Origin of the sequence: Pseudomonas sp. Q2-TVG4-2, from assembly GCF_013620795.1 — a bacterium.
GTDB lineage: Bacteria > Pseudomonadota > Gammaproteobacteria > Pseudomonadales > Pseudomonadaceae > Stutzerimonas.
In genome coordinates, this window is the sequence record NZ_LGLW01000007.1 from 57672 (window position 1) to 268410 (window position 210739).

Sequence of the window (210739 nt, forward strand, 5' to 3'; positions counted from 1 at the left end):
CGCGGACGTTTCCCGCGACCTGATGCTCGAACCGCTGAGAAAGGCCAAGGTAGCGATCCATCAATTGATAGGGACGCTGCAGCTCGCGCTCCGACCACCAGAGAGTGAGGCCCAGCGCGAGGCAGATCGCAATAAGCAGGAAAGTGTTGAGTGTGGTGAGCGACTTCAGGCGCATCCTGGCCTCCAAGCGATGGGGAGGTCAGCAATGTATGGCTATTTGATGTCACTCACATGACAGCGTGAAACGCTCCACTCGGTTGCGGCCGCCTTTTTTGGCGCGGTAAAGGGCTTCGTCCGCCTGTTGCGTCAGTGATTTGATATCGGCGTCAGTCGTAAGCTCGGCAATGCCGCAACTGAACGTGCAAGCCAGATCGGCCGGTTGTGCCGGATAGCGGATCTCGGCAAAGCGCTGGCGGATCTCATCAAGTACTTTCATGGCGTCTTGCGCGTTGGTGTCCGGCAGCACTACGGCGAACTCTTCGCCCCCATAGCGGCCGATATGATCGGTCTTGCGCAGGCGTTGTTTGAGAAACAGGGCAAGGCTCTTGATGACCCGATCGCCCATTGGGTGTCCGTAGGTGTCGTTGACCTTCTTGAAATGATCGATGTCGATCATGGCGAAGCACAGGGATTGGCCGTCGCGGCGGGCCCGCGACGCCGCATCCTCAAGCAGCTGCAGGCTGTGCGTATGGTTGTACAGCCCGGTGAGGCTGTCACGAACGATCCTGGCCTTGAGATGGCGAGCCCGCTCGGCCCGCGTCCGCACCGTGGCGATCAGGTGACTGGGCTTGATCGGCTTGGTCAGGAAGTCATCACCTCCTTCATTCATCGCATCGAGCTGTTTGTCGAGATCGTCTTCGGCTGACAGATAGATAATCGGCACGCTCACGTAGCGTTCGTGCTGGCGAATCACCTTGGCCAGTTCGGTGCCCATGCACTCGGGCATGTACATGTCGAGGATGATCAGGTCCGGCTGGAACTCGGCGAGATAGGCGATCGCCTGAATCGGCTCGTTGAGCGTCTGGGTAATGATGCCCGCGTTGTTCAGGACCCGCTCGGTGTGCGTCGCCTGCGCGCGCGAGTCATCGATGATGAGCACGCGAAAGGGCTCGTAGTGGGCGGTACGGGTAAATATTTCGATTTTCTCGAGAAGGCTCGATGCATCGATGGTGCCGGTGAAAAATTCAAGGCCGCCAGCCCGCACGGCGGCCAGGCGCATGGGCGTATCGGTTTCCTGGTGGCTGAAGAAGATCAATGGCAGCTTCTCCTCCAGCCCCAGCTGCACGCGCTCGGCGAGCTTCAGGCCTTCGCCGGGACCATGAAAATCGACATCCATGACCAGCGCCGCAGGATGGCGCTCATGCATGGCTGCACGAAACTCGCTGTCGCTGGCGAATGCCCTGGCGGTCATGCTGAAGAACTCAAGCTGGCGGACCACGTGGTTGGCGCGCTCATGATCTTCCAAGGCGATATAGACGGGCTTGCTTAATGGCGGGACGTACCCGGATTGCCCGCGCGGATCGCCATGGCGCAGGCCGGTACGGGCGAGGCGATAGATCAGTTGGCTGAGGGTCGTGATGGTGTCGCTCGACAACCGGCCACGGTTGTCTTTGATATCACCCAGGCAATCTTCGATGCCGAGCGCGAGTTGGCGGTGCTCGGCCTGTTCGAAGCGCTCGGCAAATCGCCGCAAGCGCTGGTTGGCATCGGCAAGCGCGGTCCGATAGCTGTCGTTCCACTCGCTACGCTGCAGCTGTTGCCAGACTTCAAGCACCTCACGTGCCTGGTGAATGACCCGTTGCGCGAAATGCTGTTTTAGTTCTTCCTGGTCCGACATGTCCGGTTCCCTGGCCTGCTGCGACGATGCTTTCAGAGGCCTCTGTAGTGGCGCCATGCTACCACTGATCTTGTCGTTGCAAAGCCATTGCGAAGGCGGTCTGGTTCTCATTATGAGGCTTGCTGCGGACCGGCTGCGTTATAGTGGTTCACATGCCGCAACGCTCTCAGTGACCGGCGGTCGAATCATCGAATTCTGAAAAACGAGAAGGACAGACGCCCATGTTGGATTGGAAGAACCGCTTCGGCCGCCTCGGCTCATCAGGAAACACAGCCAGAGCGGAAGCGGGGAGTCGCAATCCGCTGTTGCTCGCGCTGGCCGCAGTAATTGGGCTCTACTTGCTGGTCGCGCTGCTGGTGGGCTGGTATTGGAGTTCCGAGCCTGATCGTTTCCCGGTGCAGCAGCAGGTCCGCAAGGCGGCTGAGGCTTCGCAGCAGCAGATCGTCAATGGCTACACCACGGTCGAGACCCTCAAGCAGGTCGCCAGCACCCTACTGGAGAAGCCGGGCGGTTACCTGACCAATGACGTCGCGCCCCCCGGCCTGTGGCTGGATAACATGCCCAGCTGGGAATATGGGGTGCTGGTTCAAGTGCGCGATCTCAGCCGTGCGTTGCGCAAGGATTTTGCCCGTTCGCAATCCCAGTCGACCGAAGATGCCGATCTGTCCAAGGCCGAGCCGTTGTTCAATTTCGACAATCGCAGTTGGGCGCTGCCTGCCAGCGAATCGGAGTACCGAAACGCTATCCGCTTTCTGGATCGCTATCTGGCGCGCCTGAGCGACCCTGCACCCAAGGCGCAGTTCTATTCGCGGGCCGATAATCTCAATAACTGGCTAGGAGATGTGGGTACCCGGCTAGGCTCCCTGTCGCAGCGGCTATCCGCCAGCGTCGGACGGGTAAGGCTGGACGCCCAGGTTGCGCCGGACCTGGCGAGCGATGGCGTACAACAGGTGGTCGAGGAAGAACGCGTCGAGACGTCCTGGCTGCACATCGATAACGTGTTCTACGAGGCGCGGGGCCAAGCCTGGGCCTTGTCCCATCTGCTGCGTGCCATTGAGGTGGATTTTGCTGATGTTCTCGCCAAAAAGAACGCCGCAATCAGCGTCAGGCAGATCATCCGCGAGCTTGAGGCCGCACAGCAACCGCTGTGGAGCCCGATGGTGCTGAACGGCAGCGGCTATGGCGTGCTGGCTAACCATTCGCTGGTGATGGCAAATTACATCTCGCGTGCTAATGCCGCGATCATTGATCTGCGCAATCTGCTGTCGCAGGGGTAAAGCGGCCTGCGGCCCTCTGGGGTCGCAGTTTGCGGTTCAATCCAACCCGAGCTTTTTCAGGCGATAACGCATGGAGCGGAACGACAAGCCCAGTCTCTGCGCGGCGGCCGTACGATTCCAGCGGGTTTCCTCAAGCGCTTGCATGATCAGCTTGCGTTCGACGTCCTCAAGGTGGTCTTCGAGATTATCGATCTGAGCCAGGTTTGCTTCGCCATTCTCCGCCATGCTCGGCGCATCGGACAGCCTCATATCGCTGGGCTTGATTTCCTCACCTTCACAGAGGGTGTAGGCGCGCTCCAGCATGTTCTCCAGTTCACGGACGTTGCCCGGGAACCGATAGCTCTGCAGCTTGGCCAGCGCGTCTGGGTGCAGCCGCGCGGGCGTATCGCCGCATTCTTGCGAAAGCCGACGGAGCATGGCCTCAGCTAGCTGGGCGATGTCTTCACGGCGCTCGCGCAGAGGCGGCACGCGCAGCTCGATGACGTTCAGCCGATAGTAAAGATCCTGGCGGAAACGGCCCCCGGCGACCTCGCTGGCCAGATCTTTATGGGTGGCGCAGAGAATCCGCACATCGACCACGACCTCCTTGGCGCCGCCGACCGAGCGCACGGCCTTTTCCTGGATCGCTCGCAGCAGCTTCACCTGCATGGGCAACGGCAGGTCCGCCACTTCGTCGAGAAACAAGGTGCCGCCATCGGCGGCCTGGAACAGGCCCGGCTTGTCTTCCATGGCGCCGGTAAAACTGCCTTTCTTGTGGCCGAAGAACTCGCTTTCCATCAGCTCCGATGGGATTGCTCCACAGTTGACCGGCACGAAGGGGCGCTCGTGACGTGGGCCCTGCTCATGGATCAGCCGCGCCACCAGCTCCTTGCCGCTGCCGGATTCGCCGCTGATATAGACCGGCGCCTGACTGCGTGCCAGTTTGCCGATCTGCTTGCGCAGCACATTCATCGGTGGCGAAGTGCCGAGCAGACGGCCATCGACCTTCAGCTCATTGGGATTCGGGGTGCGCAGCCGCAATGCAGTGTTGACCAGCTCGCGTAGCCGGCCGAGATCCACCGGTTTGGTGAGAAAGTCGAAAGCACCCGCCTTGAGCGCGCCGATGGCTGTGTCGAGACTGCCGTAGGCGGTGATCATCGCCACCGGCAGTTGCGGATACTGCTGCTGGATGAACTGCACCAGCTCCAAGCCACAACCGTCGGGCAGGCGCATGTCTGTCAGACAAAGGTCGTAGTGCTCGCGGGCCAGGCACTCGCGGGCTTCCTTGAGATTGCGGGCGCTGCGGGTGTCGAGCTTCATGCGTCCAAGGGTGATCTCCAGGAGCTCCCGGATATCGGGTTCGTCATCGATGATCAGCGCTTTCTGGCGGGCGGTCATGGTCTCGGTCTTTCAGTTGGCGTGGGTGGTGCGGAGGCCCGCAATGTTAACGCTACCGTACGTGCTTTGTACCGCGACCGTGCCGATGTGTGACCCGTGCCGCCTCGATAGGCTCAGCTCAGCTTGCGCGGATGTGCAAAAACGATGCGAAAGCAACTGCCGCCTTCGTCTCGCTCACGATAGTCCAGGCGAGCCTGATTGCTTTCACACAGCTCGCGCGAGATATAGAGGCCCAATCCGGTGCCCTTGTTCTCCGTCGTGAAAAAGGGTTCGAAGATATTCTGCAGCTGCTCGGGCGGCACGCCCGGGCCGTCATCAAGTACTTCGAGTACAGGCAGATCGCTGGCCTGGTCACGGAATACCTGTAGCCATACCTGCGCCTGCCCATGTGTCTGGCCACTGTAGCGCAGGCCGTTCTGTACCAGGTTGGTCAGTACCTGGATCAGCTGATTCGGGTCCATGCGGGTTTGCAGTGAACTGCCCCGGGTTTCCACATGCACGCTATGGGTAGGTGGCAGCGAACTTCGAAATTCGCTGGCGAAGCGATGCACCCAATATTTCAGGTCCAGCAGCTGCGGTTCGGCCTGGCGTCGACGTGACAGCTGCAGCACGTTTTCGATGACCAGGTTCATGCGCCGCGAATGATCCTGAATGATCTGCGTCAGCCGCAGATCGGCCGCGTCCAGTACCTCGGATTCCTGCAGCAGTTGGGCGGCGTGGCTGATGGCGCCGAGCGGATTGCGAATCTCGTGGGCGATGCTGGCGGTCAGTCGACCGAGCGAGGCGAGCTTGAGCTGCTGGGCCTTCTGCGCGATCTGCGAGATGTCTTCAAGAAATACCAGGGTGTCCTGCTTTTCTCCATGCTGCAGTGTAGCGAAGCTCGGCTGCAACGTGGCGCCGTTGGGCGTTGCCTTGAAGTTGCGAGGGCGCAGGGTTGGATTGTCGCGCCACAGCTGCAAGCCCTTGATCAGCTCAGGGCAGCGGGGCGCCAGTGGCTCGCCGGTCATTGCTTGTTGGCCGAGCAATTCGAGAGCACCCTGATTGGCGAGCAACACGCGTTCCTGAGTGTCGAGCACGAGGATCCCGGTGCGCATTCGCTGCAGGATCTGCGCGTTCAGCGCCTCAAGATTAGCGACTTCTTCTGCGCGTTGGCGGGCCAGACTTTCGCTGGCCTGCAGCCGTCGCGTCAGGCCTTGCACCAGCAGCGCAGCGGCGAAGCATAGCGTGCCGAGCGCTGCTGCCTGGACATACTGACGGCTCGCATTGGTGTCGCTGTAGCTGAGGTAGAAGGTCACGTAGATGAGGCCGGTCGCGGCAACCGCAGCGATGAAGAAGCCGATGCGTCCATGCAACAGGATATTGGCGATGGCGACCGCGACAATCAACAGGTTGCCGATTCCACTGGGTGTGCCGCCCGCGAAGTAGAACAGCGTCGAGAGCAGCGTGACGTCCAGCAGCGCGAGGGCCAGAACCGGCAGTTCCCGCTTCGGGCTCTGCAGCAATACGGCGATAAGGGTGTTGAGGATCAGATAGAGCCAGGCGCCGTAGTGAAACGCCGCCGGGTTGATCATGCGCATCAGGTCGTTATGCAGATCGCTGCTGATGAGCAGAACCAGCACCAGGCCGATCGCGACGCGATACAAATGGTAAAGCCGGAGGATTCGACTACCTTGGGAGCCGAGGAACGTCAGACGTTCAGTTGCCACCCGACTTGCTGCCCTGTTCCAGGTGGGCCTGACTGCAGTACCACCGCTCATGGCTCTGCAGCGCCTGCTCGCGTGGCAGGTGGACGCCGCACTGAGCGCAGCGAACCGTCATTACGGTAGTCTCCTGCGGTTTGCTGGACGACGTGGGCTTGCTTGTCAGGCGACGCCAAAGCCAGAACGCTGCGGCAATCAGAATGATCCAGAACAACAGACGAAACAGACCCATATTTTACTTCCTGGCTAAGCCATGCGGGCTTGCCGGTCTGGCAGGCTCCGTGTGGTAATACACCCTGATCGATGGATCCTGACGCCGGGCGTTATTTCAATCGAACAGGCCGAAAGTCAGGTAGCTCCACCAGGAGCGGCCTTCGTCTTGCTGTTCGTTCTCCGCTTCGGCTTCTGCTTCCCTCAGCACGGGGCGCAATTCATCGGGTAGATCACGGGCGGCATTCTCATACTGACGGACCACGTCGCGGTTGGATTGTGAGCGGTCCGGGGTCTTGTTTTCCGTCTCGATCAGCCCGAGCGTGGCGCGGGACAGCCAGCCACGGTTGTCAGTTTCCTGCTGGCGTGGCACGAACTCGCCTTCTTCAAGGCTTGGATGTTCCGGGTAGTTGAGCTTGAGCGTTTCCAGACTGGTGCTGGCAAGGTCATCGAGCCCAAGGCGTTGGTAGGCTTCGGTCATCACCGCGAGACCATCGCCGACTGTCGGCGTGCCCTGGAAGTTCTCGACTACGTAGCGCCCGCGGTTGGCGGCGGCAACATAGGCCTGACGACGTAGATAATAGTCGGCGACATGAATCTCGTTGGCGGCCAGCAGATTGCGAAGGTAGACCATTCGCGCTTTGGCATCCGGCGCGTAGCGGCTGTTCGGAAAGCGTGTGGTCAGTTGCGCGAACTCGTTGAACGAATCGCGCGCGGCACCCGGATCACGCTTGGTCATGTCCAGCGGGAGAAACCGTGCAAGCAGCCCGCGGTCCTTGTCGAAGGAGGCCAGCCCCTTCAGGTAATAGGCGTAGTCGACGCTGGGGTGTTGCGGATGCAGGCGGATGAAGCGCTCGGCGGATGAGCGCGCGGCGTCGGCCTCGGTGTTGCGGTAGTACGCGTAGATCAGCTCCAGTTGCGCCTGTTCGGCAAAACGGCCGAAGGGATAGCGGGACTCCAAGGCTTTCAGTTTGTTGATGGCGCTGGTGTAGCTCTTATTGTCCAGGTCGGCCTGCGCCTGCCGGTACAGTTCCGCTTCGCCGAGGTTCTCGCTAATGGTTTCGTTGGACGAACAGGCAGCGGTAAGGGCGAAAATGGCGATCAGCAGCAGGTGTTTCACTTGCATGGCGGCTTGCGTCCCTGTGACGGCTGGCTGTCTCGCGCTGAGCCGTCCTGTTATGATGGGCGCCCCGGCTGGCCGGGACAAAGACGCCGTATTTAAACACAAGCGTGTTGCCGAAACCAAAGGCTCCACCTGTGCCGCCATCAATGGGATGTTCGCCTCCGGTAAGCGGCCCGGGCGGCAGCCCAGCCTGTGGCATGCCAGTCGGTCCTGAAGCATCGCGTCATTCGCGAATGCCACTGGCAAACGCCTGCCACCCCGGCCGTGGGCCGCATTGTTGTCTCTTCCTCCTAATTTATGAAGCGCTCTTAATTATGTCCACGATCACCACTCAGGCCATTCATCTCCGCGCCGAGGTGCCGTTCGACCTCGGCGGGCAGCGCCTCGATCAGGTCGCGGCTCAGTTGTTCTCGGAGCATTCCCGCTCGCGCCTGTCGGGCTGGATCAAGGAGGGGCTCCTCACCGTCGACGGCGCCGCGTTGCGCCCCCGTGACACGGTGCATGCTGGCGCGATTCTGGAGTTGTCCGCTGAGCAGCAGGCGCAGGGTGAGTGGGTGGCGCAGGATATTCCGCTGGATATCGTCTTCGAGGACGAGCACATCCTCGTCTTGAACAAGCCGTCCGGCTTGGTGGTGCACCCCGCAGCCGGGCATGCCGATGGCACGCTGCTCAACGCTCTGCTACATCACGTGCCGGACATCGTCAATGTGCCGCGCGCCGGCATCGTGCATCGCCTGGACAAGGATACGACCGGCCTGATGGTCGTTGCCAAGACGCTGCAGGCACAGACGCGGCTGGTCGAGCAGCTGCAGGCGCGCAGCGTCAGTCGCATCTACGAGGCCATCGTCATCGGCGTGATCATTACTGGCGGTACGGTCGACGCACCCATCGGGCGCCACGGTCAGCAGCGCCAGCGCATGGCTGTTGTTGAAGGTGGCAAGCCTGCCGTCAGCCACTATCGGGTGCTTGAGCGCTTCCGTTCGCACACCCATGTTCGGGTCAAGCTGGAGACCGGTCGCACGCATCAGATTCGCGTGCACATGACGCATATCGGCTATCCACTGGTGGGCGACCCGCTGTACAGCGGGCGGTTCCGAATCCCGCCTGCGGCGAATCCAACCATGGTGCAAACGCTGCGCGATTTCCCCCGTCAGGCTCTGCATGCGCGCTTCCTTGAGCTGGATCATCCGATCAGCGGTGAGCGGCTGAAATGGGAGTCGCCATTGCCGGATGATTTCATCTGGTTGCTGACGTTGCTGCAGCAGGATCGCGAGGCGTTCGTCGGGTGAGTGGCTGGCCTGACGATTGGGTCCTTCCCGACTGGCCTGCACCTATGGGGGTGAAGGCCTGCGTCACCACGCGCCAAGGCGGGACGAGTCAGGCCCCTTTCGATAGTTTCAACTTGGGCGATCACGTGAGCGATGCCCCGGAAGCGGTGGCTGTTAATCGGCAGCGGTTGCAGCAGGCGCTCGGTTGCCAGCCGGCCTGGATGAGCCAGGTCCATTCGAGCACCGTTGTGGAAGCCAGCCCGCAAGACTGCCCCACCGCGGATGCCTGCTGGACAGGCGCGAGAGGTGTTGGCTGTGCCGTGCTGACCGCTGATTGTCTGCCGGTGTTGTTCTGCAACCTCGCCGGGACCCGGGTGGCGGCTGCGCATGCCGGCTGGCGCGGGCTGGCGGCTGGCATACTGGAAACGACCGTGGCCGCAATGGAAACACCTGGGTCCCAACTGATGGCCTGGCTCGGTCCTGCCATCGGGCCAGCGGCATTCGAGGTCGGCGCCGAGGTGCGCGAGGTATTCGTTTCACGCCATGCCGCGGCGGTCGGAGCCTTTGCCCCCAGCCGCAACGCCGGCCGTTACATGGCCGATATCTACCAGCTTGCCCGGATCCGTCTTGCTGCCTGCGGCGTCTCTGCCGTGTTCGGTGGCGGCTTCTGTACTCTGGGTGACCCTCGTTTCTATTCCTACCGTCGCGCCGCTCGTACCGGACGCTTCGCAAGCCTGATCTGGCTTGATTGAGCAGTAGATCCGCATCGATAGCTCGCGGACTCGTCAGCCCGCGCCAGCGAATCGCCTGAGATCTGGATCAATGCCATCCGGCTTGAATCTCCAACAATCAACCTCATCTAAGTTCCATCTCGCAGGCTTTTGTCGAGGTGCGATTGATTGCGCCGGCCTGCCTAACCAGAAAGGTGATTACATGCGTATCGATCGTCTGACCAGCAAGCTACAGCTTGCGCTCTCCGATGCCCAGTCCATCGCCGTGGGCCTTGATCATCCATCTATCGAACCGCTGCATCTGATGCAGGCGCTGCTCGATCAGCAGGGCGGCTCAATTAGGCCACTGCTGATGCAGGTGGGCTTCGATATCAACGGCTTGCGCCAAGCGCTGACCAAAGAGCTGGATCAGCTTCCCAAGCTGCAGAATCCCACGGGCGATATGAACATGTCGCAGGAGCTGGCGCGCCTGCTCAATCAGGCCGACCGCCTGGCGCAGCAGAAGGGTGATCAATACATCTCCAGTGAGCTGGTCTTGCTCGCGGCGCTGGACAGCAGTACCCGTCTGGGCAAGCTGCTGCTGGCGCAGGGCGTCAGCAAGAAGGCGCTGGAGAACGCCATCAGCAATCTGCGCGGTAGCGATGCGGTGAACGATCCCAATGCCGAGGAATCGCGTCAGGCATTGGACAAATATACCGTCGACATGACCAAACGGGCTGAGGACGGCAAGCTCGATCCGGTGATCGGCCGCGATGACGAGATCCGTCGGACTATCCAGGTACTGCAGCGGCGTACCAAGAACAATCCAGTGTTGATCGGTGAGCCCGGCGTCGGCAAGACCGCCATCGTCGAAGGGCTGGCCCAGCGCATCGTCAATGGCGAGGTGCCGGACGGGCTCAAAGACAAGCGCCTGCTGGCGCTGGACATGGGCTCGCTGATCGCTGGGGCCAAGTTTCGCGGCGAGTTCGAAGAACGCCTGAAGGCGGTGCTCAACGAACTGAGCAAGCAGGAAGGTCGGGTCATCCTGTTCATCGACGAATTGCACACCATGGTCGGCGCCGGCAAGGCCGAGGGCGCCATGGATGCGGGCAATATGCTCAAGCCAGCCCTGGCCCGTGGCGAGCTGCACTGCGTTGGCGCCACCACGCTCGATGAATATCGCCAGTACATCGAAAAGGATGCAGCGTTGGAGCGGCGTTTCCAGCGCGTGCAGGTCGACGAGCCGAGCGAGGAAGACACCATCGCCATCCTGCGCGGCCTAAAGGAACGCTACGAGGTGCACCACGGTGTCTCCATCACGGACGGCGCGATCATCGCGGCGGCGAAGCTCTCGCACCGCTACATCACGGACCGGCAGCTGCCGGACAAGGCAATCGACTTGATCGATGAGGCCGCCAGCCGTATCCGCATGGAAATCGACTCGAAGCCGGAGGCGCTGGATCGCCTTGATCGGCGCTTGATCCAGCTGAAGATCGAGCGTGAGGCGCTGAAGAACGAAGACGACGAGGCGACCAAGAAGCGCCTGGCCAAGCTCGACGAGGAAATCGTCAAGCTGGAGCGCGAATATGCCGATCTCGAGGAGATCTGGAAGTCAGAAAAGGCTGAGGTGCAGGGCTCCGCGCAGATGCAGCAGAAGATCGAGCAAGCCAAGGCCGATCTGGAGGCGGCGCGGCGCAAGGGCGACCTGGCGCGGATGGCTGAGCTGCAGTACGGCATCATCCCCGATCTCGAGCGCAGCCTGCAGATGGTCGATCAGCACGGCAAGACCGAGAACCAGCTGTTGCGCAACAAGGTGACCGATGAGGAAATCGCGGAAGTCGTCTCCAAGTGGACGGGTATCCCGGTCTCGAAGATGCTCGAAGGCGAGCGCGAAAAATTGCTGAAGATGGAAGACCTGTTGCACCAGCGGGTAATCGGCCAGCACGAGGCGGTGGTTTCGGTCGCCAATGCGGTGCGTCGATCACGCGCCGGGTTGGCCGACCCGAATCGGCCCAGTGGTTCCTTCCTGTTCCTTGGCCCGACCGGTGTGGGCAAGACCGAGCTGTGCAAGGCGCTGGCAGAGTTCCTCTTCGATACTGAGGAGGCGATGATCCGCATCGACATGTCCGAGTTCATGGAGAAGCACTCGGTGGCGCGTCTGATTGGCGCGCCTCCAGGTTACGTGGGGTACGAGGAGGGCGGTTACCTGACCGAGGCCGTGCGTCGCAAACCGTACTCGGTGGTGCTGCTGGATGAGGTCGAAAAGGCTCACCCAGACGTATTCAACATCCTCCTGCAGGTGCTCGAGGATGGGCGCCTGACCGACAGTCACGGGCGTACGGTGGATTTTCGCAACACCGTGATCGTGATGACGTCGAACTTGGGGTCGAGCCAGATTCAGGAACTGGTGGGCGATCCAGATGCGCAGCGTGCAGCAGTCATGGATGCCGTAAGCAGCCATTTCCGGCCGGAGTTCATCAACCGCATCGATGAGGTCGTGGTCTTCGATCCGCTGGCGCGCGAGCAGATCGCGGGCATCGCTCAGATCCAGTTGGGGCGCTTGCGGCAACGTCTGGCGGAGCGCGACCTAAGTCTGGAGCTCAGCGATGAGGCCATGGATAAGCTGGTTGCCGTTGGTTACGACCCGGTCTATGGCGCGCGGCCGTTGAAACGCGCTATTCAGCGCTGGATCGAGAACCCGCTGGCCCAGAACATACTGTCTGGTACGTTCGAGTCGGGTTCATCCATCGTCGGAAGGGTGGAGGGCGAAGAGATTCACTTCGCCAAAGCCTGACCAGGCTTGCGGGGCCGTCAGACGGGACGGCCCTGGGGGCCGTTCCGGTAGGGGCTTCGCTGTGGTTCGGTGCGAAGACCGGGTCCACTCGCAACGCATTGTAGTAAATCGTGTTTTTTCTGTTGACAGGCGCGCCGAGAACCGTAAAATGGCGCGCCTCTGAGGGGGGTTTGCAAAGCGACACAGCAAGCCACCCAAGGAGCTGGAAATGATAGTTCCGCGATAGCTCAGTCGGTAGAGCAAATGACTGTTAATCATTGGGTCCCAGGTTCGAGTCCTGGTCGCGGAGCCAATTTCCAATCGGGGTATAGCGCAGTCCGGTAGCGCGCCTGCTTTGGGAGCAGGATGTCGGGAGTTCGAATCCCCCTACCCCGACCAATTTTGGGTCGTTAGCTCAGTTGGTAGAGCAGTTGGCTTTTAACCAATTGGTCGTAGGTTCGAATCCTACACGACCCACCAAACAGCCTTGCAAAAGGCGCAAGAAACCGGAAGATCCGAGCGGATCTTCCGGTTTTTTATTGCCTGAATTTTGTCAGACACTGCTGCTCGTCTCGTCACATGTCTGCAGATTGTTCTGCCAGCGCCTTTCCTGTTCGGAGAGACGCTACTTAGATGTGCCCGGTCAGTGCAGCTTGAGGCGGGGCACCGTGCTGGTGCTGATCTTGTCGCCGATCATCATCAGTGCAGTGCGCGCAATTCCATACAGTGCGATCTGATGCATCCGGTACAGCGAGACATAAAACATCCGTGCGAGCCAGCCTTCGAGCATGACATTGCCGGTGAGGTTACCCATTAGGTTACCGACCGCGGAAAAGCTCGACAGGGAAATCAGGGAGCCGTAGTCGCGGTAACGGTAGCTGGGCAGGCTTTGGCCTTCTAGCCGTCGCGCAAGCGACTTGGCAAGCAGCGAGGCCTGCTGGTGCGCGGCCTGCGCCCGTGGTGGAACGTTGCGGTCGCTGTCCGCCTGCGGGCAGGCGGCGCAATCGCCGAAGGCGAATATGTTCTCGTCTCGGGTGGTCTGCAAAGTTGGCAAAACTTGCAGTTGGTTGATCCGGTTGGTCTCTAGTTCGTCTAGCTCATGCAGGAAGCTCGGCGCTCTGATGCCGGCTGCCCATACCTTAAGCGTGGCCGGAACGAAGTCGCCGCTCTTGGTGTGCAAGCCTTCTTCGGTGACCTCGCTCACAGCGGCGTCTGTGAGTACGGTTACGCCCAGGTCGCGGAGCGTCTGATGTACCGGCTGGCCGATGCGCTCTGGCAGCGCTGGAAGAACCCGGGGGCCTGCTTCGATGAGAGTGATACGGACATTTTCCGGCTTGATGCCATCCAGGCCATAGGCGGCGAGTTCGCGTGCGGCATGGTGCAGTTCCGCTGCCAGTTCGACGCCGGTCGCGCCGGCGCCAACGATGGCCATTTCAATGGTGCTGTGGTGGCCCTCGGTGGCGTGGGCGCGCATGTAATGGCTGAGCAAGCGGCGGTGGAAGCGTTCAGCCTGCTCACGCGTATCGAGAAAAATGCAGTGCTCAGCCGCGCCCTTGGTGCCGAAATCATTGGTCGTGCTGCCGACCGCTATCACTAGCGTGTCATAGTTGAGCGTGCGGGCTGGTACCAGCTCGACTCCATGCTCGTCGAACGACGCAGCTAGATGTACGCATTTGCGTTCACGTTCCAGGCCGCTCATGCGGCCCATCTGGAACTCGAAGTGATTCCATTTGGCTTGGGCAACATAGTTGAGCTCATCGGCGGACGAATTCAATGACCCGGCCGCCACCTCGTGCAGGAGCGGTTTCCAGATATGGGTCAGATTGGCGTCGATCAGTGTGATGCGGGCCTTGCCGCGTTTGCCCAGGGTTCTACCCAGTCGGGTGGCGAGCTCCAGGCCGCCGGCGCCGCCGCCGACGATTACGATGCGATGTGTCATGGAATGAACTCATAAGGCTTTACGGAATTCGATCAGGCGCCGAGAGGAGGGGCTATTCATAGCACTAGGCGACTCAGGAGGCGGCTCAGCAGGCCCAGGCCGACAACCACTGCCAGCACCAACACAAGAAGCAGCCAGGGCCGAAAGGGACGGCGCTCGACTTGGTGCTGAGGCGTGCTGAGGTATTGGTCAACGCGTTTTTGGTCTTCGGGATTCAGGCGGCTAGGCATACGCACCTCGAAAGGGGATGCAGGCATTCTAGCGGTGCGGTGGCAAAAGCCAAGCGTGGCAGCCGCTGATGGCGGCTACCGGCGGAGCAGAACGAGGCGAAATGGACATCTCTGTTGGGGGAAGCGTTGCGGCATGAAGAGCGCTGGCTCCTGCATGCCTAAGCGTTAGCGACCGCTGTGCTTCAGGCTGCGGAGGTTTCCGATTACCGACTCCAGCGCGCGGTCGAAAAGCAGCGCGTCGTTGAGCAGGCGTATGGCGCCGCGACGGAACTCGATAGCCAGTCCCATCCGGGTCTTTTCCAGGACTTTCATGCCGGTGCGGTTAACGAAGATGTATTTGCCCGTGGGCTTGATCACAGCGGCCAGTTTGCAGCGGAGCTTGTGATCCTCGTCCTCTTGGAATTCAACCCAGCTGCCGACTCGCAGGTTGTCTACCTGAGTCAGTGCTTCATCATTGTCGGCCAGGTTGATTTCGGGCTCCTGCTCGCGGCTTTCACCCGGAGCCAGCAAGACGATCTCTTCATTAACTTCGACCATCGCTGGGGAGATGGGGTCATCTGCCTCATCCTCACGCGGAGGTAGCTCCAGCTTCTGCTCGGTGACGATCTCCCCGCGAGCAAGGGGGGCGTTGGTCGGGGCAGGCTGGGTCGGCTGGGTGAGCTGCTGCAGCGTCTGGACATGCAGCGCTTCGAGTCGAGTGAAGAAGTCACTTGTGGAGAACGGGTCAAACGCCGCGCTGACCAGTCCCTCACGAAGATTTTTCAGCAGGCTCGGAACCAGTTCCAGCAACTGCGCGCGGGACTCGGGGTCGTCGTGTGGCGTGACGCTCCAAATAAGGTCATCCATCGTTCCGAGCGCGGCTTGCCATTGTTCGGACTGCGTGCCGTGTTTCAGGCAGGTCAGCAACAAAACCTTGCTCCATGCCTCTTGCAGAAGCCGGACGACCACTTCCGGAAGGGTCTTGCCGAGCAGGCGCTGATTGAGTGCATGCTCGACTTCTTGACGCGCCATTTCAGCCTTGGCCCGTCCTTCTTCGGCATCCCGCGTGCGTTGTTCAAGCAACTCGCTGCGGCGACGCTCATCGCCCGTGAAGGCGAGGAAATCGGCAAGCAGCTCAGAGAAGATCGCCGGGTCATCTACGAAGTCGTTCAGCAGGCGAGACACGACCTGCTCGATCTTCTGATACAGGCTGTCGCGTTGGGCTTCGTCCTGCTCACCCCATCCCATGGCAGCCGATGCGATCTCATTGAGCAGGCGCCGGGCCGGGTGGCTGCCGCGGCTGAAGAAGGTTTTGTCCAGAACGGCGACTTTCAATACCGGGATCTGCAGGCGACCGATCAGTGCCTTGAGCGAATCGGGCAGGGTGCGGTCGTCGAGGATGAACTCGAACAGCATCGACACCAAGTTTATGACGTCTTCGTCGACTTCGCCGACCACACGTGATTTACCGCTCTTGGCGCTGACCCGCTGCAGGAGCTGCTCGAGCTGGCCCGGCAGATCGTACTCATTAACCTGCTGGGGAGCGCGTGATTGAAGATGCGAGAGCAGCCGCATCAGGTCGTTGCTAGAGATCGGGACGGCATCGTTGGGCAGATTACGGGCGGGCAGTACGCTGCCACGCAGCTCGGAAAGCAGTGCCTGCAGTGCGGCAAACGCTTCATGAACGCCATCGTCGGCGTATGCCGACGATTCACTGACACCTGTTCCCGCTCCTGATCGCGGTGCGCTGCTTCCCGTCGCAGCTGAACGGCTCGGGGAGCGGCGCGGCATCGCCGACTGCAGTTCTGGCAGGATGCCCGCAGCGACCAATGTCTGGTTCGATTCGGCGTAGAGCTGTTCGAGATCCGTGAGCACGTAACGCTCGAACAGCTTGAGAATGATCAGCTTGACCTTGATTTCGACGCCCAGACTGCGACAGGCCTCGAGGAAGTATTCGCACAGCTGCTGGGGGCTCAGTGGATTGTTCTTGTCGTCCAGCTTTTTGCTTACCAGCACATTCATGCGAGTGGTGAGGTGGCTGAGCGGTTGGCTGGCGCGGCTCATCACCTTGGCGACCATGGTGTCGATCGCGACCGATTCTTCCAGTTCGTCGTTTTGTACCAGCGCCAGGCTGTCAAATGACGCTTCCGGTTGCGCGGGCTTGCCTATTTCGTACTGATTGAGCTTGGCGAAGGATTCGAAAACCTGTTGCAGGAAGCCCCGCTCGATACCGCGGCGCTTCATGCGCAGGTCGCGCATGGCTTCAAAGAAGGCGTTCTGCTCGGCATTGCTGGTGGCGCGATCAGCGATCTCGAAGAGCGAGTCATCGGCGTTGTCGAACAGTGTCTGCAAGGCCAGGCGCAGCTGTTGAGCCGCTTTGTCACGCACGCTGATGAGCGCGACAGGTAGTCTACCTGCCGGCGAGGTCGGCTTTTGCTCAGGGGTGGCCTTCAGGTGCACCACTTTCGCATCGGTTCGCATCGAGAACTCTCCGGTCGCCTGCAATATTCAAGCGCTCAACAACGCGTAGCATGCCGCTGATCAGGGGCGGGGGCAACGGCTTGGCAATCATGGCAAGGTGCCGCCATTTCAATGGCGCCAATTTCTGACGCCATTATATGCATCTTGTTCATTAGCCTAGCGCGGTTTTGTTTTGGACATGACGCAGCTCACAGATACTTCTCGGGATCCTACAGGCGGTCGTCGTTGACAGAGTTGTCAGCGTCGTCCCAGGCCCATGTGCTGCCAAGCTTGTCTACGTCTTATACTCTCGCCCCGAATTCAATGGGAGCTCGTCGTGGCCAATATCACCCTAGCGGATCTATCCGCCGAAATTGAAACCAATGTACGCAAAGCGCTGGCTGAGGATGTCGGCACGGGTGACATCACGGCGCAGCTGATCCCGGCCGAGCGGCTTGGCCATGCTACTGTCATCACTCGCGAGGCGGCGGTCATTAGCGGCACGGCCTGGGTCGACGCGGTGTTTCGACAGTTGGACCCGCGTGTTGCGGTGCATTGGCAAGTGGTCGATGGGGAGCAGGTTGCCGCCGATCGCGTTCTGTTTCATCTCGAAGGTCCGGCGCGTGCGTTACTTAGCGGCGAGCGCGCGGCGCTGAATTTCCTGCAGACGCTATCGGGTGTCGCGACCCGCTGCCGATACTATGCCGATCTTGTCGAAGGCACCGGTGTGCGACTGCTCGATACCCGCAAAACCATTCCCGGCTTACGCCTGGCGCAGAAGTACGCAGTCACCTGTGGCGGCTGCCATAACCATCGGATCGGTCTGTACGATGCCTTCCTGATCAAGGAAAACCATATCGCGGCTTGCGGCGGGATCGCCGAAGCCGTTGCGGCCGCTCATCGCATTGCACCGGGCAAGCCAGTGGAAGTCGAGGTAGAAAGCCTCGCGGAGCTGGAGCAGGCGCTGTGCGCCGGTGCTGATGTTGTAATGTTGGATGAGTTGAGTCTGGCTGACATGCGCACCGCAGTCGGTATTGCGACTGGTCGGGCGAAGCTGGAGGCGTCCGGCGGGATCGATGATGAGACGCTACGCGCGATCGCTGAAACCGGCGTGGACTACATTTCGATCGGTGCCCTGACCAAGCATATCCGGGCAATCGATCTATCGATGCGCCTGAAGCAGTAGCGCAACGGGGGGCGGCACTCAAGCGTGCCGCCGCGATGACTCAATGCCTGCTTTTCAGCCCGAAGTTCTCATCCAGCGTGCCGGGGACATCGGCATCCTTGGGCGCATAGTCTTTTGGCGGCTCGGTGAACGTCGGCGAATTCAAGCGCTCCCGGTGGCTATGGGATTCTTCGCTGTGCAAGGCGGCGAGCAAACGTTGCCGGGTCTGCTCATCGAGCGCGAGCTTATCGGCGCCTTCGGACAGATGATTCTGCATGTCCTGGTAGCTGTTGGTCAGTTTACGCAGCAGGCTGGCGGTGGTGTTGAAATGCGTAACCACCTCGCTCTGATAGGCATCGAGGCGCTCCTGCAAGTCATCCACCTGACGCTGCGTGCTGCTTGGTGCGCTGTTGCGCGCAATCAGATAACCAATGACGATGCCGGCGATCACGCCGACGATCGGGAGCAACCAGGTCGCGAGGGTCTGTTCCACGAGTACTTCCTCTAAATAACGGCTGTGCTGTGCAGCAGCGAAAAATCTTGCGGTGTTGGTCGGGCAGGGCGGCTGTCGAGCCAGAACACAGCTGACCCCCGGGTTCTGCACCGTCTTATACGGTGGTTTTCCCACGGCCTGATACGTTAACGTCTCGTACCTGCCCTGTATACCGCAACGCGATATGGCGATCACTAGCAGGTACGAGCAAGACGAGTCGACGAGCCCCAAGGTCACGGAGTTACTTTGTTGAAACGTGAAAACCCCATATCCATCGCAGGTCCCGCCGGTGTACTGGAGGGTCTGCATTTCGATCTGCCCGATGCGCGCGGTTTGGCGCTCATCTGTCATCCCAATCCGGTCAAGGGCGGGACCATGCTCAACAAGGTGGTCTCGACGCTTCAGCGCACGGCTCGCGATGCGGGCTACACCACGCTTCGCTTCAACTATCGCGGCGTCGGCGGCAGCGCCGGTAGCCATGATATGAACACTGGCGAGATCGACGATGCCGAGGCTGCGCTGCGCTGGTTCCAGACGCAGCACCCTGGGCTGCCGGTGACGCTGTTGGGCTTCTCCTTTGGCGGCTTCGTTGCGGCGGCGCTGGCAGGGCGGCTCGAGGCGCGTGGTGAGACGCTGGAGCGGTTGTTCATGGTAGCGCCGGCAGTTTCGCGGCTGGCTGACCAGCCATTGGCGGAGCGCTGCACGTTGACCATCATTCAACCCGACGAGGATGAAGTCATTGACCCCGCTTCAGTGCATGGCTTTTCGGCCGGGCTCCAGCGCCCCCATGAGCTGCTGAAAGTGGCAGAATGCAGCCACTTTTTCCACGGCAAACTGGTCGAGCTGAAAGAGCTGGTCGCCCCGCGCCTGGGCTAGTTCGCTGACTCCCACGCGTGCCACGCCGCCAGGTCTGGCACGCGGCTGGCTAACGACACGGTCCGACCACAGGCTCGCCGCTCGCTCTGATTGAATCGAGATGATTGTATGAAAACCCGAATCCTCACCGGTATTACCACCACGGGCACGCCCCATCTGGGCAATTACGCTGGTGCCATCCGGCCGGCTATCGTGGCCAGTCGGGAAGCCGACGCCGACTCCTTTTATTTCCTCGCCGATTACCACGCATTAATCAAATGCGACGATCCGCAGCGTATTCAACAATCGCGTCTTGAAATCGCCGCCACCTGGCTGGCCTGCGGCCTGGATGCTGAGCGAGTGACCTTCTATCGTCAGTCCGACATTCCCGAGATCCCTGAGCTGACCTGGCTGCTGACCTGCGTTGCCGGCAAGGGCTTATTGAACCGGGCACACGCCTACAAGGCGTCGGTGGACAAGAATGTCGAGCTAGGCGAGGACCCGGACGCCGGCATCACCATGGGGCTGTTCAGCTATCCGGTGTTAATGGCGGCGGACATCCTCATGTTCAACGCACACAAGGTACCGGTCGGGCGCGATCAGATTCAGCATGTGGAGATGGCCCGCGACATTGCCCAGCGTTTCAACCACCTGTTCGGCAGCGGCAAGGACCTGTTCACCCTACCGGCCGCGCTGATCGAGGAAAGCGTGGCGACCCTGCCTGGGCTCGACGGGCGCAAGATGTCCAAGAGCTACGACAACACCATCCCGCTGTTCGCCAGCGCTAAGGCGTTAAAGAGCACTATCGCGCGCATCGTCACCGACTCGAAGCTGCCTGGCGAGCCGAAAGATCCGGACAACTCCCATCTGTTCACCATCTACCAGGCCTTCGCCACGCCGACGCAGCTGGCCGAGTTCCGCGCCGAATTGATCGGCGGGCTGGCCTGGGGCGAGGCGAAGCAGCGTCTATTCCAGCTGCTCGACGACGAGCTCGGAGAGGCGCGCGAGCGCTACCACGCGTTGATGCAGCGCCCCGGTGATCTGGAGGACATTCTTCAGGCGGGTGCTGCCAAGGCGCGCAAGGTCGCTACGCCGTTTCTCGGCGAGCTGCGCGAGGCGGTCGGGCTGCGTAATTTTCGCAGCGAAGCGCTGAGCACCGCGCCGGTCAAGAAGAAAGGCGGCAAGGCCGCTCGTTTCGCCAGTTTCCGGGAAAACGATGGCAGCTTCCGTTTCCGCTTTTTCGCCGCCGACGGTGAGGAGCTGCTACTTTCACGCCCGTTCGACGACCCGAAGGCAATCGGTATGATCAGCCAGCGCTTGATTGCTCAGGGTGTGGATGCGCTGGAACTTCGTGCTGACGAAGATAATCAATTCACCTTGTGGCTGGACGGCGAATGCATTGCCGACAGCCCTGGCTATGCCGATGAAGAAGCTCTGGAAGCCGCCATGCTGCGCCTGCGTCAGGCACTGGCGACACTTTCCGTGTAATCCCAGCAGAGGTTCGCCGATCGCTGCGCACCAGCGGACCCCTGCCGATCCCCTGATACCACCCGAGGCTCAAGCGCTTGAACGACCTGCGTAAATTGCCAACCACTGAGGGCGCGGCTAAAGTGTCGGCCCCGTTTCACTACCCAGACCCCGCCATGACCCCTCTTGAGCGCTATCAGGAAGACCTGAAACGTCCCGACTTTTTTCACGATGCCGCCCAGGAAACTGCCGTGCGCCATCTGCAGCGTCTGTATGACGACCTGGTTGCTGACGACCGCAGTAAGTCCGGCCTGCTCGGTAAGCTGTTCGGCAAGAAACAGCAGGAACCGGTGAAAGGCCTGTATTTCTGGGGTGGTGTTGGCCGCGGCAAGACTTATCTGGTCGACACTTTTTTCGATGCGCTGCCGTTCGAGCGCAAGACGCGCACCCACTTTCACCGCTTCATGAAGCGTGTGCACGAGGAAATGCGCACCCTCAAGGGCGAGAAGAACCCGCTCACGATCATCGGCAAGCGCTTCGCCGACGAGTCGCGAGTGATCTGCTTCGACGAGTTCTTCGTCTCCGACATCACCGACGCGATGATTCTGGCGACCCTGCTTGAGGAGTTGTTCAAGAACGGCGTGTGTTTGGTAGCGACCTCCAACATCGTTCCGGATGGCCTGTACAAGGATGGCCTGCAACGCGCGCGCTTCCTGCCGGCGATCGAGCTGTTGAAGAAACATACCGAAATCGTCAACGTCGACAGCGGCATCGATTACCGCCTGCGCGCGCTTGAGCAGGCCGAGCTCTATCACTTCCCGCTCGATGCCGAGGCGGAGCAAAGCCTGGAGAAGAGCTTTCGTAGCCTGCTGCCGGAGCAGTGCCGGGTGCAGGAGAACGAAGCGTTGATGATCGAGAATCGCGAGATCGTCGCGCGCAAGGCGGCAGGCGGCGTCGCCTGGTTTGAGTTCCGCGAGCTCTGCGATGGTCCACGCAGCCAGAACGACTATATCGAACTGGGAAAGATCTTCGACGCGGTGCTGGTTGCCAACATCGAGCGGATGGATGTCTCCAAGGACGACATGGCGCGTCGGTTCATTAACATGGTCGACGAGTTCTACGATCGCAACGTCAAGCTGATCCTCTCGGCCGAAGTCGAACTCAAGGATCTGTATGCCGGCGGGCGCCTGGAATTCGAATTCCAGCGCACCCTGAGTCGTCTGCTGGAAATGCAGTCGCACGAATACCTGGCGCGCCCACACAAACCTTGAAGAGGCAGCCTGAAGCTGAAGCTAAGCGCCCCATCCAGGCTAGCTTCCAGCTTCTAGCTGCCCTTATGCCTGTACTGCTGCCGGTACTGATTCGGCGATAGCTCGGTGTGCTGGCGAAACAGTCGAGCGAAGAAGCTGGCATCGTCGTAGCCCACTTCGTAGCTGATGGTCTTGATGCTCTTGCGGGTGGTGGAGAGCAGTGTCTTGGCTGTCTCGATGCGCAACCGCTGCAAATAGTGCAGCGGTTTGTCGCCCGTGGCCGCCTGAAACCGCCGCATGAAGTTGCGAATGCTCATGCCGTGGTCCCGCGCCACGTCCTCGAAGCGAAATTTTTCCGCGAAATGTTCCTCAAGCCACTCCTGAATCTGCAGGACGCGGGTATCCAGGTGAAGTTTCTGGCCGCCGAAGCCGATGCGTCCGGGGTTGTAGTTGCGCCGCACCTCGAAGAGCACATCACGGGCCATGCCCTGTGCGATGTGCGCACCGCAGAAGCGCTCGACCAGATGCATGTAGAGGTCGCAGGCTGAGGTGGTGCCACCTGCGCAGTACAGGTTGTCGCTATCGGTGAGATGCTTTTCCTGAGTGAAGAGCACACGTGGGAACCTTTCGGCGAATTCGCGGGCGAAGCGCCAGTGCGTGGTCCCTTCGCGCTCATCGAGCAATCCTGCTGCGGCCATCCAGAACGCTCCCGAGGCTTCGCCGCAGATGATGCTGCCGGCCGCGTGTCGCGCCTGCAACCAGGGTGCGACCTGCGGGTATTGCCGACAGAGCACGTCGAAATCGGCCCAGAACGCCGGCAGAATCACCGCGTCGGCATCATCCAGCGGCCCGTCTACCTCAATGCGAGGACCGCTGAAGGTAGTGACAGGCCGACCATCGGGGCTTACCAGTACAGTCTCGAAGGCAGGGGTTAGATCCAGGCCCAGTTGTTTGCCGTAGCGCAGGCTGGCCATGTGAAAGAAATCCTTGGCGTGCAGCAGGGTGGATGCAAATACCCCGTCAGTGGCCAGAATGCTGATACGTTTCAATGGTTGAGCGGTGGGCATGCCTTGTCTTCCGGTGACTCTGATTATTTTTGTAGGGCAAAGCAGGGTAAAACTGCCGTAGCCCGGCGGGAGCGTCTTATTTTTTGCCTTGACTGTCCAGTCATCCATCCGTCTAACACGGCGGAACCGCTCAAGGCGCCGCCTATCTGAACAAGGACAGAGAGGACTTCCATGATTACAAACACACCGCAGCCTAGGTCCGAAGCCTTCAGCGGGTGGGATGGCAGTCCCGCCGCCGCCCGAGAGATGCAGAAACAGCTGGCCAGCAAGGTCGTACTGAAGGATGACTTTGGGCCGCTACGGCTGATCGCTGGGGTCGATGTCGGCTTCGAAGAGGGTGGCAAAATTACCCGCGCGGCGGTCGTACTGCTCGATGCCGACACCCTTGAACCGCTGGAGCAGACGCTGGCGCGGATTCCGACCAGCATGCCTTATATCCCCGGACTGCTGTCCTTTCGCGAGCTGCCTGCCGTGTTGCAGGCGCTCGACTCGCTCGGGCAGACGCCGGATCTGATCTTCTCCGACGGGCACGGTATCGCGCACCCGCGGGGCCTCGGTATCGCCGCGCATCTGGGCGTCATTACCGGCCTGCCAACCATCGGCGTTGCCAAGAAGATCCTCACCGGCCAGCATGATGCGCTCGGCGAGCGGCGTGGCGATCAGGTTGATCTGCTGGACAAGGGCGGCAAGCTTATCGGCACCGTACTGCGCAGCAAGGACAAGGTTCGGCCGCTGATCATCTCGCCGGGCAATCGGGTCAGTCTGGCGACTGCGCCGCTACTTGTGATGCGCTATGTCACGCGCTATCGCCTGCCGGAGCCGACGCGGCTGGCCGATCGCCTTGCCTCGTGCCGCGATGAAAAGCGCGCCGACAGCCAGCAGGCCATGGATCTCGAATAGGCAGGCAAGCTTGCAGCCGGCCGCCCGCAGGCGCTAGCCTGCAAACCCGCAGATTACCCAGGTGTCGCCCCGATGCAGCTGGATCATGCGACAGGCTGGTGCCGAGGCATTCATCACTGTCCCTCGCCCAACTTCAACCAGCGTCCGGATGGCGAGATTTCGCTGTTGGTCATCCACAACATCAGCCTGCCGCCTGGATGCTTCGGGACCGGCAAGGTTCAGCAATTCTTTCAGAACTGCCTTCCCACAGACGAGCACCCTTTTTTCGAGGAGATCGCGAGTCTGCAGGTGTCGGCGCATTTCCTCATCGAGCGTGATGGCGCGATTACCCAGTTCGTGTCTTGTCTGGATCGCGCCTGGCACGCCGGAATCTCGCGCTTCGGTGAGCGTGAAAGCTGCAATGACTTTTCCCTCGGTATCGAACTCGAAGGCACTGATGAGGCACCCTACAGTGAGGCTCAGTACGACAGTCTGATTCGCCTCTGTCAGGTGCTTCAGCAAGCCTATCCGGCGATTACGCCCGAGCGGGTCCGTGGCCACAGCGATATCGCGCCGGGGCGCAAGACCGACCCGGGCCCTGCGTTCGACTGGCAGCGTCTGCGCTCGACCTCGATCGTTGTCTGAAACCGCCCATACAGGATGTCGAAATGACCTTTCTCGTAGTGCTGCTGGCGCTCCTCATAGACAAGCTCACCGATTGGCGGCGTGACGTGCAGCAGGATGGGCCCTGGCTGCAACTGCTGCGGCGGATCGAAGGGCACGCGGGTATGTCCTCCAGGCCATGGCTGGGCTTATCGCTGTTAGTGCTCTTGCCGGTGTTGTTGCTCGGGCTGCTGCTGATTGCACTCAAGCCGTTGGCCTACGGTTGGCTCAGCCTGCCCCTACATCTGCTGGTGCTGCTCTACAGCCTGGGTCGCGGGCAAGGTAAGCGGGAATTCGGCGCGTTCCGCGATGCCTGGCGCCGGGGCGATAGCGAAGCGGCCACGCTGGTAGCCGAGCGCGATCTGGGGCTTAGCGCGTCGGATGCGCCGAGCCTGCTGCGTGCCGTCGAGGCGCAACTGCTCTGGCGTAGCCACCAGGGTTTCTTTGCAGTCATCTTCTGGTACGTGTTGCTTGGCCCCGTGGCCGCACTGGCCTACCGGCTGCTTGCGCTGACTATCGAACATTCTCGAAGTGAAAACACCCATGAACGGGCCGCACAGCTGCGGCACGCCTTCGATTGGCTGCCGGTGCGGGTCCTGCTCGCCAGCTTCGGACTGGTTGGCAATTTCGTCGCGGTTAATCGCGTCTTGCTGCAGGAGGTGCTGCACTGGGAAATTCCCGCTTCACGATTGCTGGCAGAGGTTGGTCCGGTTGCGGCTGACCTGAGCGAGTCGTATGAAGGCGAGGCGGGTATCGTCCGGCTCGATAGTCTCGCCGCTTTGCTGGTGCGCACTCGCATGCTCTGGTACGCGGCCATTGCCCTCTGGGTTCTTCTTCTCTAGCCCTTCTCGGTCATTCCAGAAGGCCGCCTCGCATCGCGCCTGATTGCAGCGCGCGCCGGCAGCCAGGCGTCGGATAAGCACGCTGGATATGCCGGGATCGGTGTGCCTTCTGTCGCTTGCCTGGCCATCATCATGCCATTACCTTAAGTTACATAAACAACGACCGATATCCCGTATAAGTTTCTCGCGCCACTCTCTGACGAGCCCTGCTGCTGCCCTCGATGCTGCCGGCAATAAAACAAGAAATTGGGAGACGTCTTTTGAACAGTCTGTTGTATCCCGCGATTGCATTGATGAACCGCTTGAGCTTCGGGATGAAGTTCAGCCTGATCAGCGTCCTCTTCTTTGTTCCCATGTTGCTGACCAACTTCTATCTGGTGCGTGACTCGTACCGGGAGTTCGTTGGTACCCGCACCGAGCTGCAGAGCCTGGAGCTGTTGGGCACGGCGTTGCAACTACGCCGCGAGATGGAAGACTGGAAAGATCTGGTCGAGATCGAGGGCATCATCGGCCAGACTGGCGAGGTGCAGGCACTGGTGAGTCGGCTGGATGATGCCGAGCGAGAGCTTTCCGCTCGAATGCAAGCGCTGGAGCCGGTCAGCGACAATCCCGAGCAGGTGGCTGAATTCAACACCCGTCGAGACGAGCTCGGCGCTGCCCTGCGCGAGGCCCAGGGACAGCAGTCATTGCAGGCCAAGGCGGCGATGGCGCGAGCGTTGCTGGGCAAGGCTCAGGTGATGATCAAGCTGATCGCCAGTCAGTCGGGGCTGAGCCAGGACAGCCAGCGGGATGTACGGATGCTCGCCGAACTGCTGACCTCGGTCACGCCATCGATTACTGCGGCGCTCGGCGAAGGCCGGGCGGTCGGTTCCTACACGTTTGGTCAGGGCTTTCTGAACTCCGATGCCAGCAATAAGCTGGACGAGCTGTTGCTTGAACTGGAGAAGCAGCAGGCTCAATACAGCGCCCAGTTGCAGGACGTTCTCGGCGGCAGTGCCGCCGCGTTGCGTCAGCTCGAAAGCTACACCGAAGCCAGCCGCGGCTCCCTTCAGATCAGCAGCGATATTTTTCAGGATCAGGTGATCATGGCCGAAGCGCTAGATCGCCCCTGGGATGAGTTCTACGACCTGATCAGCGCCGAGATGGCAAAGACCTATGCGCTCAACGATGCCATTCTCGGCTTTCTTGGTGATGAGCTCGAGCTGCGCCTGGAGCAGAAACGCCTATTGATGGTCTTGTTGCTGGCCGCGCTGGCGCTGGTTTTCCTGCTGGTGGTCTACCTCTACAGCGCCTTCTACATGTCTACTCGCGCGTCGCTGCGCAGCCTCGGCGCCACCATGGGCCGAGTGGCCGCGGGGGATATGACGGCACGTTTCGAGGTGCAGAGCCGTGACGAGCTGGGCGAGCTGGGACAGGTCTTCAACGAGACCGTGGCAAAGATTCGCGAGCTGATCGAACGCGTCGGTCAGACGGTGGGCGAGGTGGAGCGTCAGGCGTCGCGAGTCGAAACCATTTCCGGCGAGAGCAACCAGACGGTCTCCGAACAGCGCGGTCAGATCGAGCAGGTCGCCACCGCCATGAACGAGATGTCGGCAACCGCTCAGGGCGTCGCGACCAGCGCAGAAGCCGCGGTCGGCAGTGCTCAGGGTGTCAACGATGAAACAGCGAACGGACGTAGTCTGGTGGAGGCGCAGGTCGACGGCATCGGGCGGTTGGCAGCGGAGATCGAGCAGTCGGTCAACGTGATCAATCAGTTGGCCAGCGATAGCAAAGCCATCAGTCAGGTTCTGGATGTGATCAAGGGCGTTGCAGAACAGACCAACCTGCTGGCGCTCAACGCGGCGATTGAGGCGGCGCGTGCTGGCGAGCAGGGCCGCGGCTTCGCTGTGGTCGCCGATGAGGTGCGTAACCTGGCCAAACGCACCCAGCAGTCCACCGAGGAGATCGAACAAATGATCGGCCGGCTGCAGGGCGGTGTCGGAGCGGCGGTCAAGACTATGCATTCCAGCCACTCGATGGCCGAAGAAACCGTCAGCCAGTCGGCTCAGGTCCAACAGGCCCTAGAGAACATCCTCGGTGCGGTCGGCATCATCGTCGATCAGAACCAGCAGATCGCCGCGGCTGCCGAAGAGCAGACGGCCGTCGCGCATGATATCGATCGCAACATCGTCGCCATCAACGAGGCCGGCCAACGCACCGCCGAAGGCGCAGGGCACACCGAACAGGCCAGTCGCGAGCTCACCGAGCTGGTCGGGCGCCTGCAACAGCTGATCGGGGCATTCCGCGTCTAACGAGGATTGATGGCTCAGCTCCAGCCAAACAGTTCGCAGCTGTTACGGTAACTGGCGTCTGCCAGTTCCTCGGGGCTGATGCCGCGAAGCTCGGCCAGCTCGCGGCAGATATCAGGGAGAAACTCGGGGCTGTTGCGCTGGCCGGCGTGGCTGTGAGGCGCAATATCCGGCGCATCAGTCTCAAGCACGATACTTTCCAGCGGTAGTTGTCGCAGCACGCGATGCATGCGGTGCGCCTGGGGCCAGGTGCCGGCACCGCCGAGGCCGAGCTTGTAGCCCATCCGGATATATTCGCGTGCCTCTTCCCAACTGCCACTGAAAGCATGGGCGATGCCGGTGCGCTTGATTTTGCGTTGCTTCAGCGTTGCGATCATCGGCGCGTGGGCGCGGCGAACATGCAGCAGGACCGGCAGCTCGAATTCGTCAGCCATGTCCAGCTGGGCTTCGAGCAGGTGCTGCTGGCGCTCCTTGTCGGGATCAACGATGTAGTAATCCAGACCGATCTCGCCGATGGCGCAGAGCTTGTCTTCGCCGCGCAACTGCCGCAGCCACTCGCGCAGGCTGTCGATATGCTCGGGTCGATGGTCCTTCAGAAACACCGGATGCAGCCCCAGCGCGGCGTAAACTGCCGGCAGGTCCTGGGCCAGCTGCCAGACCCTTGCCCAATTCGCCTGATGCACACCCAACACCAGAATGCGCTCGACGCCGGCCGCTTTGCTGCGAGCCAGTACCTCACCGCGGTCGGCATCGAAGGGGTCGAAGTCGAGATGGGTGTGGGTATCAATCAGGCGCACGGCCGGTTTCTCCTGGTCAGAGCTGGATACGGATGAAGTGGCAGTTCAGCGGCTCGGCTCTTCTTCGATCTGGATATCGCTGACCCCCAACTCCGCTATGCGGCTGTCCTCGCTAGGGCGCTCCGGATTCTCCCAAGGCGCATCGGTCGCCGCGCGTGGCTCGCGAACATGATGCAGCAGAATCTCCAGTTCGGCCTGCTCGATGTCCGGCTCTTCGAAGGAGCTGAGCGTCAGCGAGGCTGGATTGCCGTTGATCAGATAGTGGATACGGTAGCGTTTCAGGTCGGTCATGGCGGCTCTCGAGTCCAGGTTGTGGAACATCGGACCGCCAAATCGCCGTCAGGCTCCCGAGTCTTCACGCTCCGATTCAAGCAACGCCGCTTTGCGCTCGATGCCCCAGCGATAGCCGGTCAGCGACTGATTGGCGCCCACCACGCGGTGGCAGGGCACCAGAAGCCCGACTGGATTGCTCGCACAGGCACGAGCGACGGCGCGGGCGTGGCTGCCGAGGCTTTCGGCCAGCTCGCCATAACGTCGGGTTTGGCCCGGGGGAATCTCTTGCAGCGCCTGCCAGACCCGTTGCTGAAACGCGCTGCCACGCAGGTCGAGCGGCAGCCGGGCGGCGCGTGAAGGTTCTTCCAGCTGCGCCAAGATCGAATGCAACCACTCGCCCAAGCCCTCCTGATCACGCTGCAATTGCGCTGCGGCGAAGCGCGATTGCAATTCGCTCAGCAGCGTTTGTTCATCGTCACCGAACAGCAGCGCGCAGATCCCGCGGTCACTGGCGGCGATCAACAGCAGGCCCAGCGGGCACGCGCCGATGGCATAGCGCAGCGACTCGCCGGCCCCCTTGCGACGTCGCTGAGCCGGGCTCAGCGCCGTGACATCCTGATAAGCGCCGCGGGTGCTTCCGTAGCCTGCATCCAAGGCTGCGCTCAACACCGAATCGGCTGCAGGTAAGCGCGTCTCCAGTCGCTCCCGGCGGCGCGCTGCAGCCCAGGCGCGTGGGGTAAGGCCGGTGCGGGCCTTGAACGCGCGGGCCAGGTGCGATGAGGACAGACCGATACGTGCTGCAAGCTGATCCAGCGTCATCGGCTCAGGGCTTTCATCCAGCAGGCGACAGGCGGCGATGACCAAGGCGTCGAGCTGTTCGGCTGGGCTTTGCCCCTGTGGCGAGCAGCGCCTGCATGCACGATAGCCGGCGGCTTCGGCATCTGCGGCATTGCTGAAGAAACTGACGCCGTCACGTCGTGGGCGGCGAGCCGGGCAACTTGGACGGCAGAAGATTCGGGTCGAGCGGACGGCGAATACGAAGCGACCATCAAAGCCTGCGTCGCGGTCGCAGAGGGCGTGCCAGCAGCGGTCGAAATCGAGCATTGGGGCGCTCCATGAGTGAGTGATTTCGATTGTCCGTCCTGCTCGCCTGCGATGCCAATCCACAACGCGCTTTTAAACTTGCGGACGAGCATGGAAGCCCGTTGACGATTACCGTAACCTGCAGGCCTGCATAGTCGAAAAGGGTCTGTAAGTCGCTGATGAAAACGCCAAAACGACTCGAGTCGCTGGTCGAGGATGGGCTGATCGACGAAGTGCTGCGGCCGCTGATGAGCGGCAAGGAAGCAGCGGTCTATGTGGTGCGCTGTGGTGACGAGCTGCGTTGCGCGAAGGTCTACAAGGAAGCCAACAACCGTAGTTTCCGCCAGGCGGTGAAGTACCAGGAAGGTCGCAAGGTGCGCAGTAGCCGCGACGCCCGCGCCATGGCCAAGGGCTCCAAGCACGGGCGCAAGGAAAAGGAAGAGAACTGGCAAAACGCCGAAGTCGCGGCATTGTTCCGTCTGGCGGATGCCGGCGTTCGTGTCCCGAAGCCGTACGACTTCCTCGACGGCGTGCTGCTGATGGAGATGGTTACCGGGGAAGATGGGGATGCCGCACCGCGCCTCAATGACGTCGACCTCCACCCTGACGATGCCCGTGAATTTCATGCGTTCATGATCGGCGAGGTGGTGAAGATGCTCTGCGCCGGCCTGGTTCATGGTGATCTTTCCGAATTCAACGTGCTGCTCGATGAACACGGGCCGGTCATCATCGACCTGCCCCAGGCGGTGGATGCGGCCGGCAACAACCATGCGTTCGAGATGCTCGAGCGTGACGTGGGCAACATGTCGGCCTATTTCGGCCAGTTCGCGCCGGAACTGAAGTTCACCCGCTACGCCAAGGAAATGTGGGCACTTTACGAAGATGGCAAGCTGACGCCGGACTCCGAGCTGACCGGTGAATTTGCCGAACCGGAAGATGCCGCCGATCTCGACGCGGTGATGCGCGAAATCAAGGCTACCCTGGCCGATCAGGCGCGCAAGGAAGCGTTGCGCAATGCAACGGACGAGCCCAGCGACGAACCGCCCACCCCGCCGTGGATGCGTAACTGAGGCTCAAGCGCAGAAGGGCTCGCCTCTACGAGCCCGCTGACTCGAGGGTTTACGCTGCGCCTCGTCTCTGACCGCGCCCATGCGCCGGCTCGGCGTTCAGCCTATGCTGGCCAGCCAATCGCGATCGGCGGCAACGGCCAGCGGTTCGTGAACTCGCGATTGGGCGTATCATTGCCTGGCGTTTCAATGTCAGTGCAGGAGAAGTTGCAATGCAAGGTCAGCCACAGGTCATCGAATATCTGAAAGAACTACTGCGCGGAGAGCTGGCGGCGCGCGATCAGTATTTCCTGCACTCGCGGATGTATGCCGATTGGGGTTTCACCAAGCTCTACGAGCGGATCAATCACGAGATGGAAGAAGAAACCCAGCACGCGGATGCGCTGCTCAAGCGCATCCTGTTCCTCGAAGGCACGCCGGACATGGTCCCTGATGCGATGACTCCCGGGGATACCGTGCCGGAAATGTTACGCAGCGATCTGGCGCTGGAATACAAGGTGCGTGAAGCGCTGGCCAGAGGCATCGAACTGGCCGAGTCGCACGGCGACTACCCGACTCGCGACATTCTGGCGGCGCAACTGATGGATACGGAGGAAGATCACGCCTACTGGCTGGAACAGCAGCTTGGCATGATCGACCGCATCGGTTTGCAAAATTATCTGCAGTCGCAGGCCTGACGACAGCCAGATCTTTTTTCGTATTTTGGGAACCGGGTCGCTCCAGCGAGATCAATACGCCAGTATGCAAATCCTAACGTCGCAGGGAGGTGGCGGATGATGAGGCGCTGGAGAGGAGTCGTTCAAGGTACTGCTGTATTCATGGGCGCGCTGGCCCTCTTGCTGTTGGTGGCCTACCTGCTGAATCAGGACCGGGGCGTCCTGCATCAGCTGCTTGCCGCGCCGTTGATGCTCGAGATGAGCATCATGACCGCGCTGATCTGCGTCCTGGTCTGGACTGCGCACCGCCGACGATAGCCGGGTTGGTTGTTCCCTGAGAACATTACCTGTGATGAGTGCACCGCGCTTTCAACAGCATCCGCCTGACTCTAAATCCTTGAGAATCGGACAGTCCGGCCGGTCATCGCCTTGGCAGGTGTCGACCAGTTCCTGAAGGGTGTCACGTAACCCCACCAACTCGGCAATCTTCTGGTTCAGGGCGTCGATATGCGCGCCGGCAAGTGCTTTCACGTCCGCGCTGGCTCGCTGGCGGTCCTGCCAGAGCGTGAGCAGCTTGCTCACTTCCTCCAGTGAGAAACCCATGTCGCGCGCTCTCTTGATGAAGGCGAGGCGGTGCAGGTCTTCGTCACCGTAATGACGGTAGCCATTGGCGCTACGCCCCGCGGGCGAGATCAGGTCAATGGACTCGTAGTAGCGGATCATCTTTGCCGACAACCCGCTTTTCTTTGCTGCTTGGCCAATGTTCATGCGGTATCCACACGTGTTGAATCGGATGAAGAAGCTGAATGACGATGGGTATCGCTGTGCTCAACCACATGCGAGGGGGTGAGCGCAGCGACAAGCGTCGGAACCGGCCATCATTCCTCCGGTTTCCAGCGCTTGAGCAGCAGCGCGTTGCTGACCACGCTGACGCTGGACAGCGCCATCGCCGCCCCGGCCACCACCGGGCTGAGGAAGCCGAAGGCCGCCAGCGGGATGCCCACCAAGTTATAGATGAACGCCCAGAACAGGTTCTGTTGAATCTTGCGGTAGGTGCGTCGGCTGATTTCCAGCGCGGCCGGCACCAGCCGCGGATCGCCACGCATCAGCGTGATTCCGGCTGCATGCATGGCCACATCGGTACCGCCGCCCATGGCGATGCCAACATCAGCGGCGGCCAACGCTGGCGCATCGTTGATGCCGTCACCGACCATGGCCACCACGGCGCCGCCTTGCTTCAATTCGGAAACCGTGGCGGCCTTGTCAGCCGGCAGGACTTCTGCATGTACGCTGTCGATATGCAGCGCCTCGGCAACCACACGGGCGCTGCCGCGGTTGTCGCCAGTGATCAGATGGCTGCGGATATGCCGCTTATTGAGGCTGGCGATGGCGTCGGTTGCGCCCTCCTTTAGCGTGTCGCCGAAGGCGAACAGGCCAAGCACTCGTCGTTGCGGCGCCGTCTCGATCAGCCAGGACAGGGTGCGACCTTCGGCTTCCCAGGTCTCGGCCATGGCGCCCAGCCCGCCCGGCTGCAGGCCGCTGTCGTCGAGCAGTCGGCGGTTGCCAAGGGCCAGCGAGCGACCGTCCAGGTCGCCAGCGATACCGCGTCCGGTCAGCGACTGGCTCCGGTTCACATCAGCAACGATCAGGTCCAGTTCGGCGCAGCGGTCGAGTACCGCCAGGGCCAGCGGATGTTCGCTGCCGCGTTGCAGTGCGCCTGCCTGTTGCAGCAGTGCCGTTTCGTCGTCGTCGATCGCGTGCAGGTGAACGATGCGCGGTTTGCCGGAGGTCAGCGTGCCGGTCTTGTCGAAGGCGACCGCCGTGACGGCATGGGCGACTTCCAGTGCCTCGGCATCCTTGATCAGAATACCGTGACGCGCGGCCACGCCGGTCCCCGCCATGATTGCCGCTGGGGTTGCCAACCCAAGGGCGCAGGGACAGGCGATCACCAGCACGGCGACGGCATTGATCAGCGCGACTTCCACTGGCGCGCCGACTAGCAGCCAACCAATGACGGTAAGTAGCGCAATGACCAGAACCGCTGGGACGAACACTTGGCTGACCTTGTCTACCAGCTTCTGGATCGGTGCCTTCGCCGCCTGAGCATCCTCGACCAGACGGATGATGCGAGCCAGCACCGTCTCACCACCCAGCGCCGTGGTACGTACCAGCAACCGACCTTCGCCATTGATTGCGCCGCCGGTAATGCGGTCGCCGGGCGCTTTGGCCACCGGCAGGCTCTCACCGCTGATCAGCGCTTCGTCCGCCTGACTTTCACCTTCCACCACTTCGCCATCCACCGGGAAGCGCTCACCCGGTTTGACCAGCACCAGATCATCCAGCCGTAGTGCGGCGATCGCGACGTCTTCTTCACGGCCATCGATAACCCGCACCGCCCGATCCGGGCGCAGCGCTTCGAGGGCGCGGATAGCAGCGCTGGTTTGGCGTTTGGCGCGGCTTTCCAGGTATTTACCCAGCAACACCAGAGCGATAACTACCGCTGAGGCTTCGAAATATAGATGCGGCGTCTGCCCGGCTGGCACCGCCCACCATTGATAAAGACTCAGGCCGTATCCGGCGCTGGTACCGATGGCAACCAGCAGGTCCATGTTGCCGGCCCCGGCGCGCACCGCCTTCCAGCCGGCGACGTAGAAACGCGCACCGAGAATGAACTGCACCGGCGTGGCGAGCAGGAGTTGCAACCACGGTGGCAGCATCCAGTGCTGGCCGAACAGCTCGCCGAACATCGGAATCACCAGCGGCGTAGCCAGCAGCATCGCGGCGGTCACGGCGATGCGCTCACGTTGCAGGCGACGCTCGGCGTTGTCGATACCCGGCCGTTCGTCGCCGCTGGCTCGCGCTTGGTAGCCAGCCGCTTCGATGGCCTCGATCAGTACCGCCGGATCGACCGCACCGAGAACTTCGAGGTGGGCGCGCTCGCTGGCTAGGTTGACCGAGGCGCTGCGCACGCCTGGCACCTTGAGCAGGGCGCGCTCGACGCGGCCGACGCAACTGGCGCAGGTCATGCCATCGACCGCTAGCTCCAAGGTTTGCACCGGCACGCCATAACCGGCCTTCTCCACGGCTTGGATCAGGTCGGCGACGTCGCCCTCGGTGGCTTCGATACGGACCTGTTCAGCGGCGAGGTTCACGGCTGCGCTTTCCACGCCGGGTACTTTCAGCAGGGCACGCTCAACCCGTCCGGCACAGCTGGCGCAGGTCATCCCGTTGATGGGCAGCGTGTAGGTTGAGTTGGACATGATTCGCTCCGAATAGCCTATCGTCGCAATGCTCAACCTTTACCTTATGGGAAGGTCAAGGGCCAGGTCGTTCGTAGCTAACGCCATTGACCTTATCCGCATGACAAGCTTGAACCTACCTATAGGACAAACACCGGGAGTCATCGATGCAAACATTCAAGGTAACAGGCATGACCTGCGCCCATTGCGAGCGCGCCGTGACCAGAGCAATCCAGGCGAGTGATGCGCAGGCCAGGGTTCGAGTCGATCTGCAGGCAGGGGTGGTGGAGGTCGAAGGGGATCTGAGCGATGCGGCGATTCGTGAGGCCATCGAGGAAGAAGGGTATCAACTGCAGTGAGCCAGCAGCGGCAACAGCGGTTTGCCGCATGCATGGACAAGGACCGGTCAGCTGCTCGCCTTGCCTGCGGTGTCCCAGTCACGGACCAGTCCTCTGAACAGCGGATCGACCAGCGCCGGGCCATCGATTTCCGGATCGAACAGGTTAGGGTCGCGGGTCCAGTCGCTGAACAGGCCGACAATCAGCGCATGGATCGTGCGCGCGGCAAGACGTGGTGTCACACCCGGGTACAGGCTACCGGCGGCGCGCTCCAGCAGCTTTTCGCAGAGGTCGATAAACATGTTGATGAACGCATGGTGGCGCTCTTCGGCTTCGCGCAGTTCCTCGGTGAACTCGCAGCGATGCAGCAAAATGGTCATCACGCGGCGTTTCTGCTCATCACGGGCCAGCGCACCGATTCCTTCGATGCAAAGGTCGCGCAGCGTCCGTAGGGGCTGCTGCTGGGTGCAGCCGCAGAGTCGCTCGGTCATCTGTTCTGGCGGCAGCCGCACCTGGTTGAGCATTTCATGAAACAAGTGAGCCTTGTTCTGAAAGTGCCAATACACCGCTCCACGCGTCACGCCAGCGTCGCGGGCGATCTGATCGAGGCTGGTGTGCGCCACACCCTTGTCCAGGAATAACCGCTCGGCGGACGCGAGCAGCGTAATACGGGTCTTTTCGGCGTCTTCTTTGGTTCTTCGCATATCTGGCTACGGCAGCTTCGGGCTGCGTTGGGACCCTTAAGGGCGGGCGATGCGGCGCTGATCCTTCAACCTGCTGCAACTTTGGTTGTTTACAATCGTCCGTGTATGTAACAGCATCTTACCTTCTCTGTAAATGTTCGATGTCAATCACGACGCTGTCGTGCGCTGGCGAATCGATTTTCTGCTCTCGAGTTTTTCCAATGCGCCTCCCGCTTCTTTTGATACTGGGTGCTCTCAGCGCCTTTGGCCCGCTGGCCATCGATTTCTATCTGCCCGCGTTTCCAGCAATGGCACGGGCGTTTTCCACCGACGTCGAGCATGTGCAACTGTCTCTGGCGGCCTATTTCATTGGGCTCGCCCTCGGTCAGCTGATTTATGGTCCCTTGGCGGATCGCTACGGGCGGCGCTGGCCGCTGCTGATTGGCGTGACGCTGTTTACCCTGGCGTCGCTGGCCTGCTCCTTCGCGCCAACGCTGGATTGGCTGATTGCCGCGCGATTCGTTCAGGCACTAGGCGGATGCGCCGGTATTGTGGTGACGCGCGCCGTGGTACGCGACAGCTGTGATCCGGTGCAGGCCGCAAAGGTTTTTTCGCAGCTGATGCTGGTGATGGGGCTGGCGCCAATTCTCGCGCCGCTGGCCGGCGGGCTGTTGATGAATGCGTTCGGCTGGCAATCGATATTCGTCTCGCTGACGGTCTTCAGCGCCCTGTGCGGCCTTGCGGTCGCGCTGTGGTTGCCGGAAACGCTGCCGGCCGATGCGCCGAAGCACCCGCTCGGTGGCACGCTAGGACGTTATGTTGGCTTGTTCCGCGACCGCGAGTTCATCGCGTTCGCGCTCTGCGGTGGTGTTTCGATGGCAGGCATGTTTGCCTACATCGCGGGCTCTCCGTTCGTGTTTATTGAGCTGTATGGCGTCCCGGCCGAACACTACGGCTGGCTGTTTGGTAGTAATGCGGCGGGCTTTATCCTGGTGTCGCAGATCAACGCGCGACTGCTAAGGCTGCGCGGGCCGGGTTTCTGGCTGCGGCGTTTCGTCTGGTTTTATTTCGCTTGCAGCGCTGCCTTACTGGTGATCGCCTGGAACCAGCCGGAATCGCTCTGGCCGCTGCTGATCCCATTGTTCATGGGGCTGGGAAGCCTTGGCAGCATTCTGCCGAACGCGACTGCCTGCGCGATGGCGCGCCAGGGCCAGCAGGCGGGACTGGCTTCGGCCCTGATGGGCAGCCTGCAATTCGGCGTTGCAGCCGCCGCGTCAGCGGCAGTCGGTGCGCTGCATAACGGCACGGCGGTACCGATGGCGCTGGTGATTACTGTCTGCGCGCTGGCGGCCGGCTGTCTGGCTTGGTACACCGGTCAGCAAACGATTGCGCAGCGGGCCCCATCCTCCTGACGACGCAACCCGCTGCGCAGCGGGGTTGGTTCAGAACCCTTCGAGGACGATCTTGCCCTTGGCCTTGCCGCTTTCGATAAAACCGTGGGCGCGGCGCAGGTTTTCCGCATTGATCGTGCCGTAATGCTCACCCAATGTGGTCTTCAGCACGCCCTTGTCGACCAACTCGGCAACGCGGTTGAGCAGTTGGTGCTGAGCGATCATGTCCGGCGTCTGGTACAGCGAGCGGGTGTACATGAACTCCCAGTGCAGCGACAGGCTCTTGCGCTTGAGCAGGCTGACGTCGAGGCTCGCCGGGTCATCGATCAGGGCCAGGCGACCTTGTGGCTGCAACGCCTCGACGATCTGCGGCAGATGCAGGTCGGTGTGGGTCAGGCTGGCAACATGGGTGACGTCGGCGATGCCCAGGCGCTGCAGTTCGGCGGCCAGCGGCTGGCTGTGGTCGATCACGTCATGAGCGCCCAGCTCACGCACCCAGGTGTGGGTATCGCTGCGAGAGGCCGTACCGATGACCTGCAGCCCGGTCAGCTGGCGCGCCAGTTGCGTGAGGATGGAGCCCACGCCGCCCGCTGCGCCGATGATGAGCAGACGTTGGTTTCGGTCTTCCTTTCCTTCGCCTATCTGCAAGCGCTCGAACAGCAGCTCCCAAGCAGTGATCGACGTCAGCGGTAGCGCCGCTGCTGCAGCGAAGTCGAGGCTGGCCGGCTTGCGGCCAACGATGCGCTCGTCCACCAGGTGCAGTTCGCTATTGGCGCCGGGGCGGTCCAGCGCGCCGGCGTAGAACACCTCGTCGCCGGGCTTGAACAGGCTGACCTCACTGCCCACTTCGCGCACCACGCCGGCCACATCCCAGCCAAGCACCTTGTACTGACCGTCTTCCGGCTGCGCGCGCATACGGATCTTGGTATCGACCGGGTTCACTGAGATGGCTCGCACCTCAACCAGTAGATCGCGTGGGCCGGGCGTGGGCTCGGGCAGCTCGATGTCGAGTAGCGATTGCGGATCGTCGATGGATCGGGATTGCTGGTAGCCAATAGCTTTCATGATGCGCTCCGTTATAGGGAAGAGAAGAATCTGAGCATTGTCGGCTTTCGCGTTATGGAGAAAAACAGCATATTCGGCAGAGGCTCTTTCAATGGATTCTTGAAAATGCTGCGCAGCGATGACCTGCAAATATTCGTTCTGACCGCTGAACTGGGCAGCCTGTCCGCCGCTGCCCGGCGCCTGGAGATATCGCCCGCGGTGGCCAGCGCGGCCCTCAAACGGCTGGAAGCAGAACTGGGCTGCCGCCTGCTGGTACGTTCGACCCGCAGCCTGAGGCTGACAGGTGAGGGCGAGCAGTATTTGCCCCATGCCCGCTCTGCCTTGCAGAGCCTTGTCGACGGTCAGCAGGTGCTGGTCGGTGGCAAGGCGACCATCAGTGGCGCCCTTCAGCTATCGGCTCCGTCGGATTTCGGCCGCAATGTGCTCTTGCCCTGGCTGGACGAGTTCCAGCTGCAGCATCCGCTCTTGAGCCTGCGATTGTTGTTGGCTGATCGTAATGCCGATCTGTTTCGGCAGCCGGTGGATATCGCGCTGCGCTACGGTCAGCCAGAGGACTCTAGCCTGGTGGCGCTGCCCGTGGCGGTGACTAATCGGCGGGTGCTCTGCGCCGCGCCAGGCTACCTCGCGACACATGGGGCGCCGCGTTCGCTTACCGACCTTTCCGACCACAACTGCCTGCGCTTCATGCTGGCGGGGCGGGTGCACGAACGCTGGTGCTTTCACGACGGCCGACGTGAGCTGGAGCAGGTCGTGAGCGGTGATCGCATCAGCGACGATGCCGACGTGGTGCGGCGCTGGGCGCTGGCGGGGCAAGGGCTGGTATACAAATCCTGGCTCGACATCGCTCAGGACGTGCAGGCAGGGCGACTGGTCGCGCTGCTGCCGGAGCTTTTGGGCGAACCGGCGCCGCTGAACCTGATCTGCGCCCATCGTGCACATATGGGTGAAAGGGTGCGGCTGTTGCGTGAACATCTGGTCGGGCGATGCCAGCGGCTGATTCAGCTGGCTCCGTTCGCGCATTGATGCGGGGCCGCACCTGGCGGCCCCATCGATCACTTGGCCAGGCGGGCGTCGAGGCTATTCTGGGCCAGACGACGCGCCTGATCTTCCGTCATGCCCAGGCTCTCATGCAGGGCCATGAAGTTCTCGGTGACGTAACCACCGAAATAGGCCGGGTCGTCGGAGTTCACCGTGACCTTCACGCCTTGTTCCAGCATTTGCAGGATGTTGTGCTGGCTCATGTCATCGAACACGCGGAGCTTGGTATTCGACAGTGGGCAGACTGTGAGCGGAATCTGCTCTTCGATCAGCCGCTGGACCAGCTTCGGGTCCTCGGAGGCGCGCACGCCATGGTCGATACGGCTGATCTTGAGCAAATCCAGCGCTTCCCAGATGTATTCCGGCGGGCCTTCTTCACCGGCATGGGCAACGGCGAGAAAACCTTCTGCGCGCGCCTTGGCGAAGACCCGTTGGAACTTGCTCGGCGGATGGCCCATTTCGGAGCTGTCCAGACCGACCGCAAAGAACGCATCCCGGAAAGGCATCGCCTGTTCCAGCGTCTTGAAGGCTTCCTCTTCTGAGAGATGGCGCAGGAAGCTCAGAATCAAGCCGCTGCTGATGCCCAGCTGTTCACGGCCGTCAGCCAGTGCGCCGCTGATGCCGCGCAAGGCGACTTCGAACGGGATGCCGCGGTCGGTGTGGGTCTGCGGATCGTAGAAGGGCTCAGTGTGAACAACGCTCTGCTCTTCACATTTTTTCAGGTACGCCCAGGTGAGGTCGTAGAAATCCTGCTCGGTGCGCAGCACATCGGCGCCGGCGTAATAGAGATCGAGAAATTCCTGCAGGTTGCCGAAGTTGTAGGCGCTGCGCAGCGCGTCCACGTTGTCCCACGGCAGGGCGATCTTGTTGCGTTCGGCCAGGCGGAACAGCAGCTCGGGTTCGAGGGAGCCTTCGAGATGCAGGTGGAGCTCGGCTTTGGGTAAGGCGTTGAGCCAGTCGTACATGAGAAACCCCGTCCGGAAAAAATAACATTCTAACCGGGTTGACGTAATTGACCACAGAGTCAAGTTGGAGCGTCCGATCCTTCTGAACCTAGCTAGGTTGCCGCCGAGAGCTGCTCAAAAAATAAACAGAGCGCTGCAAGCGAGAGCGGGCTAACCGACCGACCTCTTTCCAAAGAATATCCACAGAATTTTCCACCCAATTTGCGTATAAGCGAAACCAGCGGAGATGGCTTTTTGATGTCGTTTCGGAAACGGCCGGAAACCAAAAAAAGCTTTGGAAATCAATAAGGTTATCGACGTTAGATAAAATTCGGGAGGATTGGTTAAAAAATAGCCGCTTGTCTCGAAGGCGCGTCGTCATTGATTTAGAGCGCTTGTTCCCAAGGTTATCCACAACAACATGCACACCAATAGTGGAAACATCAGGCGTAAAAAAGCCATGCTCGACTAGGTCGGCATGGCTTTGAGGTGGACCGGATCCACGCGAGCATGTCAGTTCTGTTGGGCAGGCTCAGGCGCCGGTGCAGGAGCGCGAGGTTCTACGGGCTCGCCGACGTCTGGCTCATTATCGTCAGGCGCGGTGACGTCTACGTCGGGTACGGTGATGGTCTTCTCCTTGGAGCCCACATCCACTTCCGGCGCATCCACGTCATATTCGGGCATGTTGCCGCCTTCCACTTCCACGTCCGGCAGCGAACCTTCTTCGGTTTTCTCCACATCGCAGCCGGCAAGGCCTAGCGATGCGAGCAATACGGCTCCTGGAATAAGCCACTTGTAATTGCTTTTCATGGTTGACTCCTCTATCGCAACGGAATGCGCGTTTCGGCACTGCCACGATTCGCCGGGCCAAAGCGAGCAATAGACATTGCGGACCCAACGGCAAGTGCCGTTGTAATAGGGACTTCCCGCGTTGCACGCAGTTCAACACAGAGGGCTGGTCAGAGGCTCAGCAAGCGCAGTTCCATCCGCCCACGGCTGATATCAGCGAGCGTTTGCTGCAGTCGTCGTCGATGTTCCGGCGGCAGCGCCAACACCAGCTGCGCGCCTTCTGCGTCGAAAATCTCGCTTTCGATCAGGGCGTCGAATTCACCCAGGCGCGCCTTCAGCAGGGCCAGCTCGGCGAAGCGGCAATGGCAGCTATAACGGTCTCGCCTCACCAGCTCGATGCGCTCACCTGACTGCAGGCATTTCGCCGCAGAGCCGCCGTAGGCGCGGGCTAGGCCGCCGGTGCCGAGTTGGATGCCGCCGAACCAGCGAATCACCACGACCATGACCCGATCACAGTCCTGGCCCTCGATCGCGGTGAGCATCGGCCGGCCTGCGGTACCGCCCGGCTCACCGTCATCGCTGAAGCGATACTGATTGCCTATCTTCCAGGCCCAGCAGTTGTGAGTCGCGGTGGGGTCGTAGACGGCCTGAAGGAACGCCTGGGCTTCTTCCGGGCTGGATACGGGCGCCGCCTTGGCCAGAAAGCGGCTCTTGCAGACGGTTTCGTGATATTCACAAGGCGCGGCGAGGGTGAATGTCATCGAGGCGGGCATGCGTGGTCGGGTGGGCGGACATTGTAGCGGCGGTGCGCGATCGGCACATTGCTGGCACGCCGGATAGCGGTGCCATTCGGTGGATCAGGTTGAACTTTAAGACGCAGGGCCGCCTCAACGAATAACGACCTGCCCGTCGGGAAGTGCTCAATCTTTAGGCAGCAACCACTGAGGAGGAATGGCGATGCTCAACTCCAAATATCAGGCGTGTATTCAGGCTTGCTCGAACTGTGCACAGGTCTGCGAGACCTGCGCCGCGTCCTGTCTGCGCGAGGACGACGTGAAGATGATGGCTCGCTGCATCGAGCTGGACCGCGACTGCGCTGACATGTGCGCCATGGCTGCGATGTTGATGGCCCGTGACAGCGCTTATGCTCAGGCCTTTTGCAAGCTCTGCGCTCAAGTCTGCCGCGACTGCGGCGAAGAATGCGCCAAGCATCAGGCGGACCACTGCCAAGCCTGCGCCGAGGCCTGCCGCAAGTGTGCCGAAGAGTGCGAAAAGATGGCGGCCTGATGACCACGCCGCCAATCCAAAGGGTCGCGTAGCCATTGCTGCCGACCCTTTTAGGCCAGCCAGTCCAGCGTAAGGATCAGCCGACGTTCACCCGGCCTAGGCTGCGGCGAACGATGGATGATTCCAGCCCCTTCGTTGCCCTGCCAGTTTTCTCCCTTGAACAGTGCGACTTCGCCTACCTTGAGCTGCTCGATGAGTTTGGCTTCGGTGGGTTCAGCGGCCGGCTCGCCCAATCGGTGGCGGTCCATCGCGCCTTCCCTCAGCCACTGGCTGCCGGCACCGGCATACGTGGTGATCAGCCGCAGGGGCACGTGATCAATGTGAAAGCGGGGGCACATCGCCTTATCCAGCGCTCGGAGGCGAAGCCCAATACGGTGTGCTTCGACCAAACAGGCAAACGCGCCCACCAGCCAGGCGACATCAGCAACGAATCCCGCATGGCCTAGAAGGTCCCGGTAACGCGCCGCCAGATCCGGTATATGCACGTCGCCGTCAGTATCCAGCTCAATCGTCAGTGATTCGGCCAGCGGCTCGCCCAGCGCCAGCAGCGTCTGGGCAAAACCATCGAGGTGCAGCGGTAGCTGGCGCTGCCATACCGCGAGATTGATTAGGTCATTCAACGACTCGCCCAGCACAGCAGGCTTATCGCCGAAAACCTGCGTCGGCCTGGGTTGCGCGAGTTGCTGCGCCAGCATTACGCGACCTCCGGATGCCAGGAGCCGAAGGGGTCGGGCATTCGCAGCCAGCGCTCGGCACCGAGGTTCCACTCAATGTCGCTGAGTAAGCATTCATCGAGTTCAGCGCGTAGCCGACCGAAGTCGATGGTCTGTCCAATAAAAACCAGCTCTTGCCGGCAGTCGCCGCACGCGTCATCCCATTTGTCGCGTATGGCTGCACGCGCCTCATCGTCTTCCGGCCATTGGTCCTCAGGTGTGAAGCGCCACCAGCGTCCGGCATAGCTGTAGCGCATCAAGCCGCCGGCCTGCGACCAGCTGCCGGCTTCCTGTGGGCGGCTAGCCAGCCAGAAATACCCTTTCGAGCGTAGCAGGCGGCCGTTGGTCCACTCACGATTGAGCAAATCGTGAAAACGCTGCGGGTGAAAAGGCCGACGTGCCAGATAAGCCATCGAAGCGATACCGTATTCGGCACTCTCGGGCACGTGTTCGCCGCGCATCTCCTTCAGCCAGCCAGGTGCCTGGGCGGCGTGCTCGAAATCGAAGCGGCCTGTATCGAGAATCAGGCCCAGCGGCACGTTGCCCATGCTCATCGGCAGAACGTCGGCGTGGGGGTTCAAGCGGCTCAGGATGGCGGCGAGCTCTTCGCGCTCGGCCCTGGAGATCAGATCGATCTTGCTGATCAGGATGACATCGGCGAACTCGACCTGCTCGATCAGCAGATCGGTGATCGAGCGCTCGTCCTCTTCAAGCGCTTCGCCGCGGCTCGCCAGGTTCTCGGCCTCGTGAAAGTCGCGCAGGAAATTAACCCCGTCGACTACCGTGACCATGGTATCCAGCCGCGCCAAGTCGGACAGACTCTGCCCCTGTTCGTCGCGAAAGGTGAAGGTTTCGGCCACGGGTAACGGCTCGGATATCCCGGTGGATTCGATCAGCAGATAATCGAAGCGACCTTCGCGGGCCAGCTTGCCGACTTCATCGAGCAGGTCCTCGCGCAAGGTGCAGCAGATGCAGCCGTTGCTCATCTCCACCAACTTTTCTTCGGCGCGGTTCAGATGAACGCCCCGTTGGACCTCGCCGGCATCGATGTTGATTTCGCTCATGTCGTTGACGATGACCGCGACGCGACGGCCCTCTCGGTTCTTCAGGATGTGATTAAGCAAGGTGCTCTTGCCGGCGCCAAGAAAGCCGGACAGCACGGTGACGGGAAGGCGTTTCATGAGGGCCTCTCAGGCGGTTCGTTGATGTTTCTCGCGCTGTTCCTGGCGCTCTTTCGCCTCAATGCACAGTGTTGTGGTGGGGCGCAGCAGTAGCCGTTGCAGGCCGATGGGCTCGCCGGTCTCGGCGCACCAGCCGTATTCGCCGCGGGCGAGGCTGTCGAGCGAATCGTCAATTTTGTCGAGCAGCTTCTTTTCCCGTTCGAGCAGTCGCAGCTGCCAGTGGCGCTGTTCTTCGGCGGTGCCGATGTCGGACGGGTCGCTGCTGGGTTCCTGCTCACGCAGTGCCTGAAATTCCTCGGCGATCCGCGCCTGTAATTCCGCGCGTTGGCGCAGCAGCAGGTTTCGAAAAAAAGCCTGCTGCGCCTCGTTCATATAGTCATCGATTGGTTGGGCGAGGAGTTCGGCTTCGGTCATGACGGTGCGTGCGGGTAATGGGTGTGTTGTAGTTATAACATAACATTAACTTGATTGTGCAGATCGCTGCTAGCTATGGGAACGCAAGCATCCACAGAAACCCGCTCCCAGCGAGTCGCGAGCGAGCGCTTTGTAGGGCGGGCTTGAGCCCACCGCATTCGGAGCGGAGAAGCTAAAGCCCACCCTACGAGCCAGCGGGGTAGTGGCTTTGAGCCGATGGTTCAGAACTAGGCTCAGCGGGTTCACGGCCCGGGCCTCGCACGGTCTAAATATTAGAAGGACCAACAGCTGTGGCGCGTTGGAGTCTGGCGCACCAGCCAGAACGTCCATCTTCAAGCTGCTGACTTGTAGCTCGGTGGCGTTCTGGTAGCAGGTTTGACGACGCGCGCCCGGCAGCGGTTATGGCTGCTCGCCGTACTGCCTCTCGCAGCGCTACTGTTATGGGACGCCAGCGAAGCCTGTAGCCATTTAACTCCAGGCAACCGGGTACCACGAGAGACACGGCATGAACTTAACGACGCTATTGCTATTTCTACCGGCATGTTTTGCATTGAACATGGCGCCTGGGCCGAACAATCTGCTTTCAATGGCCAACGCGAAGCGCTACGGCGTCCGTGTTGCTTGCTATGCAGGTATCGGTCGGCTCGTTGCATTTGTCGGCATGCTTACCCTCGCGGCCACAGGGCTTGCGTCGATTCTTTACGCATCAGAGAAACTGTTTTTTGCGATCAAGTTAGTCGGCGGTCTTTATTTGCTCTGGCTGGCCATCCAGCTATGGAACGCTGACCCTTCGGATAGCAGTAGCGGCTCATCGACGCACAAGAGTCTTTTTGGTCTTGCCAAGCAGGAGTTCTTGCTGGCAGTCGGCAACCCCAAGGCCATATTGATCTTCACAGCGTTCCTCCCACAGTTCGTCGACCCTTCCGGCAACGTAGGCTTTCAGTTCTTTGTGCTTGGCGCTTGCTTTCTGATACTCGAGTGGGTGGCGATTGCTGGCTATGCCTATTTTGGCAGCGCGCTGCGTCACTGGTTTTCCCGTCCTTCAATGAGGCGGATCTTCAACAGGACCTGTGCGGCACTGCTTGCCAGCGCCGGCGTTGGGCTGCTGTTTGCGCGTAAGGGTTGATTGCGCCTTGGCAGGATTGTCTAGGGGCGGCGCCGGGTACCAAACAAGCAGCAGCGGTCCCGGTTTCATCATGTCTTCTAGCGACTCGTGACACGCGATGGCCGGCTGCACCGAGCGCGTCGCAGCTTCCAACCATTGCGCTTGTTAGCTGGGATTCCCATGCTTCTATTCGTTAAGGAACGTCATGTCATTTCAAGTAAAGGCAACCCAGCATGTTCTGGCGGTGAGGGATCTGGAAAAGACCGAGCAGTACTTTGTGGACATGCTCGGCTTTTCCGTTCGGTTTCGTGTGGAGGGTTGGTCGTTCATCAGCCTAGGCGACTTTCATGTGATGCTGGGGCGCTGTCCGGACGAGATGCCGGCGTCCGATACCCGTGAGCATTCCTACTTCGCTTATGTGAATTGCGAGGACATCGACGACCTTTACGCGGCGTACCAGCAGCGCGGAGCGGACATCTTTCAGCCGCTGTGTGACAAACCCCGGGGCATGCGCGAGTTTGGTGTGGCGACGCCAGATGGACATCGAATGATGTTCGGAGAAGACACCGAGCAAGCTGGCGGGCGGTGACGGAAGGGCGAGTATGCCGAGTTGCTTTGCACAAACCCACATTGCCCGCCGCACCTCTACGCCGTTGCCTCCTGGAACCAGCAGCGTGTCCAACGTTGCCGAATCCATGCTGGACCACTCGGCATCAGCGACCAGCTTCAATCCTGCAGACGTAGCAAAGGGACCGGCTGTTTCGCCAATCAACCGGAGTTCGTAGTGGGGCGGCAGGCCCTGGCGTTGACGCTCGACATTGGCTGAGGCGAACACCTGCATTGGTCCGGTGACGTCGAGGCTCATGACATCGGGGTAAACAAGACAGGCAATGATGCGGGTGACGTCCATGGTGCACCTCTACAGGGAAGTGCAGGCAGTCTGCGGCGGCTGCGCTCATGTCGCAATGACAAGGCTCCCACGAATCTTGCCATGGCAAGCAACCTTCAAGGGCCGGTCAATGAGGGTTCGGTCATCCCGCGTGCGGATCTGACTCCGTTGTCGCCGCGGGACGCGTTAATTTGCCTGCGGCTTTGGCTCGAAGCCGGTATTGCCCCGGTGTCATGCCGACCACTGTCTTGAAGTCGTGAATGAAGTGCGCCTGATCGCTGTATCCGCACGTCAACGCGGTATCCAGCAGGGGTTCGCCTTGTTGCAGCTGACGGCGGACCAGCGCCACACGTTGGATGCGGCTGAACTGCTTGGGTGTCAGCCCCACCTGGTAGCGGAAGAGGCGTTCCAATTGTCGCTGCCCAAGCGGTACCGCTTGCAGCAGGTCGGCCAGGCGTGCCCGGCCATGGCTGGCGGCGATCTGGGTCAGGAGCTGCTGTACGGGCGAGCGACGCGCTTGCGCCTCCCTGAGGCGTCCGAGCAATTCGCGTTCAACCAACGCTTGTTGCGCGTCCCGGCTCAGTTCGGCTAGCTGATCGACCAGAGCCGCCAGCCCCAGCCGGGGCCAGTCGGCGTCATGAAAGCCGGACAGCTCGTCCAGGCCCATGCCGAAGAAAGCGGCACCCATGCCCGGGCGAAAACGTACCCCCATCAGTTTCACCTGACCGGCCAGCTGCAGGCGGGTGCTGGCAAGCTGCGGGCCGGCGATCAAGGCGCGCGGCCTACGCGCGGTGCCATCGAAGTTCAGCGGATCAGCAAAGTTGAAGATGACACCGCTACCACCGTCCGGATGCAGCATCTGCTCGTCATAGACACGCGTGGTATCGCCCTCCAACCACCAGAATCGCTGCACGTAAGCTGCCAGCGCCGGGCTAGGCAAGCGGGCGGCGAATCCCTGAAGGCAGGGCAGGCGTTCAAGCAAGGAAGCGGGCATGGCGGCCCCAGCGTTCAAATGTCGAAAATCTACAATAGCGCAGGTCGGCCGCTGCGTAATCTGGGCTCCATTCAAACCGAGGAGACACCACCATGCGCATGAACTACCAAGCGGCCGCACCCGAGGCGGTCAAGGCAATGATCGGGCTGGAAACCTACCTGGCGCGTCAGAGCCGCAGCGAAGACGGCATCGACAAACCCCTGATGGATCTGGTGAATATCCGCGTCTCGCAGATCAACGGGTGCGCGTTCTGCATCGACATGCACACCAAGGACGCTCGCGCATTGGGCGATACCGAACAACGTCTCTACGCGCTGAGCGCCTGGCGAGAGACGCCGTTCTTCACTGGCCGCGAGCGCGCCGCACTGGCCTGGGCCGAAGCCAACACGCTACTGCCCCAAGGCGTATCGCAAGCGCTGTTCGACGAGGCGCGCCAGCATTTCTCCGAGGCCCAGCTCACCAACCTGACGCTGGCCATCGCGACCATCAATGCGTGGAATCGCTTCGGCGTATCCTTCGCGCCGGTGCCGGGCAGCTATCAGTCGGCTTGATAGCAAACTGAAGTAGCCGCCCCGATGCTTCACGCCTGCAGGCGCGAGGGGATGCCGGCCTTGCTCGCGAATAGCTTTGAAAGCTTCGCCAGCAAGCTGGCTCCTACAGGGAACGGTGTTGGTACTTGGTTACTGGATCGTTTCCGTCTTCGCCTTAGCGCTTGACCGTCCCGAGCCGCATAAAGCGCGTTTCGCCGCTGGCATCTTCCACGCCGTCGTTGTCGGTGACGACGAGGAGGCGGCCATGTTTGTCGACCGCAGCGCCTTCGACCTTGTCCAGCACCCAACCGCCGGTGTTCTTCAGGTCAGGCAGCAGATCGCGTTCCAGGCGCTTGGTCACCAGCGGGAAGGCCTGGCCTTCAGCGGCGGGCTGCATACCGCTCAGGTCGATGCGATAGAGGCGCTTGACCGCGGCTGCCGGCCCCTGCTGATTGTCGCGCTCGATTACCAGAAACTGGCCGTTGCCGATCGATGTCAATTCAGAAAGCCCGACCCATGCGTCATCAGGTGCTGCGTCGAGCGGATAGTGGTAGAAGCTCCACTCGCCGCTTGCAGGGTTGAACACCCCGAGGCGTACCTTGCCGGCGGGGTCGTTCTTCCATTCCCGTTGGAACGCCACATAAACGCGCGTGCTGGCGCCTTCGCCCACCACCGAAACGCCCTCGAAGCCATTGCTGGTCTGTTGCGCCGCGACAGCCGCCGGTAGCGGATACTCGGCTAGCACGTCACCTTGCGCGCTGGCATGGATCAGCAGGTTCGGCTTGGCTTTGCCATTGCCTTCCGACGCGAGCCAGAAGTCACCATTGGCACCCTGGGCGATGCCTTCGAGGTCGTAATCGACGGTGCTGCCTGACTTGCGCAATTCAATCTGCCCATCGATGACCGCCGGCGTCTTGCTCGCGTCGATGTTGAAGATGCGCGAGGCCTTGTAGTAACTGTCCGGCACCGCATAGAGGCGGTTGCTCTGCGCACGGTCTGCGACCATACCGCTCAATGCGCCCCAGGGGATCAGCGCGCTGCCGGTGGAATGGATTTCCGGATACGACGCGGTTTTCGCGCCGTACTGATAGATCGAAATCGTCGAGCGGTAGCCGTCTTCGGCTGAATCTTCTTCGCTGCTGACGACCAGCAGGTTACGGGATGGAATGGGCAGAATCCCTTCCGGTCCCATGCCAGCCGGCAGCAATTGGTGCATGACCGGCGCCCACGGGCGGGCGACGTCGTAGACGGCTACCGCGTTGCCGCGCTCGCTGCCGACAAACAGGAAATCCTGCTTGCGGAAGCTGGCCGAGGCGATGCCCTCGGGCTCGATGCCTTTGTTTTCAGAGCGGTTTTCCGGGTAATGGCCTGCGCGGATAAACGCGTGCTCCATCGAGGCGCCGGCTTCATGCCAGACGCTGCCGTTGTAGTCGAACAAGGTGAAGCTGCGACTGCCGCCTTCTTCGCCGTTGGCGTCTTCGTAATCCCCTTCGTTGGCGGTCGCCAGCAGCGGACCGACCCAGGCGATCGAATCCGGCTCGCGGCGTTTGCCAGCAAGCACGCCGACCGGTTCGATAAGGTCGTTCTCTCCCACATCGACGCCTTCAAGGTCGACCTGGCCGGCGCTGAAATGGCGCAGCACGCGGCCACGACGCAGGTCGACCAGCACGATGTGGTTGTTTTCCTGCAGCGTGACGGCAGCGACGTCCTGGTCATTGATGCTGACGTATTCAGGTTCAGGATCGCCCGGCGCCACCTCGGCGAGGCCGGTCAGGTCGACGTCCCGCGCGGCCCAGCGCGAGGGCTGACCCTTGAGGTCGACGATGCGCAGAAAACCGGCCGGCAGCTGCGGAATCAGTCCGTCGTTCAGATCCTCGTCACGCTCGTTCTCGATCGCCACGGCGGCATAACGGCCCTTAGGGCTGATGGCGATCGAATCAGGCTGACCACCCATGGGAAGGGTAGCAACGCGCTTGGGCTGCGCGGGGTTGCGAATGTCGAACACCGCCAGCACGCCATCGGGCTGGGCGAAGCTGAGCGAGGTGTTTACGGCGACGAGCGCATAGTGCTGGTGAACGGCCACTGACGTCGGCTCACCTTCGAGCTGGACGAATCCCGCCGGCTTTGGTGATTTCGGTTCACGAATGTCCACCAAACCAATTCGCTCGCCGGGGCTGTCGGTGTAGATCAACGTGCGGCCATCGCGGCTCACGGCAGTGATTTCGGCAACGGTCTGCCGCGTAACGTCCTCGTCCGCGCCCAGGTTGCGGTACACCGGAAAGGTCGCGACCCGCTCGAAATACTCCGCAGCACGCGATGACGCGGCCTGCGAGGCCAACGGCAGCAGAGCCAAAGTAAGCGCGGTCGATAGCGCAGTGCGGGTCAGGCGGGTCGGTGATCTCATGCGGGCCTCGGCGTTCGATGATTGGGGTTAGCCAAAACACGCTAGGCTGGGTTTCTTACAGGACGATGACGGGGGCTCGTTGCGCTCAGATGCAATGATCTGTTTCGGAAATGGCCGACAAAGCGGAGATCGTGGTTCCGGCGAAGCGTATAAACGCCGTCGTCTTCTCTGCACGAGTAGCCAGATTATCCGGCAGGCCACTGAGGTAGGCGTGCCGAGCCTCATGCAGTACCGGCTGATGCTAGGGGGTAGGCGATCCAGCAGCCAGGCAGCCGCAGCATCCTTAGGCGCGATCCGGCCGGTCGAGGCGCTGTACCAGATCCGAGCCAATGCGAGCACGACATTTCGTTCATCACCCGCCCAATCCGCAGGGGCGTTCCACTGCCTGAGGGTATCGGCGAGCGCGGAGTAGAAGTCTTCCTTGGGTACAGGTTCGAAAAGCCTGTCCGCCGCCGGGCCAGCCAACGCAAGGCTTTGCTGTCTCGCCTTCGTCAATAGGATCGCAAGATCAATATCCAGAGCGGGCGGCTCGAAGACACCCGCCAGAAGGTCCTGTCGCAGCCACTCCCCGAACTGAAGGGCGCACAGGGCCGGGTAGCGCCAGGGCATCGCTTCACTGAGCGAAACAACGGTCATCTCCAGCGGCCGTTGCGCTTCGCTGTGAGCTCAAGCGAGAGTGCCCGCCGGATAGCCTCGTCGGGCGGAGCATTGACGGTAACCAGCAGATCAATGTCGCTATGCGGCTTCAGTCCACCATCATGCGCAGAGCCGAACAGGTGTATGGCCCGGAGCGTTGATGCCAGGTGACGTTCTATGACAGCGCATGCCTGTGACACCTGTTCTTTAATCTTCACAGTGGACGTGACGTCGGTCATGGTACCCAACGTTGGAATTGGTGGGCTGAAGCCCACCAAGAAACCTACACCCTCGGGTGCGATGAAATTGCGCTATGCATCAGCATAACGGCTCAGCCTCGGTGTCGGGCTTCGCCGCTTCTGCATTAATCACGCGCTTGCGCGGGCCGCACCATAGCAGCACCAGCACCCACCGCAAGGCAGACGAGTGCCACCCAATCCGCCGACACCACCCGAGCAACCCCTGAGTTATAGCCGCCGATTGAATGAGCGAGGGCTAGAAAGGATGCAGCACTCACGAATCCCGCCATGAAGGCGACCCGTTGAAAGGACGGACGAAACGCCGCATAGATGAGAAAAAGCCCGAGCAAGCCGAACAAGATCGCACGGTGGCGCATGAGAATGCAGTTGGTAAGCTTGCTTAACTCAAAGCGAGCTTTGAAGAATTTGAATTTTCGGAAGCTCTCTCGATCCTTTGTCAGATTTCTCCAATCTACATTGCTGTTGTCTGGCCGACTTTTACTTTTATTGCGCATGAGTTTTCCTTTAAGGCCTAACGTTTGGTTAAGGGGCGGGCTTTAGCCCGTCCCAGCGAACGGAGTGAGCGGCTTGAACCGCTTGTTAGGCAGCGGAGCAAAGCGGGCCTCATTGCCTGATGCCGCACAGTGGCCGAATGCCTTCGATGGTTCAAGCAAGCACGTGACGACTGAATCACACCGCTGCATGCCTCTGGTCGCCAGACCCGGAGCCAGGGCGAGCACAGACGACGCGCTAGATAGAAACGCAACGAACGCATATTAAAAGAGGTACAGGCGGCGGCGGGACAAACTTCCATGTATGCACGAGCCTAAAAAGGAATGACGCCTAACGTTTGGTTAAGGGGCGGGCTTTAGCCCGTCCCAGTGAGCGAAGCGAGCGATTTGAGCCGATTGTTAGGCTTTTCAGGAGAACTCATGGAGTTCACCTTCTGTAACGTTCCACTCTAGAACCTCATGCCTCAGCTCAGCAAATGTTCGGAGTAATTTGCCAAGCCTATTTATCTGTGATGGTTCAGCACGAATACAAAAATCAAATATCTCTCGATCCGGCAGGCTCTGATTATTATTGAAGCGAAGCTGGATTGCACAGCCTCCGGCTGAGTTTGTGTTGAAAACGCGTAGTCGAAAGTAGTAAGCGGTGCGATCTTCTGGAATTTCTGAGCCGATTTCGTGAAGAAAAACATCGCTACTATGGCGCGGGAACTTCTCTAACACGCTTGCCCATTCATGAATGGCTCTCGCATTTTCATAGTATTCAAACCCGGCAGACAAGTTGCCGTTTGACGCGCTCACTACCAGATTTAAATGGTAAGGCTCTTCATACGGATGCCTTACGATGCGGAGGTGTGGTTTCATTGTTACGCCTAACGATTAAGCTAACGGGCAGACAAAAGCGTAGCTTTTGGCTGTCCAGCGAACGAAGTGAGCGGCAGTTGAGCGCATTGTTAGGGGAATATCCGCTCGTTGCCAGTAAGTGCTTTGTAGGCGTCTTTTAGCTCATTTTCAATTCTTTCTCTTTCGTGTGGTAGAAAGTCAATAAGTGAGCCGGCGCACATTCTTAAGAATGAATTGAGTTCGCCTGCCATAAGAGAGGCAAGCATATTTCTCTTTTCGGATAGAAAACTCAGTGAGTCGTATGCCTTCTCTATTTTCTCGGCAATCTCAGGCTCTTGCTCAGATAGCTCCATGAGAAATTTCGCATACCATTCCGATTTGAATATTGGAATTGGCATTTCAAGGCGTGATTTATCTGTTGCGATTACACATGATTCATAGCCGTGTTTTAAGCATATGAATTGAAGCTCTAGGTTGGGGTGGCCTCGGTGCTCTTCTAGAAATTCAATGATTTTAAAAAATGAATCTATTGATGCGTAATTTTCTTTTATTTCCTTCCCTATAACGCGGGCATAGGCTTCTTTCCTGGATTTTTTTGATTTCTTCTTTCTTTTCCATTCGAGAATCTCTTTTGTTGCAAACAGCAAAACTGTTGCAATTACAGAGGCGGGAAGTATTTGAGTAAGGCTGAGCACGATGATTCCTATATTTCCCTAACGTTTGGTTAAGGGGCCGGCTTTAGCCGGTCCCGAGAGAGCGAAGCGAACGACTTGAACCAGTAGTTAGGAGCCATTTTTCAGGAGCTCATTGTATTCTTTAAGGGCTTGCTGCATGCGCTCTTCGGTGAATCCGCTTTTGATCATTACGGGCATTACGAATTTATCAAGACTTTGGTCTGTTTCCTCGAAGAAGCTCCGGTAGTTCTCTAGGCTCTCAATGACTTCCTCATATTTTCCCGCCGCCAGCATGTCCATGGCCTCTCTGAAGAAATGATGAGCTAGATATGCTCGTTTGTTTCTTGATCCGGTGAGTTTTTCTTCAAGGTCTGCTGGTAAAGTGGAAACTGACTTAAGTGCTTTTATTAAATTCCCAAGAGTTTTATCAAAATTGGATGCGTAGTAATTCTCGTATTCTTCGCCAGTCCATTTTCCTTTAGTGCGAGGAATTAGGTCTAAGAAAATCATGGCGTTAGCAATACCGTGCTCTAAGCATTGAGCAAAGTACATTGCTGCTCCGTAATAGGCACATACTTCCTTGAAGTCCTCTCCGTCCACAGGCAATGCTCCTAACGTTTGGTTAAGGGGCCGGCTTTAGCCGGTCCCAGTGAGCAAAGCGAACGGTTTGAACCAGTTGTTAGGCGATTTCAAAGCTGTCTGCGTGATAAGCGCCAAACAAGACCTCTTCGGCTGTTTCTTCTTCATGGTTATCAAAAAAGGCGTAGTGCGTAGCGCCAGCTTCTTTGGCGATTTCTATTATGTAATTGCTGACTTGCTTTGGTAAATACTCGGAAATGGCAACCGCGAATTTTGGTGGTGGAAGATCAGGATTACCAAATGACGACACTCCTAGAATGTCTTTACCTCTTAAAACAGATTTGACTTCGTCACGGCCGGGTAAGAATTCGTTGACTCCGAAGAGTACTCCGTTCAAAAGTTCACCACTAGATCCCGGCGCTTGTCTTTCAGTGACTGCTACTTCTAGGCTAGCAATTTTCTGGGAAAGCTCAGTAAGCCGGGCGTCTTCTTTTCTGACGGAGATTGGTTCATTTGTTTTCTGGGATAGATACGTTGAATAATACGAGTCTTCCTGTAGCTCTGGGCGAAACCTGGTTTGCAAGAGGAACACTGCTATAAGAAATATAGGGACATTTACAATTGCAGCACCAACTAGTGCCAAGGACTCAAAAGATCCTGTGGGCATCTGTGATGCGGCGAAGAGAAAACAAGATTCGACTGAAAAAAGGCCTGCAAGCCAAGCGCCAAGTAGCTGTATTGGTTTGTTTATTTTTTCTGGAATTATAGTTTGCTTGCTCAATACTTTAATCTCATGATTTCGCCTAACGTTTGGTTAAGGGGCGGGCTTTAGCCCGTCCCAGTGAGCGAAGCGAACGGTTTGAACCAGTTGTTAGGTGGCAACTACGCCGCTCTTATATGAGCGGTTAGCGCTGAAGCCAACTCGACATAAGCTCTTGCATCATTCTCGCTAAGGTTCAAATCCTCTGCATGCGCAGCTTTATTGCGAAGTTGCTTTAACTTTTTGAATGTTTCTAGTTGCTTATGATTAATAACCTTGCATTGGAGCAAGTATTCGCCAAGCTTTGGGTAGTTCCTGACGGCTTCGTTTGGTGGTGCGCTCCAGAACGAACTTGCAACCGCCGTTGCTGCGGACTCAACCTCTAACCAAGCTTCCATTACCGCTGCGCGCGTTGAGAAGTTTACTAGTTGAAGTAGCCGATTCTCTGACGCGGCTTCTGTGGTTGTTTGGTGCTCTTTTGTAGGTGTTGTGATGGTTGCGTCGGCCTTTAGCTCTGCTACCTCTCTGGAAAACTCTAATTCTAGCTCTTTATATTTTAGCTTTCTAAGAAATGGGATTAGTTCTGCAATAGGCTTTTTAAGCATGAGTGCAAGAAGAACTACGGCCGCAGGCCATGCCGCTGACTCGATTGCTTTGGAAATGAAAGTGAGGGCGTCCATGTCTCCAATTTTTCCTTTTGCTACCTAACGTTTGGTTAAGGGGCGGGCGTTAGCCCGTCCCAGCGAACGGAGTGAGCGGCTTGAACCGCTTGTTAGGCAGCGGAGCAAGCTGGGCCTCGCTGGCTGATGCCGCACAGTGGCCGAATGGCTTCGAGGGTTCAAGCCGGTACGTGATGACTGATTCACACCGCTGCATGCTTCTGGTTGCCGGGCTCGGAGCCTAGGCAAGCACAGACGACGCGCTGGTTGGCATTGCGACGGTTGAGTACTTAAAGCGGAATGAGCGGCGGCAATACAAACTTCCATGTGTGCACGAGCCTTAAAAAGAATGACGCCTAACGTTTGGTTAAGGGGCGGGCTTAGCCCGTCCCAGTGAGCGAAGCGAACGGTTTGAATCATTTGTTAGCCGGGCTCAAAGATTCCATGTAATTGCAAATATTTTTCTTTTGCTAGGTTGCAGGTTTCTGACCATGTTTTGCCAGTGAAGGTATCGCTGACTGTATACATCGATAGAGATTCGTCCATATTCTGCTTCTTGGTTTGTTTCTAAAACTGCCGCTGATAGTGTGACGATGCTATCTGCAGCTCTGCGATGCTTAAGGAAGAATAGATCGCTGGAAATTAGTGTGAGTTTAGGGAGATCATTTTTCTCACTTACGACTATCTTTTTTTCTTCCTGTGTATAGTTGATTGTGCGGATTATACGAAGTGCTTCGTTTCGAAGTTCAGAAAACCTCGAATATCTTGTAACTATAAGGCCAGAATAAAGGCCAGCAATCACGCCTATTGGGAGGCTGAGTGTGAGACCGATTATGAGGCTGAGTTGGGCTTCTTCTGTCATAGGCTAACTATAATTAGACACCAAGTGGTGTAAGACGCCGAACAGGCTTGGTGTATAACGTCCCTTGTCATCGAGACTCTCCTTGTCTAGGCTGGGCGCTTCCGAGGGACGATGAATGTATAAGGGAGTTATACACCATGGATGGAAAACCGAGATTACTGGATCAGGTGCGCGAGCAGATCAGGCTCAAACACTACTCGATCAGAACTGAGCGTGTCTATTGCGAGTGGGTTAAGCGCTACATCCGCTTTCACCAGTATCAACATCCGGTAGAGATGGGTGCGCCAGAGGTAGAAGCTTTTCTATCCGATCTTGCTGTTCGCCGTGATGTCTCGGCCTCGACGCAGAACCAGGCGCTGGCTGCGTTGCTTTTTCTGTACAAGCAAGTTCTCAAGCATGACCTGCCATGGTTGGGGGAAATTGTGCGCGCCAAGAAGCCGGCCCGCTTACCGGTGGTGCTTTCGATAGACGAGGTGCAGCAGATACTTGGGCTGCTGGATGGCCAGGTCGGGCTTGTGGCGCGGCTTCTATACGGTGGAGGAATGCGCCTGATGGAGGGGGTTCGCCTTCGCGTTAAGGATGTTGATTTTGCTCGTAACGAATCATCATTCGCGACGGTAAGGGCCAGAAGGACCGCGTCACAGTGATGCCTGCGAGTCTGGTCGGGTCGCTCAAGCAGCACATCGCCCGTACCCGAGCTATCCATGATCTGGAATTGTCCGAGGGCAGAGGAGACGTCTACCTGCCCGATGCCTTGGCGCGCAAATATCCCAAGGCGCCTTGGGAGTGGGCGTGGCAATACGTATTTCCCGCATCTAGTCTTTCGGTGACCCGCGCAGCGGCGCGGTGCGCCGGCATCATCTTGACGAGAAGCGAGTGCAACGCGCGTTCAAGCGCGCGGTAAAAACATCTGGAATAGCCAAGCTCGCAACTCCGCATACTTTGAGGCACAGCTTCGCTACTCATTTGTTGGAAAGCGGGCAAGACATCCGCACCGTGCAGGAATTGCTGGGGCACGCTGACGTGAAGACGACGATGATTTATACGCATGTACTCAATCGTGGCGGCTTGGCGGTATTGAGCCCTCTGGATCGAATGTAATCGCGCAAACAAAGAAATATGCCGCTCAGAAGACGAGCGTCCCGCAGCAAGCGCTCTCAAGTCCGAGGGCACGCATCCGTCGCGAGCTGAAAGCCTAGGCGAGTGCAACGAAAACCGTTACGCGGATTAAAGCTGTCCTCGCAACGGGTATTACTGCGCAATTAAAGCCAACGACCATATCGGTCGTTGGCTTTACTCGGGCGGCTGGCTAACCGGTCACTGAGTGCGGATCACCCTCCACACGGTATTTGCCAGGTCGTCCGCGACGATCAGTGCACCACTTGGGTCGACGGTTACCCCGACGGGGCGGCCGCGGGTCTTACCGTCGGATGAGCGAAAGCCCGTGACGAAATCCACCGGCTCGCCTGAAGGGCGCCCATCGCTGAATGGCACGAAAACGACCTTGTAGCCAACCGGGTTTTCGCGGTTCCAGCTGCCATGTTCGCCAATGAACACGCCTTCGGCATACTCGCTGCCCATGACGTCCGAGGAAAAGTCCAGGCCGAGCGCGGCGACGTGTGAGCCCAGGGCGTAGTCAGGCTTGATCGCGGCCGCGACCTTGTCCGGGTTCTGAGGGCGCACGCGGTCGTCAACGTTCTGGCCCCAATAGCTGTAAGGCCAGCCGTAGAAGCCGTCTTCCTGGACCGACGTCAGGTAGTCCGGCACCAGATCCGGGCCTAGCTCGTCCCGTTCATTTACCACCGCCCACAACTGACCGGACCCGGGCTGAATCGCCAGTGCCGTAGGATTTCTCAGGCCGGTTGCGTAGGGCTTGTGGGCGCCTGTCTCGGCGTCGATTTGCCAGACCATCGCCCGGTCGGCTTCGGCCTCCATTCCGCGCTCGGTGATATTGCTGTTCGAACCGATGCCGACATACAGAAAGCGCCCGTCGGGGCTGATGGTCATCGCCTTGGTCCAGTGGTGGTTTATTTCCGACGGCAGATCGGTGACCTTGGTCGGTGGGCCGCTGGCCTCGGTCTGGCCCTCCTGATAATCGAAGCGCACCAGCGCATCCTGGTTGGCCACGTATAGATTGCCCTCGAACAGCGCCAGCCCGTACGGCGCGTTGAGGTTGTCGGCGAACACGGTTTGTAGCTCGTAGCTGCCGTCGCCGTCGGCATCTCGCAGCAGTGTCAGGCGATTCCCACTTTTGACCGAGGTGTTGCCCTGGGCTTTGATGTAACCGGCGATCACATCCTTCGGCTTGAGCTTCCCGGCGCTGCCTCCTCGGCCTTCCGCTACGAGGATGTCGCCATTAGGCAGGACGAGCGTCTGTCGCGGGATCTTCAGATCAGTCGCGATCGCCGTGACGGTGAAATTCTCCGGCACGGTAGGCGTCTGATCGCCCCACTGCGCCGGATCAGCAATCGTCATGCTGGGCAACAGGCCGCGCTGGGGGTCGGGAAGCTTGGGCTCGGCACCGAGCGACTGGGTGTTGTCGTCGGCGCCACCGCACGCGCTGAGCAGCAGCGAAATCGTCAGAACGGAAAGTGCGCTCGTCGGTTTCATGATTCACCTCCTGCGCGAAGGTTGGTTAAGCCGATCCAGGTGGCCGCGCAGGCCAGCAGCGTCACGATTACCGACAGAATCAGGCCCAAGGGCATGGTCGCCCATGCGTCCTTGGCGTGCTCGAGAGCATTGATGAAGCCCAGTACCCAGGTCGCCAGCAGCAGAAGAAGGTAAACCAGCGGCCTCCCTTTCTTCTGGTTGGCTCGGATCAGGTTGGCTAGCGCAAACAGTAGCGCCAGGCCGCAGAAAACCAGGCCGCCGGCGATCAACCATGAGGAGAAGTTGCTCCACTGAATCTGGTAAGTGCGAAAGTAGGCGATATCACTCAGCAGGCCGCCAAGAAACAAGGGGATGGTCCCGGCCAGCAGCGCGGCATGCAGCGGGTTTGGCACGTGGCGGGAGATGCTGTGTGTCGTGTGGTGAGTGCTTTGGGTGATAACGGTCACGGCGGATCCTCATCGCTGGGCGACCCTGGCCGGATGCTCGGCGCGGATGCTTTGCCGCCAGGCTCGCTCTGAGTGTGCTTAAAAGGGGATCGTACAGCTGGCCTATAGTTCACTCCGATTGGCTGCCAAGGCCGCCGCCCAGAGCGTTGAAGCAGGCTTGGAATCCTCAGATGCGCCAGAGAAGGGCGCATGATTAAAGAGGGTGCCGTGTTGTTATCAGGCGGGATCGGTCGAGCGCGCGGACGAATCCTTTCATTTCGCCAAGGGCGGTGCTGGTCCGCTTTGCGGATGCTGCTGTCCGACCGGAGGCCTGCGCTCAACGTTCGCGGCTGGATTCTCCGCGAGATCGAATCGCGCCGTCATCTTCGGCGCCAGGCGTACCCGGCGCTACCGGTTCGGCAGTTGGAGCAGCTTCGGCACCGGGCTCGCTGGACGGCACCGTAGACGACGTACCGATGCTCTGGCTGGCGGCACGGCAGGTCAGCTCTGCAAAAGGCTTATCGGGCGAATAGTCGCCTGGCACCCGTTCGACTCGCTGGCTGTTTGAGGTGACGGTGAAGACCGGCGGCGCGGAGGTATCCGCTCGCGCTTCGTCCGGTACATGAAATTCACAGGTCACGGTCTCTTCGCTCTTGTTCATCACCCGAATTGCCCGGATTCCCACTAGCTCGACACCGGCCTCGGCGCTCGAAGTCGGCACGCCCATGGCACTGACTTCGACATCGAGCCCGTTCAAGTGCGTGACGACCTCGGGTTTTGGCGTCTGGGCGAAGGCCATCGGCACGCAGAGGGCGATGCCGCAGGCGATGAGAAGTGGCTTGGTCATGGGTGCCTCCTTGAGTCGTGTCTGCTTAGAAGGGCTCGGAGGGCGAGGGTTCGGTTCCATGTTCCCGATTTGGTTGCAAGATGCTTGGAGCCCGTTACGGCCTACCTTGAAAGCTTTAGGTTGCGGGCATAAAACGACTTGCCGCCGGTGGATGTCGTGCCGCGAGCTTCGAGTTCGAAGCGCTTTGGCTGGGATTTGATCAGGTCGCTGAGTTTCTTGAACCCGTAGAGCCGGGGGTCGAAGGCGGGGCGGAGTTTGCTGATATTGGAACCAAGCTCGCCGAGCTGGACCCAGTCATCCTCGTCATCGGCTATGTCGGCGAGCACCTTGGCGATGAAGTCCACCGGGACCTTCTGTGATTTGACCTGAACGCTCTTGTCGGTGGCCTTGGTGTCTTCCTTGGTATCGTCAGTCGTGATCTGTACCGACGGCTTTTCTCCATTGATCGGCGGCTCCTGTGACGTTTTGGGTGCATCGGCACGGAGGATTTCGGTGTAGATGAACTTGTCGCAGGCGGAGACGAAGGGCGAGGGCGTCTTCTGTTCGCCGAAACCGTAGACGGTCAGGCCTTCCTCGCGCAGACGCGCGGCCAGGCGGGTGAAGTCGCTGTCGCTGGAAACCAGGCAGAAGCCATCGAAACGCCGGGTATAGAGCAGATCCATTGCATCAATGATCAGCGAACTGTCGGTGGCATTCTTGCCCGAGGTATAGGCGAACTGCTGGATCGGCTGGATGGAGTAATCGAGCAGTACCTTTTTCCAGCTGCCCAGGTTGGGTTTGGTCCAGTCGCCGTAGATGCGCTTGACGCTGGCGACGCCGTACTTGGCGATTTCCTCGAACAACCCTTCAACGATGGCGGCGGGCGCGTTGTCGGCGTCGATGAGTACGGCGAGATGAATCTGTTGACGGGTATTGCTGGGTTTGCTGGCCATGACTCTTCCCTGGGTGGATGTGTGACGACCTTAACGCCAGTCGCGCCCGTGCGGCCATAGTCAGCTGCCGCCGATGAGGGCGGGTTGCGATATAGCGGCCGGATCGAGCCACCGCGACCGGCGGTTCACCACCGACCTGTCGTGGTCGATGGAACCCTCACAGCGAAGACGTTTCTGACCTTGCGTCTGATCCCGCTGTGCGCAAGCGGTCTCATCCGCATGACGGTTCCGATCGATGCGGCGCTCTGCGGGTACTTTCCAGGCCTGGTTGCTTGAGGTAGCCCTACACACCCATCCCTAATCACAAGGCGTTTCCCATGACCGCGATCATCGACTTCCTCAACACGATCTTCTGGGGCTATGTCCTTATTTACGGTCTGCTCGCGGTCGGGGTGTTCTTCACGGTCCGCCTGGGATTCCTGCAGTTCGTGCATTTTGGCGAAATGGTGCGCGCCATTAGGGGAGCGCGGCAGAGCGATGCATCCGGGATTTCCCCGTTTCAGGCGTTGTGTACCAGCCTTGCTTCGCGAGTGGGCACCGGGAACCTGGCGGGTGTCGCGGTTGCCCTGTATCTCGGTGGCGCTGGGGCGATCTTCTGGATGTGGATGGTGGCGTTGGTGGGGATGGCGACGGCCTACGCCGAGAGCTCGCTCGCTCAGCTCTACAAAGTCCGTGACGGTGAGGGCCAGTATCGTGGCGGCCCGGCGTTCTACATCGCCACGGGTCTGAAAGCGCCGTGGGCCGGAGGGGTGTTTTCCGTTGCGCTGATCATCTCCTTCGGGTTGGTGTTCAACGCCGTGCAGGCCAACTCGATTGCCGATGCGATGGAAGGGGCGTTCGGCATTCCCAAGCTGTGGGTGGGTATCGCTGTCGCGATTCTCGCGGGGATGGTGATCTTTGGCGGGCTGCGCTCGATCGCACGATTCGCTGAACTGGTGGTGCCGTTGATGGCAGGTATTTACGTGCTCATGGCGCTGATCGTGCTAGCGATCAACATTACCGAGGTGCCTGGTGTGCTGATGACCATTATCCGCAGCGCCTTTGGTCTTGAAGAGGCTGCCGGCGGTGTGGCCGGCTCGGTGACCGCGGCGATGCTAAACGGAATCAAGCGCGGGCTGTTCTCCAACGAGGCGGGCATGGGATCGGCGCCCAACGTGGCGGCGACCGCAACCCCCGCGCCGCATCATCCGTCGTCGCAGGGCCTGGTGCAGGCGATGGGTGTATTCATCGATACCATCGTGATCTGCACCGCTACGGCGGTGATGATTCTGCTGGCGGGTGTGCTCGAGCCGGGCTCGGGCGTGACCGGCACGCAACTCACCCAGCAGGCGATGGAGAGCCATATCGGCGTGGCCGGAACCTACTTCATCGCCATTGCGATCCTGTTCTTCGCCTTCACCTCGATCGTTGCCAACTATTCCTATGCGGAGAACGCGCTGATCTTCCTCGGTGCCGGCAACAAGCTCGGGTTGACCCTGCTGCGTCTGGCCGCGTTGGGGATGGTTATCTGGGGCGCTTATGAGGCGGTGACCACCGTGTTCAACGCCGCCGATGCCTCCATGGGCCTGATGGCGACAATCAACCTGATCGCCATCGTGCTGCTCTCGGGCACGGTGGTGAAGCTCACCAAGGACTACATGGCGCAGATCAAGGCGGGCGACGTGCCGACCTTCAAGGCGGCGGATTACCCGGAGCTGAAGGCGAAGATCAACAACGACATCTGGCGATAATGGATGCGGATGGGCGCCCCGGCACCATGCTGGGGCGAAGCCACTCAGCCAGATGGCTGGTTCGGGCCATGCATCGGACAGCCGATGGGTGTTTTTCAGGTCGCCGCTTTTGTTGCAGCTGCGGCAGCATTCTGTCGGACGGGCCGTTTGCGACGCCGTGCTCTACAGCGGAATCACCCCGAACCCCCGCGCCATCAGCGTGGCAAACAGAGGAATCAGCAGCAGGGCTAGCAGTTCGACGCGGATGATCAGCCGAACCCAGCGCGCACTGGCCGGGCTGATGGTCGGGACCTGGCCTGCTTTCAGGGCCGGACGCCATTTGAGAAAGGTCACAGTCGGGTAGATGGACAATAAGGCGACGACCACGAACAGCGTGATCTTGGCGTGAAAGAAACTGTTATTGAGGTAGTAGTCCATGCCCTTGCCATAGCGCATGGCGCGGGCGAGGCCGGTGACGAGCACCAGGCCGGCGACGATGCCGAATGCGATATCGGTGCGGAACAGACTGCGCGCTCGCTTGAAATCCAGCGGCTGGCTGAACAGCTGGTGCTCCAGTGCCAACAAGGCGAAGAGCAGGAAGATCGCCACAAAATGTAGGTAGGCGGCGACGGCGTAGGCCATTTCAGTGTCCTTTAGGTGGGGTTGCTACGGCTGCGGCATGGGTCGAACGGAACCATTGCTGCTGGTGCTGCAGCCTGCGGGCGATGCTGCCGAGACAGATGCCCCGCAGCAGCATGAAGGCGAGAAAGGCCAACCACAATCCATGATTGCCCATTGCGCGCAGCAGCCAGCCCAATGGTAGCGAAATCAGCACGGCCAGCAGCATCGCATTTCGCATTTCCCGCGCGCGGGTGGCGCCGATGAACAGGCCATCGAGCAAATAGCTCCAGACGGCCACCAGCGGCAGCGCCGCCAGATAAGGCAGGTAGGCGATAGCGGTTTCGCGTACTGCGGGGATGTCGGTTTGAAGGCTGATGAACAGCTCGCCGCCGAGCAGGAAGAACAGGCCGAAGGCTAGGCTGGCGAGCAGTGACCAGCCTCCGGCGACTGTCAGGATCCGGCGCAGCTCGGTGCGGTTCTGCGCACCGATGGCATGACCGCTCAAGGCTTCCACCGCGTGAGCCAGCCCATCCAGTGCGTGGGCGGTGAGCATCAGGCCATTGAGCAGCAGCGCGTTAGCGGCGACTGTGGCATCGCCCAGTCGCGTGCCCTGCACCGTGACCAGGAAAAACACCAACTGCAGCGCCAGCGAGCGCAGGAAAATATCCCGATTGACCGATATCAACGGTTTCCAGCTGGCCCAACGGCGCATCGCATGGCGATCCAGCCGGCCCGGATAGCGCAACAGGGCACCGCGGGTCAGCGTCAGGCCGACGAGCACGCCGCTCCATTCGGCAATCACCGAGGCGCGTGCGGCACCGGCCACGCCCCAATCCAGGCCGATGACGAACCAGAGGTCCAGCCCAACGTTGATCAGGTTGGTGGTCAGCAGGATTGCCAAAGGCGCGCGAGCGTTCTGGGTGCCGAGAAACCAGCCGATGAGGGCTAGATTCGCCAGGGCGGCGGGTAGGCCGAACAGGCGCGTATGGAAATAGCTTTGGGTGAGCGCGTCGAGTTCCGCCGAGGGTTGCATCAGCTGCAATGCGTAGTCCTTGAGCGGTAACGCGACGATGCTCAGCAACAGGGCGAAGCCGAGTGCCAGCAGCAATCCTTGTAGCAGTACCTGGCGCAGCGCACCGCCATCTTCGCGTCCGGCCGCTTGCGCTGCGAAACCGGTGGTGCCCATGCGTAGAAAGCCCATGACCCAGACCAACAGGGTGTAGAGGCTGCCGCCCACTGCGACCGAGGCCAGTTGATGGGCGTGCGGCAGATGACCGATCACCGCGCTGTCGACCAGGGCCACCAGCGGCACGGACAGATTCGACAGGATCATTGGCGCAGCGAGCGCCCAGACCCGTTTATGGGTGGGCGCGTGCTGCCAGGCGGTCATCAAGCGAGACATGAGGGCTCCAGAGCAGCCCGGCATGATACGCCGTAACGCAAGCGACCAGCGAGAGGTCCGGGGGTGAGGTGGCGCCGCGACGGTGCAGAGCAGGACTGTGGATACTTCGCGTCGGTGCCGGAAAGAGTTCGAACGCCTACTGCTTGCCCAGCGTTAGGCTTTTATTTCCAGCTTCCAGCGCCTAGTGAATCAGCCAGCTCAACAACCAGAGCCCCAGAAACAGATAGATCACCCCGGCGATGAACGAGCGTCGGAAGAACGCGCGGAACGCGCCAACCAGCAGCATCAGGCCGATCGCCAAGGCGATCAGGCTAATCAGCGAGCGGTCCATGCCTAGGGTCCGCGACAGGCCCTCGAGAAAGTTGGCACCGGCGTCGGCAAATAATCCGAAGAAGCCGCTCAACGCATCGACGATGTACCGAATCACCGTGCCGAGCGCCTGGCCCAACCATTCGAAAAAGCTTTCCACCCGCATGTTGCTCTCCTGCTATACGATCCGAGGCTGAAAGCGCAGCCGTTTCCTGGGGCATTGGGCTACCAATCCGCTTGGCAGTTCCCATGGCCGATTGAACCCGCCTGCGGCGGGTGGGTCTGTACACGGCTGTCGGCGTCGGGATTTGCGCCGTCATGCAATTGCAATCCGTCCCGATCAGGCTGTGTGCCATTGTTCTGAGAGAAAAGACGATGTCGATTGTTACCGAACTGCAATCTCAGTGGTTGTCAGGTACGCGCCCCCGACTCTGGGCGCTGGGTATGTTGGTCGCCGGTGCGTTCTATGCAGCCGCCGCCCTTCATCTTGATGAAAGAGTTTTCTACTCGCTGAAATCGGCCTGGCACGAGAACAGTTGGGAATCGCGCAGCCTGTGGTTGCCCGAGTACCAGGTGCGTGTCGAGGCTTTGCCGGTGGCATCGGTTGCGAACAACCTTTCGGGATTGACCTTTGATGAGCAGCGCAACCATCTCTGGGCGGTGGTGAACAACCCCGAGGAACTGATTGCGCTGGACCAGGATGGCCAATTCCTCGCGCGCTACCCGTTGAAGGGATTCGAAGATGTCGAAGGTATTACCTACCTGGGCGACAACCTGCTTGCGGTCGTCGAGGAGCGAAGCCAATCGATCGTGATCATGCCTGTGCCGGCGGAGCCCGGTGAGCTGCAGCGTGACGACTATGCGTCGGTCTCGCTGGGGCTGGGGGAAGGAGATAATGCCGGCTTCGAGGGGCTTGGCTACGATCGCGCCGGTGACCGGCTATTTGTGGTCAAAGAGCATACGCCGCGCAAGCTCTACGAAATCCAGGGCATCAAGGCCAGCCTGCACGGCCAGCTGAACCTGAACGTTATCGACCGTGAGGCCTGGATAGAAGACAAGGACATGGCCAGCGATCTGGCTTCGGTGCATTTCGACGAGCGCACCGGCCATCTGGTGCTGCTCAGCGACGAAGCGAAGATGATGCTGGAGCTCGACAGCCAGGGTGAGATGGTCAGCTTTCGTTCGCTATGGAGCGGTTTCGCAGGACTGAAAAGCAGCGTGCCGCAGGCCGAGGGCATGACCTTCGATGCGCAGGGCAGTCTCTATCTGGTCAGCGAACCCAACCTGTTCTACGCCTTCGAGCGCAAGTAGCCGCTCTCGGTCCGTCGCCTCAGCCGCGACGGATCATCCACACGCCGCCGACGATCAGCAGCAGCCCGGCAATCTTGCCGAGGCTCACCGAGGACTGTCGGAACCCCGCCCAGCCGAAGTGATCGAGCAGCAGCGCCATGCCCAGCTGCCCGGCCAAGACCAGCGCCATGAACAGCAGTGCGCCGATACGCGGACCGGCAAAGGCCGCCGTGGCGATGAAGAACATACCCAGCAGACCGGCGCACCAGTGCCACCAGTTCAGGCCACGCAGCGCCTGCAGTCCCGGTACTTCCCGCTGGAACAGCACGATACAGAGCAGTGCCATGGTGCCCACCGCGAAGGACAGCATCGCCGCGCTCATGACACTGCCGAAGTGCTTGGCCACTTGCCCATTGATGCCGGCCTGTAGCGGCAAGAATGCCCCGGCAATCAAGGGCAGAACGAGAAGCCACCACGCTACGACGGGCATGCGAATTACTCCGATACGGGACAAAAGAAAGCCCGCCAGGACGGCGGGCGGGATCAACTGGCGGCCAGTTTAGTGCGGCGGGTATTGCGAAAGTACCTCGGTGACCGTTTCGCGGAACATCCCGGCTCGGTCCTGAGGGCCGCCGGGATTGTTGCGCAGCACCTGTTCGGCACTGCCACGCCAAACCAGCTTGCCATCATCGGCGTCATAGAAGTCGATCTGCAGGGTTCCGACCTGGTAATGGATGGTCCGTGTATCGGCGAAGGTTGGCCCGCCCCAGAAACCATGCCAAGGACTGCCCCAAGCGCTCATTGAGGTGGTGGTGTACTGCTGGCTGCGCTCATCGATGATGAACCAGGCCTGAATCAGCACGTCCGGCTGAGCGCCGGGCTGGGCTTGGCGCAGGCCACGCTGATCCAGTTGCTCGCTGATCGCGCTGCGAATGCGCTGCTCGGTGAGGTCGCTCTTGATGCGCGGGTCATCCGGGCGGTACTGCAGCGCCGGCTCTTTCCAGTTCCAGCTGCGATAGGCAGAAAAGTCCCGCTGCGGATCGAAATCCCGCTGCACCTGCGTGGTCTGGCAGGCGGTCAGCAACACCAGCAAGGGAAGCATCAGTAGTGAGCGGAACATGGCGGTTCTCCTCGCAGGGCCGCGCGATCAGCGCGGCGGATAGTCGGCGAGCGCGCGGTTCACTGCATCGCGTGCTGCGTCTTTGCGTTCGGCCTGGCTGCTGCCGCTAAGGGCTTCGGCGCGGTTGCTCCACACGGTCTGGCCGGACGCGCTATCGATCATCTCGATGCGCACCGTGATGACCTCCTCTTCGTAGTTGCGCACCAGCGGCGCGCTGGCCCCGATACCGACGCCCGAGCCGTAACCGGGACCGTATCCGCCATAGCGACCGGCGCCGACGCGGGTGCCATAGTCATCGTAGACCTGCCGCACCCGCGTCTCCATGCTGGCGCTGGCACTGATCTGCACATCACCCCTGGCGCCTTCGGGCGCCGGGCGCAGGCCGCGTTGATCGAGGGCGCCGGACACCATGTCCTGCAGCTCCTCGGCGGCGAGCGAAGCCGTTCCAGCCGGCGGGTTGCGCCAGCTCCAGTTCTGATAGCTGGAAAAGTCCCGCGGTGCGGCCGGGTAGGTTGGCGACTGCACCTGCTCGACCGGTGGCGCCGGCGGGATTGGGTTGGATTCGCTGGTATAGGGATTGCTGCTCTGGCAGGCCGCAAGGCTCAGACAGAGCAGGGACAGCCCTGCGCGTGTCAGCATCAATACCTCCGGCCGGCGCTCAGCTCGGCCGGCATAACCAGTGCAGGTAGCGCCCGAGGCCGGCAAACGCGGGATGGCGGCGGTAGGCCAATTCCATCTCGATCAAGTCGGCAGGCTCGGTGCGGGCCTGGAAATCGGCGGGCATGTAGTCATGAAACACACGCACGCCACTGGTACGTTCGACCTGCCAATGCGGCGCGAGTTGCGCGGCCAGCTCTCTGGGGTCCAGTGGTTGCTGCGGCGTCAGGCTCTGCCGTTCACCGGCGTATGCCTGGTTGCGCAGCTTCTTGAAATGGCCCTTTAGCAGGTTGCGGTAGATCAGCGCGTCGCGGTTGTAGAAGGCCAGTGACAGCCAGCCATCGGCGACCACCAGACGATGCAGCACCGGCAGGATCGCCTGGGGCTCGGCTAGCCATTCCAGTACCGCGTGGCAGATGACCAGATCGAAACGGCCCGCGACGTGGTTTTCGATGTCCTGCCAGGGCGCCTGAATAAAGGTGGCGACCTGGCCCGCCGCTGCGAACCGCTCGCGAGCGCCTTCGAGCATCGGTTCGGCGGGTTCGGCTAACGTCACAGCATGGCCTTGCTGCGCCAACCAGAGGCTCATGTGGCCAAGGCCTGCGCCGACGTCCAATACCCGAAGCGGGCGCTGCGGCAGTATCTCCGCGAGGTCGGCCTGCAGCACGGCGAGACGGATCGCACCCTTGGCGCCGCCGTAGATCTTCTCGGCGAACCGCGTCGCCAGCTCGTCGAAATGCCGATCGCTCATCGGGCGAACCGCCGCTCGTTGTCGGCCAGCTTGTCCAGCAGCGCCTGTTCCATGTCGATGCCCAGTTCGCTGCACATCAGCAATAGATACATGAGGATGTCGCCGACCTCCTGGCCGGCATGCGCGAGCGTATCGGCCGATAATTGGCGCGATTCGTCTTCGCCGAGCCATTGAAAGATTTCCACCAGTTCGGCCATCTCCACGCTGGCGGCCATGGCAAGGTTCTTTGGACTATGAAAGCGCTGCCAGTCGTTACGATCGCGGATCGCGTGCAGGCGTTGGGTAATCTGGTCGATGTTCATCAGGGAAAGGCGGGCTCGCTAAGGCAATGGTCTGTGCGGCGGGTGAATGCACTCAGTTCGGATGCTCATGGTTCGAGGCAAGGAGCGGCAACACCGAATCGGCGCCATGGATGCCGAAACCGATCAAGCCAAACAGGCCAAACAGGCCATAAGCTTCCGTCAGTGCGCCAGTGCCCGCAAGGGGCAGGGCGTTCAGAGCCGTCGTACCTTGAGTTCGCGTTCGATGGCCAGCACACCGGGACGGTAATCGCGCTGCTCGATGGCCCGGATCGCCTGCTCCAGCACCCGTTCGGCGATTTGCTCGTGCTGCTGGGAAATCGCGTTGACCCGGATCGGCAGGAAATCCAACAGCTGCGCATCACCAAAGGTGGCCAGGCGCAGTGCTTCGGGCCACAGCAGGTCGCGCTCGCGCAGCGCATCGAAGACGCCCTCGAGCAACACGTAAGCGGTGGTAATCAGTGCATCGGGCATCGGCCCGTGGTCGAGCAGGGCGAGCATTTGCTCGCGACCGCCGGTGCGGCTGAACTGATCGGCCTGTAACAGGCTGATCCTTCCCTGATGCTGAGCAAGCGCTTGGCGAAAGCCTTCCTCACGCTGCTGGCTGATATGCAGGCCCGGCCGTGCGCTGATCAGAGCAATGTGCGCATCGGCTGGGATGTTCAGCGAGCGGGTCAGCTGCGCCGCCGCCTCACGGTCATCGCTGATTACCGAGCAGAAGTGCTCGGCATTCAGCGCGCGGTCGAGGGCGATCACCGGCGTCCCGCCCGCCTGGATCTTGAGGTAGCTCCCGTCGTCCGGCGGCAGGCAACTGGCGACGATCAGTGCATCGCAGCGGCGCGAGCGCAGCACCTGAATGACTTGGCGCTCGGTGTCCGGCTCGTCATCGGAGCCTGCGATCAGCAGCTGGTAACCGCGCTGGCGGGCACGTTGCTCGAGCAGTTTGGCCAGGCGTGCGTAGCTGGGGTTTTCCAGGTCCGGGACGATGAAACCGAGCGTGCGCGACTGTCCGCGGCGCAGACCAGCGGCTTGTTGATCGAGCTGAAAGCCTTGCTGTTCGGCCACAGACATGACTCGCTCGACCGTCGCCTGGCTGATCCGTCGCTGCGCGGCCTTGCCGTTGAGGACGTAGCTGGCGGTGGTCACTGAAACGTTGGCGAGGCGGGCGATGTCGGTCAGTTTCAACAGAGGGTCCTGAGACGGGTGGTATGAACTCGGGCTTCTAGAATTACCCAATATTGCGTAATGTGCCAGCCTTTGGTGAAACGTTTCAGCAGCTATTCGGTCATAAGCGCCAGCCCAGGATTCGGGCCGTGTCGGCGCCTCAGCCGACATAAACAATCGCGAGCCCGCAAGGAGTTCTCCATGCTTGAGTTGAATGCCCAGCACATCCACATGCATCAGGCCGCGGCGGACAAGCCCGCGGCCCTGGCCCTGCTGGGCGAGGTGCTGGTTGCCGACGGGCTGGTGGCGCCCGGTTACCTCGACGGGTTGCGCGCGCGGGAAGCGCAGGGTTCGACCTTTCTGGGACAAGGTATTGCCATTCCCCACGGGACGCCGGAGACCCGCGATCAGGTGTTCACCACTGGCGTCCGGCTGCTGCACTTCCCTAATGGAGTGGATTGGGGCAACGGCCAGCAGGTCTATCTTGCGATCGGCATTGCCGCGCGTTCGGATGAGCATCTGCGCCTGCTGCAGTTGCTGACCCGAGCGCTGGGCGAGGGCGATCTGAGCGAGGCGCTGCAGAAGGCGGAGTCCGCCGAAGCGATCATTGACCTGCTGCAAGGCGCGCCGCAGGCGCTGGCGCTGGACGGCGAGCTGGTGGGGCTGGGCGTCGCCGCCGACGACTTCGACGAGCTGGCCTGGCAGGGCGTCAAGCTGCTCAAACGCGCGCAATGCGTGGAGCCTGGCTTCAATGCCGGCCTGCCGCTGAGCCAGGCGTTGCCACTGGGCGATGGCCTGTGGTGGCTGAGCAGCGAGCAGTCGGTGCAGAGTCCGGGGCTGGCGTTCGTCACGCCGGCCTCGAACCTTGAACATCTGGGCCAGCCGCTAAACGGGCTGTTCGTGCTGGCCAGCCTGGGCGAGGCGCATCAAGCCATGCTCGAGCGCTTGTGCAATCTGTTGATCGAAGGGCGCGGGCAGGAGCTGAGCCAGGCGACATGCAGTCGAGTGGTACTCGAAGCCTTGGGCGGTGAGGTGCCGGCAGACTGGCCGAGCGCCCAGGTGCCGCTGGCCAACGCCCATGGTTTGCATGCGCGCCCGGCGAAGGCGTTGACCGAGGTCGCGCAAGCCTTCGATGGCGAGATTCGCGTGCGCCTGGCCGGTAGTGAAAGCGCGGGGGTGTCGGCCAAGAGCCTGAGCAAATTGCTGGCGATGGGCGCGCATCGCGGTCAGGTGCTCGAATTTATCGCCGAGCCTTCAATTGCCGGCGATGCGCTGCCAGCGCTGGTGCGTGCCGTGGCAGAGGGGCTCGGCGAAAAAGTCGAGCCCTTGCCGGCCCAGGGTGAGCGCGCGGAGCAACCGATCATCGCAGCGCAGCCAGATGAGTCGGCCATCGAGCAGGCCGCATTGCGCGCTGGTGATCAGGTGAACGGGATTGCGGCGTCGCCCGGCATCGCCATCGGCCCGGTACTGGTGCGCAAGCCGCAGGTGATCGATTACCCCAAGCGGGGCAAGTCGCCGGCGATTGAATTGCAACGTCTGGATGCGGCGCTGGATCGTGTGCATAGCGAAATCGGCGTGCTGATCAGGGAAAGCCAGGTCGAAAGCATTCGCGACATCTTCACCACCCATCAGGCCATGCTCCGTGATCCGGCGCTGCGCGAGGAAGTGCAGGTTCGCCTGCAAAAAGGCTTGAGCGCCGAAGCGGCCTGGATGGAGGAAATCGAGAGCGCGGCGCAGCAGCAGGAATCCCTGCACGACAAGCTACTGGCCGAGCGTGCCGCCGACCTGCGTGACGTGGGTCGCCGCGTGTTGGCCTGTTTGACCGGCATCGAAGCCGAGCAGGCACCGGACGAGCCCTACATCCTGGTGATGGACGAGGTGGCTCCTTCGGACGTCGCCACGCTCAATGCCCAGCGCGTGGCGGGCATCCTGACCGCGGGCGGTGGCGCCACCTCACACAGCGCCATCATCGCCCGCGCATTGGGTATTCCGGCCATCGTTGGTGCCGGGCCGGGTGTGCTCGGGTTGGCGCCAAACACCCTGTTGCTGCTCGATGGCGAGCGCGGCGAACTACTGGTTTCGCCGACTGCGGCGCAGTTGGAACAGGCAAGAAGCGAACGCGACACGCGCGAGCAACGCAAGCGCTTGGCCAATGAGCGGCGGATGGAGCCGGCAATGACTCGCGACGGCCATCCAGTGGAAGTCGCCGCCAACATCGGCGCGGCCGGCGAAACCCCCGAAGCGGTGGCGATGGGCGCCGAAGGCATCGGCTTGCTGCGTACCGAGCTGGTGTTCATGAACCACTCCCAGGCGCCGGATCAGGCGACCCAGGAAGCCGAATACCGCCGCGTGCTGGAAGCCCTCGAAGGGCGGCCGCTGGTGGTGCGCACGCTGGACGTCGGCGGCGACAAGCCGCTGCCGTACTGGCCGATGCCCGCCGAGGAAAACCCTTTCCTCGGCGTGCGTGGGATTCGCCTGAGCCTGCAGCGCCCGGACATTCTCGAAACCCAGCTGCGTGCCTTGCTCGCGTCGGCCGATGGCCGCCCGCTGCGAATCATGTTCCCCATGGTCGGTAACATCGATGAGTGGCGCACCGCCAAGGCCATGGTCGATCGTCTGCGTGTTGACCTGCCCGTGGCCGATTTACAGGTCGGGATCATGATCGAGATCCCGTCCGCCGCGTTGATCGCGCCGGTGCTGGCGCAGGAAGTCGATTTCTTCAGCATCGGCACCAATGACCTCACCCAGTACACCCTGGCCATCGACCGCGGCCACCCGAGCCTGTCTGGTCAAGCCGATGGGCTGCACCCGGCGGTATTGCGGCTGATTGGCATGACGGTCGAGGCGGCGCATGCGCACGGCAAGTGGGTCGGTGTTTGCGGTGAGCTGGCCGCCGATGCGCTGGCGGTGCCGATGCTGGTGGGCCTGGGCGTCGACGAATTGAGCGTATCGGCACGCAGCATCGCGCTGGTCAAGGCGCGGGTGCGCGAGCTGGATTTCGCGGCCTGTCAGCGGTTGGCCAAGCAAGCGCTGATGTTGCCGGGCGCGCATGAAGTACGCGCCTTCGTCGGGGAGCATTGCTGATGGCCCGCGTCCTGACCGTCACGCTCAATCCCGCGCTTGATTTGACCGTGCAGCTGCCATCGCTGCGCCTGGGTGAGGTCAACCGCGGCGAAAGCCTGCAGGTTCATGCTGCGGGCAAAGGTCTCAACGTGGCCCAGGTGTTGGCCGACCTCGGCCACCAGCTGACCGTCACCGGGTTCCTCGGAGAGGCCAATCCGCATGCCTTTGAGCAGTTGTTCGCCACACGTGGTTTCGCCGATGAGTTCGTCCGCGTCGCCGGCGAAACCCGCAGCAACATCAAACTGGCCGAAGCGGACGGGCAGGTCACCGATATCAACGGCCCTGGACTGGTGGTCGATGATGCGCACCGTAGCGAACTGCTGGAGCGCATCAAGCGGCTGGCCCCGGCGCACGAGCTGGTGGTGGTGGCCGGCAGCCTGCCGCGCGGCGTCGACAGCGAGTGGTTCGTCGAGCTGCTACAAGCGCTCAAGGGACTTGGCGTGCGCGTGGCGCTGGACACCAGTGGCCCGGCGCTGCGTGAGGGGCTTGCAACCGCGCCCTGGCTGATCAAGCCCAACGAAGAAGAGCTGGCCGAGGCGCGCGGCATCGAGCTTGTCGAGCCAGAGGCGCTGGCCCGTGAGGCCTGGCGGTTGCAGGTTGAAGGCATTGAGCATGTCGTCGTCTCCCAGGGTGCCGAGGGCGTGAGCTGGTTCGTCCCTGGTGCAGGGCTGCACGCCCATCCGCCCAGGGTCCGGGTAGTCAGCACCGTTGGTGCAGGGGACTCGTTGCTGGCCGGCATGCTTCACGGCCTGCTGGGAGGCTGGCCGGCTGGACGCACGCTCGCTCACGCCACCGCCATCGCCGCTCAGGCGGTTGGGCAGGTCGGCTTCGGCATCACCGACACGGACGCACTTGCAGAGCTGGAGGCCGCAGTCCGGCTCCAGCCGCTGAGCCAATAATTACAAGAGGTGAAAGAATGAATCTTCTCATCGTCACGGCCTGCCCCAACGGAATGGTCACCAGCGTGCTGACGTCACGCCTGCTTGAAGCGGCCGCTCATCGTCTGGGTTGGTCGACTGCTGTGGAAGTCCACGATCCCAAGGCCATCGGCTCGCCGCTGACACCCTCGCAGATTGTCAATGCGGACCTGGTGGTCGTGGTTAAGACGGGGCCGCTATCGTTGCAACGCTTCGTCGGCAAGCGCGTTGTGCAATCGACGCCGTCCGAAGCTCTGCTCGATCCTGAAGGCTTCCTGCGCAGTGCCGCCGATACGGCGACCGAGCTGCACGAGGCTGATGACGCCGATGCCGCTCACACCAGCGGCAAGCCCAAGCTGGTAGCTATCACGGCCTGTCCGACCGGTGTTGCACATACCTTCATGGCGGCCGAAGCCTTGCAGCAGGCCGCCATTCGCAAAGGTTACGATCTGCAGGTGGAAACCCGCGGCTCGGTGGGCGCACGCAACGTACTCGAACCCCAGGCCATCGAAGACGCTGACGTGGTGCTGCTGGCCGCGGATATCGAGGTGGACGTTGCCCGCTTCGCCGGTAAGCGGGTGTTCCGTTGCGGCACTGGCGTGGCCTTGAAACAGCCTGAGGCGACCCTTGATCGCGCGCTGGAAGAAGCCTCGATGCTCAGCAGCGCCGCCGCAGTCAGTGCCGCCGGCACCGAGCAGAAGGGTGAGAAAACGGGCGTCTACAAGCACCTGCTCACTGGCGTGTCCTACATGCTGCCAATGGTGGTCGCCGGCGGGTTGCTGATCGCGCTGTCGTTCGTGTTCGGCATCGAGGCGTTCAAGGAAGAGGGCACCCTGGCTGCCGCCTTGATGAAAATCGGCGGGGAAACAGCCTTCCAACTGATGGTGCCGTTGCTGGCGGGCTACATCGCTTACTCGATTGCCGACCGGCCAGGCCTGGCGCCGGGCATGATCGGCGGTTTGCTGGCCGGCACCCTCGGCGCGGGCTTCATTGGCGGGATCATCGCCGGCTTCGTCGCGGGCTACGCGGCCAAGGCCATCAATCGCTGGATTCCCTTGCCGGCCAGCGTCGAATCGCTCAAGCCGATTCTGATCATCCCGCTGCTGGCCAGCCTGTTCACCGGCCTGGTGATGATCTACGTGGTTGGCACGCCGGTGGCGAAAATGCTCGCCGGACTCACCGGATTCCTCGACACCATGGGCACCTCCAACGCCATCCTGCTCGGGCTGCTGCTCGGCACCATGATGTGCGTCGACCTCGGCGGGCCGGTGAACAAGGCGGCCTATGCATTCTCGGTGGGCCTGCTGGCGTCGCAGAGCTACGCGCCGATGGCCGCGACCATGGCGGCGGGCATGGTGCCGCCGATCGGCATGGGCATTGCGACGCTTATCGCCCGACGCAAGTTCGCCCAGACCGAACGGGAAGCCGGCAAGGCGGCGCTGGTGCTGGGTTGCTGCTTCATTTCCGAAGGTGCAATTCCGTTCGCTGCTAAGGACCCGCTGCGGGTGATCCCGGCGAGCATCGCCGGCGGTGCCCTGACCGGCGCGTTGTCCATGGCCTTCGGCGCGAAGCTGTTGGCGCCCCACGGCGGGCTGTTCGTGCTGCTGATTCCCAACGCCATCAACCATGCGCTGTTGTATTTGCTGGCGATCCTGGCCGGCAGCCTGCTCACCGGGGTGATCTACGCCGTGATCAAGAAGTCCGAGGCGCAACCGCTTGCCGTCGGGGCTGTCGCCTGAGCATCTGCCTGAAAAGGCTGAACTAAGGCCTCGCGGCCGTATCCACTGATAGCGGGTGGGCGTTTGTTTCAGAAGGTTTCGCCGCAGGTTGCCTTGAAACGAGTCGGTTGGAGATTGCAGATGAGCATCGAGTACGGGCCGCGTCCCTTGCGTATCACCCTGACCGCCATTGTCGTGCTGGTGTTGGGTGTACTCATGACGGTCGGCGGTGGCTATCTCGCGATATTAGGCGGGTCCTGGTACTACCTGGCCGCGGGTATCGGACTGCTTGTTGTCGCCGGTCTGCTGTTTGCCCGGCGTCGCGCGGCTATCTGGCTGTACGCCGTGCTGCTGCTGGCGACCCTGGCCTGGTCGCTCTATGAGGTCCGTTTCGACTGGTGGCAGCTGGCGCCACGGATCGATCTCTGGTGCATCCTCGGCCTCTGGTTGATCCTGCCCTTCGTCAATCGCTACGTGAGCGACCGGCTTGTCTGGCGTGACGGTGCCAGCGGCCTGCTCGGGCTCGGTCTGCTGGCCGGGGCCTTGATGGCGGGGTTCTCGCTGACCCAGGATTACCACTCGATCAAGGGGGCGTTCAGCGACGCGCAGATGCAGGGTCTCGATCCGCAGGGGCAGGCTGGTCGCTCGAACAGCGAGTGGCCTTCCTACGGCGGATCAGAGCAGGGCGATCGGTATTCGACGGCTGCTCTGATCACCCCTGAAAACGTGGGCAAGCTGAAGAAAGCCTGGGAGTACCACACGGGTGATTTGCCGGGCCCGAACGATCCAGGCGAATTCACTTACGAGGTAACGCCGCTCAAGGTTGGCAATAGCCTGTTCATCTGCACACCACACAGCATCGCTATCGCCCTGGATGCCGACACTGGTGAGGAACGCTGGCGCTTCGACCCGAGCATCAATCGCGATGCCGCGTACTACCAACACATGACCTGCCGCGGCCTGGCCTTCCACGACGGCACCCGTTATTCCTCGCCGGGTTCGGCAGACGGCCAGCCGAACCAACCAGCCGCACGTTGCGTGCGTCGGCTGTTTCTGCCCACCAACGACGCCACGTTGATCGCGCTCGATGTAGAAGATGGCAAACCCTGCGAGGATTTCGGCGAGGCCGGTGTTGTCGATCTGAAGTTGCGCCTGGGTGAGGGCGCATTGGGCATTTACCTGCCGACCTCGCCACCCGTCGTAACCGAGAAGCTGGTGATCGTGGGCGGCTCGGTCACCGACAATGGTGCCGTGGATTCTCCCGGCGGCGTCATTCGCGCCTACGACGTGAAGACTGGCCGCCTGGTGTGGAATTTCGATCCGGGCAATCCGGACGCTACCGAGCCGTTGCCATTGGGCGAAACCTACGTGCGCAGTACGCCGAATTCCTGGACCGTGGCGACGGCTGACGAGGCGCTGGGCCTGGTCTACATCCCTTCCGGCAATCAAACGCCGGACCAATGGGCGATTGATCGCACGGCGCAGACCGAGCGCTTCACCGATGCGCTTATAGCGCTGGACCTGGCGACCGGCAAGGTGCGCTGGGAATTCCAGACCGTGCACCACGACCTCTGGGACCGCGACCTGCCCTCCCAGCCAACGCTGGTGGATATCGACCGGCCGGAAGGCAAGGTGCCCGCGATCATCCAGGCGACCAAGCGGGGCGACCTCTATGTGCTGGACCGCCGCACCGGCGAGCCCATCGTGCCAGTCGAGGAAATACCTGTTCCGCAGGGCACCGATTACGGTGACTTCACCGCGCCCACTCAGCCGGTTTCCGCGCTCAGCTATGCACCTGAAGAGCCGTTGTACGAACGCGACATGTGGGGCGGCACGCCGCTGGATCAGATGATGTGTCGGATCCAGTTCCGCAAGTTGCGTTACCAGGGAGACTTCACCCCACCGTCGGAAAAGGGTTCGCTGATCTACCCAGGCAACGTGGGCACGTTCAACTGGCCATCCGTGGCGGTCGACCCCAGCCGCCAGCTGCTGTTCGGCGCGCCGAACTACCTGGCATTCGTCTCGCAGATGTTCAAGCGCCTCGGGGTCGACCCCGAGGCGCGCACCGGTGGCGGCGAAACCGGCCTGCAGCCCAACCTTGGCGCGCCGTACATGGTGAGCCTGAAACCGTTCTTGTCGGTGCTGGGCCTGCCTTGCCAGAGCCCGCCGTGGGGCTATGTCACCGCCGTCGACCTGCGCACCATGAAGAAGGTCTGGATGCACAAGAACGGCACCAGCCGCGACAGTGCGCCGCTGGGCATGCCTTTGCCGGTGGGTACGCCAGCCTTGGGCGGTCCGATCGTCACGGCCGGCGGGGTGGCCTTCATGAGCGGAACCTTGGACTACTACCTGCGCGCCTATGACCTGCAGACCGGTGAGGAGCTATGGAAAGGGCGGTTGCCCGCGGGCGGTCAGGCCACGCCGATGACTTACGTCTCGGAGCAAACCGGCAAACAGTACGTGGTGCAGGTGGCGGGCGGTCATGGGTCGTTCGGCACCAAGATCGGCGACTCGGTGATTGCCTGGACGCTTGAAGACGGGCAATAGCGGCAAGACCGCTCTGCTGACTAAAAGGCGTCGCTCCCAGGACGCCTTCTTTGTTGGCGACAGGCGGTGAAAATCTCGAGGCTCGCCTTGCGAAAAGACGTGCTGTTGGCGACCGTTCGTCCGGGCGTCACGGTTCTGTCAAGCGTGTCGCTTAAACCCTTCTTCAGCCACTGATGAAGGGGACCGAACATGACCAGATCAACCAAAGCCGAACTGGACCAGACACGCCGCCGCCTCGTTCAAGGCATCGGCGCGGGCCTGGCGCTGCCAGCCATTGGCGTATCGCCGGCGATCATCGCGGCGCCTACTGCGCGTCCCTGGATCACTGACGGGGTCCAATCCGGCGACGTGCTGGCAGACCGCGCCGTGATCTGGAGCCGCTGTGATCGGCCGGCACGGCTGGTCGTGGAATGGGATACCACCAGCGGGTTCGGCAATGCCCGACGGATGATCTCACCCGTTACGGATGAACGGCTCGACTACACGGCGCGCCTCGATCTGCGAGGGCTGCCATCGGATCAATCGATCTTCTACCGGGCCTATTTCGAGGATGCTGGCGATCATGTCCGCAGCGAACCCTGGATGGGCCATTTGCGCACTGCACCCAGGCGTGCGCGGGATATCCGTTTCGTCTGGGGCGGCGATACCTGCGGCCAGGGTTGGGGCATCAACGCGGATTTCGGCGGCATGCGCATCTATGAAGCGATGCGCCAGCGCCGTCCGGACTTCTTCATCCAGAGTGGCGATGCCATCTACGCAGACGGCGTCATCCAGGCTGAAGTGACGGCCGAGGACGGGCGCCTCTGGCGCAACATCGTCACCGAAGCCAAGACCAAGGTCGCTGAGACGCTGGACGAGTTTCGCGGCAACTATCGCTACAACCTGCTCGACCACAACCTGCGCCAATTCAACGCCGAGGTGCCGCAGATCTGGCAATGGGACGATCATGAGGTGACTAACAACTGGTCGCCGGACAAGCAGCTGGACGATCGCTATCAGGTCAAGGACATTGAATTGCTGGCCCGTCGTGGTCGCCAGGCGTTTCTCGAGTACGCACCCATGCGCCTGGTTGGCCGGGATGCGTCCGGTCGGGTCTACCGCAAGATTGCCTACGGCCCGCAGCTGGATGTGTTCGTGCTGGACATGCGCAGCTACCGCGGCCCCAACACCCATAACCTGCAATCGGAACAGGGGCCCGAGACCGCTTTTCTCGGTGCCGAGCAGCTGGCCTGGCTCAAACGCGAACTGCGCCGCTCACGCGCCACCTGGAAAGTCATCGCTGCCGACATGCCCATCGGCCTACACGTTCCGGATGGCACCGATGCGGCCGGCCGGGCGCGCTGGGAGGCGATCGCCAATGGGCAGGACGGTCCGGCAGCAGGGCGCGAGCTGGAGATCGCCGATCTGCTCGGCTTCCTTCGCCGCCACCGGGTGCGCAACACCCTGTGGCTGACCGCCGATGTGCACTATTGCGCGGCGCACCACTACCATCCCAACCGCGCGGTCTTCCAGGATTTCGATCCGTTCTGGGAATTCGTCGCCGGGCCGCTGAATGCGGGTAGCTTTGGTCCCAACCCGCTGGACGCCACCTTCGGTCCGCAAGTGGTCTTTCAGAAGGCGCCCCCGACCGCCAACGCATCGCCCTATGCCGGTTTTCAGTTTTTTGGTGAAGTCGAAATCGACTCCCGCAGCGGCTCCTTGAGCGTCACCCTTCGCGACATCGATGGCACCTCGGTCTTTTCCAGAACCCTTGAACCCCAGCACGCCTGAGAGAACGGAGCGATAGCCATGCGCCGCAACGCCCGATTCAAACCGCACCCCCTGTCTTCCGCCTTGCTGGCAATCGCCTCGTTGAGCGCGAGCTCAATGGCTGCGGCCGACCTGCTGATTTCCGAATATGTGGAGGGCAGCGGCAATAACAAGGCGCTGGAATTCTATAACGCCGGCGAGACGGCGATTTCCCTCGACGGGTACCGGGTCGACTTCTACTTCAATGGGTCGACCGTCAGCGGCCGAAGCATCAGTCTGGCGGGCGAAGTGGCACCGGGTGGCGTGCATGTCCTGGCGCACGAAAGCGGCGACCCCGCGTTGCAAGCCACGGCGAACCAGCGCGGCAGCGGCAGTTGGTACAACGGCGACGATGCCGTCGTGTTGCGCGGGCCGTCCGGTGAGGTTCTGGACAGCATCGGCCAGCTCGGCGCCGATCCAGGCAGCGCCTGGGGCGCGGGGCAAACGCAGACGGCCGATCGCACACTGACCCGCAGAACATCGATCCGAACCGGCGATCGCAACCCACAAGATGCGTTCGATCCATCGACAGAGTGGCAGGGTTACGCCCTCAACACCTTTGCCTATCTCGGTCAATATGGTGGTGAAGGTGAGCCGGGCGGTGGCGATGCGGGGCGCCGCTCGATTGCCGAGGTGCAAGGCCACGGCGATGCCAGTCCGCTGGTCAACCAGATGGTGACGGTGGAAGGCGTCGTGGTGGCCGGCTTCCAGGGCGCGGGCGAGCTGGGCGGTTTCTTTATCCAGGCACCGGACAGCGAGACGGACAACGACGCGCTCACCTCGGAAGGGCTGTACGTCTATGACGCCGGCAAGGGTACGGACGTGCAGGTGGGCGATCGTGTCCAGGTGCGCGGGATGGTCGCCGAGCACAACGGCCTTACCGAGCTGACCTTGCCGCAGGTCAACGTGCTGGCCCGTGCCCAGCCGCTGCCGGCCGTAACGCAGATCAGCTTGCCGGTTTCCGCTCCTGATGCGCTGGAACGCTACGAGGGCATGCAGGTGCGTTTCGCCCAGACCCTGACCGTCAGCGAGGTTTACAACCTGGGCCGTTACGGTGAGGTCGTGTTGTCGTCTGGCGGACGGCTGTGGATTCCCACGAACAAGGTTTCGCCCGGCGAGCCGGCTCGGCAGCTGCAGGCGCAGAACAATCTCAACCGAATCGTTCTCGATGACGGTCGCAGCGGGCAAAACCCTGATCCGGTTCGCTATCCCTCACCGGAGCTCGACGCCTACCGCACGTTGCGGATTGGTTACGAGGTCAACGAGGTGCAGGGGGTGTTGCATTACCTGGCTGGCAGCTATCGGGTGCAGCCCACGCAGACGCCGCAGTTCGTACCGAAAAACCCCCGGCCGAGATCGCCAGCGTCCATTGATGGGCGACTGCGTGTGGCGAGTTTCAACGTACTCAACTACTTCAACGGGGACGGTCGTGGGGCCGGCTTCCCGACCTCGCGAGGCGCGGATACGGTCGAGGAATTCAACCGCCAGCGCGACAAGATCATCGCGGCGATACTCGGCGCCGATGCCCACATCATCGGGCTTATGGAAATCGAGAACGATGGCTACGGTGAGAACAGCGCCATCGCCGACCTGGTGGCCGGGCTCAACGCGGCGTCACCGAATCGGGACCGCTACGCCTTCATCGACCCGCGCCGCAGCCGGTTAGGCACAGACGCAATCGCCGTCGGCCTGATCTACCGCCAGGACATGGTCAGCCCGCACAAGGCTGCGGCGGTGCTGGACGCATCGGTCGATTCGCGTTTCGACGACACCCGTAACCGCCCGGCGCTGGCGCAGACCTTTCGTGAGCGGCGTAGCGGCGAGCGCCTGACCGTGGCGGTCAACCACCTGAAATCCAAGGGCTCGAGTTGCGATGACCGGGGCGACAAGGATATGGGCGACGGCCAGGGCAACTGCAACCTGACGCGCGTACGCGCGGCCCAGGCACTGATTGACTGGCTGGGTCGCGATCCGACCCGGTCCTACGATCCGGACCGGCTGATCATCGGCGACCTCAACGCCTACGCCAAGGAAGACCCCATCAACGTGATCCGCTCGGCGGGATATACCGATCTGCTGGCGCGCTTCGGTGATGGCAAGGCCTACTCATACGTGTTCTCTGGCGAATCGGGCTACCTCGACCACGGCCTGGCCAGCGTCAGCCTGGCGTCACAAGTGCGTGGCGCAACCGAATGGCACCTCAACGCCGACGAGCCGCGGGTGCTGGATTACAATCTGGAGTTCAAGACGCCACGTCAGCAAAGCTTGCTGTATAGCGCCGAGCCTTACCGGGCGTCGGATCATGATCCGTTGGTGATTGGGGTGGATTTGGGACGGTAGGTTCGGCAGGGCCTCTGCTGAGCGTCGTCACATGAAGCAATTCGCGAGCAAGCTCGCTCCTACAGAGGGCGCAGGCTGTTTTTTTGTAGGAGCGAGCTCGCTGGCGATCGGCTGTCTTCCTAGCATTCTGCGGTTGTCGGGAATGCCCAGGATCGCCAGCAAGCTGGCTCCTACGGTTCGAGGTTGCTTCGGCCGTGTTGTTTTTCCCAAAGGCATTGCTTCGGGGGATCGAACCCTGCCCGCGCGTGCTTTTTTGTAGGAGCCAGCTTGCTGGCGAAGCTTTCAGGGCGATTCGCGAGCAAGCTCGCTCCTACGGGCGAGGTGGTTGTTGCTCATGTAGGACCAGCTTGCTGGCGAAGCTCTTGAGGATGAGCATCATCACAACCAAGTCGCATCCCAGAACGGATAGTCGCCGATGCGCTTGACCAGCCCGGCCCGCAACGGGTTCGCTACGATGTAGCGCGCTACGTCGCGCAGGTCTTCCTCATTGCGAATGGCACGGTCGTGATACCCCTTTTGCCAGATTGCCCCGTGTGTGCCGTGGAGTCTGTTCAAGGAGATTGCGCTCCGCGATTTTAAGCGCTGCATCAGCTGATTCAACGAGCCGGTTTTCAACTGCACAAGCCAGTGCAGATGGTCGGGCATTACTACCCAGGCCAGGGACTGAATCGCGTCCGATTGTCCAGTCTGATGAATCTCTTGCGCCAGCAACGACGCTGCCGGCCACTCTCCAAATGCTGCGGCTCGGCCCAGCGTCACACAGGTTAGTACATAGGTTTGGTCGGGTAGGTTGACTCGCCCTTTGCGTAAATCGCGTCCGTGAAAGCGCATTCCGTTGCGTCCTTCTGATTCATACCGAACTTGTGTCCCAGTGCCGCGCTTGCGGCTGCTGGCGAGATTCGCGAGCAGGCCTCCCACGGGGTGTCGTTGCTTTGTAGGAGCCAGCTTGCTGGCGAAGCTTTTTGGGACGGTTCGCGAGCAAGCTCGCTCCTACAAAAAGCTGCTCGCGATTGCCGCTCCGTCCGTCGCTTAGTGATGTTCCCGCGTAGCCCTGAACTTCACCTCGGGCCAGCGCTCTTCCATCAGGCTCAGGTTGACCCGCGTCGGGGCCAGGTAGGTCAGGTGGCCACCGCCATCGACCGCCAGGTTCTCGTAGGCCTTGTCGGTGAATTCCTTGAGCTTCTTCTCGTTGCCGCACTCGACCCAGCGAGCCGACCAGACGTTGATCGCCTCGTAGGCGCACTCGACCTTGTATTCCTCTTTCAGCCGGCTGGCGACGACGTCGAACTGAAGCACGCCGACCGCGCCGAGGATGATGTCGTTGTTGCGTTCGGGGAAGAACACCTGGGTGGCGCCTTCCTCGGCCAGTTCCTGCAGGCCTTGGCGCAGCTGCTTGGATTTCAGCGGATCCTTCAGACGTACGCGGCGAAACAGTTCCGGGGCGAAGTGCGGAATGCCGGTGAAACCGAGGTTTTCGCCTTCGGTGAAGGTGTCGCCGATCTGGATGGTGCCGTGGTTGTGCAAGCCGATAATGTCGCCGGCCCAGGCTTCCTCCAGCTGTTCACGCTCGCTGGAGAAGAAGGTCAGGGCATCGGCGATGCGGATGTCCTTGCCGATGCGTGCGTGGCGCAGCTTCATGCCTTTTTCGTACTTGCCCGAGCAGATGCGCATGAAGGCGATGCGGTCGCGGTGCTTGGGGTCCATGTTCGCCTGGATCTTGAAGACGAAACCGGTGAACTTGTCTTCGACCGGCTCGACCACCCGCTCGTTTGCGGCGCGTGGCAGCGGGCGCGGCGCCCAGTTAACGACGGCATCGAGTACGTGATCCACACCGAAGTTGCCCAGCGCGGTGCCAAAGAACACCGGGGTCAGCTGGCCGTTGATGAACTCGTCCTGGTCGAACTCGTGGCAGGCGCCCTGAACCAGCTCAAGCTGTTCGACGAATCGATCGTACTCGTCACCGATATGTTTGCGCGCTTCGTCGGAATCCAGGTTCTGGATGATCTTGACGTCGGTGCGCTCATGCCCGTGGCCTGGCGTGTAGACGATGATGTAGTCGTCCTTGAGGTGGTAGACACCCTTGAAGTCGCGGTAGCAGCCGATCGGCCAGGTGATCGGCGCGGCCTTGATCTTCAGCACCGCCTCGATCTCGTCGAGCAGCTCGATGGGGTCGCGGATGTCACGGTCGAGCTTGTTGATGAAGCTGACGATAGGTGTGTCGCGCAGGCGGCAGACGTCCATCAGGGCGATGGTGCGTGGCTCGACGCCCTTACCGCCGTCGAGGACCATCAGCGCCGAGTCCACCGCGGTCAGGGTGCGGTAGGTGTCTTCCGAGAAGTCTTCGTGGCCCGGGGTGTCGAGCAGGTTGATCATGTGCTCGCGGTAGGGGAACTGCATCACCGAGGTGGTGATGGAAATGCCGCGCTGCTTTTCCATTTCCATCCAGTCGGAGGTCGCGTGGCGGTCGGATTTACGCGACTTCACGGTACCGGCCACGGCAATGGCCTTGCCCATCAGCAGCAGCTTTTCGGTGATGGTGGTCTTGCCCGCGTCGGGGTGGGAAATGATGGCGAAGGTGCGGCGCTTCGCGACTTCGGCGGCCTGAGAGGTCATGGCGGTCCCGGTATAGAAAGCGTGTCGGAAAAAGCCGGCGATTATAGCGCAAAGGGCGCTCCAGGCGTGGGCCGTCAAGGGGGCTCGCCAAGGCCCCGTCAATCGCAGCGGGGCGAGATGGATGGAACATCGCGGCAGCACATCTGTCGGTTTGAATAGGGTAGGTTCGCCCACGCGGCAAAAGATGGAGCGAGAGCGGATTTTTCATTGATCTCAACCGGCTGTGGTTCTAAAGTTCGCGCCCGAACGTCCATGCTGGCAACGATCCATCCGGCTCAAGTACTGACGACGAGAGATCACGATTTTCACCAGACCGCTGCAGCAGTTGCCGTGGGCCTGGCCGTGATACTCGGCGACATGCCTTGGGAAGTAGGCGAACCAAAGTGGGGAAACTGATCAGGCGTTCTAATTAGGGTCTGTTTTCGTCGCGGCCGCGACGGAGCCGGTTTTAGCGCGAGGCAAGGCACGAGTCGCACAGTTTGGTCGTCCAATAAGCGACGAGAAACGCAGTATCGCGCTAAAACCGGCCCGTCCCTGCGGGTTGCGCGGCAAATGACGCCATGCGGCGTTGCGGGACTTGGCAAGGAGCGATCATTACCGGCATCCCGTGCCCGGCCTGCCGTCATTTGGCGCAGCAACGCGGCTCGCAGCGAAACGGGAACAGACCCTAGTCCCCAATCCGACTTTACGTTTCCCGATTTGGAGCCATGCATGTCGATCAAGATCGAAGATTACTACTCCCGTTCCACCTTCCAGAAGATGAAGGATTTCTCTGACCAGCACGAAACGCCATTCGTGGTCATTGATACCCAGACCATCGACAAGGCGTACGACGATCTGCGCGCCGGTTTCGATTTCGCCAAGGTCTACTACGCCGTGAAGGCCAACCCTGCAGTCGAAATCATCGATCTGCTGCGCGACAAGGGTTCGAGCTTCGACATCGCTTCGATCTACGAGCTGGACAAGGTGATGTCTCGCGGCGTTGGCCCGGAGCGCATCAGCTACGGCAACACCATCAAGAAAGCCAAGGACATCCGCTACTTCTATGACAAGGGCGTGCGCATGTTCGCCACCGACTCGGAAGCCGACCTGCGCAACATCGCCAAGGCCGCGCCGGGCTCGAAAGTCTACGTGCGCATCCTGACCGAAGGCTCGACCACCGCCGACTGGCCGTTGTCGCGCAAGTTTGGCTGCCAGACCGATATGGCGATGGATCTGCTGATCCTGGCTCGTCAGCTGAAACTGGAGCCCTACGGCATTTCCTTCCACGTCGGTTCGCAGCAGCGCGATATTTCCGTATGGGACGCCGCGATTGCCAAGGTCAAGGTGATCTTCGAACGTCTGAAGGAAGAAGACGGTATCGAGCTGAAAATGATCAACATGGGTGGCGGCTTCCCGGCCAACTACATCACTCGTACCAACAGCCTGGAAACCTACGCCGAGGAAATCATCCGGTTCCTCAAGGAAGACTTCGGTGATGAGCTGCCGGAAATCATCCTCGAGCCGGGTCGCTCGCTGATCGCCAACTCGGGCATCCTGGTCAGCGAAGTAGTGCTGGTCGCGCGCAAGTCGCGCACTGCCGTCGAGCGCTGGGTCTATACCGACGTCGGCATGTTCTCCGGTCTGATCGAAACCATGGGCGAAGCCATCAAGTTTCCGATCTGGACCGAGAAGAAGGGCGAGATGGAAGAGGTGGTCATCGCCGGCCCGACCTGCGACAGCGCCGACATCATGTATGAGAACTACAAGTACGGCCTGCCGCTGAACCTGGCAATCGGCGATCGCATGTACTGGCTCTCCACCGGTGCCTACACCACCAGCTACAGCGCGGTGGAATTCAACGGCTTCCCGCCGCTGAAGGCCTACTACATCTAAGTAGCGCTATTGGAACGCCGCGATATTCGCGGCGGCAGCCCAATGAAACCCCGCTTCCTGGCGGGGTTTTGCTTTCCGGTAGGCCGTATCTGAAGGGCTCGCCTTTAGGGTGGGTCATCGGTCCGCTTCGCCACGGTGCGGGGCGAAACTCTGGCTGGCACGGCGGACTTCGCAGCGCTCTACTGCTTCGCGCCGGGGAGGGCGTTAAGATGGCCGTTTGGGCGCGCCAGCCAGCTTAGCGATCGCGGTTCGCGATGCCGGATCAGTACAGGTTCCGCCCATAGCGGCCCGCTCGTTGAGCGTGTGCGGCTGGCCGCAGAACCAATCAGGGCATTTGCACTTCAATGACCCCGTCGGCGCTGATGCTGACCTGGCGGGTCCCAGCCTCTACCTCCGGTGTCGGCATCGAGTCCATGCTCTTCATGGCGAAGTTGCGCATCACAGGCTGATAGCCGCCACCGCTGCCCAAGTTGAGATTGACGATGCGATAGTCGGTTCCGCCAAGCGCTTCGGTGGCCAACTGTGCGCGGGCGCGGAAGGCGTCGACGGCGTCCTTCAGCAGGGCATCTTCGTTCTGCTTGCGGATAGCATCGGAGACGCTGAAGTGCATGCTGCCCATCTTCAGGTCCTGCATAAGCTCACCGGTCAGTTTGGACAGAGCGGCAAAGTCGCCACTTTCCAGGCGCAGCTCGGCACGCTCGCGCCAGGCGGTGATCTGCTGGCCTTTTTCCTCATAGACCGGATAGCTGCTGCGGCTGCCCTGGCTGACCACGATGCCTTTCGCCTGCCGTGCCCGTTGCAAGGCCTTGTTCATGGCTTCGGTGGTTTGTGCGGCCAGTTGCGCCGGGTCTTGATGCTGAGCTTCGCTGTATAGCGTGACGTGCATGCGGTCGTGGGCCACCTCGCTGCTGGCCTCGGCGCGCAGCGAAATCTGATTGTATTGTTGCTCGTCGGCAACAGCGGGAAGGCAGGCGATGCAGGCCAGCAGCGCAATGCTGCGGGGGGCAGATACGAACATGAAGGCTCCTGAGTTCGATGCACCAGCGGTGCGGCGCAGAGACTTTAGCCCTTTGGCGCGAGCGACGCAGGTTTTCCGTGCGTCGCGTTGCCGCAGATCCGCTGTCCTTCCGATGGCTTGGTTATACTCGCGACTCCTTTGGAGACCCCATGTACGCATCCGTTCATCTGCTGTCTGCCAGCCGTCAGAACCTCCGTCTGCTCACCCTGATCCGCATCCTCGTGCTCGCTGCTCAGGCGGGTGCGGTGGGGCTCGCCTATGCGACTCAATTGTTTGCCCTGCCATGGTTGCATCTGGGCATCACATTGGCCATCTCTGCGTTGATCTGCCTGGGCACGGCATTACGGCTGCGTGGACCCTGGCCGGTGACCGAGCTCGAATACGCGGTGCACCTGGCCGCCGACCTGCTGATTCACAGCGCGCTGCTGTATTACTCCGGCGGCTCGACCAATCCATTCGTTTCCTACTATCTGGTGCCGCTCACCATCGCCGCGGCAACGCTGCCGTGGTTGTATTCGATCGTTTTGTCCGGCCTGGCACTGGTGGGCTATACACTGATGCTGGTGTGGTACGACCCGGTCATCGCACCGCCCGTCGACCGCACGACGTTGCTGGTTTACGGGATGTGGCTGAGCTTTGCGCTGGCCGCGGCGCTGATCACGTTCTTCGTTGCGCGCATGGCCGAACAGTTGCGACGCCAGGAACAGTTCCAGGCCCAGCGCCGCGAAGAGAGCATGCGCGACCAGCAGTTATTGGCCGTGGCAACCCAGGCTGCCGGTGCCGCGCATGAACTGGGCACGCCGCTGGCGACCATGAGCGTGCTGCTCAAAGAGTTGCGCCAGGAATACCAGCAACCTCAGCTGAACGAAGACCTGGCTCTGCTCCAGTCACAGGTTCAGCTATGCAAGGAGAGTCTGCGCCAGTTGGTGCGCGCAGCCGAGGCGGATCGCCGTCAGGCCGTCGTTGAACAGACCGTGCGGGAATGGGTTGCGTCGGTCCTGCAGCGTTGGCATCTGATGCACCCCGAAGCAACCTATCGCTTCCAGTGTCTGGGCAAGGGTACCCCACCCCGTCTGATGCCCCCGGCGGATCTGGGCCAGTCGTTGCTTAACTTGCTGAACAATGCGACCGATGCCAGTCCGGACAACCTCGATATCCGTCTGGATTGGGATGCGCAGTGGATCAAACTGACCATCCGAGACCACGGTGCCGGTGTACCGTTGGCTATCGCCGAGCAGATCGGCAGACCCTTCATCACGACCAAGGGCAAGGGATTCGGCCTCGGCCTGTTCCTGAGCCAGGCCAGCGTCACGCGCGCGGGCGGTACGGTGAAGCTCTACAATCATGAAGACGGTGGCACCCTGACCGAGTTGCGCCTGCCGCATGGCTCGGTGCGGGTCTGAACCTGACCCTAACGCGAGGAATCTAAGCATGACCGAAGAGCTGCAGCACGAAGGCGAAGACCAGCCCCATCTGCTGCTGGTGGATGATGACCCGACGTTTACCCGAGTCATGGCCAGGGCCATGAGCCGTCGTGGTTTACAGGTCAGCATCGCCGGGTCGGCTGAGGAAGGCCTGGAAATGGCTAAGCAGGACCTGCCTGACTATGCAGTGCTGGACCTGAAGATGGAGGGCGACTCGGGTCTGGTCCTGTTACCCAAGCTGCTCGAGTTGGACCCGGAAATGAAGGTGCTGATTCTTACCGGTTATTCGAGCATCGCCACCGCCGTTGAAGCCATCAAGCGTGGCGCTTGCAATTACCTGTGCAAACCCGCCGATGCTGACGATGTGCTGGCCGCGCTGCTCTCCAAGCATGCCGACCTGGATACGCTGGTGCCGGAGAACCCGATGTCGGTGGATCGCCTGCAATGGGAGCACATCCAGCGCGTGCTCGCCGAGCACGACGGTAATATTTCCGCCACGGCACGGGCACTGGGCATGCACCGTCGGACGTTGCAGCGCAAACTGCAGAAACGCCCGGTAAGGCGGTAGAAAGCAGCCTTGAACTTGAAGCCGGAAGCGCGAGCGAGTCGTTTGGCGGTTCTCATCCTGCCATTTTCAGAGAAGAGCAGCCTCAAGCTGTAAGCGGTTTGGGGCAGCCCATACTTCCAGCTTCCAGCTTCCAGCTTCCAGCTCGTAAGCGATTACCATAGGCGGTCTCTTCGCACCCGAGCTTGCTCATGCTTTCCGTTGCCATTCAGACCTTGGGCATCACCGCTCCGGTCTTCATCATGTTGTTCATCGGTGTTGCGCTCAAGCGGCTGGGCTGGATCGATGCGGCGTTCGTCCAGACCGCATCGGCTCTGGTGTTCAGGGCCACAATGCCGACCCTGCTGTTCCTCTCGATTATCAAGGCCGACCTGGACGCTGCGCTGCAGCCGGGCCTGTTGATCTACTACGTCATGGCCACCGTGGCGACCTTCGTTCTAGCATGGGTTTGGGCGCTTTGGCGCTGCCCGCAAGCGGATCGCGGCGTCTATATCCAGGGCGCGTTTCGCGGCAATAACGGAATCGTCGGCCTGGCGCTGGCGACCAGCCTGTATGGTGATTATGGCCTGTCGCTGGGCGGCGTTCTGGCCGGTGTGGTGATACTCGTCTACAACAGCCTGTCGGCGCTGATTCTGGCCATCTACAGCCCGGGCGGGCGTGTCGGCGCCGGAGCCATTCTGCTGAGCATCCTGCGCAACCCTTTGGTCATCGGCGTGACAGCTGCCGTTCCCGTTGCCTATTGGCAGATTCCGTTACCGGACTGGGTAATGACCTCCGGCCAGTACTTCGCTCAGATGACGCTACCGTTGGCGCTTATTTGCATCGGCGGCACGCTGTCGCTCTCGGTCCTGCGCGAGAGCAGCCGTATGGCGATGAGCTCAAGCCTGATGAAGATGGTCTGGCTCCCCGCGCTGGCAACACTAGGCGCCTGGCTCTTCGGCTTCCGTGGCGCGGAACTGGGCATCCTGTTTCTGTATTTCGCCAGTCCGACGGCCTCGGCCAGCTTCGTCATGGCGCGGGCGGTCAACGCCAATCATCAGTTGGCCGCGGTCATTATCGTGATCACCACACTCATGGCCGCGGTGAGCATCAACGTCGGTCTTTTCATCCTCGGCTGGTTGGGGTGGCTCTAGGCTCGGTGCTGCTTCACGCCAGCCAGATACCCCAAACCCTTGGATACCGCTTATCGGTGTTGTGATCGATATCGGCTTTCTCGCTTAAGAAAGGCACTGGGGTAGTCGTAATCGTTCAATAGGCCTCAGAAAAAAATACCCGTTTCCGTCACATTGCCTCGGACAATTGATGGCTTGCCTACAGGGGTTGGCCGCCTTGTTTCTGAGAACTCATGATGCCGCTATTTACACCTACGAGTCGTTCGCTGACTCGCGATGCCAATCGCGTCGTCAACCTGCATCGCAAGCTCGGTCCCGGTCTGGCGTTGGTGCTGCTGCTGAATCTCGGCACTTTCGCAGGTGGCGTCTGGATTGGGCGGGACCTGGACGTCGCGCATGAGCCTATAAGCTTGGATGAGCCGAGTCTTGGCGATGAAGGGCGTTTCGCCATTGCGCGTGTCGGCAAGGTGGTCGGACGGCTGAAGTCGCTGGAGTCCGATGTGTTCGCGTTGCAGCAGATGGTGGGCGAGCAACGCATTCTGAGCGCGCAGCTCTCGGCGCTGGACCCGAGCCTGCTGCCATTGTTGATTCCAAAGGATTCGGCTCGTGGCAGCGCCGGGCAGGGCGGCGTTTTACTGCCGCCGCAGGGCTGCTCGGGCGAGCTGCTGCTGGCGCCCGATAGCGTATCGCTGGCTGACCTGGAGCGCACCGAGACGTCCGCGAGTTGCATGCGTGCGGTATTGGATGAACTGATGCAGCGTGTGGCCGAACGCAACGCGGCGCTCATGGCGATTCCTTCTCGTCGGCCGGTTGGTGCGGCGCGTCTGGGGTCAGCCTACGGCAACCGCATCGATCCGTTTAAAAAGCAGGCCGCTTTCCATTCGGGAGTGGATTTTTCGTTGCGCTCCGGCTCGGATGTGCTCGCCGCCGCAGGTGGTCGGGTTCGCTTCGCCGGCACTCGTGGCGGGTACGGCAAGCTGGTGGTAATCGACCACGGCAACCAGCTCGTGACTCGCTATGCGCATCTGTCACGGATGCATGTGAAAAGAGGCGATGTGGTCACGCCAGAACAGCTGATCGGAGCCGTCGGATCTACCGGACGCTCCACCGGCCCACACCTTCATTTCGAAGTGCTGCACAAGGGACGATTTGTCGACCCTCAGCGTTTCCTTGCCCTGGGTGATCTGGAGCGGGTCAGCGATGCTCTGGCTGAAGACTAGAGCGCCCGATACGCGCCAGCTGGTCCGAGCCGAGCACCGTCTGCTGATCGCGCGCCGGTCGCGCTCGTGGCTCTGGGTAGTCTTGGTAATGCTCTGCATGATCGCTGCGTTGGTGAATCTGCGTATCAGCGAGGGTGCAGCGCACGAGCAGCAGTTCGCCGCACTGGCGGCGGAGAACCAGTCGCTTCAGGACGCGCTCGCACAAAGCCTGCTTCAGCATGAAGAAGCCGAGGCGACACAGGAGCAACTGCTCGGGCGTATCGCCAAGTTATCCGCGCAGATCGAGCGTTTGCAGACAGACCTGGCGTTTTTCCGCCAGCAGAAAGACGCCCGCTAATTCATTGGAGTAGACGATGTTCAACAAGAAGAAACCGGTGCCTCGGGTCATCATCGACCAGTTCTCGAGTTTGATCTCTGACAACGTCTCGCTGGCCGGCGATATGGCATTTGAAGAGGGGTTGAAGGTCAGTGGCACGGTGCGCGGCAACGTCTGCCACAAGCCCGGGACACACAGCCTTCTCGCACTGAGCGCCGAAGGACGAATCGAGGGCAACGTCAGCAGCTACGATGCGCTGATCGATGGCACTATCGTTGGCGACCTGGTTGTCGAACACCTACTCGAACTGCATTCCAACGCGCGAGTGCGCGGCAATATCCGCTATCGTCAGTTGAGCATGGAGAACGGTGCCGTCGTCGACGGCACGCTCAATCGAATGGATGCCGACGAGGACACCGCGCAAGTCGTCGAGCTGCCGCGGCTGCAGGTTCGCGAAGGCTGAAACGAGGGGCTGCCGGACGCAATCCAACAGTCTCTTAGCTGGTTCAAGTCGCTTCGCAGGAGCGCTATCGGATCAGCGCTGCTGCTTCCAGGCGCGGCTGGCGATCACCAGCAAAGTCACCGCAGTCAGCGGCACCGCATAGCCTATCATCGCGTCGCCAAAGGTTTCGGCAAAGGGACGCCCGGTGCTGGCCATTACCAGGTAAACCGTATAGGCGACGTAGTAGGCCACAAACAGCAGACCCTCCCAGCGGTTGATGCTGTAGCCGGTGAAAAAGATTGGCAGGCACGCCAGCGCTACCGCGATCATGACCGGGAAGTCGAAGGCCAGCGCGCTAGCGGCCACGCTGATCGCCTGCGGCGAAACCAGCGAGGCCAGGCCCAGTACGCATAGCAGGTTGAAAATATTGCTGCCGACAATGTTGCCCACGGCGATGTCGCGCTCACCGCGGATGGCGGCGAGAATCGAGGTCGCCAGTTCCGGGAGCGAGGTACCCACGGCAATGACGGTCAAGCCGATCACCAACTCCGACAGGCCCAGCGCCCGGGCCAGCGACACGGCGCCCTCCACCAGAAAGTTCGAGCCGGTTACCAGCAGCACCAGGCCGGCAAGTACCAGGCCCGCGTTGATCAGGCTGGCGTAGGGTTTGGGTTTGGCATGGAGGCCGAATTCCTTGGTGAACTCATCGTCAGCGGTTGCGGCTGCATTGGAGCGACGGCTGCTGACGATCAGGAACAGCGTATAACCGATCACAGCGGAAAACAGCAGCGCACCATCGAGGCGACTGAGCGCGCCATCCCATGCCAGGGCATAGGTAATCAGACTGGCGCCGATCATGATCGGTACGTCGAGGCGAATCAGCTGACGAGAGACGATCAGCGGCGCAATCAGCGACGTCATACCGAGAATCAGCAGCACGTTGGCGATGTTGCTCCCAAGCACGTTGCCGATGGCGATATCACCGCTGCCATTCAGTGATGCTTGCACGCTCACCGCCGTCTCCGGCGCACTGGTGCCGAAGGCGACCACGGTAAGCCCGATGATCAGTGGTGGGATGCCGAACTGCGCGGCCAGCTTGGCCGCGCCGCGCACCAATACTTCGGCGCCGGCGACAAGCAGCACCAGGCCGGCTATCAAGTACACAAACGTCATCAAGGTCACGAAAAGGTTGCTCCAGGAAGGGAAGGCAGAGGCTCAGCGCTGGTGTTTCCAGGCGCGCAGAAAGATCACCAAAAGCGTGACAACGGTCAAGGGCAAAACGTACCAGGTCATTGCATGGCGTAACAGGTTGATAGCCGGCAGGCCCGTGGAGAACATCACCAGATAAAGCGTATAGGCGAAGTAATAGCCTAGGAACATCGTGCCTTCCCAGCGGTTGATGCGGTATCCGGAGAAAAAAATCGGCAGGCAGGCCGCAAACACCGCGAGCATGACCGGCAGGTCGAAGGCCAGCGCATTAGGCGAGATGGACAGGCCGTCGGATGAAACTAGCGCCCCGGCGCCCAGTACCAACAGCAGATTGAAAATGCAGCTGCCAACGACATTGCCCACGGCGATATCCCGTTCGCCGCGGTAAACCGCCAGCAGCGAGGTCGCCAACTCTGGCATTGAGGTCCCGACGGCGATTACGGTGAGGCCGATCACCAGTTCTGACAGGCCAAGCGCACGCGCCAGGGCCACCGCTCCCTCGATCAGCAGGTTGGAGCCGAGCACCAGCAGACCCAACCCAAGCAGGACCAGCAGTAGTTGGATCGCCCAGCCGAATGGCTTGGCCCGGTCCTCCGGGCCGTACTCAATGTTGAATTCGTCCTTTTGCGCGCGCTGCTTGTCGCGCTGGCTGGCGATGACCAGGAACAGCGTGTAGAGCAGCAGAAGCGTCAGCAGAATGCAGCCGTCCAGCCGGCTGACGTTGCCATTCCACGCGAGCGCAACGGTCAGTAGCCCAGCGCCGATCATCACCGGCACGTCGAGGCGCACAAGCTGGCGTGATACCAGCAGCGGCGCCACCAGTGCCGATAGCCCGAGGATCAGGAGAATGTTGGCAATATTGCTACCGATCACGTTGCCGACGGCAATGTCGCCATTGCCGTTCATGGAGGCCTGGATGCTCACTGCCGTTTCCGGGGCGCTGGTGCCAAACGCGACGACGGTCAGGCCGATGATCAATGGCGAGATGCCGAAGCGTGCCGCCAGTTTCGCCGCGCCGCGTACCAGTGCCTCCGCACCTACTACCAGCAAGACCAGCCCGCCGATCAGGTAGGCGAATATCATCAAACTCATCAAAGCTCCGTGTGATTGAATCTGCGGGTTCTGTCAGTTCACTTCTTCGATCTTCACGTCGACAATGCCGTCTTCGAGCAGGTCGAGCCTGGCGGCGGCGACCCGCGAGAGGTCGATGATGCGTCCCGGCTCGAAGGGGCCGCGATCAACGATACGCACCGTGACCTGCTTGCCATTGTCCAGGTTGGTTACCTTCACCCGCGTGCCGAATGGCAAGGTCTTGTGCGCGGCGACCAATTCGTTCTGATTAAAGGTCTCGCCGCTGGCGGTCTCCTCGCCATGAAAGCCGCGCGCGTAATAAGAGGCCTTGCCCTGCTGGGTAAAGGTGGTCCCGGCTTTAGAGTGAGCATCCTGATTGTCGCCGCAGCCACCAAACAGGCCGAGGAACAGCGGAACAAGCAGCAGTCTTCGCATGAGCCAATCCTTCCGGGCGGGACCAATCTGATGCCGGCCAGCGGATGGGTTCTATGGCCTTCGAAAAACTTTGAGCGCTAATGGACGCAGCCGTTCAACGGTTTGGTGGGTGGTTGCAAATGCTGCGGTCCAATGGAAACGAGGCGGCCCTGGGCGGGCCGCCTCGCCCGATCAGCCCTCGAGCTTGGTCTTGAGCAGTTGGTTGACCTGTGCAGGATTGGCCTTGCCCTTGGACGCCTTCATCGCCTGGCCGACGAAGAAGCCGAACATCTTTCCGCGCTTGGCTTCGTCGCTGGCGCGGTATTGCTCGACCTGCTCGGCGTTGGCAGCGAGCACCTCATCCAGCATCTTTTCGATGGCGCCGGAATCAGTCACCTGCTTGAGGCCCTTCTTCTCGATGATATCGTCTGCCGAGCCTTCGCCGGCGGCCATGGCCTCGAACACCATCTTGGCGATCTTGCCGCTGATGGTGTTGTCCTTGATGCGCTGGATCATGCCGCCTAGGTGCTCGGCTGATACTGGCGACTGGTCAATCTCAAGATTGTCCTTGTTGAGCAGGCTGGAGAGTTCGCCCATGACCCAGTTGGCGGCCAGCTTGGCGTCACCGCAAACCTTCTGCACCGCTTCGAAGTAATCGGCCATTTCCCGGCTCGCGGCCAGCACGTCGGCGTCGTAGGCGGACAGGCTGAATTCGCGCTGGAAGCGCTCGCGCTTCTCCACCGGCAGTTCCGGCAGGCTGGCGCGTACTTCGTCGAGGAAGCGCTGCTCGATGACCACCGGCAACAGGTCGGGGCAAGGGAAGTAGCGGTAGTCGTTGGCTTCTTCCTTGCTGCGCATGGAGCGCGTTTCGTCCTTGTTCGGGTCGTACAGGCGGGTTTCCTGAACGACCTTGCCACCATCCTCGATCAGCTCGATCTGCCGCTGCACTTCGTGGTTGATTGCCTTTTCGATGAAGCGGAACGAGTTGACGTTCTTGATCTCGGCACGAGTACCGAACTCGGCTTGTCCTTTCGGACGCACCGACACGTTGCAGTCGCAGCGCAGCGAGCCTTCGGCCATGTTGCCGTCACAAATGCCGAGGTAACGCACCAGGGCATGGACGGCTTTGACGTAGGCTACTGCTTCCTTGGCGCTGCGGATGTCCGGTTCGGAGACGATCTCCAGCAGTGGCGTGCCGGCACGGTTGAGGTCAATGCCGCTCATGCCGTGGAAATCTTCATGCAGGCTCTTGCCGGCGTCTTCTTCCAGATGCGCACGGGTGATGCCGATGCGCTTCTGCGTGCCGTCTTCCAGGGTGATGTCGAGGAAGCCTTTGCCGACGATGGGGTGGTCCATCTGGCTGGTCTGGTAACCCTTGGGCAGGTCCGGGTAGAAGTAATTCTTGCGCGCGAAGATGTTCTTCCCGGCGATCTCGGCATCGATCGCCAAGCCGAATTTGCAGGCCATGCGCACGGCTTCTGCGTTGAGCACCGGCAGGGTGCCCGGCATGCCCAAATCAACCAGGCTGGCCTGGGTGTTGGGTTCGGCGCCGAATGTGGTGGCACTGCCGGAGAAAATCTTCGATTGAGTAGCGAGCTGTGCGTGAATCTCCAGCCCGATTACGGTTTCCCATTGCATCATCAATCTCCTCAGAACCCGGCCGGTGCTTGTTTGTGCCACTCGGTGACCTGTTGGTACTGGTGCGCAACATTGAGCAGGCGACCTTCCTCGAAGTACGGCGCGAGCAGCTGAACGCCTACCGGCAGGCCGTCGATAAATCCCGCCGGCATCGAGATCCCTGGGATCCCCGCGAGATTGGCGGTGATGGTGTAGATGTCTTCGAGGTAGGCGGAGACCGGGTCGGCGTTCTTCTCGCCGAGCTTCCAGGCCAGGTTCGGTGTGGTCGGGCCGAGAATCACGTCGACCTCATCGAAGGCGCTGACGAAGTCGTTCTTGATCAGGCGGCGGATCTTCTGCGCCTTCAGGTAGTAGGCGTCGTAGTAACCGGCCGAGAGCGCATAGGTGCCGACCATGATGCGCCGTTTGACCTCGTCGCCGAACCCCTCGGCGCGGGAGCGTTTGTAGAGATCGGTCAGGTCGACCGGGTTCTCGCAGCGGTAGCCGAAGCGCACGCCATCGAAACGCGACAGGTTCGAGGAGGCCTCGGCAGGGGCGATCACATAATAGGACGGTATCGCGTGCTGCATGTTCGGCAGGCTGATGTCCTTCACTGTGGCGCCGAGCTTCTTCAGCTCCTCGACGCAGGCCATGACTGCCGTGGCAATCTTGGCATCCAGGCCATCGCCAAAGTATTCCTTCGGCAGACCAATGCGCAGGCCAGTCAGTGGCTTGGTCAGAGCGGCCAGGTAATCGTCCAACGGCTGGTCGACACTGGTCGAATCCTTCGGATCAAAGCCGGCCATGGCGCCTAGCATCAACGCACAGTCCTCGGCGGTGCGGGCCAGTGGGCCGCCCTGGTCGAGGCTTGAGGCATAGGCGATCATGCCCCAGCGCGAGACGCGTCCGTAGGTGGGCTTGAGGCCGGTGAGGTTGGTCAGTGCGGCGGGCTGACGGATCGAACCGCCGGTGTCGCTGCCGGTTGCCGCCGGTAGCAGGCGCGCGGCAACTGCCGCCGCCGAGCCGCCGGAGGAGCCGCCAGGGACGCGGGTCGGATCCCAGGGGTTCTTCACTGCGCCGTAGAAACTCGACTCGTTGGCCGAGCCCATGGCGAATTCGTCCATGTTCAGCTTGCCCAGCGACACCGCGCCCGCGGCGGCGAGCCGCTCGACGACCGTAGCGTCATAGGGCGATTTGAAACCATCGAGGATCTTCGAGCCGCAGCTGGTACGCACACCATTAGTGCAGAACAGGTCCTTGTGACCGATCGGCGCGCCCAGCAGCGCGCCGTTCTCGCCATCGGCGCGGCGGGCATCGGCGGCTTTCGCCTGGGCAAGCGCCTGTTCCTCGGTGACGGTGATAAAACTGTTCAGTTGCGGGTCGAGCGTCTGGATGCGCTCGAGTAGCGAGCGGGTCAGCTCTTCTGCCGAAAAGCGCTTGTCGGCCAGCGCACGGGCGATCTCGGCGAGGGTCAGTTGATGCATGTCGGCGTCCTTCATTACTCGATCACCCGTGGAACCAGGTACAGGCCGTCTTCCACGGCCGGTGCGATCGCCTGATAGGCGTCGCGCTGGTTATGCTCGGTGACTTCATCTGCACGCAGACGCTGGTGGGTTTCCAGCGGATGGGCGAGCGGCTCGATGCCGGTGGTGTCGACCGCTTGCATGCGGTCGATCAGACCGAGGATGTTGTTCAGGGTCTCGGTGGTGCGGGGCAGGTCGTTTTCATTCAGGCCCAGGCGGGCCAGATGAGCGATCTTTTCCACCTCGGAGCGTTCAAGCGCCATCGGGATTCTCCAGCGGGAAGCGAGTCGAGTACACCTTCCGTCGGCTAAGGCCGACGCAAGCGCAGCAGCGGTCGAGCCGCGGCGGTGGGCATTCGAGCCCGGAAAAGCCATCAATCTTACATGCCTACGGCACTTGTCGGTAGCATGGCCGCGGCTTGCGGTCCGTCCGGCTATTTATCGCATCTGTTCATTTTTCGAGCAGTGGCTCACGTCTGGCCCGATGAGCGCCGACGTGCGCCTTGCCCTAAGTTCCCACCATTGTTAGAGTTTGCGGCACTTTTTTCCCCACGCGTTTGCCCCAGGGCCCTTTCTCCATGTTCAAGAAACTGCGTGGCATGTTTTCCAGCGATTTGTCGATCGACCTGGGCACTGCCAATACCCTTATTTATGTGCGCGATCGTGGCATCGTCTTGAACGAGCCGTCTGTGGTTGCCATCCGCTCCCACGGCAACCAGAAAAGTGTCGTCGCGGTCGGCACCGACGCCAAACGCATGCTCGGCCGTACCCCTGGCAACATCAACGCCATCCGCCCGATGAAAGACGGCGTGATCGCAGACTTCAGCGTCTGCGAAAAGATGCTGCAGTACTTCATCAACAAGGTTCACGAAAACAGCTTTCTGCAGCCCAGCCCTCGCGTTCTGATCTGTGTTCCGTGCAAATCCACGCAGGTCGAGCGCCGTGCAATTCGTGAGTCGGCCCTCGGTGCCGGCGCGCGCGAAGTCTTCTTGATCGAGGAGCCGATGGCGGCCGCCATCGGTGCCGGCCTGCCCGTCGACGAAGCCCGCGGTTCGATGGTTGTAGATATCGGTGGCGGCACCACCGAGATCGCGCTGATTTCGCTCAACGGCGTGGTCTACGCTGAATCCGTACGTGTTGGCGGCGATCGCTTCGACGAGTCCATCGTGACCTATGTGCGTCGCAACTACGGCAGCCTGATCGGCGAATCCACCGCCGAGCGCATCAAGCAGGAAATCGGCACTGCATTCCCGAGCAGCGATATTCGCGAAGTCGACGTTCGCGGGCGTAACCTGGCCGAAGGTGTACCGCGCAGCTTCACCCTCAACTCCAATGAAGTCCTTGAGGCGCTTCAGGAATCCCTGGCGACCATCGTCCAGGCGGTTAAGAGTGCCCTGGAGCAATCGCCACCCGAGCTGGCGTCGGATATCGCCGAGCGCGGTCTGGTGCTGACCGGCGGCGGTGCGTTGTTGCGTGACCTTGACAAGCTGTTGGCACAAGAGACCGGTCTGCCGGTCATCGTCGCCGAAGAGCCGTTGACCTGCGTCGCTCGCGGTGGCGGTCGGGCGCTCGAAATGATGGACCGTCATGCCATGGACCTGCTGTCCACGGAGTGAGCTACAAGCGATAAGCTCCAAGCGCAAGCCGAAAGCAGGGTCAGCTCTGCTCTCGGCTTGTCGCGTTTAGTTTGAAGCCTGCAGCTGTGAGGACTCGTCAATCAAACCACTATTCGCCAAAGGACCCATGCTCGGAGTGCGCCTGCTGGTGCTTTCCGTGCTCTGTGTCGCGCTGATGGTGGTCGACGCCCGCTTCGAGACGCTGAAGCCCTTGCGCAGCCAGATGGGGCTGGTGCTGACGCCTTTCTACTGGCTGGCCGACCTGCCGGTGCGTACCTGGCAGCGTGCAACCGAGCAGATCAGCAGCAGTACCAGCCTGGTGGCCGAAAACGAAAAGCTCAAGGCCGAGGCGCTGCTGATGCAGCGGCGCCTGCAAAAGCTGGCGATGCTGACCGAACAGAATGTGCGCCTGCGTGAGCTGCTCAACTCTGCAGCGCTGGTCGATGACAAGGTGATCGTCGGCGAGCTTATCGGCCTGGATCCCAATCCTTTTACACACCGCATTCTTGTCGACAAAGGCGAGCGCGACGGCGTGTTTCTCGGCCAGCCAGTGCTCGACGCCAGTGGATTGATGGGGCAGGTCGTCGAAGTCATGCCCTACGCCGCCAGGGTGCTGTTGCTGACGGACGTGACCCATAGCATTCCGGTGCAGGTCAATCGCAACGGTCTGCGGGCGATCGCTGTCGGCACAGGCAGTCCCGACTATCTCGAGTTACGTCATGTCGCCGAGACAGCCGATATCAAAAAAGGTGATCTGCTGGTCAGTTCCGGGCTGGGGCAGCGCTTTCCCAGCGGCTACCCGGTTGCTCAGGTCACCGAGGTGGTGCGCGGCTCCGGTCAGCCATTCCTCATCGTCCGCGCCATTCCCACCGCCATGCTTAACCGCAGCCGCTATCTTTTGCTGGTCTTCAGCGATTCGCGGAGTCCCGAAGAGCGTGCCACGGCCGCTGCGCAAGCGCAGGAGTCGGCCGATCGCGAGGCCGCCGAGCAGGCGGCACCTGCCCCCAATGAAGCGGCAGCGGAATCGCAAGAGCCCGAGATCGCCCCGGCTGCAGCGGGCGCGGCGGCACCGGCAAGCGAGGTGCAACCATGATCAACGGGCGGCCGAATAACGGCTGGGTCATCTGGCTATCGCTAATGCTGGCGTTGCTGCTCAGCGTGGCACCCATGCCAGCGAGCTTCGGGCTAGCGCGTCCCCTCTGGCTCGGCATGTTCATCGCTTACTGGGCGATCGCGTTGCCCCACCGCGGCGGTATGGGCGCGGCGTTTTTCTTCGGGCTGATGCTCGATGTCCTGTCCGGCACGTTGCTCGGGCAGAACGGTCTTCCGCTGATCCTGATCACCTTCCTGGTGCTGAGTCTGCAGCAGCGCCTGCGCATGTTCCCATTGCTGCAGCAGAGCTTGGTGCTATTGGTGATTCTGGGGATCGCTCAACTGGTGCAGCTGTGGCTCAACACGCTGACTGGCAATCGCCCGCCGACGCTGCTGTTCCTCATCCCTGTGCCGGTCAGCGCGCTGCTCTGGCCCTGGGTATTCGTCGCCCTGCAATGGGCTCGGCGTCGCTTCAACGTCTACTGAGCCGCCGTGCTTTCGGGCATCGCCTGGATATGCGAACCTGCTTCGCTCTTTTCCCCAAGGAGCCGGCATGCCTGCATTGTTTCTCGCCTCCGCGTCACCACGACGCCGTGAACTGCTGACGCAGATCGGCGTTCCGTTTTCCCTGCTTTCGGTTTCCATCGACGAGACGCCCGCTTTAGCGGAATCGCCAGATATCTACGTGCAGCGCCTGGCGCGCGAGAAAGCGTTGGCGGGCCTGGCGCTGGCCGGGGATGCCTCGGCCTGCGTGCTGGGCGCCGATACCACGGTGGTGCTGGATCAGCAGATTCTCGGCAAGCCGGCCGACAAAGCGGACGCGCTAGTGATGCTGCAGGCGTTGTCCGGCCGCGAGCATCAGGTGATGACTGCGGTCGCGCTGGCCAGCCAGTCGGGCTGCGTGGTTCGGCTGGTCACCAGTCGGGTACGCTTCCGCTCGATTCGGCCCGACGAGATGGAGGCCTATTGGGCCAGCGGCGAGCCGCAGGACAAAGCGGGCAGCTACGCCATTCAGGGTTGGGGCGCAATTTTCGTCAGCGCGTTGGAGGGCAGCTACTCGGGCGTCGTCGGCCTGCCGTTATGCGAAACGGCACAGATGCTCGCCGCACATGGGATCGAGTACTGGACTAAAAGCTCCGTTTAGAGCCTGTGGCTTGGCGGCGTATGCCGTTAGAATCGAACCAATCCGTCAGCTTCGGCTGGTTCATCCGCCCATCGGCCGAGAATAACAATGAGCGAAGAGATCCTGATGAACATCACCCCCATGGAATCGCGGGTGGCGGTGGTGGAGAACGGTGTCCTGCAGGAGGTGCATGTCGAGCGCACCCAGCGTCGCGGCATCGTTGGCAACATCTACAAGGGCAAGGTGGTGCGGGTGCTCCCCGGCATGCAGGCGGCGTTTGTCGACATCGGCCTGGAACGCGCCGCCTTTATTCATGCTTCGGAAATATCCAGTCGTGAAGGCAACGCGGTCGAACCCATCAGCGCGCTGGTCCATGAGGGGCAGGCGCTGGTGGTGCAAGTCACCAAGGACCCGATCGGTACCAAGGGCGCGCGGCTGACCACGCAGTTGTCGATACCCTCACGCTATCTGGTCTACATGCCCAAGACCAGCCATGTCGGGATCTCCCTGCGCATCGAAGAAGAAGCCGAGCGTGACCGACTCAAACAGGTGGTCGCCGAGTGCGTCGCGGCCGAAGGCATCAAGGAAACTGGCGGGTTCATCCTGCGCACCGCCGCCGAGGGGGCCGGCAGCGATGAAATCCTCATGGACATTCGCTATCTGCGCCGCCTGTGGGAACAGATCGACGGCCAGATGAAAACCGCCGGCGCGCCCTCGGTCATCTATGAAGATCTGTCGCTCGCCATGCGCACCCTCCGCGACCTGGTCAATCCGCGTATCGAGAAGATTCGCATCGACTCGCGCGAGAACTTCCAGAAGGTCAGCCAGTTCGTCGGCGAGCTGATGCCTGAGCTGAGTGAACATCTTGAGCATTACCCAGGCGAACGGCCGATCTTCGATCTCTATAGCGTCGAGGACGAGATCCAGAAGGCGCTCGAACGCAAGGTCATGCTCAAGTCCGGCGGTTACCTGATCATCGACCCGGCCGAGGCGATGACCACCATCGATGTAAATACTGGCGCCTTTGTTGGTCATCGGACGCTTGAGGAAACCATCTTCAAGACTAACCTGGAGTCGGCCACCGCCATTGCTCGCCAGTTGCGGCTGCGCAATCTCGGCGGGATCATCATCATTGACTTCATCGACATGGAGGACGAGGAACATCGGCGGCAGGTCTTGCGTACGCTGGAAAAGCAGCTGGAGCGTGACCACGCCAAGACCAACATCATCGGCATTACCGAGTTGGGCCTGGTTCAGATGACCCGCAAGCGCACGCGCGAGAGCCTTGAGCAGGTGCTGTGCGAGCCCTGCCTGTGCTGCCAAGGGCGCGGCAAGTTGAAAACGCCGGAAACCGTTTGCTACGAGATCTTCCGTGAAATCCTGCGCGAGGCGCGCGCCTACCAACCCGAAGGCTACCGTGTGCTGGCGAACCAGAAGGTTATCGATCGGCTGCTCGATGAGGAGTCGGGCAATGTGGCGGACCTCGAAAGCTTTATCGGTCGTTCGATCAAGTTCCAAGTCGAAACCATGTACTCCCAGGAACAGTACGACGTGGTGCTGCTCTGAATAGATGCAAACCTAGCCATCCGGCCCTGGAAGGGTGGAGCGCATCCGTATGAGTCGGCTTCTGGCCCTTGTGCTCGTTTTCCTGCGCCGCAGCCTCTGGCTGGGCGCAATCGGGCTGATGCTGCTTGCGCTCTATGTGAGTCTTGGCCGGCAATTGGTCCCGCTGGTAGCCGAGTATCGCCTCGAAATCCAGGACAAGGCGCATGAGCTGCTGGATATGCCGGTCGCGCTCGGCAGGCTGGAAGGTCGCTGGGAGGGCTTTTCGCCGCGGTTACTGGGGCACGATGTGATTCTAGGCGAAGGCGATGCAGCGGTGCGGCTGGATCGCCTGGCGTTGGTGCCGGACGTTGCGGCCACTCTCCTGTCCCGTCAGCTGCAACTGAAGGCCATCGAGTTCACCGGTGTCCATCTGAGTCTGGTGCAAAACGCCGAAGGCAAATGGCGTATCGATGGGCTGCCTGAACGCGACGAACAACCGCCGGCCGACCCGGCAAAGCTTTTTGCCGAGCTGCAGCGAATTCGAAGTCTGCGGCTTCTGGATAGCCAGATTACTTTCGAGGCGCATGCCGAAGCGCCGCTGACCCTGACGTATGCCAACCTGGAGCTGCGCATCGCCGGCGAGCGCTTGCGCCTGGATGGTCGTGTATTGCTGCCGAATGGCCAGCCACTGAGCCTGGGGGCCCAGGCGCAGGTGCAAACAAACGACTGGCAGGCCAGTGAGGCCAAGCTCTATCTGAGCCTGCCGCAGAGCGATTGGGCCGCCTGGGTGCCGGCGGGCCTGGCCGGCAGCTGGAGCCTTGAGCAGCTCCAGGCTGGCGGCGAGATATGGATTGACTGGCGCGCACAGGGATTGGCGCGGGCGGTGGCTCGATTGAATGCGCCGACACTGCAATTGAGGCGACAGCAACGTGATCCCGTGCTGATTGAGGATCTAGCTGTGAACGCTTATCTCGATCGGGCGGCTGATGGCTATCGCTTGCAGCTCGATGGCCTGGCCTTCACGCTCGAAGGGGAGCGCTGGCGGGATACCGCAGTAGTGATCCAACAACACGCCGCCGAAGATCGCTGGCGTCTGCAGGCCGATCACCTTGCTGTCGGGCCGGTGGCGGCTCTGGTTCACGCCGTGGCGCCATTGCCTGAGCTGGCAAACGAGTATCTGCTCGGGCTGGCACCGAGCGGGACGCTGCGCAATCTGCAGCTCGACTATCGCCCGGCGGCGCCCAGCGCCGAGCAATTGGTGTTCTCTGCCAATCTCGATTCGGTCAGCATCAGTGCACACAACTGGGTGCCTGCCGTGCGCAACGTCAGCGGCGCCGTACAGGGCACTCTTTCCGGGGGCGAGCTGCGTTTCGATAATCGTGATTTCGCGCTGCATCTGGCCCAGCTATTCCCGCGTCCCTGGGAGTACCATCGTGCCCGTGGCAGCCTACGCTGGACGCTGGATGACCAGGCCGTCACGCTCGCCGCGCCCTATCTGCAGGTCGACGGTGAAGAGGGGCGCATCGCCGGCGATTTCCTGATCCGCCTGATGCGCGATCCGGCGGTAGAAGATTACATGGACCTGCGGGTCGGCATCTCTGACGGGGATGCTCGCTACACGCAAAAGTATCTGCCGACACGTTCGCCCGCGCTGAGCCCGGCGTTGAGCGAGTGGCTGAATACGGCGATTCGCGGTGGCACGGTCGAGCAGGGCTACTTTCAGTATCAGGGCGCGCTGGCTGCGGGCGCTGACGACACCGCGCGGAGCCTGAGCCTCTATTTCAAGGTGAAAGATGCCGAGCTTGCGTTTCAACCCGGCTGGCCGGTGTTGCGCGAAGGTCGCGGCGAGGTGCTGATCGAAAATAGGGGCGTGCGGGTACGCCTGGCTGAGGCACGCATGCTCGACAGCCTTGTACATGACGCCACGGCCGAAGTTCCTCGCAACCGTGGCGCTCAGCCACTGCGGTTAGATGTCGAGGGTCAGGTGGATGGCTACCTGCGAGATGCGTTGGCGCTGATGCAGGTGGCGCCGATCGGCACCGGTGAACTGTTCGCCGGCTGGCGTGGTGATGGCCCGTTGAGCGGGACGCTCGAACTGGGTATTCCACTGGCCCAGGGCGGTCGGCCTCAGGTTGTGGCCGAGTTTGCCAGCAGCGATGCGTCACTGTTCATCGCGCAGGCGGATCTGCAGCTCGAAGCGCTGGGCGGTGAGTTTCGCTATGACAGTGAGCAAGGTTTCAGTGCAAAGACATTTCGTGGCCGTACGCTGGGCGCCTCGGTACAAGGCAAGGCAATCGCCACTGGAAAGCCAGGCAAGCCATCCACACGGATCGAGGCGTCCGGCACGGTAACGTTGGATCGCCTTCTGGCGTGGCGAAAAATCGAACAACCGCTGCCGGCTTCGGGGGATCTGCCGCTGCGGCTGACGCTTTTACTGGGCGGTACCGAGAACCGTCTTCAGGTGGATTCGTCGTTGTTGGGTACCGAGCTGGCGCTTCCGGCGCCGTTCGGCAAGGCATCCAAGGAGCGGCGCGATACCACGCTGCGAATGACCCTGGGTGGCGAGCGCCAGCGTTACACGCTCAGACACGACGCACTGGCGGCGCTGACCTTCGTCGCGCCGACCGGCAATTGGAGCGAGGGCGGCGGTGAACTGGTGTTGGGCGGCGCGGCGGCGAACCTGCGCACAGACCAGGGCCTTTATGTTCGCGGCGATATTTCGCGCTTCGATCTGAGCGAATGGCAAGCGCTGCTGGCGACCTACGGCGAGGCCTCGACGAATGAGACGGGGGCCTCGATGTTGCGCCAGGTCCAGCTCGATATCGGCACCTTCGAGGGCTTCGGCACTCAGATCGACAATCTCGGAGTCGCCGTGCAGCGACTTCCCACAGGCTGGTTGCTCGGACTGGATAGTGAGACCGTCATCGGCGCCGTTCGCCTGCCGGATAACGGCAGTGAGCCCATCGCGCTGGATCTGTCGCGATTGCGTCTGCCAGCGGCCGCCACGGATGAAACGCAGGCGCAGCCCAGCGATGCGCTGGCCGATGTCGATCCGAAGCGCCTGCCGGCCATGGATATTGCCGTAGCCGAGTTGCTGCGGGGCGAGGAGTCGCTGGGTGCATGGTCGTTGAAGGTGCGGCCGAGCGCGGAGGGGGTGGCGTTCTCAGATCTCGATCTGGATCTCAAGGGTTTGAAACTTGGTGGCAACGGTGGCTGGAGTGGATCGCGAACCTGGTACAAAGGGCGGCTGGAGGGGGCGAATCTCGCCGATGTACTGCTGGCCTGGGGTTTCGCGCCTTCAACTACCAGCGAGGATTTTCGCTTGGACGTGGACGCCAGCTGGCCGGGCTCGCCGGCATTCTTCGCGCTGAATCGGTTGTCCGGCCAACTCGACGCTCGGCTGCGTAATGGCCAACTTCGCGAGGTGGATGGCGGCGCGCAGGCGCTGCGGGTGTTTGGTCTGCTCAATTTCGATTCAATTGGTCGGCGGCTGCGACTGGACTTCTCGGATCTGTTCAGCAAGGGCTTGAGCTACGACCGGATCAAGGCCGAGCTGGTCGCGACCGACGGTATCTACGTGACCTCTCAGCCGCTGACGGTCACCGGGCCGTCCAGTAATCTGGAGCTGGATGGCAAGCTGGATCTGGTCAATGATCGTATCGATGCAAAGCTGCTGGTGACGCTTCCGGTCAGCAACAACTTGCCGCTGGCGGCATTGATTGTTGGCGCGCCGGCCATTGGCGGCGCCCTGTTCGTCGTCGACAAGTTGCTGGGGGACAAAGTCGCGCGCTTCGCGACGGTCCAATACAAGGTCGAGGGCCCTTGGCAGGCGCCCAAAATTACCTTCGACAAGCCTTTCGAGAAGCCCAACTGAGGATTGTTTTGTGCAGTTGGCCGAGCGTACGGAGAGTATCCATCCATGACCCTAGCCGTTATTCAGATGGTCAGCCAGGCCGACATCCAGGCGAATCTAGCGGTCGCCAGACGCTTGTTGGAGCAGGCCGCCGAGGCCGGTGCACGGCTCGCGGTGTTGCCGGAGAACTTCGCCGCTATGGGACGGACCGATCTGCCGGCGGTCGGCCGCGCCGAAGCCGAGGGGATCGGGCCGATACTGCCATGGTTGAAACGGACTGCACGTGACCTCAGGTTATGGATAGTCGCCGGCACGCTGCCGCTGCCACCTGATGACCAGCCGCAATCGAAGGTCCAGGCCTGCTCGCTGCTGGTCGATGATCAGGGCCAGCGCGTTGCGCGGTACGACAAGCTGCACCTGTTCGACGCTGAAGTCAGTGATGCGCGCGGGCGCTATCGGGAATCGGACGACTACGCGGCGGGAGAGCGCTTGGTGGTGGTCGATACACCGGTGGGCCGACTGGGCATGACGGTGTGTTACGACCTGCGTTTCGCCGAGCTGTATTCGGCGCTGCGACTGGCCGGTGCTGAGTTGATTAGCGCTCCTTCGGCTTTTACCAGCGTGACAGGCCAGGCGCATTGGGAGATGTTGATACGCACGCGGGCCATCGAGACTCAATGCTATATGCTGGCTGCAGCGCAGGGTGGCGAACACCCTGGCGGGCGGCTTACCCACGGTCATTCGTCTATCGTGGATCATTGGGGGAGTGTGCTGAGCAAACATACAACTGGCGAAGCGGCATTGGTTGCCGACCGAGACACTGCCGAACAGGCGGCTACGCGCCTGCGCATGCCAGTGCTGAGCCATCGCCGATTCACCGCGCCCCGCATTGTCTCGGGCACTTTGGAGTAGATATGAGTGAACTGTTGTTACCTGTCACCGAGCGCCTGCTGACGCCGGGCGGGCTGGGCCTCGACGATCTGCCAGGCTTGCTCGGCGAGCTGGCTGGTCCCGGTATCGATGCCGCAGATCTGTATTTTCAGGATCAGGTGACCGAGTCCTGGGTGCTGGAAGACGGCATCGTCAAAGAAGGCGGTTTTCACCTCGAGCAAGGCGTGGGCGTTCGCGCGCTGTCGGGCGAAAAGACCGGCTTCGCCTACAGCAATGCGATCACTGCCGATGCGCTGCGCCAGGCCGCCGAAGCGGCCCGCTCGATCGCCCGCGGCGGTCAGCAGGGCCGTGTTCAGGTGCTGTCGAAGGCCACCTTCACGTCGCTGTATGACCGGGACAACCCGCTGGATGGGCTCGGCCGGGCGGAAAAGGTCGAGCTGCTCAAGCGGATTGACGTCGCCACGCGGGCGCTGGATCCACGCATCAAACAGGTCACTGTGAGCCTGGCAGGCGTCTGGGAGCACATTCTGGTGGCCGGTCTGGACGGCGGCATGGCGGCCGATATACGCCCGCTGGTGCGCTTCAACGTCAGCGTCATCGTCGAACAGAGCGGGCGCCGCGAGCGCGGCGGGCATGGTGGCGGCGGACGTACCGGATATGATTACTTCCTCAGCGAAGACCGGGCGATGGGTTATGCCCGGGAGGCGCTGCGACAGGCACTGGTGAATCTCGAAGCCGTTGCGGCGCCAGCGGGTACTTTGCCGGTGGTGCTGGGGCCGGGCTGGTCGGGCGTGTTGCTGCACGAGGCCGTCGGTCACGGGCTGGAAGGCGATTTCAATCGCAAGGGCAGTTCGGCCTATAGCGGCCGAATCGGCCAGCAGGTCGCCTCCAAGCTGTGCACCATCGTCGATGATGGCACCCTGGCCAACCGCCGTGGCTCGCTGAGCGTCGATGACGAAGGCACACCGACTCAGTGCACCACGCTGATCGAGAACGGAATACTCAAAGGCTACATTCAAGACAAGCTTAACGCGCGCTTGATGGGCGTTGCTCCCACCGGCAACGGCCGGCGCGAATCATACGCGCACCTGCCGATGCCACGGATGACCAACACCTATATGCGGGCGGGCGAAAGCGACCCCGAGGAAATTATCCGCTCGGTGAAGAGGGGCATCTACTGCGCGAGCCTTGGCGGCGGGCAGGTGGACATCACCAGCGGCAAGTTTGTGTTTTCGACCAGTGAGGCCTATCTGATCGAAGACGGCAAGATTACCGCGCCAGTGAAAGGCGCTACCCTGATCGGCAACGGGCCGGAGGTGATGAACAAGGTTTCGATGGTCGGTACCGACCTGGCTCTGGACAGTGGTGTCGGCACCTGCGGCAAGGATGGCCAGTCGGTGCCGGTCGGCGTTGGTCAGCCGACCTTGAAGATAGACGGCATAACGGTGGGAGGAACAGGGGCCTGACGGATGCTTCAGCTTCAAGCCAGCGCGAGGTGCGCTTTGTTACTGTGTCGCTTGAAGCGTAAAGCTTGCAGCTGCTTGGTTAGCGCAGCCCGCGCTGGGTCTCGTCCAGCTCGCGGATGTACTTGAAGATCTTGCGGGTGGCGGCTGGCGGCTTGTTTCGCGCCGCTTCGTGCTGGGCATGGCGGATCAGCCCACGCAGGTGCTGACGGTCGGCCTCTGGGTAGTCAGTAACGAAGGCTTCGAGGGTCTCGTCGTTACCGGCGATCAGGCGGTCGCGCCAGCGTTCCAGTGCATGGAAGCGCTCGTTGTATTGGCGGGTTGAGGCATCGAGTTGGTCGACCAGAGCCAGAATGGCGTCGACGTCCTGATCGCGCATCAGCTTGCCAATGTATTGCAGGTGGCGTTTGCGCGCGATATGAGCCGTGTGCTTCGGCGCATCGGCCAGCGCCTTGCGCAGTGCATCGGTGAGTGGCAGACGGTCTAGGACATCGGGCTTGAGGGTCGTGAGGCGTTCACCCAGCTCCTGGAGGGCGTGCAGCTCACGCTTGACCTGGGTTTTGCTTTTCTCCTCGAAGCCGTCGAGATCGGAAATATCAGGCATGGGGCTGGTCCAGTAGGAAATGCCGCCATGATAACAGCAGCCTTGCTGCGGAGCTCAATCGAGCACCCTTGGCTGCGACTTGATCGAATCAGTTGTTGGAGTGTTTATGAGTGAAATTGAGGGGATCGGTCCGCACGCGTTACCTGGATTGCGCGAAAAGGTCGCGCGGATCATAGAGGAGGCCAGCCGACAGGGCGCGAGTGCCTGCGAAGTGTCCGTCTCGATGGAGCAGGGCCTATCAACGACGGTCCGCCAGCGTGAAGTAGAGACGGTCGAGTTCAATCGCGACCAGGGCTTCGGCATCACGCTCTACGTCGGCCAGCGCAAAGGTTCGGCCAGTACCACCGGCAGCGGTGACGAGGCGATTCGAGAAACGGTGGCAGCCGCGCTAGCGATCGCCAAACATGCCTCCGAAGACGAGTTTGCCGGCCTCGCCGATCCGGCATTAATGGCGACGGACGTGCCGGAGCTGGATCTTTACCACCCTTGGAGCATTTCGCCCGACGAGGCGGTAGAGCTGGCGCTCAGCTGCGAGGCGGCGGCCTTCGCCACCGACAAACGCATCCTCAATGCCGACGGTACCAGCCTGAGCACTCACCAGGGCTGCCGGGGTTACGGCAATAGTAATGGCTTCATCGGAGCCTACTGCAGCACCCGCCACAGTCTTAGCAGCGTGATGATCGCCGAGGCCGAAGGGCAGATGCAGCGGGATTACCACTACGATGTCTCCCGTGTCGCTGGTGACCTGGCGTCCGCCGAGTCTATTGGTCGACGTGCCGCCGAGCGCGCGGTTCGCCGCCTGGGTGCCCGTCCCGTACCGACCTGCGATGTCCCGGTGCTGTTCTCGTCGGAACTGGCGACGGGGCTGTTCGGCCATTTCCTCGCTGCGATTTCGGGCGGCAATCTTTATCGAAAGTCTTCTTATCTGGAAGACGCGTTGGGACAAACGCTATTTCCCGAGTGGTTAAGCCTCGACGAGCGTCCGCATCTGCCGCGCGGATTGGCCAGTTCGGCCTATGACGGCGATGGGCTGGCGACCTATGCCAAGCCGTTCGTCGAGAACGGCAAACTGCTCTCCTATGTGTTGGGCACCTATTCTGGGCGCAAGTTGGGCATGCCCAGCACTGCCAATGCCGGCGGCGTGCACAACCTTTTCGTCACTCACGGTGATGAAGATCAGGCGGCTTTGATTCGTCGTATGGGACGCGGATTGCTGGTCACCGAGCTGATGGGGCAGGGCTTGAACCTGGTTACGGGAGACTATTCGCGTGGTGCCGGCGGCTTCTGGGTCGAAAACGGTGAAATTCAGTTCCCGGTGCAAGAAGTCACTATCGCGGGCAACCTGCGTGAAATGTTCCGTCAGATCGTCGCGGTGGGTTGCGATGTTGAGACGCGTAGCAGCATTCACACCGGGTCTGTGCTGATCGAGCGGATGAAGGTGGCGGGGAGTTAAAGCCGCAACCTGGAAGCCGATGGAAAGCTAGACGGAATAGCAGCTGTAAGCTTGAAACTAAAAGTTGAAAAGGCTTGGTCGGGCTCGACACTGTTTCGCTTCCAGCTTCCAGCTTCCAGCTCTGCTACTCGCCCTCCTCGAAATAGTCTTCGATCAGCGCGGTCAACGCCTCGAGTGCCTCTTGGTCCTGTTCGCCCTGGGTGTGTAGGTGCAGGGTGGTGCCTTTGCTGGCGGCAAGCATCATGACGGCCATGATGCTTTTGCCATCGATGAGGCTAGCAGGACAGCGCCCGACGCGGATGTCACAGGGATACCGGCTAGCGACACCAACAAACTTGGCGGCCGCGCGGGCATGCAGGCCCAGCTTGTTGATGATGATGATTTCGCACGAAGGCATGTAAGTTCCTAAGCCAGGTCGCGGTGGCGGACCTGGACGTTCTTCAGGGGTTCGCGCAGTGCCTGCCCGAGTCGCTCAGCAAGATAAACCGAGCGGTGGTGCCCACCCGTGCAACCGATAGCGACAGTGACATAGGCGCGATTACTGGCTGCGAAGCGCGGAAGCCATTTGCTCAGATAGCCAAGGATGTCCTGAAACATCTCTTCAACATCCGCTTGCGTGGCGAGGTAATCGATGACGGGCTGATCCAATCCCGAAAAATCGCGCAGGTCAGCCTTCCAGTACGGGTTGGGTAGGCAGCGCACATCAAACACCAAGTCGGCATCAACCGGCATGCCGCGCTTGAAGCCAAATGATTCGAAGAGAAACGCCGTGCCCGGTTCAGGCTTGTTGAGTAGGCGCAGCTTTAGCGTGTCGCGTAACTGGTACAGGTTGAGGTGCGTCGTGTCGATCTTCAGGTCGGCGTGATCGATGATGGGAGCCAGCAGCAGCTCTTCGTCACGGATGGCTTCGGCCAGGGAGCGGTTCTGATTGGTCAACGGGTGACGCCTGCGCGTTTCCGAGAAGCGCTTGAGTAGCGTCTCGTCGGCGGCGTCGAGGTACAGCACATCGCATTGAATATAGCGGGCGCGAACGTCCTTGAGCAGTTCGGGAAAGCGCTTCAGCTGGCTGGGCAGATTGCGCGCATCGATAGAGACCGCGACCTGCGGTTGTAGCAGTTCCGTGTGCAGCAGCGCCCGTTCTGCCAACTCAGGCAGAAGGCCGGCGGGCAGGTTGTCGATGCAGTAGAAGCCGTTGTCCTCGAGCACATCGAGCGCCGTGCTCTTGCCGGAACCGGAGCGGCCGCTGACGATGATCAGGCGCATTGCGGCGTCATGTTCGACAGGGCGCGGGCTTGATCGCCATGCTGTACGCAGCGCGGGTAGGGTAGGAGTTGGCAGGTTATGGGCACGTCTCTTCCTCACTCAGCGTAGGGCGATGGAATGCCGTTCCGCCAGCAGGGCCTCGGTCGCGGCCACGGCGAAACGTCAACAGGCCCTAGCGACCGCTCTGAATATCGACGACGGCCTGATACAGGTCCGGTCCCGTATTGGCCTGACGCAGGCGTTCGCGGACCTCTTCGCGGTCCAGCATGCTGGCGATCTGCCGAAGCAGCTCAAGGTGTTCGTCGGTCGCCGCTTCCGGCACCAGCAGGACGAACAGCAGGTCGACCGGCGCACCATCAATGGCATCGAAATCCACCGGCGTATCGAGCCGCAGCACCGCGCTGAGCGGTGACGTACAGCCGGGCATACGGCAATGAGGAATGGCAATTCCATTGCCGAAGCCGGTGGAGCCGAGCTTCTCACGGGCAATGAAGCTTTCGAAGATGGCTTGGGAGTCGAGGTCTGGAAGGTCTCGGCCAAGCACTTTGGCGATCTGTTCCAGGACGCGTTTCTTGCTGCCGCCCGGTACGTTCACCAAGGAACGTCCGGGGGTCAGTATGTTTTCGATTCGGATCATGATGGGTCAGCGAGCTAGGGCGCCCTGGTTATGGTCGAGCTGTTTTTCTTTGTGCTTGATGAGCTGCCGGTCCAGCTTGTCGGCAAGCAGGTCTATAGCGGCGTACATGTCGCCATGTTCGGCATTGGCGACGACTTCGCGTCCAGCTACATGCAGCGTGGCTTCGGCTTTCTGCTTGAGTTTCTCGACCTGAAGGATCACCTGGATGGCAATGATGCGATCAAAATGCCGCTCCAGTCGGTCGAACTTCTCCTCGACGTAGTCACGCAGGGCGTCTGTGATTTCCAGGTGAAGGCCAGTGATGTTTATTTGCATACTGCATCTCCTTTTTGCCACATGCGGATTGGCGGGATAGGTACCCGCCACCGGAAGACATCAATCAGGTCGCCTGGCATTTACATCAACCGCTTACGCTCGCTGGATGGCGCAATACCGAGTGACTCGCGGTACTTGGCGACAGTGCGGCGCGCGACTTGAATACCCTGTGCCTCCAGTAGATCAGCGATCTTGCTGTCGCTCAATGGCTTTTTGGCGTTTTCCGCAGCGACCAGCTTCTTGATCATTGCCCGTATCGCTGTGGACGAGCATTCGCCGCCTTCGGCTGTGCTGACGTGGCTGGAGAAGAAGTATTTTAGTTCGTAGATGCCGCGGGGCGTATGCATGAATTTCTGCGTCGTGACCCGCGAAATCGTCGACTCATGCATCCCTACCGCCTCTGCGATGTCATGTAGCACCAGAGGCTTCATGGCTTCATCGCCGTGTTCGAAGAAGCCGCGCTGGTGCTCGACAATCTGCGTGGCGACCTTCATCAGTGTTTCGTTGCGGCTGAGCAGGCTCTTGATGAACCAGCGCGCCTCCTGCAACTGGTTACGCATGAAGGTGTTGTCGGCGCTGGCGTCAGCACGCTTGACGAAGCCGGCATACTGCGCGTTCACCCGCAGGCGCGGCATCGCTTCCTGATTCAGCTCGACCAGCCAGCGGCCATTGTGCTTGCGCACGATCACGTCGGGCACGACGTACTCCGGCTCGCCTGCTTCGATCTGTGAGCCGGGGCGGGGATTGAGCGTCTGTATCAGATCGATGACCTGGCGCAGCTCGTCCTCCTTGAGCTTCATGCGGCGCATCAGCAGGCTGTAGTCGCGACTGCCGAGGACATCCAGGTAATCACTCACCAGCTGCGTCGCCTCACCCAGCCACGGTGTCCGCTCGGGAAGCTGGCGAAGTTGCAACAGCAAGCATTCGCGCAGGTCTCGTGCACCGATGCCGGCCGGTTCGAATTGCTGAATGCGCCGCAGCACCACCTCAATCTCATCGAGTTCGATTTCAAATTCCGGATCAAACGACTCGAATACCTCTTCGAGGGTTTCGTCGAGATAGCCCTGCGGGTTGATGCAGTCGATCAGGGTGGTGGCGATGAGGCGGTCGGTATCGCTCATGGGTGCGAGGTTGAGCTGCCAGAGCAGATGACTCTGCAGGCTTTCGCCGGTGGAGGTGCGGCTGGTGAAATCCCATTCATCATCATCACTGCTGGGCAAGCTGCTGGCGCTAGTCTGGTAGATGTCTTCCCAGGCGGTGTCTACCGGCAGTTCGTTAGGGATGCGCTCGCCCCAGTCGCCTTCCTCAAGGTTCTCCACCGTGTTGATGGGTTCCTCGTAGTGATTGTCTGGCTCGCTCTGCTCGGTGGAAGTGCTTTCCGGCTTCTTCTCGATCGACTCGGCCATCGGGTCGGAGTTATCGAAGTCGTCCCCGTCCTCTTCGCGTTCGAGCATGGGGTTGGAGTCCAGCGCTTCCTGGATCTCCTGCTGCAGATCGAGCGTGGATAACTGGAGCAATCGTATGGCTTGTTGCAGCTGCGGTGTCATCGTCAGCTGCTGGCCCATCTTCAGGACTAGCGATGGTTTCATGGCAGAGGACTTCGAACCTTGTTTGCCGGCGCAACCGCGCCTGTTCCGATTTCGCTGGCGCTGCTGGCGCCGATGTAAGCAAATTATATGCCTGCTTCAGAAGCCTTTGCCTAGCCCTAGACGATCGTCTCGGTCGAAAAAACCGGTGTCAGAGTCGGAATTCGTGCCCGAGGTAAACTTCCTTGACCAGCTGGTTGGCTAGGATCGTTTCCGCATCGCCCTCGGCGATCAGTTGGCCGTCGTTGACGATGTAAGCGGTTTCGCAGATGTCCAGCGTCTCGCGTACGTTGTGATCGGTGATGAGCACGCCGATGCCCTTGGCCTTCAGATGATGGATGATCTGTTTGATGTCACCAACCGAGATCGGGTCGACACCGGCGAAGGGTTCGTCAAGAAGGATGAACTTGGGCGCAGTGGCCAGCGCGCGAGCAATCTCGACGCGACGTCGCTCGCCGCCGGAAAGGCTCATGCCGAGGCTATCGCGGATGTGGTGGATGTGGAATTCCTGTAGCAGCCCTTCCAGCGCCTGCTGGCGACCGCTGCGATCGAGATCTTTGCGGGTTTCCAGGATCGCCATGATGTTATCGGTCACCGACAGCTTGCGGAAGATCGAGGCTTCCTGCGGCAGGTAGCCGATGCCGGCCCGGGCGCGGCCATGCATGGGCAGATGGGTGACATCCTGCTCATCGATCAGTACGCGCCCCTGATCGGCTTTTACCAGGCCTACGATCATGTAGAAACAGGTCGTCTTGCCAGCGCCGTTGGGTCCTAGAAGGCCGACGATCTGTCCGCTTTCGATGGACAGACTGACATCGCGTACGACCTGACGGCTCTTGTAGCTTTTCGCCAAGTGCTGGGCCTTCAGAATTGCCATTACTCGGTCTGCTCCGCTGCCGGTTGTTCTTTCTTGCGCGGCTGGATGACCATATCCACGCGAGGGCGCGGCGTGGTGACATCGGTATTGGTGGCCCGGCCGGCGTTGACGATCTGCCGCTGAGTGTCGTAGACGATCTTTTCGCCTTCGAAGGTGTTGCCTTCCTGTACGACTTTTGCCTGATCGATCAGCACGATGCGCTCGTTTGCGGCGAAATACTGGATAGTCAGGCCGTACGCCTTGACGATTTCCTTATCCACCGCTGGCTTCTGCTCGTAGTAGGCGGGTTTGCCAATGGAGGTGAAGACCTCGACATCACCGTTGCTGTTCTGAGTGATGGTCACGGTGTCACCGGTGATCTTCATCGTGCCCTGGGTGATGACTACGTCGCCGCGATACACGGCAACGCCCTGTCGATCGTCCAGCTCCGCCGTGTCGGCCTGGACGCGGATGGGCTGGTTGCGGTCCTCCGGAAGCGCATGGGCATTCGAGCCGAGCAGAAAGATGCTCAAGCCGATCAGAAGGGGGAAAGTCTTAACGCAGCTCATGCTGGCCTCTTACATTGGATAGCAGGAGCATCCTGCCTTCATTCAGATACGCTTTCATACCCGTAGCGGTCGTTACGCCGTTCGCGGCGACGATTCTAACGGGTTGGCGGGTCTCGGCATAATCCTTCTCGGGAAGCACTGTCATTCGGCTGCTGGTGACAATGGTCGGGCGTCCCTTAGCATCGGTGCGTTCGATCCTGACGTTATCGATCAGCTCGACTTCCTCGCCTTGCGGGCCGACTTCACCGCGCTCGCTGGTCACGTGCCACGGCAGCTCCGAGCCCCGGTAGGACCGCAGATCGGGGCGGGTCAGCAAACTGATGTCCGTGGCCTTGATGTGCTCCACTTTCTCGGCGGACAGCTCATAGTTGCGCTTGCCATCCGGCTGGTATTGGACGGTTCGAGAGTTGATCACGTAGAAGTCGATCGGTGACTCCTCGCCTTGTGCCACCGGGGCTTCCTGCATAAAGCTCTCGGGGCGAATGTTCCAGTAGCCGACCGCGACCAGAAGCAGGGCGATTAGCAGAAGGATGGCGGGAAAGCGGATTCTGCTCAGCATTGAAACCTCTAAAGATAGGCGGCCTGAGCGGCTTCGAGGCTGCCTTGGGCGCGCATGATCAGTTCGCAGAACTCTCGTGCCGCGCCCTCGCCACCGCGGGCGGCGGTCACGCCGTGTGCATGCTGGCGGACAAAAGCATCGGCACTGGCGACAGCCATGCCCAGGCCGACGCGGCGGATGACCGGCAGGTCTGGCAGATCGTCACCCAGGTAGGCGACTTCAGCGTAGTCGAGTCCGAGTTCGGCGAGCAATTCATCGAGCACTACGAGCTTGTCCTCGCGCCCCTGGTACAGGTGCTGAATACCCAGGTTCTGCGCGCGACGCTCGACCACCGGTGTTTTACGCCCGCTGATGATCGCGGTGCGTACGCCGGAGTTGATCAGCATCTTGATGCCGTGACCATCGAGCGTGTTGAAGGTCTTGAACTCGCTACCATCGACGAGAAAGTACAGTTTGCCGTCCGTGAGTACGCCATCGACATCGAAAATCGCTAAGCGAACATCGCGGGCACGGCGTAGTAGATCGTTCACTTACATCACTCCTGCGCGCAGCAGATCATGCATGTTCAGCGCGCCGACCGGACGGTCGTTTTCATCGACCACGACCAGCGCGTTGATCTTGTTGTCTTCCATAATTTTCAGTGCTTCGGCGGCGAGCATGTCGGCAATGGCAGTCTTGCCGTGAAGGGTCATGACCTGATCAATGCTGGCCTGACGCACGTCGATTCCCTTGTCCAGCGTGCGGCGCAGATCGCCATCGGTAAATATGCCGGCCAGGCTGCCGTCGGCCTCGATCACCGCCGTCATGCCGAGCCCTTTCTGGGTCATTTCCAGCAAAGCTTCGCGTAGCGGAGTGCCACGGCTGACCTGAGGCAGGCGGTCGCCGGCGTGCATCACGTGTTCGACCTTGAGCAGCAAGCGTCGGCCCAATGCGCCGCCCGGATGCGAAAAAGCGAAGTCTTCAGCGGTGAAACCTCGCGCTTCCAGCAAGGCAATCGCCAGCGCGTCGCCGAGCACCAGGCTGACGGTGGTCGAGGAGGTGGGTGCAAGGTTCAGCGGGCAGGCCTCGATGGCAACGCTTGCGTCGATATTAACGGCCGCCGCCTTGGCGAGCACCGATTCGGGGTTGCCGGTCATGCTGATCAAGGTGATGCCGAGGCGTTTGATTAACGGCAGCAGCGTCACGATCTCGTTGGTGGTACCCGAGTTGGACAGGGCCAGTACAACGTCGTCACGGGTAATCATGCCCATGTCGCCATGACTGGCTTCGGCTGGGTGGACGAAAAATGCGGTGGTGCCGGTGCTGGCGAGCGTGGCGGCGATTTTGTTCCCGATATGCCCCGACTTGCCCATGCCGACCACGACGACGCGTCCCTTGCATTGAAGGATAAGCTGGCAGGCCTTGACGAACTGCGCATCGATGCGGGTTTTAAGTTGCTCGACTGCCTCTATCTCCATGCGGATAGTGCGCTGGGCAGTCTCGATCAGCTGGCTGCTCTGGCTCATGTTCGCGTCGTCGCCTGAATGAAAGCGCGGGATTATAGCGGCAAACCCTGCGTCGCTCACCGAAAAGCTGTAGCGTCCGTTAACATCGGGGAGCTGTCCCGTGTCGCGCGGAGAGAGGTCCGTCACGCGCCGATACAGGGCCCTTGTTTGGGTGCGCAGTGGCGCGGTGCTATAGTCCGCCGCCGAAAACGGCATGCGAAGTAACTCCGCAAAGCCGGATGACGTCTGATTCGCAGGCTGTATCCAAGGAGATCCGATGAGCGCCGCCAACGCTAACGCCGTCGAGCTGAAGAGCGTCACCTTCATGCGCGGTGAGCGGAGCATTTTCAACGATGTCGACATCGTCATACCGCAAGGCAAGGTGACCGCCATCATGGGGCCGTCCGGCTGCGGTAAGACCACGCTGTTGCGCCTGATCGCCGCCCAGCTCAAGCCGACCAGTGGACAGGTCTGGGTCGCCGGGACCAACCTGCCGACTCTGTCGCGTCGCGAGCTGTTCGACATGCGCAAGCAGATGGGTGTGCTATTCCAGAGTGGCGCCCTGTTTACGGACCTCGACGTCTTCGAGAATGTTGCCTTTCCATTGCGCGTGCACACCAAGCTGCAGGAGGAAATGATCCGCGACATCGTTCTGATGAAGCTGCAAGCGGTGGGCTTGCGCGGTGCGGTGGAACTGATGCCAGACGAGCTGTCCGGTGGCATGAAGCGCCGCGTGGCGCTGGCTCGTGCGATCGTTCTGGACCCCCAGATTCTCATGTACGACGAACCCTTCGCCGGCCAGGATCCGATTGCGATGGGTGTTCTGGTGCAACTGATCCGACTGCTCAACGATGCCCTGGGCATCACCAGTATCGTCGTCTCCCACGACCTGGCGGAAACCGCGAGCATCGCGGATTACATTTATGTGGTGGGTGACGGCCAGGTGCTCGGGCAGGGGACGCCTGCTGAGTTGCGTGAGTCGACCAATCCACGGATTCAGCAATTCATGAAGGGCGCGGCGGACGGTCCAGTACCTTTCCATTTTCCGGCACCGGCCTATGCCGAGGATCTGTTGCGAGGCTCCGATGCGTAAGCGTTCATTGATCGAGCGAATCCGGATGTTTGGCGAGGCTGGGATGAATGTGGTCGCGGCGCAGGGGCGCGCGACGCTGTTTCTGTTTCATGCGTTGTTCGGCCCTAGTGGGCTGAGCAATCGCTTCTCCCTGTTGGTCCGGCAGCTCTACTCGGTCGGCGTACTGTCGCTGGCCATCGTGGTGGTTTCAGGGATGTTCATCGGTATGGTGCTGGCGCTGCAGGGTTATAGCATTCTCAGCAGCTACGGCTCCGAGCAGGCGGTCGGGCAGATGGTCGCCCTGACATTGCTTCGCGAATTGGGGCCGGTAGTCACCGCGTTGCTGTTCGCCGGGCGCGCCGGGTCTGCACTGGCTGCCGAGATCGGAAACATGAAGTCCACCGAGCAGCTGTCCAGCCTGGAAATGATCGGCGTCGACCCGTTGAAGTACATCATCGCGCCGCGGCTGTGGGCCGGCTTCATCTCCTTGCCCTTGCTGACCGTCATTTTCAATGTGGTCGGTATCTGGGGTGGGGCAATGGTTGCGGTGGACTGGCTCGGCGTTTATGAGGGCTCGTTCTGGTCGAACATGCAGAACAGCGTCACCTTCACCTCGGATGTGCTCAATGGCGTCATCAAGAGCATGGTGTTTGCCGTCGTGGTCACCTGGATTGCGGTATTCCAAGGCTACGATTGCGAGCCGACCTCGGAAGGTATCAGTCGCGCCACCACCCGGACCGTGGTTTACGCCTCGCTGGCGGTACTCGGCCTCGACTTTATTTTGACCGCCTTGATGTTTGGAGACTTCTGATGCGTATCCGCACCCTGGAAATCGGTGTTGGCCTGTTCCTGCTGGCAGGTGTGCTGGCCTTGCTGTTGCTGTCGCTGCGTGTCAGTGGGCTGAACGTCGGCAGCACCGACACTTACAAGCTTTACGCCTATTTTGACAATATCGCCGGACTCAGTGTCCGATCCAAGGTCACCATGGCTGGCGTAACCATCGGCAAGGTGACGGCGATCGACCTGGACCGTGAGAGCTATACCGGACGTGTCACGTTGGAAGTCCAGAAAGATGTCGACATCCTGCCGATGGACTCCACCGCGTCGATTCTGACCGCCGGCTTGCTGGGTGAAAAATACGTCGGCATCAGCGTCGGCGGCGAAGAGGAGACCCTGGGCGACGGCGATACCATTCGCGATACTCAGTCGTCCCTTGTGTTGGAAGAGCTGATCGGCAAATTTTTGCTCAATTCGGTCAATAAAGAATGAGGAGTATCCACATGATGACTGCCCTGCGTCGCGGCTTGCTGGTATTGCTGGCAGCCCTGCCTATGCAGGCTTTTGCGGCTCCCAGCGCTCATGAAGTGATCCAGAAGACCACCGATGAGCTGCTTGCGGATCTCAAAGCCAATAAAGACCAATACCGCCAAGACCCGAGCGCTTTTTACGACTCGCTCAACGATATTCTCGGCCCGGTGGTGGACGCGGAAGGGATATCCCGAAGCATCATGACGGTTAAATACTCGCGTAACGCCAGTCCTGAACAGATGACTCGCTTCCAGGAAAACTTCAAGCGCAGCCTCATGCAGTTTTATGGCAACGCATTGCTGGAATACAACAACCAGCAGATCCGGGTGTCGCCGGCGAGCGGCAAGCAGGATGCTGAACGTACCAGCGTCGGCATGGAAGTGACCGGCCGCCAGGGCGAGATCTACCCGGTGTCCTACACAATGGTCAATCAAGGTGATGAGTGGCGGGTGCGCAACGTGATCATCAACGGCATCAATATCGGCAAACTGTTCCGTGATCAGTTCGCCGACGCCATGCAGAAGAACGGTGGTGATCTGGACAAGACCATTGATGGGTGGGCTGAGGTGGTCGCGCGCGCGAAGGACACCGAGGCTGGCCAGCAGGCAGCGGGCGATGATGACTGACGCACGTGTCGAAAGTGGCGTCAACGGCGAGCTGCGGCTCTTCGGTGTGCTCGACTACCAATCCGGGCCGGCCATGCGCCGGGCCGGCCAGGCCTTGATCCGTGAGCACAAAGGGAAGCGGTTGTTGATCGATTGTTCGACAGTGGAAAAATCCAGCAGCGTCGGGCTTTCACTGCTGCTGGCCTTCACCCGAGACGCGATCGCCTCCGGTCAGGAAGTGGTTATCGCCGGTATGCCTGACGACATGCGCGAAATTGCCAGAGTGTCCGGTCTGCTTGATGTTCTTTCGCTGTCAGACGAAACACGAGGAGCCGTTTGATGCTCCGTTGGGCGGAAGCGATGCGCGGGAAGGTCCATGCGACCGCGGAGTCGCTGGGCAACCTGCTCGTCGAAACCTTTCATTACCTGGCGCTGTTCGCCATCGGTGCGGTCACCGCCTGGGCAGGGCTGGTGGCCTTCCTCGGGATGATCGACAAGGGCAGCATCAGCGTCGATGACATCCTGTTGTTGTTCATCTACCTTGAGCTCGGCGCGATGGTTGGTATCTATTTCAAGACCAACCACATGCCTGTGCGTTTCCTCATTTACGTGGCTATTACTGCGCTGACTCGCTTACTGATCTCCGATGTTTCGCATCATCATCGTCCAGACATGGGCGTGGTCTATATTTCCGGAGCGATTCTGCTGCTGGCTGTTGCCATTTTGGTGGTGCGCTTTGCCTCCTCGAAATTTCCTGCGGTAGCGGCGGGTAACCGTCATCCGCGTCCGTCCGATAGCGAGGCGGAGGCGCTTGAGTAGGTGAGCTTCGTCACCCCGCGCGGCTTCGGGGTTCGCAGCCTTCGGGCTTTTTTGTATGATGGCCGGCCGCGCGCGTCCGGCGCTGATCGAGGTTGAACATGCAGGCCGTAGAAGTTAAGAATTTTCTGGAAGAAAAGCTTCCAGGTGCACAGGTTGAAGTCGAAGGCGAAGGCTGCAATTTCCAGCTGAACGTGATCAGCGACGAGTTGGCTGGTCTGGGTCCGGTCAAGCGCCAGCAGCACATCTACGCGCACCTGAACCCTTGGATCGCCGACGGCAGTATTCACGCCGTCACGATGAAATTCTTCAGCCGCGCCGACTGGCTTGCACGTAGCTGATCGCCGGTCGCAACATCTTTCAGCCCGTGCGCGAGTTTTTGACGTCGCGCACGGCTCCTCTTCGCAAGTGCTTCGAGCCTGCGGGTTACGGGAACATCCATGGATAAATTGATCATTACCGGCGGTGCCCGCCTCAACGGCGAGATTCGCATCTCCGGTGCCAAGAACTCGGCTCTGCCTATCTTGGCGGCTACCCTGCTTGCCGATACCCCGGTAACTGTCTGCAACCTGCCGCATCTGCACGACATCACCACCATGATCGAGCTGTTCGGCCGCATGGGTGTGCAGCCGATCATCGATGAAAAGCTCAGCGTCGAAGTCGACGCCAGCAGCATCCAGACGCTGGTGGCGCCTTATGAGCTGGTCAAGACCATGCGCGCCTCGATTCTGGTGCTCGGGCCTATGGTGGCGCGCTTCGGCGAGGCGGAAGTTGCCCTGCCGGGCGGCTGTGCCATTGGTTCGCGCCCGGTCGACCTGCACATTCGCGGCCTCGAAGCGATGGGGGCACAGATCGACGTAGAAGGCGGCTATATCAAGGCGCGGGCGCCGGCTGGGGGTTTGCGCGGTGCGCATTTCTTCTTCGATATTGTCAGCGTGACCGGCACCGAGAACATCATGATGGCCGCGGCGCTGGCCAACGGTCGCAGCGTACTGGAAAACGCCGCGCGCGAGCCGGAAGTGGTCGACCTGGCCAATTTCCTCAACGCCATGGGCGCGCAGATTTCCGGTGCGGGTACCGACACCATCACCATCGACGGTGTGAAACGCCTGGGTGGCGGCCGCTACAGCGTCATGCCTGACCGTATCGAGACGGGCACCTATCTCGTCGCCGCTGCGGCGACCGGCGGTCGTGTGAAGCTCAAGGACACCGATGCCACCCTGCTGGAGGCGGTGTTGCACAAGCTCGAAGAGGCCGGTGCTCATATCGATACCGGCAGCAACTGGATCGAGCTGGACATGAAGGGCAATCGGCCGAAAGCGGTGAATGTGCGCACGGCACCGTATCCGGCTTTCCCGACCGATATGCAGGCCCAATTCATTGCCATGAACGCGGTCGCCGAAGGCACCGGTACGGTGATCGAAACGGTGTTCGAGAACCGCTTCATGCATGTCTACGAAATGAACCGCATGGGCTCGCAAATCCTCGTCGAGGGCAACACCGCCATCGTGACCGGGGTTTCCAAGCTGAAGGGCGCGCCCGTCATGGCGACCGACCTGCGCGCTTCGGCGAGTCTGGTAATTGCTGGCCTGGTGGCGGAGGGCGATACCCTCATCGACCGCATCTACCACATCGACCGCGGATACGAGTGCATCGAGGAAAAGCTGCAGTTGCTGGGCGCCAAGATCCGCCGCGTACCGGGCTAGCTATCGGCAATGGGCCGCAGTCGTCCGCTGGTTGAGCGGGCGGCCCCGGCTGGAACCTGCGCTTGGCTCGGTTGCCCATGCCTGCGTCAGGGTCGCCATCAACAGGTTTCCAAGGAATAACCGTCCATGCTCACCATCGCCCTGTCCAAAGGCCGCATCCTCGATGACACCCTGCCGTTGCTGGCGGCAGCCGGTATCGTCCCCACCGAGAACCCCGAAAAAAGCCGCAAGCTGATCATTCCGACCACGCAGGATGACGTGCGTCTGCTGATCGTGCGCGCCACTGACGTGCCGACCTACGTCGAGCACGGCGCGGCGGATCTCGGCGTGGCGGGAAAGGACGTTCTGATGGAATACGGCGGACAAGGGTTGTATGAACCGCTGGACCTGAAAATCGCCAACTGCAAACTGATGACCGCCGGCAAGGTCGGTGCGCCAGAACCCAAGGGGCGACTGCGGGTCGCGACCAAGTTTGTCAATGTCGCCAAACGCTACTACGCCGAGCAGGGCCGTCAGGTCGATATCATCAAGCTCTACGGATCGATGGAGCTGGCCCCGCTGGTGGGTCTGGCAGACAAGATCATCGATGTGGTCGATACCGGCAACACGTTGCGTGCCAACGGGCTGGAGCCGCAGGAGCTGATCGCCATGATCAGTTCGCGTCTGGTAGTCAACAAGGCGTCGATGAAGATGCAGCATGCGCGGATTCAGGCGCTGATCGATGCTTTGCAAAACGCAATAGCGCACCAGGGTTAACGTTTGCCTGGCTGCTGGGCAGCTGGCTCGCCTATCCGTGTCATAGCCTAGATTTTCAGGTGCCCACACGGCGGGCTTGTTAATCTAGGGGCGCCTGAAATCAGCTTGCACGTATCTCTCATGAGGCCTGTTATGACCGCTCCGATCGATATCCGCCGACTCAATGCCGCTGATCCTGAGTTCTCGCGACACCTGGATCATCTGTTGAGCTGGGAGAGCGTGTCCGATGATGGCGTCAATCAGCGCGTGCTGGAAATCATCAAGGCCGTGCGCGAGCGAGGCGATACCGCACTGGTCGAGTTCACCCAGCGTTTCGATGGCCTTGAAGTGGCCTCTATGGCCGACCTGATTCTGCCGCGTGCGCGCCTTGAGCTAGCGCTCGATCGCATCAGTCCGGCCCAGCGCCAGGCGCTGGAGGCCGCCGCGGAGCGGGTCCGCAGCTATCACGAAAAACAAAAGCAGGACTCTTGGACCTACACGGAAGCCGATGGCACCGTGCTCGGTCAGAAGGTCACGCCACTCGATCGCGCAGGGCTCTACGTGCCCGGCGGCAAGGCCTCATACCCGTCTTCGGTATTAATGAATGCCATTCCGGCGAAGGTGGCCGGTGTGCCGGAAGTGGTCATGGTTGTGCCGACGCCTCGCGGTGAAATCAACGAGCTGGTGCTGGCGGCGGCATGCATCGCCGGGGTTGATCGGGTCTTTACCATTGGTGGTGCTCAAGCCGTAGCGGCACTGGCCTACGGCACCGAAAGCGTGCCGCCGGTGGACAAGATTGTCGGCCCGGGCAACATATACGTCGCGACTGCCAAGCGCCACGTGTTCGGCAAGGTTGGCATCGACATGATCGCCGGACCTTCCGAGATTCTGGTGGTTTGCGATGGCCAGACCGATCCTGACTGGATCGCGATGGACCTGTTCTCCCAGGCCGAGCACGACGAGGATGCGCAATCGATCCTGGTCAGCCCGGACGCGGCGTTCCTCGATCGGGTCGCTGAAAGCATTGCCCGCCTACTGCCAACCCTCGAGCGCGCCGAAATCGCTCACGCCTCTCTGCAGAGCCGCGGGGCGCTGATTCAAGTGGCTGATATGCAACAGGCCATCGACGTGGCTAACCGCATCGCGCCTGAGCACCTGGAGCTCTCCGTTGCCGATCCGGATCAATGGCTACCGCAGATTCGCCACGCGGGCGCGATCTTCATGGGGCGCTATACCGCTGAAGCGCTGGGTGACTACTGCGCCGGCCCGAATCACGTGCTGCCTACCTCGGGAACCGCACGATTCTCGTCGCCGCTCGGGGTGTACGACTTCCAGAAGCGTTCATCCATCATCAACTGCTCGGCCGAAGGCGCATCGGAGCTGGGTAAGATCGCCTCGGTACTGGCTCGCGGCGAGTCGTTGACTGCACACGCGCGCAGTGCCGAGTACCGTATAAAGCGGTAAAGCCGATAAGTGCGCTGAAGGTCGGGCGAAGAGCCAAGCGCGGTGCTCTTTCGTCCAGCCACTGGCTGCCGATCCTATCAACGCCCAAGCGACTTGCCTCGAAACTGCACCATGCCAGTCAGACACAAATAACGTGAATTGCGAGAACCCCATGAGCAAATTCTGGAGCCCCTTCGTCAAGAATCTGGTGCCCTATGTGCCGGGTGAGCAGCCGAAGCTGACCAATCTTGTCAAACTCAACACCAACGAGAATCCTTATGGCCCATCGCCGAAAGCAATCGCGGCGATGCAGGCCGAGCTGAACGATAGCCTGCGGCTGTACCCAGACCCGAACGGCGAGCGCCTCAAGCGTGCAGTTGCCGACTATTACGGTGTGCAGCCGGCCCAAGTATTCGTCGGGAATGGCTCGGACGAGGTGCTTGCCCATGCCTTTTATGGCCTTTTCCAACACAGCAAGCCATTGCTGTTCCCCGACGTGACTTACAGCTTTTACCCGGTCTATTGCGGTCTGTATGGGATCGCGTACGAAACCATTGCGCTGGATGATGAGTTCCAGATTGACGTGGCCGGTTATTCCCGGCCTAACGGTGGAATCATCTTTCCCAATCCCAATGCGCCGACGGGTTGCCTGCTGGCGCTGGATGCGATCGAGCGATTATTACAGGCGAATCCCGATTCCGTCGTGCTGGTGGATGAGGCCTATATCGATTTCGGTGGCACCTCGGCCATTGCGCTGGTAGATCGCTACCCGAACCTGCTGGTCACCCAGACGTTGTCGAAATCGCGCTCGCTGGCGGGGCTACGGGTTGGCCTGGCCGTCGGACATCCGGATCTGATCGAGGCGCTGGAGCGCATCAAGAACAGCTTCAACTCCTATCCGCTGGACCGCATCGCCATCGCTGGCGCCGCGGTTGCGTTCGAAGATCGCGTTTATTTTGAACAGACCTGTCAGCAGGTGGTCGCCAGCCGCGAAGCGGTTGTTTCGGCAATGCAGGGATTGGGCTTCCAGGTCCTGCCATCTGCGGCGAACTTCATTTTTGCCCGGCATCCGCAGCGCGATGCTGCAGCGCTTGCCGCTGGGCTTCGAGAGCAGGGCGTGATCGTGCGACATTTCAAGCACCCCCGGATCGAGCAATTCCTGCGAATTACCATCGGCACGCCGGAGCAGAACCAGGCGTTGCTCGACGCACTGAAGGGCATCGGCTGATTAGCCTAGCCGCTAACATCCTGGGCTGCTTGCGGCTCAGGCTTATTGAGGACTTTTCTCTACCAGCGGTCGCATGCCGACTTCGGCGGTCAGCGTCAGCGGCTTGCCGTTGCGCAGGATGTCGATATCGATTTCGTCGCCAGGCCGAGCGCGGGCGACCTGGTTCATCGAGTTTCGACCATCACTGGCCTGCTCCCCATCAATGCTGAGAATCAGATCGCCCGGGCGTAAGCCGGCGCGTTCCGCAGGACCTTCTCGATAGACCCCAGCGACGACAATTCCCGGTCGGCCCGCCTGGCCAAACGACTCGGCCAGTTCCGGCGTCAGGGACTGCACCTCCACGCCGAGCCAGCCGCGGATTACCCGACCATGCTCGACGATGGATTTCATCACGTCCATGGCGAGCTTCACCGGGATCGCAAAGCCGATGCCCTGCGAACCGCCAGATTCGGAGATGATCGCCGTGTTTATGCCGATCAGATGGCCTGCGGTATCGACCAGCGCGCCACCGGAATTGCCGCGGTTGATGGCTGCGTCGGTCTGGATGAAGTCCTCATAGGTATTGAGCCCCAGCTGGTTGCGTCCTGTGGCGCTGATGATGCCCATGGTCACGGTCTGCCCAACCCCGAACGGATTGCCGATCGCCAGAGTCACGTCGCCGATGCGGATGCCATCAGAGCGGCCGATAGTGATTGCAGGCAGGTCCGCCAGATCAATCTTCAGCACCGCGAGATCGGTCTCGGGGTCGTTGCCAATTACCCGAGCGAGTGTCTCGCGGCCATCGCGAAGGGCCACCACGATCTGCTCGGCATTGGCCGTGACGTGGTTGTTGGTCAGCAGATACCCTTCTGGGCTCATAATCACCGCCGAGCCCAGGCTCGACTCCATACGGCGCTGGCGTGGCAGGTTGTCACCGAAGAACCGCTGATATAACGGATCGTCCTTGAGCATTGGCTGCTGGCTGGAACTATCGATCAGCTTGGTCGTATAGAGATTGGCTACCGCTGGCGCTGCGCTGCTGACCGCATTGGCGTACGAATACGGGCCTTGCTGCGGTATGCCCACGAGCGGTGCTTGTCGCAGGGTATATTCCGGTTCGGCGTTCATACCTACCAGCTGCGGGTAGCGCTGAATGATCAGCAGGGCCACCAGTAGGCCCACCAGCAACGGCCAGCCAAAAAAACGCAGGGCATTGATCATCGCGATTCGAAATCCGGACAGGTTGCGGAGGGCGATAGCGCCCCTTAAGGTGGCGGCATTATACGAAGCTGGCTGCGAATTGCAGCTTTGCCACGGTGATTCTGTGCTGGTTTGCCAAAGCCGCTTGGTTCATTTCCGTTCCAGACCGGGCGGTGGCTGTTATCAGCGCGGCCAGCGTCGGCATATTCAATGAGAGGAAGCCTGCATGGCCGTTGCGCTAACCACACTGGTAGACGAAGCGGATCGCTACCTGAACACCGCGAAGATCTCCGACTATTGCCCGAACGGCCTGCAGGTAGAAGGACGGCCGCAGGTTCGCCGCATCGTCAGCGGGGTTACGGCCAGCCAGGCGTTGCTCGATGCCGCGGTCGAGGCGCAGGCCGACGTGGTGCTGGTGCATCACGGCTATTTCTGGAAAAACGAAGATCCGCGCGTCGTTGGCATCAAGCAGCGCCGATTGAAGACGCTGCTCAATAACGACATCAGCCTGCTCGCCTATCACCTGCCGCTCGACGTGCACCCCGAAGTGGGCAACAACGTCCAGTTGGCGCGGTTGCTCGGGCTAATCGTGGAAGGATCGCTGGAGCCTGACAACCCGCGTTCGGTCGGTCTCGTTGGCTCGCTCGATACACCGCTTGCGCCCGCTGATTTCATGCGTCGGATACAGACCGTACTCGGACGCGAGCCGCTGATGATCGAAGGAGCCGGGCTTATCAGGCGGATCGCCTGGTGCACGGGCGGCGCTCAGGGCTATATCGATCAAGCTGTGACGGCCGGCGTCGATGCCTATCTGACCGGAGAAGTCTCGGAGCCCACCGTGCATATCGCACGTGAAAGCGGGTTGAGTTTCTTTGCAGCCGGGCACCACGCCACCGAGCGTTACGGCGTGCAGGCGCTCGGCGACTATCTGGCGAAGCGATTTGCCGTCGAACACCTGTTCATCGACTGTCCCAATCCGGCCTGATGCGCCGCCCCTGCTGGCCGTAACCCTACTTGGCGCGGGAGATAAAGCGCGGTTTCGTCGGCATAAACCTAGAGCATTTAGATCTAAGAAGCGGCCTGATTAGAATTTTGTGCCGTGCTAAAGTTGCGCCTCGTTCCGGCCTTGCCGGCCGTCCACCTGCAAATTCGTGAGTAGCCATGGTCGACAAACTGACGCATCTGAAACAGCTGGAGGCGGAAAGCATCCACATCATCCGTGAGGTGGCCGCCGAGTTCGATAATCCGGTGATGCTTTATTCCATCGGTAAGGATTCGGCCGTGATGCTGCATCTGGCGCGCAAGGCATTTTTTCCTGGTCGTCTGCCGTTCCCGGTGATGCACGTCGACACTCGCTGGAAATTTCAGGAAATGTATCGTTTCCGCGAGAAGATGGTCACCGAGATGGACCTGGACCTGATTACCCATGTCAACCCGGATGGTGTTGCGCAGGGCATCAACCCCTTTACTCACGGTAGTGCCAAGCACACCGACATCATGAAGACCGAGGGTCTCAAGCAGGCGCTCGACAAGCACGGCTTCGATGCGGCGTTCGGTGGCGCACGGCGTGATGAAGAGAAGTCTCGGGCGAAAGAGCGCGTGTACTCCTTCCGCGACAGCAAGCATCGCTGGGACCCGAAAAACCAACGCCCTGAACTGTGGAACGTCTACAACGGCAACGTGAAGAAGGGCGAGTCGATCCGCGTCTTCCCGCTATCGAATTGGACCGAGCTGGATATCTGGCAGTACATCTACTTGGAGCAGATCCCGATCGTGCCGCTGTACTTCGCCGCCGAGCGCGAAGTCATTGAGAAGAACGGCACCCTGATCATGATCGATGACGAGCGTATCCTCGAGCACCTCACCGACGAGGAAAAGGCGCGCATCGAGAAGCGCATGGTCCGCTTCCGCACCCTCGGCTGCTACCCGTTGACCGGCGCGGTGGAATCCACTGCCTCGACCCTTCCGGAGATCATCCAGGAAATGCTTCTGACGCGTACGTCCGAACGTCAGGGCCGTGTCATCGACCACGATGGCGCCGGTTCGATGGAAGAAAAGAAACGTCAGGGCTACTTCTAAGGATTCCGCACTATGTCTCATCAGTCTGATTTGATCAGCGAGGACATCCTCGCCTACCTGGCGCAGCACGAGCGCAAAGAGCTGTTGCGCTTTCTGACCTGCGGTAATGTCGATGACGGCAAAAGCACCCTGATCGGGCGCCTGCTGCACGACTCGAAGATGATCTATGAAGATCACCTTGAAGCGATCACCCGTGATTCAAAGAAATCCGGCACCACAGGCGACGATGTCGACCTGGCGTTGCTCGTCGATGGGCTGCAGGCCGAGCGCGAGCAGGGCATTACCATTGATGTTGCCTACCGCTATTTCTCCACCGCCAAGCGCAAGTTCATCATCGCCGATACCCCCGGCCACGAGCAGTACACGCGCAACATGGCGACAGGCGCTTCGACGTGCGACCTGGCGATCATCCTGGTTGATGCGCGCTATGGTGTGCAGACCCAGACCAAGCGCCACAGCTTCATCACCTCCTTGCTCGGCATCAAGCACATCGTAGTGGCCATCAACAAGATGGACTTGATGGACTTCGATCAGACCGTTTTCGAGCGTATCAGAGCCGATTACCTGGCCTTCGCCGAGCGCATCGAGCTCAAGCCATCCTCGTTGCATTTCGTGCCGATGTCGGCATTGAAGGGTGACAACGTGGTCAATCGTTCCGAGCGTGCGCCCTGGTATGAGGGGCAGTCGCTGATGGAAATTCTGGAAAGTGTCGAGATCGCTGGCGACCGCAACTTCGACGACCTGCGCTTCCCGGTGCAATACGTCAATCGACCCAACCTCAACTTCCGCGGCTTCGCCGGTACCCTCGCCAGCGGGGTCGTGCGCAAGGGCGACGAGATCGTCGTGCTGCCATCCGGTAAGCGCAGCACCGTCAAATCCATCGTCACCTATGACGGCGAGCTGGAGCAGGCTACGCCAGGCGAAGCCATTACGCTGACCCTGGAAGACGAGATCGACGTGTCCCGCGGCGACATGCTCGTGCACGCCGACAACCTGCCGCGCATCACTGACAGTTTCGACGCCATGCTGGTTTGGATGGCCGAAGAGCCGATGCTGCCGGGCAAGAAATACGATATCAAGCGCGCCACCAGCTACGTGCCGGGCTCCATTGCCAGTATCACCCATCGGGTCGATGTGAATACCCTGGAGCACGGCCCGGCGAGCAGTTTGCAGCTCAACGAGATTGGTCGGATCAAAGTCAGCCTCGACGCCCCGATTGCACTGGACGGCTATGCGACGAACCCGGCTACCGGCTCGTTCATCATCATCGACCGCCTCACCAACGGTACCGTTGGCGCGGGCATGATCATCGCCGATCCGGTTGCGTCGGGCTCGTCCGGGCATCACGGCGCGCTGGCTCATGTCTCTACCGAAGAGCGCGCAACGCGCTTTGGTCAGCAACCCGCGACCGTGCTGTTCACCGGTCTTTCCGGCGCCGGCAAGAGCACGTTGGCCTACGCGGTCGAACGCAAACTGTTCGATATGGGCCGCGCTGTCTACGTACTGGATGGCCAGAATCTGCGTCACGATCTGAACAAAGGCCTTCCGCAAGACCGCGCCGGCCGTACCGAGAATTGGCGCCGTGCCGCGCATGTGGCGCGTCAGTTCAACGAGGCAGGTCTGCTGACATTGGCAGCATTCGTCGCGCCGGATGCCGAAGGCCGCGAGCAAGCAAAGGCGTTGATCGGCAGTGGCCGGGTCGTCACCGTCTACGTCCAGGCTTCACCGCAGGCTTGTCAGCAACGCGATCCGCAGGGTCTGTATGCGGCGGCTGGCGATAACATTCCTGGCGAGTCCTTCCCCTACGACGTGCCGGGCAATGCTGATCTCATCGTCGATACTGAGTCGCTGACGGTCGAAGAGGGCGCCAAGCAGGTCATTGATCTGCTGCGTAAGCGCGGTGCTATCTGACTCGATGTGGCAAAGCAAAACGCCCTGCAGGTGCAGGGCGTTTTGGTTGATGTCGGACCCCGCTGATTGGCGGGGTTTCGCTTTTTAGGAAATCGAATCTATGGACGGCTTGCCTCCGAAGGAGGACTAAAGGACGTGACGGACCTTCACTTCACTTCGCTGTGGGTCGCGCCTCCTGCAAAGGCGGTACAGTGCGAGCTTTCCGCTTCGTGGGAGGGCCGACCCGGCGCGAAGCGTTTGGCTCTGCCTACGGCTGAGCGCGCTGCAGATACTGTTTCATAAGGCCGGTGCAAGCCGCCCGGGCGTTGAAGTAATCCGTGACTCTGGTTGCTATCGCACCACGTACTTGAGAATTTCCACAACCTGCTCGGTGCTGGTCGCCCAGGCCATGGCGGCCGCATCGACCTCTTTCAGTGGATGCACGATGTCGTCGCCATGCAGCGTCACATATGGCTTGCCCAAGGCCGCGCAGTAACCGGCATCGAAGGCGGCGTTCCACTGCTTGTACTTGTCGCCGAAACGCACCACCACCAGGTCGGCTTGTTGAATCAGCGTCTTAGTGCGAATCGCATTGACCTTGGAGGATCTGTGATCGCGCCAGAAGGCGCTGGACTCGGCACCAAGGCAATCACCGGCAGCATCGCTAGCCTCATGATCGGTTACGGCGGAAGTGAAGACTACGTCCAGCTCGGCGGCGGTAGCGCCACGCTTGATCTCGTCACGCCAGTCGGTATGGATTTCACCAGATAGGTAAACGGTAAAGCTCATGGTTCCTCCAGAAATCAGTGTTGCCTGCGATATGTCTCGTTGGCAAGGAGGCACCGATGCTAGCCCAGCAATATGCAGGAGGACCAGGCTGGAATAGCCAAAGGCGTAGTTTGAGTGGATGGGTACGGTTGCGATGTGGGGCAATGGACGCAGCTGATTCGCGGTGAACGATGGAAGCGCCTTTGGATTCGCGATGCCGCATCGACGTAGGTCGAATTAGCCGAAGGCGTAATCCGACGTTCGGTTTTTGGCGATTCCATCTTATGAATTACGGGGCACACGCTCGGCTCCTGACACCAGAAGCTTAGGGTTACCGCCCAGTAGGCAGGATACAGTCCGGCACGAACGTCACGATGAAAGCTCGAAAAGGGCCAATCCCCTACGCGCCGAACCAGACCATGCTTGAGTGGTTTACGTACACATAGTCGACATGTCGTCGGAAATCGTTTTCGTTGCGGATCAGATGTTCCCAGTAACGACGCTGCCAGATGCCACGCTCGCCTCGATGCAGTCGTACAGCCGAGCGATATTCGTCAGGTGGTAAAGCACGGCAGAAGAATGTCTTGATCAATCGCCAACGCAGCGGATAGTCCGCATCATCCGGCGGTAGCGTCCAGACACAATGCATATGCTCGGGCAGCACCATCCAGGCGTCGATGGTAAAAGGATGGAGTCGATGTACACGCCGGACGGAAGCTCGCAGTACATCAATATGTCGCACCAGCAGATCATTGCTGCGGCGCTCCAGAAGATTAACGGTGAAAAACCAGCTCGCCCCTGGCACGAGGGCGCGACGATAGTTAGGCATCTTTGCCTCTCCGACATTTTTACGGACCCGCAATGTAGGCCGGATCATTTGCCAGCGATTTGCCCCGATTCGCGGTAAACCACAGAGGCGCCTTCTGGCGATTCCATCTTAAGAAGAGCGATCCGCCGCACCGGGGTTGGTGCCGTGACGCAGAGCGTCACCCAAGGCGTTCCCACGCGGGAGCGTGGAACGATAAAAACACAAAACCCCGCCGGAAAAGGCAGGGTCTTGTGTTGTCAGACGGTACTTAACCGTGCGGGTTTCAGGGCTAAATATTATTCTTCGTAATTGCTGCCAGTGCTGCAGTTTGAGTAACGGTGGTTGTGTTAGCCCAAGTTAGTGCAGTGCTATCAGCGGCAGACGTCGGAGTCATCGTAATAACCAAGCCATCAACGCCACTGCCAATTCCTGTTGCAAGAGTCAGTGCAATAACACCATCAGTAACAGTTGCGCTTGCAACCTCCTTGGTCGCTGTAAATACTGGAATGCTAGTCACGGTGCCGCCTGTGGTATCGCACGAAGTCAAAACCCCTCCTGCCTCCTGGGCGCATAGTGCAACGGCGGTTTTAAGCGGGGCCGCGGCTGTCAGAGCGTTAGCCACTTTAGCCTTGATTGTGTAGTCCTGATATTGCGGGATCGCAATCGCCGCCAAAATACCGATGATCGCCACAACGATCATCAATTCAATAAGCGTAAAGCCTTTCTGCATTTGAGCTTTCATTTGAGTCCCCTTTTAAGTGTTAAGGCTGTGAGCCTGCCAGAGCTAAGCAGTTGGCGTGCCAGCTCTCGTTTGCGCCAAGCGCAGCGGCCAATACTGTGAAGCACCTCTATCTATTGTTGTTACTGAGCGATGTTTTCCGATTGCTGCTCGCCTCCCATATTTCAAACACCAACACGAAGTGGATGCGTCGCAACTCATGGCTGGCTCTTTACGGGCGATATGTGACCAATAGCGTCACCTGCCGCTGACCTTGTTTGCAGGGCCCGGCATCTGCGCTATAAGGCGGGCACAGATTGGAGCGAGGCCGCCATGAGCGAAAACATTTCCCTATCCGGATTGGCACGGCAGATGGTCGTGGCCGGCGTGTTGGATGAAAAAACAGCCCAGCAGGCGCAGGCCCAGGCTATTCGCGGTAAAACATCCTTTGTTACGTACGTGGTGCAGAACAAGTTAGCGAAAGGCCGAGCCATAGCAGAGCTCGCCTCCGAGCAATTCGGTGTCGCATTGCTCGACCTGTCCGCGCTGGATAAGGAGTCGCTGCCCAAAGATCTGATCAGCGAGAAGTTGGCGCGTCAGCACCGTGTCCTGCCGCTTTCAAAGCGCGGCACCAAACTCTATGTCGCCATCTCCGACCCCGCTAACCACCAGTCAATCGCCGATATCCAGTTCAGTACCGGGTTGACGATCGAGTCGATTCTCGTTGAGGACGACAAGCTGGGCGATGCGATCAACAAGCTGTACGAAAGCGGCACGACCGGGCTGGAGGAGCTGGGCGAGGTCGATCTGGACGGCGTCGATGTTGAGACCGTTAGCGATGATGGTAAAACCGAGGAGGGTGGTGAGGCTGCAGACGACGCCCCGGTCGTTCGCTTCGTCAATAAGATGCTGCTCGATGCGATACGCGGCGGCTCATCCGACCTGCATTTCGAGCCCTATGAGAAAGCATTCCGCGTACGGCTCCGTACGGACGGTATCCTTCACGAAGTTGCCCGCCCACCGATTCAGCTGGCCCCGCGCATTTCCGCGCGCCTTAAGGTGATGGCTGGGCTGGACATTTCTGAGCGCCGCAAGCCACAGGACGGCCGAATCAAGATGAAGCTGTCCAAGACCAAGGCCATCGACTTTCGGGTGAACACCCTGCCGACCTTGTGGGGCGAGAAGATCGTGATGCGGATTCTCGATCCGTCCAGTGCGCAGATGGGCATCGATGCGCTGGGCTATGAGGAGTCGCAAAAAGAGCTGTATATGAATGCGCTCAAGCAGCCGCAGGGAATGATTCTGGTGACTGGCCCGACGGGGTCGGGTAAGACGGTATCCCTATACACCGGCTTGAATATTCTTAATACGGTGGACGTGAACATCTCCACCGCCGAGGACCCGGTGGAGATCAACCTGGAAGGCATCAACCAGGTCAACGTTAATCCCAGGCAGGGCATGGATTTCTCCCAGGCGCTGCGCGCGTTTCTGCGTCAGGATCCGGACATCATCATGGTGGGGGAAATTCGAGACCTGGAAACCGCAGAGATTGCAATTAAGGCAGCACAGACCGGCCACATGGTGATGTCCACCCTGCACACCAATAGCGCAGCGGAAACCCTGACCCGTCTGCGGAACATGGGCGTGGCGGCGTTCAATATCGCCACCTCGGTCAACCTGATTATTGCTCAACGTCTGGCGCGCAAACTCTGCAACAGCTGCAAAAAAGAAGTGGAGTTGCCGCGCGAAGCCCTACTGGAAGAGGGTTTCCCTGCCGATAAGGTTGGCACCTTCAAAATTTACGGCCCGGTGGGCTGCGAAAATTGTAAGGGCGGATACAAAGGCCGTGTCGGTATTTATGAAGTGGTTAAAAACACGCCGGCCCTGGCCAGGATTATCATGGAAGACGGCAACTCCATCGACATTTCCACCCAGATGCGCAAAGACGGCTTTAACGATCTGCGAACCTCGGCTTTGGTCAAGGCCATGCAGGGCGTGACCAGCCTGGAAGAAGTCAACCGGGTGACCAAGGATTAACATGGCGCAAAAAGCGATAAAAAACAGTGTCTTTGCCTGGGAAGGTACTAACAGGCAGGGCGCTAAGATCAAGGGCGAGCTGAGCGGCGTCAGTCCTGCGTTGGTGAAGGCGCAGTTGCGCAAGCAGGGCGTCAATCCGCAAAAGGTTCGTAAGAAATCGGTGTCGTTGTTCAGCGCCGGTAAGAAAATCAAGCCGATGGACATCGCCTTGTTCACCCGGCAGATGGCGACGATGATGAAAGCCGGCGTTCCGCTGCTCCAATCCTTCGACATCATTGGTGAGGGTTTCGATAACCCGAACATGCGCAAGCTGGTTGATGATCTCAAGCAGGAGGTCGCTGCCGGTAACAGCTTCGCCACCTCGCTGCGCAAGAAGCCTCAGTATTTTGATGATCTGTATTGCAACCTGGTCGATTCGGGGGAGCAGTCCGGTTCCCTGGAAACCCTTTTGGATCGGGTCGCCACCTACAAGGAAAAGACCGAAGCGCTGAAGGCGAAGATCAAGAAGGCGATGAATTACCCCATCGCAGTAGTGCTGGTCGCAATCATCGTGTCGGCCATTTTGTTGATAAAGGTCGTTCCTCAGTTTCAGGATGTATTTGCCAATTTCGGTGCGGAGCTGCCGGCGTTCACGCTGATGGTCATCGGCCTGTCCGAGGCGTTGCAGGCATGGTGGCATGCGGTCCTGCTTGGCTTGTTCGGCGCCGCCTATAGCTTCAAGACCGCCCACGGTAAATCGGAGCGCTTTCGAAACTGGTTTGATCGGTTTTTGCTCAAGGTCCCGATTGTTGGCGATATTCTTTATAAGTCCGCGGTGGCGCGATTTGCGCGAACCTTGGCGACCACTTTCGCCGCTGGTGTCCCATTGGTGGATGCTCTGGATTCGGTTGCGGGCGCTACGGGCAACGTGGTGTTCCGAAACGCCACGATGAAAGTCAAGAGTGATGTGTCCAGCGGTATGCAGCTCAACTTTTCCATGCGCACAACCGGGACATTTCCAAGCATGGCGGTCCAGATGGCAGCCATCGGTGAAGAGTCCGGCTCGCTGGATGAAATGCTGGCTAAGGTCGCAACCTTCTACGAGGACGAAGTGGACAATATGGTTGATGGGCTTACTGCCTTGATGGAACCAATGATTATGGCGGTTCTCGGTGTACTGATTGGCGGCTTGATCATCGCAATGTACCTGCCAATCTTCCAGTTGGGGTCCGTGGTCTAAAATGGATGTAGCGACTTTTCTGGCCAACAACACGCTGGCCTTTGTTTTATGCGCGCTGGTGCTGGGTCTGCTGGTCGGCAGTTTTCTCAACGTGGTGATCCATCGCTTGCCGATCATGATGCAGCGGGACTGGCGCGCTCAGGCGCGTGAGTTTCTTGAGCTGTCGGCGGAGCCTGCTGCGACATTCAATCTCGTCCTTCCCCATTCCCATTGCCCTCACTGCGATCATGAGATTCGCCCATGGGAAAATATCCCGTTGGTGAGCTGGCTTGCCTTGCGGGGCAAGTGCTCGTCCTGTCGTGCGTCGATTAGCGGTCGGTATCCTCTTGTCGAGCTGCTTTGCGGGCTACTGTCCGCCTACGTTGCTTGGCACTTCGGTTTTTCCTGGCAGGCCGGTGCGATGCTGCTGCTGACCTGGGGCTTGCTGGCGATGAGCATGATCGATGTCGATCATCAGCTGCTGCCCGACTCCATCGTGCTGCCGCTGCTTTGGCTGGGGTTGATCGTTAATTACTTCGGGCTGTTCGCGCCACTGCCTGATGCCGTATGGGGTGCTATTGCTGGCTATTTAAGCCTGTGGTCCGTGTACTGGTTGTTCAAGCTCATGACCGGCAAGGAGGGCATGGGCTATGGCGACTTCAAACTGCTGGCGATGCTTGGGGCCTGGGGCGGCTGGCAAGTTCTGCCGCTGACCATTCTGCTGTCATCCGTAGTAGGCGCGCTGTTGGGTATTATCATGCTGCGCATGCGGAAGGCAGGCAGCGGTACGGCCATCCCCTTTGGTCCCTACCTGGCAATTGCCGGCTGGATCGCGCTGCTTTGGGGTGATCAGATCACCTCGGGTTATCTACAATTCGCGGGATTCTAAAACATCTCGGACGTCCCGCTTCTAGATAGCGGGGTGCAGACATCCAGAGCTGAGTTTTCGTCACAGAGCGTGGAGACAATCGAATCTGATGCGTCCGCCTCGCGACACTTCGATGAGGCGATGTGCCTTGTGGCGAAGTCAGAGCTATTGTCGGCTGAAGTCGGCTGTTTACTTGATCTAGGGTGGCGCCTCATCGCCCTCTGATCGGGCTACGCTCGGCCTGACCTCTTGCATCCTCGCTTTTCAGGCGTTACTACTGCGCGTCGTTTTCTTGCTGGACGGTTCGTGATGAAGCCCTGGGTGCTTGGTTTGACTGGCGGTATTGGCAGCGGCAAGAGTGCTGTGGCGGAGGAGTTTGGTCGTCTCGGGGTGCATTGGGTCGACGCCGACCATGCTGCGCGCTGGGTGGTCGAGCCGGGCAGGCCAGCGCTTGGGTTGATCGCTGAGCGTTTTGGCGAGACCGTTCTCGCCGCTGATGGCAGTCTGGACCGCGCGGTGCTGCGTGATCTGGTTTTCCGCGATCCGGATCAGCGCAAATGGCTCGAGCAGCTATTGCACCCGCTGATTCGCCAGGAGGTTGCTGAGCATCTCGCTCGGGCAAGTTCACCCTACGCCATTATGGTCTCTCCGCTGTTGGTGGAGTCCGGCCAGTATCGGCAGGTTGATCGCGTGCTGGTGGTCGATGTGCCTGAGGCTCTGCAGCTGGAGCGCGCCGCCCGGCGTGATCAATCCAGCGAAACGCAGATTCGGGCCATTCTCGAGGCGCAGGCCAGTCGCGAAGAGCGCTTGCGCCACGCCGACGACGTGCTGATCAATGATCGTGATCTGGCATGGTTAAAATCAGAGGTGGAACGTCTGCATAATTTCTATCTGACGCTACGAGGGGGTCAGGAATGAGTATAACGGTTGTTGAATGCCCTACCTGTGGCGCGCCGGTTGAGTGGAGCGTGAAGAGCCCTAACCGGCCTTTTTGTTCCGAGCGCTGCAAGTTGATCGATCTTGGCGCCTGGGCCTCGGAAGAGCATGCGATCCCGGGCAATGAACTCGAAGATGATCTGTTTTCCGATGATATGCCTCCCCGCCAGCACTGAGTCTGGTTCGGGTTGGGGTGTTGCTCTAATTGGGTCGCGTTGTTATGCGCTCAAGCCTGCTTGTTGCCGTCGTCTTTCCAAGGCGCTTGGAGATAACGGCTGCGGTTGAAGGTCTCCATCCAATCTGGATAGAACACCACCAGCGCGCTCACGATGGTGCCGTTGATGAACGCCTCGGGAAACATCAACAGCCAGATGTAGCCGGCAAAATCTTCCAGCCAGGGTGGCATTGGATAGCGGCCATCGATCAGCAGAACCCCCAGCCCCGCCAGAATGCAGAACAGCGCCGCGAGGCCGGCAGCAAAGAATCCGGAAAAGAAAATATACACAAAGAGGTTGCGGGGCTGGGTGCGCTCGACCGCAATCGCGCAAAGCTCCGTCACCGTAACGGGTATCAGCACCAGCAACACGCCGTTCAGGCCGAGGGCAGCCAGCTGTTGATGGCCCGTAACGGTGAGGCCCAGCTGAGCGGCAAAGGCTGCCAGTATCGCCAGTGGCCAATCCAGCAGTAGGGTCACAGCCGTCAGGCCAATGAAATGGACGGACAGCCCAGAATTGAAATCTCGGCGGACCAGCCATAGCAAAAAAATCGCCAGTACTGCGCCAAGCAGCAAATGTTGGCGGCGGGTGTCGCTGAACAGCTCCACCCAGGGTGTCCGCGCGCAGGCCCATGTCAACCCGCCGGCATAAAGCAACCAGCCCAGGAAAAGGCTGGTCGGTGCGAGCAGTTCCGCGGCAATCATCTTCAGGGCTCCTCGCGCCTGCGCTGGCTTTGCGGTCGCAGCTTCATCACTGCGGAACGATAGTCGACCCGCTCTCAGTCGTCCGAGCGGGGCGAGCTTCAGGGGGCGGGGTTTGGCTGTTCGGTGTGAATCGACTCGATGGCTTCGAGCACCTCGGTGGACAGCTGCAGCTCGGTACTGGCGATGTTACTGTCCAGTTGTTCGAGCGAAGTGGCACCGATGATATTGCTGGTGACGAACGGCTGCCGAGTTACATAAGCCAGCGCCATCTGGGCCGGATCCAGACCATGCTCCTGGGCCAATGCAACGTATCGGGAGCAGGCTGCTTGCGACTGCGGGTTGGTATAACGGGCAAAACGACTGAACATCGTGATCCGGGCTCCGGCCGGGCGCGCGCCTTGCTCGTATTTGCCGCTGAGCATGCCGAAGGCCAGTGGTGAGTACGCCAGCAGGCCGCACTGTTCGCGAATCGCGATTTCGGCCAGGCCGACCTCGAAGGAGCGGTTGAGAAGGTTATAAGGGTTCTGGATCGAAACAGTACGGGGCCAGCCCCTGGATTCGGCCAACTGCAGAAACTTCATGGTGCCCCAGGGCGTTTCGTTCGATAGTCCGATATGGCGGATCTTTCCGGCCTTCACCTGCTCGTCGAGCACCTCAAGGGTTTCCTCGATCGGCGTGACATCCTGATCCTGATCCTGATCCTGATGGCGATAGCCGAGCTGGCCGAAGAAATTGGTGCTGCGTTCCGGCCAGTGCAATTGATACAAGTCGATCCAGTCCGTTCGCAACCGCTGCAGGCTTGCATCCAGTGCGGTGACGATGTGCTGGCGGTTCATCTTTAGCTGACCGTCACGGATGTGGCTGATACCGTTGCCGGGTCCGGCAATTTTGCTCGCGAGAATCCAGTCGGCTCGGTTTCCGCGGGCTTTGAAATAATTGCCTATGTAGCGCTCGGTGGTGGAGTAGGTTTCCGCGCGCGGCGGCACAGGATACATTTCGGCGGTATCGAGGAAGTTGATGCCTGCGGCTTTGGCGCGGTCCAGCTGGGCGAACGCTTGGTCCTGGTCGTTCTGCTCGCCCCAGGTCATGCTGCCGAGGCATAGCGAGCTGACTTTCAATTCGGTGCGGCCGAGTTGGCGCAGTTCCATGCGGAATCCTTCTGTGCTATGAGGTTTGGTGGATCGGATTGCGGAGGCGGGCGATAAGTTTCGCTTCGTTCAGCGCCTCCGGGAAGTTCGAACGCGCGCTCGATTATGCCCCTGGCAACTATGGTGACGTAACCCTTGGCAATACGGCAGCCGAACGTGCTTGCTATTTTGCTGGTAATCCGGATAATTCCGCAGCCTGTCGCCGGGGATGCCTAGCCCGCTGACGCAAAACCAAGGTAGGGGATGCCTAGCCTACCGAACACTGCCGTAGCGGACGCGCTGACCCGAGCCCCCGATAGCGTCTGTTTCCGGCTGTCCTGGCTTGCCAGGGCGAGCACCATTCAGTAAGATTCGCCGTCTTATTTTCAGGGCGGCCCCTGAGGCTATAACGAATGAAGACTTTTACTGCTAAACCGGAAACCGTCAAGCGCGACTGGTTCGTCGTCGACGCTGCCGGCCAGACCCTGGGTCGTCTGGCAACCGAAATCGCTAGCCGCCTACGTGGCAAGCACAAGGCGGAATACACCCCTCACGTCGATACCGGTGATTACATCGTCGTTATCAATGCCGAGCAAGTGCGTGTTACTGGTGCGAAGACCACCGACAAGATGTACTACTCTCACTCCGGTTTCCCGGGTGGCATCAAGTCGATCAACTTCGAGAAGCTGATCGCCAAGGCGCCAGAGCGTGTGATCGAGACCGCGGTCAAGGGTATGCTGCCTAAGAACCCGCTGGGTCGCGACATGTATCGTAAGCTGAAGGTGTACAAGGGTGCTAATCATCCTCACACCGCTCAGCAGCCCCAAGAACTGAAGATTTAACGGAATAGTTCATTATGTCGGCGACTCAAAATTACGGCACTGGCCGTCGCAAGACTGCAACCGCGCGCGTATTCCTGCGCCCTGGTACTGGCAAGATTTCCATCAACAACCGTGAGCTAGACAACTTCTTCGGGCGCGAAACCGCTCGTATGGTGGTTCGTCAGCCGCTGGAACTGACCGAGACTGTCGAGAAATTCGATATCTACGTAACCGTTCTGGGTGGCGGTGTAAGTGGCCAAGCCGGTGCGATCCGTCACGGTATCACCCGTGCACTGATGGAGTATGACGAGTCGCTTCGTCCTGCTCTGCGCAAGGCTGGCTTCGTTACTCGTGATGCTCGCGAAGTTGAACGTAAGAAAGTCGGTCTGCGTAAAGCGCGTAAGCGTCCGCAGTACTCGAAGCGCTAATCCGCTTCCGCTTCACAAAAAACGCCCAGCTTATTCGAAGCTGGGCGTTTTTTTTGGGGCTTGTTTTGTGTCGTGCGACAGCATGTCGCGTTAACAGAGGCCCGGTTTTCGGGGCTTCGCGGCAAGTTGTGTCCGGTTATTACCTTGTCATGCGAGGGGCTTTTCTTTACCATTTGGCGAATTTTTCGCGGCTGATTTTACGTAGTAGATGCCTGCCTTCGGTAGGCCATAAGAAACTGATGGGAGACGACTGAATGAGCAATGACGGCGTGAATGCTGGCCGGCGTCGCTTCCTCGTAGCCGCTACTTCGGTAGTAGGTGCTGCAGGAGCGGTGGGTGCCGCGGTCCCGTTTGTGGGATCGTGGTTCCCAAGTGCCAAGGCCAAGGCAGCCGGTGCACCGGTTAAGGTAAATATCAGCAAGATTGAGCCAGGCCAGCAGATGGTGGCCGAGTGGCGCGGTCAGCCGGTGTTCATCGTGCGTCGTACCGAGGAGGCACTGGCTAACCTGGACAAGCTAACCGATACGGTCGCCGACCCGAAATCCGAAGCGTCCGAACAGCCGGCTTATGTCGATCCGACGGTTCGCTCGATCAAGCCGGAACTGCTGATTGTCGTCGGGCTCTGCACGCATCTTGGTTGCGCTCCCTCCTTCCGTCCTGAAGTTGCCGCGCCTGATTTAGGCGCCGATTGGCTCGGTGGTTATTTCTGCCCGTGCCATGGTTCAAAATATGACATGGCTGGCCGCGTCTACAAGGGGCAGCCTGCTCCCTTGAACCTGCCGGTTCCCCCTCACACCTACGAGACGGACTCTTTGGTCGTCATCGGCGTGGATCAGGAGAGCGCATGATGAGCAAGTTCATGGAATGGGTGGATGCGCGTTTCCCCGCGACCAAAATGTGGGAAGACCATCTAAGCAAGTACTACGCACCGAAGAATTTCAACGTCTTGTATTTCTTCGGATCCCTGGCGCTGCTGGTTTTGGTCAACCAGATCATCACCGGTATCTGGCTGACCATGAGCTTCGAGCCGTCCGCCGAGGGTGCCTTCGCGTCCGTCGAATACATCATGCGTGATGTGGAGTTCGGCTGGATCATTCGCTACCTGCACTCCACAGGCGCATCGGCGTTCTTCGTCGTGGTCTATCTACACATGTTCCGCGGCATTCTTTACGGTTCCTACCAGAAGCCGCGCGAGCTGGTGTGGATCTTCGGCATGATGATCTACCTCGCTCTAATGGCCGAAGCGTTCATGGGTTATCTGCTGCCTTGGGGGCAGATGTCCTACTGGGGCGCCCAGGTGATCATCTCGTTGTTCGGTGCAATCCCGGTGATCGGCGCGGATCTGACCCAGTGGATTCGTGGTGATTACCTGATTTCCGGTATCACGCTGAACCGTTTCTTTGCGCTGCACGTCATCGCGCTGCCGATCGTGATTCTTGGCCTGGTCGTGCTGCACATCCTGGCGCTTCACGAAGTCGGCTCGAATAACCCGATGGGTGTGGACATCAAGAAAACCAAGGACGAAGCAGGTATGCCGCTGGATGGCATTCCGTTCCATCCTTACTACACGGTCAAGGACATCGTCGGTGTGGTGGTATTCCTGTTCGTGTTCTGCGCCATCGTGTTCTTCTTCCCTGAGATGGGTGGCTACTTCCTAGAGAAGCCGAACTTCGAGGCTGCGAACGCTTTCAAGACGCCTGAGCACATCGCGCCGGTATGGTACTTCACGCCTTACTACGCGATTCTGCGCGCCGTTCCGGACAAGCTTCTGGGCGTTATCGCCATGGGTGCCGCCATCGCCGTGCTGTTCGTGCTGCCATGGCTGGATCGTAGTCCAGTCAAGTCCATGCGTTACAAGGGCTGGATGAGCAAGATCGCACTTGTGCTGTTCTGCATCTCCTTCGTCATCCTCGGCGTGCTTGGTGTGCTGTCTCCGACGCCTGAGCGTACGTTGGTATCTCGGATCTGTACTGCTATCTACTTCGGTTACTTCATCCTGATGCCGTTCTACACCAAGCTCGAGAAGACCAAAGTAGTTCCGCAAAGGGTGGCTGGCTGATGAAAAAGCAATTCGCTGCATTGATTCTTGCACTGGTGCCGGCATTCGGTTTCGCCGCTGGCGGTGGCGCTCACCTTGATGAGGTCGACATCGATCTGACCGACAAGGTGGCGCTGCAGGATGGTCTGAAGACTTTCGCCAACTACTGCATGGGCTGTCACAGTGCGCAATACCAGCGCTACGAGCGTGTCGCGACCGATCTGGGGATTCCAGCGGATGTGATGCTCGACAGTGTGGTTTTCAGTGGTGCCAAGATTGGCGATCACATGAAGATTGGGATGAAGCCGGACGACGCCAAGGCCTGGTTCGGCGCGGCTCCGCCGGATCTGACACTGGTAGCGCGAGTGCGTGGCAACGACTGGCTGTACTCGTACATGCGCAGCTTCTATGAAGATCCGGCGCGCCCTTACGGCGTCAATAACACGGTTTTCCCCAACGTCGGTATGCCGCATGTTCTCGCGCCGCTGCAAGGCCGCCAGGTTCTGCCGGGCAAGCTGCCTGAGGGCGAATCCGTAGCCTGCAAACAGGTTCAGGTCGTTGAAGATGGCCGCAAGCAGTTCGATCCGTTGACCGGTACCCCGATCACGCACGAAGACTGCAATGCCATGACAGTTGTGCCGGGCACCGGTGAGCTGACCGAGGCGGAGTATGACGAGAAGATCAAGAACCTGGTGACCTTCCTGGCTTACTCGGCGAACCCAGTCAAGCTGGAAAGTCAGCGCATCGGTACCTACGTACTGCTGTTCCTGGCGTTCTTCTTCGTCTTTGCCTATCTGCTCAAGCGGGAATATTGGAAAGACGTCCACTGATCCTTCGCTGTTTTGCGGTACTCTGCGCGCGCCCTTTTGGGCGCGTGCTTTTTTATGCCATCCCACAATTCCAATGAAGGAGGGACCCTATGGCCGCTACCAATCGGTTGGCCTGCTATTCCGATCCCGCCGACCATTATTCGCATCGGGTACGCTATGTACTCGCTGAAAAAGGCGTCAGCGTAGAGATAATAGACGTTGACCCGGCGCACTGTCCGGTCAGACTGACTGAGGTAAATCCATACGCCAGCGTGCCTACGCTGGTGGATCGTGATCTGGCGCTGTACGAGCCGAATGTGATCACTGAGTACCTGGAAGAGCGTTATCCGCACCCGCCATTGCTTCCGGTGTATCCCGTGGCCAGAGCCAATACCCGACTGCTGGTGCATAGGGTTCAGCGGGATTGGTGTGCCCTGGTGGATCGAATCGCCGATCGCCGTACTGCCGATGCGCCACGAGCGCAGGCGCGCAAGGAGCTGCGAGAAAGCCTGACAGGTGTATCGCCTGTGTTCGCTGAGAAGCCATTCTTCATGAGCGATGAGATCAGCCTGGTGGATTGCTGTCTGTTGCCGATCTTGTGGCGTTTGCCCAAACTCGGCATAGAGCTGCCGCGGGCCGCGAAACCGCTACTTGATTACATGGAAGTCAACTTTGCTCGAGAGGCCTTCCAGGTCAGTCTATCCGCCGTTGAGCGCGGCATGCGCTAAGAGAGGCTGTATATGACTTCAAGTCGTCCTTATCTGGTTCGGGCGCTGTATGAGTGGATCGTCGATAACGACTGCACCCCGCATTTGCTGGTCAATACTGATCACCCCGGCGTTCAGGTGCCGGATGGCTTTGCCAGTGATGGTCAAATCGTATTGAACGTGGCGCCAAGTGCTGTTCGCCATCTGCAGATGAACAACCAGGCGATCAGCTTCGAAGGTCGCTTCGGTGGTGTGCCCCACAGCCTGCATGTCCCATCTGCCGCGATCATGGCGATCTATGCCCGAGAGAATGGGCAGGGGATGGTGTTCGAGATCGAGCCTACCCCACCTGGCGACGATACACCGGCTGACGATTCGTCCGACACAGGCACATCGCCGCGTCCGGCTTCCGGCGGGCGTCCTAGCCTGAAGGTCGTCAAGTAAGTCCAGGAAAAGCGTGGCAACCTTGCAGGCTTGGCTGCCACGTGGGATCAGTTTGTAACTCGCTCAGTCGATGTATTCGAACAACTTGACGATGCGTTGTACGCCGGACACGCCTTGCACCACGCTTGTTGCGCGATTGCCTTCCTGGCGAGTGACGAGGCCAAGCAAATAGACGATGCCGTTTTCGGTGATGACTTTTATGCGTGACCCGGGAACGCTTGCGTCTGCGAGCATCTGCGCTTTGATCTTGGTGGTCAGCCAAGAGTCATTGCTGCGAGCCAGTGCGGAGGATGGCCTCAGTACCTGGAGTTCGTTATGCACACGCTTGACGCGCTGTACGGAGCTGGCGGCCTGCTCGGCCATCTGCTTCAGCTCCGCGCGTGGTGTCTGGCCGGCAAGCAACACCACACCGTTGTAGCTCGCGACGACAATATGTGAGCCCTGGTCGAGATCCGGATGGGCCTTGGCGATATTTACGGCCGCCTTCGTTTCGATGAGCGAATCGTCGATGGTGCTACCGATCGTGCGCGTCCCTCGGTCGTCATTGATGGGGTCATCGCGCGTGGCGTTGAGCACTGAGCTGCAGCCGGTAACGGTTAGGCATAGTGCAAGCGTAAATGTGTGCAGTCGAACCGAATTCATTCTTCGCTCCCGAACAGTTGGTTGTCGATCAGATCGCACAGGCAATGGATGGTCAGCAAATGGACTTCCTGGATACGCGCGGTCACTTTCGCCGGCACGCGAATCTCGACGTCCTCAGGTAGCAGCAGTGAGGCCATTCCGCCGCCGTCGCGGCCCGTAAGCGCGACCACCACCATCTCACGGTCGTGCGCCGCCTGTATTGCCTGTATGACGTTGGCCGAGTTGCCGCTGGTAGAGATCGCCAGCAGCACATCGCCCGGCTGGCCCAGCGCGCGGATCTGTTTGGAAAAGACCTCGTTATAGCTGTAGTCATTGGCAATGGAGGTCAATGTGGAGCTGTCTGTCGTCAGTGCGATCGCTGGAAGGCTGGGGCGCTCCCGTTCGAAGCGGTTGAGCAGCTCCGATGAAAAATGCTGAGCATCGCCAGCCGATCCTCCGTTTCCGCAGGTCAGAATCTTGCCTTCGCTGAGCAGCGTGTTGACCATGACTTGCCCGGCCTGTTCGATGCTGGGAGCGAGCTCCTCCATCGCGTTCTGCTTGGTTTCGATGCTGGCCTGGAAAAGCTGGCGTATACGGGATTGCATGTCCATCGGAGTTAAACCTTCAGGTGACGGGCTGGCTGCTTGGGCCGTGCCGTAGGGAAATCTTTGGGCGATGTGATCGTCGCGATGCGCTGTAGAGCGACCTGGCGTGCAGTCTGTCAGCTATCGAACGCATTCCGGATCCAGTTGGGCTTCTCTGCGTTGCTGACTGCCGCGCCTATGGCCACCACATCGAAGCGACAAGGATGCCTTGCCCAGCGACTCTCCTTCTGCAGGAAAAGCTGGGCAGCCTTGATCAGCTTCTGCTGCTTGCGCAGGTCGACGCTTTCGAGCGCGCCACCCCATGCGGCGTGGCGTCTGTAGCGAACCTCGACGAATACTACTGTATCGCCATCGAGCATGACCAGATCAAGCTCGCCGCTGCGGCATGCCCAGTTCCGACACAACAGAGTCAGTCCATGCTGTTGCAGATGGCGCTGTGCAAAATCCTCGGCGGCCTGTCCGCTGATCTGCTTGCTGGTAGTGGTCAATAGGGCGTATCCGTCAGCGGCTGAACATCACCGTCGCGGAATTCGGCCCACGGCAGGCTTCGCTCGATTCGCTGTTCTGGGGTAATGCTCAGCGTGCCGGATAGACCTTCGAGCCGTGTGTCCGGGAGTGCCAGCAACTGATTCAGGCGCGGTGCTAGCAGATAGGCATCAGCGCCCATGGCGTACAACCTGCCGAGGCTGCCTCGGGCTTGCGGCCACTTGCGTTCGATTTCTTGACGAAGTGGTAATTGAGCATCGAGCAGCCAGGGCGTTTCGGTGAAGCGAATGCCTTCGAGGTCAAGGTATTGCGTGCGATTGTCGGTGGCAGCGTGCAAGTGGGAGGTGGCATACACGGGCAGGTCACCGGCGTACTGGAATATCAGGGTGGGTTTGACCTGCTGCGCCTGCTGAGGTGTCGCTGCCAGGAAGAGGAAATCCACGTCCTGGCGGCGTGATGGCTGAGACTCGGCGCTATTGCTGGTGATGCTCTCGCGCTGCGCTTGGTTTCCGCTGCTGCTGACCTGCAGCAGCCTGGCGATTTGATTGGCCAGCTCGATCGGTTCGGCCAGGGGCTCGGCAGCTATGACTACTCCGCCTTGTGCCTGCCACTCCTGGCGAAAGGCTTCAAACACGCGGTTGCCCCAATCGCCACGAGGCGTCAGCGCTATCGCACGGCGGTGCCCGTCGGCCCAGGCGCGGCGTGCCACTTCGCGCGCTTCGTCTTCTGCGGCCAGGCCGAACTGGAACAGCTGCGGTGGCGCCTTTTGATTCGCATCGCTGTAGTTGAGAGCGAGGGTAGTGATTGGGAGCTGCTCGCGGGCAGCCAGCTGGCGGACCATGTCCTTTTCCAGCGGGCCGATCACCAGTTCGACGCCGGAGGCGGTTGCTTGTCGGTAGAAGTCGTCCAGCGAGGCTAGGCGGGTACTGTCGAACAGCTCGATCTTCAGATCTTGCCGCGCTTCCAAATGAGCGGCGAGAAAGCCGTCACGCAGGGCGCGCGCTACGCTGGCCAGCGGACCGTCCATCGGCAGCAGCAGGGCCACGTGTGACAAGGGCTTGTCCGCCAGCTCGCGAAGCTTGATCAGCGGCTCAGGCAGACGCCGGGCGGCAGGGTGGTTGGGGTTCTGCTGTATCCAGGCGTCGATCGCCCGCTGTTGCTGGCCGATGGTACCTGCCTGCTTGACGGTGGCTGCAAGTGATAGCCAGCCGGCCAGATCCACGTCTGGGGTGGGCTGCAGCTGATCGGGCGGCAGGGCCGAAACCAGCGACCAGATTGTTTCGTGATTCCGCTCGGCCGCGTCACCGCTCAGCAGGGGGGCGATGAACGTGCGTTCGCGTGCCGCGTCGAGCGGCTGCTTGTTTGCTTCGAGCGCTTGCGCGCGTGTCAGCTGAGCGCGTAATTGCTGTTCGACGGGCAATTCCGCGAGACGCTCGAAGGCTGGGTGTTGCAGGGCTTGAAGGGCGCGCTGCGGTTCGCCTTCGGCCAGTGCCAGCTCCGCTTCGAGGGTTTTTGCAAACATTTGTTGCGCCGGCATCAGTTGCTCAATAGCGACCTGCTCGAGTATCTGTCGAGCCTGCGCCTGGTCGCCCTGTTGCATGCTCTGGTCGGCCGCTGACAATCGCAGCAGGGCGGCCTTTCCGGGTTCGCTGGCGTCGGCCTCCTTCAGCAGCTGTTGCGTTGATGCCTGAGGGGTGCGTGGTAGCTCGCCCAGTGTCGAGGATGGCGAGCTGGCGCAGGCTGAAAGCACGGCAGCAATGCATAAGAAAAGAAGCGGGCGAAAGCGAGCCATCATGTGATCATTCCTGGAGGCGCTGGCGGGTGTCGGAGGATTGTACCCAAGCGCTGGCGGGGCTGCGATGTCGCGGCCGCTAAACGGGCTACAATGCGCGTTTTCCGTGATTGAGGTATGCCCTGTGACTGCGCCAGACGATGTGAATTCCGCGGCAGGCACGCTCTACGTCGTCGCTACGCCCATTGGTAATCTGGAAGACATTAGTGCGCGGGCGTTGCGCGTGTTGGCAGAGGTAGCGCTGATTGCAGCGGAGGATACCCGTCACTCGGCTCGGCTGATGCAGCACTTCGGTATCAGCACACCTCTGGCTGCATGTCACGAGCACAATGAGCGGGACGAGGGTGGGCGTTTTATAAAGCGGCTACTGGCCGGTGGCGATGTGGCGCTGATATCCGATGCCGGCACGCCATTGATATCTGACCCCGGATACCATCTGGTCAGGCAAGCGCGCGCGGCAGGCATACGCGTGGTGCCGCTCCCGGGAGCCTGTGCGCTGATTGCCGCGCTTTCTGCCGCGGGTTTGCCATCCGATCGATTCATCTTCGAGGGTTTTTTGCCCGCCAAGCAGGCCGCGCGCCGGTCCCGCCTGGAACAGTTGCGAGAAGAACCGCGTACGTTGATCTTCTATGAGGCCCCGCATCGTATCCTCGATTCGCTGATCGATCTGGAGGTGGTGTTCGGTCCGGATCGGCCAGCTGTGCTGGGGCGCGAACTGACCAAGACGTTCGAAACATTGAAGGGGGCGCCACTTGCCGAGCTGCGCGCCTGGGTGGAATCCGACAGCAATCAACAGCGCGGGGAATGCGTGCTTGTGATTGGAGGCTGGCAGGCGCCGCAGGGCGATGACGCGGTCGATGCGAATACGCTTCGTGTGCTGCACCTGTTATTGGCGGAGCTGCCGGTGAAACGAGCAGCGGCCGTTGCGTCCGAGATAACCGGTGTTAAAAAGAACCTGCTTTACCAGCTTGCATTACAGAACAAGCAATCGGATCGGTAGTCGCGTTTTTATTCGTCGGTGTGCTGGCTGCGTCACGGAGGGCTGTCAGCTTGCAGGCCGGGGGCGGGCAAAGTACCCTAGCGGCCGGAGAGTCGATCGGACAGTCGCTGTTCTATCCTGTTTACAGGATAGGAGGGAGGAAAGTCCGGGCTCCATAGGGCGAAGTGCCAGGTAACGCCTGGGAGGCGTGAGCCTACGGAAAGTGCCACAGAAAATAACCGCCTAAGCGCCTCGGCGCCGGTAAGGGTGAAAAGGTGCGGTAAGAGCGCACCGCACGGCTGGCAACAGTCCGTGGCTAGGTAAACCCCACTTGGAGCAAGACCAAATAGGGATCCATTGGCGTGGCCCGCGCTGGATCCGGGTAGGTTGCTAGAGGCAGTCAGTGATGGCTGTCGTAGAGGAATGACTGTCCTCGACAGAACCCGGCTTACAGATCGACTCTCCGACCCTTCCGTTACGTCCTGCTTTTAAGTCCAAAATATTCTTGCTCTTAACAAAGTACTTTAACTTTGAAGTGCAGGTTTTTGGCTTGCCTGAATATATCTACCCTGTCTCTGCTCTGCTTTACCGTTTATCCCCTCTCTGCTCGCTAAATTCCCGTCCCATAAGGGTTTTTCCCGTCAGGCTCACCTTGACGGTGGGGCTGCTGCATTTCTATAGTGCGCACAAGTGGTAGAAAGTGGAACGAAGTGGGTTTTTATGGGCACGAACAGCTAACTCAGAGGGAACGCAGCCGTGTTTCGCGGAGCAAACGCCATCAGTCTCGATGCCAAAGGGCGGCTAGCCATGCCCAGCCGGTATCGTGACGAGCTCGTTTCGCGCTGCGAGGGCCAGCTGATCATCACCATCGACGCGGTTGATCGCTGTCTCGGTATATATCCGCTGCCCGAGTGGGAGCAGATCGAAGCCAAGCTCCGCGAGCTGCCATCGCTGCGAGAGGAGAGTCGCCGACTGCAGCGTTTGCTGATCGGTAACGCGGTGGATCTAGAAATGGACGGCAGTGGTCGCGTGCTGGTGCCGCCACGTTTGCGTGAGTACGCCGGCCTGGATAAGCGGGCCATGCTGGTAGGTCAGCTGAACAAGTTCAGCCTGTGGAACGAGGACGACTGGAACGCGCAAGCAGATGCGGACCTGGCGGCCATTAAACAACCCGGCGCGTTGCCGGAAGAATTGCGTGATCTAATCCTGTGAGCCAGACCAGCAGCTACAACCATGTGACCGTGTTGCTCGACGAGGCCGTTGCGGCGCTCGCTGTGCGGCCGGATGGCCGCTATCTGGATGGGACCTTCGGGCGCGGTGGGCACAGCCGCCTCCTGCTGCGGCAGCTTGGGCCTGATGGCTGTTTGCTAGGATTCGATAAAGACCCGCTAGCAATCGCTACGGGGCAAGCACTGGCGGCCGAGGATGGCCGCTTTGTCGTTGTGCAAAGAAGTTTTGCCGAGCTCGGCGCTGAAGTGGCGCAACGCGGCTGGACTGGCACCTTGAGTGGTGTCCTGTTGGATCTCGGCGTGTCTTCGCCGCAGCTGGACGATCCTGAGCGCGGCTTCAGCTTTCTCAACGATGGTCCGCTGGATATGCGCATGGATCCCAGCCGCGGGATCAGTGTCGCCGAATGGATTGCCACGGCCAGCGAGGATGACATCGCTCGCGTACTCAAAGAGTACGGCGAGGAGCGCTTCGCCAAGCGCATGGCGCGCGCCGTGGTTCAGCGCCGAGGTGAGCGGCCCTTTGAGCGCACGGCCGATCTCGCCCAGGTGCTGACGGTTGCCAATCCTGCCTGGGAGAAAGGCAAGAACCCGGCGACTCGCGCTTTTCAGGGGCTGCGCATCTTCATCAACAATGAGCTCGGCGACTTGGAAGCCGGACTCGAGGCTGCCCTGGAAGCGCTCGAGGTCGGCGGTCGGCTGGTCGTGATCAGCTTTCATTCGCTCGAAGACCGCATCGTTAAACAATTCATGCGTCGCCATGCCAAGGGCGAAGCTGACACGCTGCCGCGTGACCTGCCGATCATTCCAGAGAGGTTCGTTCCGCGCATGAAATTGTTGGGCAAGCCGCAGTACGCGTCCGCGGATGAGGTTAAGGCCAACCCCCGCTCACGTAGTGCCGTAATGCGCGTTGCGGAGAAGTTGCGGTGAATCAGCTCCGCCGCGCCATGCCCAACGGCAGCTTATTGATGCTGGTGCTGTTTGTTGCTGTACTTCTGTCGGCGATCGCCGTCGCCTATAGCGCTCACTGGAACCGCCAACTGCTTAATGAGCTGTACGGTGAACTCAGTGTGCGTGACAAGGCGCAGGCCGAATGGGGGCGTCTGATTTTGGAGCAAAGCACCTGGACGGCACATAGCCGTATCGAGACGCTGGCTGCCGAGCAGTTGAAGATGCTCATCCCTGAAGCGGCGGATGTCAGGCTGGTGGCCCCATGAAGCTTCAGGGCGCTCTCTATCCCTGGCGTTTCCGCATCGTGCTGGCCTTGCTGGCGCTGATGGTCGGCGCCATTGCCTGGCGCATCGTCGACTTGCAGGTGATCGATCAGGGTTTCCTCAAGGACCAGGGTGATGCACGCAGCGTGCGGCACATACCCATCCCCGCGCATCGCGGTTTGATCACCGATCGACATGGCGAGCCGCTGGCGGTCAGTACGCCGGTGACCACTCTCTGGGGAAATCCACGCGAACTGCAAGCAGCCCAGGCGCGCTGGCCAGAACTGGCCGAGGCCTTGGGGCAACCGCCTGCTGTCCTTGGGCAGCGCCTCAAGGAACAAGCCGAGCGCGAGTTCATCTACCTCGTTCGCGGGTTGACGCCCGAGCAGGGCCAGCGCGTGCTCGACATGGAAATTCCCGGCGTGTATTCGCAGGAGGAATTTCGCCGTTTCTATCCGGCAGGCGAAGTGGCCGCGCATGTGGTTGGCTTCACCGATATCGACGATCGCGGCCGAGAAGGTTTGGAGCTGGCATACGACGAGTGGCTGGCAGGCGTCCCCGGCAAGCGCCAGGTGCTCAAGGATCGTCGTGGGCGGCTGATCAAGGATGTGCAGGTGGTCAAGAATGCCAAGGCCGGCAAGTCCTTGGCACTGTCCATTGACCTGCGCTTGCAATATCTGGCGCACAGCGAGCTGCGCAAGGTCGTACAGGAATACGGTGCCAAGGCAGCCAGCCTGGTGATGGTCGATGTGAAGACCGGCGAAGTCCTCGCCATGGCCAACCAGCCGACCTACAACCCCAACAATCGACGCAACCTGACGCCCTCGGCGATGCGCAACCGAGCGTTGATCGATGTGTTCGAGCCCGGCTCGACGGTCAAGCCATTCAGTATCGCGGCGGCGCTCGGGACCGGCAAATATCAGCCTGAGTCGGTGGTCAATACATTGCCGGGTTGGATGCGTATCGGTCGTTACACCATTCGCGACGTGTCCCGTGGGGGCATGCTCAACCTCACCGGCATTCTGATGAAGTCAAGCAACGTCGGGATCAGCAAGATTGCGCTGGATATCGGCCCGGAGCCGGTATACGCAATCATGCACCAGGCGGGATTCGGTCAGTCCACCGGCCTCGGCTTTCCTGGGGAGCGCGTCGGAAGCCTGCCTAATCATCGTAAATGGCGCGATGCCGAAACCGCTTCGCTCGCTTACGGCTACGGGCTGTCGGTGACCGCGGCTCAGCTTGCTCACGCCTATGCGGTACTGGGTAACGAAGGCAGTAACGTTCCTCTGTCGCTGCTCCGTTTGGACCAGCCGCAGGAAGGCGTGCAAGTCATCGACAAGGACATTTCAAGTACCGTGTTGCGGATGCTGCAATCCGTCGTTGAGGAAGAGGGTGGCGGCGGCGCGCGGGCCAAGGTGCCGGGCTATCACGTTGCGGGCAAGAGCGGCACGGCGAAAAAGGTCTCCGGGACCGGTGGCTATACCAAGGATGCCTATCGCTCGTTCTTCGCCGGTGTGGCGCCAGTCTCCGATCCGCGCATCGCAATCGTCGTGGTCGTCGACGAGCCCAGCGAGGGCGGCTACTACGGTGGCCTCGTCTCTGCACCAGTGTTCGGCAAGGTGGCGGCTCGTGCGTTGCGGCTGATGAACGTGGCCCCCGACAACCTGCCGCCACCTGCGGAGATTCAGACCGCCGAAGCGGCGAAGGCCAAGGGAGGGCGGATTTGATGCCGATGCCGTTGAACCAACTGCTGCCTCAGGCTGTCAGCGCGACACTGATTCGTGAGCTCACCTTGGACAGCCGCAAGGTACGTCCAGGCGATCTGTTTCTGGCTGTGCCGGGCCTTCGGCAAGACGGTCGCATACACATTGCGGATGCAATTTCCCGCGGCGCCGCAGCGGTCGCCTACGAAGCCGAAGATGCGCCTGAGATGACCGCGGAGAGTGCGGTGCTGGTGCCGGTCCGCCGCCTGGCGGAGCAGTTGTCTGCGATCGCCGGTCGGTTTTATGGCGAGCCAAGCCGCAGCCTGCATCTGGCCGGCGTCACCGGAACCAACGGCAAGACCAGCGTGACCTACCTCATCGCTCAGGCCCTGGATCGTCTGGGGGAGCGTTGCGGCATCATCGGCACCCTTGGCACCGGCTTCCACGGCGAGCTCGTACTCGGGCAGCACACGACGCCTGATGCCATCGGCGTGCAGGCCAACCTGGCAAGCCTGCGCAAGCAGGGTGCCCGAGCCGTGGCGATGGAGGTTTCTTCCCACGGCCTCGCTCAGGGCAGGGTTGCCGCGCTGGCATTCGATGTGGCCGTGTTCACCAATCTATCGCGCGACCACCTTGACTATCACGGCTCCATGGAAGCCTACGGTGAGGTCAAGGCCCGACTGTTCAAGATGCCGGGGCTCAGCTGCCGAGTGATCAATCTGGACGATCCGTTCGGGCGCGTCCTCGCGGCAGAGCATGGGGAATCGCGGCTGATTACCTACAGCCTGGACGACGCTGCTGCTTATCTCTATTGCCCAGAAGCACGGCTGGACGATGACGGCATCCATGCGCGGCTGGTTACTCCGCAGGGTGAACGGTCGGTGCGTAGTCCGCTACTTGGTCGCTTCAACGTCAGCAACGTGCTCGCGGCGATCGGTGCACTGCTTGGGATGGACTATCCGTTGGATGAAGTCCTCGCCGTGCTACCGCAAATAGAAGGTCCTGCCGGCCGCATGCAGCGTCTGGGTGGCGGTGATTGCCCGCTGGTGGTGGTGGATTATGCCCATACGCCCGACGCGCTGGAAAAGGTCCTTGATGCGTTGCGCCCGCATACCCAGAGCAAGCTGCTGTGCTTGTTCGGCTGCGGCGGCGATCGCGATCGCGGCAAACGCGCGCTGATGGCCCGGGTCGCCGAGCGGTTGGCCGATCGTGTTGTGGTGACCGATGACAACCCAAGAAATGAAGATCCCGTGCAGATTCTCGATGAGATTCGCGCCGGCTTCGGAGCGCCGGAGCAAGCTGTCTTCATGCCGGGCCGGGCCGCAGCCATCGCCGCCTGCATCGCCGGTAGCCATGCTGACGATGTCGTGCTGCTGGCCGGCAAGGGCCACGAGGATTATCAGGAAATCAAGGGCGAACGTTTGCCGTTCTCCGATCTTGACCAGGCCTCTATAGCCCTGGCTGTCTGGAGGAAATCCAATGCTTGAAGCTATGCACCTGACCGATTTGGTCGAACCGCTATCCGCCAAGCTGATCAACGCCGATACGACTTTCATCTCGGTCAGCACTGATAGCCGCGCCATCGAGCCAGGGCAGTTGTTCGTGGCGCTGACCGGCCCTCGTTTCGATGGCCATGCCTATCTGGCCGAGGTCGCCGCCAAAGGCGCCGTGGCCGCATTGGTCGAGCGGCATGTGGCAGACGCTTCGCTGCCCCAGCTGGTGGTCGCGGACAGTCGCATCGCCTTGGGTCAGCTAGGGGCCCTGAATCGTGCCGCCTTTACCGGGCCGGTCGCGGCGATTACCGGCTCCAGCGGCAAGACCAGCGTCAAGGAGCTCCTCGCCAGCATTCTGCGTGCTGCCTATGGCGCCGATGCGGTGTTGGCCACTCGAGGCAACCTCAACAACGATCTTGGGGCTCCGCTGACCCTACTTGAACTGGCGCCTCAGCATCAGGCTGCAGTGATCGAACTGGGCGCTTCGCGTGTCGGAGAAATCGCCTATACCGTCCGCCTGACACAGCCGGATGTCAGCGTGATTACCAATGCTGGCACCGCCCATGTTGGCGAATTCGGTGGGCCGGACAAAATTGTCGAGGCCAAGGGCGAGATACTCGACGGCCTAGGCGCTAATGGCATCGCCGTGCTCAACCGCGATGACCGAGCGTACACGACCTGGGAGGGACGCGCGGCTGGCAAGCGCGTGGTGAGCTTCGCAATAAAGAGCCCCCTGGCAGATTTTCATCCGGCTTCGATCGGCTACGACTTACGCGGTTGCCCCAACTTCGTCCTGGCCGGGCCGTCCGGGACGGTGCGCGTCCAGCTTAATCTGCTCGGCCGCCACAGCGTCGCCAACGCACTCACCGCCGCTGCAGCTGCCAGTGCGCTGGGCGTCGCGCGCGAACACATCGTCGCAGGCCTCGAAAGCCTGCAGCCGGTCAAGGGCCGAGGTGTCGCGCAGGTACTCAGTAATGGTGTACGCCTCATTGATGACACCTATAACGCCAACCCGGCCTCCATCTGCGCGGCCATTGATGTGCTGGCCGGCTTTGCCGGACGCACCGTGCTGGCGTTGGGCGACATGGGCGAGTTGGGTGATTGGGCCGAGCAGGGCCATCGCGAGGTCGGCAGTTACGCCGCAGACAAGGTAGATATCTTGTTCGCGGTTGGACCGCTGATGAAGCATGCCGTTGACGCCTTCGGTGCCGGCGGTCGTCATTTCGCCGATCAGCAAAGTCTGATCGAGGCGCTGCGCCTGGAGCAGGGCAACGCCACCACCATTTTGATCAAGGGATCACGGAGCGCTGCGATGGATAAGGTCGTCGCTGCGCTTTCCGCATCCGGCATGGAGAAACATTGATGCTGCTGCTACTCGCCGAGTATCTGCAACGCTTCCACACGGGCTTCGCGGTCTTTCAGTACCTGTCCCTGCGTGGAATTCTCGGCGTGCTCACCGCGCTGGTGCTTTCATTGTGGATGGGGCCTTGGCTGATCCGCACGCTGCAGCTACGCCAGATAGGCCAGTCGGTGCGTACCGATGGGCCGCAAACGCACCTGTCGAAATCCGGAACACCGACCATGGGTGGCGCACTGATTCTCAGCGCAATCGCCATCAGCACGTTGCTCTGGGCGGATCTGGCCAACCGTTATGTCTGGGTAGTACTCGCTGTGACGCTGCTATTCGGGGCGATCGGCTGGGTTGACGATTACCGCAAGGTGATCGAGAAGAACTCCCGCGGCCTGCCGAGCCGCTGGAAATACTTCTGGCAATCGGTATTCGGCCTCGGTGCCGCGATCTTCCTTTATATCACTGCGCAGACTCCGGTCGAGACCACCCTGATCCTGCCATTGCTGAAGAACATCGAGATCCCGCTGGGAATCGGCTTCATAGTGCTGACCTACTTCGTCATCGTCGGCTCGAGCAATGCGGTGAATCTCACCGACGGACTCGACGGCCTGGCGATCATGCCGACGGTGATGGTCGGCGGCGCGCTGGGCATCTTCTGCTACCTGTCCGGAAACGTGAATTTTGCCGACTACCTGCTGATTCCCTATATCCCCGGCGCGGGCGAGCTGATCGTGTTCTGCGGTGCTTTGATCGGTGCCGGGCTCGGTTTTCTCTGGTTCAACACTTACCCGGCGCAGGTGTTTATGGGTGATGTCGGCGCGCTGGCACTCGGCGCCGCATTGGGCACCATCGCTGTGATCGTTCGGCAAGAAGTAGTGCTGTTCATCATGGGCGGGGTGTTCGTGATGGAAACCCTGTCGGTGATGATTCAGGTGGCCTCGTTCAAGCTGACCGGCAAGCGGGTCTTCCGCATGGCGCCGATCCATCACCACTTTGAACTCAAAGGCTGGCCCGAACCGCGGGTCATCGTGCGCTTCTGGATCATCACGGTGATCCTGGTGCTGGTTGGTCTCGCTACCCTGAAATTGAGGTAATAAAGAGTGCTCATCGCTTCCGATCAGTTCCGCATCGTCGTAGGTCTCGGCAAGAGCGGCATGTCCCTGGTCCGCCACCTGGCGAGCCGCGGGGTGCCGTTTGCCGTGGCCGATACGCGCGCGAACCCGCCGGAACTCGCCACTCTGCAAGCGCAGTACCCGAACGTCGAAGTCCGTTGCGGTGAACTCGATCCGCAGTTCCTCTGCCGGGCCAGCGAGTTGCTGGTCAGCCCCGGTCTGCCGATCAGCACGCCCGCATTGCAGGCGGCGGCCGCCAATGGAGTGAAGCTGTCCGGCGACATCGAGCTGTTCGCGCGCGAAGCCAAGGCGCCAATCGTGGCGATCACTGGCTCGAATGCAAAAAGCACGGTGACAAGCCTGGTCGGCGAAATGGCCGCTGCAGCCGGTCGCAAGGTGGCCGTGGGTGGAAATCTGGGCACGCCGGCACTGGATCTGCTCGAAGATGACGTCGAACTCTATATCCTGGAACTGTCGAGCTTCCAGCTGGAGACAACTGACCGGTTGGATGCGGAAGTCGCGACCTGTCTGAATCTTAGTGAAGATCACATGGACCGCTACGACGGTTTGCCGTCTTATCACCAAGCCAAGCATCGGATTTTCCGCGGTGCGCGACAGGTGGTGATCAATCGCGACGATCGTCTCAGCCGTCCGCTGATTGCGGATGACGTTCCGGCCTGGTCGTTCGGTCTCGGCAAACCAGATTTCAAGGGCTTCGGGTTGTTCGAGGAGAACGGTGAGAAATATCTTGCCTTCCAGTTCGACGCGCTGATGCCGGCCAACCAGCTAAAGATCCGCGGCGCGCACAATCAATCTAACGCGCTGGCGGCTTTGGCGCTGGGGTACGCGGTGGGACTGCCGTTCGAGCCGATGCTCGCGACTTTGCGCAATTTTACTGGGCTTGCCCACCGCTGCCAGTGGGTCGGCGAGCGCAAGGGTGTCAGCTATTACGATGATTCCAAGGCGACCAATGTTGGCGCCGCGCTAGCAGCGATCGATGGTCTGGGCAGCGACATCGACGGCGAGCTGGTGCTGATTGCTGGCGGCGACGGCAAGGGCGCTGACTTTTCGACCCTGCACAGCCCGGTCGCGCATCACTGCCGGGAGGTGATTCTGCTGGGCCGCGATGCCGAGCGGCTCGCCGTGGCGCTTGAAGGCGCAGCTCCGCTCCATCGTGTCCAGACGCTTCAGCAAGCCGTGCAGTTGGCATCCAAGCTGGCGCAGTCTGGCGATGCGGTGCTGCTATCGCCAGCCTGTGCCAGCCTCGACATGTTCGAGAACTTCGAGGATCGCGGACGTCAGTTCGCCGCTGCCGTGGGGGCGCTCAGCTGATGCTCGCCTTCCTGCGCAGTGCGCCCTCTCCGCTGTTCGGCCGCCGTGGCCTGGATCTCGACTTCCCGATGCTCGCCGGCTGCTTAGCGCTGTTGGGGCTCGGGCTGGTCATGATCACCTCGGCCTCTTCCGAAGTCGCGGCGGTGAATGCCGGCAACTCGCTGTACCACATGGTCCGCCATCTGGTGTACGTACTGATTGGTCTGGGCGCAGCCACTGCTGTGCTGCTGGTGCCGCTGTCGGCCTGGCAGCGGCTGGACTGGATGCTGCTGCTGGGTGCTTTTGCGCTGCTGATCCTGGTGCTGATCCCCGGTATCGGTCGTGAGGTCAACGGCTCCATGCGCTGGATCGGCTTTGGTGCCTTCAACGTGCAACCCTCTGAGTTGGCCAAGCTCTTCGTCGTGGTCTATCTCGCGGGTTATCTGGTGCGTCGCCAGCAAGAGGTGCGTGAAAGCCTGTGGGGCTTCCTCAAGCCGTTCCTGGTGCTGCTGCCAATGGCGATGCTGCTCCTGCTCGAGCCCGACTTCGGTGCGACCGTGGTCATGATGGGTGCGGCAGTGGCGATGCTGTTCCTCGGCGGAGTCGGCTTGATCCGATTCAGTCTGCTGGTCCTGTTAGCGGTCGGCGCTGTGTTCATTCTTGTGCAGACGCAGGAGTATCGCCTGCAGCGGTTGATCACCTTTACCGATCCCTGGGCCGACCAGTATGGCGCCGGCTACCAGTTGACCCAGGCGCTGATTGCGTTCGGTCGTGGCGAATGGTTGGGAGTCGGCCTTGGCAACAGCGTGCAAAAGCAGTTCTACCTGCCCGAAGCGCACACAGACTTCGTATTTTCCGTGCTGGCCGAAGAGTTGGGTATGGTGGGTGCGCTGCTGACCATTATGCTGTTTGCCTTCGTTGGAGTGCGTGCGCTCTACATCGGATTGGCCGCCGAGCGTGCGCGTCAGTTCTTTGCGGCCTATATCGCCTGGGGCGTCGCCTTCCTCTGGCTTGGGCAGTTCCTGATCAATGTCGGTGTGAACGTCGGCTTGTTGCCGACCAAGGGCCTGACCCTGCCGTTCCTCAGCTATGGCGGCAGTTCGTTGGTTGTGACCTGCGCCAGCATGGCGTTGCTGCTGCGCATCGAGTGGGAAAGCCGCACCGTGTTGGGCAGCGAAGACGCCGAGTTCAGCGAAGATGACTTTGCCGAAGCGCCTGCGCCAAAAGGCAAGGGGGTCGCGCATGGCCGCTAACGTCCTGATCATGGCTGGCGGAACCGGCGGACACGTATTCCCAGCGTTGGCCTGCGCCCATGAATTTCAGAGCCGCGGTTTCAGCGTGCACTGGCTGGGTACACCGCGCGGTATCGAGAACGAAGTGGTTCCAGCCGCAGGCTTGCCGCTGCACCTGATTCAGGTGAGCGGGCTGCGTGGCAAAGGTGTGACCTCGCTTCTCAAGGCGCCATTCCAGCTGCTGCGCTCGCTCGGGCAGGCTCGGCGCATCATGCGCGAGCTGCAGCCGGTCTGTGTGCTCGGGCTCGGCGGCTACGTGACGGGCCCCGGTGGCCTGGCGGCGAAGCTTGCCGGAGTACCGCTGATCATCCATGAGCAGAACGCCGTCGCCGGAACCGCCAACCGTAGCCTGGTGCCTTTTGCCGCGCGGGTTTGCGAGGCGTTTCCGAATACTTTCAGCGACAGCGCCAAGCGGCGTACGACCGGCAATCCGGTGCGCCACGAGCTGTTTCTCGAAACGCCCAGGCAGACGCTGCGGGGCCGTCGGCCCCGCTTGCTGGTGCTGGGAGGCAGTCTGGGCGCCGAGCCCTTGAACAAGTTGCTGCCCGAGGCGCTCGCGCAGGTGGACGTTGAGCTGCGGCCCGAGGTGTTCCATCAGGCCGGCAAACAGCATGCGGACATCACCCAAGAGCGCTATCTCACGGCGGGCGTCGAGGCCGAAGTCGCACCCTTTATCAAGGACATGGCGCGTGCCTACGCTTGGGCCGATCTGGTGATCTGCCGCGCTGGCGCCCTGACGGTGTGCGAGCTTGCGGCGGCCGGGCTGCCGTCGTTCCTAGTGCCGCTGCCGCATGCAATCGACGATCACCAGACGCGTAATGCCGAATATCTGGCGAAGGAGGGCGCAGCCGTTCTTCTCCCTCAAGCAAACACCGATGCTGCAGCGCTAGCCGCGCAGCTGACCGAGGTAATGATGCAGCCGGAAAAACTCAAGGCCATGGGAACCACGGCGCGCCGCCTGGCTCGGCCGGACGCCACCCGTACCGTCGTCGATATCTGCCTGGAGGTGGCGCATGGCTAAATCCCCCGCTGCGGTAAAGGCTGAAGTCCGACGCATGCGCCGCATTCGCCGGATTCATTTCGTCGGTGTCGGCGGCGTCGGTATGTGCGGCATCGCTGAAGTGTTGTTGAATCTCGGGTACGACGTTTCCGGCTCGGATCTAAAAGCCTCCGCAAGTACTGAGCGCCTGCAGAATTTCGGTGCGCAGATCTTCATTGGGCATCAGGCCGGCAATGTCGCCGGTGCCGATGTACTGGTGGTTTCCAGTGCGGTCAATGCCACCAATCCTGAGGTGGCGTTCGCGCTCGAACAGCGTATCCCGGTGGTACCCCGCGCCGAGATGCTTGCCGAGTTGATGCGCTATCGCCATGGCATCGCCGTTGCCGGTACCCACGGCAAGACCACTACCACCAGTCTGTTGGCATCGGTCTTTGCCGCGGGTGGGCTCGATCCCACCTTTGTCATTGGCGGGCGTCTGACCGCAGCTGGTACCAATGCTCAGCTGGGCACCAGCCGTTACCTGATTGCCGAGGCCGACGAGAGCGACGCGAGCTTCCTGCATTTGCAGCCGATGGTTGCGGTCGTGACCAACATCGATGCCGATCACATGAGCACCTATGGCGGTGACTTCGGCAAGCTCAAGCGAACCTTCGTCGAGTTCCTGCACAACTTGCCGTTTTACGGACTGGCAGTGCTCTGTGTCGATGACCCGATAGTGCGCGAGATCATTCCGCAGGTAGGCCGACCGATCACCACGTATGGCACTCATGAAGATGCCGACGTGCGGGCCATCAACATCCGACAGGAAGGCATGCGCACCTACTTCACCGTGCTACGCGATGGTTTCGATGCGCTCGACGTGTCGGTCAACATGCCGGGCAACCACAATGTGCTCAATGCACTGGCCACTATTGCGATCGCCACCGACGAGGGCATCGACGACGCCGCCATCGTCCAAGGGCTTTCGCAGTTCGGCGGCGTCGGTCGGCGCTTCCAGGTCTATGGCGAGCTGCCGGTGGAAGACGGCAGCGTGATGTTGGTCGATGACTATGGCCACCATCCGCGTGAGGTGGCAGCGGTGATTCAGGCGGTTCGCGGCGGCTGGCCGGAGCGCCGGCTGGTCATGGTCTATCAGCCTCATCGCTTCAGCCGAACCCGCGATCTGTACGACGACTTCGTTCAGGTGCTGACCGAAGCCAACGTACTGCTGCTGATGGAGGTCTATCCGGCCGGCGAGGAACCCATTCCCGGGGCCGATAGCCGTCATCTGTGCCACAGCATCCGTCAGCGCGGTCAGCTCGACCCCATCTATATAGAGCGCGGCGTCGAACTGGCCCCGCTGGTCAAGCCGCTGCTGCGCCCGGGCGATATTCTGCTGTGCCAGGGTGCCGGCGACATCGGCGGGCTGGCCCCGCAACTCATCAACAGTCCCCTGTTTGCTGGCGACGCAAGCGCCGCGAGGAAAAGCGAATGACTGCCCTGCAATCAACTCGTGACCCCCAGACTTTCGGCCGGGTTGCCGTGCTCTTCGGTGGCAAGAGTGCCGAGCGCGAAGTGTCGCTTAAATCCGGCGCTGCGGTGCTTGCCGCGCTGCAGGCGGCCGGCGTCGATGCGTTCGGCATCGATGTGGGTGACGATCTGCTGACCCGCCTGAATAGTGAGCGCATCGACCGTGCCTTCATCGTCCTGCATGGGCGTGGTGGCGAAGACGGCAGCATGCAAGGGCTGCTCGAATGTGCCGGGATTCCCTATACGGGTAGCGGCATTCTTGCGTCGGCGCTGGCCATGGACAAGTTGCGCACCAAGCAGGTGTGGCAAAGCCTTGGTCTGCCAACCCCACGGCATGCCGTGCTGGCGAGCGAGGCCGATTGCCACGCGGCGGCCGAGCGTCTGGGCTTCCCATTGATCGTTAAGCCGGCGCATGAGGGTTCGAGCATCGGTATGGCGAAGGTCGCCGGCATCGCCGAGCTTATCGCCGCATGGCGCGCTGCGAGTGCTTACGATGCTCAGGTGCTGGTCGAGCAGTGGATCCAGGGCCCGGAATTCACCATCGCCACGCTGCGTGGCGCGGTGCTGCCACCCATCGGCCTGGGCACACCGCATTCCTTCTACGACTACGACGCCAAGTATCTGGCCAACGATACCCAGTACCGCATTCCGTGTGGTCTGGATGCGGCGAAAGAGCAGGAGCTTAAGGATCTCTCCGCGCGCGCCTGCGAAGCCGTGGGGATCCAGGGCTGGGCGCGCGTCGACGTCATGCAGGACAGCGCCGGTGCCTTCTGGTTGCTGGAAGTGAACACCGTTCCGGGGATGACCGATCACAGTCTGGTGCCGATGGCCGCACGTGCGGCGGGGCTGGATTTCAAGCAGCTGGTGCTGGCGATCCTTGATGCCAGTATGGCGGTAGGGAACTGACCGATGATCACTACGCTGCGTCACTCACAGCCCGGGACCGGTCGTGCTTCGCGCAAGGCGGTGCAGCGGGGCGCGAGCCGTCTGGTGCAGCGCGAGCCACTCTCGGCGCGCTTGCCGCGTCCCAGCTTGAGTTCGCTCAAGCGTGTCCTGTGGCCGGTCATGCTGGTGGCGTTGGCCGTCGGGCTTTTCGAGCTGGGTGAGCAGCTTGCGCCCTATGCCGATAGGCCGATCGCCAAAGTCAGTGTTCGGGGTGAGCTGACCTATGTAGATCAGCAGGCGGTGCAAGCGCGCATGGCACCTTTCGTCGAAGCCAGTTTCTTCAAGGTGGATCTCGATGCATTGCGTCGCGACCTTGAGCAAATGCCGTGGATTGCCCATGTCGAGGCACGCCGGATCTGGCCGGACGAGGTCATGGTGCGCCTCGACGAACAGCTGCCTATCGCTCGCTGGGGCGATGAGGCGCTATTGAACAATAACGGTCAGGCCTTTGCGCCGGATGACCTGACTCAGTATGAACACTTGCCGCAATTGTATGGTCCGAAGCGGGCCCAGCAGCGGGTCATGCAGCAGTACCAGATGCTTAGCCAGATGCTGCGGCCGCTCGGTTTTTCCATCGCCCGCCTGGAGTTGCGTGCGCGGGGCAGCTGGTTCGCGACGACCAAGCAGGGCGTTGAGCTGCTGCTGGGAAGAGACCAGATAATCGAAAAAATGCGGCGCTTCACTGCCATCTACCAGCAAGAGCTGGCGCAGGAGAGCGAAAGAATTGCGCGGATCGACCTTCGCTACGCCAACGGCCTGGCCGTTGCGTGGCATGAGCCGAGCCCGACCGCGCCGGACGAATCCGTCGTTGCGAAGAATTGAGGAATGAAACACATGTCTAGCGTGCAAAGCGGCAAGATGATCGTCGGTCTCGATATCGGCACCTCCAAAGTGGTGGCGCTGGTGGGCGAAGTGACGCCCGATGGCGAGCTTGAGATCGTCGGGATTGGCACTCACCCGTCGCGCGGGTTGAAAAAAGGCGTGGTGGTCAATATCGAGTCCACCGTTCAGTCGATCCAGCGCGCCGTAGAAGAGGCACAGCTGATGGCTGGCTGCCGCATCCATTCCGCATTTGTCGGCCTGGCAGGCAATCATATCCGTAGCCTCAACTCCCACGGCATCGTCGCCATCCGTGATCGGGAAGTCAGCAGCGCCGACCTCGAACGCGTGCTGGATGCGGCGCAGGCCGTGGCGATTCCGGCGGATCAGCGTGTGCTGCATACCCTGCCACAGGACTACGTGATTGATAACCAGGAAGGCGTGCGTGAGCCGCTGGGCATGTCTGGCGTGCGCCTGGAAGCCAAAGTCCACGTGGTCACCTGCGCAGTGAATGCCGCTCAGAACATCGAAAAGTGCGTGCGTCGCTGTGGCCTTGAAGTCGACGACATCATTCTCGAACAGCTCGCCTCGGCACATGCCGTGCTCACCGATGACGAGAAGGAGTTGGGCGTCTGCCTGGTGGATATCGGCGGCGGTACCACCGACATCTGCATTTTCACCGAGGGCGCCATCCGCCACACCGCGGTGATCCCGATTGCCGGTGATCAGGTCACCAATGACATCGCCATGGCGCTGCGCACGCCGACCCAATACGCCGAAGAGATCAAGATCCGCTACGCCTGTGCACTTGCCAAACTGGCCGGCCCCGGCGAGACCATCAAAGTACCGAGCGTCGGCGACCGTCCGCCGCGGGAACTCTCGCGGCAAGCTTTGGCCGAAGTCGTGGAGCCGCGTTATGACGAACTCTTTACGTTGATCCAGGCCGAGCTGCGTCGCAGCGGCTACGAGGACCTGGTCCCTGCAGGGATCGTCCTCACAGGCGGCACAGCGAAGATGGAAGGTGCCGTCGAACTGGCCGAGGAAATCTTTCACATGCCGGTGCGCTTGGGCGTGCCGCATAGCATCAACGGACTCACTGACGTGGTCCGCAACCCTATCTATTCAACGGGCGTTGGCCTGTTGCTGTACGGGATGCGCAAGCAGACCGACGGCACGTCCATGTCCGGTCTCGGCAATTTCGCCGATGAACCCAAGACATCTGTCGTGGACCGGCTCAAGAGCTGGATCCAGGGCAATTTCTGAGCAGTGCGGCTGTACCTAAAACTAGAAAGCTGGAAGGAGAGAGGGAAATGTTCGAACTCGTAGATCATACCCCGCAAAGTGCAGTGATCAAGGTCATTGGCGTAGGCGGAGGCGGCGGCAATGCCGTCAATCACATGGTGCGCAACAACGTTGAAGGCGTGGAATTCATCTGCGCCAACACCGATGCTCAGGCGCTGAAGAAAATCGAAGCGCGGACCGTACTTCAGTTGGGTTCCGCTATTACCAAAGGGCTGGGCGCAGGCACCAATCCCGATATCGGCCGTCAGGCTGCGATGGACGATCGTGAGCGCATCGCCGAAGTGCTGCAGGGCGCCGACATGGTATTCATCACCACCGGCATGGGCGGCGGTACCGGCACCGGCGCCGCGCCGGTCATCGCGTCGGTCGCCAAGGAAATGGGGATCCTGACGGTTGCTGTGGTGACCCGTCCATTCCCGTTCGAAGGCCGCCGCCGCATGCAGGTCGCTGACGAAGGCATCCGTCAGCTGTCCGAGTGCGTCGACTCGTTGATCACCATCCCCAACGAAAAGCTGCTGACCATCCTCGGTAAGGATGCGAGCCTGCTGTCTGCCTTCGCCAAGGCCGACGACGTCCTCACCGGCGCCGTGCGTGGCATTTCCGACATCATGCAACGTCCCGGCCTGATGAACGTAGACTTCGCCGACGTGAAAACCGTCATGGGCGAAATGGGCATGGCGATGATGGGGACAGGTTGTGCGACCGGACCGAACCGCGCTCGCGAGGCGACCGAGGCTGCGATCCGCAATCCGCTGCTGGAAGACGTCAACCTGCAGGGCGCTCGCGGCATTCTGGTCAACATCACCGCTGGTCTGGATCTTTCGCTCGGTGAGTACGCTGCGGTGGGTGAGATCATCGAGGCCTTCGCTTCCGATGAAGCGACCGTCAAGGTTGGCGCTGTGATCGATCCGGATATGCTCGACGAGCTGCACGTCACGGTCGTGGCTACCGGCCTCGGCCCGCGCAATGAGAAGCCGGTCAAGGTTGTCGATAACACGCTGCAGACCGCTGCGGTGGCCCCTCAGGCTGCACCGGCTCCGCGTCAGGATCAGGCTGCGGTGAACTACCGCGACCTGGACCGCCCGACTGTTATGCGCAATCAGGCCCATGCGGCCGCGACGGCGGCTAAGATGAATCCGCAGGAGGATCTGGACTATCTAGATATTCCAGCTTTTCTGCGTCGCCAGGCTGATTGATTGAATGCATCAGGACTATCGGGGTGATTGGTGTTCAGCAAAGTGGGGTTCTGCTATGATCGCCATCTTTGTTGGAAACCATTCGCAACAGCGCACTAGCGAAACCAAGCCATGATCAGACAACGCACCTTGAAGAACATCATTCGCGCCACTGGCGTCGGCCTGCATTCGGGGGAGAAGGTATACCTGACCCTGAAGCCGGCACCCGTGGACACCGGAATCGTGTTCTGTCGTACCGATCTCAACCCGCCGGTGCAAATCGCCGCGCGGGCCGAGAACGTCGGCGAGACTACCATGTCGACTACGCTGATCAGCGGCGATGTCAAAGTCGATACGGTGGAGCACTTGCTTTCGGCGATGGCTGGGCTTGGCATCGACAATGCCTATGTTGAGCTTTCCGCGTCGGAAGTGCCGATCATGGATGGCAGCGCTGGCCCCTTCGTATTCCTGATTCAATCGGCCGGCCTGCAGGAGCAGGACGCCCCCAAGAAGTTCATCCGCATCATTCGCGAGGTCTCGGTGGAAGATGGCGACAAGCGCGCCACGTTCTTGCCATTCGAAGGCTTCAAGGTGAGTTTCGAGATCGATTTCGACCATCCGGTTTTCCGCGGTCGCACCCAGACCGCCAGCGTGGATTTCTCCAGTACTTCCTTCGTCAAGGAAGTCAGCCGTGCACGGACTTTCGGGTTCATGCGCGATATTGAGTTTCTCCGCTCGCACAACCTGGCTCTGGGTGGAAGTGTCGACAACGCGATCGTGGTCGATGAAGACCATGTGCTCAACGAAGACGGCCTGCGGTACGAGGATGAATTCGTGAAGCACAAGATTCTCGATGCAATCGGTGATCTCTACTTGCTGGGCACCAGTCTGATCGGCGAATTCCGCGGCTTTAAATCCGGACATGCATTGAACAACCGTTTGCTGCGCACCTTGATGGAACAGAAGGACGCGTGGGAAATGGTGACATTCGATGATTCCCAGACCGCACCGATCTCCTACATGCGTCCGGCAGCTGCCGGCTGAGCAGTACTCTCTTTCCTTTTTCAGGCCACCTTCGGGTGGCCTTTTTTTATTTCTAAACAAGCGATGGGCAGGCTGCCCTCGCTTGCGAATGCTCGGTCAGTTCATACCGTCTAGCAGGCCGGCCATATCATCGGCATGTTCTTCTTCCTGCGCGAGGATGTCTTCGAAGATCCGCCTTGTGGTGGGATCCTTATCACCGATGTACTGAACGATCTCCCGGTAGCTGTCGATGGCGATACGTTCAGCGACTAGGTTCTCAAAGACCATGTCACGCAGCCCGTTGCCCTCGGCATATTGGGCATGGGCGCGTTCGGTGAGACTGTCCGGATTGAAGTCCGGGGCGCCACCGAGCTGTACGATGCGTTCGGCCAACCGGTCGGCATGTTCCTGCTCTTCGTTCGCATGTTCGAGAAACTCGTCGGCCGCGACGCTCGATTTCAACCCTGTCGCCATGTAGTAGTGGCGCTTGTAGCGCAGATAACAAACTAACTCGGTTGCCAGTGCCTCGTTAAGCAGGTGGATCACCGTATCGCGATCGGCCGAGTAGCTCTCGGTCACTGCTCCCTTCTCGACGTGCTGGCGGGCGCGCTCGCGCAACGTCTGTTTGTCGCTCAACTGTACGTAGCTCATCACGGTCTCCTGAGTCTGTAGGGCTGTGTATCGTTCAGCCTATGCTGCCGTCGCGCCTCTGGCGTCTCACTGGGCCTAATCTGTGATGGGCGGGGAGGAGGAAAGTTTAGCCAGGCTTGTCTTTTTCCGGCCGGTCCGCCTTACCGGGCTCTTCGATGGGTACCGGTTTGCCAGGGTCCTTGCGCTCTGGTTCTGGGATCGGGCTTGGCGTTCCGTCATCCCTCGGGTCTGGGTCATGCATGGAATGCTCCTTCAACTGAGGGCTTTGATGAGATCGTCCTTACGCATTTTCGAACGACCCTGAACGTCACGCTCACGAGCCTTCTGCATCAGCTCGTCCCGCGTAAGATCGGTGAGGGAGGTGCTGCCCGAGCGGTCGTTGCGTGCCGATCCCTTGTTGGGGGAGTCACCCGAACGAGCCTTTGCCGCCCGATGCGCTGAATCCTTGCGATCGGCCCGCTTGGCTGTGTCGCTTTTCTTTTGTCCCGAGCCGCCCTTGCGCTCGCCACCTCCAGATTGCTTGTTGACGGTGGCCCAGGCTCGGGCTTCGGCCTCTTCCTCTGGCACCCCACGTTCCTCATAGCTCTCTTCGATATGTTCGGCTTTACGCTGCTGTTTGTCGGTGTATTTAGATTTTTCGCCTCTGGGCATGATGATTTACCTCGTGCCAGTAGAACATGTGGGGCCGCAGGTGCTTGCCCTAAAGTGGCTTGTGCCACGATGCCTGTGTTCTGTTTGGTCCTCGTGCCAGGCCTTGAGTTTCACGCGTGTTAGCATTGCAGGTTCCGCCTACCGCATCGGTCGTCCGGTTTGGCCGTGCCGCGACATGGCAGTTGAAAATGCATGTAGGTGGGCCGGGTACAGCAACAACAAACCTTGGCCAGCTTCACTTCAGCGGAACGAAATTCGTTTATGCTGGCCTGAAAGAGGCACGAGCCGCGCTATCTCGGTAGTTACAGCGTGATGTTCGTGTTTCGAATCTGTTTCAAAAATCTATGCTTGCCGCTACCGGTGAGCTTTGAATGAGGCGATAACCAGATGCGAATCCTTGTATGCGGAGCCGGTGGCCAGGTCGGCCACGAGTTGGTAGACCGTGCTGGTGCGTATGGTCTCGAGGCGCTTGGCATGACTCGGGAGCAACTGGACATTACCGATGCTGGCCAAATCGCAGGTCTCATCAGCCAGCTCAAGCCGGGCATGATTATCAATGCAGCCGCCTACACGCATGTCGACAACGCCGAGACGCACAGCGAGCAGGCTTACGCGACTAACCGCGATGGCGCCGCCAGGCTGGCCGAGGCCGCTCGGCAAGCGTCCATTCCGTTGCTGCACATCTCTACCGATTATGTGTTTTCCGGCGAAGCCCGGCTGCCGTACCGTGAGGAAGACGATATCGCCCCAACGGGGGTTTACGGCGCGAGCAAGCTGGCCGGTGAATCAGCTATCCAAGCGGTGCTGGACGAGCATGTGATCCTGCGGACCAGTTGGGTATATGGCGTGCACGGACATAACTTCGTTAAGACGATGCTACGTCTTGGACGTCAACGCGATTCGCTGTCGGTCGTCGCCGATCAGTTTGGCTGCCCAACCCAGGCCGGTAGCATTGCAGACGTATTGCTGCAGCTGGCTCAGCGTTATGTTCAGAACGGTACGCTTGCCTGGGGGCTTTACCACTACAGCGGAAAGTCGCCCTGCACCTGGTTCGATTTCGCCGCAGAGATATTTCGTCAGGCGGAGGTCAAGGGCATTCTTCCAACAAAACCGAAGGTGTCCTCGATCACCACCGCCCAATACCCTACACCGGCGCGCCGGCCGGCCTGGTCGGTGCTCGATTGCACGAAGTTCGAAGCAACCTTCGGCATCGATACGCACGACTGGCATGATGATCTGTCCGTTGTGCTCGATGCGCTGATCGAGGCGGAGTCCGGTGCCGCGGTTGCTGCTGCGCAGCACTCCCAGGCCTGATCATCCGGATCGGCCCCTCGCTGAACATGGTCTGCATCCGGTTGGGTGATCTGGCTCGCGACTCGGGGTATTCTTTGCGGCTTTTGCGGGGCGACATCTGGTCGCTCCGGTTGCTGGAGAAGCCGCTTGGTCGTGTTTCAGGCAATTCTGCCTATCTTTGGCTTGATCATGCTCGGCTATCTGCTGGGTTGGCGACACTGGCTCGCGGGTGAAGCGGCGGCCGGGCTCGCCAATATCACCTTCAAATTGTTCATGCCGGCGGTATTGTTTACTGGCATTGCGCGCGCGCAGCTAAGCGAAGGCATGTCGCCGATGCTGTTGCTGGCTTATTTTGGGCCGGTGCTCGCCATTTTCGTTCTGGTGGGCCTGGTTGCCCACCGTTTGCTTGGACGGGCTTCGCCCCTCGGACTGACGGCGGCCTATTCCAATAACGTGCTGGTCGGGATCCCCTTGGTCACAACCCTGCTTGGGCCGGAGAGCCTGGTCTATGTGTTCGCCATCCTGGTTTTCCACAGCCTGATTCTGTTTTCGCTGCAGAGCTTCTACGGTGCGTTCGGTTCAGCGCAAAAGGTCAGTGGCACTGCGCTGCTGAAAAACCTTGCTAACCCGCTCATCGTGGGTTTGTTACTCGGCGCCTTGCTGAACGTGTCTGGGTTGGGTCTGCCGCAACCGGTGTGGCGCATGGCAGACTGGTTGGCTCAGGCCGCCTTGCCTTGCGCGCTTATCGTGCTGGGCATCAGCCTGTCGCGCTATCGCCTGCGCCCGAGCACTACGGTGCTGGGGCTGGCATTGGTCAAGTTGGGCTTGTTCCCGCTGCTGGTGTGGTGCGTCGGGGGGTTGCTGCCCGGACTCAGTCACGAGGCCCGCAGCGTGCTGGTGCTACTGGCGGCTTGCCCGAGTGGCGTCAACGTGCTGGCATTCGTGATTAATCAGGAAGATACCCGCGTGGTCAGTTCGACCGTGTTCCTCTCGACCCTGCTCGCGGCGATCAGCCTGCCGCTGTGGATGCTGTTGACGTCTACGTGAGTCCGCAGGCGGCTTCAGGACCTGCCGCGTCGATCACCGTGCGCGTGGGGGGCGATGATGTCCTCGAGGCGCAGTCCGGTCAGGCCGTGAATGGTGCGCCAGAGATAATAGAAAATCGCCATCATCATCACCATGCTCGGAATCGCAATCATCGGATAGCTGAGCAAGGTCATGCGGCCGAGCTCAGCGTTGAATGCCTCACTACCGGCCGGGCTGTTGACGATCCATTTGGCCAGCACATAATTCATGAACGACGAAAAGAAGAAGGTGCCGCTGAGAAAGTAAGTGGCGCGCAGCAGCCGTGTCTCGAAGTGAGCGGTCTGCCCGTTGCGTTCGAGTTGCTCGTGAACCTTCTCGACGTTGAGTACCTTGGGGTTGTACAGCAGCGTGCGGATGAGCGGAAAGCGAGTGCGGGTAGAGGCCAGCACGGCGATGCCGATAATGCCTGGAATGGCGGCTTCCTTGATTGCCAGCCACTGCGGATCGAGCTGCAGCAAGCCGATGCCACCGGTAAGCAGCACGCTGATCAGCCCCAGCAGCGCGATCCAGTTGAATTTGCGGTACTTCGCCAACTCGAACAATCCCCAGCCGAGCGGGAATGCCAGTGCCAGCAATAGCGCGCCGTCTGCGCCGAGGCGGTCTTCGCCACTGAGCTTCATCAGGATCACCGAAGGAATCACGATGCTGATGGCCAGGTCCATCAAGGGCCGAGGCTTGTGGTCGGCCGGCTGGCCGGCGCCGGGTGGGTTGGTGCGGGTATTGGTCATGTGATTCGTGTTCGTCTCGGAAGAGCGCGCATGATCACCCGAGAGCGCGTCCTTAGCCATAGTGCAATGGTGGTGTTCCGTCACAACAGGTTACTGACCGGTACCACCTTTGCGTCGCCTTTCTGACCATTGCGCAGCTTCGAAGACCGACACCACGAGAATTGCGAGGGCGAATGGCAGCAGCAGGTAGAAGCCCCTGAATACGATCAGGGCTGCCAGGACGTCGGCAGTCGCCAGCTCAGGCAAAGCCGCAATAAAGGTCACTTCGAGCACTCCGAGGCCACCCGGCGCATGGGACAGCAAGGCCAGGGAAAATGATGCGAGGAACACCCCAAGCACCACCAGATAGCCGGGGTTCTGCGCCTCGGGGAGGGCAAAGTAGATGATCGCGGCGGCACAGGCGAGCTCCAGCGGTGCGGCGATTAGCTGTCTTCCGACAATTGGCAGGCGTGGATAGTCGATGCGCCATTTGCCGACGTGCATCGGTGCGAAATGTCGCCAGGCGCCAATTACGTAAAGGCCGACCAGACATAGCAGAGAGGAGCCAACTGCGATCGACAACCATGGCTCGGCGTCGATGAGCCTGTTCAGCAGGTCGGGTCGAAGAACTAGCACGGCGCCGCCCGCCAGTAGGGTCCCGAGAAAAAACGTCAATGAGCAGAACACGATCAGCACGCCGATCTCGTGTGGGGTAAGGCCCTTGCTGCGGTAGGCGCGGTAGCGCACGACCGCGCCGGAAAACACCGACGCACCTACGTTATGGGCCAAGGCATACGTGGTGAACGAGCAGAGCGTAATGAACCACCATGAAATGTTCTTGCCCAGATGGGCTATGGCGATTCGGTCGTACCAGGCCAGCGCGCTGTAGGCACCGACGGTCGCCAGGCCTGCCAGCAACCAGTCGCCATTGCTGATCGCTTCGAGGCTGTCGGTGAGTTCGGCCAGCGAAAGATTGCGAATTTCCTGATAAAGCAGATAGCCGGAAAGCAGTACCGCCGTGATGCCGACAAGGGTCCAGGCGACATCGCTCCTCTTCATCATTACGTTGGCTCCTTGGCGACGGCTTATGCCTCGAAGCGAAGGTTCGGACAATGATGGTGCATGCGTCGCGGAATAATTCGGCCGGTCTTTTATCGGCAGCGAACCGCGCGTTTTGTTCATTTCGAAGCAGGCGCGGGCGAGGCGCCGGCACCCATGCAGCGCTGCGAGGTCTACCGGTGAACCAGTCTGTTTATGGAGGCGTGCTTATGCCGGACATCCCGCGAGACTCACAGGCGGAAAGCTCGCTTTCGCTACTCAGCGAAGGCTACTCGTTCATTCCCAGCCGGTGTCGGCGGCTCGGATCGGATCTCTTTCAGGTCCGTCTGTTGATGCAGAACACCATCTGCATGAGCGGGGAAGATGCTGCCAAATTGTTCTACGACGAGCAGCTGTTTCAACGCCAGCACGCGGCCCCGCGTATGCTGCAAAAGACGTTGTTCGGCCAGGGTGGCGTGCAGGGATTGGATGGCGAGGCGCATCGGTATCGCAAGCAACTGTTCTCATCGTTGCTGACGAATGATGCGATCGCAGAGTTGGTGCGGTTGAGCGAGGCCAATTGGCTGGCGGCCATGGAGGCGTGGCAGCTTAGCGATCGTGTGGTCCTTATGCCCGAGGTGCAGGCGATCCTTACTCGCTCTGTATGCGAGTGGGCCGGCGTGCCGCTCGTGGAGCATGAACTGACAAAGCGTCGCGATCAGCTGGCGGCCATGATTGATGGTGCGGGTGGCGTTGGAGCCCGTCACTGGCGTGCCCGTAAGGCGCGTAAAGAGGCGGAACGCTGGATAGTCGACTTGATCAATCGAGTGCGTGACGGAACCATGGAGATTGGCGACGACCGGGCGCTGGCGGTGGTCGCTCGGTATCGCGATACCGATGGGGCCGTTCTGGAGGAGCGGATCGCTTCTGTGGAAATGCTCAACCTGCTGCGCCCGACCGTCGCGGTGGCACGTTTCATCGTCTATGCCGCGATGGAATTGCTGGCGCACCCACAATGGCGGCAGCGTCTGCAGGAGGATAATGACGCGCTGGAACCCTTTGCCCAGGAAGTTCGTCGCCTCCATGCCTTCTTCCCCTTCACCGCGGCGCGCGTTCGAAAGGATTTCGAATGGAAGGGCTATCATTTTCCCAAAGGCACCCGGGTGTTGCTGGATCTCTACGGTACCAACCGAGACGCGCGACTCTGGGCGGAGCCCGAGGTCTTTCGCCCCGAGCGCTTCGCCACTTGGGATGGCGGTGCGTTCAACTTCATCACCCAAGGTGGGGGCAGTGTGGCCACAGGCCATCGCTGCCCAGGAGAGCCTTTGGCGATTGCGTTACTGACGAGTGCGCTGCGCATGCTGACGAGGCGGATGAACTATGCGGTACCCGCTCAGGACCTGCACATGGATGAGTCCCGAATGCCAGCGCAACCGGAAGGCTTGCTAGTCATCAGTGATATACGGCCCGTGCCGCAGGAGGCGTAGCGGCGCGGCAGCGAAACAGCGTCAGCGATCCGCAGCGGTAGCCCTGACACCTACCCAGTGCTCAATTAGCTCGCGCAGCTGGGACATCTCAACAGGCTTTGCCATGTGGCCATCCATTCCGGCTTCGCGGGCGCGTTCCCGATGCTCGCTTAGGATATGCGCCGTCAAGGCGACCACTGGCGTCCGCGGGCGACCCTCGGCAGCCTCCCAGGCGCGTAGCCGAGCTGTGGCCTCGAAGCCATCCATGATCGGCATTTCACAGTCCATCAGCACCAAGTCGTAAGATTGCGCCTTGATCGATGCGAGCGCCTCCTCACCATTGCTGGCTGTATCCGGCTTGAGGTTGAGTTTGCTCAACATACCTCTGATGACCTTGGTGGAAATGCTGTTGTCCTCTGCGACCAGGATGCGGAAATCGTCCGGCATCGAAAACGGCGCGCTGGCTTGGGTGATGGTGGACCGCGCAATCGCGCTGGTGCGGCGAGCGAGCTCGTCGGCCAGGGTGGTTTTCAGGGTATAGCCTGCCACGGGTTTGGCCAGGATGCGTTTGATCCCGGCATTGCGCGCGATGATCTTGCTTGGCGCGCTGCTCATGCCGGTCAGCATGATCAGGAGGATATCGTGGTTTAGGCTGAAGTCTTCCTTAATCCTGCTGGCAAGTTGCATGCCCGTCATGCCCGGCATGTCCTGGTCGAGCAAGACTACATCGAAGTATTCATGCAGATGCGCCTTGGTGCGCAGCAGTGCCAGCGCCTCCTTGCCTGATGCTACCGCACTCACGTCCAATCCCCAGCTGCTGCACTGCTGGCTGAGCACCTTGCGGCAGGTATCGTTGTCATCGACGATGAGCAGGCGTGCGCCTTTCAGCTGGTTGTCGAGATCGCTGCCTGGTTGCTCCGAAAACTCCGCGCTCAGTGGCAGGCTTATCCAGAGCGTATTGCCGGCAATTCCGCCGGTTTGAATGCCGAACTCGCCGTCCATGAGGTGAACAAGCTGCCTGGCGATTATCAGGCCGAGGCGACCGCCGTGGCGGGTTGCAGCGAGGAAGTCACGGCTATCCAGAGCGGAGTTGAGCAGGGCGTCGCGCTCCTGCGTTTCCAGCGGCCGTCCGCTGTCCTGTACAGTGATGCGCAGCCGAGGCTGACCGTCGAGATCGTCCACCGCCGCGATCAACAGAACCTCGCCTTCCTCTGTCTGTTTGAATGCGTTTTCAAGCAGGTTCAGCAAGGCTTGGCGCAGACGGGTCGGATCACCTGCGACAACGTGCGGCATTTGCGGCTGGATGAAGCTGATCAGTTCGACCTTCTGCTGCTCGGCCTTGGCGCGGAAGATGCCGAGGCAGTCCTCGATCAATGCGTTGAGGTCGAATTGCACATCGTCCAGCTCGATCTGCCCGGATTCCAGTTTGGAGATGTCCAGGATCTCGTTGATGAGGTTGAGCAGCTCGTTGCCGGAGCTGTGAATCGTCTGCACGTAGTCGCGTTGCTTGGCTGACAGCGAGGTGCTGAGCAACAGCTCGCTCATACCCAGTACCCCGTTCATCGGGGTGCGAATTTCGTGGCTCATCTTCGCCAGAAAATCCGCCTTTGTCCGCAACTCGGCGCTGGTCACCGCTTCGGCCGTATGCTGGTTGCGGCTGTCGGACTGAATTTGCCGCTGCCTTTCGAGCAGTGCGAAGCTGAGAATAAGCCCGGCACATGTGGCCACGCTGAACATAACCCCGGTCAGCCAGTCGGGGGCGAACTGGTTGAAACCCAGCAGGATCGGCAGAACAAGTATGAAGCCGCCATCGAACAACAGCATGCCGGCGACCAACAGCCGAGCTGGATCGTAGCGTTGACGCCAATGGTGGATAGCCACCGCGGTAACGTTGATGGCAGTCGCCAGCACCATCGCGTAAATGAGCCAGCTGAACCAGAGCTGACCGGTGATCAGTATCGTCGCCCCCAATGCGATGAGGAGGCCTGCCTGTAGCGCGAGCAGGCCCGTCACCCAAGCTGTCCTGCGGAAATGAAAAAAGCTAAAGGTGAAGATGAGCAAGCAAAGGCAAGCAAACAGTGCGGCGATGTCGGCGATCAGTGGTTGACTATAGATCAACCTGGGTGACCATATCGCCAGCAGACCGAGGTTCGCCATGGCGCACGTCAGCAGCGCGCCATGCATCAGGGCGAGCCAGACATGGCTGTAACTGAGCGTATAAGCGAAGCGCAGCAGGTTGTAGATCATCAGCAACGCCAGAGCGCCGAACAGTGCCCCGAACAGGTAGGCCGGGCGGGCCAGCTCGACGAGGCCAACCTCATCCACCGAGTGGAACCAAGCCATGATCGGGTGCGATGACTGCAAACGGATGTACGCTTCGCGGGGCGCGCCATCGTTAGGCAGAGAAAACAGATACGCACGTGCGGGCAGTGGGCGGGACTCCAACGGCCTTAGCTCGCCGGTTTCAATATGGCGCTCGATCTGTCCGTCCCGCAGTAGATAAAAGTCGAGATATTGCACGCGTGGGGCAAAGATCCACAGCCAGTTCGGCTGGGTGAAGGCGGGCAGGCTCACTTGTAGCCAGACGGCGTTATCGCTCGCGGGGGCGGCGTAGGCGCGTTGATCGATTCGCTGGAACAGACTGCGCTGATCCAGAATTTCCTTGAGCGTGAGCAAGCCTGATTGATCGACGAGCAACCGCCAGTTCGGCTCTGTTGCCTGTGTCGTATCAGTGGCTGCCGGAGGGGAGACCGGCTCGGTCGCCATGGCGAAAGCCGGCAACGCATTGAGCGCAGCCAGCAATAGAGTGAAGGCAAAAGCAATGGCGACCCAGACTCGACGCACGATTGAAGTCCCTTCATCTATGTGACGGCGGATTATAGCCATCGCAATGAAGCCCTGTAACGCATGCAACGGCAGATAAGCTCTACCGTTGCACACATTACAGTGATCTTCTCGATCAGCCTTCGCCTTGTTCGCGTGCGATGGCGCGGTAGCCGATGTCGTGGCGGTAGAAGTGTCCGTCCCACTCGATGCGAGCGGCCAGCGCATAGGCGTTCTGCTGGGCAGCTGACACCGTTTCGCCCATGGCCGTCGCGCAAAGCACGCGACCGCCGGCTGTGGCGATCGTCCCATCCTGCAGCGCTGTGCCGGCATGGAAGACCTTGCCGTCCAGCTTGGCGGCTGCGTCCAGGCCCCGAATCGCGGCGCCCTTGGCGTAATCGCCGGGGTAGCCGCCAGCGGCCAGCACGACGCCAAGGCTCGGCCGCGGATCCCATTGCGCCTCGATCTTGTTCAGCGCCTTGGCCAGCGCGGCCTCAACTAGCAGGACCAGGCTGGACTGCAAGCGCAGCATGATCGGCTGGGTTTCGGGATCACCGAAGCGGCAGTTGAACTCGATTACCTTGGGCGCCCCGTTCCGGTCGATCATCAGGCCGGCATAGAGGAAGCCGGTATAGACGTTGCCTTCTGCAGCCATACCCTTGACGGTCGGCCATATCACTTCGTCCATGACGCGCTGATGGATCTCTGCAGTGACCACTGGCGCTGGCGAATAGGCGCCCATGCCGCCAGTGTTCGGGCCCGTATCGCCATCGCCAACACGCTTGTGATCCTGGCTCGTGGCCATCGGCAACACGTTGGCGCCATCCACCATGACAATAAAGCTGGCTTCTTCACCCTCGAGGAACTCCTCGATCACCACCCGGGCGCCCGCATCGCCAAACGCATTACCCGAGAGCATGTCGCGCACGGCCTCCTCTGCCTCCGCCAGCGTCATGGCGACGATCACGCCCTTGCCGGCCGCCAGGCCGTCGGCCTTGATTACGATGGGCGCGCCACCGCTTTTCAAGGCATGGGCACGCAGATAGGCCAGCGCAGGCTCCACCTCGGTGAAGTTCTGGTAGCCGGCTGTGGGGATCTGGTGGCGGGCCAGGAAGTCCTTGGTGAAGGCCTTGGAGCCTTCCAGCTGCGCGGCGGCGGCGGTGGGGCCGAAGCAATCTAGACCGCGTGCGCGGAACAGATCGACCACTCCTTTGACCAGCGGGGCCTCGGGGCCGACGATGGTCAGCTGCACATGTTGTTCGGCGAAGTCGGCCAGCTGCTCGATGGCTAGCACGTCAATGGCGATGTTTTCGCATTTCGCTTCGGTGGCGGTGCCAGCGTTGCCGGGGGCGACGAAGACTTTTTTGACGCGTGGGTCCTGCGCGACCTTCCAGGCTAGGGCGTGCTCACGGCCACCGCTGCCAATGATCAAAACATTCATACTCGAATCTCTCGTCTGAGAGCTGGAAGCTGAAAGCTGAAAGCTGAAAGCGGGGGGGCTTCAGGCGTCCAGCTTCAGGCTTCGAGCTTTAGTGCCTGAAATGGCGCATGCCCGTGAATACCATGGCGATGCCAGCTTCGTCAGCAGCGGCAATCACTTCGGCATCGCGCATCGAGCCGCCGGGCTGGATCACCGCAGTGATGCCGGCCTTGGCTGCATTGTCGATGCCGTCTCGGAAGGGGAAGAAGGCGTCGCTCGCCATCACCGCGCCTGGAACCGGCAGGCCGGCATGTTCGGCCTTGATCGCGGCGATGCGTGCGGAATTGACCCGGCTCATCTGCCCCGCGCCGACACCGACGGTCTGGCGGTTCTTGGCGTAGACGATGGCGTTGGACTTGACGAACTTGGCCACCTTCCAGGCGAAGATTAGGTCGTAAATTTCCTGCTCTGTTGGTGCCCGCTGGGTCACTACCTTGAGATCAGCTTCATGGATCATGCCGATGTCGCGGCTCTGTACCAGCAGCCCTCCGTTGACACGCTTGAAGTCCCAACCTGGCGCACGCTCGGCTGGCCATTGGCCGCATTCGAGCAGGCGCACATTGGCCTTGGTGGCGATTACATTGCGGGCCTCGGCGGAGATACTCGGAGCGATGATTACCTCGACGAATTGCCGCTCGACAATGGCCTTTGCGGTTTCGCCGTCCAGCTCACGGTTGAAGGCGATGATGCCGCCGAATGCCGATTCGCTGTCGGTGGCGTAGGCCAGCTCGTAGGCCTGACGGATGCCGCCTTCGTCTTCCGGTACCACCGCGACGCCACAAGGATTGGCGTGCTTGACGATGACGCAGGCCGGCTTGACGAAGCTCTTCACACACTCCAGTGCGGCGTCGGTATCGGAGACATTGTTGAAGGACAGTTCCTTGCCCTGTAACTGGCGGGCAGTGGCGATGCAAGCTTCGTCGGCAGTTTCGACGTAAAACGCCGCGATCTGATGCGGGTTCTCACCGTAGCGCATGTCCTGCGCCTTCACGAACTGAGTGGTGAAGGTGCGCGGGAGCAGGCTGCGGCCTTCAGTGGAAAGGGTTTCGGCGCGCTGGTCGACGGTGCCCAGGTAGTTGGCGATCATGCCGTCGTAGGACGCGGTGTGCTCGAACGCCTTGAGCGCCAGGTCGAAGCGCTGGGCATAGGTCAGGCCGCCGCTCTGCAGGTTCTCGATGACGCTGGCGTAATCATCGGCGTTGACCACGATGGCGACGTCCTTGTGGTTCTTCGCGGCGCTGCGGACCATGGTCGGGCCGCCAATGTCGATGTTCTCGATAGCGTCCGGCAGAGAGCAGCCTGGCTTGGCGACGGTGGCAGCGAAGGGATAAAGGTTGACCGCGACCAAATCGATCGGGTTGATGCCGTGCTCTGTCATGACCGCACCATCCAGATCGCGGCGGCCGAGGATGCCACCGTGAATCTTCGGGTGCAGAGTTTTCACCCGGCCGTCCATCATTTCCGGAAAGCCGGTGTAATCGGCGACTTCGACTGCGGCGATGTCATTTTCACGCAGCAGCTTGAAGGTACCGCCGGTGGACAGGATCTCGACGCCGAGAGCGGCGAGCTCGCGGGCAAATTCAACGACGCCGGTCTTGTCGGACACGCTGATCAGCGCGCGGCGGACGGGGAGGCGGGTGCTTTGGTCGGTCATAGACATTTCCTAGGAGCTACAGGCTGCAAGCGGGAGGCCCCAGGCGAAACGGCTTGCTACCGTTCCCTCGGAGCGCGCCGCTGTGTCAGAGAAGATCGTACTGCTTGAGTTTCTTGCGCAGGGTGCCGCGATTCAGACCCAGCAGCTCTGAGGCTTTGGTCTGGTTACCCTTGACGTAATTCATCACGGTTTCCAGCAGCGGCGCTTCCACTTCGGAAAGCACCAGGTTGTAAACGTCCGTGACGTCAGCGCCTTCGAGATGGGCGAAATAGTTGTGCAACGCCTTTTCTACACTGCCGCGCAGGGTCTGGCCTGCTTCGCTCGGTGTGTTGAGGTGTTGCTTGAGGTTCACGTTGTCGCTCACGGATGTTATTCCAGTTACCAGTGTTTCGTTCAACAGCGTCATGCAGCCACCCCTTTTCCATCCCCTGAATCAGGGCCTGTTCGGCGTTCGGCCAGAAAGGCCCGAACACTGGCGCATTGCGCGTCCCTGTCTTCCAAACCATTGAACCGGGCGCGGTACTCGCGCGCGCCGGGCAGTGTTGCGAGATACCAACTGACATGCTTGCGCGCGATTCGCACGCCCATCACATCGCCGTAAAAAGCATGGAGGGCCCGCAGGTGATCCAACAAGATGCTTTCGACCTCGGTCAGGTCCGGCGGGGCCAGCAGCTCACCGGTTGCGAGGTAGTGATTGATCTCGCGAAAAATCCAGGGTCTCCCCTGGGCTGCCCGACCAATCAACAGTGCGTCGGCTCCTGTTGCCTTCAGTACCTGGCTTGCCTTCAGCGGCGTATCGATGTCTCCATTGGCAAATACCGGAATCGACACCGCCTGCTTGATCGCCGCAATGGTGTCGTACTCGGCCTCGCCCGTGTAAAGGTCGGCACGTGTACGACCATGCACGGCCAGCGCTGCGATTCCGGATTGTTCGGCGATCTTCGCCACCGTAAGTCCGTTCTTGTTCTGCCTGTCCCAGCCGGTGCGGATCTTCAAGGTCACCGGAACGTCAACCGCACCGACCACGGCCTCGAGTATTTCCGAGATGAGTCGTTCGTCTTTCATCAATGCCGAGCCTGCGGCCTTATTGCAAACCTTCTTCGCGGGGCAGCCCATATTGATATCGATGATTTGCGCGCCAAGCTCGACGTTGCGAATGGCGGCCTCGGCAAGCATCCGTGAATCGCCCCCGGCGATCTGCACGGAACGGGGCTCCGGATCTCCTTCATGCAACAGGCGCAGACGCGACTTGCGACTGTTCCATAGGCGTACATCGCTGGTCACCATTTCCGATACCACCAAGCCGGCACCGAGACGCCGGCATAACTGACGGAACGGCTGATCGGTCACGCCAGCCATGGGCGCGAGGATCAATCGGTTCGGAAGGATATAAGGACCGATGCGTACCGCTGACATGAAGATTCCCTGCTTGGAGCCTGCTTGTTAGGTCGATCGGGACAGCAAAAAAGGGTGTGCATAATACCCGCTCCGGATGACGGGTTAAAGGTTGTTCTGAACAAAATCTGAACAGCCTCAAGCTTATAACCGACAGCGGGATTGGCATGTCGATGCGACAGGCGGCACCTGATCGCAGCGCTCTAGGACGCCGCAACCCGAGCGAACGTCTATTCGGGTGAGCGGAAGCTCAGGCTGTAGTTGACTGCCTTGGCGCCTGGGTCAAGGATGTCCAGCGCGATGTGGATCGGGATCTGCGATGGCATTTGCCGCTGGCCGGCGAGCTCCCCGGAAAGATACTCGCCGGGCTTGAAAATACGGCGCGCCTGGGTCTGCCCGTTGATATCGTCGAAGCGGATTTCCAACAGCGGGAACGGCTGAGGGAAGGAGGCGCGGTTGTAGATGATCGCATCGACCACCAGCGCTCCAGCGAAATCCGGATGGCTGCGCACCACCAGATTACTGCTCTTGATCTGACTGATATCCACGCGGGGTGGCAATTCGCAGCCCAGCGCAGGGCAGATTTTCTCGAGCCATGGCCGGTATTCGTCCTGCCGCGCCACCTCGTCGAAGTTGTACGCCACGTACTGGGCCGCCAGAGCAAGCAGGGCGATCAGGTTCAAAAGACCCCAGCCTAACCAGCGGCCCCAGGGCCGGCGGCGTGCTTGCCAATCGAGCTGCAATGGCTCGTCATCGAGCTCGAACAGAGGGTCTTCATCCCTGCGACTCGAGCGATCTACGGTGCGCTGGTCCTCGTCGTCGGAGCTATCCGGCAGGTTGGTGTGTGGCGGCTCGTCATCGGGCTCGATAACGCTATCAAATACAGGCTCGACGCGATCCTCTGAGTCAAGACGCTTCGCTAGCGGGCCGCGCGGGCTCGTCAATGGGCTGGGCGGCGCCGGGTGCTCGGCGCTGACGGGGGTGAAGTGCAGTTCCGTCGTGCCGGAGGGTGATTCGGCCGTGAAGGATGGCTCCGCTTGTGTGCGATGGTCGGAACCTGGCGTGTCGCTTTCCGCACGGAGCAACTGTTCGGCCCAAACCTCGTCAGCCTCGGTTGGCTGATCGTCGGCGCGCGACTGCAGGCTCTCCCTGGATTGCGGCTCGAGCTCGAGAAACTCACGCGACAGTTCCAACTCCTGCCGCTCGAGCTTCGCCAGTTCTTCGTCCAGATCGAGGTTGTCCAAGTCCAGATCATCGTGGATCCACAACGTGCTGTCTTCAGCCGCAGGCGTCGTCTGCGGTTGCGTCCTGGCTTGTGTAGGGGCGGTAGCGAGGGGGTTGCTGGCTTCGGCTGTATCCGCCGTACTGCCGTCGTTCGCATCGGCCCCGTGCAGGTGACGGGCTGCATTGAACAGCTCCATGCAGGCGCCGCAGCGCACCACGCCATGGGCAGCAGCGAGCTGGGTGCGGCTGATACGGAAACTGGTGCGGCAATGTGGGCACTGGGTGACGAAGCTGGTCATGCATTGGTCCGGCGGAAATGCCCGTAGTCTAGCGCATGCTTGCCGATGAGCGGCAGCGGCGGTTAGCGGTGGGATCGCGGATTTGCTTAGACGATCCCGCTCGATACTCGGCCGGGTTCAGCGGTGCCGGGTACCGGTGATTCGTACCCAGCCGTCCTTCTCCGCGGTAGGGTCAAGGTCGAACTGGCTCGCGTAGGCGGCACGGACGTCTTCCGCCTGCTCGGCCAGGACCCCCGACAGGGCCAGCTGGCCGCCCGGCTTGACCCGCTCGATAATTCGCGGCGCCAGCGCCACCAGCGGGCCGGCGAGAATGTTGGCCACGACCACGTCAGACTGACCCGCCGGCAACTGCTCCGGCAGGTAGAGCGGGAAGCGCTCCGGGGCGATGCCGTTGCGCCCGGCGTTGTCACGCGATGCTTCCAGCGCTTGCACGTCGATGTCGGTACCTACCGCCCGCTCGGCCCCTAGGAGCAGGGCGGCGATTGCGAGAATGCCCGATCCGCAGCCAAAATCCAGCACCTGCAGGCCGTCCAGCCGCTGAGCATCCAGCCATTCCAGGCACAGTGCCGTCGTCGGGTGGGTGCCAGTGCCAAAGGCGAGACCGGGATCGAGCAGCAGGTTCACTGCATCCGGTTCGGGGGCGGCGTGCCAGCTGGGCACGATCCACAGCCGGCGGCCAAAACGCATCGGATGGAAGTTGTCCATCCAGCTGCGTTCCCAGTCCTGGTCTTCGATGCGCTCCAGTTGATAGTTGGGTAGTTCACCACCGATCAATAACTGCAAATGGGCGAGCAGGTTGGCCTCGTCGGTATCGCTTTCGAACAGGGCCAGCAGGTGGGTGTGCGACCACAGCGGTGTGGTGCCGAGATCTGGCTCGAAGATCGGCTGGTCTTCGGCGTCCATGAAGGTTACCGATACTGCACCGACGCCCAGCAGCGCGTCTTCGAGGGTTTCCGCCTGTTCTGGAGTGATAGCGAGACGAAGTTGTAACCAGGACATGAAAGCCTCTCGGATATGGACGGCCGCTTGAGCGGGCGGTCAGAAAAAGAGCAAGCTTACTGTGCAGCAGCGCTGGCTTCCATCATTCGCATGCGTCAGAAACGACAAGGGCCGCCATCGGCAGCCCTTGTCAGCGCAACACTGGATCAGTGCTTGTCCATACCCAGTTTCTTTTCCAGGTAATGGATGTTCACGCCGCCCTTACAAAACCCTTCATCGCGAACCAGATCCCGGTGCAGCGGGATATTGGTCTTGATGCCGTCGACGACGATTTCGTCCAAGGCATTGCGCATGCGCACCATGGCCTCTTCGCGAGTGGCACCGTAGGTGATCAGCTTGCCGATCAGCGAGTCGTAGTTCGGTGGTACCGAATAGCCGCTGTACAGATGCGAATCGACCCGCACGCCATTGCCGCCGGGGGCATGGAAGTGCTTGACCTTACCTGGGCTGGGCAGGAAGTTGGAGGGGTCTTCCGCGTTGATCCGGCATTCCAGCGAATGGCCGCGAATGACCACGTCTTCCTGTTTGATCGAGAGCTTGTTGCCGGCGGCAATGCTCAGCATCTCCTTGACGATATCGACACCCGTAACCATCTCGGTTACCGGATGCTCAACCTGAACGCGGGTATTCATTTCGATGAAGTAGAAGCGGCCGTCTTCGTAAAGGAACTCGAAGGTGCCGGCACCGCGGTAGCCAATCTCGACGCAGGCGTCGGTGCAGCGCTTGAGTACTTCTTCGCGTGCCTTCTCGTCAATGTAGGGAGCTGGTGCTTCTTCCAGGACTTTCTGGTGACGGCGCTGCAGCGAGCAGTCCCGATCACCCAAGTGAATGGCATTGCCCTGGCCGTCGGAGAGCACCTGGACTTCCACGTGGCGTGGGTTGCCGAGAAATTTCTCCAGGTAGACCATCGGGTTGCCGAACGCCGCGCCAGCTTCGGTACGGGTCAGCTTCGCCGACTTGATCAGGTCTTCTTCTTGGTGGACCACGCGCATGCCGCGACCGCCGCCGCCACCTGCTGCTTTGATGATTACTGGATAGCCGACTTCACGGGCGATGCGCAGCGCTTCGGCCTCGTCTTCCGGCAGTGGGCCTTCGGAGCCGGGCACCACGGGTACGCCTGCTTTGATCATGGCGTCCTTTGCCGAGACCTTGTCGCCCATCAGGCGAATGGTTTCGGCTTTCGGCCCGACGAAGGCAAAGCCGGAATTCTCCACCTGCTCGGCGAAGTCGGCATTCTCGGCCAGGAAGCCATACCCCGGATGGATCGCCGTCGCGCCGGTCACTTCCGCCGCGGCAATGATCGCCGGGATATGCAGATAGGAATTGGTAGCAAGGGCCGGGCCGATGCAGACGGACTCGTCGGCCAGGGCCAGATGCATCAATTCACGGTCAGCGGTGGAATGCACCGCGACGGTCTTGATCCCCAGCTCCTTGCAGGCTCGCAAAATCCGCAGGGCGATTTCACCGCGGTTGGCGATTAGTACTTTTTCCAACATCGCTGGTTCTCCGCGGTTCAAACGATGGTGAACAGCGGCTGGTCGTATTCGACCGGCTGACCATTCTCCACCAGGATGGATTCGATGGTGCCGCTGGTTTCGGCCTCGATGTGGTTCATCATCTTCATGGCTTCAACGATGCAGAGGATGTCGCCCTTCTTAACGCTCTGGCCCACTTCAACGAAGTTGGCCGACTCTGGTGAAGAGGCGCGGTAGAAGGTACCCACCATCGGTGAGCGAACCACTGTGCCGTTGAACTTCGGTTGGGCCGGGGCGGCGTCGGCGGCTGCCGGGGCGGCGGCCGGAGCGGCTGCGGGAGCCGGCATTGGCGCCTGAGCGTAATAAGGCTGCTGCATGGCCACTTGCTTGCTGTGACGGCTGATGCGAACGGACTCTTCACCCTCGTGAATTTCCAGCTCGTCGATACCGGACTCTTCCAGCAGCTCGATCAATTTCTTAACTTTGCGAATATCCATGAAGCGGTAACTCCCAGGTAAGTTCAAAGGGCATTGCTGCTCGCTTCTTCGAGGCCGACGCATGCCGCGCGCGGTCCTGTCAGGAAGCAGCGAGTTGTTCCAGGGCGGCCTCCAATGCCAGGCGGTAGCCGCTGGCGCCAAGGCCGCAGATCACCCCTACCGCGACATCCGAAAAATAGGAGTGATGGCGGAAAGGTTCACGCTTGTGCACGTTTGACAGGTGCACTTCGATGAATGGGATGCTCACCGCCAGCAGCGCGTCACGTAACGCGACGCTGGTATGCGTGAAAGCTGCAGGGTTGATCAGAATGAAGTCCACGCCTTCGCCGCGCGCGGCATGGATCCGCTCGATCAGTTCATATTCAGCGTTGGACTGCAGATGCAGCAGGTGATGGCCGGCATCACGGGCCCGCTGCTCCAGTTCCTGGTTGATCTGCGCCAGCGTGACTGCGCCATAAACACCGGGTTCGCGAGTGCCGAGCAAATTCAGGTTCGGACCGTGCAGGACCAGAAACGTCGCCATGAGTATTCCTTGTTGTTCTGTCCGATCAACGCCGACGAGCGCCGTGATGGTGAAAGGAAAAACTATGCACGAAGCGAGGGCTGACTGTCCAGTCATGTCTCAATCGGCGTAAATGCCTGCATTATGGCTGGAGATTGCCGCAGGGAGCTCTTGTTAGAAGAACGCCTCGGCGCGGTTGAGTCGTTCGGCGAACTGGCGGGTATCAATCTCGCCAACGACGCGTGCCTCGGCCAGCTCCTGTCCTGTGGGACCAAAGAACAGAACCGCGGGAGGGCCGAAGAGCTTGTAACGATCGAGCAAGGCGCGTTGCTCCGGGTTGCTGTCGGTGATATCGAAGCGAATCAGGCGATAGTCAGCCAGGCGTGGGGCAATCGTTGGGTCGGCGAATACTTCGCGTTCGATCACTTTGCAGCTGATACACCAGTCGGCGTACCAGTCGAGCATCAGGGGTTGCCCGGCTGCGCGAGCCGCGTCGAGCTGAGCATCGAGTTCGGCAGGCGTAGAGACGGTATGCCAGCCTTCGGCTTCGTTGCTGATGCCCCCGCCGATAGACGAAACCGGACTTGGCAGCGGCCGCAGCGGATCGGAGCCGCCTTGCAAGGCGCCGACCCATGCTGCCAGTGCGTAAACCAACAGGGTTAGGCCAAGCAGCTGTGCGAGTTTCTGCCGTGCTGTTTTAGGCGTAAATTCAAGCGTGCCGAGAAACAGCGCAGCACCGGCCGCCAGCAAACCCCACAGTGCCAGTGCTAGGGAGCCTGGCAGGACTCGCTCGAGCATCCACACCGCAACCGCCAGTAGCAGTACGCCAAACGTGTTGCGCACAGTAACCATCCACGGGCCGCTCTTGGGCAACAAAGCACCGCCTCCGGTGGCGAACAGAATCAGTGGCGCTCCCATGCCGAGGCCGAGGGCAAATAGCTTCAGGCCACCGCCTAGGGCATCGCCGCTGGCGCTGATATAAAGCAGTGCACCTGCGAGGGGGGCAGTGACGCACGGGGAAACCAATAGACTGGAGACGGTGCCCAGCAGTGCAGCACCCATGAAGGAGCCGCCCTTGGCATTGCCCGCAAGGGCATCGAGGCGACGGCTCAGTGCCTGAGGCAGGCGCAATTCGAACAGGCCGAACATGGCCAGGGCGAAAGCGATGAAGAACAGCGCGAAGGGTACCAGTACCCAAGGCGATTGCAGGCGTGCCTGCAAATTCAACTCGGCGCCGAACACGCCCATCAGCGCGCCCAATAGAGCGAAGCCACCCGCCATCGGCAGCACATAAGCGAGCGATAGCAGGAAGCTGCGCATTCCGCCGGTCTGACCACGCAGGACCACGCCAGAGAGGATCGGCAGCATAGGCAGTACGCAAGGCGTGAACGTCAGGCCCAGCCCGGCAAGGAAGAACAATGCCACCGAGCGCCAGGACAGCGCGGTGCTGTCATCTGCCGCGCTGTTAAAGGTGTCGGATGAAGACGCGGTGGGCGCCGGTGTGCCACCGATGTCGAAGGCCTCTGTTTCCGGTGGGTAGCAAAGGCCTTTATCGGCGCAGCCCTGATAGGTGACCTGCAGCGTGAACGGGCGACTGTCGGGGTTCCGCACCGGCAGCTCGACGTCGAGCACGCCGTAGTAGACTTCGACCTCGCCAAAATAATCGTCGGTCTTCTGCTCGCCTGCGGGTAGCTTCGCCTCCCCGATAACCACGCCGGCATCGCTGGCCTTGAACTGGAAGCGGTGACGGTAAAGGTAATAGCCTTCCGCTGCGACGAAGCGCAGCTTGATCTGCTCAGGCGTCGTGTCCATCAGGCTCAGACGGAAGGCTTCGCGCACGGGGAGGAAGTCCGCACTGTTATTCAACCCGCCCAGGGTAGCGCTGGGACGGCTATCGAACAGGCCGGCAGCGGCGGGGAGGGCGAACAGCAGGATCAGCAGACTCAGCAAACGGCGCATGGTCATCTCACAGGGTGCAATCGCGCCATGATACCCAACGTGGCGCATCACCGCCCGGGCGCAACGTCGCACTATTGCTCGTTTTGCAACCAGATAATGCCGTCGCGTTCGATGGCAGACCGTGCTCGTAGGGCTTGACCGGCACAGGGACCCGCCACGCATTCACCAGTATCGATCAGAAACAGTGCCCCGTGAGTTGCGCATTGGATCAAACTTCCGCTGCTGTCGAGAAACTGATCCGGCAGCCACTCCAAGGGTATTCCCCGGTGCGGGCAGCGATTTTCGTAGACGTGCAAGGCGCCGTTCTTGCGTATCACGAGCAGGCGCTGGCCCTGTATTTCCAGGCCCTTGCTCTGGCCTTCGGCGATATCACTCGCCACACACAATCGAAACATTTTCCCCCTCCGTTGACCGCAGCGACTATGACCTGGTTGTCTGGATAGATGCAGGGCGTGACCGATTAATGCTGGCAGCCCCGCCAGCTGGCTTTTATCCTTCGCGTCGAACTCCGATTGGCGATACTCCTGATGAGCCCTGTGCTGTCTGCGCGCCCCCTGTTTCTTTCGCTGGGCCTGTTGTGGCTGATTGCCTTCTGGCTGTCGCTGGCGCTGGGGCCGGTCAGTTTATCGCTTGGCGAAACGCTGAGTGCCATGTTTCGCCTGCTTGGCGTTCCGCTGCGCGACGAGGGCCTCGGGTCGGCCGAGCTTATCCTGGGGCAGATAAGGCTGCCGCGCGCCTTGCTCGGGTTGAGCGTAGGCGCTGTACTCGCGCTGTCCGGTGTCGCCATGCAGGGATTGTTTCGCAACCCGCTGGCCGATCCGGGGTTGATCGGAGTATCCAGCGGCGCCGCATTGGGCGCCGCGGTGACCATCGTCGGCGGCGAGCTCATGGGCGGCATTCCACCACTGCTGGAGCCGTATCTGTTGTCGCTGAGCGCATTCGTCGGTGGCCTCGGTGTCACCGTGCTGGTGTATCGCCTCGGGCGTCGCGATGGTCGTACCCATGTGGCCACGATGCTGCTCGCCGGTATTGCGCTGACTGCTCTGGTGGGCGCTGTGATCGGGCTCTTCACCTATCTTGCCGATGACAGCACGCTACGCACCCTGACGTTCTGGAATCTCGGCAGCCTCAATGGCGCGAGCTATTCACGGCTATGGCCGCTGCTCCTGGTCACGTTGGCAGTGGCGATCTGGTTACCGCGCCGCTCCCGGGCGCTGAATGCGCTGCTGCTGGGGGAATCCGAAGCACGTCACCTGGGATTCGATGTTGAACGGCTCAAGCGTGAGTTGGTGTTCTGTACCGCGCTGGGTGTGGGTGCGGCAGTGGCGGCGGCCGGCATGATCGGATTTGTGGGGCTGGTGGTTCCGCATTTGGTGCGGCTGATGATCGGCCCCGACCATCGGTTGTTGTTGCCGGCCTCGGCGCTGGTCGGGGGAAGCCTGTTGTTGCTGGCCGACCTGCTGGCGCGACTGATGTTGGCACCTGCGGAGTTGCCGATCGGTATCGTTACCGCTCTGCTAGGCGCCCCTTTCTTTCTTTACCTGTTACTGCGAGGGCGCCAGTGATTCTCCGCGCTCAGGGCATCTCGGTGCGGCGTGGTGTATCAACGGTGCTGGCCGATATCGATCTCGAATTGGTACCCGGCGAGGTTTTGGGTGTGCTAGGGCCCAACGGGGCAGGCAAGAGCACCTTGCTTGGCGCGTTGAGCGGCGAGCTGGCGGTCAGTGCCGGCGAGGTGTTGCTAAAGGGGAGATCGCTGCACGGCTGGAATGGACCTGAGCGCGCACGTTGCCTGGCGGTGCTGCCGCAGAGTTCGACTTTGAGCTTCGGCTTCCGGGTCGATGAAGTGGTCAGCCTTGGTCGATTGCCCCACGCCAGCGGCCGCGAGCGCGACACGGAAATCGTCGCCGCTGCGCTGCACGCTTCGGATGCGCAGCATCTGGCTCACCGAAGTTATCTGACGTTATCTGGTGGTGAGCAGCAGCGTGTGCACCTGGCCCGTGTGCTTGCGCAGCTGTGGCCGGGTAGCTCGGGGCAGGTGCTTTTGCTCGACGAGCCGACTGCCATGCTCGATCCCTTGCATCAGCACAGTATCTTGCGCGCCGTCCGGCACTTTGCCGAGCAGGGCGGCGCGGTGCTGGTGATCTTGCATGATCTAAACCTTGCTGCACGCTATTGTGACCGCCTGTTGCTCTTGGCGGATGGCTGCACCCGGCTGAGCGGTACGCCTGAAGAGGTGCTGCGTGCCGAGCCTTTGAAAGCCGTGTTCGGCCTCGACGTGCTGATTCAGACGCATCCAGAGCGTGGCTACCCGCTCGTGATTGCCCGTTGAGGAACCGTTGATGCGATTTCTGTTGTCCGTTGCCCTGGTCTTGCTCGCTGCCTGTCAATCGACGCCGCCACTGCCGTCCTGGCAGAGCCCCGCAGGTCTGGACCAGGCTGATCTCGGCCAGATCATCGACATGCGTAGCGGTAACAGGCTTACGCCGCAACAGCTGGTGGCGGAACTGGCCGGCGCGGATCGAGTACTGGTTGGCGAGCGCCATGACAACCCTGACCACCATGCGTTGCAGCGCTGGCTCCTCAACGCACTGGCGCAGCGGCGTGAGCAGGGCAGCCTGCTTCTGGAAACGCTCAATCCGGATCAGCAGGAGAAGGTGGCCCGCGCGCAGGAATCGATCGAGCGAGGACACTGGCCGGCGGATCTGCCTGCCGCGCTGGGATGGCAAAACGGGTGGGATTGGCAGCTGTACGCACCTTTGGTCGAGTATGCGTTGGCGCAGTCCTATCCGGTGCTGTCGGCGAATCTTGATCGCGCCGAAATAACCCGTATCTATCGTCGCAAACCGCGGTTGACCGGGGCGGCGGCCGCCGATCACGTGCAAAAGGCGTTACTGGAGCAAATCCGGGTTTCCCACTGTGATCTGCTGCCAGAGGCGCAACTGCCGGCGATGCTGGCCGTGCAGCAGCAACGTGACCGTCGGATGGCCGAGCGGCTGGAGGCGGCGCGGATACCAGCTATGTTGATTGCAGGTGCCTTTCACGTGCGTCGCGACCTTGGGGTACCTTTGCACCTGGATCGAGAGGATATCCGCACTACCCGGGTGCTGTTGCTTGCGGAAGTGGGAGCGTCGCCGCAGGCGGGGCAGGCCGATTTCGTCTGGTTTACCCCGGCCCAGCGGCAGCAGGACCATTGTGCGGAACTCCGCGGCAAGACCAAATAACCGGCAGACGCAGCCTGTGACGCAGGCACGGCTTATCCGGGGCAAAAAAAGACCCGGCAGGAGCCGGGTCAAAACCGTGATTAGCCTGATGAGGAGATAATCTGAAAGTCCGACTGCCCGGCCTTCCAGCTTACCAGCTGATCTCGCGACCAGTGGTGCTAATAATAACAATTCTCATTCTTGGGTCAACAGGCGATTCGAAATTAATTCACCGTTCGTCACCGGCCCTGATCGAGCTACGCAGAAAGTGGCAAGCGCAGCTGAGTGACTTCCTTATTGAGCAAGTCGATGCGTCTGGCCATGCTTTCTATCAGGCTGTGAGCGATTTTCGGATTGCTCTGCATCAAACTGAGGAACTGGTCTTTGGGGATCAGCATTACGGTGCAGGCGGAGGTGGCAACGACTGTCGCGCTGCGCTTTTCCTGGGTGAATACAGCCATTGCGCCGAAGATTTCATCGCGCTGCACGTCACCGACTTTCTGCCCATCAACAATCGCCTCGGCGTGCCCGTCAATGATGATGAATACGTTGTCAGCATCGTCGCCTTGGCGAATCAGTTCCTCGCCAGCGGCAAAATGCTGAAAGCCGGTCGTGGGATGGATCTCGGGTTGCTTCAGCCGCGCCAGTGCATCGCAGAGGAGTGCGGTCTGGCCAATGAGGTACTGAGTAAAGAGCTCCTGCCGATGTGGATCAGCATGAATATGCTGAAATACCGCGCTGCGCGAGTACGGGATCAGGCGAATCGATTCGTCGCTGCGATAGCGGCAGGTCGGCGTTTCGATCCCTTGGCGGAGGCCTAGAATATCTCCTTCCTGCACGTAGAACAGCGGCCTATCATCCACGAGCGCGTGCAGCAACCCGCTTTCGATGATGAACAGTTGCTGCTCGGGTAGCTCCCCCGCCAAATCGTCGGAGCCTTTGATTTCGATAGGTGGTGCGAAGGGTGTCAGGCCTTCAAGGAGTTGCGCGGGGATCCCCTGCAAGCGGTTGATCAGTTGATCGGCGTAGGCCGGTTGTTCCCCGAGTAAATACATAACGGCAATCCTTGGACAGGCGGGCTCACAAAGGTTGAGCGATGCGCGTATTCACAATAAGGCCGCGGCAGGCGGGAGTAAATCGCGCCACGTAGAGGTTGTGAGCTAGCTCTTGTCTCTGACGTCGTGCCTGTCCAGATGCTGGTTCAGCTCGCTCTTGAGTGCGTCAGGCAGCTCCTTCCAGTTGATGTCGCGTAGAGCACCTTCGATGGCATAAAGCAGCACGCGTGACGCGCTGAATCCGCGTGATTTGACCGCCTGGTAAGCGCTGACCGCACCGAGCCTGCGCAGGTCCTCCACGGTGTGGATGCCGGAAGCGTGCAGCCATTGGGCGGATGTCTTGCCGAGATTTCTCAAGGTCAGCAGCTCGTCGTGCATGTTTGCTCCTATCGACCCGGGTAGCCGGCCAGGAAATGAAGCGGCCAGCGGATTCTGCGCTGCCGTTCGGGCACGCCCCAAAGCCGCATAAGCTCGGGCTCCAGCTCAGCTATGGGATCCCTGCCGTGGATATGCTGCCATTCCTTCACCGCCGACCACGTGCGCAGATAACCGAGCATCTGATGGAGGTTCCACTGGGCCTCAGTGGCGAATTCTGGAGGGGCGATGGTTTCGAACGGGGCTTTGATATCGCGATAGCCCGCATCGACGCTGGCGCGGCCTTGCGGCCAATAACCGCTTAACGTTTCGCCGTGCAGGCGAGCGATAACGGCATCCAGCGACGGCTCGATGCGAAGCAGGCTGTAGCACCACGCGCAGAACAGGCCATCTGGAGCGAGCACCCGCTTTGCTTCGGAAAAAAACGCCGGGGTCGCGAACCAGTGCAGCGCCTGTGCGATTACCATCAGGTTGGCCAGACCATCGCGCAGCGGTAACCGCTCGGCCTGGGCAGCGAAACGTTGCGCGGACCGCCAGTTTGAGTGGCCGGTCAGCTGGTCAAGGCTGGCATCGCAGGCGATAACGCTGTCGAAGCGGGCCAATAGGGGGAGCGTCGCCTGACCGCTGCCGGCGGCAACGTCGAGAGCGCGCTGAGTTTGCGGACATTGATCGGCGAGCCAGTCGAACAGGCTATCCGGATAAGTCGGGCGGAACTGGGCGTAATCGTCGGAGCGAATCGAGAAAAGCCGGACGCTGTCACCCATGGTGATGGCCCGGCAGCATTAATGGCAGAACGCTATGTGGCATGGTCGACTTCCGCGGGCAGACCTGTCCAAGTATAGAGACACCGGCGGGTTCTGCCCGGAACGGTGCCTGATTACTGCCGATCGTGTCTGGCTCGGTCCTTGGGTTCTCGCGCTAGAGCCCAGGTAGCCGCTGGCGAATTGCACTCACCAGATTGTCTAAGCTCTGCACATCGGGCGTATCGATCTGCCGGCTCAGCAACTGTTCGCGGTCGGTAAGCGGCTCGCGTGACGCCTGTTGTGCCTTGATCACCGCCATGGTCGCGTCGGACGGGTCGCCGCCTTCGGTCTGTCGCTGGGTCAGCCACTGTTCGATAACCGCATCCGGTGCCTCGCAGGTAAGGATCATGAACGGTACGCCAGTTGATTCCGCCACCTGCCAGGCACTCTGGCGGTGCTTCTGCTTGAGGTAGGTCGCATCGATCACCACCGAAAAGCCCGCATTCAGTGCCGTCTCGGCCAGTGAGTGCAGTCGCTGGTAGGTCGCCTCGCCAGCTTCTGCATTGTAGATGCCGGCCTCCAGTTCGGTGGCAAAGGCTCCGGGCTGTTCGCCATATAGTCGCTTGCGCTCGACATCCGAGCGCAACCTGATTGCGCCAAGGGCCTCGACCAGGCGTAGCGCAACCTGGCTCTTGCCGACCGCCGAAACGCCATGGGTAATCGCGAGGAAGCGGGATGGAATGGCGCTGTAGCTCTCAGCCAGATTGGCGTAACGGCGGTACTGGCGCAGGATTACCCGGCGCTGCACGGCGTCCTGTTCCTGATGTAATCGAAATAGGCTGACCTTAGCGCGAACCAGGGCCCGATACGCTTTGTACAGGCTGAGCAATTCGAGGGCGGCGTAGTCTCCAGTACGTTCCAGCCAGCCGTTGATGAAGCGGCGTGCCTGGCACTTCAGTCCGCGATCTTCCAGGTCCATTGCCAGGAAGGCGGCGTCGGAGGCGATATCGATCAGGCGGAAGGGCTCGTTGAATTCGATGCAGTCGAACAGTACGACCTGATCCTCAATGATTGTGGCGTTGCCCAGATGAAGGTCGCCGTGGCATTCGCGGATAAAGCCCCGCTGGGTGCGCTGCTTCAGCAAAGGATGCAAGCGGGCAATGCTGGTTTCGGTCCAGTCATGCAGCGCGTCGAGCTGTTGCAGGTCGGATTGCTCGGTCAGCAACGGGCGGATCTGCTCGAAGTTCTGCCGCATCGGCGCGACGATCGCTTCGGCATTATTCAACGGATGCTCGGCTGGCACCTGGGGGATGCTCAGGTGAAACTGGGCGATCTGTTCGGCGAGAGCATCGATGTGTGCGTCAGTCAGTTCGCCGCGCGTTTGCACTTCTGCCATCAATTGGGTTTGTGGAAACTCGCGCATCTGCAGCAAGTATTCGATCGGTTCACCGTCGCCGCCGATCACCGGGGCCTCGAGGCTGCCGGTAACGGGCAGAACGCGCAGATACAGGTCTGGCGCCATGCGTTGGTTCAGGCGCAGCTCTTCTTCGCAGAAATGCTTGCGGTCCGCCAGGTCAGTGAAGTTTAGAAAGCCGAAATCAACCGGTTTCTTCATCTTATAGGCGTAGGTGCCGGTGAGGATGACCCAGGAAATGTGGGTTTCGATGACCCTGAAATCATCGACCGGGTGGGGGTAGAGGGCCGGATCTTGCAATGCGGCGATCAATGCTTGGCTCACGGTCATTCCTTGCAGATTATTGGGCGGGGTGTGCGAGCCAATCGGGACGTGGGTCACACGGTCGGAAAGCGCCCATTATGTCCGCCCCGGCTAGGCATGCAAACCGCCAAGAGGCCGTCTTGTGAGTAAATCAAAGTGCGTATAATGCGCCGCCATGACTAAAGCACGCTCCTCTCGTTCCCGTTCCAAGCGCCGTTCTGGTGGTACACGCCCCTGGCTGGGCTGGATGATCAAGCTGTCCATAGTGGGCCTGGTGATACTTGCCGGGGTGGCTGTTTACCTCGATGCCGTGGTGCAGGAGAAATTCTCCGGCAAGCGCTGGACCATCCCCGCAACGGTCTACGCGCGGCCCCTCGAGTTGTTCGTTGGGCAGAAGCTGGCCAAGGAAGATTTCCTGACCGAGCTCGATGCGCTGGGGTATCGCCGCGAAAAGACTGTCAGTGGGCCCGGTAGTATGTCGGTTGCCGCAAACGCCGTTGAAATGCACACCCGCGGATTTCGCTTCTATGAAGGGACAGAGGAATCGCAGCGCATTCGGGTGCGTTTCTCCGGTGACTTCGTTGCCGGTCTGACGCGAGCCAATGGAGGCGAGCTGCCGGTGGCGCGCCTGGAGCCCGTCACGATCGGCGGACTCTATCCGGCACACAACGAGGACCGTATTCTCATCAAGCTTGATCAGGCGCCGCCCTACCTGATTGAAACGCTGGTTGCGGTCGAGGATCGGGAGTTTTTCGATCACTTCGGAGTGTCGCCCAAATCCATTGCACGAGCTGTCTGGGTCAACCTGACCGCCGGTGAAGTGCGCCAGGGTGGCAGCACGTTGACCCAGCAGCTGGTTAAGAACTTTTATCTAACCAACGAGCGCAGCCTCAGCCGTAAGGCTACCGAAGCGATGATGGCGGTGCTGTTGGAGCTGCATTACGACAAGAATGAAATTCTCGAGGCCTATCTCAACGAGGTATTCCTCGGGCAGGACGGTCGCAGGGCCATTCACGGGTTTGGCCTGGCCAGCCAGTATTTCTTCGGTCGGCCTCTTGCTGAACTCAAGGTTCAGCACGTCGCGCTGCTTGTCGGCATGGTGAAGGGGCCGACCTACTACAATCCACGGCGCCATCCAGAGCGGGCCTTGGAGCGTCGCAACCTGGTGCTCGACCTTTTGGCTGAGCAGCAAGTGCTCAGTCCCGAGGAGGCTGCAGCGGCTCGGAACACGCCGCTTGGGGTGACGCAGCGAGGCAGTCTTGCCGACAGCTCCTATCCGGCATTCCTGGATCTGGTCAAGCGCCAGCTGCGCGAGGATTACCGCGAGGAGGACCTGACTGAGGAGGGCCTGCGGGTCTTCACCAGTTTTGATCCGATCCTGCAGCGCAAGGCCGAGAAAGCTATGAGCGAGACGCTGAAGCGCCTCGGTAAGGCGGCCGAGGGCGTCGAGGGTGCGATGCTGGTCACCAATCCGGAAACCGGCGAGCTTCAGGCGATGCTTGGCAGCCGCCAGCCTGGGTTCGCCGGGTTCAATCGGGCATTGGATGCTTCGCGCCCCATCGGGTCGTTGATCAAACCGGCCATTTATCTTGCGGCGCTGGAGAAACCCAGCCAGTACACCCTGACCAGCCTGCTTGAAGACGAGCCGTTTTCGGTCAAGGGGGCCGACGGGCAAGTATGGAAACCGCAGAACTATGGGCGCACCGCGCACGGTACCGTCTACCTCTATCAGGCGCTGGCCAATTCTTACAACCTGTCCACGGCGCGGCTGGGCCTCGAGCTTGGGGTGCCACACGTGTTGAAAATGTTGGAGCGGTTAGGTGTCTCGCCACAATGGCCGGCCTATCCTTCAATGCTGCTGGGTGCAGGTGGGCTGCGGCCAGTCGAGGTTGCGGGTATGTATCAGACGCTCGCCAACGGTGGTTTCAATACACCGCTGCGCGGGATTCGCAGCGTTGTCGCGGCTGATGGCGAGCCACTCAGCCGCTATCCCTTCAAAGTGGAGCAGCGTTTTGATGCCGGCGCTATCTACTTGACTCAGTACGCCATGCAGCGCGCCATGCTCGAGGGAACGGGCCGCTCAGCCTACAATCATGTGCCGAAGTCGTTGGCGTTGGCGGGCAAGACCGGTACGACTAACGATTCACGCGATAGCTGGTTCGCAGGGTTCAGTCAGGATTTGCTGGCGGTGGTCTGGCTCGGGCGTGATGATAACGGCAAGACATCTCTGACCGGTGCCACTGGTGCGCTGCAAGTCTGGGCAGACTTCATGCGCCGGGCCGATCCGCTGCCGCTACAGCCCTCGCTGCCAGAGAATGTCGAGATGGCGTGGGTAGATGCACAGACCGGCGAGGGGACGTCGGAGAATTGCCCCGACGCCGTGCAGATCCCGTACATTCGCGGCAGCGAGCCTGTGTCGGGCCCAGGCTGCGGCATCCGGGCGCCGGCTGATTCGGTTATGGACTGGGTTCGTGGCTGGTTACCTTGAAGGGATCGCCAGCTGAGTAAAATTTCAAGAGGTTCGAATATTGAGCAAGCAATGGGTGATGGTCGTAGCAGCTGCTGTGCTGCTGCAGGGCTGCGCAACGGTTGAGCGAGGGGCGATACCCGTCGTCGATTCTGGAGCGCCCGTGTCTGAGGAAATTTCGGCTCGACAGTCCTCACGCTCCACCGGCCCGTCTGCTTCAACGGTGCGACCTGCGTCGGAAGATGCCGGCGTCATGGTCATGGTGCCTCAGCAGAGTTCCGAGCCGCTGCAGACCTTTCCAGCGCCAGATGGCGCGTTCTCGGGATCGTCGGATCCGGTACCGACCGCTTCAGAGCAGTGGCGCGCGCCGCAACCTGCTCCGGCACCGAGCCAATCCACGCCAACCGGCATTCCCTCCAGCAGCGGAACGCTGTCAGCTGATGAGCGGCTTGATGGGCCGGTACTGGCGTTGCTTACCACGGCTCAGCAGCAGCAGGGCGGAGGCGACCTGAACGGTGCGGCTTCCAGTCTTGAGCGTGCTCAGCGGATCGCACCCAGGGAACCCCAGGTTTTGTATCGTCTGGCTCAGGTGCGCCTGGCTCAAGGAGATGCTGTGCAGGCTGAGCAGCTTTCCCGGCGGGGCTTGAGTTATGCCAGCGGACGCCCAGCGCTGCAGGCGAGTCTGTGGGAGCTGATCGCCCAGGCGCGTGAGCGCCAGGGTAACGCCGCGGGCGCCGCGCAGGCCCGCGAGCGAGCCAAGGTGGCGATGTGATGGATGATCGCGTTGCCGAGCTGGCCGAGCAGTTGTTGCTGATCGAAAAAGAGCTGCGTGTTCGCGATCTTTGGGCTTCCTCGCCGCCGGACGCCGCTGCTCTCGCCAGCCAGGAGCCATTCTGCGTCGATACGCTGTCGTTCGAACAATGGCTGCAGTGGATCTTTCTGCCTCGTATGAAAATCATCCTGGAACAGGGCGAGGCGCTACCGAATACTTCGGGAATCCTAGCCATGGCGGAAATGGTCTATCAGGGCCAGCCGCAGCAAATGGCCGGCTTGTTGCGAGCGCTGGAAAGCTTCGATGTCCTGATTAGCCGCGGCTAGGTGCGATGCACCAGCCAAGGGGTCAGTCGCATGTCTCGGCGATTTTCTGTTGGGTTTCGCTGATGCGCGTCTGACGTTCCTCTTCATTCAGTCGACGCATTTGGCCTTCCTCTTCGACGCGTACTCGTGGATTGTTCTGCAGCTGTGCCAGATTGGTTCGCAATGTCGTGCAGTATCGCTGACGCTCCGCCTCCTGTTCGGCCACCTGTTTCTTCACTTGGCGATCGATATCGCGCTGTTCCGATTCGCCGGAAGGTTCGGGTACGGCTGGCGCCGCTGTGGCGGGCTTGGGCCGCGGCTTTGCGGTATTTAACGCTTCCGCGGATTGGCCCTGCGGGGGCTGTGCTCCAAAATGGGTGACCCCTTGTGCATCCACCCACTTGTAAACCTGGCCGGCCATGACACTGCAGCTCAAGGCAAGCAGCAGGCCACCCGCGAGAATCGTCAAACGCATGCTAATTCCTTCTGTGGATGCAAAATCAGGTAGGTACTATACGCAAAAGCCGAGTGCCCCCATTCTGCGCTGGATCACAGCTGAAACAGGCGGAAGGTCAACAGTGGACTTGACTTGCTGGAGCCTAATCCGAACAATTCCATGCTTGCTGTTCTGATGGGCCGATGAAACGGGCCTTTCAGTCAATCATGAAGGTGCACACCCGCGCCGACTTGTAACACCCGCAACGCGTTACCTCGCGCTGGGAGGAGTGCCCCGCAACACTTTGGGGCTTTCCTAATACTTGCTAGTCAGCAGCTGACGTAGTCGGCGACCACCGTCGCTCATGCGCTGCCTGGCAGTAAACCTATTTCTGGCCGGTCCGACGCGGGGCGGCTATCTGGCGTTTTAGAGGTGAACAACGTGGAACTTTTATCCGGCGCTGAAATGGTCGTCCGCTTCTTGCGCGACGAAGGCGTTAAGTACATCTACGGTTATCCGGGCGGCGCCTTGCTGCACATCTACGATGCGCTGTTCAAGGAAAAGGAAGTCACGCACATCCTCGTTCGTCACGAACAAGCTGCGACTCACATGGCGGATGGTTACGCTCGCGCTACCGGCAAGGCGGGCGTCGTACTGGTCACGTCGGGTCCAGGCGCAACCAATGCCATCACCGGCATCGCCACCGCCTATATGGATTCGATTCCGATGGTGGTGATCTCAGGTCAGGTCGCCAGCAACATGGTGGGCACCGATGCTTTCCAGGAAACCGACATGATCGGTATTTCCCGGCCGATCGTTAAGCACAGCTTCATGATCAAGCATCCTTCGGAAATTCCCGAGGTAATGAAGAAGGCGTTTTACCTGGCTCAGTCCGGTCGGCCCGGCCCGGTTGTCGTCGATATTCCTAAAGACATGACCAACCCGGCTGAGAAGTTTGAGTACAGCTATCCGAAAAAGGCCAAGCTGCGCTCCTACAGTCCGGCGGTACGTGGCCATTCGGGACAGATCCGTAAAGCGGCGGAGCTTTTGCTGGCGGCCAAGCGGCCGATCATTTACGCCGGCGGCGGCGTGATCATGGGGGGCGCGTCATCACAGCTGACCGAGCTGGCGAGGATGCTCAACCTACCAGTGACCAACACCCTGATGGGCCTCGGTTGCTATCCGGGCAGCGATCGTCAGTTCGTTGGCATGCTCGGTATGCATGGCAGCTACACCGCGAACCTGGCGATGCATCACTCCGATGTGATTCTCGCCGTTGGCGCGCGTTTTGATGATCGCGTGATCAATGGGGCGACCAAGTTCTGCCCGAACGCCAAGATCATCCATATCGATATCGACCCGGCTTCCATTTCCAAGACCATCAAGGCCGACATCCCGATCGTCGGGCCGGTGGATAGCGTGCTCACCGAAATGGTCGCCATCGTCAAGGAGATCGGCCAGACGCCAAACGTCGATACCGTTGCCAGCTGGTGGAAGCAGATCGAGGAGTGGCGTGGCAGCCGCGGGCTGTTCCCGTACGACAAGGGCGACGGCACGATTATCAAGCCGCAAGCGGTTATCGAAACGCTGTGCGAAGTGACGCGGGGCGAGGCCTATGTCGCTTCCGACGTTGGCCAGCATCAGATGTTCGCATCCCAGTACTACCGGTTCGACAAGCCCAACCGCTGGCTCAACTCGGGTGGTCTCGGCACTATGGGCTTCGGTTTCCCTGCCGCCATGGGTGCCAAACTCAACTTCCCTGAAGCCGATGTTGCGTGCGTGACTGGTGAAGGCAGCATCCAGATGAACATCCAGGAGTTGTCGACCTGTCTGCAATACGACCTCCCGGTGAAGATCATCAACCTCAACAATGGTGCGCTGGGTATGGTCCGCCAGTGGCAGGACATGCAGTACAACAGCCGTTACTCGCACTCTTACATGGAATCCCTGCCCGACTTCGTCAAGCTGGTCGAGGCCTATGGGCATGTGGGCATGCGCATCACTGACCTGAAGGACCTCAAATCGAAGATGGAAGAGGCCTTCGCCATGAAGGACCGCCTGGTCTTCCTTGATATTGCCGTGGATACGAGTGAGCACGTGTATCCGATGCAGATCAAAGACGGCGCAATGCGCGATATGTGGCTCAGCAAGACGGAGCGGACCTGATCATGAGACACATCATTTCCCTGCTGCTGGAAAACGAACCGGGTGCATTGTCCCGTGTGGTTGGTCTGTTCTCGCAGCGCAACTACAACATCGAAAGCCTGACGGTCGCTCCGACAGAAGATCCGACCCTGTCACGACTGACGCTGACCACCGCCGGCCATGAGGAGGTGATCGAGCAGATCACCAAGAACCTCAATAAGCTGATCGAGGTAGTCAAGCTGGTGGATCTATCGGAAAGCGCTCACATCGAGCGCGAGCTGATGTTGATCAAAGTGAAGGCCACCGGCGCTCAGCGCGCTGAAGTCAAGCGCACCACGGATATTTTCCGCGGCCAGATCGTCGACGTGACGGCCAACGTGTACACCATCCAGCTGGCAGGTACGTCGGACAAGCTGGATAGTTTCATCCAGGCCGTTGGTACCGCATCGATTCTGGAAGTTGTGCGTAGCGGTGTCACCGGGATTTCCCGCGGCGACAAAGTGCTGAGCATCTAACACCATTTTATTGAATGGCCCGACCGGCCAGTAACAGGGGTAATTTCATGAAAGTTTTTTACGATAAAGACTGCGACCTTTCCATCATCCAGGGCAAGAAGGTTGCGATCATCGGCTACGGTTCTCAGGGGCATGCGCATGCCTGCAACCTTAAGGATTCCGGTGTCGACGTCACCGTTGGTCTGCGTGCAGGCTCCCCATCGGTTGCCAAGGCTGAAGCTCATGGCCTGAAGGTTGATAACGTCGCGGCCGCTGTTGCTGCTTCCGATGTAGTGATGATCCTCACTCCGGACGAATTCCAGGGTCGCCTGTACCGTGACGAGATCGAGCCGAACCTGAAGAAGGGCGCCACTCTGGCCTTCGCTCATGGCTTCTCGATCCATTACAACCAGGTTGTACCGCGTGCTGACCTTGACGTGATCATGATCGCGCCGAAGGCTCCGGGCCATACGGTGCGCTCCGAGTTCGTCAAGGGCGGTGGCATCCCCGACCTGATCGCCATCTACCAGGACGCATCCGGTAACGCCAAGAATGTCGCGCTGTCCTACGCTTCGGGTGTCGGCGGTGGCCGTACCGGCGTTATCGAAACCACATTCAAGGACGAAACCGAAACCGACTTGTTCGGTGAGCAGGCCGTTCTGTGTGGTGGTTGCGTCGAGCTGGTGAAAGCCGGTTTCGAAACACTGGTCGAGGCCGGCTATGCGCCGGAAATGGCCTATTTCGAATGCCTGCACGAGCTGAAATTGATCGTTGACCTGATGTTCGAAGGCGGCATCGCGAACATGAACTATTCGATCTCCAACAACGCTGAGTATGGTGAGTACGTTACGGGCCCAGAGATCATCAACGCCGAGTCCCGCGCCGCGATGCGCAACGCGCTCAAGCGCATCCAGGACGGTGAGTACGCCAAGATGTTCATCACCGAAGGTGCTGCTAACTACCCGTCGATGACTGCCTATCGCCGCAACAATGCCGCTCACGGCATCGAGGTGGTCGGTGAGAAGCTGCGCTCCATGATGCCGTGGATCGCTGCCAACAAGATCGTCGACAAGAGCAAGAACTGATAGCGGTTCTGCTTGGAAAGAACGCGGCCTAGGCCGCGTTCTTTCGTTATGCCTATCGGCATCTGGTATAAATCGATTGCTTGATGCCCAGCTGAACCCGTGATCTTAGGGTCTGTCGAAATTATTCAAACTTGCTGTAAGGTAAATTGCATGAGTGAGCATCCCGAAGAGCCGAACAAGCCAGTCGAGCCGGAAAGCTTGCTGCCGATCGACGAACATGTCGAAGAGATCCAAGATTCAGAGGGTCGAAAGGTTCGTCATCGTGGCATCTACCTGCTTCCCAACCTGTTCACCACGGCCAATCTGTTCGCCGGTTTCTTCTGCATCATTACAGCCATCAATGGCAACTTTTACGTAGCTGCCGCGACGGTGTTCGTGGCGATGGTGCTAGACAGTCTCGATGGTCGTGTGGCACGGCTGACCAACACACAAAGTGCCTTCGGTGCCGAATACGATTCGCTGTCGGACATGGTCGCCTTTGGCCTGGCGCCGGCTGTGCTGGCGTATGAGTGGGCGCTATCAGGCTTGGGCAACGTCGGACTTACCATCGCGTTCATCTACGTTGCGTGCGCCGCGTTGCGCCTCGCGCGTTTTAATACTCAGATCGGCAAGGTCGACAAGCGCTGGTTTATCGGTCTGGCCAGCCCGGCGGCTGCGGGAGTAGTCGCCGGCTCGGTATGGGCGGTCTGGGCATTGGACGAACCGGGTATTCGGGGCGCGGATCTGCCGATCGCAGTGGTGATGCTGTTTGCGCTGCTGGTCGCCACGGCCGGCCTGCTGATGGTTAGTAATATCAAGTATTACAGTTTCAAGGACCTCGACCTCAAAGGCCGGGTGCCGTTCGTGGCGATCCTGGTGGTGGTCCTGGTTTTCGCAGTGGTGTTCAGCGATCCGCCGCGCATTCTGCTGTTGATCTTCCTTGCCTACGCCGTCTCCGGACCCGTGCAGTTCTTGATGCGTCGTCGTAAACGCATCGAAAGTTGATTTCTCCGGTGATCCGCTGTCTATTGAATGGCCCAGGCCTCAGGCAGCGGAGCACATCATGCTTATCAAGATTCCTCGTCGCAGCGATTGCCGTGAATCCGAGGTAACGCCCGAAGCGCTTTATCTGAATCGCCGGCAGGTATTGCAGGGGGCTGCGTTGTCGGTCGCCTGCGCGGGCCTCCCGCTGATGGCGCACGCGCAGGAAGGGCGGTACGAAGGTGTGGACGCGGCCGATGCTCCTGCTTGGTTCGATGCCAAGCGCGATGAGGCGCGTTGGGAAGCCGTCGTCGCGGAAGGTGAAGCCATCACTCCCTACCGCGATGCTACGAACTACAACAACTTCTATGAGTTCGGCCCCGACAAGGGCGACCCCGCGGCTCATGCCCCCAAGCTCGTGACCGAGCCCTGGACGGTCATGGTTGATGGTGAAGTGGCGAACCCAGGGACATACTCCGTCGAGGATCTGTTTGCTGCGCCCCGGCTCGAGGAGCGTATCTATCGCTTGCGCTGCGTCGAGGCGTGGTCGATGGTCATCCCTTGGCTGGGCTTTCCGCTGGCTGAACTGATCCGCCGCCTCGAGCCGACCTCCAACGCAAAGTTTGTTCGTTTCGAGACTCTGGCCAGGCCTGAACAGATGCCGGGAATGCGTGCCGGTTTTTCACTGATCGACTGGCCCTACATCGAGGGGCTGAGAATGGATGAAGCGATGCATCCGCTGAGTTTGATGGTGGTCGGCATGTATGGTCGCGTGCTGCCAAACCAGAACGGCGCGCCCCTTCGCCTGATTGTTCCATGGAAGTATGGTTTCAAGAGCATCAAGTCCATTGTGCGCATCAGCTTTGTTCGGGAGCAGCCGGCAACGACCTGGCAGACAATGGCGCCTCAGGAATATGGTTTTTATGCCAACGTGAATCCGGACGTCTCCCATCCGCGGTGGTCCCAGGCGAGGGAGCGCCGACTGCCTGGTAGCCTGTTCAGTCCCAACGTCAGGGCGACGCTGCCATTCAATGGTTACGCCGATGAAGTTTCGAGCCTGTACGCCGGAATGGATCTGAGCAAGGATTACTGATGCGCTACCCATGGTGGCGGCTGCTGTTGTTTCTAGCTGCGGCGAGCGTGCCTTGCTATTGGCTTTTCCTGGGGGCTATCGCTGCACTGGGCCCCGACCCTGGCAAGGTGCTGGTGGATAACTTGGGTCAAGGCGCCTTGGTGATACTACTGTGTGCGCTTGCAATGACCCCGTTGCAGCGACTCACATCCTGGCCCGGATGGATCGCATTTCGTCGCCAGCTTGGATTGTGGTCGTTCGCCTATGCAGTGCTGCACGTCGCGGCCTATCTGTATTTTCTTCTGGGGCTTGATTTCACCGGCTTTACGGCTGAGCTTGTCGAGCGCCCCTATATCGCGGTGGGCGCGATTGCGCTGCTGGGGTTGTCGGCGCTCGCCGCTACTTCCAACCTCTGGAGCATGCGCAGGCTGGGCAAGCGATGGAAGAAACTGCATCGGATCGTTTATCCGATTGTCCTGATCGTACTGCTGCACATGCTGTGGGTGGTGCGAGCCGACGCGGGGCGGTGTGCGCTCTACGCCACTGTTGCCGCTGTCTTGCTGCTGGCGCGGTTGCCACCGGTAGAACGAAAGCTCGCCGGTCGCGGCATGGCGAAGCGAGTGCGATCCATTGATTGAAACAAACTTGCAAACAACCGTTGACGTGTAATTGTGAGG

Annotated in this window: 202 protein-coding genes, 3 tRNA genes, 1 other RNA gene and 5 pseudogenes (1 of these 211 running past the window's edge); 111 read left to right on the top strand and 100 right to left on the bottom strand. The window is 60.6% G+C overall.

The features are described from left to right. Positions 1-175, bottom strand: the 5' portion of a protein-coding gene (locus H3028_RS21625; RefSeq protein WP_375154421.1) for a hypothetical protein. 767 nt of this gene lie to the left of the window's left edge; the window shows 175 of its 942 coding nt (coding positions 1-175); the start codon lies at positions 173-175; its stop codon lies off the left edge, out of view. 48 nt (positions 176-223) lie between these two features. Beyond that, the gene (locus H3028_RS15835) at positions 224-1837 is read right to left on the bottom strand and encodes a PleD family two-component system response regulator (RefSeq protein WP_181298208.1); all 1614 of its coding nucleotides are present in this window, start codon (positions 1835-1837) and stop codon (positions 224-226) included. A gap of 221 nt (positions 1838-2058) precedes the next feature. Here H3028_RS15835 and H3028_RS15840 point away from each other — a divergent pair, with 221 nt between their 5' ends. After that, the gene (locus H3028_RS15840; protein ID WP_181298209.1) at positions 2059-3114 is read left to right on the top strand and encodes a DUF2333 family protein; all 1056 of its coding nucleotides are present in this window, start codon (positions 2059-2061) and stop codon (positions 3112-3114) included. Positions 3115-3150: 36 nt separating this feature from the next. On the opposite strand, the gene H3028_RS15845 is transcribed toward H3028_RS15840, so the two are convergent. The 4 genes from H3028_RS15845 to H3028_RS15860 form a co-directional block, all read right to left on the bottom strand. Beyond that, positions 3151-4491 carry a sigma-54 dependent transcriptional regulator gene (locus tag H3028_RS15845; RefSeq protein WP_181298210.1) on the bottom strand — a complete coding sequence of 447 codons (1341 nt, stop codon included), beginning with the start codon at positions 4489-4491 and terminating at the stop codon, positions 3151-3153. Positions 4492-4604: 113 nt separating this feature from the next. After that, positions 4605-6197, bottom strand: coding sequence for a PAS domain-containing sensor histidine kinase (locus H3028_RS15850; protein WP_181298211.1), 1593 nt, complete (start codon positions 6195-6197; stop codon positions 4605-4607). After that, on the bottom strand, positions 6187-6423 hold the full coding sequence (locus H3028_RS15855) for a PP0621 family protein (RefSeq protein ID WP_181298212.1): 237 nt from the start codon (positions 6421-6423) through the stop codon (positions 6187-6189). Before H3028_RS15855 ends, H3028_RS15850 begins: the two co-directional genes overlap by 11 nt. Before the next feature lie 96 nt (positions 6424-6519). Next, positions 6520-7527: an outer membrane protein assembly factor BamD gene (locus tag H3028_RS15860; RefSeq protein WP_181298213.1), complete on the bottom strand. Its 1008-nt coding sequence runs from the start codon at positions 7525-7527 to the stop codon at positions 6520-6522. A 311-nt stretch (positions 7528-7838) separates the two neighbouring features. On the opposite strand from H3028_RS15860, the gene rluD reads away from it, so the two are divergent. From rluD to H3028_RS15890, 6 genes are all read left to right on the top strand, one after another. Further along, positions 7839-8813, top strand: coding sequence for a 23S rRNA pseudouridine(1911/1915/1917) synthase RluD (rluD, locus tag H3028_RS15865; RefSeq protein WP_181298214.1), 975 nt, complete (start codon positions 7839-7841; stop codon positions 8811-8813). Between the two features lie 44 nt (positions 8814-8857). After that, positions 8858-9544, top strand: coding sequence for a peptidoglycan editing factor PgeF (gene pgeF / locus H3028_RS15870; RefSeq protein WP_219920222.1), 687 nt, complete (start codon positions 8858-8860; stop codon positions 9542-9544). A 181-nt stretch (positions 9545-9725) separates the two neighbouring features. Beyond that, on the top strand, positions 9726-12296 hold the full coding sequence (gene clpB, locus H3028_RS15875; RefSeq protein ID WP_181298216.1) for an ATP-dependent chaperone ClpB: 2571 nt from the start codon (positions 9726-9728) through the stop codon (positions 12294-12296). 216 nt (positions 12297-12512) lie between these two features. Next, positions 12513-12588, top strand: a tRNA-Asn gene (locus H3028_RS15880). Between the two features lie 9 nt (positions 12589-12597). Continuing rightward, a tRNA-Pro gene (locus H3028_RS15885) sits at positions 12598-12674 on the top strand. Positions 12675-12679: 5 nt separating this feature from the next. Then, positions 12680-12755 (top strand) — tRNA-Lys (locus H3028_RS15890). Positions 12756-12918: 163 nt separating this feature from the next. Here the strand turns inward: H3028_RS15890 and H3028_RS15895 are convergent. The 3 genes from H3028_RS15895 to H3028_RS15905 all read right to left on the bottom strand — a co-directional run bounded on the left by H3028_RS15895 (position 12919) and on the right by H3028_RS15905 (position 16904). After that, positions 12919-14214: an NAD(P)/FAD-dependent oxidoreductase gene (locus tag H3028_RS15895; RefSeq protein ID WP_181298217.1), complete on the bottom strand. Its 1296-nt coding sequence runs from the start codon at positions 14212-14214 to the stop codon at positions 12919-12921. A 56-nt stretch (positions 14215-14270) separates the two neighbouring features. Then, complete coding sequence (locus H3028_RS15900; RefSeq protein ID WP_181298218.1) at positions 14271-14444, bottom strand: DUF3094 family protein; 174 nt, start codon at positions 14442-14444, stop codon at positions 14271-14273. Positions 14445-14609: 165 nt separating this feature from the next. Beyond that, positions 14610-16904 (bottom strand): DUF1631 domain-containing protein, encoded by a 2295-nt coding sequence (locus H3028_RS15905; protein ID WP_181298219.1) that lies wholly within the window; start codon positions 16902-16904, stop codon positions 14610-14612. A 316-nt stretch (positions 16905-17220) separates the two neighbouring features. Between H3028_RS15905 and nadC the strand changes: the two genes are divergently transcribed. Beyond that, positions 17221-18069, top strand: a complete 849-nt coding sequence (gene nadC / locus H3028_RS15910; protein ID WP_181298220.1) for a carboxylating nicotinate-nucleotide diphosphorylase — start codon at positions 17221-17223, stop codon at positions 18067-18069. A gap of 40 nt (positions 18070-18109) precedes the next feature. On the opposite strand, the gene H3028_RS15915 is transcribed toward nadC, so the two are convergent. Next, positions 18110-18541: a YhcB family protein gene (locus tag H3028_RS15915; protein ID WP_181298221.1), complete on the bottom strand. Its 432-nt coding sequence runs from the start codon at positions 18539-18541 to the stop codon at positions 18110-18112. 246 nt (positions 18542-18787) lie between these two features. On the opposite strand from H3028_RS15915, the gene H3028_RS15920 reads away from it, so the two are divergent. From H3028_RS15920 to zapE, 3 genes are all read left to right on the top strand, one after another. Beyond that, positions 18788-19417, top strand: a complete 630-nt coding sequence (locus tag H3028_RS15920) for an alpha/beta hydrolase (RefSeq protein WP_181298222.1) — start codon at positions 18788-18790, stop codon at positions 19415-19417. Positions 19418-19525: 108 nt separating this feature from the next. Beyond that, on the top strand, positions 19526-20884 hold the full coding sequence (locus H3028_RS15925; protein WP_181298223.1) for a tryptophan--tRNA ligase: 1359 nt from the start codon (positions 19526-19528) through the stop codon (positions 20882-20884). A gap of 155 nt (positions 20885-21039) precedes the next feature. After that, positions 21040-22134 carry a cell division protein ZapE gene (gene zapE, locus H3028_RS15930; RefSeq protein ID WP_181298224.1) on the top strand — a complete coding sequence of 365 codons (1095 nt, stop codon included), beginning with the start codon at positions 21040-21042 and terminating at the stop codon, positions 22132-22134. 53 nt (positions 22135-22187) lie between these two features. Here zapE and H3028_RS15935 read toward each other — a convergent pair whose 3' ends face one another. Beyond that, positions 22188-23180 (bottom strand): GlxA family transcriptional regulator, encoded by a 993-nt coding sequence (locus H3028_RS15935; RefSeq protein WP_181298225.1) that lies wholly within the window; start codon positions 23178-23180, stop codon positions 22188-22190. Between the two features lie 171 nt (positions 23181-23351). Between H3028_RS15935 and nfi the strand changes: the two genes are divergently transcribed. From nfi to H3028_RS21635, 5 genes and pseudogenes are all read left to right on the top strand, one after another. Continuing rightward, positions 23352-24080, top strand: a complete 729-nt coding sequence (gene nfi, locus H3028_RS15940) for a deoxyribonuclease V (protein WP_181298226.1) — start codon at positions 23352-23354, stop codon at positions 24078-24080. A gap of 72 nt (positions 24081-24152) precedes the next feature. Then, positions 24153-24704: a 1,6-anhydro-N-acetylmuramyl-L-alanine amidase AmpD gene (gene ampD, locus H3028_RS15945; protein ID WP_181298227.1), complete on the top strand. Its 552-nt coding sequence runs from the start codon at positions 24153-24155 to the stop codon at positions 24702-24704. Between the two features lie 23 nt (positions 24705-24727). After that, entirely contained in the window at positions 24728-25564 is an 837-nt protein-coding gene (gene ampE, locus H3028_RS15950) for a regulatory signaling modulator protein AmpE (RefSeq protein WP_181298228.1), read from the top strand. A 1298-nt stretch (positions 25565-26862) separates the two neighbouring features. Next, positions 26863-27000: pseudogene (locus H3028_RS21630) on the top strand (HAMP domain-containing protein); the annotation flags it as partial. A gap of 141 nt (positions 27001-27141) precedes the next feature. Then, on the top strand, positions 27142-27855 hold the full coding sequence (locus H3028_RS21635; RefSeq protein ID WP_375154426.1) for a methyl-accepting chemotaxis protein: 714 nt from the start codon (positions 27142-27144) through the stop codon (positions 27853-27855). A gap of 14 nt (positions 27856-27869) precedes the next feature. On the opposite strand, the gene H3028_RS15960 is transcribed toward H3028_RS21635, so the two are convergent. Genes H3028_RS15960 through ada form a run of 3 tightly spaced genes read right to left on the bottom strand, consistent with a single transcriptional unit; the run spans position 27870 to position 30026 of the window. Beyond that, complete coding sequence (locus H3028_RS15960; protein ID WP_181298230.1) at positions 27870-28649, bottom strand: TatD family hydrolase; 780 nt, start codon at positions 28647-28649, stop codon at positions 27870-27872. 45 nt (positions 28650-28694) lie between these two features. Next, positions 28695-28940 carry a hypothetical protein gene (locus tag H3028_RS15965; protein ID WP_181298231.1) on the bottom strand — a complete coding sequence of 82 codons (246 nt, stop codon included), beginning with the start codon at positions 28938-28940 and terminating at the stop codon, positions 28695-28697. Between the two features lie 48 nt (positions 28941-28988). Then, a complete protein-coding gene (gene ada / locus H3028_RS15970; protein WP_181298232.1) occupies positions 28989-30026 on the bottom strand; it encodes a bifunctional DNA-binding transcriptional regulator/O6-methylguanine-DNA methyltransferase Ada in 1038 nt (345 codons plus the stop codon). Positions 30027-30184: 158 nt separating this feature from the next. On the opposite strand from ada, the gene H3028_RS15975 reads away from it, so the two are divergent. The 3 genes from H3028_RS15975 (at position 30185) to H3028_RS15985 (ending at position 32046) form a co-directional block, all read left to right on the top strand. After that, the gene (locus H3028_RS15975; RefSeq protein WP_181298233.1) at positions 30185-31075 is read left to right on the top strand and encodes a PA4780 family RIO1-like protein kinase; all 891 of its coding nucleotides are present in this window, start codon (positions 30185-30187) and stop codon (positions 31073-31075) included. A gap of 209 nt (positions 31076-31284) precedes the next feature. Then, complete coding sequence (gene bfr / locus H3028_RS15980; protein ID WP_181298234.1) at positions 31285-31749, top strand: bacterioferritin; 465 nt, start codon at positions 31285-31287, stop codon at positions 31747-31749. Between the two features lie 96 nt (positions 31750-31845). Further along, positions 31846-32046: a hypothetical protein gene (locus H3028_RS15985; RefSeq protein ID WP_181298235.1), complete on the top strand. Its 201-nt coding sequence runs from the start codon at positions 31846-31848 to the stop codon at positions 32044-32046. 51 nt (positions 32047-32097) lie between these two features. On the opposite strand, the gene cueR is transcribed toward H3028_RS15985, so the two are convergent. Beyond that, the gene (gene cueR, locus H3028_RS15990; protein ID WP_181298236.1) at positions 32098-32496 is read right to left on the bottom strand and encodes a Cu(I)-responsive transcriptional regulator; all 399 of its coding nucleotides are present in this window, start codon (positions 32494-32496) and stop codon (positions 32098-32100) included. A gap of 110 nt (positions 32497-32606) precedes the next feature. Beyond that, positions 32607-34988 carry a heavy metal translocating P-type ATPase gene (locus H3028_RS15995; protein WP_181298237.1) on the bottom strand — a complete coding sequence of 794 codons (2382 nt, stop codon included), beginning with the start codon at positions 34986-34988 and terminating at the stop codon, positions 32607-32609. Positions 34989-35134: 146 nt separating this feature from the next. On the opposite strand from H3028_RS15995, the gene H3028_RS16000 reads away from it, so the two are divergent. Next, complete coding sequence (locus tag H3028_RS16000) at positions 35135-35326, top strand: heavy-metal-associated domain-containing protein (RefSeq protein ID WP_168425163.1); 192 nt, start codon at positions 35135-35137, stop codon at positions 35324-35326. A gap of 47 nt (positions 35327-35373) precedes the next feature. Here the strand turns inward: H3028_RS16000 and H3028_RS16005 are convergent, their stop codons facing one another. Next, entirely contained in the window at positions 35374-36009 is a 636-nt protein-coding gene (locus H3028_RS16005; protein ID WP_168425164.1) for a TetR family transcriptional regulator, read from the bottom strand. Positions 36010-36209: 200 nt separating this feature from the next. Between H3028_RS16005 and H3028_RS16010 the strand changes: the two genes are divergently transcribed. Then, positions 36210-37400 carry a Bcr/CflA family multidrug efflux MFS transporter gene (locus tag H3028_RS16010; protein WP_168425165.1) on the top strand — a complete coding sequence of 397 codons (1191 nt, stop codon included), beginning with the start codon at positions 36210-36212 and terminating at the stop codon, positions 37398-37400. A 30-nt stretch (positions 37401-37430) separates the two neighbouring features. Here H3028_RS16010 and H3028_RS16015 read toward each other — a convergent pair whose 3' ends face one another. After that, the gene (locus H3028_RS16015; RefSeq protein WP_181298238.1) at positions 37431-38444 is read right to left on the bottom strand and encodes a zinc-binding alcohol dehydrogenase family protein; all 1014 of its coding nucleotides are present in this window, start codon (positions 38442-38444) and stop codon (positions 37431-37433) included. A gap of 105 nt (positions 38445-38549) precedes the next feature. Here H3028_RS16015 and H3028_RS16020 point away from each other — a divergent pair, with 105 nt between their 5' ends. Then, positions 38550-39467 carry a LysR family transcriptional regulator gene (locus H3028_RS16020; protein ID WP_181298239.1) on the top strand — a complete coding sequence of 306 codons (918 nt, stop codon included), beginning with the start codon at positions 38550-38552 and terminating at the stop codon, positions 39465-39467. Between the two features lie 29 nt (positions 39468-39496). Here the strand turns inward: H3028_RS16020 and H3028_RS16025 are convergent, their stop codons facing one another. The 3 genes from H3028_RS16025 to H3028_RS16035 form a co-directional block, all read right to left on the bottom strand. Next, entirely contained in the window at positions 39497-40447 is a 951-nt protein-coding gene (locus H3028_RS16025; RefSeq protein ID WP_181298240.1) for an adenosine deaminase, read from the bottom strand. A 492-nt stretch (positions 40448-40939) separates the two neighbouring features. Next, a complete protein-coding gene (locus H3028_RS16030; RefSeq protein WP_181298241.1) occupies positions 40940-41236 on the bottom strand; it encodes a hypothetical protein in 297 nt (98 codons plus the stop codon). Between the two features lie 149 nt (positions 41237-41385). Further along, positions 41386-41976 carry a YigZ family protein gene (locus tag H3028_RS16035; protein ID WP_181298381.1) on the bottom strand — a complete coding sequence of 197 codons (591 nt, stop codon included), beginning with the start codon at positions 41974-41976 and terminating at the stop codon, positions 41386-41388. A 196-nt stretch (positions 41977-42172) separates the two neighbouring features. Between H3028_RS16035 and H3028_RS16040 the strand changes: the two genes are divergently transcribed. Then, positions 42173-42502 carry a four-helix bundle copper-binding protein gene (locus H3028_RS16040; protein ID WP_181298242.1) on the top strand — a complete coding sequence of 110 codons (330 nt, stop codon included), beginning with the start codon at positions 42173-42175 and terminating at the stop codon, positions 42500-42502. Positions 42503-42552: 50 nt separating this feature from the next. Here the strand turns inward: H3028_RS16040 and H3028_RS16045 are convergent, their stop codons facing one another. The 3 genes from H3028_RS16045 to dksA are packed head-to-tail and all read right to left on the bottom strand — an operon-like array spanning position 42553 to position 44810. After that, a complete protein-coding gene (locus tag H3028_RS16045) occupies positions 42553-43197 on the bottom strand; it encodes a DUF1826 domain-containing protein (protein ID WP_181298243.1) in 645 nt (214 codons plus the stop codon). Continuing rightward, positions 43197-44396, bottom strand: a complete 1200-nt coding sequence (gene zigA, locus H3028_RS16050) for a zinc metallochaperone GTPase ZigA (RefSeq protein WP_181298244.1) — start codon at positions 44394-44396, stop codon at positions 43197-43199. Before zigA ends, H3028_RS16045 begins: the two co-directional genes overlap by 1 nt. Before the next feature lie 9 nt (positions 44397-44405). Next, on the bottom strand, positions 44406-44810 hold the full coding sequence (dksA, locus tag H3028_RS16055; protein ID WP_181298245.1) for an RNA polymerase-binding protein DksA: 405 nt from the start codon (positions 44808-44810) through the stop codon (positions 44406-44408). 505 nt (positions 44811-45315) lie between these two features. On the opposite strand from dksA, the gene H3028_RS16060 reads away from it, so the two are divergent. Beyond that, complete coding sequence (locus H3028_RS16060; protein WP_181298246.1) at positions 45316-45936, top strand: LysE family translocator; 621 nt, start codon at positions 45316-45318, stop codon at positions 45934-45936. Between the two features lie 184 nt (positions 45937-46120). After that, complete coding sequence (locus tag H3028_RS16065) at positions 46121-46504, top strand: VOC family protein (RefSeq protein ID WP_181298247.1); 384 nt, start codon at positions 46121-46123, stop codon at positions 46502-46504. A gap of 56 nt (positions 46505-46560) precedes the next feature. Here the strand turns inward: H3028_RS16065 and H3028_RS16070 are convergent. Then, positions 46561-46825 (bottom strand): annotated as a pseudogene (locus H3028_RS16070) (DJ-1/PfpI family protein); the annotation flags it as partial. Positions 46826-46946: 121 nt separating this feature from the next. Next, positions 46947-47798 carry a helix-turn-helix transcriptional regulator gene (locus tag H3028_RS16075; protein ID WP_181298248.1) on the bottom strand — a complete coding sequence of 284 codons (852 nt, stop codon included), beginning with the start codon at positions 47796-47798 and terminating at the stop codon, positions 46947-46949. 92 nt (positions 47799-47890) lie between these two features. On the opposite strand from H3028_RS16075, the gene H3028_RS16080 reads away from it, so the two are divergent. Further along, positions 47891-48349 (top strand): carboxymuconolactone decarboxylase family protein, encoded by a 459-nt coding sequence (locus H3028_RS16080; RefSeq protein ID WP_181298249.1) that lies wholly within the window; start codon positions 47891-47893, stop codon positions 48347-48349. 154 nt (positions 48350-48503) lie between these two features. On the opposite strand, the gene H3028_RS16085 is transcribed toward H3028_RS16080, so the two are convergent. The 9 genes and pseudogenes from H3028_RS16085 to H3028_RS16125 form a co-directional block, all read right to left on the bottom strand. Next, positions 48504-50732, bottom strand: a complete 2229-nt coding sequence (locus H3028_RS16085; RefSeq protein WP_181298250.1) for an esterase-like activity of phytase family protein — start codon at positions 50730-50732, stop codon at positions 48504-48506. Positions 50733-50817: 85 nt separating this feature from the next. After that, positions 50818-51607 (bottom strand): annotated as a pseudogene (locus H3028_RS16090) (aminoglycoside adenylyltransferase family protein). A gap of 125 nt (positions 51608-51732) precedes the next feature. Then, positions 51733-52122 (bottom strand): hypothetical protein, encoded by a 390-nt coding sequence (locus H3028_RS16095; RefSeq protein WP_181298251.1) that lies wholly within the window; start codon positions 52120-52122, stop codon positions 51733-51735. A 405-nt stretch (positions 52123-52527) separates the two neighbouring features. Next, positions 52528-52980: a hypothetical protein gene (locus tag H3028_RS16100; RefSeq protein ID WP_084797691.1), complete on the bottom strand. Its 453-nt coding sequence runs from the start codon at positions 52978-52980 to the stop codon at positions 52528-52530. Between the two features lie 89 nt (positions 52981-53069). Further along, positions 53070-53654 carry a hypothetical protein gene (locus tag H3028_RS16105; protein ID WP_181298252.1) on the bottom strand — a complete coding sequence of 195 codons (585 nt, stop codon included), beginning with the start codon at positions 53652-53654 and terminating at the stop codon, positions 53070-53072. Positions 53655-53741: 87 nt separating this feature from the next. Continuing rightward, the gene (locus tag H3028_RS16110) at positions 53742-54233 is read right to left on the bottom strand and encodes a hypothetical protein (RefSeq protein WP_181298253.1); all 492 of its coding nucleotides are present in this window, start codon (positions 54231-54233) and stop codon (positions 53742-53744) included. Positions 54234-54312: 79 nt separating this feature from the next. Further along, the gene (locus tag H3028_RS16115; protein WP_181298254.1) at positions 54313-54993 is read right to left on the bottom strand and encodes a hypothetical protein; all 681 of its coding nucleotides are present in this window, start codon (positions 54991-54993) and stop codon (positions 54313-54315) included. Between the two features lie 101 nt (positions 54994-55094). Next, complete coding sequence (locus H3028_RS16120; protein WP_181298255.1) at positions 55095-55652, bottom strand: hypothetical protein; 558 nt, start codon at positions 55650-55652, stop codon at positions 55095-55097. Between the two features lie 412 nt (positions 55653-56064). Beyond that, positions 56065-56493, bottom strand: a complete 429-nt coding sequence (locus H3028_RS16125) for a hypothetical protein (RefSeq protein ID WP_181298256.1) — start codon at positions 56491-56493, stop codon at positions 56065-56067. 137 nt (positions 56494-56630) lie between these two features. Here H3028_RS16125 and H3028_RS21640 point away from each other — a divergent pair, with 137 nt between their 5' ends. Then, entirely contained in the window at positions 56631-57140 is a 510-nt protein-coding gene (locus tag H3028_RS21640) for a phage integrase N-terminal SAM-like domain-containing protein (protein ID WP_219920213.1), read from the top strand. 199 nt (positions 57141-57339) lie between these two features. Continuing rightward, a complete protein-coding gene (locus H3028_RS21645; RefSeq protein ID WP_375154422.1) occupies positions 57340-57594 on the top strand; it encodes a tyrosine-type recombinase/integrase in 255 nt (84 codons plus the stop codon). A 216-nt stretch (positions 57595-57810) separates the two neighbouring features. Here H3028_RS21645 and H3028_RS16135 read toward each other — a convergent pair whose 3' ends face one another. The 4 genes and pseudogenes from H3028_RS16135 to H3028_RS16150 form a co-directional block, all read right to left on the bottom strand. Then, positions 57811-59103, bottom strand: a complete 1293-nt coding sequence (locus tag H3028_RS16135; RefSeq protein ID WP_181298257.1) for a sorbosone dehydrogenase family protein — start codon at positions 59101-59103, stop codon at positions 57811-57813. Next, complete coding sequence (locus H3028_RS16140) at positions 59100-59549, bottom strand: DUF2231 domain-containing protein (RefSeq protein ID WP_375154423.1); 450 nt, start codon at positions 59547-59549, stop codon at positions 59100-59102. The genes H3028_RS16135 and H3028_RS16140 overlap by 4 nt, the downstream gene beginning before the upstream one ends. A 457-nt stretch (positions 59550-60006) precedes the next feature. Continuing rightward, positions 60007-60375: pseudogene (locus tag H3028_RS16145) on the bottom strand (hypothetical protein); the annotation flags it as partial. Between the two features lie 101 nt (positions 60376-60476). Beyond that, positions 60477-61307 carry an NYN domain-containing protein gene (locus tag H3028_RS16150; RefSeq protein WP_181298259.1) on the bottom strand — a complete coding sequence of 277 codons (831 nt, stop codon included), beginning with the start codon at positions 61305-61307 and terminating at the stop codon, positions 60477-60479. Between the two features lie 317 nt (positions 61308-61624). Between H3028_RS16150 and H3028_RS16155 the strand changes: the two genes are divergently transcribed. Beyond that, a complete protein-coding gene (locus H3028_RS16155) occupies positions 61625-63037 on the top strand; it encodes a sodium:alanine symporter family protein (protein ID WP_181298260.1) in 1413 nt (470 codons plus the stop codon). A gap of 162 nt (positions 63038-63199) precedes the next feature. Here the strand turns inward: H3028_RS16155 and H3028_RS16160 are convergent, their stop codons facing one another. The 3 genes from H3028_RS16160 to H3028_RS16170 form a co-directional block, all read right to left on the bottom strand. Further along, the gene (locus tag H3028_RS16160; protein WP_181298261.1) at positions 63200-63658 is read right to left on the bottom strand and encodes a DUF2214 family protein; all 459 of its coding nucleotides are present in this window, start codon (positions 63656-63658) and stop codon (positions 63200-63202) included. A gap of 1 nt (position 63659) precedes the next feature. Beyond that, a complete protein-coding gene (locus H3028_RS16165; protein WP_181298262.1) occupies positions 63660-65039 on the bottom strand; it encodes an MATE family efflux transporter in 1380 nt (459 codons plus the stop codon). Between the two features lie 181 nt (positions 65040-65220). Then, positions 65221-65514 (bottom strand): hypothetical protein, encoded by a 294-nt coding sequence (locus tag H3028_RS16170; protein WP_181298263.1) that lies wholly within the window; start codon positions 65512-65514, stop codon positions 65221-65223. Between the two features lie 209 nt (positions 65515-65723). Here H3028_RS16170 and H3028_RS16175 point away from each other — a divergent pair, with 209 nt between their 5' ends. Continuing rightward, positions 65724-66659: an SdiA-regulated domain-containing protein gene (locus H3028_RS16175; RefSeq protein ID WP_181298264.1), complete on the top strand. Its 936-nt coding sequence runs from the start codon at positions 65724-65726 to the stop codon at positions 66657-66659. A gap of 19 nt (positions 66660-66678) precedes the next feature. Here H3028_RS16175 and H3028_RS16180 read toward each other — a convergent pair whose 3' ends face one another. The 6 genes from H3028_RS16180 to cra all read right to left on the bottom strand — a co-directional run bounded on the left by H3028_RS16180 (position 66679) and on the right by cra (position 70650). Next, on the bottom strand, positions 66679-67128 hold the full coding sequence (locus H3028_RS16180; protein ID WP_181298265.1) for a DMT family transporter: 450 nt from the start codon (positions 67126-67128) through the stop codon (positions 66679-66681). Positions 67129-67197: 69 nt separating this feature from the next. Continuing rightward, complete coding sequence (locus tag H3028_RS16185; RefSeq protein ID WP_181298266.1) at positions 67198-67758, bottom strand: DUF4136 domain-containing protein; 561 nt, start codon at positions 67756-67758, stop codon at positions 67198-67200. 27 nt (positions 67759-67785) lie between these two features. After that, the gene (locus tag H3028_RS16190; protein WP_181298267.1) at positions 67786-68397 is read right to left on the bottom strand and encodes a DUF4136 domain-containing protein; all 612 of its coding nucleotides are present in this window, start codon (positions 68395-68397) and stop codon (positions 67786-67788) included. A 19-nt stretch (positions 68398-68416) separates the two neighbouring features. Beyond that, entirely contained in the window at positions 68417-69166 is a 750-nt protein-coding gene (locus tag H3028_RS16195; RefSeq protein WP_181298268.1) for a methyltransferase domain-containing protein, read from the bottom strand. Then, positions 69163-69468 carry a nucleotide pyrophosphohydrolase gene (locus H3028_RS16200; RefSeq protein WP_181298269.1) on the bottom strand — a complete coding sequence of 102 codons (306 nt, stop codon included), beginning with the start codon at positions 69466-69468 and terminating at the stop codon, positions 69163-69165. The genes H3028_RS16195 and H3028_RS16200 overlap by 4 nt, the downstream gene beginning before the upstream one ends. A 192-nt stretch (positions 69469-69660) precedes the next feature. After that, a complete protein-coding gene (gene cra, locus H3028_RS16205; RefSeq protein ID WP_181298270.1) occupies positions 69661-70650 on the bottom strand; it encodes a catabolite repressor/activator in 990 nt (329 codons plus the stop codon). Between the two features lie 180 nt (positions 70651-70830). On the opposite strand from cra, the gene ptsP reads away from it, so the two are divergent. From ptsP to H3028_RS16235, 6 genes are all read left to right on the top strand, one after another. Further along, on the top strand, positions 70831-73713 hold the full coding sequence (gene ptsP, locus H3028_RS16210; protein WP_181298271.1) for a phosphoenolpyruvate--protein phosphotransferase: 2883 nt from the start codon (positions 70831-70833) through the stop codon (positions 73711-73713). Next, the gene (gene pfkB / locus H3028_RS16215; RefSeq protein ID WP_181298272.1) at positions 73713-74651 is read left to right on the top strand and encodes a 1-phosphofructokinase; all 939 of its coding nucleotides are present in this window, start codon (positions 73713-73715) and stop codon (positions 74649-74651) included. Before ptsP ends, pfkB begins: the two co-directional genes overlap by 1 nt. Before the next feature lie 17 nt (positions 74652-74668). Continuing rightward, positions 74669-76408 (top strand): PTS fructose-like transporter subunit IIB, encoded by a 1740-nt coding sequence (locus tag H3028_RS16220; protein WP_181298273.1) that lies wholly within the window; start codon positions 74669-74671, stop codon positions 76406-76408. 120 nt (positions 76409-76528) lie between these two features. Further along, positions 76529-78934, top strand: coding sequence for a membrane-bound PQQ-dependent dehydrogenase, glucose/quinate/shikimate family (locus H3028_RS16225; RefSeq protein WP_181298274.1), 2406 nt, complete (start codon positions 76529-76531; stop codon positions 78932-78934). 189 nt (positions 78935-79123) lie between these two features. Then, the gene (locus H3028_RS16230) at positions 79124-80704 is read left to right on the top strand and encodes an alkaline phosphatase (RefSeq protein ID WP_181298275.1); all 1581 of its coding nucleotides are present in this window, start codon (positions 79124-79126) and stop codon (positions 80702-80704) included. An 18-nt stretch (positions 80705-80722) separates the two neighbouring features. Next, a complete protein-coding gene (locus H3028_RS16235) occupies positions 80723-83062 on the top strand; it encodes an ExeM/NucH family extracellular endonuclease (protein WP_375154424.1) in 2340 nt (779 codons plus the stop codon). 378 nt (positions 83063-83440) lie between these two features. On the opposite strand, the gene H3028_RS16240 is transcribed toward H3028_RS16235, so the two are convergent. Together H3028_RS16240 and H3028_RS16245 are read right to left on the bottom strand one after the other, a co-directional pair. Next, positions 83441-83893: a transposase gene (locus H3028_RS16240; RefSeq protein ID WP_168425566.1), complete on the bottom strand. Its 453-nt coding sequence runs from the start codon at positions 83891-83893 to the stop codon at positions 83441-83443. Positions 83894-84091: 198 nt separating this feature from the next. Then, positions 84092-85675: a peptide chain release factor 3 gene (locus H3028_RS16245; RefSeq protein WP_181298276.1), complete on the bottom strand. Its 1584-nt coding sequence runs from the start codon at positions 85673-85675 to the stop codon at positions 84092-84094. 711 nt (positions 85676-86386) lie between these two features. Between H3028_RS16245 and H3028_RS16250 the strand changes: the two genes are divergently transcribed. Next, positions 86387-87550, top strand: coding sequence for a type III PLP-dependent enzyme (locus H3028_RS16250; RefSeq protein WP_181298277.1), 1164 nt, complete (start codon positions 86387-86389; stop codon positions 87548-87550). 325 nt (positions 87551-87875) lie between these two features. Here H3028_RS16250 and H3028_RS16255 read toward each other — a convergent pair whose 3' ends face one another. Beyond that, positions 87876-88568, bottom strand: coding sequence for an SIMPL domain-containing protein (locus tag H3028_RS16255; RefSeq protein ID WP_181298278.1), 693 nt, complete (start codon positions 88566-88568; stop codon positions 87876-87878). Positions 88569-88717: 149 nt separating this feature from the next. Here H3028_RS16255 and H3028_RS16260 point away from each other — a divergent pair, with 149 nt between their 5' ends. From H3028_RS16260 to H3028_RS16285, 6 genes are all read left to right on the top strand, one after another. After that, complete coding sequence (locus H3028_RS16260) at positions 88718-89971, top strand: ATP-binding protein (protein WP_181298279.1); 1254 nt, start codon at positions 88718-88720, stop codon at positions 89969-89971. 28 nt (positions 89972-89999) lie between these two features. After that, positions 90000-90560 (top strand): response regulator transcription factor, encoded by a 561-nt coding sequence (locus H3028_RS16265; RefSeq protein ID WP_181298280.1) that lies wholly within the window; start codon positions 90000-90002, stop codon positions 90558-90560. Positions 90561-90748: 188 nt separating this feature from the next. Next, the gene (locus tag H3028_RS16270; protein ID WP_181298281.1) at positions 90749-91690 is read left to right on the top strand and encodes an AEC family transporter; all 942 of its coding nucleotides are present in this window, start codon (positions 90749-90751) and stop codon (positions 91688-91690) included. Between the two features lie 215 nt (positions 91691-91905). Continuing rightward, positions 91906-92889, top strand: a complete 984-nt coding sequence (locus H3028_RS16275) for a M23 family metallopeptidase (RefSeq protein ID WP_181298384.1) — start codon at positions 91906-91908, stop codon at positions 92887-92889. Beyond that, on the top strand, positions 92870-93226 hold the full coding sequence (locus H3028_RS16280; protein WP_181298282.1) for a hypothetical protein: 357 nt from the start codon (positions 92870-92872) through the stop codon (positions 93224-93226). Before H3028_RS16275 ends, H3028_RS16280 begins: the two co-directional genes overlap by 20 nt. A gap of 16 nt (positions 93227-93242) precedes the next feature. Continuing rightward, complete coding sequence (locus H3028_RS16285) at positions 93243-93668, top strand: polymer-forming cytoskeletal protein (protein ID WP_181298283.1); 426 nt, start codon at positions 93243-93245, stop codon at positions 93666-93668. Positions 93669-93740: 72 nt separating this feature from the next. Here H3028_RS16285 and H3028_RS16290 read toward each other — a convergent pair whose 3' ends face one another. From H3028_RS16290 to gatC, 6 genes are all read right to left on the bottom strand, one after another. Next, positions 93741-94829: a calcium/sodium antiporter gene (locus H3028_RS16290; RefSeq protein ID WP_181298284.1), complete on the bottom strand. Its 1089-nt coding sequence runs from the start codon at positions 94827-94829 to the stop codon at positions 93741-93743. 33 nt (positions 94830-94862) lie between these two features. Beyond that, positions 94863-95948, bottom strand: a complete 1086-nt coding sequence (locus H3028_RS16295; RefSeq protein WP_181298285.1) for a calcium/sodium antiporter — start codon at positions 95946-95948, stop codon at positions 94863-94865. Positions 95949-95981: 33 nt separating this feature from the next. After that, positions 95982-96362, bottom strand: a complete 381-nt coding sequence (locus tag H3028_RS16300; protein ID WP_181298286.1) for a septal ring lytic transglycosylase RlpA family protein — start codon at positions 96360-96362, stop codon at positions 95982-95984. Positions 96363-96533: 171 nt separating this feature from the next. After that, a complete protein-coding gene (gene gatB / locus H3028_RS16305; RefSeq protein ID WP_258237822.1) occupies positions 96534-97979 on the bottom strand; it encodes an Asp-tRNA(Asn)/Glu-tRNA(Gln) amidotransferase subunit GatB in 1446 nt (481 codons plus the stop codon). An 11-nt stretch (positions 97980-97990) separates the two neighbouring features. Then, on the bottom strand, positions 97991-99442 hold the full coding sequence (gatA, locus tag H3028_RS16310) for an Asp-tRNA(Asn)/Glu-tRNA(Gln) amidotransferase subunit GatA (protein WP_181298288.1): 1452 nt from the start codon (positions 99440-99442) through the stop codon (positions 97991-97993). Positions 99443-99456: 14 nt separating this feature from the next. Continuing rightward, entirely contained in the window at positions 99457-99744 is a 288-nt protein-coding gene (gene gatC / locus H3028_RS16315) for an Asp-tRNA(Asn)/Glu-tRNA(Gln) amidotransferase subunit GatC (RefSeq protein ID WP_181298289.1), read from the bottom strand. Between the two features lie 314 nt (positions 99745-100058). On the opposite strand from gatC, the gene mreB reads away from it, so the two are divergent. The 8 genes from mreB (at position 100059) to tldD (ending at position 111066) form a co-directional block, all read left to right on the top strand. Further along, the gene (mreB, locus tag H3028_RS16320) at positions 100059-101096 is read left to right on the top strand and encodes a rod shape-determining protein MreB (protein WP_181298290.1); all 1038 of its coding nucleotides are present in this window, start codon (positions 100059-100061) and stop codon (positions 101094-101096) included. A gap of 127 nt (positions 101097-101223) precedes the next feature. Further along, on the top strand, positions 101224-102189 hold the full coding sequence (gene mreC / locus H3028_RS16325) for a rod shape-determining protein MreC (protein WP_181298291.1): 966 nt from the start codon (positions 101224-101226) through the stop codon (positions 102187-102189). Then, positions 102186-102674, top strand: a complete 489-nt coding sequence (gene mreD, locus H3028_RS16330) for a rod shape-determining protein MreD (protein WP_181298292.1) — start codon at positions 102186-102188, stop codon at positions 102672-102674. Before mreC ends, mreD begins: the two co-directional genes overlap by 4 nt. Positions 102675-102741: 67 nt before the next feature. Next, positions 102742-103332 carry a nucleoside triphosphate pyrophosphatase gene (locus tag H3028_RS16335; protein ID WP_181298293.1) on the top strand — a complete coding sequence of 197 codons (591 nt, stop codon included), beginning with the start codon at positions 102742-102744 and terminating at the stop codon, positions 103330-103332. A gap of 87 nt (positions 103333-103419) precedes the next feature. Further along, positions 103420-104877, top strand: coding sequence for a ribonuclease G (gene rng, locus H3028_RS16340; RefSeq protein WP_168425543.1), 1458 nt, complete (start codon positions 103420-103422; stop codon positions 104875-104877). A 49-nt stretch (positions 104878-104926) separates the two neighbouring features. Then, positions 104927-108730 carry a YhdP family protein gene (locus H3028_RS16345; RefSeq protein ID WP_181298294.1) on the top strand — a complete coding sequence of 1268 codons (3804 nt, stop codon included), beginning with the start codon at positions 104927-104929 and terminating at the stop codon, positions 108728-108730. A gap of 45 nt (positions 108731-108775) precedes the next feature. Then, on the top strand, positions 108776-109621 hold the full coding sequence (locus H3028_RS16350; RefSeq protein ID WP_181298295.1) for a carbon-nitrogen hydrolase family protein: 846 nt from the start codon (positions 108776-108778) through the stop codon (positions 109619-109621). Positions 109622-109623: 2 nt separating this feature from the next. Continuing rightward, entirely contained in the window at positions 109624-111066 is a 1443-nt protein-coding gene (gene tldD / locus H3028_RS16355; protein ID WP_181298296.1) for a metalloprotease TldD, read from the top strand. Between the two features lie 79 nt (positions 111067-111145). Here the strand turns inward: tldD and yjgA are convergent, their stop codons facing one another. After that, complete coding sequence (yjgA, locus tag H3028_RS16360; protein ID WP_219920215.1) at positions 111146-111667, bottom strand: ribosome biogenesis factor YjgA; 522 nt, start codon at positions 111665-111667, stop codon at positions 111146-111148. 106 nt (positions 111668-111773) lie between these two features. On the opposite strand from yjgA, the gene pmbA reads away from it, so the two are divergent. Continuing rightward, positions 111774-113120: a metalloprotease PmbA gene (gene pmbA, locus H3028_RS16365; protein ID WP_181298297.1), complete on the top strand. Its 1347-nt coding sequence runs from the start codon at positions 111774-111776 to the stop codon at positions 113118-113120. 124 nt (positions 113121-113244) lie between these two features. Here the strand turns inward: pmbA and H3028_RS16370 are convergent, their stop codons facing one another. The 10 genes from H3028_RS16370 to H3028_RS16415 all read right to left on the bottom strand — a co-directional run bounded on the left by H3028_RS16370 (position 113245) and on the right by H3028_RS16415 (position 120410). Further along, the gene (locus tag H3028_RS16370; RefSeq protein ID WP_181298298.1) at positions 113245-113517 is read right to left on the bottom strand and encodes an HPr family phosphocarrier protein; all 273 of its coding nucleotides are present in this window, start codon (positions 113515-113517) and stop codon (positions 113245-113247) included. Between the two features lie 8 nt (positions 113518-113525). Beyond that, a complete protein-coding gene (gene rapZ, locus H3028_RS16375; protein WP_181298299.1) occupies positions 113526-114383 on the bottom strand; it encodes an RNase adapter RapZ in 858 nt (285 codons plus the stop codon). A gap of 172 nt (positions 114384-114555) precedes the next feature. Beyond that, a complete protein-coding gene (ptsN, locus tag H3028_RS16380) occupies positions 114556-115020 on the bottom strand; it encodes a PTS IIA-like nitrogen regulatory protein PtsN (protein WP_181298300.1) in 465 nt (154 codons plus the stop codon). A 6-nt stretch (positions 115021-115026) separates the two neighbouring features. Further along, positions 115027-115335: a ribosome hibernation-promoting factor, HPF/YfiA family gene (gene hpf, locus H3028_RS16385; RefSeq protein ID WP_181298301.1), complete on the bottom strand. Its 309-nt coding sequence runs from the start codon at positions 115333-115335 to the stop codon at positions 115027-115029. Between the two features lie 80 nt (positions 115336-115415). Next, complete coding sequence (locus H3028_RS16390; RefSeq protein WP_181298302.1) at positions 115416-116924, bottom strand: RNA polymerase factor sigma-54; 1509 nt, start codon at positions 116922-116924, stop codon at positions 115416-115418. A 148-nt stretch (positions 116925-117072) separates the two neighbouring features. Continuing rightward, positions 117073-117798 (bottom strand): LPS export ABC transporter ATP-binding protein, encoded by a 726-nt coding sequence (lptB, locus tag H3028_RS16395; protein WP_158187501.1) that lies wholly within the window; start codon positions 117796-117798, stop codon positions 117073-117075. After that, complete coding sequence (lptA, locus tag H3028_RS16400) at positions 117798-118346, bottom strand: lipopolysaccharide transport periplasmic protein LptA (protein WP_181298303.1); 549 nt, start codon at positions 118344-118346, stop codon at positions 117798-117800. Before lptA ends, lptB begins: the two co-directional genes overlap by 1 nt. Next, a complete protein-coding gene (gene lptC / locus H3028_RS16405; RefSeq protein WP_181298304.1) occupies positions 118333-118905 on the bottom strand; it encodes an LPS export ABC transporter periplasmic protein LptC in 573 nt (190 codons plus the stop codon). Before lptC ends, lptA begins: the two co-directional genes overlap by 14 nt. An 8-nt stretch (positions 118906-118913) precedes the next feature. Further along, complete coding sequence (locus tag H3028_RS16410; protein WP_168425196.1) at positions 118914-119435, bottom strand: HAD family hydrolase; 522 nt, start codon at positions 119433-119435, stop codon at positions 118914-118916. Next, positions 119436-120410 (bottom strand): KpsF/GutQ family sugar-phosphate isomerase, encoded by a 975-nt coding sequence (locus H3028_RS16415; RefSeq protein WP_181298305.1) that lies wholly within the window; start codon positions 120408-120410, stop codon positions 119436-119438. 256 nt (positions 120411-120666) lie between these two features. Between H3028_RS16415 and H3028_RS16420 the strand changes: the two genes are divergently transcribed. The 11 genes from H3028_RS16420 to hisC all read left to right on the top strand — a co-directional run bounded on the left by H3028_RS16420 (position 120667) and on the right by hisC (position 129302). Continuing rightward, positions 120667-121482, top strand: a complete 816-nt coding sequence (locus tag H3028_RS16420) for an ABC transporter ATP-binding protein (RefSeq protein ID WP_181298306.1) — start codon at positions 120667-120669, stop codon at positions 121480-121482. Next, complete coding sequence (gene mlaE, locus H3028_RS16425; RefSeq protein ID WP_181298307.1) at positions 121475-122272, top strand: lipid asymmetry maintenance ABC transporter permease subunit MlaE; 798 nt, start codon at positions 121475-121477, stop codon at positions 122270-122272. The genes H3028_RS16420 and mlaE overlap by 8 nt, the downstream gene beginning before the upstream one ends. Continuing rightward, complete coding sequence (mlaD, locus tag H3028_RS16430; RefSeq protein WP_181298308.1) at positions 122272-122730, top strand: outer membrane lipid asymmetry maintenance protein MlaD; 459 nt, start codon at positions 122272-122274, stop codon at positions 122728-122730. Before mlaE ends, mlaD begins: the two co-directional genes overlap by 1 nt. An 11-nt stretch (positions 122731-122741) precedes the next feature. Next, entirely contained in the window at positions 122742-123395 is a 654-nt protein-coding gene (locus tag H3028_RS16435) for a phospholipid-binding protein MlaC (RefSeq protein ID WP_181298309.1), read from the top strand. After that, complete coding sequence (locus tag H3028_RS16440) at positions 123388-123714, top strand: lipid asymmetry maintenance protein MlaB (RefSeq protein ID WP_181298386.1); 327 nt, start codon at positions 123388-123390, stop codon at positions 123712-123714. Before H3028_RS16435 ends, H3028_RS16440 begins: the two co-directional genes overlap by 8 nt. Further along, complete coding sequence (locus H3028_RS16445; protein WP_181298310.1) at positions 123711-124193, top strand: phosphate-starvation-inducible protein PsiE; 483 nt, start codon at positions 123711-123713, stop codon at positions 124191-124193. Before H3028_RS16440 ends, H3028_RS16445 begins: the two co-directional genes overlap by 4 nt. 98 nt (positions 124194-124291) lie before the next feature. Beyond that, positions 124292-124531: a BolA family protein gene (locus H3028_RS16450; RefSeq protein ID WP_181298311.1), complete on the top strand. Its 240-nt coding sequence runs from the start codon at positions 124292-124294 to the stop codon at positions 124529-124531. Positions 124532-124630: 99 nt separating this feature from the next. Beyond that, positions 124631-125896: a UDP-N-acetylglucosamine 1-carboxyvinyltransferase gene (gene murA / locus H3028_RS16455; protein WP_181298312.1), complete on the top strand. Its 1266-nt coding sequence runs from the start codon at positions 124631-124633 to the stop codon at positions 125894-125896. 126 nt (positions 125897-126022) lie between these two features. After that, positions 126023-126652: an ATP phosphoribosyltransferase gene (hisG, locus tag H3028_RS16460; RefSeq protein ID WP_181298313.1), complete on the top strand. Its 630-nt coding sequence runs from the start codon at positions 126023-126025 to the stop codon at positions 126650-126652. A gap of 132 nt (positions 126653-126784) precedes the next feature. After that, the gene (gene hisD, locus H3028_RS16465; protein ID WP_181298314.1) at positions 126785-128095 is read left to right on the top strand and encodes a histidinol dehydrogenase; all 1311 of its coding nucleotides are present in this window, start codon (positions 126785-126787) and stop codon (positions 128093-128095) included. Between the two features lie 151 nt (positions 128096-128246). Continuing rightward, positions 128247-129302: a histidinol-phosphate transaminase gene (gene hisC, locus H3028_RS16470; RefSeq protein WP_181298315.1), complete on the top strand. Its 1056-nt coding sequence runs from the start codon at positions 128247-128249 to the stop codon at positions 129300-129302. A gap of 42 nt (positions 129303-129344) precedes the next feature. On the opposite strand, the gene algW is transcribed toward hisC, so the two are convergent. After that, positions 129345-130502 (bottom strand): Do family serine endopeptidase AlgW, encoded by a 1158-nt coding sequence (algW, locus tag H3028_RS16475; protein ID WP_181298316.1) that lies wholly within the window; start codon positions 130500-130502, stop codon positions 129345-129347. A 205-nt stretch (positions 130503-130707) separates the two neighbouring features. Between algW and H3028_RS16480 the strand changes: the two genes are divergently transcribed. From H3028_RS16480 to cysN, 3 genes are all read left to right on the top strand, one after another. Continuing rightward, positions 130708-131466 (top strand): Nif3-like dinuclear metal center hexameric protein, encoded by a 759-nt coding sequence (locus tag H3028_RS16480; protein WP_181298317.1) that lies wholly within the window; start codon positions 130708-130710, stop codon positions 131464-131466. Positions 131467-131642: 176 nt separating this feature from the next. Next, positions 131643-132560, top strand: a complete 918-nt coding sequence (cysD, locus tag H3028_RS16485; RefSeq protein WP_181298318.1) for a sulfate adenylyltransferase subunit CysD — start codon at positions 131643-131645, stop codon at positions 132558-132560. Positions 132561-132572: 12 nt separating this feature from the next. Beyond that, positions 132573-134471: a sulfate adenylyltransferase subunit CysN gene (gene cysN / locus H3028_RS16490; protein WP_181298319.1), complete on the top strand. Its 1899-nt coding sequence runs from the start codon at positions 132573-132575 to the stop codon at positions 134469-134471. Positions 134472-134801: 330 nt separating this feature from the next. On the opposite strand, the gene H3028_RS16495 is transcribed toward cysN, so the two are convergent. The 3 genes and pseudogenes from H3028_RS16495 to H3028_RS16505 form a co-directional block, all read right to left on the bottom strand. Continuing rightward, positions 134802-135239 (bottom strand): YtoQ family protein, encoded by a 438-nt coding sequence (locus H3028_RS16495; RefSeq protein ID WP_181298320.1) that lies wholly within the window; start codon positions 135237-135239, stop codon positions 134802-134804. Positions 135240-135556: 317 nt separating this feature from the next. Continuing rightward, positions 135557-136047, bottom strand: a pseudogene (locus tag H3028_RS16500) (transposase); the annotation flags it as partial. Between the two features lie 268 nt (positions 136048-136315). Beyond that, positions 136316-136768, bottom strand: coding sequence for a prepilin-type N-terminal cleavage/methylation domain-containing protein (locus tag H3028_RS16505; RefSeq protein ID WP_181298321.1), 453 nt, complete (start codon positions 136766-136768; stop codon positions 136316-136318). Positions 136769-137077: 309 nt separating this feature from the next. Between H3028_RS16505 and pilB the strand changes: the two genes are divergently transcribed. The 5 genes from pilB (at position 137078) to yacG (ending at position 141959) form a co-directional block, all read left to right on the top strand. Then, on the top strand, positions 137078-138781 hold the full coding sequence (gene pilB, locus H3028_RS16510) for a type IV-A pilus assembly ATPase PilB (protein ID WP_181298322.1): 1704 nt from the start codon (positions 137078-137080) through the stop codon (positions 138779-138781). Position 138782: 1 nt separating this feature from the next. Next, on the top strand, positions 138783-140000 hold the full coding sequence (locus H3028_RS16515; RefSeq protein ID WP_181298323.1) for a type II secretion system F family protein: 1218 nt from the start codon (positions 138783-138785) through the stop codon (positions 139998-140000). 1 nt (position 140001) lies between these two features. Next, positions 140002-140868, top strand: coding sequence for an A24 family peptidase (locus tag H3028_RS16520; protein ID WP_181298324.1), 867 nt, complete (start codon positions 140002-140004; stop codon positions 140866-140868). Positions 140869-141156: 288 nt separating this feature from the next. Continuing rightward, positions 141157-141765, top strand: a complete 609-nt coding sequence (gene coaE / locus H3028_RS16525) for a dephospho-CoA kinase (protein ID WP_181298387.1) — start codon at positions 141157-141159, stop codon at positions 141763-141765. Next, positions 141762-141959 carry a DNA gyrase inhibitor YacG gene (yacG, locus tag H3028_RS16530; RefSeq protein ID WP_181298325.1) on the top strand — a complete coding sequence of 66 codons (198 nt, stop codon included), beginning with the start codon at positions 141762-141764 and terminating at the stop codon, positions 141957-141959. Before coaE ends, yacG begins: the two co-directional genes overlap by 4 nt. 50 nt (positions 141960-142009) lie before the next feature. Here yacG and H3028_RS16535 read toward each other — a convergent pair whose 3' ends face one another. Both H3028_RS16535 and H3028_RS16540 read right to left on the bottom strand, forming a co-directional pair. Then, positions 142010-142702: an energy-coupling factor ABC transporter permease gene (locus H3028_RS16535; RefSeq protein WP_181298326.1), complete on the bottom strand. Its 693-nt coding sequence runs from the start codon at positions 142700-142702 to the stop codon at positions 142010-142012. Positions 142703-142800: 98 nt separating this feature from the next. After that, positions 142801-143850, bottom strand: coding sequence for an NADP(H)-dependent aldo-keto reductase (locus H3028_RS16540; RefSeq protein WP_181298327.1), 1050 nt, complete (start codon positions 143848-143850; stop codon positions 142801-142803). A gap of 392 nt (positions 143851-144242) precedes the next feature. Between H3028_RS16540 and rplM the strand changes: the two genes are divergently transcribed. The 7 genes from rplM (at position 144243) to H3028_RS16575 (ending at position 149076) form a co-directional block, all read left to right on the top strand. Further along, the gene (gene rplM, locus H3028_RS16545) at positions 144243-144671 is read left to right on the top strand and encodes a 50S ribosomal protein L13 (RefSeq protein ID WP_019342644.1); all 429 of its coding nucleotides are present in this window, start codon (positions 144243-144245) and stop codon (positions 144669-144671) included. A gap of 14 nt (positions 144672-144685) precedes the next feature. Then, positions 144686-145078 (top strand): 30S ribosomal protein S9, encoded by a 393-nt coding sequence (gene rpsI, locus H3028_RS16550; RefSeq protein ID WP_158187526.1) that lies wholly within the window; start codon positions 144686-144688, stop codon positions 145076-145078. A gap of 254 nt (positions 145079-145332) precedes the next feature. Then, a complete protein-coding gene (gene petA, locus H3028_RS16555) occupies positions 145333-145926 on the top strand; it encodes a ubiquinol-cytochrome c reductase iron-sulfur subunit (protein ID WP_181298328.1) in 594 nt (197 codons plus the stop codon). After that, a complete protein-coding gene (locus H3028_RS16560) occupies positions 145926-147137 on the top strand; it encodes a cytochrome bc complex cytochrome b subunit (RefSeq protein ID WP_168425294.1) in 1212 nt (403 codons plus the stop codon). The genes petA and H3028_RS16560 overlap by 1 nt, the downstream gene beginning before the upstream one ends. After that, positions 147137-147946: a cytochrome c1 gene (locus H3028_RS16565; RefSeq protein WP_168425221.1), complete on the top strand. Its 810-nt coding sequence runs from the start codon at positions 147137-147139 to the stop codon at positions 147944-147946. Before H3028_RS16560 ends, H3028_RS16565 begins: the two co-directional genes overlap by 1 nt. 89 nt (positions 147947-148035) lie before the next feature. Continuing rightward, positions 148036-148653: a glutathione S-transferase N-terminal domain-containing protein gene (locus H3028_RS16570; RefSeq protein ID WP_168425222.1), complete on the top strand. Its 618-nt coding sequence runs from the start codon at positions 148036-148038 to the stop codon at positions 148651-148653. Positions 148654-148665: 12 nt separating this feature from the next. Continuing rightward, positions 148666-149076 (top strand): ClpXP protease specificity-enhancing factor, encoded by a 411-nt coding sequence (locus tag H3028_RS16575; RefSeq protein WP_181298329.1) that lies wholly within the window; start codon positions 148666-148668, stop codon positions 149074-149076. Positions 149077-149139: 63 nt separating this feature from the next. Here H3028_RS16575 and H3028_RS16580 read toward each other — a convergent pair whose 3' ends face one another. From H3028_RS16580 to H3028_RS16595, 4 genes are all read right to left on the bottom strand, one after another. Continuing rightward, positions 149140-149718 carry a BON domain-containing protein gene (locus tag H3028_RS16580; protein ID WP_181298330.1) on the bottom strand — a complete coding sequence of 193 codons (579 nt, stop codon included), beginning with the start codon at positions 149716-149718 and terminating at the stop codon, positions 149140-149142. Beyond that, positions 149715-150308: a phosphoheptose isomerase gene (locus H3028_RS16585; RefSeq protein WP_181298331.1), complete on the bottom strand. Its 594-nt coding sequence runs from the start codon at positions 150306-150308 to the stop codon at positions 149715-149717. Before H3028_RS16585 ends, H3028_RS16580 begins: the two co-directional genes overlap by 4 nt. 110 nt (positions 150309-150418) lie before the next feature. Beyond that, on the bottom strand, positions 150419-150790 hold the full coding sequence (locus tag H3028_RS16590) for a YraN family protein (RefSeq protein WP_181298332.1): 372 nt from the start codon (positions 150788-150790) through the stop codon (positions 150419-150421). Further along, positions 150787-152583 (bottom strand): penicillin-binding protein activator, encoded by a 1797-nt coding sequence (locus tag H3028_RS16595; protein WP_181298333.1) that lies wholly within the window; start codon positions 152581-152583, stop codon positions 150787-150789. The genes H3028_RS16590 and H3028_RS16595 overlap by 4 nt, the downstream gene beginning before the upstream one ends. 64 nt (positions 152584-152647) lie before the next feature. Here H3028_RS16595 and rsmI point away from each other — a divergent pair, with 64 nt between their 5' ends. The 18 genes from rsmI to lpxC all read left to right on the top strand — a co-directional run bounded on the left by rsmI (position 152648) and on the right by lpxC (position 172055). Further along, a complete protein-coding gene (gene rsmI / locus H3028_RS16600) occupies positions 152648-153580 on the top strand; it encodes a 16S rRNA (cytidine(1402)-2'-O)-methyltransferase (RefSeq protein WP_181298334.1) in 933 nt (310 codons plus the stop codon). A gap of 88 nt (positions 153581-153668) precedes the next feature. Continuing rightward, positions 153669-154026, top strand: an RNA gene (rnpB, locus tag H3028_RS16605) — RNase P RNA component class A. Positions 154027-154315: 289 nt separating this feature from the next. Continuing rightward, positions 154316-154771 carry a division/cell wall cluster transcriptional repressor MraZ gene (gene mraZ, locus H3028_RS16610; protein ID WP_168425229.1) on the top strand — a complete coding sequence of 152 codons (456 nt, stop codon included), beginning with the start codon at positions 154316-154318 and terminating at the stop codon, positions 154769-154771. Further along, positions 154768-155715, top strand: a complete 948-nt coding sequence (gene rsmH / locus H3028_RS16615) for a 16S rRNA (cytosine(1402)-N(4))-methyltransferase RsmH (RefSeq protein ID WP_181298335.1) — start codon at positions 154768-154770, stop codon at positions 155713-155715. Before mraZ ends, rsmH begins: the two co-directional genes overlap by 4 nt. A gap of 17 nt (positions 155716-155732) precedes the next feature. Next, positions 155733-156002, top strand: a complete 270-nt coding sequence (gene ftsL, locus H3028_RS16620; RefSeq protein ID WP_219920229.1) for a cell division protein FtsL — start codon at positions 155733-155735, stop codon at positions 156000-156002. Next, positions 155999-157726 (top strand): penicillin-binding protein 2, encoded by a 1728-nt coding sequence (locus H3028_RS16625; protein WP_181298337.1) that lies wholly within the window; start codon positions 155999-156001, stop codon positions 157724-157726. Before ftsL ends, H3028_RS16625 begins: the two co-directional genes overlap by 4 nt. Further along, entirely contained in the window at positions 157726-159189 is a 1464-nt protein-coding gene (locus H3028_RS16630; protein ID WP_181298338.1) for a UDP-N-acetylmuramoyl-L-alanyl-D-glutamate--2,6-diaminopimelate ligase, read from the top strand. Before H3028_RS16625 ends, H3028_RS16630 begins: the two co-directional genes overlap by 1 nt. After that, positions 159182-160558 (top strand): UDP-N-acetylmuramoyl-tripeptide--D-alanyl-D-alanine ligase, encoded by a 1377-nt coding sequence (murF, locus tag H3028_RS16635; RefSeq protein ID WP_181298339.1) that lies wholly within the window; start codon positions 159182-159184, stop codon positions 160556-160558. The genes H3028_RS16630 and murF overlap by 8 nt, the downstream gene beginning before the upstream one ends. Further along, positions 160558-161640, top strand: coding sequence for a phospho-N-acetylmuramoyl-pentapeptide-transferase (gene mraY, locus H3028_RS16640; protein WP_181298340.1), 1083 nt, complete (start codon positions 160558-160560; stop codon positions 161638-161640). The genes murF and mraY overlap by 1 nt, the downstream gene beginning before the upstream one ends. Positions 161641-161646: 6 nt before the next feature. Further along, complete coding sequence (murD, locus tag H3028_RS16645; RefSeq protein ID WP_181298341.1) at positions 161647-162990, top strand: UDP-N-acetylmuramoyl-L-alanine--D-glutamate ligase; 1344 nt, start codon at positions 161647-161649, stop codon at positions 162988-162990. Continuing rightward, a complete protein-coding gene (gene ftsW / locus H3028_RS16650) occupies positions 162990-164222 on the top strand; it encodes a putative lipid II flippase FtsW (RefSeq protein ID WP_181298342.1) in 1233 nt (410 codons plus the stop codon). The genes murD and ftsW overlap by 1 nt, the downstream gene beginning before the upstream one ends. Beyond that, complete coding sequence (gene murG / locus H3028_RS16655) at positions 164212-165282, top strand: undecaprenyldiphospho-muramoylpentapeptide beta-N-acetylglucosaminyltransferase (protein ID WP_181298343.1); 1071 nt, start codon at positions 164212-164214, stop codon at positions 165280-165282. Before ftsW ends, murG begins: the two co-directional genes overlap by 11 nt. After that, positions 165275-166735: a UDP-N-acetylmuramate--L-alanine ligase gene (gene murC, locus H3028_RS16660; protein WP_181298344.1), complete on the top strand. Its 1461-nt coding sequence runs from the start codon at positions 165275-165277 to the stop codon at positions 166733-166735. The genes murG and murC overlap by 8 nt, the downstream gene beginning before the upstream one ends. Next, the gene (locus H3028_RS16665) at positions 166732-167676 is read left to right on the top strand and encodes a D-alanine--D-alanine ligase (protein ID WP_181298345.1); all 945 of its coding nucleotides are present in this window, start codon (positions 166732-166734) and stop codon (positions 167674-167676) included. The genes murC and H3028_RS16665 overlap by 4 nt, the downstream gene beginning before the upstream one ends. A 3-nt stretch (positions 167677-167679) precedes the next feature. After that, positions 167680-168537, top strand: a complete 858-nt coding sequence (locus H3028_RS16670; RefSeq protein ID WP_181298346.1) for a cell division protein FtsQ/DivIB — start codon at positions 167680-167682, stop codon at positions 168535-168537. Positions 168538-168549: 12 nt separating this feature from the next. Beyond that, complete coding sequence (ftsA, locus tag H3028_RS16675) at positions 168550-169797, top strand: cell division protein FtsA (RefSeq protein ID WP_181298347.1); 1248 nt, start codon at positions 168550-168552, stop codon at positions 169795-169797. A gap of 47 nt (positions 169798-169844) precedes the next feature. Then, on the top strand, positions 169845-171032 hold the full coding sequence (gene ftsZ, locus H3028_RS16680) for a cell division protein FtsZ (protein WP_181298348.1): 1188 nt from the start codon (positions 169845-169847) through the stop codon (positions 171030-171032). Positions 171033-171143: 111 nt separating this feature from the next. Then, positions 171144-172055, top strand: coding sequence for a UDP-3-O-acyl-N-acetylglucosamine deacetylase (lpxC, locus tag H3028_RS16685; protein ID WP_181298349.1), 912 nt, complete (start codon positions 171144-171146; stop codon positions 172053-172055). 96 nt (positions 172056-172151) lie between these two features. Here the strand turns inward: lpxC and H3028_RS16690 are convergent, their stop codons facing one another. From H3028_RS16690 to H3028_RS16695, 3 genes are all read right to left on the bottom strand, one after another. After that, positions 172152-172685 (bottom strand): bacterioferritin, encoded by a 534-nt coding sequence (locus H3028_RS16690; protein ID WP_181298350.1) that lies wholly within the window; start codon positions 172683-172685, stop codon positions 172152-172154. 106 nt (positions 172686-172791) lie between these two features. Beyond that, complete coding sequence (locus H3028_RS21315; protein WP_258237825.1) at positions 172792-172926, bottom strand: hypothetical protein; 135 nt, start codon at positions 172924-172926, stop codon at positions 172792-172794. Between the two features lie 11 nt (positions 172927-172937). After that, positions 172938-173336 carry a Rho termination factor N-terminal domain-containing protein gene (locus tag H3028_RS16695; RefSeq protein ID WP_181298351.1) on the bottom strand — a complete coding sequence of 133 codons (399 nt, stop codon included), beginning with the start codon at positions 173334-173336 and terminating at the stop codon, positions 172938-172940. A 387-nt stretch (positions 173337-173723) separates the two neighbouring features. On the opposite strand from H3028_RS16695, the gene rfbD reads away from it, so the two are divergent. Together rfbD and H3028_RS16705 are read left to right on the top strand one after the other, a co-directional pair. Then, positions 173724-174650, top strand: a complete 927-nt coding sequence (gene rfbD / locus H3028_RS16700; RefSeq protein ID WP_181298352.1) for a dTDP-4-dehydrorhamnose reductase — start codon at positions 173724-173726, stop codon at positions 174648-174650. Between the two features lie 126 nt (positions 174651-174776). Beyond that, positions 174777-175676, top strand: a complete 900-nt coding sequence (locus H3028_RS16705) for an AEC family transporter (protein WP_181298353.1) — start codon at positions 174777-174779, stop codon at positions 175674-175676. Between the two features lie 14 nt (positions 175677-175690). On the opposite strand, the gene H3028_RS16710 is transcribed toward H3028_RS16705, so the two are convergent. Continuing rightward, positions 175691-176443 (bottom strand): VC0807 family protein, encoded by a 753-nt coding sequence (locus tag H3028_RS16710; protein WP_181298354.1) that lies wholly within the window; start codon positions 176441-176443, stop codon positions 175691-175693. 90 nt (positions 176444-176533) lie between these two features. Then, positions 176534-177484 (bottom strand): YbhN family protein, encoded by a 951-nt coding sequence (locus tag H3028_RS16715; RefSeq protein ID WP_181298355.1) that lies wholly within the window; start codon positions 177482-177484, stop codon positions 176534-176536. A 206-nt stretch (positions 177485-177690) separates the two neighbouring features. On the opposite strand from H3028_RS16715, the gene H3028_RS16720 reads away from it, so the two are divergent. Continuing rightward, complete coding sequence (locus H3028_RS16720) at positions 177691-178947, top strand: cytochrome P450 (RefSeq protein ID WP_181298356.1); 1257 nt, start codon at positions 177691-177693, stop codon at positions 178945-178947. 21 nt (positions 178948-178968) lie between these two features. Here H3028_RS16720 and H3028_RS16725 read toward each other — a convergent pair whose 3' ends face one another. The 12 genes from H3028_RS16725 to H3028_RS16780 all read right to left on the bottom strand — a co-directional run bounded on the left by H3028_RS16725 (position 178969) and on the right by H3028_RS16780 (position 193628). Then, entirely contained in the window at positions 178969-181812 is a 2844-nt protein-coding gene (locus H3028_RS16725) for a hybrid sensor histidine kinase/response regulator (protein WP_219920217.1), read from the bottom strand. A 73-nt stretch (positions 181813-181885) separates the two neighbouring features. Then, positions 181886-183190 (bottom strand): phosphoribosylamine--glycine ligase, encoded by a 1305-nt coding sequence (gene purD / locus H3028_RS16730; RefSeq protein ID WP_181298358.1) that lies wholly within the window; start codon positions 183188-183190, stop codon positions 181886-181888. An 88-nt stretch (positions 183191-183278) separates the two neighbouring features. Then, complete coding sequence (purH, locus tag H3028_RS16735; RefSeq protein ID WP_181298359.1) at positions 183279-184883, bottom strand: bifunctional phosphoribosylaminoimidazolecarboxamide formyltransferase/IMP cyclohydrolase; 1605 nt, start codon at positions 184881-184883, stop codon at positions 183279-183281. An 85-nt stretch (positions 184884-184968) separates the two neighbouring features. Next, the gene (gene fis, locus H3028_RS16740) at positions 184969-185289 is read right to left on the bottom strand and encodes a DNA-binding transcriptional regulator Fis (protein WP_168425253.1); all 321 of its coding nucleotides are present in this window, start codon (positions 185287-185289) and stop codon (positions 184969-184971) included. Continuing rightward, a complete protein-coding gene (dusB, locus tag H3028_RS16745; protein ID WP_181298360.1) occupies positions 185286-186299 on the bottom strand; it encodes a tRNA dihydrouridine synthase DusB in 1014 nt (337 codons plus the stop codon). Before dusB ends, fis begins: the two co-directional genes overlap by 4 nt. Before the next feature lie 209 nt (positions 186300-186508). After that, complete coding sequence (locus H3028_RS16750; RefSeq protein WP_181298361.1) at positions 186509-187801, bottom strand: DUF3426 domain-containing protein; 1293 nt, start codon at positions 187799-187801, stop codon at positions 186509-186511. A 117-nt stretch (positions 187802-187918) separates the two neighbouring features. Continuing rightward, positions 187919-188800 carry a 50S ribosomal protein L11 methyltransferase gene (gene prmA, locus H3028_RS16755; RefSeq protein ID WP_181298362.1) on the bottom strand — a complete coding sequence of 294 codons (882 nt, stop codon included), beginning with the start codon at positions 188798-188800 and terminating at the stop codon, positions 187919-187921. 146 nt (positions 188801-188946) lie between these two features. Then, entirely contained in the window at positions 188947-190296 is a 1350-nt protein-coding gene (gene accC / locus H3028_RS16760; RefSeq protein ID WP_181298363.1) for an acetyl-CoA carboxylase biotin carboxylase subunit, read from the bottom strand. A gap of 17 nt (positions 190297-190313) precedes the next feature. Then, positions 190314-190772 (bottom strand): acetyl-CoA carboxylase biotin carboxyl carrier protein, encoded by a 459-nt coding sequence (gene accB, locus H3028_RS16765; protein ID WP_181298364.1) that lies wholly within the window; start codon positions 190770-190772, stop codon positions 190314-190316. A 79-nt stretch (positions 190773-190851) separates the two neighbouring features. After that, positions 190852-191295, bottom strand: coding sequence for a type II 3-dehydroquinate dehydratase (gene aroQ / locus H3028_RS16770; protein ID WP_181298365.1), 444 nt, complete (start codon positions 191293-191295; stop codon positions 190852-190854). A gap of 153 nt (positions 191296-191448) precedes the next feature. Continuing rightward, entirely contained in the window at positions 191449-193233 is a 1785-nt protein-coding gene (locus H3028_RS16775) for a protein-disulfide reductase DsbD (RefSeq protein WP_181298366.1), read from the bottom strand. A 71-nt stretch (positions 193234-193304) separates the two neighbouring features. Next, positions 193305-193628, bottom strand: a complete 324-nt coding sequence (locus tag H3028_RS16780; protein WP_181298367.1) for a Rieske (2Fe-2S) protein — start codon at positions 193626-193628, stop codon at positions 193305-193307. Between the two features lie 186 nt (positions 193629-193814). On the opposite strand from H3028_RS16780, the gene H3028_RS16785 reads away from it, so the two are divergent. From H3028_RS16785 to H3028_RS16795, 3 genes are read left to right on the top strand one after another with little or no spacing between them, the layout of a single operon-like run. Next, the gene (locus H3028_RS16785) at positions 193815-194798 is read left to right on the top strand and encodes an iron ABC transporter permease (RefSeq protein ID WP_181298388.1); all 984 of its coding nucleotides are present in this window, start codon (positions 193815-193817) and stop codon (positions 194796-194798) included. Continuing rightward, positions 194798-195565, top strand: a complete 768-nt coding sequence (locus H3028_RS16790; protein ID WP_181298389.1) for a heme ABC transporter ATP-binding protein — start codon at positions 194798-194800, stop codon at positions 195563-195565. Before H3028_RS16785 ends, H3028_RS16790 begins: the two co-directional genes overlap by 1 nt. 10 nt (positions 195566-195575) lie before the next feature. Further along, positions 195576-196457: a ChaN family lipoprotein gene (locus H3028_RS16795; protein WP_181298368.1), complete on the top strand. Its 882-nt coding sequence runs from the start codon at positions 195576-195578 to the stop codon at positions 196455-196457. A 236-nt stretch (positions 196458-196693) separates the two neighbouring features. Here H3028_RS16795 and H3028_RS16800 read toward each other — a convergent pair whose 3' ends face one another. The 4 genes from H3028_RS16800 to H3028_RS16815 all read right to left on the bottom strand — a co-directional run bounded on the left by H3028_RS16800 (position 196694) and on the right by H3028_RS16815 (position 200347). After that, positions 196694-197491 (bottom strand): cyclic nucleotide-binding domain-containing protein, encoded by a 798-nt coding sequence (locus H3028_RS16800; RefSeq protein ID WP_181298369.1) that lies wholly within the window; start codon positions 197489-197491, stop codon positions 196694-196696. A 105-nt stretch (positions 197492-197596) separates the two neighbouring features. Further along, positions 197597-197869, bottom strand: a complete 273-nt coding sequence (locus H3028_RS16805; protein WP_181298370.1) for a TfoX/Sxy family protein — start codon at positions 197867-197869, stop codon at positions 197597-197599. 8 nt (positions 197870-197877) lie between these two features. Next, positions 197878-198630, bottom strand: a complete 753-nt coding sequence (locus H3028_RS16810) for a class I SAM-dependent methyltransferase (RefSeq protein ID WP_181298371.1) — start codon at positions 198628-198630, stop codon at positions 197878-197880. A 154-nt stretch (positions 198631-198784) separates the two neighbouring features. Further along, a complete protein-coding gene (locus tag H3028_RS16815; RefSeq protein ID WP_181298372.1) occupies positions 198785-200347 on the bottom strand; it encodes a bifunctional aminoglycoside phosphotransferase/ATP-binding protein in 1563 nt (520 codons plus the stop codon). 154 nt (positions 200348-200501) lie between these two features. On the opposite strand from H3028_RS16815, the gene mrcB reads away from it, so the two are divergent. Genes mrcB through H3028_RS16830 form a run of 3 tightly spaced genes read left to right on the top strand, consistent with a single transcriptional unit; the run spans position 200502 to position 203891 of the window. After that, positions 200502-202814, top strand: a complete 2313-nt coding sequence (gene mrcB / locus H3028_RS16820; protein WP_181298373.1) for a penicillin-binding protein 1B — start codon at positions 200502-200504, stop codon at positions 202812-202814. Between the two features lie 58 nt (positions 202815-202872). Continuing rightward, entirely contained in the window at positions 202873-203565 is a 693-nt protein-coding gene (locus H3028_RS16825) for a type IV pilus biogenesis/stability protein PilW (RefSeq protein ID WP_181298390.1), read from the top strand. After that, on the top strand, positions 203565-203891 hold the full coding sequence (locus H3028_RS16830; RefSeq protein ID WP_181298374.1) for a YqcC family protein: 327 nt from the start codon (positions 203565-203567) through the stop codon (positions 203889-203891). The genes H3028_RS16825 and H3028_RS16830 overlap by 1 nt, the downstream gene beginning before the upstream one ends. Positions 203892-203913: 22 nt before the next feature. On the opposite strand, the gene H3028_RS16835 is transcribed toward H3028_RS16830, so the two are convergent. After that, positions 203914-204345 (bottom strand): DUF4124 domain-containing protein, encoded by a 432-nt coding sequence (locus tag H3028_RS16835; protein ID WP_181298375.1) that lies wholly within the window; start codon positions 204343-204345, stop codon positions 203914-203916. Positions 204346-204747: 402 nt separating this feature from the next. On the opposite strand from H3028_RS16835, the gene H3028_RS16840 reads away from it, so the two are divergent. From H3028_RS16840 to msrQ, 6 genes are all read left to right on the top strand, one after another. Next, positions 204748-206472, top strand: coding sequence for an acetolactate synthase 3 large subunit (locus H3028_RS16840; RefSeq protein ID WP_181298376.1), 1725 nt, complete (start codon positions 204748-204750; stop codon positions 206470-206472). Positions 206473-206474: 2 nt separating this feature from the next. Further along, positions 206475-206966, top strand: a complete 492-nt coding sequence (ilvN, locus tag H3028_RS16845; protein ID WP_168425278.1) for an acetolactate synthase small subunit — start codon at positions 206475-206477, stop codon at positions 206964-206966. A 47-nt stretch (positions 206967-207013) separates the two neighbouring features. Next, positions 207014-208030, top strand: a complete 1017-nt coding sequence (gene ilvC, locus H3028_RS16850; protein ID WP_181298377.1) for a ketol-acid reductoisomerase — start codon at positions 207014-207016, stop codon at positions 208028-208030. 150 nt (positions 208031-208180) lie between these two features. After that, entirely contained in the window at positions 208181-209014 is an 834-nt protein-coding gene (gene pssA, locus H3028_RS16855) for a CDP-diacylglycerol--serine O-phosphatidyltransferase (RefSeq protein WP_181298378.1), read from the top strand. Positions 209015-209072: 58 nt separating this feature from the next. Further along, positions 209073-210083 carry a protein-methionine-sulfoxide reductase catalytic subunit MsrP gene (msrP, locus tag H3028_RS16860; protein WP_181298379.1) on the top strand — a complete coding sequence of 337 codons (1011 nt, stop codon included), beginning with the start codon at positions 209073-209075 and terminating at the stop codon, positions 210081-210083. Continuing rightward, a complete protein-coding gene (gene msrQ, locus H3028_RS16865; RefSeq protein ID WP_181298380.1) occupies positions 210083-210700 on the top strand; it encodes a protein-methionine-sulfoxide reductase heme-binding subunit MsrQ in 618 nt (205 codons plus the stop codon). Before msrP ends, msrQ begins: the two co-directional genes overlap by 1 nt. Positions 210701-210739: the final 39 nt, after the last annotated feature.

What these genes read in the sequence shown, in the direction of transcription:
- H3028_RS15835 (WP_181298208.1), bottom strand. Translation starts at nt 1,837, where the DNA reads ATGTCGGACCAGGAAGAACTAAAACAGCATTTCGCGCAACGGGTCATT.
- H3028_RS15840 (WP_181298209.1), top strand. Translation starts at nt 2,059, where the DNA reads ATGTTGGATTGGAAGAACCGCTTCGGCCGCCTCGGCTCATCAGGAAAC.
- H3028_RS15845 (WP_181298210.1), bottom strand. Translation starts at nt 4,491, where the DNA reads ATGACCGCCCGCCAGAAAGCGCTGATCATCGATGACGAACCCGATATC.
- H3028_RS15855 (WP_181298212.1), bottom strand. Translation starts at nt 6,423, where the DNA reads ATGGGTCTGTTTCGTCTGTTGTTCTGGATCATTCTGATTGCCGCAGCG.
- H3028_RS15860 (WP_181298213.1), bottom strand. Translation starts at nt 7,527, where the DNA reads ATGCAAGTGAAACACCTGCTGCTGATCGCCATTTTCGCCCTTACCGCT.
- rluD (WP_181298214.1), top strand. Translation starts at nt 7,839, where the DNA reads ATGTCCACGATCACCACTCAGGCCATTCATCTCCGCGCCGAGGTGCCG.
- pgeF (WP_219920222.1), top strand. Translation starts at nt 8,858, where the DNA reads ATGGGGGTGAAGGCCTGCGTCACCACGCGCCAAGGCGGGACGAGTCAG.
- clpB (WP_181298216.1), top strand. Translation starts at nt 9,726, where the DNA reads ATGCGTATCGATCGTCTGACCAGCAAGCTACAGCTTGCGCTCTCCGAT.
- H3028_RS15895 (WP_181298217.1), bottom strand. Translation starts at nt 14,214, where the DNA reads ATGACACATCGCATCGTAATCGTCGGCGGCGGCGCCGGCGGCCTGGAG.
- H3028_RS15900 (WP_181298218.1), bottom strand. Translation starts at nt 14,444, where the DNA reads ATGCCTAGCCGCCTGAATCCCGAAGACCAAAAACGCGTTGACCAATAC.
- H3028_RS15905 (WP_181298219.1), bottom strand. Translation starts at nt 16,904, where the DNA reads ATGCGAACCGATGCGAAAGTGGTGCACCTGAAGGCCACCCCTGAGCAA.
- H3028_RS15925 (WP_181298223.1), top strand. Translation starts at nt 19,526, where the DNA reads ATGAAAACCCGAATCCTCACCGGTATTACCACCACGGGCACGCCCCAT.
- zapE (WP_181298224.1), top strand. Translation starts at nt 21,040, where the DNA reads ATGACCCCTCTTGAGCGCTATCAGGAAGACCTGAAACGTCCCGACTTT.
- H3028_RS15935 (WP_181298225.1), bottom strand. Translation starts at nt 23,180, where the DNA reads ATGCCCACCGCTCAACCATTGAAACGTATCAGCATTCTGGCCACTGAC.
- nfi (WP_181298226.1), top strand. Translation starts at nt 23,352, where the DNA reads ATGATTACAAACACACCGCAGCCTAGGTCCGAAGCCTTCAGCGGGTGG.
- ampD (WP_181298227.1), top strand. Translation starts at nt 24,153, where the DNA reads ATGCAGCTGGATCATGCGACAGGCTGGTGCCGAGGCATTCATCACTGT.
- ampE (WP_181298228.1), top strand. Translation starts at nt 24,728, where the DNA reads ATGACCTTTCTCGTAGTGCTGCTGGCGCTCCTCATAGACAAGCTCACC.
- H3028_RS21635 (WP_375154426.1), top strand. Translation starts at nt 27,142, where the DNA reads ATGAACGAGATGTCGGCAACCGCTCAGGGCGTCGCGACCAGCGCAGAA.
- H3028_RS15965 (WP_181298231.1), bottom strand. Translation starts at nt 28,940, where the DNA reads ATGACCGACCTGAAACGCTACCGTATCCACTATCTGATCAACGGCAAT.
- ada (WP_181298232.1), bottom strand. Translation starts at nt 30,026, where the DNA reads ATGCTCGATTTCGACCGCTGCTGGCACGCCCTCTGCGACCGCGACGCA.
- H3028_RS15975 (WP_181298233.1), top strand. Translation starts at nt 30,185, where the DNA reads ATGAAAACGCCAAAACGACTCGAGTCGCTGGTCGAGGATGGGCTGATC.
- bfr (WP_181298234.1), top strand. Translation starts at nt 31,285, where the DNA reads ATGCAAGGTCAGCCACAGGTCATCGAATATCTGAAAGAACTACTGCGC.
- H3028_RS15985 (WP_181298235.1), top strand. Translation starts at nt 31,846, where the DNA reads ATGATGAGGCGCTGGAGAGGAGTCGTTCAAGGTACTGCTGTATTCATG.
- cueR (WP_181298236.1), bottom strand. Translation starts at nt 32,496, where the DNA reads ATGAACATTGGCCAAGCAGCAAAGAAAAGCGGGTTGTCGGCAAAGATG.
- H3028_RS15995 (WP_181298237.1), bottom strand. Translation starts at nt 34,988, where the DNA reads ATGTCCAACTCAACCTACACGCTGCCCATCAACGGGATGACCTGCGCC.
- H3028_RS16000 (WP_168425163.1), top strand. Translation starts at nt 35,135, where the DNA reads ATGCAAACATTCAAGGTAACAGGCATGACCTGCGCCCATTGCGAGCGC.
- H3028_RS16005 (WP_168425164.1), bottom strand. Translation starts at nt 36,009, where the DNA reads ATGCGAAGAACCAAAGAAGACGCCGAAAAGACCCGTATTACGCTGCTC.
- H3028_RS16010 (WP_168425165.1), top strand. Translation starts at nt 36,210, where the DNA reads ATGCGCCTCCCGCTTCTTTTGATACTGGGTGCTCTCAGCGCCTTTGGC.
- H3028_RS16015 (WP_181298238.1), bottom strand. Translation starts at nt 38,444, where the DNA reads ATGAAAGCTATTGGCTACCAGCAATCCCGATCCATCGACGATCCGCAA.
- H3028_RS16020 (WP_181298239.1), top strand. Translation starts at nt 38,550, where the DNA reads ATGCTGCGCAGCGATGACCTGCAAATATTCGTTCTGACCGCTGAACTG.
- H3028_RS16025 (WP_181298240.1), bottom strand. Translation starts at nt 40,447, where the DNA reads ATGTACGACTGGCTCAACGCCTTACCCAAAGCCGAGCTCCACCTGCAT.
- H3028_RS16030 (WP_181298241.1), bottom strand. Translation starts at nt 41,236, where the DNA reads ATGAAAAGCAATTACAAGTGGCTTATTCCAGGAGCCGTATTGCTCGCA.
- H3028_RS16035 (WP_181298381.1), bottom strand. Translation starts at nt 41,976, where the DNA reads ATGACATTCACCCTCGCCGCGCCTTGTGAATATCACGAAACCGTCTGC.
- H3028_RS16040 (WP_181298242.1), top strand. Translation starts at nt 42,173, where the DNA reads ATGCTCAACTCCAAATATCAGGCGTGTATTCAGGCTTGCTCGAACTGT.
- H3028_RS16045 (WP_181298243.1), bottom strand. Translation starts at nt 43,197, where the DNA reads ATGCTGGCGCAGCAACTCGCGCAACCCAGGCCGACGCAGGTTTTCGGC.
- zigA (WP_181298244.1), bottom strand. Translation starts at nt 44,396, where the DNA reads ATGAAACGCCTTCCCGTCACCGTGCTGTCCGGCTTTCTTGGCGCCGGC.
- dksA (WP_181298245.1), bottom strand. Translation starts at nt 44,810, where the DNA reads ATGACCGAAGCCGAACTCCTCGCCCAACCAATCGATGACTATATGAAC.
- H3028_RS16060 (WP_181298246.1), top strand. Translation starts at nt 45,316, where the DNA reads ATGAACTTAACGACGCTATTGCTATTTCTACCGGCATGTTTTGCATTG.
- H3028_RS16065 (WP_181298247.1), top strand. Translation starts at nt 46,121, where the DNA reads ATGTCATTTCAAGTAAAGGCAACCCAGCATGTTCTGGCGGTGAGGGAT.
- H3028_RS16075 (WP_181298248.1), bottom strand. Translation starts at nt 47,798, where the DNA reads ATGCCCGCTTCCTTGCTTGAACGCCTGCCCTGCCTTCAGGGATTCGCC.
- H3028_RS16080 (WP_181298249.1), top strand. Translation starts at nt 47,891, where the DNA reads ATGCGCATGAACTACCAAGCGGCCGCACCCGAGGCGGTCAAGGCAATG.
- H3028_RS16085 (WP_181298250.1), bottom strand. Translation starts at nt 50,732, where the DNA reads ATGAGATCACCGACCCGCCTGACCCGCACTGCGCTATCGACCGCGCTT.
- H3028_RS16095 (WP_181298251.1), bottom strand. Translation starts at nt 52,122, where the DNA reads ATGCGCAATAAAAGTAAAAGTCGGCCAGACAACAGCAATGTAGATTGG.
- H3028_RS16100 (WP_084797691.1), bottom strand. Translation starts at nt 52,980, where the DNA reads ATGAAACCACACCTCCGCATCGTAAGGCATCCGTATGAAGAGCCTTAC.
- H3028_RS16120 (WP_181298255.1), bottom strand. Translation starts at nt 55,652, where the DNA reads ATGGACGCCCTCACTTTCATTTCCAAAGCAATCGAGTCAGCGGCATGG.
- H3028_RS16125 (WP_181298256.1), bottom strand. Translation starts at nt 56,493, where the DNA reads ATGACAGAAGAAGCCCAACTCAGCCTCATAATCGGTCTCACACTCAGC.
- H3028_RS21640 (WP_219920213.1), top strand. Translation starts at nt 56,631, where the DNA reads ATGGATGGAAAACCGAGATTACTGGATCAGGTGCGCGAGCAGATCAGG.
- H3028_RS16135 (WP_181298257.1), bottom strand. Translation starts at nt 59,103, where the DNA reads ATGAAACCGACGAGCGCACTTTCCGTTCTGACGATTTCGCTGCTGCTC.
- H3028_RS16150 (WP_181298259.1), bottom strand. Translation starts at nt 61,307, where the DNA reads ATGGCCAGCAAACCCAGCAATACCCGTCAACAGATTCATCTCGCCGTA.
- H3028_RS16155 (WP_181298260.1), top strand. Translation starts at nt 61,625, where the DNA reads ATGACCGCGATCATCGACTTCCTCAACACGATCTTCTGGGGCTATGTC.
- H3028_RS16160 (WP_181298261.1), bottom strand. Translation starts at nt 63,658, where the DNA reads ATGGCCTACGCCGTCGCCGCCTACCTACATTTTGTGGCGATCTTCCTG.
- H3028_RS16165 (WP_181298262.1), bottom strand. Translation starts at nt 65,039, where the DNA reads ATGTCTCGCTTGATGACCGCCTGGCAGCACGCGCCCACCCATAAACGG.
- H3028_RS16170 (WP_181298263.1), bottom strand. Translation starts at nt 65,514, where the DNA reads ATGCGGGTGGAAAGCTTTTTCGAATGGTTGGGCCAGGCGCTCGGCACG.
- H3028_RS16175 (WP_181298264.1), top strand. Translation starts at nt 65,724, where the DNA reads ATGTCGATTGTTACCGAACTGCAATCTCAGTGGTTGTCAGGTACGCGC.
- H3028_RS16180 (WP_181298265.1), bottom strand. Translation starts at nt 67,128, where the DNA reads ATGCCCGTCGTAGCGTGGTGGCTTCTCGTTCTGCCCTTGATTGCCGGG.
- H3028_RS16185 (WP_181298266.1), bottom strand. Translation starts at nt 67,758, where the DNA reads ATGTTCCGCTCACTACTGATGCTTCCCTTGCTGGTGTTGCTGACCGCC.
- H3028_RS16190 (WP_181298267.1), bottom strand. Translation starts at nt 68,397, where the DNA reads ATGCTGACACGCGCAGGGCTGTCCCTGCTCTGTCTGAGCCTTGCGGCC.
- H3028_RS16195 (WP_181298268.1), bottom strand. Translation starts at nt 69,166, where the DNA reads ATGAGCGATCGGCATTTCGACGAGCTGGCGACGCGGTTCGCCGAGAAG.
- H3028_RS16200 (WP_181298269.1), bottom strand. Translation starts at nt 69,468, where the DNA reads ATGAACATCGACCAGATTACCCAACGCCTGCACGCGATCCGCGATCGT.
- ptsP (WP_181298271.1), top strand. Translation starts at nt 70,831, where the DNA reads ATGCTTGAGTTGAATGCCCAGCACATCCACATGCATCAGGCCGCGGCG.
- pfkB (WP_181298272.1), top strand. Translation starts at nt 73,713, where the DNA reads ATGGCCCGCGTCCTGACCGTCACGCTCAATCCCGCGCTTGATTTGACC.
- H3028_RS16220 (WP_181298273.1), top strand. Translation starts at nt 74,669, where the DNA reads ATGAATCTTCTCATCGTCACGGCCTGCCCCAACGGAATGGTCACCAGC.
- H3028_RS16225 (WP_181298274.1), top strand. Translation starts at nt 76,529, where the DNA reads ATGAGCATCGAGTACGGGCCGCGTCCCTTGCGTATCACCCTGACCGCC.
- H3028_RS16230 (WP_181298275.1), top strand. Translation starts at nt 79,124, where the DNA reads ATGACCAGATCAACCAAAGCCGAACTGGACCAGACACGCCGCCGCCTC.
- H3028_RS16235 (WP_375154424.1), top strand. Translation starts at nt 80,723, where the DNA reads ATGCGCCGCAACGCCCGATTCAAACCGCACCCCCTGTCTTCCGCCTTG.
- H3028_RS16240 (WP_168425566.1), bottom strand. Translation starts at nt 83,893, where the DNA reads ATGCGCTTTCACGGACGCGATTTACGCAAAGGGCGAGTCAACCTACCC.
- H3028_RS16245 (WP_181298276.1), bottom strand. Translation starts at nt 85,675, where the DNA reads ATGACCTCTCAGGCCGCCGAAGTCGCGAAGCGCCGCACCTTCGCCATC.
- H3028_RS16250 (WP_181298277.1), top strand. Translation starts at nt 86,387, where the DNA reads ATGTCGATCAAGATCGAAGATTACTACTCCCGTTCCACCTTCCAGAAG.
- H3028_RS16255 (WP_181298278.1), bottom strand. Translation starts at nt 88,568, where the DNA reads ATGTTCGTATCTGCCCCCCGCAGCATTGCGCTGCTGGCCTGCATCGCC.
- H3028_RS16260 (WP_181298279.1), top strand. Translation starts at nt 88,718, where the DNA reads ATGTACGCATCCGTTCATCTGCTGTCTGCCAGCCGTCAGAACCTCCGT.
- H3028_RS16265 (WP_181298280.1), top strand. Translation starts at nt 90,000, where the DNA reads ATGACCGAAGAGCTGCAGCACGAAGGCGAAGACCAGCCCCATCTGCTG.
- H3028_RS16270 (WP_181298281.1), top strand. Translation starts at nt 90,749, where the DNA reads ATGCTTTCCGTTGCCATTCAGACCTTGGGCATCACCGCTCCGGTCTTC.
- H3028_RS16275 (WP_181298384.1), top strand. Translation starts at nt 91,906, where the DNA reads ATGCCGCTATTTACACCTACGAGTCGTTCGCTGACTCGCGATGCCAAT.
- H3028_RS16280 (WP_181298282.1), top strand. Translation starts at nt 92,870, where the DNA reads ATGCTCTGGCTGAAGACTAGAGCGCCCGATACGCGCCAGCTGGTCCGA.
- H3028_RS16285 (WP_181298283.1), top strand. Translation starts at nt 93,243, where the DNA reads ATGTTCAACAAGAAGAAACCGGTGCCTCGGGTCATCATCGACCAGTTC.
- H3028_RS16295 (WP_181298285.1), bottom strand. Translation starts at nt 95,948, where the DNA reads ATGAGTTTGATGATATTCGCCTACCTGATCGGCGGGCTGGTCTTGCTG.
- H3028_RS16300 (WP_181298286.1), bottom strand. Translation starts at nt 96,362, where the DNA reads ATGCGAAGACTGCTGCTTGTTCCGCTGTTCCTCGGCCTGTTTGGTGGC.
- gatB (WP_258237822.1), bottom strand. Translation starts at nt 97,979, where the DNA reads ATGCAATGGGAAACCGTAATCGGGCTGGAGATTCACGCACAGCTCGCT.
- gatA (WP_181298288.1), bottom strand. Translation starts at nt 99,442, where the DNA reads ATGCATCAACTGACCCTCGCCGAGATCGCCCGTGCGCTGGCCGACAAG.
- gatC (WP_181298289.1), bottom strand. Translation starts at nt 99,744, where the DNA reads ATGGCGCTTGAACGCTCCGAGGTGGAAAAGATCGCTCATCTGGCCCGC.
- mreB (WP_181298290.1), top strand. Translation starts at nt 100,059, where the DNA reads ATGTTCAAGAAACTGCGTGGCATGTTTTCCAGCGATTTGTCGATCGAC.
- mreC (WP_181298291.1), top strand. Translation starts at nt 101,224, where the DNA reads ATGCTCGGAGTGCGCCTGCTGGTGCTTTCCGTGCTCTGTGTCGCGCTG.
- mreD (WP_181298292.1), top strand. Translation starts at nt 102,186, where the DNA reads ATGATCAACGGGCGGCCGAATAACGGCTGGGTCATCTGGCTATCGCTA.
- H3028_RS16335 (WP_181298293.1), top strand. Translation starts at nt 102,742, where the DNA reads ATGCCTGCATTGTTTCTCGCCTCCGCGTCACCACGACGCCGTGAACTG.
- rng (WP_168425543.1), top strand. Translation starts at nt 103,420, where the DNA reads ATGAGCGAAGAGATCCTGATGAACATCACCCCCATGGAATCGCGGGTG.
- H3028_RS16345 (WP_181298294.1), top strand. Translation starts at nt 104,927, where the DNA reads ATGAGTCGGCTTCTGGCCCTTGTGCTCGTTTTCCTGCGCCGCAGCCTC.
- H3028_RS16350 (WP_181298295.1), top strand. Translation starts at nt 108,776, where the DNA reads ATGACCCTAGCCGTTATTCAGATGGTCAGCCAGGCCGACATCCAGGCG.
- tldD (WP_181298296.1), top strand. Translation starts at nt 109,624, where the DNA reads ATGAGTGAACTGTTGTTACCTGTCACCGAGCGCCTGCTGACGCCGGGC.
- yjgA (WP_219920215.1), bottom strand. Translation starts at nt 111,667, where the DNA reads ATGCCTGATATTTCCGATCTCGACGGCTTCGAGGAGAAAAGCAAAACC.
- pmbA (WP_181298297.1), top strand. Translation starts at nt 111,774, where the DNA reads ATGAGTGAAATTGAGGGGATCGGTCCGCACGCGTTACCTGGATTGCGC.
- H3028_RS16370 (WP_181298298.1), bottom strand. Translation starts at nt 113,517, where the DNA reads ATGCCTTCGTGCGAAATCATCATCATCAACAAGCTGGGCCTGCATGCC.
- rapZ (WP_181298299.1), bottom strand. Translation starts at nt 114,383, where the DNA reads ATGCGCCTGATCATCGTCAGCGGCCGCTCCGGTTCCGGCAAGAGCACG.
- ptsN (WP_181298300.1), bottom strand. Translation starts at nt 115,020, where the DNA reads ATGATCCGAATCGAAAACATACTGACCCCCGGACGTTCCTTGGTGAAC.
- hpf (WP_181298301.1), bottom strand. Translation starts at nt 115,335, where the DNA reads ATGCAAATAAACATCACTGGCCTTCACCTGGAAATCACAGACGCCCTG.
- H3028_RS16390 (WP_181298302.1), bottom strand. Translation starts at nt 116,924, where the DNA reads ATGAAACCATCGCTAGTCCTGAAGATGGGCCAGCAGCTGACGATGACA.
- lptB (WP_158187501.1), bottom strand. Translation starts at nt 117,798, where the DNA reads ATGGCAATTCTGAAGGCCCAGCACTTGGCGAAAAGCTACAAGAGCCGT.
- lptA (WP_181298303.1), bottom strand. Translation starts at nt 118,346, where the DNA reads ATGAGCTGCGTTAAGACTTTCCCCCTTCTGATCGGCTTGAGCATCTTT.
- lptC (WP_181298304.1), bottom strand. Translation starts at nt 118,905, where the DNA reads ATGCTGAGCAGAATCCGCTTTCCCGCCATCCTTCTGCTAATCGCCCTG.
- H3028_RS16415 (WP_181298305.1), bottom strand. Translation starts at nt 120,410, where the DNA reads ATGAGCCAGAGCAGCCAGCTGATCGAGACTGCCCAGCGCACTATCCGC.
- H3028_RS16420 (WP_181298306.1), top strand. Translation starts at nt 120,667, where the DNA reads ATGAGCGCCGCCAACGCTAACGCCGTCGAGCTGAAGAGCGTCACCTTC.
- mlaE (WP_181298307.1), top strand. Translation starts at nt 121,475, where the DNA reads ATGCGTAAGCGTTCATTGATCGAGCGAATCCGGATGTTTGGCGAGGCT.
- mlaD (WP_181298308.1), top strand. Translation starts at nt 122,272, where the DNA reads ATGCGTATCCGCACCCTGGAAATCGGTGTTGGCCTGTTCCTGCTGGCA.
- H3028_RS16435 (WP_181298309.1), top strand. Translation starts at nt 122,742, where the DNA reads ATGATGACTGCCCTGCGTCGCGGCTTGCTGGTATTGCTGGCAGCCCTG.
- H3028_RS16440 (WP_181298386.1), top strand. Translation starts at nt 123,388, where the DNA reads ATGACTGACGCACGTGTCGAAAGTGGCGTCAACGGCGAGCTGCGGCTC.
- H3028_RS16450 (WP_181298311.1), top strand. Translation starts at nt 124,292, where the DNA reads ATGCAGGCCGTAGAAGTTAAGAATTTTCTGGAAGAAAAGCTTCCAGGT.
- murA (WP_181298312.1), top strand. Translation starts at nt 124,631, where the DNA reads ATGGATAAATTGATCATTACCGGCGGTGCCCGCCTCAACGGCGAGATT.
- hisG (WP_181298313.1), top strand. Translation starts at nt 126,023, where the DNA reads ATGCTCACCATCGCCCTGTCCAAAGGCCGCATCCTCGATGACACCCTG.
- hisD (WP_181298314.1), top strand. Translation starts at nt 126,785, where the DNA reads ATGACCGCTCCGATCGATATCCGCCGACTCAATGCCGCTGATCCTGAG.
- hisC (WP_181298315.1), top strand. Translation starts at nt 128,247, where the DNA reads ATGAGCAAATTCTGGAGCCCCTTCGTCAAGAATCTGGTGCCCTATGTG.
- algW (WP_181298316.1), bottom strand. Translation starts at nt 130,502, where the DNA reads ATGATCAATGCCCTGCGTTTTTTTGGCTGGCCGTTGCTGGTGGGCCTA.
- H3028_RS16480 (WP_181298317.1), top strand. Translation starts at nt 130,708, where the DNA reads ATGGCCGTTGCGCTAACCACACTGGTAGACGAAGCGGATCGCTACCTG.
- cysD (WP_181298318.1), top strand. Translation starts at nt 131,643, where the DNA reads ATGGTCGACAAACTGACGCATCTGAAACAGCTGGAGGCGGAAAGCATC.
- cysN (WP_181298319.1), top strand. Translation starts at nt 132,573, where the DNA reads ATGTCTCATCAGTCTGATTTGATCAGCGAGGACATCCTCGCCTACCTG.
- H3028_RS16495 (WP_181298320.1), bottom strand. Translation starts at nt 135,239, where the DNA reads ATGAGCTTTACCGTTTACCTATCTGGTGAAATCCATACCGACTGGCGT.
- H3028_RS16505 (WP_181298321.1), bottom strand. Translation starts at nt 136,768, where the DNA reads ATGAAAGCTCAAATGCAGAAAGGCTTTACGCTTATTGAATTGATGATC.
- pilB (WP_181298322.1), top strand. Translation starts at nt 137,078, where the DNA reads ATGAGCGAAAACATTTCCCTATCCGGATTGGCACGGCAGATGGTCGTG.
- H3028_RS16515 (WP_181298323.1), top strand. Translation starts at nt 138,783, where the DNA reads ATGGCGCAAAAAGCGATAAAAAACAGTGTCTTTGCCTGGGAAGGTACT.
- H3028_RS16520 (WP_181298324.1), top strand. Translation starts at nt 140,002, where the DNA reads ATGGATGTAGCGACTTTTCTGGCCAACAACACGCTGGCCTTTGTTTTA.
- coaE (WP_181298387.1), top strand. Translation starts at nt 141,157, where the DNA reads ATGAAGCCCTGGGTGCTTGGTTTGACTGGCGGTATTGGCAGCGGCAAG.
- yacG (WP_181298325.1), top strand. Translation starts at nt 141,762, where the DNA reads ATGAGTATAACGGTTGTTGAATGCCCTACCTGTGGCGCGCCGGTTGAG.
- H3028_RS16535 (WP_181298326.1), bottom strand. Translation starts at nt 142,702, where the DNA reads ATGATTGCCGCGGAACTGCTCGCACCGACCAGCCTTTTCCTGGGCTGG.
- H3028_RS16540 (WP_181298327.1), bottom strand. Translation starts at nt 143,850, where the DNA reads ATGGAACTGCGCCAACTCGGCCGCACCGAATTGAAAGTCAGCTCGCTA.
- rplM (WP_019342644.1), top strand. Translation starts at nt 144,243, where the DNA reads ATGAAGACTTTTACTGCTAAACCGGAAACCGTCAAGCGCGACTGGTTC.
- rpsI (WP_158187526.1), top strand. Translation starts at nt 144,686, where the DNA reads ATGTCGGCGACTCAAAATTACGGCACTGGCCGTCGCAAGACTGCAACC.
- petA (WP_181298328.1), top strand. Translation starts at nt 145,333, where the DNA reads ATGAGCAATGACGGCGTGAATGCTGGCCGGCGTCGCTTCCTCGTAGCC.
- H3028_RS16560 (WP_168425294.1), top strand. Translation starts at nt 145,926, where the DNA reads ATGAGCAAGTTCATGGAATGGGTGGATGCGCGTTTCCCCGCGACCAAA.
- H3028_RS16565 (WP_168425221.1), top strand. Translation starts at nt 147,137, where the DNA reads ATGAAAAAGCAATTCGCTGCATTGATTCTTGCACTGGTGCCGGCATTC.
- H3028_RS16570 (WP_168425222.1), top strand. Translation starts at nt 148,036, where the DNA reads ATGGCCGCTACCAATCGGTTGGCCTGCTATTCCGATCCCGCCGACCAT.
- H3028_RS16575 (WP_181298329.1), top strand. Translation starts at nt 148,666, where the DNA reads ATGACTTCAAGTCGTCCTTATCTGGTTCGGGCGCTGTATGAGTGGATC.
- H3028_RS16580 (WP_181298330.1), bottom strand. Translation starts at nt 149,718, where the DNA reads ATGAATTCGGTTCGACTGCACACATTTACGCTTGCACTATGCCTAACC.
- H3028_RS16585 (WP_181298331.1), bottom strand. Translation starts at nt 150,308, where the DNA reads ATGGACATGCAATCCCGTATACGCCAGCTTTTCCAGGCCAGCATCGAA.
- H3028_RS16595 (WP_181298333.1), bottom strand. Translation starts at nt 152,583, where the DNA reads ATGATGGCTCGCTTTCGCCCGCTTCTTTTCTTATGCATTGCTGCCGTG.
- rsmI (WP_181298334.1), top strand. Translation starts at nt 152,648, where the DNA reads ATGTCGCGGCCGCTAAACGGGCTACAATGCGCGTTTTCCGTGATTGAG.
- ftsL (WP_219920229.1), top strand. Translation starts at nt 155,733, where the DNA reads ATGCCCAACGGCAGCTTATTGATGCTGGTGCTGTTTGTTGCTGTACTT.
- H3028_RS16625 (WP_181298337.1), top strand. Translation starts at nt 155,999, where the DNA reads ATGAAGCTTCAGGGCGCTCTCTATCCCTGGCGTTTCCGCATCGTGCTG.
- H3028_RS16630 (WP_181298338.1), top strand. Translation starts at nt 157,726, where the DNA reads ATGCCGATGCCGTTGAACCAACTGCTGCCTCAGGCTGTCAGCGCGACA.
- murF (WP_181298339.1), top strand. Translation starts at nt 159,182, where the DNA reads ATGCTTGAAGCTATGCACCTGACCGATTTGGTCGAACCGCTATCCGCC.
- mraY (WP_181298340.1), top strand. Translation starts at nt 160,558, where the DNA reads ATGCTGCTGCTACTCGCCGAGTATCTGCAACGCTTCCACACGGGCTTC.
- ftsW (WP_181298342.1), top strand. Translation starts at nt 162,990, where the DNA reads ATGCTCGCCTTCCTGCGCAGTGCGCCCTCTCCGCTGTTCGGCCGCCGT.
- murG (WP_181298343.1), top strand. Translation starts at nt 164,212, where the DNA reads ATGGCCGCTAACGTCCTGATCATGGCTGGCGGAACCGGCGGACACGTA.
- murC (WP_181298344.1), top strand. Translation starts at nt 165,275, where the DNA reads ATGGCTAAATCCCCCGCTGCGGTAAAGGCTGAAGTCCGACGCATGCGC.
- H3028_RS16665 (WP_181298345.1), top strand. Translation starts at nt 166,732, where the DNA reads ATGACTGCCCTGCAATCAACTCGTGACCCCCAGACTTTCGGCCGGGTT.
- H3028_RS16670 (WP_181298346.1), top strand. Translation starts at nt 167,680, where the DNA reads ATGATCACTACGCTGCGTCACTCACAGCCCGGGACCGGTCGTGCTTCG.
- ftsA (WP_181298347.1), top strand. Translation starts at nt 168,550, where the DNA reads ATGTCTAGCGTGCAAAGCGGCAAGATGATCGTCGGTCTCGATATCGGC.
- ftsZ (WP_181298348.1), top strand. Translation starts at nt 169,845, where the DNA reads ATGTTCGAACTCGTAGATCATACCCCGCAAAGTGCAGTGATCAAGGTC.
- lpxC (WP_181298349.1), top strand. Translation starts at nt 171,144, where the DNA reads ATGATCAGACAACGCACCTTGAAGAACATCATTCGCGCCACTGGCGTC.
- H3028_RS16690 (WP_181298350.1), bottom strand. Translation starts at nt 172,685, where the DNA reads ATGAGCTACGTACAGTTGAGCGACAAACAGACGTTGCGCGAGCGCGCC.
- H3028_RS21315 (WP_258237825.1), bottom strand. Translation starts at nt 172,926, where the DNA reads ATGCATGACCCAGACCCGAGGGATGACGGAACGCCAAGCCCGATCCCA.
- H3028_RS16695 (WP_181298351.1), bottom strand. Translation starts at nt 173,336, where the DNA reads ATGCCCAGAGGCGAAAAATCTAAATACACCGACAAACAGCAGCGTAAA.
- rfbD (WP_181298352.1), top strand. Translation starts at nt 173,724, where the DNA reads ATGCGAATCCTTGTATGCGGAGCCGGTGGCCAGGTCGGCCACGAGTTG.
- H3028_RS16710 (WP_181298354.1), bottom strand. Translation starts at nt 176,443, where the DNA reads ATGACCAATACCCGCACCAACCCACCCGGCGCCGGCCAGCCGGCCGAC.
- H3028_RS16715 (WP_181298355.1), bottom strand. Translation starts at nt 177,484, where the DNA reads ATGATGAAGAGGAGCGATGTCGCCTGGACCCTTGTCGGCATCACGGCG.
- H3028_RS16720 (WP_181298356.1), top strand. Translation starts at nt 177,691, where the DNA reads ATGCCGGACATCCCGCGAGACTCACAGGCGGAAAGCTCGCTTTCGCTA.
- H3028_RS16725 (WP_219920217.1), bottom strand. Translation starts at nt 181,812, where the DNA reads ATGGCTATAATCCGCCGTCACATAGATGAAGGGACTTCAATCGTGCGT.
- purD (WP_181298358.1), bottom strand. Translation starts at nt 183,190, where the DNA reads ATGAATGTTTTGATCATTGGCAGCGGTGGCCGTGAGCACGCCCTAGCC.
- purH (WP_181298359.1), bottom strand. Translation starts at nt 184,883, where the DNA reads ATGACCGACCAAAGCACCCGCCTCCCCGTCCGCCGCGCGCTGATCAGC.
- fis (WP_168425253.1), bottom strand. Translation starts at nt 185,289, where the DNA reads ATGACGCTGTTGAACGAAACACTGGTAACTGGAATAACATCCGTGAGC.
- dusB (WP_181298360.1), bottom strand. Translation starts at nt 186,299, where the DNA reads ATGTCAGCGGTACGCATCGGTCCTTATATCCTTCCGAACCGATTGATC.
- H3028_RS16750 (WP_181298361.1), bottom strand. Translation starts at nt 187,801, where the DNA reads ATGACCAGCTTCGTCACCCAGTGCCCACATTGCCGCACCAGTTTCCGT.
- prmA (WP_181298362.1), bottom strand. Translation starts at nt 188,800, where the DNA reads ATGTCCTGGTTACAACTTCGTCTCGCTATCACTCCAGAACAGGCGGAA.
- accC (WP_181298363.1), bottom strand. Translation starts at nt 190,296, where the DNA reads ATGTTGGAAAAAGTACTAATCGCCAACCGCGGTGAAATCGCCCTGCGG.
- accB (WP_181298364.1), bottom strand. Translation starts at nt 190,772, where the DNA reads ATGGATATTCGCAAAGTTAAGAAATTGATCGAGCTGCTGGAAGAGTCC.
- aroQ (WP_181298365.1), bottom strand. Translation starts at nt 191,295, where the DNA reads ATGGCGACGTTTCTGGTCCTGCACGGTCCGAACCTGAATTTGCTCGGC.
- H3028_RS16775 (WP_181298366.1), bottom strand. Translation starts at nt 193,233, where the DNA reads ATGCGCCGTTTGCTGAGTCTGCTGATCCTGCTGTTCGCCCTCCCCGCC.
- H3028_RS16780 (WP_181298367.1), bottom strand. Translation starts at nt 193,628, where the DNA reads ATGTTTCGATTGTGTGTGGCGAGTGATATCGCCGAAGGCCAGAGCAAG.
- H3028_RS16795 (WP_181298368.1), top strand. Translation starts at nt 195,576, where the DNA reads ATGCGATTTCTGTTGTCCGTTGCCCTGGTCTTGCTCGCTGCCTGTCAA.
- H3028_RS16800 (WP_181298369.1), bottom strand. Translation starts at nt 197,491, where the DNA reads ATGTATTTACTCGGGGAACAACCGGCCTACGCCGATCAACTGATCAAC.
- H3028_RS16805 (WP_181298370.1), bottom strand. Translation starts at nt 197,869, where the DNA reads ATGCACGACGAGCTGCTGACCTTGAGAAATCTCGGCAAGACATCCGCC.
- H3028_RS16810 (WP_181298371.1), bottom strand. Translation starts at nt 198,630, where the DNA reads ATGGGTGACAGCGTCCGGCTTTTCTCGATTCGCTCCGACGATTACGCC.
- mrcB (WP_181298373.1), top strand. Translation starts at nt 200,502, where the DNA reads ATGACTAAAGCACGCTCCTCTCGTTCCCGTTCCAAGCGCCGTTCTGGT.
- H3028_RS16825 (WP_181298390.1), top strand. Translation starts at nt 202,873, where the DNA reads ATGGTCGTAGCAGCTGCTGTGCTGCTGCAGGGCTGCGCAACGGTTGAG.
- H3028_RS16830 (WP_181298374.1), top strand. Translation starts at nt 203,565, where the DNA reads ATGGATGATCGCGTTGCCGAGCTGGCCGAGCAGTTGTTGCTGATCGAA.
- H3028_RS16835 (WP_181298375.1), bottom strand. Translation starts at nt 204,345, where the DNA reads ATGCGTTTGACGATTCTCGCGGGTGGCCTGCTGCTTGCCTTGAGCTGC.
- ilvN (WP_168425278.1), top strand. Translation starts at nt 206,475, where the DNA reads ATGAGACACATCATTTCCCTGCTGCTGGAAAACGAACCGGGTGCATTG.
- ilvC (WP_181298377.1), top strand. Translation starts at nt 207,014, where the DNA reads ATGAAAGTTTTTTACGATAAAGACTGCGACCTTTCCATCATCCAGGGC.
- pssA (WP_181298378.1), top strand. Translation starts at nt 208,181, where the DNA reads ATGAGTGAGCATCCCGAAGAGCCGAACAAGCCAGTCGAGCCGGAAAGC.
- msrP (WP_181298379.1), top strand. Translation starts at nt 209,073, where the DNA reads ATGCTTATCAAGATTCCTCGTCGCAGCGATTGCCGTGAATCCGAGGTA.
- msrQ (WP_181298380.1), top strand. Translation starts at nt 210,083, where the DNA reads ATGCGCTACCCATGGTGGCGGCTGCTGTTGTTTCTAGCTGCGGCGAGC.